This is a genomic window from Micromonospora sp. NPDC005257 (assembly GCF_042872445.1).
In the GTDB taxonomy this organism is placed as follows: Bacteria; Actinomycetota; Actinomycetes; order Mycobacteriales; family Micromonosporaceae; genus Micromonospora.
The window spans coordinates 336,462-565,051 of sequence record NZ_JBIAKL010000002.1 but is presented as its reverse complement, the minus strand read 5'-3'; the positions used below and the strand labels follow the sequence as shown (position 1 = coordinate 565,051).

General features: G+C 72.7%; 205 protein-coding genes, 1 tRNA gene, 2 pseudogenes and 1 riboswitch (2 of these 209 cut by a window edge). Of the genes and pseudogenes, 138 read left to right on the top strand and 70 right to left on the bottom strand.

What is annotated here, in order from left to right:
* From tmk to ACFYO8_RS06040, 6 genes are all read left to right on the top strand, one after another.
* Positions 1-1,984, top strand: partial view of a dTMP kinase gene (gene tmk / locus ACFYO8_RS06065; protein ID WP_354867947.1) — the 3' portion only. It extends 173 nt beyond the left edge of the window; only the last 1,984 of its 2,157 coding nucleotides appear in the window; its start codon lies off the left edge, out of view; it ends in the stop codon at positions 1,982-1,984.
* Entirely contained in the window at positions 1,981-3,255 is a 1,275-nt protein-coding gene (locus tag ACFYO8_RS06060; RefSeq protein WP_354867949.1) for a DNA polymerase III subunit delta', read from the top strand. Before tmk ends, ACFYO8_RS06060 begins: the two co-directional genes overlap by 4 nt.
* A gap of 132 nt (positions 3,256-3,387) precedes the next feature.
* The gene (locus tag ACFYO8_RS06055) at positions 3,388-3,717 is read left to right on the top strand and encodes a YbaB/EbfC family nucleoid-associated protein (protein ID WP_354867952.1); all 330 of its coding nucleotides are present in this window, start codon (positions 3,388-3,390) and stop codon (positions 3,715-3,717) included.
* Between the two features lies 1 nt (position 3,718).
* On the top strand, positions 3,719-4,024 hold the full coding sequence (locus ACFYO8_RS06050; RefSeq protein WP_354867954.1) for a hypothetical protein: 306 nt from the start codon (positions 3,719-3,721) through the stop codon (positions 4,022-4,024).
* Positions 4,024-4,692, top strand: a complete 669-nt coding sequence (locus tag ACFYO8_RS06045; protein ID WP_354867957.1) for a hypothetical protein — start codon at positions 4,024-4,026, stop codon at positions 4,690-4,692. Before ACFYO8_RS06050 ends, ACFYO8_RS06045 begins: the two co-directional genes overlap by 1 nt.
* Before the next feature lie 258 nt (positions 4,693-4,950).
* Entirely contained in the window at positions 4,951-5,793 is an 843-nt protein-coding gene (locus tag ACFYO8_RS06040; RefSeq protein ID WP_354867960.1) for a regulatory iron-sulfur-containing complex subunit RicT, read from the top strand.
* 134 nt (positions 5,794-5,927) lie between these two features.
* Here ACFYO8_RS06040 and ACFYO8_RS06035 read toward each other — a convergent pair whose 3' ends face one another.
* Positions 5,928-7,658 carry a metallophosphoesterase gene (locus ACFYO8_RS06035; protein ID WP_354867962.1) on the bottom strand — a complete coding sequence of 577 codons (1,731 nt, stop codon included), beginning with the start codon at positions 7,656-7,658 and terminating at the stop codon, positions 5,928-5,930.
* Between the two features lie 133 nt (positions 7,659-7,791).
* Between ACFYO8_RS06035 and ACFYO8_RS06030 the strand changes: the two genes are divergently transcribed.
* The 4 genes from ACFYO8_RS06030 (at position 7,792) to ACFYO8_RS06015 (ending at position 12,359) form a co-directional block, all read left to right on the top strand.
* Positions 7,792-7,865: transfer RNA gene (locus ACFYO8_RS06030), tRNA-Thr, on the top strand.
* A gap of 286 nt (positions 7,866-8,151) precedes the next feature.
* Positions 8,152-8,412, top strand: coding sequence for a hypothetical protein (locus ACFYO8_RS06025; protein WP_354867964.1), 261 nt, complete (start codon positions 8,152-8,154; stop codon positions 8,410-8,412).
* Positions 8,413-8,629: 217 nt separating this feature from the next.
* Positions 8,630-9,058: an NUDIX hydrolase gene (locus tag ACFYO8_RS06020; protein ID WP_354868436.1), complete on the top strand. Its 429-nt coding sequence runs from the start codon at positions 8,630-8,632 to the stop codon at positions 9,056-9,058.
* 1,147 nt (positions 9,059-10,205) lie between these two features.
* The gene (locus ACFYO8_RS06015; protein WP_387256862.1) at positions 10,206-12,359 is read left to right on the top strand and encodes a S8 family serine peptidase; all 2,154 of its coding nucleotides are present in this window, start codon (positions 10,206-10,208) and stop codon (positions 12,357-12,359) included.
* A gap of 369 nt (positions 12,360-12,728) precedes the next feature.
* Here ACFYO8_RS06015 and ACFYO8_RS06010 read toward each other — a convergent pair whose 3' ends face one another.
* A complete protein-coding gene (locus tag ACFYO8_RS06010; RefSeq protein WP_354867969.1) occupies positions 12,729-13,139 on the bottom strand; it encodes a squamosa promoter-binding protein 15 in 411 nt (136 codons plus the stop codon).
* Positions 13,140-13,580: 441 nt separating this feature from the next.
* On the opposite strand from ACFYO8_RS06010, the gene ACFYO8_RS06005 reads away from it, so the two are divergent.
* Both ACFYO8_RS06005 and ACFYO8_RS06000 read left to right on the top strand, forming a co-directional pair.
* Positions 13,581-14,258, top strand: coding sequence for a Crp/Fnr family transcriptional regulator (locus tag ACFYO8_RS06005; protein ID WP_354867971.1), 678 nt, complete (start codon positions 13,581-13,583; stop codon positions 14,256-14,258).
* A complete protein-coding gene (locus ACFYO8_RS06000; RefSeq protein ID WP_354867974.1) occupies positions 14,255-17,014 on the top strand; it encodes a CHAT domain-containing protein in 2,760 nt (919 codons plus the stop codon). Before ACFYO8_RS06005 ends, ACFYO8_RS06000 begins: the two co-directional genes overlap by 4 nt.
* A gap of 3 nt (positions 17,015-17,017) precedes the next feature.
* On the opposite strand, the gene ACFYO8_RS05995 is transcribed toward ACFYO8_RS06000, so the two are convergent.
* The 3 genes from ACFYO8_RS05995 to ACFYO8_RS05985 are packed head-to-tail and all read right to left on the bottom strand — an operon-like array spanning position 17,018 to position 22,880.
* Positions 17,018-20,794 carry a CHAT domain-containing protein gene (locus ACFYO8_RS05995; RefSeq protein WP_354867976.1) on the bottom strand — a complete coding sequence of 1,259 codons (3,777 nt, stop codon included), beginning with the start codon at positions 20,792-20,794 and terminating at the stop codon, positions 17,018-17,020.
* Complete coding sequence (locus ACFYO8_RS05990) at positions 20,791-22,701, bottom strand: caspase family protein (RefSeq protein ID WP_354867978.1); 1,911 nt, start codon at positions 22,699-22,701, stop codon at positions 20,791-20,793. The genes ACFYO8_RS05995 and ACFYO8_RS05990 overlap by 4 nt, the downstream gene beginning before the upstream one ends.
* Entirely contained in the window at positions 22,698-22,880 is a 183-nt protein-coding gene (locus ACFYO8_RS05985; protein WP_354867981.1) for a hypothetical protein, read from the bottom strand. Before ACFYO8_RS05985 ends, ACFYO8_RS05990 begins: the two co-directional genes overlap by 4 nt.
* A gap of 400 nt (positions 22,881-23,280) precedes the next feature.
* On the opposite strand from ACFYO8_RS05985, the gene ACFYO8_RS05980 reads away from it, so the two are divergent.
* From ACFYO8_RS05980 to ACFYO8_RS05965, 4 genes are all read left to right on the top strand, one after another.
* Complete coding sequence (locus ACFYO8_RS05980) at positions 23,281-23,745, top strand: hypothetical protein (protein ID WP_354867983.1); 465 nt, start codon at positions 23,281-23,283, stop codon at positions 23,743-23,745.
* A complete protein-coding gene (locus ACFYO8_RS05975; RefSeq protein WP_354867985.1) occupies positions 23,742-25,520 on the top strand; it encodes a hypothetical protein in 1,779 nt (592 codons plus the stop codon). Before ACFYO8_RS05980 ends, ACFYO8_RS05975 begins: the two co-directional genes overlap by 4 nt.
* A gap of 144 nt (positions 25,521-25,664) precedes the next feature.
* Positions 25,665-26,255 carry a hypothetical protein gene (locus ACFYO8_RS05970; RefSeq protein WP_354867987.1) on the top strand — a complete coding sequence of 197 codons (591 nt, stop codon included), beginning with the start codon at positions 25,665-25,667 and terminating at the stop codon, positions 26,253-26,255.
* Positions 26,256-26,270: 15 nt separating this feature from the next.
* Positions 26,271-27,842, top strand: a complete 1,572-nt coding sequence (locus ACFYO8_RS05965) for an AAA family ATPase (protein WP_354867990.1) — start codon at positions 26,271-26,273, stop codon at positions 27,840-27,842.
* 30 nt (positions 27,843-27,872) lie between these two features.
* On the opposite strand, the gene ACFYO8_RS05960 is transcribed toward ACFYO8_RS05965, so the two are convergent.
* From ACFYO8_RS05960 to ACFYO8_RS05950, 3 genes are all read right to left on the bottom strand, one after another.
* Positions 27,873-28,424, bottom strand: a complete 552-nt coding sequence (locus ACFYO8_RS05960; RefSeq protein WP_354867993.1) for a hypothetical protein — start codon at positions 28,422-28,424, stop codon at positions 27,873-27,875.
* Between the two features lie 272 nt (positions 28,425-28,696).
* The gene (locus ACFYO8_RS05955; protein WP_355095325.1) at positions 28,697-29,371 is read right to left on the bottom strand and encodes a hypothetical protein; all 675 of its coding nucleotides are present in this window, start codon (positions 29,369-29,371) and stop codon (positions 28,697-28,699) included.
* A 573-nt stretch (positions 29,372-29,944) separates the two neighbouring features.
* A complete protein-coding gene (locus tag ACFYO8_RS05950; protein WP_387256841.1) occupies positions 29,945-30,772 on the bottom strand; it encodes a TrmH family RNA methyltransferase in 828 nt (275 codons plus the stop codon).
* A gap of 131 nt (positions 30,773-30,903) precedes the next feature.
* Here ACFYO8_RS05950 and ACFYO8_RS05945 point away from each other — a divergent pair, with 131 nt between their 5' ends.
* Positions 30,904-33,078: an acyltransferase family protein gene (locus ACFYO8_RS05945; protein WP_387256839.1), complete on the top strand. Its 2,175-nt coding sequence runs from the start codon at positions 30,904-30,906 to the stop codon at positions 33,076-33,078.
* 1 nt (position 33,079) lies between these two features.
* On the opposite strand, the gene ACFYO8_RS05940 is transcribed toward ACFYO8_RS05945, so the two are convergent.
* On the bottom strand, positions 33,080-33,700 hold the full coding sequence (locus ACFYO8_RS05940; RefSeq protein WP_354868001.1) for a pyridoxamine 5'-phosphate oxidase family protein: 621 nt from the start codon (positions 33,698-33,700) through the stop codon (positions 33,080-33,082).
* A 167-nt stretch (positions 33,701-33,867) separates the two neighbouring features.
* Between ACFYO8_RS05940 and ACFYO8_RS05935 the strand changes: the two genes are divergently transcribed.
* Genes ACFYO8_RS05935 through ACFYO8_RS05925 form a run of 3 tightly spaced genes read left to right on the top strand, consistent with a single transcriptional unit; the run spans position 33,868 to position 36,078 of the window.
* Positions 33,868-34,374, top strand: a complete 507-nt coding sequence (locus tag ACFYO8_RS05935) for a DUF2231 domain-containing protein (RefSeq protein ID WP_387188836.1) — start codon at positions 33,868-33,870, stop codon at positions 34,372-34,374.
* Entirely contained in the window at positions 34,371-34,907 is a 537-nt protein-coding gene (locus ACFYO8_RS05930) for an Hsp20/alpha crystallin family protein (RefSeq protein ID WP_354868006.1), read from the top strand. Before ACFYO8_RS05935 ends, ACFYO8_RS05930 begins: the two co-directional genes overlap by 4 nt.
* A 7-nt stretch (positions 34,908-34,914) precedes the next feature.
* Positions 34,915-36,078: a glycosyltransferase family 9 protein gene (locus ACFYO8_RS05925; RefSeq protein WP_355047150.1), complete on the top strand. Its 1,164-nt coding sequence runs from the start codon at positions 34,915-34,917 to the stop codon at positions 36,076-36,078.
* Here the strand turns inward: ACFYO8_RS05925 and ACFYO8_RS05920 are convergent.
* Both ACFYO8_RS05920 and rfaE2 read right to left on the bottom strand, forming a co-directional pair.
* Positions 36,053-36,925 (bottom strand): glycosyltransferase, encoded by an 873-nt coding sequence (locus tag ACFYO8_RS05920; protein ID WP_354868011.1) that lies wholly within the window; start codon positions 36,923-36,925, stop codon positions 36,053-36,055. The genes ACFYO8_RS05925 and ACFYO8_RS05920 overlap by 26 nt on opposite strands.
* Complete coding sequence (gene rfaE2, locus ACFYO8_RS05915; protein ID WP_387256837.1) at positions 36,922-38,868, bottom strand: D-glycero-beta-D-manno-heptose 1-phosphate adenylyltransferase; 1,947 nt, start codon at positions 38,866-38,868, stop codon at positions 36,922-36,924. Before rfaE2 ends, ACFYO8_RS05920 begins: the two co-directional genes overlap by 4 nt.
* Positions 38,869-38,986: 118 nt before the next feature.
* On the opposite strand from rfaE2, the gene ACFYO8_RS05910 reads away from it, so the two are divergent.
* Together ACFYO8_RS05910 and ACFYO8_RS05905 are read left to right on the top strand one after the other, a co-directional pair.
* Positions 38,987-39,544 (top strand): type 1 glutamine amidotransferase domain-containing protein, encoded by a 558-nt coding sequence (locus ACFYO8_RS05910; RefSeq protein WP_354868016.1) that lies wholly within the window; start codon positions 38,987-38,989, stop codon positions 39,542-39,544.
* A gap of 54 nt (positions 39,545-39,598) precedes the next feature.
* Entirely contained in the window at positions 39,599-41,266 is a 1,668-nt protein-coding gene (locus tag ACFYO8_RS05905; protein WP_387187695.1) for an MDR family MFS transporter, read from the top strand.
* 8 nt (positions 41,267-41,274) lie between these two features.
* Here ACFYO8_RS05905 and ACFYO8_RS05900 read toward each other — a convergent pair whose 3' ends face one another.
* Positions 41,275-41,766: an NUDIX domain-containing protein gene (locus tag ACFYO8_RS05900; RefSeq protein WP_354868021.1), complete on the bottom strand. Its 492-nt coding sequence runs from the start codon at positions 41,764-41,766 to the stop codon at positions 41,275-41,277.
* Positions 41,767-41,865: 99 nt separating this feature from the next.
* Here ACFYO8_RS05900 and ACFYO8_RS05895 point away from each other — a divergent pair, with 99 nt between their 5' ends.
* Positions 41,866-43,500, top strand: coding sequence for a fatty acid--CoA ligase (locus tag ACFYO8_RS05895; RefSeq protein ID WP_355047156.1), 1,635 nt, complete (start codon positions 41,866-41,868; stop codon positions 43,498-43,500).
* A gap of 180 nt (positions 43,501-43,680) precedes the next feature.
* Here the strand turns inward: ACFYO8_RS05895 and ACFYO8_RS05890 are convergent, their stop codons facing one another.
* Positions 43,681-44,694 carry an NADPH:quinone reductase gene (locus ACFYO8_RS05890; protein WP_387256836.1) on the bottom strand — a complete coding sequence of 338 codons (1,014 nt, stop codon included), beginning with the start codon at positions 44,692-44,694 and terminating at the stop codon, positions 43,681-43,683.
* Positions 44,695-44,901: 207 nt separating this feature from the next.
* Here ACFYO8_RS05890 and ACFYO8_RS05885 point away from each other — a divergent pair, with 207 nt between their 5' ends.
* Together ACFYO8_RS05885 and ACFYO8_RS05880 are read left to right on the top strand one after the other, a co-directional pair.
* Complete coding sequence (locus tag ACFYO8_RS05885; RefSeq protein WP_387187693.1) at positions 44,902-47,157, top strand: hypothetical protein; 2,256 nt, start codon at positions 44,902-44,904, stop codon at positions 47,155-47,157.
* Positions 47,158-47,235: 78 nt separating this feature from the next.
* Positions 47,236-47,640: a hypothetical protein gene (locus ACFYO8_RS05880; RefSeq protein WP_354868027.1), complete on the top strand. Its 405-nt coding sequence runs from the start codon at positions 47,236-47,238 to the stop codon at positions 47,638-47,640.
* A gap of 48 nt (positions 47,641-47,688) precedes the next feature.
* On the opposite strand, the gene ACFYO8_RS05875 is transcribed toward ACFYO8_RS05880, so the two are convergent.
* The 3 genes from ACFYO8_RS05875 to ACFYO8_RS05865 all read right to left on the bottom strand — a co-directional run bounded on the left by ACFYO8_RS05875 (position 47,689) and on the right by ACFYO8_RS05865 (position 50,608).
* The gene (locus ACFYO8_RS05875; protein ID WP_354868438.1) at positions 47,689-48,537 is read right to left on the bottom strand and encodes a hypothetical protein; all 849 of its coding nucleotides are present in this window, start codon (positions 48,535-48,537) and stop codon (positions 47,689-47,691) included.
* A 139-nt stretch (positions 48,538-48,676) separates the two neighbouring features.
* Positions 48,677-49,432 carry an FKBP-type peptidyl-prolyl cis-trans isomerase gene (locus ACFYO8_RS05870; protein ID WP_354868030.1) on the bottom strand — a complete coding sequence of 252 codons (756 nt, stop codon included), beginning with the start codon at positions 49,430-49,432 and terminating at the stop codon, positions 48,677-48,679.
* A 171-nt stretch (positions 49,433-49,603) separates the two neighbouring features.
* Entirely contained in the window at positions 49,604-50,608 is a 1,005-nt protein-coding gene (locus ACFYO8_RS05865) for a Ku protein (protein ID WP_357707080.1), read from the bottom strand.
* A gap of 87 nt (positions 50,609-50,695) precedes the next feature.
* Here ACFYO8_RS05865 and ligD (ACFYO8_RS05860) point away from each other — a divergent pair, with 87 nt between their 5' ends.
* The 6 genes from ligD (ACFYO8_RS05860) (at position 50,696) to ACFYO8_RS05835 (ending at position 55,844) form a co-directional block, all read left to right on the top strand.
* Positions 50,696-51,634 (top strand): non-homologous end-joining DNA ligase, encoded by a 939-nt coding sequence (gene ligD / locus ACFYO8_RS05860; protein WP_357707082.1) that lies wholly within the window; start codon positions 50,696-50,698, stop codon positions 51,632-51,634.
* Positions 51,624-52,538 carry a non-homologous end-joining DNA ligase gene (ligD, locus tag ACFYO8_RS05855; RefSeq protein ID WP_357707084.1) on the top strand — a complete coding sequence of 305 codons (915 nt, stop codon included), beginning with the start codon at positions 51,624-51,626 and terminating at the stop codon, positions 52,536-52,538. Before ligD (ACFYO8_RS05860) ends, ligD (ACFYO8_RS05855) begins: the two co-directional genes overlap by 11 nt.
* Positions 52,539-52,614: 76 nt before the next feature.
* Positions 52,615-53,319: a TIGR03089 family protein gene (locus tag ACFYO8_RS05850; RefSeq protein ID WP_357707086.1), complete on the top strand. Its 705-nt coding sequence runs from the start codon at positions 52,615-52,617 to the stop codon at positions 53,317-53,319.
* A 268-nt stretch (positions 53,320-53,587) separates the two neighbouring features.
* Positions 53,588-54,472 (top strand): GNAT family N-acetyltransferase, encoded by an 885-nt coding sequence (locus tag ACFYO8_RS05845; protein WP_387256834.1) that lies wholly within the window; start codon positions 53,588-53,590, stop codon positions 54,470-54,472.
* Positions 54,465-54,791 (top strand): hypothetical protein, encoded by a 327-nt coding sequence (locus ACFYO8_RS05840; protein WP_357707090.1) that lies wholly within the window; start codon positions 54,465-54,467, stop codon positions 54,789-54,791. The genes ACFYO8_RS05845 and ACFYO8_RS05840 overlap by 8 nt, the downstream gene beginning before the upstream one ends.
* Positions 54,792-54,884: 93 nt before the next feature.
* Positions 54,885-55,844, top strand: a complete 960-nt coding sequence (locus ACFYO8_RS05835; RefSeq protein WP_357707092.1) for a zinc metalloprotease — start codon at positions 54,885-54,887, stop codon at positions 55,842-55,844.
* A 52-nt stretch (positions 55,845-55,896) separates the two neighbouring features.
* On the opposite strand, the gene ACFYO8_RS05830 is transcribed toward ACFYO8_RS05835, so the two are convergent.
* Entirely contained in the window at positions 55,897-57,576 is a 1,680-nt protein-coding gene (locus tag ACFYO8_RS05830) for a DNA repair helicase XPB (RefSeq protein WP_357707094.1), read from the bottom strand.
* A gap of 186 nt (positions 57,577-57,762) precedes the next feature.
* On the opposite strand from ACFYO8_RS05830, the gene ACFYO8_RS05825 reads away from it, so the two are divergent.
* Complete coding sequence (locus tag ACFYO8_RS05825) at positions 57,763-58,638, top strand: L,D-transpeptidase (protein ID WP_357707096.1); 876 nt, start codon at positions 57,763-57,765, stop codon at positions 58,636-58,638.
* A 125-nt stretch (positions 58,639-58,763) separates the two neighbouring features.
* Positions 58,764-59,000 (top strand): hypothetical protein, encoded by a 237-nt coding sequence (locus ACFYO8_RS05820; protein WP_269702695.1) that lies wholly within the window; start codon positions 58,764-58,766, stop codon positions 58,998-59,000.
* A gap of 1 nt (position 59,001) precedes the next feature.
* On the opposite strand, the gene ACFYO8_RS05815 is transcribed toward ACFYO8_RS05820, so the two are convergent.
* Positions 59,002-61,464, bottom strand: coding sequence for a helicase-associated domain-containing protein (locus tag ACFYO8_RS05815; protein ID WP_357707099.1), 2,463 nt, complete (start codon positions 61,462-61,464; stop codon positions 59,002-59,004).
* A 37-nt stretch (positions 61,465-61,501) separates the two neighbouring features.
* Between ACFYO8_RS05815 and ACFYO8_RS05810 the strand changes: the two genes are divergently transcribed.
* On the top strand, positions 61,502-62,125 hold the full coding sequence (locus tag ACFYO8_RS05810; protein ID WP_357707101.1) for an HAD hydrolase-like protein: 624 nt from the start codon (positions 61,502-61,504) through the stop codon (positions 62,123-62,125).
* Between the two features lie 28 nt (positions 62,126-62,153).
* The gene (locus ACFYO8_RS05805) at positions 62,154-62,540 is read left to right on the top strand and encodes a cold-shock protein (RefSeq protein ID WP_073826071.1); all 387 of its coding nucleotides are present in this window, start codon (positions 62,154-62,156) and stop codon (positions 62,538-62,540) included.
* Here ACFYO8_RS05805 and ACFYO8_RS05800 read toward each other — a convergent pair.
* Both ACFYO8_RS05800 and ACFYO8_RS05795 read right to left on the bottom strand, forming a co-directional pair.
* Positions 62,501-63,331, bottom strand: coding sequence for a 1,4-dihydroxy-6-naphthoate synthase (locus ACFYO8_RS05800; protein WP_357707103.1), 831 nt, complete (start codon positions 63,329-63,331; stop codon positions 62,501-62,503). The genes ACFYO8_RS05805 and ACFYO8_RS05800 overlap by 40 nt on opposite strands.
* 34 nt (positions 63,332-63,365) lie before the next feature.
* The gene (locus ACFYO8_RS05795) at positions 63,366-64,076 is read right to left on the bottom strand and encodes a TetR/AcrR family transcriptional regulator C-terminal domain-containing protein (RefSeq protein ID WP_357707105.1); all 711 of its coding nucleotides are present in this window, start codon (positions 64,074-64,076) and stop codon (positions 63,366-63,368) included.
* A 116-nt stretch (positions 64,077-64,192) separates the two neighbouring features.
* Between ACFYO8_RS05795 and ACFYO8_RS05790 the strand changes: the two genes are divergently transcribed.
* The gene (locus tag ACFYO8_RS05790) at positions 64,193-65,176 is read left to right on the top strand and encodes an NAD(P)-dependent alcohol dehydrogenase (protein ID WP_357707107.1); all 984 of its coding nucleotides are present in this window, start codon (positions 64,193-64,195) and stop codon (positions 65,174-65,176) included.
* A gap of 57 nt (positions 65,177-65,233) precedes the next feature.
* Here ACFYO8_RS05790 and ACFYO8_RS05785 read toward each other — a convergent pair whose 3' ends face one another.
* Together ACFYO8_RS05785 and ACFYO8_RS05780 are read right to left on the bottom strand one after the other, a co-directional pair.
* Positions 65,234-65,914, bottom strand: coding sequence for a futalosine hydrolase (locus ACFYO8_RS05785; protein ID WP_357707109.1), 681 nt, complete (start codon positions 65,912-65,914; stop codon positions 65,234-65,236).
* Positions 65,911-67,524, bottom strand: a complete 1,614-nt coding sequence (locus tag ACFYO8_RS05780; protein WP_357707111.1) for an MFS transporter — start codon at positions 67,522-67,524, stop codon at positions 65,911-65,913. The genes ACFYO8_RS05785 and ACFYO8_RS05780 overlap by 4 nt, the downstream gene beginning before the upstream one ends.
* Before the next feature lie 88 nt (positions 67,525-67,612).
* Here ACFYO8_RS05780 and ACFYO8_RS05775 point away from each other — a divergent pair, with 88 nt between their 5' ends.
* Positions 67,613-68,452: a DUF3027 domain-containing protein gene (locus tag ACFYO8_RS05775; RefSeq protein WP_354868076.1), complete on the top strand. Its 840-nt coding sequence runs from the start codon at positions 67,613-67,615 to the stop codon at positions 68,450-68,452.
* 4 nt (positions 68,453-68,456) lie between these two features.
* On the opposite strand, the gene ACFYO8_RS05770 is transcribed toward ACFYO8_RS05775, so the two are convergent.
* Complete coding sequence (locus ACFYO8_RS05770) at positions 68,457-68,720, bottom strand: DUF2530 domain-containing protein (RefSeq protein ID WP_354868079.1); 264 nt, start codon at positions 68,718-68,720, stop codon at positions 68,457-68,459.
* Positions 68,721-68,814: 94 nt separating this feature from the next.
* Between ACFYO8_RS05770 and ACFYO8_RS05765 the strand changes: the two genes are divergently transcribed.
* From ACFYO8_RS05765 to thpR, 5 genes are all read left to right on the top strand, one after another.
* Positions 68,815-70,296: an NCS2 family permease gene (locus ACFYO8_RS05765; protein WP_354868081.1), complete on the top strand. Its 1,482-nt coding sequence runs from the start codon at positions 68,815-68,817 to the stop codon at positions 70,294-70,296.
* 62 nt (positions 70,297-70,358) lie between these two features.
* Positions 70,359-70,808 carry a MarR family transcriptional regulator gene (locus ACFYO8_RS05760; RefSeq protein WP_354868084.1) on the top strand — a complete coding sequence of 150 codons (450 nt, stop codon included), beginning with the start codon at positions 70,359-70,361 and terminating at the stop codon, positions 70,806-70,808.
* A gap of 68 nt (positions 70,809-70,876) precedes the next feature.
* Positions 70,877-72,163, top strand: coding sequence for an MFS transporter (locus ACFYO8_RS05755; RefSeq protein ID WP_354868086.1), 1,287 nt, complete (start codon positions 70,877-70,879; stop codon positions 72,161-72,163).
* A 75-nt stretch (positions 72,164-72,238) separates the two neighbouring features.
* Positions 72,239-72,748 (top strand): hypothetical protein, encoded by a 510-nt coding sequence (locus tag ACFYO8_RS05750; protein ID WP_354868089.1) that lies wholly within the window; start codon positions 72,239-72,241, stop codon positions 72,746-72,748.
* A 4-nt stretch (positions 72,749-72,752) separates the two neighbouring features.
* Entirely contained in the window at positions 72,753-73,304 is a 552-nt protein-coding gene (gene thpR / locus ACFYO8_RS05745) for an RNA 2',3'-cyclic phosphodiesterase (RefSeq protein ID WP_355094654.1), read from the top strand.
* 123 nt (positions 73,305-73,427) lie between these two features.
* Here the strand turns inward: thpR and ACFYO8_RS05740 are convergent, their stop codons facing one another.
* The 4 genes from ACFYO8_RS05740 to ACFYO8_RS05725 all read right to left on the bottom strand — a co-directional run bounded on the left by ACFYO8_RS05740 (position 73,428) and on the right by ACFYO8_RS05725 (position 78,292).
* A complete protein-coding gene (locus ACFYO8_RS05740; RefSeq protein ID WP_355094656.1) occupies positions 73,428-74,414 on the bottom strand; it encodes an aldo/keto reductase in 987 nt (328 codons plus the stop codon).
* A gap of 63 nt (positions 74,415-74,477) precedes the next feature.
* Positions 74,478-75,569, bottom strand: coding sequence for a septation protein SepH (gene sepH, locus ACFYO8_RS05735; RefSeq protein WP_354868096.1), 1,092 nt, complete (start codon positions 75,567-75,569; stop codon positions 74,478-74,480).
* A 191-nt stretch (positions 75,570-75,760) separates the two neighbouring features.
* Positions 75,761-76,888 carry a phosphoserine transaminase gene (serC, locus tag ACFYO8_RS05730; RefSeq protein WP_354868098.1) on the bottom strand — a complete coding sequence of 376 codons (1,128 nt, stop codon included), beginning with the start codon at positions 76,886-76,888 and terminating at the stop codon, positions 75,761-75,763.
* Positions 76,889-77,185: 297 nt separating this feature from the next.
* Complete coding sequence (locus ACFYO8_RS05725; protein WP_354868100.1) at positions 77,186-78,292, bottom strand: citrate synthase 2; 1,107 nt, start codon at positions 78,290-78,292, stop codon at positions 77,186-77,188.
* A 272-nt stretch (positions 78,293-78,564) separates the two neighbouring features.
* Between ACFYO8_RS05725 and pdxH the strand changes: the two genes are divergently transcribed.
* The 7 genes from pdxH (at position 78,565) to ACFYO8_RS05690 (ending at position 84,489) form a co-directional block, all read left to right on the top strand.
* Positions 78,565-79,194 (top strand): pyridoxamine 5'-phosphate oxidase, encoded by a 630-nt coding sequence (gene pdxH / locus ACFYO8_RS05720; protein WP_354868440.1) that lies wholly within the window; start codon positions 78,565-78,567, stop codon positions 79,192-79,194.
* Entirely contained in the window at positions 79,191-80,483 is a 1,293-nt protein-coding gene (locus tag ACFYO8_RS05715) for an MFS transporter (RefSeq protein WP_354868103.1), read from the top strand. The genes pdxH and ACFYO8_RS05715 overlap by 4 nt, the downstream gene beginning before the upstream one ends.
* A 16-nt stretch (positions 80,484-80,499) precedes the next feature.
* Positions 80,500-81,426 carry an aldose 1-epimerase family protein gene (locus tag ACFYO8_RS05710; RefSeq protein ID WP_354868106.1) on the top strand — a complete coding sequence of 309 codons (927 nt, stop codon included), beginning with the start codon at positions 80,500-80,502 and terminating at the stop codon, positions 81,424-81,426.
* A gap of 2 nt (positions 81,427-81,428) precedes the next feature.
* Positions 81,429-82,031, top strand: a complete 603-nt coding sequence (locus ACFYO8_RS05705) for a nitroreductase family protein (protein ID WP_354868109.1) — start codon at positions 81,429-81,431, stop codon at positions 82,029-82,031.
* Between the two features lie 53 nt (positions 82,032-82,084).
* Positions 82,085-82,390 carry a type II toxin-antitoxin system VapB family antitoxin gene (locus ACFYO8_RS05700; protein WP_354868111.1) on the top strand — a complete coding sequence of 102 codons (306 nt, stop codon included), beginning with the start codon at positions 82,085-82,087 and terminating at the stop codon, positions 82,388-82,390.
* A gap of 31 nt (positions 82,391-82,421) precedes the next feature.
* The gene (locus ACFYO8_RS05695) at positions 82,422-83,582 is read left to right on the top strand and encodes an acyl-CoA dehydrogenase family protein (protein WP_354868114.1); all 1,161 of its coding nucleotides are present in this window, start codon (positions 82,422-82,424) and stop codon (positions 83,580-83,582) included.
* Between the two features lie 115 nt (positions 83,583-83,697).
* Positions 83,698-84,489, top strand: coding sequence for a DUF4230 domain-containing protein (locus ACFYO8_RS05690; protein WP_354868116.1), 792 nt, complete (start codon positions 83,698-83,700; stop codon positions 84,487-84,489).
* Between the two features lie 96 nt (positions 84,490-84,585).
* On the opposite strand, the gene ACFYO8_RS05685 is transcribed toward ACFYO8_RS05690, so the two are convergent.
* A complete protein-coding gene (locus ACFYO8_RS05685) occupies positions 84,586-84,789 on the bottom strand; it encodes a PspC domain-containing protein (RefSeq protein ID WP_281589962.1) in 204 nt (67 codons plus the stop codon).
* Between the two features lie 347 nt (positions 84,790-85,136).
* Between ACFYO8_RS05685 and ACFYO8_RS05680 the strand changes: the two genes are divergently transcribed.
* The 6 genes from ACFYO8_RS05680 to ACFYO8_RS05655 all read left to right on the top strand — a co-directional run bounded on the left by ACFYO8_RS05680 (position 85,137) and on the right by ACFYO8_RS05655 (position 93,766).
* Complete coding sequence (locus tag ACFYO8_RS05680) at positions 85,137-86,507, top strand: L-serine ammonia-lyase (RefSeq protein ID WP_354868119.1); 1,371 nt, start codon at positions 85,137-85,139, stop codon at positions 86,505-86,507.
* A gap of 65 nt (positions 86,508-86,572) precedes the next feature.
* On the top strand, positions 86,573-87,400 hold the full coding sequence (locus ACFYO8_RS05675; protein WP_354868122.1) for an ABC transporter permease: 828 nt from the start codon (positions 86,573-86,575) through the stop codon (positions 87,398-87,400).
* The gene (locus ACFYO8_RS05670) at positions 87,401-88,144 is read left to right on the top strand and encodes an ABC transporter ATP-binding protein (RefSeq protein ID WP_354868125.1); all 744 of its coding nucleotides are present in this window, start codon (positions 87,401-87,403) and stop codon (positions 88,142-88,144) included.
* Positions 88,141-90,099, top strand: coding sequence for a DUF5941 domain-containing protein (locus tag ACFYO8_RS05665; RefSeq protein ID WP_387188831.1), 1,959 nt, complete (start codon positions 88,141-88,143; stop codon positions 90,097-90,099). Before ACFYO8_RS05670 ends, ACFYO8_RS05665 begins: the two co-directional genes overlap by 4 nt.
* A 19-nt stretch (positions 90,100-90,118) precedes the next feature.
* Positions 90,119-92,302, top strand: coding sequence for a CDP-glycerol glycerophosphotransferase family protein (locus tag ACFYO8_RS05660; RefSeq protein WP_387188830.1), 2,184 nt, complete (start codon positions 90,119-90,121; stop codon positions 92,300-92,302).
* A 156-nt stretch (positions 92,303-92,458) separates the two neighbouring features.
* Positions 92,459-93,766 (top strand): ABC transporter ATP-binding protein, encoded by a 1,308-nt coding sequence (locus tag ACFYO8_RS05655; protein ID WP_354868445.1) that lies wholly within the window; start codon positions 92,459-92,461, stop codon positions 93,764-93,766.
* A 10-nt stretch (positions 93,767-93,776) separates the two neighbouring features.
* Here ACFYO8_RS05655 and ACFYO8_RS05650 read toward each other — a convergent pair whose 3' ends face one another.
* Both ACFYO8_RS05650 and ACFYO8_RS05645 read right to left on the bottom strand, forming a co-directional pair.
* The gene (locus tag ACFYO8_RS05650; protein ID WP_354868130.1) at positions 93,777-94,109 is read right to left on the bottom strand and encodes a hypothetical protein; all 333 of its coding nucleotides are present in this window, start codon (positions 94,107-94,109) and stop codon (positions 93,777-93,779) included.
* A complete protein-coding gene (locus ACFYO8_RS05645) occupies positions 94,106-94,387 on the bottom strand; it encodes a hypothetical protein (RefSeq protein WP_354868133.1) in 282 nt (93 codons plus the stop codon). The genes ACFYO8_RS05650 and ACFYO8_RS05645 overlap by 4 nt, the downstream gene beginning before the upstream one ends.
* A 158-nt stretch (positions 94,388-94,545) precedes the next feature.
* Here ACFYO8_RS05645 and ACFYO8_RS05640 point away from each other — a divergent pair, with 158 nt between their 5' ends.
* Entirely contained in the window at positions 94,546-95,346 is an 801-nt protein-coding gene (locus ACFYO8_RS05640) for a helix-turn-helix transcriptional regulator (RefSeq protein ID WP_354868135.1), read from the top strand.
* Positions 95,337-95,525: a DUF397 domain-containing protein gene (locus tag ACFYO8_RS05635; RefSeq protein WP_354868137.1), complete on the top strand. Its 189-nt coding sequence runs from the start codon at positions 95,337-95,339 to the stop codon at positions 95,523-95,525. Before ACFYO8_RS05640 ends, ACFYO8_RS05635 begins: the two co-directional genes overlap by 10 nt.
* Before the next feature lie 13 nt (positions 95,526-95,538).
* Here ACFYO8_RS05635 and ACFYO8_RS05630 read toward each other — a convergent pair whose 3' ends face one another.
* Both ACFYO8_RS05630 and ACFYO8_RS05625 read right to left on the bottom strand, forming a co-directional pair.
* A complete protein-coding gene (locus ACFYO8_RS05630) occupies positions 95,539-95,898 on the bottom strand; it encodes a nuclear transport factor 2 family protein (protein ID WP_354868447.1) in 360 nt (119 codons plus the stop codon).
* A 21-nt stretch (positions 95,899-95,919) separates the two neighbouring features.
* Positions 95,920-96,630: pseudogene (locus ACFYO8_RS05625) on the bottom strand (hypothetical protein); the annotation flags it as partial.
* On the opposite strand from ACFYO8_RS05625, the gene ACFYO8_RS05620 reads away from it, so the two are divergent.
* Positions 96,629-97,585, top strand: a complete 957-nt coding sequence (locus ACFYO8_RS05620; protein WP_387256832.1) for a sulfotransferase family protein — start codon at positions 96,629-96,631, stop codon at positions 97,583-97,585. The pseudogene ACFYO8_RS05625 and the gene ACFYO8_RS05620 sit on opposite strands and share 2 nt — an antisense overlap.
* Before the next feature lie 13 nt (positions 97,586-97,598).
* Here the strand turns inward: ACFYO8_RS05620 and ACFYO8_RS05615 are convergent, their stop codons facing one another.
* Together ACFYO8_RS05615 and ACFYO8_RS05610 are read right to left on the bottom strand one after the other, a co-directional pair.
* A complete protein-coding gene (locus ACFYO8_RS05615; protein ID WP_354868141.1) occupies positions 97,599-97,928 on the bottom strand; it encodes a hypothetical protein in 330 nt (109 codons plus the stop codon).
* A gap of 64 nt (positions 97,929-97,992) precedes the next feature.
* Complete coding sequence (locus tag ACFYO8_RS05610; protein ID WP_354868143.1) at positions 97,993-98,517, bottom strand: hypothetical protein; 525 nt, start codon at positions 98,515-98,517, stop codon at positions 97,993-97,995.
* A 110-nt stretch (positions 98,518-98,627) separates the two neighbouring features.
* Between ACFYO8_RS05610 and ACFYO8_RS05605 the strand changes: the two genes are divergently transcribed.
* Genes ACFYO8_RS05605 through ACFYO8_RS05580 form a run of 6 tightly spaced genes read left to right on the top strand, consistent with a single transcriptional unit; the run spans position 98,628 to position 104,692 of the window.
* On the top strand, positions 98,628-99,041 hold the full coding sequence (locus ACFYO8_RS05605) for a GntR family transcriptional regulator (RefSeq protein WP_354868145.1): 414 nt from the start codon (positions 98,628-98,630) through the stop codon (positions 99,039-99,041).
* Complete coding sequence (locus ACFYO8_RS05600) at positions 99,038-99,946, top strand: ABC transporter ATP-binding protein (protein WP_354868147.1); 909 nt, start codon at positions 99,038-99,040, stop codon at positions 99,944-99,946. Before ACFYO8_RS05605 ends, ACFYO8_RS05600 begins: the two co-directional genes overlap by 4 nt.
* The gene (locus ACFYO8_RS05595; protein ID WP_354868149.1) at positions 99,943-101,007 is read left to right on the top strand and encodes an ABC transporter permease; all 1,065 of its coding nucleotides are present in this window, start codon (positions 99,943-99,945) and stop codon (positions 101,005-101,007) included. Before ACFYO8_RS05600 ends, ACFYO8_RS05595 begins: the two co-directional genes overlap by 4 nt.
* Before the next feature lie 49 nt (positions 101,008-101,056).
* Positions 101,057-101,524: a DUF4442 domain-containing protein gene (locus ACFYO8_RS05590; RefSeq protein WP_354868152.1), complete on the top strand. Its 468-nt coding sequence runs from the start codon at positions 101,057-101,059 to the stop codon at positions 101,522-101,524.
* Between the two features lie 46 nt (positions 101,525-101,570).
* Complete coding sequence (locus ACFYO8_RS05585) at positions 101,571-102,323, top strand: beta-phosphoglucomutase family hydrolase (protein ID WP_354868154.1); 753 nt, start codon at positions 101,571-101,573, stop codon at positions 102,321-102,323.
* Positions 102,320-104,692: a glycoside hydrolase family 65 protein gene (locus tag ACFYO8_RS05580; RefSeq protein WP_354868156.1), complete on the top strand. Its 2,373-nt coding sequence runs from the start codon at positions 102,320-102,322 to the stop codon at positions 104,690-104,692. The genes ACFYO8_RS05585 and ACFYO8_RS05580 overlap by 4 nt, the downstream gene beginning before the upstream one ends.
* 42 nt (positions 104,693-104,734) lie before the next feature.
* On the opposite strand, the gene ACFYO8_RS05575 is transcribed toward ACFYO8_RS05580, so the two are convergent.
* From ACFYO8_RS05575 to ACFYO8_RS05565, 3 genes are all read right to left on the bottom strand, one after another.
* The gene (locus tag ACFYO8_RS05575) at positions 104,735-104,914 is read right to left on the bottom strand and encodes a hypothetical protein (RefSeq protein ID WP_354868158.1); all 180 of its coding nucleotides are present in this window, start codon (positions 104,912-104,914) and stop codon (positions 104,735-104,737) included.
* Positions 104,915-104,996: 82 nt separating this feature from the next.
* Complete coding sequence (locus ACFYO8_RS05570; protein WP_354868160.1) at positions 104,997-105,344, bottom strand: thioredoxin domain-containing protein; 348 nt, start codon at positions 105,342-105,344, stop codon at positions 104,997-104,999.
* Entirely contained in the window at positions 105,314-105,706 is a 393-nt protein-coding gene (locus ACFYO8_RS05565; RefSeq protein WP_349879300.1) for a MerR family transcriptional regulator, read from the bottom strand. Before ACFYO8_RS05565 ends, ACFYO8_RS05570 begins: the two co-directional genes overlap by 31 nt.
* A gap of 251 nt (positions 105,707-105,957) precedes the next feature.
* Here ACFYO8_RS05565 and ACFYO8_RS05560 point away from each other — a divergent pair, with 251 nt between their 5' ends.
* The gene (locus ACFYO8_RS05560) at positions 105,958-106,620 is read left to right on the top strand and encodes a dienelactone hydrolase family protein (protein WP_387187674.1); all 663 of its coding nucleotides are present in this window, start codon (positions 105,958-105,960) and stop codon (positions 106,618-106,620) included.
* 41 nt (positions 106,621-106,661) lie between these two features.
* On the opposite strand, the gene ACFYO8_RS05555 is transcribed toward ACFYO8_RS05560, so the two are convergent.
* The gene (locus ACFYO8_RS05555; RefSeq protein WP_354868164.1) at positions 106,662-107,846 is read right to left on the bottom strand and encodes an AI-2E family transporter; all 1,185 of its coding nucleotides are present in this window, start codon (positions 107,844-107,846) and stop codon (positions 106,662-106,664) included.
* A 130-nt stretch (positions 107,847-107,976) separates the two neighbouring features.
* Here ACFYO8_RS05555 and ACFYO8_RS05550 point away from each other — a divergent pair, with 130 nt between their 5' ends.
* Positions 107,977-108,159 (top strand): antitoxin, encoded by a 183-nt coding sequence (locus ACFYO8_RS05550; RefSeq protein ID WP_354868166.1) that lies wholly within the window; start codon positions 107,977-107,979, stop codon positions 108,157-108,159.
* 78 nt (positions 108,160-108,237) lie between these two features.
* Here the strand turns inward: ACFYO8_RS05550 and ACFYO8_RS05545 are convergent, their stop codons facing one another.
* The 8 genes from ACFYO8_RS05545 to eccB all read right to left on the bottom strand — a co-directional run bounded on the left by ACFYO8_RS05545 (position 108,238) and on the right by eccB (position 114,633).
* On the bottom strand, positions 108,238-108,849 hold the full coding sequence (locus ACFYO8_RS05545; protein WP_354868169.1) for a C39 family peptidase: 612 nt from the start codon (positions 108,847-108,849) through the stop codon (positions 108,238-108,240).
* 145 nt (positions 108,850-108,994) lie between these two features.
* A complete protein-coding gene (locus tag ACFYO8_RS05540) occupies positions 108,995-109,408 on the bottom strand; it encodes a TIGR03618 family F420-dependent PPOX class oxidoreductase (RefSeq protein WP_354868171.1) in 414 nt (137 codons plus the stop codon).
* Between the two features lie 31 nt (positions 109,409-109,439).
* On the bottom strand, positions 109,440-109,769 hold the full coding sequence (locus tag ACFYO8_RS05535) for a YkvA family protein (RefSeq protein WP_355095436.1): 330 nt from the start codon (positions 109,767-109,769) through the stop codon (positions 109,440-109,442).
* 65 nt (positions 109,770-109,834) lie between these two features.
* Entirely contained in the window at positions 109,835-110,668 is an 834-nt protein-coding gene (locus ACFYO8_RS05530; protein ID WP_354868177.1) for a hypothetical protein, read from the bottom strand.
* A gap of 140 nt (positions 110,669-110,808) precedes the next feature.
* Positions 110,809-111,234, bottom strand: a complete 426-nt coding sequence (locus ACFYO8_RS05525; RefSeq protein WP_354868180.1) for a hypothetical protein — start codon at positions 111,232-111,234, stop codon at positions 110,809-110,811.
* A 159-nt stretch (positions 111,235-111,393) separates the two neighbouring features.
* Positions 111,394-112,683 (bottom strand): WXG100 family type VII secretion target, encoded by a 1,290-nt coding sequence (locus ACFYO8_RS05520; protein ID WP_354868183.1) that lies wholly within the window; start codon positions 112,681-112,683, stop codon positions 111,394-111,396.
* Entirely contained in the window at positions 112,676-113,047 is a 372-nt protein-coding gene (locus tag ACFYO8_RS05515; protein WP_354868186.1) for a hypothetical protein, read from the bottom strand. Before ACFYO8_RS05515 ends, ACFYO8_RS05520 begins: the two co-directional genes overlap by 8 nt.
* Before the next feature lie 116 nt (positions 113,048-113,163).
* Positions 113,164-114,633 (bottom strand): type VII secretion protein EccB, encoded by a 1,470-nt coding sequence (eccB, locus tag ACFYO8_RS05510; RefSeq protein WP_354868187.1) that lies wholly within the window; start codon positions 114,631-114,633, stop codon positions 113,164-113,166.
* 162 nt (positions 114,634-114,795) lie between these two features.
* Here eccB and ACFYO8_RS05505 point away from each other — a divergent pair, with 162 nt between their 5' ends.
* Positions 114,796-115,968 carry a type VII secretion protein EccE gene (locus ACFYO8_RS05505; protein WP_354868189.1) on the top strand — a complete coding sequence of 391 codons (1,173 nt, stop codon included), beginning with the start codon at positions 114,796-114,798 and terminating at the stop codon, positions 115,966-115,968.
* Here ACFYO8_RS05505 and eccD read toward each other — a convergent pair.
* Positions 115,952-117,349: a type VII secretion integral membrane protein EccD gene (eccD, locus tag ACFYO8_RS05500; RefSeq protein WP_354868191.1), complete on the bottom strand. Its 1,398-nt coding sequence runs from the start codon at positions 117,347-117,349 to the stop codon at positions 115,952-115,954. The genes ACFYO8_RS05505 and eccD overlap by 17 nt on opposite strands.
* Positions 117,350-117,518: 169 nt before the next feature.
* Here eccD and eccCa point away from each other — a divergent pair, with 169 nt between their 5' ends.
* The 7 genes from eccCa (at position 117,519) to ACFYO8_RS05465 (ending at position 124,154) form a co-directional block, all read left to right on the top strand.
* On the top strand, positions 117,519-121,484 hold the full coding sequence (gene eccCa, locus ACFYO8_RS05495) for a type VII secretion protein EccCa (RefSeq protein WP_354868192.1): 3,966 nt from the start codon (positions 117,519-117,521) through the stop codon (positions 121,482-121,484).
* A 73-nt stretch (positions 121,485-121,557) separates the two neighbouring features.
* Positions 121,558-121,968: a YbaB/EbfC family nucleoid-associated protein gene (locus ACFYO8_RS05490; RefSeq protein WP_354868195.1), complete on the top strand. Its 411-nt coding sequence runs from the start codon at positions 121,558-121,560 to the stop codon at positions 121,966-121,968.
* Between the two features lie 18 nt (positions 121,969-121,986).
* A complete protein-coding gene (locus ACFYO8_RS05485) occupies positions 121,987-122,280 on the top strand; it encodes a hypothetical protein (protein WP_354868198.1) in 294 nt (97 codons plus the stop codon).
* A 31-nt stretch (positions 122,281-122,311) separates the two neighbouring features.
* On the top strand, positions 122,312-123,040 hold the full coding sequence (locus tag ACFYO8_RS05480) for a hypothetical protein (protein ID WP_354868201.1): 729 nt from the start codon (positions 122,312-122,314) through the stop codon (positions 123,038-123,040).
* Between the two features lie 12 nt (positions 123,041-123,052).
* Entirely contained in the window at positions 123,053-123,322 is a 270-nt protein-coding gene (locus ACFYO8_RS05475; protein WP_354868203.1) for a hypothetical protein, read from the top strand.
* Positions 123,323-123,535: 213 nt separating this feature from the next.
* A complete protein-coding gene (locus tag ACFYO8_RS05470) occupies positions 123,536-123,844 on the top strand; it encodes a WXG100 family type VII secretion target (RefSeq protein WP_354868205.1) in 309 nt (102 codons plus the stop codon).
* Positions 123,845-123,872: 28 nt separating this feature from the next.
* Positions 123,873-124,154, top strand: a complete 282-nt coding sequence (locus ACFYO8_RS05465; RefSeq protein ID WP_354868208.1) for a WXG100 family type VII secretion target — start codon at positions 123,873-123,875, stop codon at positions 124,152-124,154.
* Positions 124,155-124,215: 61 nt separating this feature from the next.
* Here the strand turns inward: ACFYO8_RS05465 and mycP are convergent, their stop codons facing one another.
* On the bottom strand, positions 124,216-125,454 hold the full coding sequence (gene mycP / locus ACFYO8_RS05460) for a type VII secretion-associated serine protease mycosin (RefSeq protein WP_354868209.1): 1,239 nt from the start codon (positions 125,452-125,454) through the stop codon (positions 124,216-124,218).
* A gap of 55 nt (positions 125,455-125,509) precedes the next feature.
* Positions 125,510-125,851, bottom strand: a complete 342-nt coding sequence (locus tag ACFYO8_RS05455) for a helix-turn-helix domain-containing protein (RefSeq protein ID WP_354868211.1) — start codon at positions 125,849-125,851, stop codon at positions 125,510-125,512.
* Between the two features lie 165 nt (positions 125,852-126,016).
* On the opposite strand from ACFYO8_RS05455, the gene ACFYO8_RS05450 reads away from it, so the two are divergent.
* A complete protein-coding gene (locus ACFYO8_RS05450) occupies positions 126,017-126,670 on the top strand; it encodes a carbonic anhydrase (protein ID WP_354868214.1) in 654 nt (217 codons plus the stop codon).
* 56 nt (positions 126,671-126,726) lie between these two features.
* Here ACFYO8_RS05450 and ACFYO8_RS05445 read toward each other — a convergent pair whose 3' ends face one another.
* The 4 genes from ACFYO8_RS05445 to ACFYO8_RS05430 form a co-directional block, all read right to left on the bottom strand.
* The gene (locus ACFYO8_RS05445) at positions 126,727-127,755 is read right to left on the bottom strand and encodes a hypothetical protein (protein ID WP_354868216.1); all 1,029 of its coding nucleotides are present in this window, start codon (positions 127,753-127,755) and stop codon (positions 126,727-126,729) included.
* Positions 127,756-127,758: 3 nt separating this feature from the next.
* Positions 127,759-127,890: riboswitch (cyclic di-AMP (ydaO/yuaA leader) on the bottom strand.
* A gap of 154 nt (positions 127,891-128,044) precedes the next feature.
* Positions 128,045-129,319, bottom strand: coding sequence for a YibE/F family protein (locus ACFYO8_RS05440; protein ID WP_354868218.1), 1,275 nt, complete (start codon positions 129,317-129,319; stop codon positions 128,045-128,047).
* Between the two features lie 163 nt (positions 129,320-129,482).
* Positions 129,483-129,692: an SHOCT domain-containing protein gene (locus ACFYO8_RS05435; protein ID WP_387256830.1), complete on the bottom strand. Its 210-nt coding sequence runs from the start codon at positions 129,690-129,692 to the stop codon at positions 129,483-129,485.
* A 125-nt stretch (positions 129,693-129,817) separates the two neighbouring features.
* Positions 129,818-130,117: a metal-sensitive transcriptional regulator gene (locus ACFYO8_RS05430; RefSeq protein ID WP_013283780.1), complete on the bottom strand. Its 300-nt coding sequence runs from the start codon at positions 130,115-130,117 to the stop codon at positions 129,818-129,820.
* An 80-nt stretch (positions 130,118-130,197) separates the two neighbouring features.
* Between ACFYO8_RS05430 and ACFYO8_RS05425 the strand changes: the two genes are divergently transcribed.
* The 9 genes from ACFYO8_RS05425 to ACFYO8_RS05385 all read left to right on the top strand — a co-directional run bounded on the left by ACFYO8_RS05425 (position 130,198) and on the right by ACFYO8_RS05385 (position 136,313).
* On the top strand, positions 130,198-130,404 hold the full coding sequence (locus ACFYO8_RS05425) for a heavy-metal-associated domain-containing protein (protein WP_354868222.1): 207 nt from the start codon (positions 130,198-130,200) through the stop codon (positions 130,402-130,404).
* A gap of 34 nt (positions 130,405-130,438) precedes the next feature.
* On the top strand, positions 130,439-131,410 hold the full coding sequence (locus ACFYO8_RS05420) for a hypothetical protein (protein WP_354868225.1): 972 nt from the start codon (positions 130,439-130,441) through the stop codon (positions 131,408-131,410).
* A 17-nt stretch (positions 131,411-131,427) separates the two neighbouring features.
* Positions 131,428-133,683, top strand: coding sequence for a heavy metal translocating P-type ATPase (locus ACFYO8_RS05415; RefSeq protein ID WP_354868228.1), 2,256 nt, complete (start codon positions 131,428-131,430; stop codon positions 133,681-133,683).
* Between the two features lie 67 nt (positions 133,684-133,750).
* The gene (locus ACFYO8_RS05410; RefSeq protein ID WP_073827041.1) at positions 133,751-133,924 is read left to right on the top strand and encodes a CsbD family protein; all 174 of its coding nucleotides are present in this window, start codon (positions 133,751-133,753) and stop codon (positions 133,922-133,924) included.
* A 175-nt stretch (positions 133,925-134,099) separates the two neighbouring features.
* A complete protein-coding gene (locus ACFYO8_RS05405; RefSeq protein ID WP_354868231.1) occupies positions 134,100-134,516 on the top strand; it encodes a YbaB/EbfC family nucleoid-associated protein in 417 nt (138 codons plus the stop codon).
* Positions 134,516-134,839, top strand: coding sequence for a hypothetical protein (locus tag ACFYO8_RS05400; RefSeq protein ID WP_354868233.1), 324 nt, complete (start codon positions 134,516-134,518; stop codon positions 134,837-134,839). The genes ACFYO8_RS05405 and ACFYO8_RS05400 overlap by 1 nt, the downstream gene beginning before the upstream one ends.
* 2 nt (positions 134,840-134,841) lie before the next feature.
* The gene (locus ACFYO8_RS05395) at positions 134,842-135,336 is read left to right on the top strand and encodes a hypothetical protein (protein WP_354868235.1); all 495 of its coding nucleotides are present in this window, start codon (positions 134,842-134,844) and stop codon (positions 135,334-135,336) included.
* A gap of 7 nt (positions 135,337-135,343) precedes the next feature.
* A complete protein-coding gene (locus ACFYO8_RS05390) occupies positions 135,344-135,853 on the top strand; it encodes an EndoU domain-containing protein (protein ID WP_354868450.1) in 510 nt (169 codons plus the stop codon).
* A gap of 16 nt (positions 135,854-135,869) precedes the next feature.
* The gene (locus tag ACFYO8_RS05385) at positions 135,870-136,313 is read left to right on the top strand and encodes a hypothetical protein (protein WP_354868237.1); all 444 of its coding nucleotides are present in this window, start codon (positions 135,870-135,872) and stop codon (positions 136,311-136,313) included.
* A 10-nt stretch (positions 136,314-136,323) separates the two neighbouring features.
* Here ACFYO8_RS05385 and ACFYO8_RS05380 read toward each other — a convergent pair whose 3' ends face one another.
* The 3 genes from ACFYO8_RS05380 to ACFYO8_RS05370 all read right to left on the bottom strand — a co-directional run bounded on the left by ACFYO8_RS05380 (position 136,324) and on the right by ACFYO8_RS05370 (position 139,231).
* Positions 136,324-137,583, bottom strand: coding sequence for a sigma-70 family RNA polymerase sigma factor (locus tag ACFYO8_RS05380; RefSeq protein ID WP_355095196.1), 1,260 nt, complete (start codon positions 137,581-137,583; stop codon positions 136,324-136,326).
* Positions 137,580-137,939, bottom strand: coding sequence for a YciI family protein (locus tag ACFYO8_RS05375; protein WP_355095199.1), 360 nt, complete (start codon positions 137,937-137,939; stop codon positions 137,580-137,582). The genes ACFYO8_RS05380 and ACFYO8_RS05375 overlap by 4 nt, the downstream gene beginning before the upstream one ends.
* Before the next feature lie 101 nt (positions 137,940-138,040).
* Positions 138,041-139,231 (bottom strand): DUF2786 domain-containing protein, encoded by a 1,191-nt coding sequence (locus ACFYO8_RS05370; RefSeq protein ID WP_354868241.1) that lies wholly within the window; start codon positions 139,229-139,231, stop codon positions 138,041-138,043.
* 138 nt (positions 139,232-139,369) lie between these two features.
* Here ACFYO8_RS05370 and ACFYO8_RS05365 point away from each other — a divergent pair, with 138 nt between their 5' ends.
* Complete coding sequence (locus tag ACFYO8_RS05365) at positions 139,370-140,203, top strand: DUF3152 domain-containing protein (RefSeq protein ID WP_357707156.1); 834 nt, start codon at positions 139,370-139,372, stop codon at positions 140,201-140,203.
* A gap of 13 nt (positions 140,204-140,216) precedes the next feature.
* On the opposite strand, the gene ACFYO8_RS05360 is transcribed toward ACFYO8_RS05365, so the two are convergent.
* Both ACFYO8_RS05360 and ACFYO8_RS05355 read right to left on the bottom strand, forming a co-directional pair.
* Positions 140,217-140,642, bottom strand: coding sequence for an ATP-binding protein (locus ACFYO8_RS05360; protein WP_355095768.1), 426 nt, complete (start codon positions 140,640-140,642; stop codon positions 140,217-140,219).
* 38 nt (positions 140,643-140,680) lie between these two features.
* The gene (locus ACFYO8_RS05355) at positions 140,681-141,436 is read right to left on the bottom strand and encodes a class I SAM-dependent methyltransferase (protein ID WP_355095770.1); all 756 of its coding nucleotides are present in this window, start codon (positions 141,434-141,436) and stop codon (positions 140,681-140,683) included.
* A gap of 84 nt (positions 141,437-141,520) precedes the next feature.
* Between ACFYO8_RS05355 and ACFYO8_RS05350 the strand changes: the two genes are divergently transcribed.
* Positions 141,521-141,739, top strand: a complete 219-nt coding sequence (locus ACFYO8_RS05350; protein WP_354868248.1) for a hypothetical protein — start codon at positions 141,521-141,523, stop codon at positions 141,737-141,739.
* Positions 141,740-141,747: 8 nt separating this feature from the next.
* Here the strand turns inward: ACFYO8_RS05350 and ACFYO8_RS05345 are convergent.
* A pseudogene (locus tag ACFYO8_RS05345) lies at positions 141,748-142,307 on the bottom strand (ANTAR domain-containing protein).
* A gap of 145 nt (positions 142,308-142,452) precedes the next feature.
* Complete coding sequence (locus tag ACFYO8_RS05340) at positions 142,453-142,902, bottom strand: STAS domain-containing protein (protein ID WP_354868249.1); 450 nt, start codon at positions 142,900-142,902, stop codon at positions 142,453-142,455.
* A 204-nt stretch (positions 142,903-143,106) separates the two neighbouring features.
* On the opposite strand from ACFYO8_RS05340, the gene ACFYO8_RS05335 reads away from it, so the two are divergent.
* The 3 genes from ACFYO8_RS05335 (at position 143,107) to ACFYO8_RS05325 (ending at position 145,633) form a co-directional block, all read left to right on the top strand.
* Entirely contained in the window at positions 143,107-143,808 is a 702-nt protein-coding gene (locus tag ACFYO8_RS05335; RefSeq protein ID WP_354868251.1) for a GAF and ANTAR domain-containing protein, read from the top strand.
* A 74-nt stretch (positions 143,809-143,882) separates the two neighbouring features.
* A complete protein-coding gene (locus ACFYO8_RS05330) occupies positions 143,883-144,842 on the top strand; it encodes an ATP-binding cassette domain-containing protein (RefSeq protein WP_354868253.1) in 960 nt (319 codons plus the stop codon).
* Entirely contained in the window at positions 144,839-145,633 is a 795-nt protein-coding gene (locus tag ACFYO8_RS05325; protein WP_354868256.1) for an ABC transporter permease, read from the top strand. Before ACFYO8_RS05330 ends, ACFYO8_RS05325 begins: the two co-directional genes overlap by 4 nt.
* Here the strand turns inward: ACFYO8_RS05325 and ACFYO8_RS05320 are convergent.
* Entirely contained in the window at positions 145,575-148,808 is a 3,234-nt protein-coding gene (locus ACFYO8_RS05320; protein ID WP_354868258.1) for a BTAD domain-containing putative transcriptional regulator, read from the bottom strand. The genes ACFYO8_RS05325 and ACFYO8_RS05320 overlap by 59 nt on opposite strands.
* Positions 148,809-149,095: 287 nt before the next feature.
* Between ACFYO8_RS05320 and kdpF the strand changes: the two genes are divergently transcribed.
* The 9 genes from kdpF to ACFYO8_RS05275 all read left to right on the top strand — a co-directional run bounded on the left by kdpF (position 149,096) and on the right by ACFYO8_RS05275 (position 159,804).
* Positions 149,096-149,185, top strand: coding sequence for a K(+)-transporting ATPase subunit F (gene kdpF / locus ACFYO8_RS05315; protein WP_036343797.1), 90 nt, complete (start codon positions 149,096-149,098; stop codon positions 149,183-149,185).
* Positions 149,185-150,840 carry a potassium-transporting ATPase subunit KdpA gene (gene kdpA, locus ACFYO8_RS05310; protein ID WP_354868260.1) on the top strand — a complete coding sequence of 552 codons (1,656 nt, stop codon included), beginning with the start codon at positions 149,185-149,187 and terminating at the stop codon, positions 150,838-150,840. The genes kdpF and kdpA overlap by 1 nt, the downstream gene beginning before the upstream one ends.
* Before the next feature lie 20 nt (positions 150,841-150,860).
* Complete coding sequence (gene kdpB, locus ACFYO8_RS05305; protein WP_354868262.1) at positions 150,861-153,035, top strand: potassium-transporting ATPase subunit KdpB; 2,175 nt, start codon at positions 150,861-150,863, stop codon at positions 153,033-153,035.
* Positions 153,035-153,916, top strand: coding sequence for a potassium-transporting ATPase subunit C (locus ACFYO8_RS05300; RefSeq protein WP_354868264.1), 882 nt, complete (start codon positions 153,035-153,037; stop codon positions 153,914-153,916). The genes kdpB and ACFYO8_RS05300 overlap by 1 nt, the downstream gene beginning before the upstream one ends.
* A 70-nt stretch (positions 153,917-153,986) precedes the next feature.
* The gene (locus ACFYO8_RS05295) at positions 153,987-156,533 is read left to right on the top strand and encodes a DUF4118 domain-containing protein (RefSeq protein ID WP_354868266.1); all 2,547 of its coding nucleotides are present in this window, start codon (positions 153,987-153,989) and stop codon (positions 156,531-156,533) included.
* Positions 156,530-157,210, top strand: coding sequence for a response regulator (locus ACFYO8_RS05290; protein WP_354868268.1), 681 nt, complete (start codon positions 156,530-156,532; stop codon positions 157,208-157,210). The genes ACFYO8_RS05295 and ACFYO8_RS05290 overlap by 4 nt, the downstream gene beginning before the upstream one ends.
* Before the next feature lie 58 nt (positions 157,211-157,268).
* Positions 157,269-158,369, top strand: coding sequence for a magnesium and cobalt transport protein CorA (locus ACFYO8_RS05285; protein ID WP_355096466.1), 1,101 nt, complete (start codon positions 157,269-157,271; stop codon positions 158,367-158,369).
* A gap of 96 nt (positions 158,370-158,465) precedes the next feature.
* Complete coding sequence (locus ACFYO8_RS05280; protein WP_355096464.1) at positions 158,466-159,425, top strand: ion transporter; 960 nt, start codon at positions 158,466-158,468, stop codon at positions 159,423-159,425.
* A gap of 109 nt (positions 159,426-159,534) precedes the next feature.
* Positions 159,535-159,804: a GlsB/YeaQ/YmgE family stress response membrane protein gene (locus ACFYO8_RS05275; protein WP_354868275.1), complete on the top strand. Its 270-nt coding sequence runs from the start codon at positions 159,535-159,537 to the stop codon at positions 159,802-159,804.
* 47 nt (positions 159,805-159,851) lie between these two features.
* Here the strand turns inward: ACFYO8_RS05275 and ACFYO8_RS05270 are convergent, their stop codons facing one another.
* The gene (locus tag ACFYO8_RS05270; RefSeq protein WP_357707166.1) at positions 159,852-161,441 is read right to left on the bottom strand and encodes a DUF4139 domain-containing protein; all 1,590 of its coding nucleotides are present in this window, start codon (positions 161,439-161,441) and stop codon (positions 159,852-159,854) included.
* Positions 161,442-161,695: 254 nt separating this feature from the next.
* Here ACFYO8_RS05270 and ACFYO8_RS05265 point away from each other — a divergent pair, with 254 nt between their 5' ends.
* Positions 161,696-162,049, top strand: a complete 354-nt coding sequence (locus ACFYO8_RS05265; protein ID WP_355014784.1) for an STAS domain-containing protein — start codon at positions 161,696-161,698, stop codon at positions 162,047-162,049.
* Here ACFYO8_RS05265 and ACFYO8_RS05260 read toward each other — a convergent pair.
* On the bottom strand, positions 162,029-163,297 hold the full coding sequence (locus tag ACFYO8_RS05260; RefSeq protein WP_354868282.1) for a PP2C family protein-serine/threonine phosphatase: 1,269 nt from the start codon (positions 163,295-163,297) through the stop codon (positions 162,029-162,031). The two genes, ACFYO8_RS05265 and ACFYO8_RS05260, sit on opposite strands and share 21 nt — an antisense overlap.
* A 207-nt stretch (positions 163,298-163,504) precedes the next feature.
* Between ACFYO8_RS05260 and ACFYO8_RS05255 the strand changes: the two genes are divergently transcribed.
* From ACFYO8_RS05255 to ACFYO8_RS05235, 5 genes are read left to right on the top strand one after another with little or no spacing between them, the layout of a single operon-like run.
* A complete protein-coding gene (locus tag ACFYO8_RS05255) occupies positions 163,505-165,103 on the top strand; it encodes an ABC transporter substrate-binding protein (RefSeq protein WP_354868285.1) in 1,599 nt (532 codons plus the stop codon).
* Positions 165,100-166,092: an ABC transporter permease gene (locus ACFYO8_RS05250; RefSeq protein WP_354868288.1), complete on the top strand. Its 993-nt coding sequence runs from the start codon at positions 165,100-165,102 to the stop codon at positions 166,090-166,092. The genes ACFYO8_RS05255 and ACFYO8_RS05250 overlap by 4 nt, the downstream gene beginning before the upstream one ends.
* Positions 166,085-166,951 carry an ABC transporter permease gene (locus ACFYO8_RS05245; RefSeq protein ID WP_354868291.1) on the top strand — a complete coding sequence of 289 codons (867 nt, stop codon included), beginning with the start codon at positions 166,085-166,087 and terminating at the stop codon, positions 166,949-166,951. The genes ACFYO8_RS05250 and ACFYO8_RS05245 overlap by 8 nt, the downstream gene beginning before the upstream one ends.
* A complete protein-coding gene (locus ACFYO8_RS05240; protein WP_354868293.1) occupies positions 166,948-167,916 on the top strand; it encodes an ABC transporter ATP-binding protein in 969 nt (322 codons plus the stop codon). The genes ACFYO8_RS05245 and ACFYO8_RS05240 overlap by 4 nt, the downstream gene beginning before the upstream one ends.
* Positions 167,913-168,623, top strand: coding sequence for a dipeptide/oligopeptide/nickel ABC transporter ATP-binding protein (locus ACFYO8_RS05235; protein ID WP_355095984.1), 711 nt, complete (start codon positions 167,913-167,915; stop codon positions 168,621-168,623). Before ACFYO8_RS05240 ends, ACFYO8_RS05235 begins: the two co-directional genes overlap by 4 nt.
* Positions 168,624-168,630: 7 nt before the next feature.
* On the opposite strand, the gene ACFYO8_RS05230 is transcribed toward ACFYO8_RS05235, so the two are convergent.
* Both ACFYO8_RS05230 and ACFYO8_RS05225 read right to left on the bottom strand, forming a co-directional pair.
* On the bottom strand, positions 168,631-169,071 hold the full coding sequence (locus ACFYO8_RS05230; RefSeq protein ID WP_354868299.1) for a hypothetical protein: 441 nt from the start codon (positions 169,069-169,071) through the stop codon (positions 168,631-168,633).
* 150 nt (positions 169,072-169,221) lie between these two features.
* Entirely contained in the window at positions 169,222-170,385 is a 1,164-nt protein-coding gene (locus ACFYO8_RS05225) for a peptidoglycan DD-metalloendopeptidase family protein (protein ID WP_354868301.1), read from the bottom strand.
* A gap of 180 nt (positions 170,386-170,565) precedes the next feature.
* Here ACFYO8_RS05225 and ACFYO8_RS05220 point away from each other — a divergent pair, with 180 nt between their 5' ends.
* The 8 genes from ACFYO8_RS05220 (at position 170,566) to ACFYO8_RS05185 (ending at position 185,465) form a co-directional block, all read left to right on the top strand.
* On the top strand, positions 170,566-171,042 hold the full coding sequence (locus tag ACFYO8_RS05220; RefSeq protein ID WP_354868304.1) for a TspO/MBR family protein: 477 nt from the start codon (positions 170,566-170,568) through the stop codon (positions 171,040-171,042).
* 386 nt (positions 171,043-171,428) lie between these two features.
* Positions 171,429-174,302 carry an AAA family ATPase gene (locus ACFYO8_RS05215; RefSeq protein ID WP_354868307.1) on the top strand — a complete coding sequence of 958 codons (2,874 nt, stop codon included), beginning with the start codon at positions 171,429-171,431 and terminating at the stop codon, positions 174,300-174,302.
* Positions 174,303-174,453: 151 nt separating this feature from the next.
* Positions 174,454-175,473: a hypothetical protein gene (locus tag ACFYO8_RS05210; protein WP_354868309.1), complete on the top strand. Its 1,020-nt coding sequence runs from the start codon at positions 174,454-174,456 to the stop codon at positions 175,471-175,473.
* Positions 175,474-175,610: 137 nt separating this feature from the next.
* Entirely contained in the window at positions 175,611-177,887 is a 2,277-nt protein-coding gene (locus ACFYO8_RS05205) for a TOMM precursor leader peptide-binding protein (RefSeq protein WP_354868312.1), read from the top strand.
* An 80-nt stretch (positions 177,888-177,967) separates the two neighbouring features.
* Complete coding sequence (locus ACFYO8_RS05200) at positions 177,968-179,422, top strand: SagB family peptide dehydrogenase (RefSeq protein WP_354868315.1); 1,455 nt, start codon at positions 177,968-177,970, stop codon at positions 179,420-179,422.
* Positions 179,419-180,228, top strand: coding sequence for an HlyD family efflux transporter periplasmic adaptor subunit (locus tag ACFYO8_RS05195; protein ID WP_354868317.1), 810 nt, complete (start codon positions 179,419-179,421; stop codon positions 180,226-180,228). The genes ACFYO8_RS05200 and ACFYO8_RS05195 overlap by 4 nt, the downstream gene beginning before the upstream one ends.
* On the top strand, positions 180,225-182,408 hold the full coding sequence (locus tag ACFYO8_RS05190) for an NHLP family bacteriocin export ABC transporter peptidase/permease/ATPase subunit (RefSeq protein WP_354868319.1): 2,184 nt from the start codon (positions 180,225-180,227) through the stop codon (positions 182,406-182,408). Before ACFYO8_RS05195 ends, ACFYO8_RS05190 begins: the two co-directional genes overlap by 4 nt.
* A gap of 24 nt (positions 182,409-182,432) precedes the next feature.
* Positions 182,433-185,465: an ATP-binding cassette domain-containing protein gene (locus ACFYO8_RS05185; protein ID WP_355094005.1), complete on the top strand. Its 3,033-nt coding sequence runs from the start codon at positions 182,433-182,435 to the stop codon at positions 185,463-185,465.
* Positions 185,466-185,473: 8 nt separating this feature from the next.
* Here ACFYO8_RS05185 and ACFYO8_RS05180 read toward each other — a convergent pair whose 3' ends face one another.
* Complete coding sequence (locus tag ACFYO8_RS05180) at positions 185,474-186,217, bottom strand: MerR family transcriptional regulator (protein WP_355094004.1); 744 nt, start codon at positions 186,215-186,217, stop codon at positions 185,474-185,476.
* Positions 186,218-186,586: 369 nt separating this feature from the next.
* Between ACFYO8_RS05180 and ACFYO8_RS05175 the strand changes: the two genes are divergently transcribed.
* The 7 genes from ACFYO8_RS05175 to ACFYO8_RS05145 all read left to right on the top strand — a co-directional run bounded on the left by ACFYO8_RS05175 (position 186,587) and on the right by ACFYO8_RS05145 (position 193,667).
* Positions 186,587-186,949, top strand: a complete 363-nt coding sequence (locus ACFYO8_RS05175; RefSeq protein WP_354868327.1) for a hypothetical protein — start codon at positions 186,587-186,589, stop codon at positions 186,947-186,949.
* A gap of 144 nt (positions 186,950-187,093) precedes the next feature.
* Positions 187,094-187,468, top strand: coding sequence for a hypothetical protein (locus ACFYO8_RS05170; RefSeq protein WP_354868330.1), 375 nt, complete (start codon positions 187,094-187,096; stop codon positions 187,466-187,468).
* A 30-nt stretch (positions 187,469-187,498) separates the two neighbouring features.
* Positions 187,499-188,665 (top strand): YcaO-like family protein, encoded by a 1,167-nt coding sequence (locus ACFYO8_RS05165; RefSeq protein WP_355047260.1) that lies wholly within the window; start codon positions 187,499-187,501, stop codon positions 188,663-188,665.
* Positions 188,658-190,055: a TfuA-like protein gene (locus ACFYO8_RS05160; RefSeq protein WP_355047259.1), complete on the top strand. Its 1,398-nt coding sequence runs from the start codon at positions 188,658-188,660 to the stop codon at positions 190,053-190,055. Before ACFYO8_RS05165 ends, ACFYO8_RS05160 begins: the two co-directional genes overlap by 8 nt.
* A 10-nt stretch (positions 190,056-190,065) precedes the next feature.
* Positions 190,066-192,192 (top strand): radical SAM protein, encoded by a 2,127-nt coding sequence (locus ACFYO8_RS05155; RefSeq protein ID WP_355047258.1) that lies wholly within the window; start codon positions 190,066-190,068, stop codon positions 192,190-192,192.
* A gap of 72 nt (positions 192,193-192,264) precedes the next feature.
* Positions 192,265-193,332 (top strand): DUF2855 family protein, encoded by a 1,068-nt coding sequence (locus ACFYO8_RS05150; RefSeq protein ID WP_355047257.1) that lies wholly within the window; start codon positions 192,265-192,267, stop codon positions 193,330-193,332.
* 161 nt (positions 193,333-193,493) lie between these two features.
* The gene (locus ACFYO8_RS05145; RefSeq protein WP_354868342.1) at positions 193,494-193,667 is read left to right on the top strand and encodes a hypothetical protein; all 174 of its coding nucleotides are present in this window, start codon (positions 193,494-193,496) and stop codon (positions 193,665-193,667) included.
* Positions 193,668-193,696: 29 nt separating this feature from the next.
* On the opposite strand, the gene ACFYO8_RS05140 is transcribed toward ACFYO8_RS05145, so the two are convergent.
* Entirely contained in the window at positions 193,697-194,989 is a 1,293-nt protein-coding gene (locus ACFYO8_RS05140; protein WP_355047256.1) for a GAF domain-containing protein, read from the bottom strand.
* A gap of 252 nt (positions 194,990-195,241) precedes the next feature.
* On the opposite strand from ACFYO8_RS05140, the gene ACFYO8_RS05135 reads away from it, so the two are divergent.
* From ACFYO8_RS05135 to ACFYO8_RS05070, 14 genes are all read left to right on the top strand, one after another.
* Positions 195,242-196,633 carry a glycoside hydrolase family 6 protein gene (locus tag ACFYO8_RS05135; protein WP_355047255.1) on the top strand — a complete coding sequence of 464 codons (1,392 nt, stop codon included), beginning with the start codon at positions 195,242-195,244 and terminating at the stop codon, positions 196,631-196,633.
* A gap of 197 nt (positions 196,634-196,830) precedes the next feature.
* Positions 196,831-200,442, top strand: a complete 3,612-nt coding sequence (locus tag ACFYO8_RS05130; RefSeq protein ID WP_355047254.1) for a beta-ketoacyl synthase N-terminal-like domain-containing protein — start codon at positions 196,831-196,833, stop codon at positions 200,440-200,442.
* Positions 200,443-200,463: 21 nt separating this feature from the next.
* Complete coding sequence (locus ACFYO8_RS05125) at positions 200,464-203,853, top strand: amino acid adenylation domain-containing protein (protein ID WP_355047253.1); 3,390 nt, start codon at positions 200,464-200,466, stop codon at positions 203,851-203,853.
* A 371-nt stretch (positions 203,854-204,224) separates the two neighbouring features.
* The gene (locus ACFYO8_RS05120) at positions 204,225-205,079 is read left to right on the top strand and encodes a hypothetical protein (RefSeq protein ID WP_355047252.1); all 855 of its coding nucleotides are present in this window, start codon (positions 204,225-204,227) and stop codon (positions 205,077-205,079) included.
* A 195-nt stretch (positions 205,080-205,274) separates the two neighbouring features.
* Positions 205,275-206,153 (top strand): hypothetical protein, encoded by an 879-nt coding sequence (locus tag ACFYO8_RS05115; RefSeq protein WP_354868354.1) that lies wholly within the window; start codon positions 205,275-205,277, stop codon positions 206,151-206,153.
* Between the two features lie 2 nt (positions 206,154-206,155).
* Positions 206,156-207,037 carry a diiron oxygenase gene (locus ACFYO8_RS05110; protein ID WP_354868357.1) on the top strand — a complete coding sequence of 294 codons (882 nt, stop codon included), beginning with the start codon at positions 206,156-206,158 and terminating at the stop codon, positions 207,035-207,037.
* Positions 207,034-207,276, top strand: a complete 243-nt coding sequence (locus ACFYO8_RS05105; RefSeq protein WP_354868360.1) for a hypothetical protein — start codon at positions 207,034-207,036, stop codon at positions 207,274-207,276. Before ACFYO8_RS05110 ends, ACFYO8_RS05105 begins: the two co-directional genes overlap by 4 nt.
* A complete protein-coding gene (locus tag ACFYO8_RS05100) occupies positions 207,276-208,103 on the top strand; it encodes a hypothetical protein (protein WP_354868362.1) in 828 nt (275 codons plus the stop codon). The genes ACFYO8_RS05105 and ACFYO8_RS05100 overlap by 1 nt, the downstream gene beginning before the upstream one ends.
* Positions 208,103-209,086, top strand: a complete 984-nt coding sequence (locus ACFYO8_RS05095) for a nitronate monooxygenase (protein WP_354868364.1) — start codon at positions 208,103-208,105, stop codon at positions 209,084-209,086. The genes ACFYO8_RS05100 and ACFYO8_RS05095 overlap by 1 nt, the downstream gene beginning before the upstream one ends.
* A 4-nt stretch (positions 209,087-209,090) precedes the next feature.
* The gene (locus ACFYO8_RS05090) at positions 209,091-209,957 is read left to right on the top strand and encodes an alpha/beta fold hydrolase (RefSeq protein WP_354868366.1); all 867 of its coding nucleotides are present in this window, start codon (positions 209,091-209,093) and stop codon (positions 209,955-209,957) included.
* Positions 209,950-210,204 (top strand): hypothetical protein, encoded by a 255-nt coding sequence (locus tag ACFYO8_RS05085; RefSeq protein WP_354868368.1) that lies wholly within the window; start codon positions 209,950-209,952, stop codon positions 210,202-210,204. Before ACFYO8_RS05090 ends, ACFYO8_RS05085 begins: the two co-directional genes overlap by 8 nt.
* 69 nt (positions 210,205-210,273) lie before the next feature.
* A complete protein-coding gene (locus ACFYO8_RS05080; protein ID WP_354868370.1) occupies positions 210,274-210,795 on the top strand; it encodes a 4'-phosphopantetheinyl transferase superfamily protein in 522 nt (173 codons plus the stop codon).
* Between the two features lie 113 nt (positions 210,796-210,908).
* A complete protein-coding gene (locus ACFYO8_RS05075; protein ID WP_354868373.1) occupies positions 210,909-217,172 on the top strand; it encodes a sulfolipid-1 biosynthesis phthioceranic/hydroxyphthioceranic acid synthase in 6,264 nt (2,087 codons plus the stop codon).
* Positions 217,173-217,180: 8 nt separating this feature from the next.
* The gene (locus ACFYO8_RS05070; protein ID WP_355047251.1) at positions 217,181-218,290 is read left to right on the top strand and encodes a thioester reductase domain-containing protein; all 1,110 of its coding nucleotides are present in this window, start codon (positions 217,181-217,183) and stop codon (positions 218,288-218,290) included.
* 70 nt (positions 218,291-218,360) lie between these two features.
* Here the strand turns inward: ACFYO8_RS05070 and ACFYO8_RS05065 are convergent, their stop codons facing one another.
* Together ACFYO8_RS05065 and ACFYO8_RS05060 are read right to left on the bottom strand one after the other, a co-directional pair.
* Positions 218,361-221,066, bottom strand: a complete 2,706-nt coding sequence (locus ACFYO8_RS05065; RefSeq protein ID WP_355047250.1) for an amino acid adenylation domain-containing protein — start codon at positions 221,064-221,066, stop codon at positions 218,361-218,363.
* Positions 221,056-221,385: a phosphopantetheine-binding protein gene (locus ACFYO8_RS05060; protein WP_355047249.1), complete on the bottom strand. Its 330-nt coding sequence runs from the start codon at positions 221,383-221,385 to the stop codon at positions 221,056-221,058. Before ACFYO8_RS05060 ends, ACFYO8_RS05065 begins: the two co-directional genes overlap by 11 nt.
* 166 nt (positions 221,386-221,551) lie before the next feature.
* Between ACFYO8_RS05060 and ACFYO8_RS05055 the strand changes: the two genes are divergently transcribed.
* The 5 genes from ACFYO8_RS05055 to ACFYO8_RS05035 all read left to right on the top strand — a co-directional run bounded on the left by ACFYO8_RS05055 (position 221,552) and on the right by ACFYO8_RS05035 (position 227,557).
* Positions 221,552-222,559, top strand: coding sequence for an alpha/beta hydrolase (locus ACFYO8_RS05055; RefSeq protein WP_355047248.1), 1,008 nt, complete (start codon positions 221,552-221,554; stop codon positions 222,557-222,559).
* A gap of 6 nt (positions 222,560-222,565) precedes the next feature.
* On the top strand, positions 222,566-223,327 hold the full coding sequence (locus ACFYO8_RS05050) for a methyltransferase domain-containing protein (protein ID WP_354868386.1): 762 nt from the start codon (positions 222,566-222,568) through the stop codon (positions 223,325-223,327).
* Positions 223,324-224,484: a sensor histidine kinase gene (locus tag ACFYO8_RS05045; protein WP_354868388.1), complete on the top strand. Its 1,161-nt coding sequence runs from the start codon at positions 223,324-223,326 to the stop codon at positions 224,482-224,484. The genes ACFYO8_RS05050 and ACFYO8_RS05045 overlap by 4 nt, the downstream gene beginning before the upstream one ends.
* 19 nt (positions 224,485-224,503) lie before the next feature.
* On the top strand, positions 224,504-225,223 hold the full coding sequence (locus tag ACFYO8_RS05040; RefSeq protein ID WP_355047247.1) for a response regulator transcription factor: 720 nt from the start codon (positions 224,504-224,506) through the stop codon (positions 225,221-225,223).
* 144 nt (positions 225,224-225,367) lie between these two features.
* Positions 225,368-227,557: an MMPL family transporter gene (locus tag ACFYO8_RS05035; protein WP_354868393.1), complete on the top strand. Its 2,190-nt coding sequence runs from the start codon at positions 225,368-225,370 to the stop codon at positions 227,555-227,557.
* A gap of 79 nt (positions 227,558-227,636) precedes the next feature.
* Here ACFYO8_RS05035 and ACFYO8_RS05030 read toward each other — a convergent pair whose 3' ends face one another.
* Positions 227,637-228,590 carry the final stretch of an acyl-CoA dehydrogenase gene (locus ACFYO8_RS05030; RefSeq protein ID WP_354868396.1) on the bottom strand. The gene runs 1,152 nt beyond the window's last position, so 954 of the gene's 2,106 nt are visible here — the last part of the coding sequence; the start codon falls outside the window, past its right edge; its stop codon occupies positions 227,637-227,639.

Sequence of the window (228,590 nt, the reverse complement as noted above, 5' to 3'; positions counted from 1 at the left end):
CGCCCAGGGCGCCGCGTTCGGCGGTGTGACGGCGATCCGGCTGCTCCCGGCGCTGGTGCTCGGCCCGGTCGCGGGCGTGTTCGCCGACCGGTTCGACCGCCGGTGGACGATGGTCATCTGCGACCTGCTGCGTTTCGTGCTGTTCGCCTCGATCCCGCTGTACGCGCTCACCGGCGCCGCGGGCGGGCTGGTGGTCGGCTGGGCGCTGATCGCCACGTTCCTGATCGAGTCGATCACCCTGCTGTGGATCCCGGCCAAGGAGGCGGCGGTCCCCAACCTCATCCCGCGCACCCGGCTGGAGGCGGCGAACCAGCTCACGCTGATCACCACGTACGGCCTCACGCCGGTGGCCGCGGCCGTCGCGCTGGCCGTGCTGACCCGCGGCCTGCCCAGCGCGGTCGGCGGCACCCTGCCGAACTGGGCCGAGCCGGCTCAGCTCGCGCTCTGGTTCAACGCCTTCTCCCGGCTGGCCACCGCGCTCGTGGTGGCGTTCGGGATCAAGGAGATCAGCCACGCCCAGCGCGCCGAGGCGGAGCGCACCGAGCAGAGCATGTTCCGGCAGTTCTCCGAGGGCTGGAAATACATCGGCCAGACCCCGCTCGTCCGCGGCCTGGTGCTGGGCATCTTCGGCGCGTTCGCCGGCGGCGGCATCGTGGTCGGCACGGGCAAGTTCTTCGCCAACTCGCTCGGCGCCGGTGACGCCGCGTTCTCGCTGCTCTTCGGCGCGATCTTCGTCGGCCTGGCGCTCGGCATCGGGCTCGGGCCGATGATCGTGCGGGACATGTCCCGCCGCCGCTGGTTCGGCATGAGCATCGTGCTCGCCAGCGCCTCCGTGCTGGTGCTCGCCTTCGCCATCCACCTGTCCATGGCCATCATCGGCGCGATCCTGGTCGGTGCCGGCGCCGGCATGGCGTTCCTGGCCGGCACCACGCTGCTCGGCGGCGAGGTCGCCGACGAGGTACGCGGCCGGGTCTTCGCCGTGGTGCAGATCGGCACCCGGCTGGTGCTGATCCTGGCCATCGCGCTCAGCAGCCTGCTGGTCGGCGTCGGTGGCTCCCGCGAGTTCGCCATCGCCGACCTGGGCATCTCCGTCTCCTCCACCCGCCTGCTGCTGCTCGCCGCGGGCGCGGCCGGCATCTTCGCCGGCATCAGCGCGTTCGGCCAGATGGACGACAAGAAGGGCGTACCGGTCCTCGCCGACCTCTGGGGCTCGATCCGCGGCCGCCCGCTGATGCCGGCCGAGCCGTTCGTCTCCAGCGGCCTGTTCGTGGTCTTCGAGGGCGGCGAGGGCGCGGGCAAGTCCACCCAGCTCGCCGTGCTCGCCGAGCGCCTGCGCGAGCAGGGCCGCGACGTGGTGGTCACCCGCGAGCCGGGCGCCACGCCGGTCGGCGAGCGGATCCGCTCCCTGGTGCTCGGCACCGCGCCCGACGAGGCGCCGTCGCCGCGCGCCGAGGCGCTGCTCTACGCCGCCGACCGGGCGCACCACGTGGCCACTGTCGTCCGCCCGGCGCTGGTGCGCGGCGCGGTGGTGATCAGCGACCGGTACGTCGATTCGTCGCTCGCCTATCAGGGCGCCGGCCGGACGCTTCCGGTGGACGAGGTCTCCTGGCTCTCCTCCTGGGCCACCGGCGGCCTCAAGCCCGACCTGGTCGTGCTGCTCGACGTCGAGCCGCGTACCGGCCTGAGCCGGGTCGAGGGCCGCAACGAGGGCGCCGACCGGCTGGAGGCCGAGTCGCTGACGTTCCACGAGCGGGTCCGGTACGCCTTCCTCGACCTGGCCGCCGGTGACCCGAAGCGTTACCTGGTGCTCGACGCGTCCCGTCCGGTCAACGAGATCGCCGAGGCGGTGGCTGGCCGGGTCGGTGAGTTCCTCGCCGATCCCGGCGGGATCGTGCACCCCCGTCCGGCGCAGGGCCCGGACACCTCGGTCCAGCCCGAGTTATCCGACGCGGAGCTGGTGACGATGGAGCAACCCCGAAGATGACCGACGTCTTCGGCGATCTGGTCGGGCAGGACGAGGCGGTGGCCACGCTGCGGCGGGCCGCCGCCTCGGCCGCCGCGCTGCTGTGCGCCGCCGCGTCGGTGACGGCCCCCGCCGGCGGGCACGACGACCTCGGCGCGCTCGCCGAGGAGTACGACGGCGATCCGGCTCCGGCGCCCGCCGAACCCGGCGCCGGGATGACGCACGCCTGGATCTTCACCGGCCCGCCCGGATCGGGCCGCTCGGTGGCCGCCCGCGCGTTCGCCGCCGCTCTGGAGTGCGTGCACGGCACCGGGTGCGGTAGCTGCCCCGGCTGCCACACCACGCTCGCCGGCACCCATGCCGACGTGCGGGTCGTGGTGCCCGAGGGCCTGTCCATCGGCGTCAACGAGATGCGCGCGCTGGTGCTCCGCGCGGCCAGTACGCCCTCCGGCGGCCGGTGGCAGGTCGTGATCATCGAGGACGCCGACCGGCTCACCGAGGCCGCCGGCAACGCGCTGCTCAAGGCGATCGAGGAGCCGCCACCGCGTACCGTCTTCCTGCTCTGCACCCCGTCCACCCACCCGGACGACATCTCCGTGACCATCCGGTCGCGGTGCCGGGTCGTACCGCTGCGGCAGCCGCCGCCGGCCGCGGTGGCCGAGGTGCTGGTGCGCCGCGACGGGATCGCGCCGGACGTGGCCGAGTGGGCCGCCGCGGCGGCGCAGGGGCACGTGGGCCGGGCCCGGCGGCTGGCCCGCGACCCGGAGGCCCGGCAGCGGCGTGACGCGGTGCTCGCCGTACCGCGTCGGCTGACCGGGGTGGGCGCGGCGTTCGACGCGGCCGCGGCGCTGATCGAGGCCGCCGAGGCGGAGGCCGCCGCCTCCGTCGCGGAGATCGACGAGGCGGAGCGTACGGCGTTGCAGACCGCGCTCGGCGCGGGCGGCACCGGCCGGGGCGCGGCCGGCGCCATGCGCGGCGCGGCCGGTCAGCTCAAGGACCTGGAGAGGCGGCAGAAGTCCCGGGCCACCCGTGCCCAGCGGGACGCGCTCGACCGCGCCCTGGTCGACCTGGCCGGGTTCTACCGGGACGCGCTCGTCATGGCGCTGCGGGCGCCCGTCGCCCCGGTGCACACCGACACCGCGGCGCTCGCCGGCGCGGGCGCGCAGAAATGGGACGCCGAGGGCTCGCTGCGCCGCCTGGAGGCGGTCCTGGAGTGCCGCGCGGCGATCGAGGCGAACGTCAAGCCGCGGATCGCCGTGGAGGCGATGATGCTGGCCCTCTGGCGCGGCTGAGCCGGGCCCTTCCGCGCTGTCCACAGGGCATCGACACGCGCGATTGAGGTGCGGTACGGTCCGGTGATGCCGCGGTGATCGTGGCGGCACGCTCAGTGAGGGGTTGGCCGACCGGCCGGGAGGAGTCCGCCGATGCCGCGGGGCGAAATCGACGAGGCCTGGATCGAGGAGGCGGTGCGGCGCTACCGCCGGATCGAGAACCTGCAGGCCGAGTTCGACCAGGCGGTCGCGACGGTCGAGGTCACCGTCCGCTCGCCCGACGGGCTCGTCGAGGTGGTGGTGACCGCCGGCGGGCGGATCACCGATGTGCGTTTCCTCGGCCCGCTGCACCACCGCAGCCCGCGCGACGTGGCCGGTTCAGTGCAGGCCGCGGTCACGGCCGCCGCCGGCGCGGCCCAGTGGGCGCGCGAGAAGCTGCACAACGAGACGTTCGCGGCCTACCGGCCGCTGGCGGGAGCCTGACATGGAGACGCTGCGTGCCCTGGCCGCCCGTCTCGACGAGGCCGGCGCGACCCTCGCCACGCTGGCCCGCACGGTGACCGCCACCGATCCGCCGCACCCCGCGTTCGGCGCGGACGCCGCCGGCCGCCCCGGCGAGGTCGGCCGCGCGCTGCACCGCCAGTGGACGCTCGCCACCGCCGACCGGGCGCGCGAGGCGCAGGCCGCCGCCGTCCGGCTGGCCGCCGCCGCGGCGGCGCTGCGCAGCGCCGCCGACCGCTACGCCGCCGCCGACGACGCGGTCGCCCGGCGGCTGGCCCGGGAGGCCTGATGGACGCCCTCGACCGCCTCGCCGAGCCGGGCCTCGACCTGCTCGCCCGCGTGGACACGCTGCTGGCCGCCGGTGCGCCCGAGGGGCACCGGCTCTGGCCGCTGCTGCGCCGGATGCAGGTCCTTCCCGGCGTCGCCGTGCGCGAGTTCCTCGACCTGCATCCCGCGCCGCTGACCGGCGCCGGGCACGCCGTGCGCCGGCTCGTCCGGGGATACGACGACACCTGCGCCCTGCTGGCCGACCAGGTCGCCTGGTCCGGCGCCGCCGCCTCGGCCTACGACGAGGCGCGTTCCGCGCTGTTGCGACACCTGGACGAGGGGCCGGAGAGCCTGGTCGGGCGGCTGGAGTCGACGGCGGGCTACGCCGACGCGCTGGCCGGCTGGGTGGAGGGCAGCCGGGCCGCGCTGGCCCGCGCGCTGGCCGAGGTGCTGGGTTCGGCGGAGGCGGTCGCGGTGCACGCGGCGACCCGGCCCGGCGTCGAGCCCGGACGGTTCGGGGCGTCGGCCGCGGCCGAGATCGCCACGAGGATCCTGGGCGTGCTCGGGGTGGCCTACGACGGCGCCGAGACGCTGCTGCGCCAGTGGGGGCCGAGCCTGGCCGAGACGCCCTGGCGGGACCGCGCCACCACCGCCCCGCGTTACGGCGGCACCACCCGGATCGGCTACTGACGGGCCACGGCGCCGCGCGCCGGACCGGCCGTGGCCGGTGACGGCGGCGACGCCGTGGCCTTCCCCTGCACCCCCCGCAGGTATGTCTTCACTCAACGCGCTCGCGCGGTGTTTGTCAGGGGGGCGGCGCAGATTCAGCCGTCCGGGCGAGGCGAAGGGGCCGGTTCGGCCGGGTGGACGACGATGATCGCTGCGGCGGGTGACCGGGCGGCGACAGGTGTGCCGTGCGGCGGGCATCGATCCGCGTAGGGTGGGCGCATGGGCATGCTCTGCGCGGTCAGCTTCAACCGGTACGGGCGCCTCTACTACCTCGATCCGGGCGAGTTGCGTCCGCAGGTGGGCGACCGGGTGCTGGTGCCCACCGACGACGGGCCCGAGGTGGCCGAGTGCGTGTGGGCGGCGCAGTGGGTCAGTGAGGACACCGACGGCTTCCCGAAACTGGCCGGGATCGCCGGTGACGACGACCTGCACCGCGACGAGATGCTGCGCCGGCGCAAGGCCGAGGCGAAGGTGGCCGCCAAGCGGCTGATCCGCGAACACGGCCTGCCGATGAAGGTGGTCGCCGTCGATCACGTCCTGGCCACACCGGAGAACGGCAGTGACCGCACCACCATCTACTTCACCGCGCCGCACCGGGTCGACTTCCGTTCGCTGGTCCGCGACCTGGGCGCCACGCTGCACTGCCGGGTCGAGCTGCGGCAGCTCTCCGCCCGCGACTCCGCCCGCGTGCAGGGCGGCATCGGCTCCTGCGGGCGTGACCTGTGCTGTGCCACGTTCCTCAACGACTTCGAGCCGGTGACCATCCGGATGGCGAAGGACCAGGATCTGCCGCTCAACCCGCTGCGCATCTCCGGGGCGTGCGGGCGGCTGATGTGCTGCCTGAAGTACGAGCACCCGCTGTACCAGAAGTTCCAGGAGTCGGCCCCCGCGGTCGGCAGCCGGGTGTCCACGCCGCAGGGCGAGGGCAAGGTGGTCGGCCACAGCGTCCCGCGCGACGCGGTCACCGTCCGCCTGGACGCCGACGGCTCCCGCTCGATGTGCTCCCGTGCGTCGGTCTGCGGCCCCAGACAGGCCCACGACCAGCACCACCCCCAGCCCTGACCCGCTGCCCTCCCGCCCTCCCTCTCCCGCCCACTCCCGCCTCGTCGATCATGAAGTTAGCGGTCGAAATGGTGATCGATTTCGCCGCCAACCTCATGATCGATGGAACGAGGTCCGGGTGTGCCGGGCCGGGGTCAGCGGATGACGATGGGGGGTTCGGCCAGGCGGGGGGCCAGCGGAGTATTCGGGGTCAGCCAGGAGGCGGTGGGGGACTGGTCGGGGTTGAGCCGCCAGTCGTGGGACACCCTGTCGACCGCGATCGGGTAGATCGTCAGCGTGCCGTCCGGGTCGATCCGGAACCGCAGGAACGCCTTCGAGTCCTCGATGCCCTGCGCCGCGAACAGCTCGTTCAGGTTCACCCCGAACGCGCCCGCCACCAGCAGGTAGAGCGCCACGAGCTGGCTGGCGACCAGACCGATCACCGGGCCGTAGAGCACCAGCGCGGCGACCGCCGGCAACGGCCACGGCCAGTCGTAGAACGGCAGGTGCAACCACACCCACGTGCCCCCGGCGGCGAGCGCCACCTGGGCCAGCCCGTGCGCCACCCCGAGGATCCAGTGCCGGGCGTGCCGTTTCCCGCCCGCCGTGGGCGGCTTGGCGAAGAACACCGCGCCCATCATCGCCACCACCAGCATGATCGCCAGCGGCACGCTGAACAGCCGCTGTTCCGTGGTGCCCACCCGCTGGGCCGCCACCCCGGCCATGGCCAGCATCAGCAGCGTGTGCAGGGTGCCGAGCAGCGTCGCGAAGCCCGGATTGCGGAACGGCAGACGGGCGAAGATCCCCCAGCCGTACCGGCGGGACCGGGCCTTGTCCGGATAGCGCGCGGCCAGGTCGTACTCCCGGGTGTTGCTGGCCCGCCGGGTCAGCGTGTCGCGCGGCGGCACCTCCAGCGTCTCCGGCAGCCGGTGCGTGGGGTAGAGGTAGGCGCCGCCGCCACCGCAGGTGATGAGCTGCCGGTCCGGCCCGGCGTAGCGGGCGTAGTGGTGCAGGTCGCCGGAGACCAGCACCCGCACCTGCGCCCCGGTCGGCGCGACGAGGGTACGGATGAAGTAGTCGATCGAGTCGTACGCGTTGGGGTGGTCGACGGCCTTGACCCACGTCGGCGCCGGCACCGCCAGGATCACCTTCGATTCCGGGGTGAGCTTGCGCGCCACCTCGTCGAAGTAGGTGAGCTGCGGATCGTCCAGGTACGACCCGGACTGGTCGTCGAGGCCGAGCAGCCACCACTCGGCCGGCAACTCGACGGCGAAGTACGAGCGGGCCTGGCCGGTGCCCCAGCCGCCGAAGTGCCGGTCCCGGGTACGCACGAACAGGCGCAGGAACGCTGTCAGCCCGTCGTACCAGTCGTGGTTGCCCGGCACCGCGAACAGCGTCGGCTGCTCCGGCGGGGCGACCGGCAGCGCCGCCTGGTACGGGCCCTTGCACCGGTCCTCGTACGCCTCGTAGCCCGCCGCCGGATAGACCTGGTCGCCGCCCATCACCAGCGTCTGCGCGCGGGGGAGCCGATGCCCGTCCACGGTCAGCTCCGGCTGGGCGAGCAGGTACGCCACCGAGTACGTCGCGTCGAAGCCGTCACCCAGGTCGGCCACGTAGTCGAGCCAGAGCCCGCCGTCCGGCCCGACCTGCCGGAACGTGCCGTCGCCGAACGCGTTCTGCAACTCGCGCTTGTCCAGGTACGCCCCAAACAGCATGGCCAGCAACGTACGCAGGCCGGTGCTGATCAGCAGCAGCGGCGCGAGCCAGGGCACCGGCCGGCGAGGAGTGAAACCCAGCTCCCGGGGGTCGATACGGCGGGGTCGACGGGTGGCGCGCTCGCCGGGATGCGCCTCGGGAGCCGGTGGTCGCGGCGGTTCGTCGGTCACCCGCCGCAGGGTAGTCCGGACGCGGCGCGAAGTCTCTCCCGTAGCGGGGTGGATGTGCTCCGCAGTCCGGTTTCCGGGGTGGGGGGATCCAGTTCGGCTTCCGGCGGAGCGTGCCGTACACTTGACGATCGTTGCCGCCTTAGCTCAGTCGGCTAGAGCGACGCACTCGTAATGCGTAGGTCGACGGTTCGATTCCGTCAGGCGGCTCGGTACAGAAGCCCAGGTCAGAGACCTGGGCTTCGCCGTTTCCCAAGGTCGACACCTCGCCGCCGACGGTGCTGGTCCGCAAATAGTCCGCATCCCGCGCCGCGACCGCCTCATCCAGCCGGTTGGCGACCGCGTCCAGGTCGCAGCGGCACGGCGGCTGGCTACTCTTGGCTGTTGCCGGATCGACAAGGGCCTGTCCGACGCAGAGTTCGACCGTATCGAGCGCGAATACGGGTTCGAGTTCCTTCCCGCAGGACGCGGAACCTTCGCTCATCCGGTCCTGTCGATGCGCGGGTGGGACATCATCTACTACGGCACCGATCTGCTCGACTACATCGACCAGGAGTTCAAGAAACCACGACCCGAGCGGCCCGACGACTGGAACCCGCAAAGCGGGACGAGCCTCGGCGGTGGCGTGGTCATCGGCATTCGCCTGCGCATCCTTGCCACGTCTCTCGATGAGGCGAGGTCTCGCGTTATCGGGCAGTACGGAGAAGGGCACGTCATTTCCATCTGGAACGAGGAAGATGCATCGTGCGCGCGGTAGTACGGCAACAACTGGCCGACGGCCTCGGCCATGGGTCGGCGAAAGCCACGTCTGGGAGCCGGCGGGACGAAGGGAGCCGGGCGCACGAGCGGGCAGCAGCCGTGGCCCACTCCCCTTCCGCCAGCAGGGGTTTAGGGCATCTCGGGGCCGTGATCTTCTCCTTCCAAACTGACGGTGCCCTTCGAGCGTCTGGGATTGTTACGGTCTGCCGGTGCCGATGAATGTTCGCGTCATCGGGATCGTGATCGAGGAAGACGAGATTCTGCTGCTGGACCAGGACACCGAAGGTGACCGGTCCTGGTCGCTGCCCGGCGGCAAGGTGGAGCCCGGGGAGACGGTCGAGGAGGCTCTGGAGCGCGAAGTGCGGGAGGAGACCGGTCTGGAGATCCGGGTCGGGGACCTGCTGTACGTGTGCGATGTCGTGAAGGCGCAGGTCGTTCACCTCACCTTCCGGTGCCGCCGGGTGGGCGGCAAGCTGGGGGCGGTTAAGGCCGGGGCAGACACCCGGCCGATCCGTGCGGTCGAGTTCGTCAAGCTGACGGACCTGCCGTCGCTGGGGTTCGGCGAGCGGTTCGTAAAGTTGGCCCGGGCCGGGTGGCCAAACGCCGGGTCATACATGGGCCCGAAGAGCAACATCGGGCTATAGCGCCCGCACGGCCCCCATATCCAGGTCGGCCAGCGTGCGACTGCGCAGGGCCCGATCTGTCATGCGAGCGGTCCGCAACCAGTCCGCAAGAGGCCGTCTGAGGACGGGGCAGCGGTGCGAGATGTCGAGAGGCCGTCAGGTGGCTCCATGGAAAGGTCCAGGTCACCGGCTTGATCGCCGATCATGACCGAGGATCTCCATGACCACGCGGTGCGCGGCGGCTGCCTCCCATCTGCGCAAAAACATCATCACGGACAAGTCGCACACCACCTCGATGGACCCGGCCCATGGCCCGATGCACGACAGTTGGACAGATCGATATAGACGGAAGCGCAAACTGTCCTCAATGGATAAATGTCGCCCCTTGACGAGGGGCTTCTCTCGCAGTCTAATCTGGTGATCAATTAGGGGAGGCCCACTTGGGGGAGAGTTCCAGTTCGCTGTTCCGACGTGGCAGGGGTTCCTCCTGATAGCGGCTGCCGACTCAAGGGCGCGCGCACCGCGTCGCTATGGCCGTTTCTGATTATGGGCTTGCGCCGTCTCCCGACGTCGAAGTCGTCCTCGGCGCTGGCCTCGTCAGCGGTCGGCACCCGAGGTTCACGCGTCGGCTCGCGCCGCAGTCGGGATTCCGAACAAAGCCATCGGCATTTGCCGCCCGGTAAAGGCGGCAGGCCGGCACATCGATTTTGCCTCGGCCAGCGTGTGCAGGCCGTGCAGGACCCTGGGCGCAACCGGCCGCCCCGGTCCGTTGGAGATATCGACTCCCGGAAGGAATCGTAGATGAGCATGAGGTTCGTGAGTCGGCGGCAGTTCCTGCGCCGCCTGGGAGGCGCCTTTGCTGCCGGAGCCGGCATCGCGTTGTTTCCGGCCGGCTTTGCCTCGGCGTCGCCCAATGGCAATCCAGCGTCGGCCCCTGGACAAACGGGCGGCGGACCGGCGTATCCGGGAGACCCCGGTTTTGTCGCCAGGACGCCAGGGGAATTGGATGCCGCTAGAGCCAGTTGGGAAACGCCGGAGTATGGCTACTACACCGGTCACAATCCTTCCAATCCTGGCACAGCGATCGATTCCCCATGGCAGCTCGTCGCGGTGAACGCGTCCACCGCCTACGCCCTTGGCTACCGCGGGCAGGGCGTCGCGCTGGGGCATGATGGATTCGGGCTACCGGCCCACCCACGAAGGATTTCAGACCGGGTTGATCGTTCCGGTGAGGGCGGAGGGTTTCTACGGGACGTCCGGCTTCGGGTACCGGAACTCAGCAACCCCGGCGAACCCGTTCACTGCGGGCCAGAGGTTCACCGTGGCCGGTGACCAGGCGAGAACAAGTGACTACAGCCACGGGACCGGCATGCTTGGCGTCACCTCCGGCGTTCGCGACGGCAAAGAGCAGCACGGCATCGCCTTCGGCTCGACGATGTACGTCGCCATGACCGGCGGTTCCGATACCCAGTCCCACGGCCCTTTCCACGATTACGTGTACTGGCATACGGCCAACAAGGCCCTGGTCGACGCGGGCGCCCGGGTCATCAACAGCAGTTGGGGCTCTTATGTCCAGACTCTTGACAGAAGCCGCTTCGACGGCCTAGGAAACGACCTCGGGATCGGTGGCAACCTCGCCAACGCCTACCAACTGCGCGGCAAAGACAGTGCCAGCGCCACGGCGATGGCGACCATCGTCCCCAGCGAGTACCTCAAGGATCTGGAGTACCAGTTCTTCCTCTTCAAGAAGAGCTATTCACAAGACGGCATCCAGTACAACCCGGACTACCCCGGACGCTCCTTCATGGATGCCATCTGGGACGCTATCAGGGATAGCGGCGCCGTCAACGTGAGGTCGGCCGGCAACAACGACTGGAGCAACCCGTACTTCCGCCCGGCGTACCCCCTCTTCAACCCCTCGGCGGAAAAGCAGTGGGTATGCGTCGGCGGGGTGCAGCCTCCCACTGCTGCCAACCCCGAATACACGAAGCAGTTCGGGTACAACGAGGCGGGGCTCGCAAAATGGTGGACCGTGTCCACCCCGTCGAACAGTGTGCGGACCACGAACAGCGGTGGCGACACCAACTATTCGAACTCGAGCGGAACGTCTCCGGCGACGCCCGTTGCGACAGCGGTGATGGGGGTTCTGCTCTCTCGCTATCCGAACATGGACGCCAAGCAGGTCCGTGAGTTGATGTTCACCACGGCGAACAACAAGATGTCCGACGGTGTGAGATTCCTCGGCACCGGGCAGACCTCCCCCACCGGGGCATCCATCGCCTGGACCGCTGCCGACGGGGTTCCGGACGAGCGCTGGGGTTGGGGTATCCCCGACCTGGCCAAGGGCATGTATGGCCCCGGCCAGTTCCTGAGCCCCATGATCTACAAAATGGACAAGGTGCCCTTGGACGTCTGGTCGAACGACATCAGCCAGATCGCGATCAAGGAAAGGGAGAGGGAGGATCGGGAGTGGCTGGCGGCCTACAAGAAGCAGGGCATTGCCTTCGCCGGTGAATTCAGCCCCAACGTACTGAGCCCGGACGGTAGGCTCAGCGAAAACGCCTTCCTGCTTCAGGGTATTTTGGCCGATCCTCACGTCCAAGCCATCACCAACGGCCACCCGGAACTGTACGACAAGATCAGCTACGAGGATGCCGCCCAGTGGCGCAAGGAATGGATGGACGCGCGCGCGGCCTACATTCAGAACAATATCGACAACAACCTCTACACTGCGTCTCTGACCAAGCAGGGCTCCGGAACGCTGATCATGTCGGGCCACGCCACCTACGACGGCGGCACGACGGTTGAAGGCGGCAAGCTTTCGATCGCCGGATCGCACGCGAGCTCGATCGCCGTCAAGGGCGGCACGCTCGGCGGCAGCGGTGTCGTGGGAGGCAGCATCCAGGTCGACAGCGGTGTGTTGCAGCCCGGCCTCTCGGCCGCGGAAGTGGCGTCCGCAGTGTCCATCACTCTCACCGAGGTCGCGCAGGGCAACGTCCTGAAGGTCGGCGGCGATGTGACCATCAGCCGAGCGGGTCGCCTCGCCATCACCATTTCCGGCGACCACGACTACACGAGCGTGCGGGCGGCGGGTGCCCTGGTGCTGGACGGCGAACTCACCCTGGACATTCGCGCGCCCATCACTCCGGGCACGGTACTGACGATCATGAGTGGAGCCTCGATCAAGGGCCACTTCCATTCCATGCCGGAACGGCGTGTCCTGAACGTGGGCCACCACATGTTCCGGGTGTCCTACCGGGACGCCGAGATGACGCTGACCGCCCTGCGGACGCTGCCCGGGGCACGGTCCGGCAACGCCTAGCAATAAGTGGCCCGGTCAGCCAGGCTCAGGTTCGCCTGAGCCTGGCTGACCAGGCCCTTGCCCGACCTGGCGCGTTGACGAAGCTGCCACCACTGCGCAAGCACAGAGGCACCTCGTGGACGAGGGGTGCAGCCAACCGAGTAGCCAAACCACCGGCCGTCAGCGGACGATGACGACCGGGACGCCAGGTTGGTCAGCTGTGGCAGACGACTCGCAATGCGTAGGTCGACGGTTCGATTCCATCAGGCGGCTCGGTGCAGAAGCCCAGGTCATCGGCCTGGGCTTCGCCGTTCCAAGGTTGATCACGCCGCCGTCCGTTGGTGCCGGGCCGCGTCCCGCCCGAAGACCCGGAAACGATGCCTCCGGCGGCTACGCCCCGACGGGAGGCCAGAACTCGTCGTCCTCCTCGTCCGGCGACGAAGGGGCGTACTGGCGTAGAGCGCCGTTGCGAATCATCCAGACGCGGAAGAAGAACTCCTCCTGGTCCATCACGAAGAGCTGCGCGGCGTTGGGATTGTGCCAGGCCACGGACCCGAAACGCGCCACGACAGCAGTGAGGTCGGCGTGGTTGAGCGCACCGGCGAACACCTGACATTCGGGGTTCTTGTGCCCGCCCCACTGGTTGTCCACACCGGTGATGAGGCGCAGGCTACCGCAACCGCCCGAACTCGCGCCCGGTTCACGACAGCGGCACTGGGTGTCGAGCCAGCCGATGAACGCCTGCGCGTTCGGGCGGTCCGTCGGGCCCACCGACAGCATCACGTTGGCGACCCAGCTCATGAACCGGCATCCCAACAGGCCGGCGAGTGGCCACGTCGATCCGGTCCCGACCGGTGGTCTTGTTGCGCTTCTGAACCCGCCGTGGCGGCCGTCAGTGGGGTGCTCCACGACAGTCCGATGAGGAGGCCGATCCGTCTCCTGTTTCGAGATGCCACGGCGGAGAATGTACGCCAGGGATCGGCACCGGTTGTTCGGCGCTCGGCGAGGGGGGATCGGGGTCGACATGCGCTGGCTGCTTTCGGGCCGGCAGGTCGGCACGGCGACGGATCGACGAGCCGCGCTGACCGAGTCGGCGTGCCGCCGAATCGGCCGTCCGGTGCGCCGCACCTGCGACTGAGGCACCGGTGGATGTCGTTCGGTCGGCCGTTCAGCCCACAGCCCTCTTGTTTCCGGCCCTACCGTGCCATTGCGCCGTAGTGATGGACCGGTTCGAATGTCTGCATGTCTTCGTGGGCGCCCGGCTCCTTTCTGGATCGGCTCGAGCCGGAGGTGCAGGGGAAACTGCTGGCCCTCGGCATCACGCGCGTCATCTCACCGGGCCGGCGGATCTTCATCGAGGGCGGACGGGACACCCACGTCGAGATCATCCAGCAGGGTGTCGCCAAGGTGACCATGTCGGTCGGGGGCACCGAGCAGCTGTTGGCCGTACGCCTCCCGGGTGACCTCGTGGGCGAGTTCGCCGCGCTCACCGATGGCCAGCGAATCGCGACCGTCACCGCCTGCGGGGAGGTCCGGGCCACTGTCATCCAGCAGGCTGCCTTCCGTGCGTTTCTGAGTCGGCATCTCGAGGTGGCGAACGAGGTGACCGCCACCGTCGGACGGCGCCTGCACTGGGCCAACCTGCGTCGCGCCGACTTCAGTGCGTTTCCGGTGCCGGTCCGGCTCGCCCGGGTGCTGCTGGAGCTGGTCGAGGTGATCGGCGAGCCGGATGACGGCGGGTTGCGCATCGCTGTCGAACTGACACACGCCGAACTCGCGACGCTCGTCGGCGCCGTCGACGACACCGTGCAGCGGACGCTGCGCGGGATGCGCGACGACGGCGTCATCCGGACCGGCTACCGCCGGATCACCGTCACCGACCCCGATCGGCTCCGCCGACGTGCCGAGGAGGCCCTGTGACCTCTACCTTGAGCGTCCGGTGGCACGATCCGGTCGCTGCGGTCGCGCATCTGCGGGCCGCCGCACCGGAGGACGTGACAGCCGCGCTGGAGACGCTGTCCCGGGCGGAGCCTCCGCTGGACCGCGCCGAACTGCTGGCCCGCGCGTACGCACGGCTGCGTCGCTACGAGGTGGACGGCGATCCGGAGACGCTGGTCCGCGCCCAAGCCGACTTCGCCGCCGCCGCGTTCACCGGCCCGGAGCGTGCCGTGGTCGGTCAGGCCCTGGTCCTGTGTGCCTTGCATGCCGCCATGCGGGGTCAGGAGTTCCGGGCCGCCCGCGAACACGCCACGATCGACTCGATCGGGCTGGAGGAGACGGCTGCGGCTCTGCTTCACGGCCTGGTCGACACCGGCGCCGTGCTGACTGACGACGCCGACTTCGACGCGGACGACGCGTTCGACCGGGCCGACGAGTTGGTGGCCCGTACCGCCGGGGGCCCGTTCGCGTCGGCCGCCGTGGCGCTGCGGATGGCCCTGCTGGTCAAGCGCGGGCAGGATCGGAGTTTCTACGACGACGTCCGGCAGGTCCGCACGCGGGTGCAGGCAATGCTCGACGCCGGGGTGACAGGTGAACAACGGCAGTTCGCCGAGATCATGCAGGAGGCTGCCGAGATTCTCGCGTCCACTCAGCGCGGCGAGACCGGGGAGGCGTTCGACTCGCTGCAGCGACTGATCGACCTGGTGGACCGGCTACCGCCGGACGCACCCAGCACCCTGGCGCTGCGTCGGTACCTCAACGCGGGTGCGATGGTCATGGAGGCGCCCGGCGGACACACGCCCGGTGTCGAGCCGGCGCAGCGCCACGCCGTGGACGAGCCCGGCCTGTCGGCCGGCGAGCGGGCGTTCCGCCTCTTCGTGTCCGGCACCGGCATCTGCCGCAAGGCAGTCGACCGGCGCGACGCCGACCAGTTGGCCCGCGGTGTGGCTCAGCTGCGCCGGGCCTCCGACATCGCGCCCGCCGACTACCCGCACCGACCGATGATCGACGCCACGCTGGGCCGGTTCCTCTGCGCGCGTTACGAGCTCGGCGCCGGCCGGGAGATGCTGGACGAGGCACTGCGCCGGCTCACGACGGCCCGCCGGGCGGCCGGCGACGTGGCGCACCCGATGTGGGCGTTCGCCGAGATGGCCTCGGCGCACGCGTACCGGCTGGCCGGCCGCCGCGCCGAGGGCCGGGAGACCGGGAAACGCGCGCTGCGCGGCCACGCCTGGAGCGTGCTCCTGCAGGCCGGTACCGCCGACGCCACAGCCGCCGCCCGGCATGCGGTGGACGACGCGACCGAGGTCGCCCGCTGGTGCCTCGCCGACGGCGACGCCGGCGGCGCGGTGGCCGCGCTCGACGCCGGGCGCTGCCTGATGCTGTACGCCGCGACGGTCACCACGGGGATCCCCGCCCGGCTGCACGCGCTGGGCCACGACGAGCTGGCCCGCCGCTGGCAGACCGGCAGTGCCGACCCCGACGTACGGCGTGACGTGCTGGCCGTGCTCACCGGTGCGCACCTCGGCGACGTGCCGGTGCCGGACGTGCTGGACCCGCCGTCGCTCGACCAGATCCGGACGGCGCTGCGGGCGATGCGCCACGACGCGCTCGTCTACCTGGTGCCCGGGCGCCTCGGGGTGCCCGGTGCGGCGGTGATCCTGCCGAACGGCAGCGAGCCGTTCGCGCTGTCCCTGCCGTCCCTGGTGGAGTCCGACGACGACCCGGTGCAGCGATACAGCCGCCTGCTGGCGGCCCGCGACGCGGGCGAGGTGGGCGGCGAGGACACCGGCGACGAGACCGCCGATCCGGTCACCAGGTGGCGGGACGCCCTGGACCGGCTGGCGGGGTGGGCGTGGCGCGTGGCGATCGGCCCGCTGCTCGCGGAGACCGGGCGTTGGGGCCTGTCCCGGGCGCCGCGGCTGCTGCTCGTACCGATGGGCCGGCTCGCCGCCGTGCCCTGGCACGCCGCGCGCGACCACGACGGCTGGTACGCGGTGCAGCAGGCCGAGTTCTCCTACGCGCCCTCGGCGCGGCTGCTCTGCGAGAACGCCGACCGGCCGCCGATCCCGCAGGACGGAAGTGGACTGGTGGTCGGGGATCCCACCCACGACCTGCCGGATGCCCGGACCGAGGCGCTCGCCGTGCGGGCTGCGTTCTACCCGGACGCCGAGCTGCTCGTCGACGACGCGGGCAGCTCCGGGGCCTCGCCGACGGCCACCCCCGAGGCGGTGCTCGCCTGGCTGCGCCGCGCCGGCCAGGCACGGCCGATGCTGCATCTGGCCTGCCACGGCGCGGTGGGACAGGGCATCGACGGGTCGTACCTGCTGCTGGCCGGCGGGGCCCGGCTCACCGCGGGGGACCTCCTGGAAGGCCGCAAGGACGGGGCGATCGGTGTGGTGGCGCTCGCCGCCTGCACGACAAGCGTCCCCAGCGGGACGTTCGACGAGGCGTTCAGCCTGTCCACGGCCTTCCTGGCGGCCGGCGCGCGTACCGTCTTCGGGTCGCTGTGGCCGGTGCCGAGCGACGCCACCTCGCTGCTGATGTTCATGGCACACCACTACCTGCGGGCGGAGGGTCGCCGGCCGGCGGACGCGCTGAACCGGGCTCAGCGGTGGATGGCCGACAGAGAGCGCACGGTTCCGGCGGGCATGCCGGCGGTGCTGGCACGCCGGGTGGCCGACCTCGACGGTGACGACCTGTCGACCTGGGCGGGATTCCTGCACCTGGGCTGGTGACGCTCACCGTCCCGAGTGGGTGAAGGCGGCCCAGGACTCCGGCCTCGCCACGGAGCCGCCGGTGGCCTGCCGGCTCAGGTCCGCCGGCATGCCCGAGGGCGCCCGGCGATCTGGGTCGAGCATCCACCGCTGAGCCTGGTGCAACGCGTCGACCGGGTCGCAGCCCTCGGCGTTGAGGAAGTGGTGGACCATGAACATCAGCAGCGAGGTCTCGGCGTCCGGCACCGCCCACAGCGACCCGAAGACGGTACGCGCGCCGGCCGCCAGGAAGGCCGTGGACAGGCTGAACGCCTCGTCGTGCTGGGTGCGCGTGACGCCGGTGGTGCAGGCGGCCAGGAACACCCGCTCGATCGACAGCTCGGCGACGCGGGACTCGTCGAGCAGCCGGCGGGCCGGCAGGACGCCACCGGCCAGCACCAGATGCCCGTCCGCGGGCCGCTGCGGATCCACCCGGCCGTGGCAGGCGAGATGCAGCAGCGACGGGCCGGGCGCGGCCGACGACACCCAGGAGAGCACCCGGGCCGGTGTGGCGGTGCCCTCGGGGTCACCGGGGACGTCGCCGCCGAGGTGGGTGCCGTCCGGGTAGAAGGCAGCGTGGACGGCTCGTGCCTCGGCGGCGGCGAAGCCGAGTTCGCCTGTCGGGTCGCCGACGACCAGCGCGGAGCGTACCGGCCGGATGGGGAAGTGGGCGCTGGTGCAGAACATGCGGGCCGAGACCGCGTACGAGACGACCAGGTCCTCGATCGCGTAGCGCCGGGCGGCCCCGTCGCTGCGGTAGGCGGCGTGCCAGGGAACGGTGGCCAGCAGGCCGAGCGGAATCAGGACGAGGCGTGCCGGTCGGTCCCCGCTGCGCCACCGTTCCGCGTGGGCGACCAGCCGGTCCATCGCCGACGACCAGGCCCAGGCGCAGATCTCGTCGATCGACGCCGTTTCCGCCTGCGGCTCGGCCGGCTGGGCGTCGCGGAACCGGCCGGTGTGCCATCCGAAGCCGGCGGCCGCGTCGAGCCGCAGGTCGGGCAGGGCGAGGACGTCGACATCGCCGTCGCGGGGTACGAGCACCGCCGCACCCGAGGCGTCCGGCGTGGTCGGCACCAGGTAGACGAGTGCGTCGGCCCCGACCGCGGCCAGGGCCGCCCGGATCTCGGCGGGCCGGGCCGGGTGGAGGATCCCGCTCCGGTCCTCGTCGAGGAGTGTCCTGAGTGCCTGCGCCCGCAGGTCGTCCGGCACCTCGACGAGCGAGGGGACGGCGCTCAACGGCGTACCGGTGAGCCGGTCGTGTCCGTAGCCGGCCGAACGCTGCCACCGCACGGCCAGATCCTCGCGGCCGGCGGCGGCGAGCTGGTCGGCGACGAGCCGTGACGACATGGCGGCATGCAGGACCAGCCCTCGGCCGGCGTCCAGGGCGGCGATCAGGTCGTCGTCGGCGGTGTCCTGACGGCACCAGGTCGCGACGGTGACCGCGTGACCCGCGGCGTCGCGGGCGGCCGTGAAGGCGTCGTCGGTTCCGGACTGCACGAGCACCTGCCCCAGGTCGCCACGGAGGGCGCTCAGGCCGGCTTCGCGGGAGTCGGCGTGGCGGGGGCCGCCGGGCAGGTTCGCGGTCCGCAGCGCGGCGGCGTAAGTCATCAGGGTGTCCGACCAGAGGCGGTCGTCCGGGCCGCCGAGCAGGTCGACCGCCCGGGCCAGATGCCGCACGCCGCGCTCGGCCGCGGCAGTGTCGCCCGCGTCGAGGCCGGCGACACCGAGCTCGGCGCGACCGGCGAACACCGCCGCTCCCAGTTGACCGATGTGCTCCGGTGGGAGTAGCTCGATCAGCTTCCCGAGCTGGTCGGCGGCCGTGCGCAGGGCGGCTACGTCGCGTCGGGTGAGAGCCGACACGACGGCCGGCAGGAGCCGCAGCATCTGAGCCGACCGTCTCCAGGTGTCCCCGTCCGCGACGGTCTCGATCGGCTCGATCGGCTCACCGTTCGCCGCCGCGAACGTGCCGGCCAGGGCCTCGGCCACAGGCATCGCCTGCCGGGCCCAGTAGGGGAGTTCCGGATCCCGCAGCAGGGCGCGGAACTCCGCGGCGTCCGCCGCCATCTCCTCCGGGTCCCGGCCCGGGGCGCCCAGCTCCAGCAACCGGGCGAGGAGGACGGATTCCGGGTCCGGTTCACCGGCGGGCGTCCGGTGGGACCGGACCTGCTCCCCGGCCGTCCGCAGCGCACGCAGGTCACCGGAACGGGTGAACACGCCGTTCAGCATCAGGTGAAGCATCCCCAGCGCCCGGGACCGGATCTCGGGGTCTGCGTCCGGGCGCGCGAGGCTCCGGGCGGCCTGGAACCCCTCCCCGTTCTCGTCCCACCGGCCCGAATGCTGGGCTTCCCGTGCGTAGGACAGGATGCTCCGGCCGAGGTTGCGCAGGTCCACCAGCTCGGGCGACAGGCCGTCTGTTCCCTCGGTGGCGTCCAGGAGGGCGACGACCCGGTCGAGGGGCAGCGCGCCGGGGTTCCAGGCGCAGATGTGAATCTCGGCGAGGGCCAGGCCGATGGCGAACGCGGCACGCGGGTGCGGCCGGGCCTGCCGGTCGACGATCGGCCATGCCTGCCGGGCCGCCTCCACCTCACGGCATGCCCGCGAACCGCTTGCCGGCGCCCGGCCCGGTTCGCGGCGCCACTCGTCGGCCAGTTGACCGTCGCTGATGACCAGCCGCAACGTGTGGGTCTGCGCCAGCACGTCCGGGGCCGCCGGTCCGGCCGCCAGAACCCGGTCGATGCAGGAACTGGCCCTTTCCAGGTCGGACGACGCCTGGCTGATCTGCCAGCGGGCGAAGAGGACACCGGCCAGTTCCTGTCCCCACTGGCCCGGGGCCAGCTCGTCGGCCTCCTCGAGCAGTCGTACCGCCGCGTCCGCGTCCGCCGCGGAGCCGTCTCGGACGGCGCGTAGGCGCAGCAACTCGGCACAGACCGCGCGGGTCGCCGCCGCCAACTCGGCCGGCTGATCGTCGGGGGCACGGCGCAGACACGCGATCGCCTCGTCGAGATCGGCCGCGTCGTCGCGGGCCTCCCACCGGTGCCGGTAGGCCTCCGCCAGATCGACCAGCAGGTCGTAGTCCGCCGGGAGGAGGTCCGCCGCGCGGCGGCCCTCGGCAATCGGCCGGTCCAGGATCGCCGGGTCGCCCTCCAGCAGGAACTGCTCGGTGCCGGCGCAGCAGAACATCCACGCGGCCAGCGGGTAACCCGGTGTCTCAGGTGTGGCGTCGGGCAGCGCGGCAGCGAGCATCGAGTTGCCCAGGCACAACTGGTCCGTGTCGCCGAGTTGCTCCGCCAGGAGCAGGTGGAGCATGCCCGAGTGGAGCGTGACGAAGGCGGCCGAATCCGTGCCGGCCACGTCCGGGAGCAGCTCGTCGACCGCCTCGGCGGCGTGGCTGAACTCCGTCGGGCCGCTGTCCGGGCGCAGACGGCAGCGGTCCCAGTGGGCCTGGGCGAGATGCGCGGCGACCAACGCGCGTTCCGGGCTGCCCGGCGCGGTCTCCGCCCGCAGCGGCTCCCACACCGCGAGGGCCTGCTCGCTGTCGGCGGCGTCGTCGGTCAGCAGGCTGCGCCTGCCGTACGCCAGCCCGAGCTCGAATCTCCACTCGTCGGTGTCCGGGTCGTCCGGATGGTCTGCCAGCAGGCGGGTGAGCAGGTCGATGACGGCTGTCAGGTCGGCCGGGTCTTCGGTGCCCTCGGCCCGTTCGAACGCCTCGGTGAGCCAGGCGATCTGATTGTCGATCGAGGGCTCGGGCAAGTCGGCGGTCACGGCCGGCCCTCCGGAACGACGGTCCGGATCGGAACCGTGACGGTGGCCCAGTCGTACACGTCGTCGGCGGCAACCGCGCTCGCGTCGCGGTGCACCGCAGCCCGCCCCAGCCGGTCGAGCACGCCGCGAAGCCCGATCGCGTCGCGCCGCGCCGAGAGCCCCGGATCACCGAGCCGCGGCAGCTCGAACGGACGGGAGCTGAAGTGCTCCTCGGCGACGAACAGCTTCAACCAGTCCCGCACTTCCCGGCCCGGCGCCGGGGTCATGTCCGGCGGGAGACCCACCTGGACCGGGCGGCCCTCCAGCGCCGCCGCCGCACGGCCGTGCTCGACGCGTCCACCGGGGAAGAGACCCGCCCACACCCGATAGCGGTCGGTGAGGTCCAGCAGGACGAAGTGCAGCGGACGGTCGGCGTGGTTGTGCAGCCGGATGAAGACCGTGGGCGGGGTCCAGCCGTGACCCGACCAGCGGTAGTTCAGCCGTACCGATCCGTCCGGGCCGGGCCGGATCGGCCTGCGGTCCAGTGGCGCCCGGCGCTCGCCCGGCCACGCCTCCACGATCTCCACCCGCACCCGGGACGCAAGCGCGGAGAGCGGGTTGTCGAGTGCCTTGACCTGCCGCCAGCGGGCGATGTGTTCCAGGGTCTCGACGACGCGGCCGAGGGCGGCCGGGCCGCCGGCGATCTCCGGCGCGACAGGTGTGGTGTCCGTGCCGAGGATCCGGATCCGGCCGTCGGGCTCGGCCCGTACCCGGAGCTCGGGCACCTCGGCGACGGCCAGCCGTACGTGTGGGGACGGTCCCATCGCCTCGGTCAACGCGCGGACCACCGGCTCGGCGCCGTCGACCGCGACGGTGGTGGCCGGCAAGGGCATGCTCGCCAGCACCACCGGGTACTGCTTCTCCTCGTCGGGTTCCCAGCCGGCCGGCTCGACCAGGCTGCGCTCGGTGCGTACCGAGACGACCCGGGCCTCCCGGCGTACCGGCTCGCCCGCGACGGCGACACGCACCCCGTCGCCGGTGCCGGGGGGCAGGCCGTGACAGGTGCCGGCGTCGATCTCCCAGGCGCCGCGCAGGTGGCGCATCACCACGCCGGCGCCGCCCGCGGCGAGGGGACCCCCCAGGAACGGCCGGTCGCCGGGCCCGGGAACCTGTGGAAAGAGCTCCGGGACCTGGCGCGGGACCACGTCCTCGACCAGACAACGGGCCCGGGTCAGCAGGTCCCGGCTGGTGGCGTGCAGTCCGAGCCGCGCCAGGGCGCGCAGCAGCGCCCAGGTGAAGACACCGTGGGTGAGGCCGTCCAGCGGAAACTCCTGGGCGAGCTCGAACGAGCGGCAGGCGGCCAGGGCGACGTACTCCGCGTCGGCCGCGAGCGGCGCGGCAGCCACCAGGGCCGCCATGTCGGGTACGTCGTGGCGGGCGGGAACGTACCGGGCGCGGGCCTCCTGCTCCGGTACCTCGTTGCGGGCCGCGCCGCCGGCGTAGCAGCAGTCGAGCACCGCCACCGTGTGCGCGCCCCTGGCCGCCACCTCGCCGAGCAGCACGGCGAGTTCCTTGTCGTACAGGTCGGGTACGCCGTGCTCCCGGCTGTCCGCGCAGATCAGGGTCTGCACCATGCCGGTCGGTTCGAGGTACCACAGGCCGGGTGGGGCGGGTGCCTGTGAACCGTGCCCGGCGAACCAGAAGAGCGCTGTGTCGCCCGGCCCGGCGAGGCCGAGGTGCGTCCGGATGCCGTCGATGACCGTCGCCCGGGTGGCGTCGCCGTCGAGCAGCGTGCGAACCACCGGCGGTGTGTCCTTGAGCTGGGCTGTCAGCAGGTCCTGGGCGGCCGTCACATCGGCCCGGCAGCCCCGGAGCGGACTGACCGCCCGGTAGGCGTCCACGCCCACCATCAGCGCGTACACGGTCATCGTGCCGCCCACCACCGGCCGCGCCCGCGGAGGTCGCTGCCCGGCAGGTTCTGTCCGGCATCCGACTCGGCCACCTCACAGGCGTTCGGCGCCGCCGCCGAGACGAGCGGGAATGCGATGAACGATTCGTCGGCAGGCGACGGCGCGCCCGGATGCCTTTGTGTGCCGGTGATGGTCACGGGCCACTCCAGGTCAGGGGTGAAATGGCGCGCGGAACCGCGCCGGAATGGGATCGGGGAATCGGTGAGGCGGCGCAAGTCTGCCACGCCTGGGAAATGCCGACAAGGATCCGGTGGCCGCCCTCCGGTCGGGCGGGGGCGTCCATCATCGACCGTGGTCGTAGGTGGATCCCGGATTAATCCGGGATCCACCAGCAGGGACGTGGCAGGTTCGACGTGGGGTCGAGAACCGGTAGTCCTGTCAATCGGACCGGTCGTCCGGACGTCCCCACCGATCATGCGAGGGCGGTCCATTCATCTGGATCAGCGAAGGTGGCGCGATGGACCTTGCGATCCGTATCGATACGACGAAGTCTGGCGTACACGTTCCGCATTGGAAGAATCCGAGGTCCCAGGAATAATGGAATCCGCACACCGGCGACGCGTCGAGGCGCCGTTGAACGCGAAACTCGACGTCACCGGACTCGGTCGTCAACAACAGGCCACCAGCCGTGACAGGCGCAGGCGGCGGCATGCCGGCCTCTTCGAAGCGGTCCGGCGCCTCGACGGTCACCTCGACGCCGGCGCGCGGGCCGAACTGGCCAAGTGGGTGCGTGACGAGTACGAGCGCGAGTTCGGCGACGTGCCGCTCGGCTTCGTCGCCACCTGCTACCTGGGCCCGCCGTACGTCGACCACCGGCTGGACCTGTTCCATTCCATCGTCGAGCACTACGCCCCGGGCGACGTGATGCCGGAGCCGTTCGCACAGGCGCGGATGCTCGCCCGGACCGGCGCGTACGCGTACATCGAGGTCTACGCCAGCGGCACCCTGCATCCCGTACTGCCCGACGGCTCCGTCGTCGGCGGATCGGAAGGACGATCGTGAGCACGAACGACCTGGGCCTGTCCCGCCAGTTGAACCGCCTCGAGAACCTGACGGTGCAACTCAACACCCGCATCGACCTGGTCAGCGGCCAGGTGGCCAGCGTGGGGCAGCGCGCCGACGAGACACACAACGAGCTGGCCCGGCTCATCGCGGACTTCCAGCGGTTCGTCCTGGAGGCGCGGAAGGCCGACAACCTCCAGAACGCGCTGACCAACAAGGGCACCATCGAGAGCCGGCTCGAATATCAGTTCGGCCACCACAAGGTGGTCCGCCGCTCGGCGGTCGGTGTGCTCCAGGGCTTCGACGTCGGCCTGCTCTCCGAGGAGACCGTGCGCTCGGTCAGCGAGCAGCTCATGATCCAGAATCCGCGGTACTGGCTGGCCCCGGTCCTGGTCGCGATGGGCGCGTGGGCCGGTGACGAGCCGGATCTGTGCGACCGGGCGATCCAGGAGGCGTTCCGGCGCTCGCCCGGGCGCACCTCGCTGTTCATGGCGCTCGTCCTGCGTCGGCAGGGCCGACGGGAGAGTTCGGTGCGCTGGCTGCGCCAGTACCTCGCCGCGCAGGATCCGACCAGGCTGGGCCGGCACTTCGCGGTGGTGCTGGAGTGCGTCGCGCAGGGTGCGTTCGGCCCGGCCGGCCTTGCGATGGTGCAGGAGCGGCTGGAGGCCTGGCAGGCGCAGCTTCTCGACGACGAGGCGATGCGGCGGGCCCAGGTGGACCGGTGGCGTGCCGAGGTCGAGCGGCACGTGGCCGCACCCACGCCGGAGCGGTTCCCCCGCCTCGCCGCGCTCTCGCCGCAGTTCCCGGCGATGGCCGAGGCGCTGGCCCGGGCCGGCGCGCACCAGAACCTGATCACGAAGTACTCGGCGCTCGCGGCCGAGGAGCCCGTGGTGGCCGGTCAGCTGGAGGACGCCGTCGACGACATCCTCGACCAACTGGTGAACGAGTACGACGACGAGGAACTGCCGCTGCGCCGGGACTACGCGCTGAACGAGGCGATCATCCGGCACCAGGGTGACCTGGCCGCCGCGCATCAGGACGTGCCGGCCGACCTCGCCGCGCTGGAGAGCACGCTGGACTACCTGACCATCCAGTCCGAGTCGGCGCTCAACCCGGCCGGCATCGGCGTCTCCCGATCGACGCAGCGGATGGCGGTGGCGTTCTGCCACGACTGGTTCGCCACGGCGCACGCCGAGTTCAGCATGAGCTACCGGCAGGGCCTGCCGACCAACGTCGAGGCGGTCTTCCAGAGCACCCACAACCCAGGCGCACGCGCCTTCCAGCTGCCCCGCTGGGTCGGCTCGTTCACCCGGCCGCTCGCCGAGCTGGAGCAGTCGCTCGCCCAACACTGGGACCGCACCTCCCAGCCGTACCTGGCCAGTCTCGGGTTCGACTGGATGAAGCAGTCGATCATTCCCGGGATCGTCAGCGCCGCCGCGCTCGTCGTGTTCACGCTCTGTCTGCAAACCGTCGGCATCCTGCTCGGTCTGGCCGTCGCGGTGGCCTGGTTCCTGGTGCTCTACGTGCGATCGCAGACGGCCGCGACCCGGCAGCAGGAGGCGGCCCGGTTCATCGCCAAGGCCAAGCACGACTCGATCCTGCAACTGCGTGCCGCGAGCGCGGAGGTGATCGACTGGTCCACCGCGTTCCGTACTGCCGACAGCAGGGAGCCGGCGGTACGCGCGCTCATCGAGGACCTGTCCCGGTCGGGCGCCGCCGCGTCCCCCTTCGAACGCCGGGTAGCCGGCGAAGCCGACACCACCGGAGGAGTCTGAGGTGACCGGAAAGCCCGAACCGACCGCATCGGCAGTACCGGGGCAGCGCACTGGTGACGCCACGGTGCCGTGGGCGCGCCAGTCCGCGCCGCAGCAGCCTCGCTCCACCAGCCGGGTTCGCCGGGTGGTCACGAGCCTGCCGTCGTGGGATCCCCTGCCGCCCGGCGAGATCCTGGTCCAGCGCTCACGGCGGAGCTGATCGTGTACGCCACCGGCGGCCACTACGCCGCGTGGGCCGCCTTCCTGGAGAACTGGGCCGCCGGCGCCACCCCGGATCCGGCGGCCCTGCCCGCGATCGCCGACGACGATCTGCACGGCGACAACTGGGAACGGTTCGTCCTCCGGCTCACCGACGCCCTCTCGCAGCGCCTCCAAGCGGGTGCCGACCTGCTGTCGCGGGAGCTGAGCGGGGCCCGGGACGAGTTCTCCGCGGCCCGTGCCATGCACGACGCGCGGGCCCGGCTGGCGCCGATCCGGGCGGTCGCCGGACACCCCGGACTCCCCGGCGAGCTGCGCCAGCGGCTCGTCGACGTGATCGAGGCCCAGGTGCGGTCCCTGCAGACGTCGCTCGAAGACCAGATCGTGCGGCTGGAACGCACCGGCACGCCGCGGTCCGCCGTCGAGGCCCGGCTGCGCACCGTACGCGAGAACGCCCTCACCACCACACCGGCCGCCCTCGGGGGTGGCTGGGACATCGCCCCCACGCACCGGCCGGCGCGCCGGGTGATCATTTGACGAAGCCGAGGCATCGTGTCGAACTACGCCGAATCCCTGCATGACCTGGACAGCTACATCGCCGCCCGGGTGCCGATCATCGGGGTGCGCACCATCGAACAGACCCGCGCACTGCGCCTGGTCCGGCAGATGGCGACCAACCCGAAACGGTCCGCGCTCCCGTTCTGGATCTACACCCGTGCCACCGGGGTACGCGACCTGCGGCACAACACTCCCGCCCTGGAGGACCGGTCACTGACCGGCGCGCTCGAGTTCGCCGCGCAGCAGTTCACCAGCCGGGCTCAGGCCACCGTGATCTTCGTCGACCCGGAGGACCTCAGCGGCGACAACTCGGTGACCCGGCACGTCGCCGAGCTCGCCCGGCTCGCCGACGCCAACTCCGGCAGCCTTGTCGTCATCTCGGACACCCCGATGTGGAGCGGGCTGAGCCGGCTCGGCATGTCCGTCACGCTGGACCTGCCCGACGCCGACGAGATGTACGAGGTGATCGTCGAGTTCCTGCGGGACCACCACGGGATCGTGCCGATCGCGTGGACCGAGCAGGACGCCCGCCGCGCGGCCGAGTTCCTGGTCGGGGTGCCGGAGGGCACTGCGATCAACGTGATGGCCACGCTGGTGACCCGCGGCAGCGTCGAGACCGCCGACGTCGAGCACCTCGCCGAGTTCAAGGACAAGCACTTCGGGTCGTTGGCCGGCCTGGAACGGGTACGCCTCAGGGAAGCCGACCGCCAGGTCGGCGGGCTCACCAGCCTGCGGGAATGGCTACGCCGCAAGCACAAGCTGATGGTCGCCGACCTGCGCGGCAGCGAGTTGCGCCCGCCGCGCGGCGTACTGCTGGTCGGCGTCCCCGGCTGCGGCAAGTCGCTGTCGGCCAAGGCGATCGCCGGCGAGTGGCGCCTGCCGCTGTACCGGCTGGACTTCGCCGCGATCCTCGGCCAGTACGTCGGCCAGTCCGAGGGCCGGTTGCGGGAGGCGCTGGAGACGGCCGACCGGGTCGCGCCCTGCGTGCTCTGGATCGACGAGATCGAGAAGGGCCTCGCCGGTCAGAACGACAGCACCGGTGTGGGCCGCCGGCTGGTCGGCCAGTTCCTGTTCTGGCTCCAGGAGTCGGCGCACCGCGTGTTCGTGGTCGCCACCTCGAACGACGTCCGCTCGCTGCCACCGGAACTGTTGCGTAAGGGACGGTTCGACGAGCTGTTCTTCGTCGACCTGCCGGAAGACCAGGACCGTCGCGAGATCATCGCCTTGTACTACCGGCGTTACGTCGGGCAGGAGCCGCAACCGGAACTGCTCGACAAGCTGGTCGGCATGTCCGACGGGTTCGCCGGCAGCGACATCGAGTCGGCCCTGCACGAGGTGGGCGCCGAGGTCATGCTCAACGGTGGGGCGGCCGCCCTGCGCAGCGAATTCGTCATCGACACGTTCGCCAACACGTTCCCGCTCAGCCGTACCAACCCGGAACAGATCGAGGAGATCCGTGGCTGGGGCCGGGAACGGGCGGTGCCGGCGGGCCGGATGCCCGGCGCCGCCGCGGGCCCGTCCGGCGGCCCGGCGCAGGGCCGGCGGGTGGTGGTGTTCGGCGACTGAGCGCGGGCCCGGTGCGGCGGGCGCCTGGACTCATGCCAGCAGACCGGCCGCCAGCACGAGGGCGCCGCCGCCGGCCAGCGCCGCGACGACCAGGCAGAGGCGATCGATCCACGCCCGCACGAGATACGCGCTGCCGGGCCGGCCCCGGACGTGCCGGATCACCGGGCCCTCCAGCGTGGCGAGGACGTCGAGTTCGCGTACCACTGCCACGTCCGCCCGCCGGCGCCGCCGGGCTCGGACGATGTCACCGGCGTGCAGGGCCTCGTCGGGCACGCCGCCTTCGAGCGCGTACCAATGGGTTCCGCCGTCGGGAACCCGGATCCGGAACCGGCGGACCGTGACGTCGCCGTCCTGCCGGCCGCGCGCGTACCGGCGGCTGAGCCGTGCCGCGACCTGGCCGGCGGCGGCCAGCGCGAGCGGCACGAGCAGCCCGGCGGCGGCGACGCCGCCGTCTAGGGTGCCCAGGGCGGCACGCACCGCAGTCAGCACGATGGTCGGTACGGCGGCGCAGGAGAGCACGATGGCGCCGCGGAACCGGCGGGTCTCGACGTCCGGCTGGATCGGCCCCAGCAGGACTCCCACGAGCGGACCCGCCGGTGTGGTGGGCGTCGGTGGTTGCGGTGCGGCCACTGGTGGTGCGCTGGTGGAAGGGCGCTCACCGCTCGGCGGGCCGGCTCCGGCCGGGCCGGGTGGCCGCCTGCTGGAGCCGGCTCGATCGGATGGTGGCGGTCCCGTGTGCGCCGGGTCCGCGTCGCCGGCCGGTCCGACGACACGCCGCCTGCTCGTCGGTGGCGGCGGGGATGACGGCTTCGTGCCCGTACGCCTCCGAGCGCGCGCCCACGGCGGAACGTCGCTCACGGGTGCGCCTCGAGCTTCCGCACCGCGCACTGGTTGGTCAACCGTTCCCCGGTCAGGTCGGGAAACCGTTTCGCGCACCAGCGCTGGACCGACTCCCGGGTGGGGAAGTCACCGAGCGCGAACGTGACCCACAGGGGCTTGCCCTGGTAGAGCTGCCGCTTTCCGAAGTCGGTGCTGAGGACGAGCACCACGCTCGTGCCCCGGCTCGGGGCGGACCGCAGCGCCAGGTGCTCGGCCAGGATGTCGGCCGCGGTGAAGGTGTGCGAACCGGCGGCGGTGGTCTGAAGCGGATCCACGATGCCCACACTCTTCGACGCGAGCTGTGCGGCGAACCGGCCGTCGAACACCATCGCGAGGGCGTCCTGCCGGCGTAGCTGCTCCAGTTGCTCCAGCGCTTCGTCCTCCGGACCGGTCGCCGGGTCGGTCGAGGGCTCCGGGTCCGGCTCGGTAGGCGTGGACTCGGGCAAGGGCGTGTCGCCGGTGGTGGTCGCGGCCGGAAACTCGGTGAACCCGGCGTCGGGCGGCAACGGTGCCGCGGCCGGAGGCTGCGTCCGTCGATCGTCCTGGTTCGCCATCGTCACGGCGGTGATCCCGCCGACCGCCGCCAGGAGCACAGCGGCGACGGCGCCGCCGACCAGCACCACACGCCGGTTCGGGACCGCCGGATACACCGGCTGGTCCGGCTGGTCGACGAACCGGCTCGGCTGGGCGCCCGGTGCGGGCGTCGCCGCGGCATCCCGGATCCACGCCGGAGTGCCTTCGGCGTCCGCCGGCGCCGTCGGCGTGCCGGGTTCCGCGGGCGTGAGAGGTTCCGCGGGCGTGAGAGGCTCAGCGGGCGTGAGAAATTCGGCGGGCGTGACGAATTCGGCGGGCGCGAGTGCTTCAGTGATCTCGGCGGCCGGAGTGTCGACGGCCTGATCGGCGCCGGAAGGTGCGGTTGGCCGGGGCGGCGGCTCGGCTGCCGGGGGATCCGCCGAGGAAGCCGGCTGCGTGGACAGCAGCGAGGACAGGTCCCACGCTCCCGCGGCGGCCGGTTCGTGATCGGTCATGGCACCCCTTGCCGGATCGCCGAGTCGTCATCTGGCCGTCTCCGAAGCTAGTTGCACGCAGCGTCGCCGACATCCACCAAGCCGGTGACCATTCACCGATCAGTGTTGATGCCGACGGGACGGTCGGCACCGACAGTCGCCTGGACGGTCGGCGCACATGCCGACCCATGTCGGAATCGGCGCGCTCCGGCTGGGCTACCGCTGCTCGGCGCGCTGCCGGGCCGCCTCGTACAGCGCCACCGTTCCGGCCGCCGCCGCGTTCAGCGAACTCGCCGCCCCCACGATGGGGATGCGCACCATCCGGTCACTGGCCTCCTGCCAGCCCTTGCTCAGCCCGTGCGTCTCGTTGCCGACCAGCAGGAGAGTGGGGCCGGTCAGGTCGTGTTCGGCGACGTCCACGTCCCCGTGCTCGTCCGTACCGATGACCTGGACCTGCGGGAGCCCGTCCGCGCGAACCGCGGCGACCCAGTCCAGAACCTCTCGATGGCTGGCGACGCGCACCACGGGTACGGCGAACAGCGACCCGGTGCTGGCCCGGACCGCCTTCGGGTCGTACGGGTCGGCGGCGTGGCCGGTGATGATCACACCGGAGGCGCCGAAGGCGTCGGCGGAGCGGATCAGCGTGCCGATGTTGCCCGGGGTCTTGGGGCGGTCGAAGACCACCACGAGCATTGCCGGCCCGGCCGGGATGCGGGCCAGGTCGTCAGCGGGTCGCGCCACGACGGCCAGCAGCTCGGGTGACTCCTCCTCCTTGCCGCTCAGCTCCCGCATCAGCTCCGGCGCGAGCGCGACCCGCCTGGCGCCGGCGCCGTCGAGCAGGTCGCGGCACCAGCGGGACAGGGGCTGCCGGTCCGGGTAGAGGAGGGCGCGGATCTCCCAGCCCTGCTCCAGGGCCACGGTGATCGGGCGTACCCCCTGGACCAGGAACTCCCCGGAGCGCTGCCGCTTGGTGCGGTTGGTCAGCAGCGCCTGCCACTGCTGGAAGCTCGCGTTCCGGGTGGTGATCGTCAGGGTCTTCGCCACGTCGCCGATTCAACCCCATCGGAGGCCCGGGCCACCCGCCGGATGCGTTCGAGGCGGAGCGGCGTGATTGTCCCCCGCCTGACGAGCCGTTATCGTTCCCTGGCCCCAGCCCGCAGAGTTTGAGGATCGCGATGACTTCCCCGCCGCTGACGAAGGTTGCCGATCGGGAAGGTTCACCCGCCGAAGGGCCGGCTGGTACGGCGACCGGGCGCGAGCCGGGCCGGGAGGCGACGCCGAGCCGGTTCCGGGCCGACGTCGCCGGGCTGAGAGCCGTCGCCGTGGGGCTGGTGCTGCTCTACCACGCCGGGCTGCCGTTCATCCCCGGTGGCTTCGTCGGCGTCGACGTCTTCTTCGTGATCTCCGGCTTCCTCATCACCGGGCAGCTCATCTCCGAGATCGAGCGCAGCGGTCGGGTCTCGCTCACCGGCTTCTACGCGCGCCGGGCCAAGCGGATCCTGCCCGCCGCCACAGTGGTGCTGGCGGCCACGGCCGTCGCGGTCCGGCTGTTCGTACCCCGGGGTGAGTGGCAGGTCATCGGCGGTGACATCGCCGCCGCGGCGACCTACGTCGTGAACTGGCGGTTCGCCGACCGCGCGGTCGACTACCTGGCCGAGGACGTCGCGCCGTCGCCGGTGCAGCACTTCTGGTCGCTCGCCGTGGAGGAGCAGTTCTACCTGCTCTGGCCGCTGCTGATCGTGCTGGCCCTCCTCGCCGCGCGCAAGCTCCGGCGGGCGAACGTACGGCCGGTCCTGTGGGTCGGTCTCGCGGTGCTCGCGGTGCCGTCGTTCGTCTGGTCGATCGTCGAGACGGCGAACTCGCCGGAGCGGGCGTTCTTCGTCTCCACCACGCGGCTGTGGGAACTCGCGGTCGGCGCGGCGGTCGCGCTGCTGGCGGTCCGCGCCGCGCGGATGCCCCGGTCGGTGGCGGTCGTCCTCGGGTGGCTCGGCCTCGCCGCGATCGTGGCGGCGGCGCTGCTGGTCAGCGGCAAGACCGCGTGGCCGGGGTACGCGGCGGCGCTGCCCACGCTGGGCGCGGCGGCGGTGATCGCGGCCGGTGCCGCAGCCGGCGCCCGGGGGCCGGTGATGGTGCTCGGTCTGCGTCCGTTCCAGTGGATCGGTGACCTGTCCTACTCGCTGTACCTGTGGCACTGGCCGATGCTCGTGGTGGCCGCCGCGCACTTCGGCGATCTGTCGGTGACCGAGGGCCTGGCGGTGGCGCTCGCCTCGGTGATCCCGGCCTGGCTCACGTTCCGGCTGGTGGAGAACCCGCTGCGGTACTCGCGGAAGATCTCCACGTCGCCGCGTCTGGCGTTGAGCCTGGGCGGCAACTTCACGCTCGCCGGCATCTGCGCCGGCCTGGTCCTGGTGCTGATGGGCGCGTGGGCCGCCGCCGCGACCACCACCAAGAGCCGGTACGCCCCGGGCGCCGCGCTGCTGTCCACAGCGCCCGGCACCGCGCCGATCGGTCCGGTCCCGGAGCGGTTCGACGCGATCACCCCGGATCCGCTGCAGATCCGGCAGGGCTTCATGGACGTGCCCGACACCAACCGGGACAAGTGCTTCCAGCAGGTCGAGGGCGCCGAGGTGCTGTCCTGCACGTACGGCGACCCGAACGGGGCCACCACCGTCGCGCTGGTGGGCGACTCGAAGATGGACCAGTGGCTGCCGGCGTTCCAGGTACTCGCCGCGCAGAACGGCTGGAAGCTGCGGATCATGGCGAAGGCGGGCTGCGCCTTCACCAGCGCCCAGGTGCTCAAGGGCGACGGGTCCGGCAAGCCCTACACCGACTGCATCGAGTGGAACCGTGCGCTGCTGGACCGCCTGGTGCAGGAGCGCCCCGACTTCGTGGTCACCTCGCAGTCGGCGTCGACGGCCCTCGACAGCGGGGGCAAGCGCGCCACCGTCGCCGCGATGGTGTCCGGCGTACGGGCCTCGTGGAAGAAGCTCGACTCGGTCGGCACCAAGGTCGTCGTCCTGGCCAACAACCCGCACCCGGGCGCGGCGGTGGCCTGCGCCGACAAGAACCGCAAGCGCCTGTCCGCGTGCGCGTTCGACAGGGAGCGCCACGACCAGGACCCGGGCTACCGGATGCAGCGGCAGGCGGTCGCGGGCGCGCCGAAGGTCAAGATGATCGATCTGTTCGACGCCGTCTGCCCGACCGACAGGTGTCCCGTGGTGTTCGGCAACGTGCTCATCTACCGGGGCGGCTCGCACATCGGCGCGGCGTACGTGAAGACCACCGCGCCGCACCTCGCCCGTGCCCTGTCCGACGCCGGCGTGCCGGCGCGCTTCACCCCGGAGAAGTGACTCAGACGTACAGCTTCCGGGCGTAGTCCGGGCCGTAGTGGCGTTCCAGGTCGGCCAGGCTCTCCGCCGGAGCCTCCACCTCCTTGACCAGCCGGGGCCGGGTCGGCAGCACGTCCGGCTGCCACGTCTCCGGCTTCCACAGCTCGGAGCGCAGGAACGCCTTCGCGCAGTGGTAGAAGATCTGCTCGATCGCGACCTCGACGGCGAGCACCGGCCGGTGGCCCTTGACCTCCATGTCGGCGAACCACGGCGCGTCGGAGATCAGCCGGGCCCGGCCGTTGATCCGCAGCGTGTCGGTGCGGCCGGGGATCAGGAAGATCAGCCCGACGTGCGGGTTGGCCAGGATGTTGCGGTAGCCGTCGGCCCGCCGGTTGCCGGGCCGCTCCGGAATCGCGATCGTGCTGTCGTCGAGCACCAGCGCGAAGCCGGGCGGGTCACCCTTGGGGGAGACGTCGCAGGCGCCGTCCGCGCCGGCGGTGGCGAGCAGGCAGAACGGCGAGGCGGCCAGCCACTCCCGGTCGCGTTCGTGCAGCGTACGGCGTTCCTTGGCGAGCGCCCGCGCGGTCGGCGTGCCCAGCAGGTCACGCAGTTCCGCCTCGTTGCTGATCTCCCGGATCGTCACGTCTTCCTCCCCCGTCCGTTGAGCACCACGGCGGTTCTGCCCCGCGACGGGCCGCGATCCGCCATGGTCAGCCTAGGTGAGCGCGTCGACCGCCGGGTTTGCCCCCGGGGTCGACGGGTAGGGACCGGTTCGCAGCGTGCGTCTGGACGCGATGGATGGAGGCCGAGATGGAGAGCCGACTCAAGGTGCTCGGCCATCCCGTGCATCCGATGCTCGTGATGTTCCCGGTGGCGCTCTTCGTGACCGCGGTGATCTTCGACGTGGTGGACACCGTGGGCGGGCCCGGGTTCCTGGCCGAGGTCGCGTACTGGAACATCACCGTCGGTCTGATCGGTGGCCTGCTGGCCGCGGCGGCCGGGGCGTTCGACCTGCTCGCCCTGCCGGCGGGCACCCGCGCCAAGCGGGTCGGGCTCACCCACGCCGCCGCCAACGTGGCGGTCATCCTGCTGTTCGCCGCGGTCTGGGTGGTCCGGCTCAACGCCGACTCGCGGGCGGCCGGCGGCGCGCTGATCGCCATCGAGGTGGTCGCCCTGGCGATCCTCGGGGTCAGCGCGTGGCTCGGCGGCGAACTGGTGGACCGGCTCGGTGTGGGCGTCGACCCGGAGCACGATCTCAACGCGCCCAGCTCGCTGCGATCCCCCTCGGCGACACAGCGGATCGGAGACGCGCGATGACGGAACAAAGCGGCGGACGGGGCTGGCGTGGCCGCCAGCAGGGCTGGGATCCGATGGGTGAACTCCAGTCACTGCGCTCGGAGCTGAGCCGGCTGGTCGGCGGACGGTCCGGCGGCCAGGACGTGGACCTGGCCGAGACGGCCGACGGCTGGGAGGTGGTCGTCCGGCTGCCCGGTGTCGCGCCGGAGGAGGTCGCCGTCGAGCTGGACGACCGGGAGCTGTGCGTCCGCGCCCGGTCGGAGGCCGAGGTGAACGCCGACCACGGCATCCCGGGCGGGTTCACCACGCGGGGCTTCGAGTATCGCGTGGACCTGCCGTCCCGCGTGGACCCGGACCGGATCGACGCGGTGATGGACCACGGCCTGCTCCGGGTGCACCTGCCCCGGGCGGCCCGGCCCGCGCCGCGCACCATCACCGTCGGCCGCACCGGCCCGGGACCGGGTGCCGACCGTACGCGGATGCCCGCCGACCCGGCCGCGGACCGGGAGCTGCACCACCCGGACACCGCGCTCGACGAGATCGACAGACCGTAGGAGCCGCGTGACCAGCCCGTCCGACGGCTCCGGCTCGCCGCGCCGCGACCGGGAGCCGTCGTCGGTGCTCGGCCCGGTCGGCGAGCGCGTCCCCGACGTCGAGCGGATCGCCGTGCTGCGCGCCAACGCGCTCGGTGACTTCATCTTCGTGCTGCCGGCGCTGGACGCGCTGCGGTCGGCGTACCCGACGGCGGAGATCGTGCTGCTCGGCGCGCCGTGGCACGCGGCGCTCTGGCGCGACCGGCCCGGCCCGGTGGACCGGGTGCTGGTGGTGCCGGCGGCGCCCGGCATCCGCGACCCGGGGCCCGGCGAGTCGCCGGGTGACGTGCCGGCGTTCCAGGCCGCCGCCCGCGCCGAGCGGTTCGACCTGGCGTTGCAGGTGCACGGCGGCGGCGGCAACTCGAACCCGTTCGTGGCCCGGCTCGGCGCCCGGGTCACCGCCGGCCTGCGGGCCGAGGGGGCGCCGCCGCTGGACCGGTGGCTGCGCTACGTCTACTACCAGCACGAGGTGATCCGCTACCTGGAGGTGGCCGCGCTGGTCGGTGCGCCCGCCACCACCGTCACCCCGGCGCTCGCGGTCACCGCCGCCGACCGGGCGGAGGCCGCCGCCGTGCTCGGCGAACCCACCCGGCCCCGGGTGGCGCTGCACCCGGGCGCCACCGACACGCGACGCCGCTGGCCGCCGGAACGCTTCGCCGAGGTCGCCCGCGAGCTGACCGCAGACGGGTACGAGGTGCTTGTCACCGGCACCCCCGCAGAGCAGGAGACGGTCGACGCGGTGGCGGCGGCGGCCGGGGTGCCGGTTCGTCCCCAGGTCGGCACGCTCAGCCTGGGCGCGCTGGCCGCCGCCTACGCGGACTGCGCGCTCGTGGTCTCCAACGACACCGGCCCGCTGCACCTTGCCGCCGCGGTGGGTGCGCCGACGGTGGGCGTCTTCTGGGTCGGCAACCTGATCAACGGGGCGTCGCCGCTGCGCGGGCGGCACCGCCCGATCGCCGCCTGGACCACCCACTGCCCGGTCTGCGGCGTGGACTGCACGCCCGGGATCTACCCGCACCGGCCGGGCGACGGCGAGTGCCCGCACCGGGTGTCGTTCGTGGCCGACGTGCCAGTCGCCGAGGTGGTCGAGGCGGCCCGGGAGCTGCTCACACCTCCGCGGGCGACTCGCTGAGCACGACCTCCCACGCCTCCACGTCACGTTCGGTGACTGTGGTCGGCGACTCCAGGTGGTAGGCCCCGCTGGGCAGGACACCGGCGCCGCCGTGGCGCTCCAGCACGGCGAGCTGCGCGGCGACGTCCTCACCCTGGTGCCGCTCGGGCAGCCGCTCCCAGAAGTCGAAGCCGCCGGAGTCGACGAGCTTGGCCCGGTCGTAGAGCACGCACCCGCCGATCCAGGACACCTTGTACGCCCGCCACTCGCCCGCCGCCAGGTGCAGCTTCTCGGTGACGTGCAGCAGGTTCGCCGCCGGGTGGATGGACGCCCGGTGCCACTCCGGCGTGCCGGGCTGGATGCGTTCCGGCACCGGCGGCCCGGTCCACTCCTCGTAGTGCTGGTGCGTCTCCGGGCGGACGTCGTCGGCGTAGGAGAGCCCGTGCACCGCGTTGCCGACGAAACCGCAGCCCAACTCGTCGAGCGCGGTGACCAGCCGGGACAGCGTCCCCGGCTCCAGCCACACGTCGTCGTCGAGGCAGAGCACCGCGTCGGCCGCCGACTGGGCCAGCAGGTACGACCGGTGCTCGGCAAGGCCGCGCCGGGGGAGCCGCCGGGTCAGCAGCACCGGGTGTCCTCGATGACGCAACGCCCGGACCATCGTGGCGGCGGCCGGGTGCGCGTACGCGGGCTCGCCGTCGGACTGGTCGCTGACCACCACCCCGAACCCGGGTAGACCCTCCTGGGCGGCCAGCCCGGACAGCGTGACCGCCAGCTCGGCGGGCCGGTTGCGGGTGGGGATCAGCACGTCGAGGCGCCGGTGCTGCCGGAACCGTGCGGGCGTGCCCGGGTCGAGCGGACGGGTCACGCCGGCCTGCCCTCGCCCACGGCGGGGCTGTGCTGCTGGTCGGGCATGGCCGCACGGCCCTCGCTCCGCTCGGTGCGTTCGCTCATGCTGTGCTGGTCGGGCATGCGCTCACGGCCCTCGCTCCGCTCGGTGCGTTCGCTCATGCTGTGCGACTGGGCGCGGATCCGGTCGATGATCGCCGAGGTGGAGCGGTCGGGCACGTACCCGAGCGTGCGCACCTGCCCGCCCAGCCGCCGTACCAGCGGCGCCTCCGGCACCATCTCCGGCGGGTAGTCGCCGCCCTTGACGTAGACGTCGGGCCGGACCGCCTCGATCAGCCGGGCCGGGGAGTCCTCCTCGAAGACCACCACGTGGTCGACGCAGGCCAGCGCCGCCAGCAGGGCGGTCCGGTCCTCGACCGGGTTCACCGGCCGGTCCGGGCCCTTGAGCCGCCGTACGCTGCCGTCCGAGTTGACCGCCACGATCAGCAGGTCGCCGAGCGCGCGGGCCTGCGTCAGGTAGCGGACGTGCCCGGGATGCAGCACGTCGAAGCAGCCGTTCGTGAACACCACCGACCGCCCGGCCTGCCGGTGTTCGTCCACCAGCGCGTCCAGCTCGTCGGCGCCGACCAGGGCCGGGTGGCCGCCCTCGTCCACGCCGGTGCCGAGCGCGGCCAGCAGGTCCTGCCGCCGGCACACGCAGGTGCCGGTGTCGGCCACCGTGACGGTGGCGGCGAGCTGGGCGAGCTGGGCGGCGGTGGGCAGGCCCGCGTCGGCGGCGAGTGCCAGCGTCATGGCCGCCAGGTAGGCGTCCCCGGCGCCCACCGCGTGGCTGGCCGGTACGGGGGTGCTGTGGCTGCGCCGGGGCTCGCCCTCGGCGCCGCCGACCACCGCGCCCTCGGTGTCCAGGGTCACCGCCACCACGTCGGCGCCGGTGTGCGCGCGCAGTTCGGGCAGGCGGGACTCGGCCAGCACCGCCCGGTCCACGCCGGCGCCGGCCGCCGCGCTCACCGTCACGCCCGTGCCGGTGACGCTCAGCCCGTCCCCGGTCAGAGCCACCCGCTCCTCGCCGGGGACCGGCTCACCGGTCGGGCCGGCGGGCGCCTCCGCGGCGGGCGTGCCCGAGGCCGGGTGCGGGCCACCCGGGGCAGGGTCGCCGGACCCACCGGGCGCGGCGCCCACCATCAGCTCGGACGGGCCGTCGGTCTCCGCCGGGTGGTCCAGGTGCAGGTCACTTCCAGGGGGTACGGCGTCCCGCTCGGCGTGCGCGAAACCGGCGGCGGCACGGGCCAGCAGCCGGGTCGCCTCGGCGAAGCTCGGCGTCACCACTGTCGGGTTCAGCCCGCGCCAGTCGGCCAGGTCGTGCGCGTCGAGCGCCACGGTGCCGTACCGGTCGCGGTTGGCGACCAGCCAGGCGCGTATCGCCGAGGGCAGCGCGCCCAGGCCGTAGTCGCAGACCACGAGCGTGACCGGCTGCCCGGCGGCGACCGCGCGTAGCTCCTCGGTGGCGCAGTGCAGCGCGGTGAGCAGGCGGGCGACGGCGTCGGCGTCCAGCCCGTCCTCCGGGCTGCCGGAGTCCTCGCGGAGCAGGATCTGGTTGGCGGCGAGCATCCGCCGCTTGACCGGCGTGTGCCGGCCCGGCTGGCTCACCGTACGGTCCCAGACCGCCGCCCGGTCCAGGCAGTCGTGCAGTTCGTCGCCGGCCACGTCGGCGCCGACCGGGGCGACGAGCGCGGCCCGGCCGCCGAGCGCCGCCACGTTCACCGCCGTGTTGGCGGCGCCGCCGGCCGCGGAGATCCGGCGCCGCAGGGTGAGGACCGGCGCGGGCGCCTCCCGGCAGAGCCGCTCCGACTCGGCGAACCGCCACTCGTCAAGCATGGCGTCCCCGACGACCAGCACGGGACGCTGCTGCCAGCTCGCCACCACGGTGGCCAGCCGGCGCTCTTCCGCTGCCGCTCCTGCCATGCCCCTGCGGATCCCCCCGGGCCGTCGGGCCAAACGCGACGCCGGCCACCCGATGCGTCCGGTTTCGCGGCATCGGGCGGGGGAACCGTGGAGACGTACCCCGGAGAGGAGAAGCAGCATGGCAGCGACACTTCAGGGCAAGCGCATCGCCTTCCTGGCCGCCGACGGCGTCGAGGAGGTCGAGTACACCAAGCCCCGGGAGGCGGTGGAGAACGCCGGCGCCCAGGTCGAGCTGGTCTCCATCGAGTCCGGCACGATCCAGGCCTTCAACCACCTCGACCACGGCAAGCAGTACCAGGTCGACGTCACCACCAAGGAGGCGGACGCCGGGGCGTACGACGCCCTGGTCCTGCCCGGTGGCGTGGCGAACCCCGACTTCCTGCGTACGGACCCGGAGGCGGTCCGGTTCGTCAAGGCGTTCTTCGACGCCGGCAAGCCGGTCGGGGTGATCTGCCACGGCCCGTGGACGCTCGTGGAGGCGAACGTGGTGCGGGGCCGCACCATCACCTCCTGGCCCAGCCTGCGCACCGACCTCACGAATGCCGGAGCGAACTGGGTCGACCAGGAGGTCGTCACCGACAACGGGCTGGTCAGCAGCCGCAAGCCGGACGACCTGCCGGCGTTCTGCGCCAAGATCGTCGAGGAGTTCGCCGAAGGGCGACACGCCGCCCGCTGAAAACTCGTACGCCCACCGGGGGCATGATCCGCCCCCGGTGGGATAGGAAGCGGGATGACCGCCCAAGCCGCCCGTCCCGCGCTGCCCGCCCGTCAGATCCGCCTGCTGATGTTCGGTCTGATGACCGGCATGCTGCTGGCGGCGCTGGACCAGACCATCGTCGGGACCGCGCTGCCGACGATCGTGGGCGAGCTGGGCGGCATCAACCACTACTCGTGGGTGGTCACCGCGTACCTGCTGGCCTCGACCGCCTCGACACCCCTGTACGGCAAGATGGCCGACCTGTACGGGCGCCGGCCGGTCTTCCTGTTCTCGATCGGGATGTTCCTGCTCGGCTCGCTGCTGGCCGGGTTGTCGCAGAACATGACCCAGTTGATCGTCACGCGGGGCGTGCAGGGCGTCGGCGCGGGCGGCCTGATGACGCTGGCGTTCACCATCATCTCGGACGTGGTGTCGCCCCGGGAGCGTGGCCGCTACCAGGGGTTGTTCGGCGCGGTGTTCGGCGTGTCGTCGGTGGCCGGGCCGCTCGTCGGCGGCTACTTCGCGGAGAACAACTGGCGGTGGATCTTCTACATCAACGTGCCGCTGGCGATCCTCGCCATCGTGGTCTGCTGGCACGTGATGCGGCTGGTGCCGTTCGAGCGCCGGGAGCACACAGTCGACTGGATCGGCGCGGCGTTGCTGGTGGCCGGCGTGAGCTGCCTGCTGCTGGCGCTGAGCTGGGGCGGCGCCGAGTACGCCTGGGGCTCCGGCGTGATCGTCGGACTGTTCGCCGCGGGCGCGGTGCTCGGCGTGCTGTTCGTCGTCCAGGAGGCCCGGACCAGGGAGCCGATCCTGCCGCTGCGGCTGTTCCGCAGCGCCACGTTCGCCCTCGCCAACGGGGCGGGTTTCGTGCTCGGTCTGGTGATGTTCGGGTCGATCATCTTCATCCCGCTCTATCTCCAGATCGTCAAGGGTGCCTCGCCGACCCGCAGCGGTCTGCTGATGTTGCCGATGATGGCCGGCGTCATCGTCACCTCGGTGCTCACCGGCCGGGCGATGAGCCGGATCGGCAGGTACAAGTGGTTCCCGGTGGCCGGCGCGGCCGTGCTGGTGGCCGGCATGCTGCTGTTCCAGCAACTCCGGGTGGACACCTCGCTCTGGGCCGCGTTCGGCTACATGGTGGTGATCGGCGTCGGGCTGGGCCTGTGCATGCAGTCGCTGATCCTGGCCGTGCAGAACGCGGTGAGCGTCCGCGACCTGGGCGCGGGCACCTCGTCGGCGACGTTCTTCCGGTCGCTCGGCGGCTCGTTCGGGGTGGCCATCCTCGGCGCGGTGCTGTCGTCCCGGCTCACCGCCGAGATGTCCGCGCGGCTGCCGGGCGCGCTGGCGCAGCTCCCGCCGGAGCAGCGGGCGGCGGTGGCGGCCGGCGGGAACTTCTCGATCAACGACCCGGCGGCGATCCTCGCGCTGCCCGCCCCGGTACGCGCCGCCGTCCAGGCCGCGTTCGTGGAGTCGCTGCACCTGGTCTTCCTGACCACCGGGCTGATCGCGGTGGTCGCCGTGCTGGTCACGCTGGCCATGCCGAACCTTCAGTTGCGCGGTACCGGCCCGCAGGGGGCCACCGGCGGCGCCGACCCGATCGGCGGCAAGGCGCCCGCACCCGGCGGCAAGCCGCTGGCCAAGGAGTCGAAGGAGGAGGCCGCCGCCGACATGGAGGCGAAGTCGCAGACGATGCTCTGAGCCGCGGGCTACTTGAGGATCAGGCGGTTGGTCTGCTCGAACACGTCCAGGTCGGCGAGCGTCTCGGGCACGCTCGACGACAGCGGGTGCGGGAAGTCCGCCGGACGGAAGAACCTGGCGTCGGTGGTCTCGTCGGTGAACCGGGCCAGCTCGCCGTCCCACTCGTCGACCCGGAACGCGGTGGTGAAGACCTGGTACGTGTGCCCGTACATGTTGGTGTGGGTGCGGTCGGGGCCGGTGTAGAGCGCGAACGCGCTCACCCGCAGCGCCCGCAGCCCGGTCTCCTCGCGGACCTCCCGGACCGCGCAGTCGGCGATCGACTCGCCGAGTTCCATGGCGCCGGCCGGCAACGCCCACTGGCCGTTGTCGGAGCGCTGGATCAGCAGCACCCGGGCGGCGTTGTCGCGCACCACGGCGCGGGCGCCGACGAACATCAGGGTGCGGTCACCGGCCAGGGCGCGAAGCTGCCCCACGTACGAGTCGGCCCACGAGATGCTCACCCGGACAATCTACGCACCGTTCGCTGCCGCCTCGGCGGTTCCGGGGGTTACGCAGATGTGACCGCCGCCACTACTTTGTCACCCATGCGTAGCACGATGATGGATGCCCCTCTCCAGGTCGCCCGGATCCTCGAACACGGCTCCACCGTGCACGGCGCGGCGGAGGTGGTCACCTGGACCGGCGCCGAGCCCCGCCGGATGACGTACGCGGAGGTCGGCCGCGCCGCGGCCCGGCTGGCCCACGCGCTGCGCGACGAGTGCGGGGTGACCGGCGACGAGCGGGTCGGCACGTTCATGTGGAACAACAACGAGCACCTGGTGGCGTACTTCGCCGTGCCGAGCATGGGCGCGGTGCTGCACACGCTCAACATCCGGCTCTTCCCCGACCAGGTCGCCTACATCGCCAACCACGCGCAGGACCGGGTGGTGCTCGTCGACACCACGCTCATCCCGCTGCTCGCCCGGGTGATCGGCGACATGACAGGCGTCGCGCACGTGGTGGTGGTCGGCGGCGGCGACCCGGAGCCGCTGCTGGCCGCGGCCGGCCACCGGATCACCGTGCACCACTGGGACGCGTTGCTGGCCGACCGCCCGGACCACTTCGACTGGCCGGAGGTGGACGAGCGCGACGCCGCCGCCCTCTGCTACACCTCGGGGACCACGGGCAACCCCAAGGGCGTCGCCTACTCGCACCGCTCGATCTACCTGCACTCGCTCCAGGTCTGCATGCCGGAGGGCTTCGGGCTCGGCCCGAACGACCGGGAGCTGGCGATCGTGCCGATGTTCCACGCGATGTCCTGGGGCCTGCCGTACGCGGCGTTCCTCTCCGGCACCTCGCTGATCATGCCGGACCGGTTCCTCCAGGCCGAGCCGATCGCCGCGATGATCGCCGCCGAGCGTCCGACGCTGGCCGGCGCGGTGCCGACCATCTGGACCGATCTGCTGGCCTACCTGGACGCGCACGAGGTGGATCTCTCCTCGCTGCGGGAGGTGATCGTCGGCGGATCGGCCTGCCCACCCGCGCTGATGCACGCGTTCCACGACCGCTACGGCATCGACGTCATCCACGCCTGGGGCATGACCGAGATGTCGCCGCTGGGCTCGGTCTCCCGGGCGCCGGCCGGCGCGACCGGCGAGGACGCCTGGCGCTACCGCTACACGCAGGGCCGCGTCCCGGCGGGCGTGACGGCGCGGATCGTCGGCCCGCTGGGCGAGCCGCTGCCCGCCGACGGGACGTCGGTGGGCGAGCTGGAGGTACGCGGGCCGTGGGTGACCGCCCGGTACATCGGCGACGACGCCCCGGAGGAGGAGAAGTTCCGGGACGGCTGGCTGCGTACCGGTGACGTCGGCACGCTCTCGCCGGACGGCTACATCACCCTGACCGACCGCGCCAAGGACGTGATCAAGTCGGGCGGGGAGTGGATCTCCTCGGTCGAGCTGGAGAACGCCCTGATGGCCCACCCGGCGGTGCTGGAGGCGTGCGTGGTGGGCGTGCCGGACGAGCGCTGGGACGAGCGTCCGCTGGCCACCGTCGTCGTCCGCGAGGGCGCCTCGGTGACCGCCGAGGAACTGCGGGACTTCCTGGGCGGCTCGGTGGCCCGCTGGCAGTTGCCGGAGCGTTGGGCGTTCATCGACGCGGTGCCGAAGACCAGCGTCGGCAAGTTCGACAAGAAGGTGGTGCGCTCGCGGTACGCCGACGGCGGGCTCGACGTGCGGGAACTGACCGCGTCGTAACGTTTCGCGGCGTACCGTCGCCTACACGGGTAGGAACGCGTTCCCAACGGACATTCCTCCCAGAGGGTGGCCCCGGCGTTCGCACCGCGCCGGGGCCACCCGTCCGTTACGGAGTGACCCGCACCGTCATTGTTGCGAAACTTGTTCGCGTCTGTCCGGCTGTCGGGGAAATCCGGCCGCCTACTCGTCGGCGGTGCTCACCAGCACCCTGCCCACCACGCTGTCCTGCACCGCCTGCTGCGCGGCGGCGGCCTCCGCCAGCGGATAGCGGTGCAGCGGCAGGCCGGCCTCCGCGCCGACCCGGATCGCGCCCTGCGCCACCGCCGCCGCGATGTCCGTGACCGCCTGGGCCTTCGCCACCTTCGGCGCGGTGTAGATCAGCACGAACTGCCAGCGCGCGTTGGGACCCATCAGCGGCCGGATCGGCAGCGTCACCTCGTCGCCGCCGTCGTCGGCGTACACACAGACCGCCCCGCCGGTGCGCAGCATCCGTACGTCGGCGGCGGCGTTGCGCGCGGCGGAGACCTCGACGATCGTGTGCACCCCGTCGGGCGCGACCTTGCGGACCTCCTCGACCACGTCCTGCTCGCGATAGTTGATCACGAAGTCGGCCCCGGCCGCGGCTGCGAGCTGCGCCTTCTCCGGGCTGCTGACCGTGCTGATCACGCACGCGTCGGCCCAGCTCGCGAGCTGGATCGCCGCGTTGCCCACCGCGCCCGCACCGCCCTGCACCAGCACCACGTGGTCGCTCAGCGCACCGGCGTGCAGCTTGTCCGGCATGAACTCACCGGCGGTCAGGCAGCGGTGCGCGGTCATGAACGGGATGCCGAGCGCCGCGCCCAGGTCGAACGAGGCCGGGCCGAGCGGCACCGCGTGCCGGACCGGAACCACCGTGTACTCGGCCGCGGTGCCCCACGGCCGCTGCCACGCCGCCTCCCACACCCAGACCCGCTCACCGATCAGCGTCCGGTCCACGCCCTCGCCGACCGCCTCGACCACCCCGGCGCCGTCCTGGTGCGGGATCTGCCAGCCGGCCCGCAGCGGCCACGCCTCGCGGGCCTTCCAGTCGGTCGGGTTCACCCCCGACACGGCCATCCGCACCAGCACCTCGCCCGGACCGGGTTCCGGCACCGGCCGCTCGACCACCTGGAGCACCGAGGCGTCCCCGGTGCGCTCGTACACGATCGCCTTCATCGTCCTCCGCTCAGGGCCAAACCCACCGCTCGTCCCATCCTGCCGGATCCGCCGGACCGCCGCCGGTGGGTCGTCCGTCGCGCCCGTCCAGATGGCGAAAGTTCGCCCCACGGGATACCTGCCCGCCGGGCCTCAACGGGACAGCGGACGATCATCGACGCTGCCTAATCTGTGTGGATTGCTATCCATCGACAGTTGGGAGTACCCATGGGATTCCGTGGGCAACTGCGTCGAAGAAGCCTGGCCGCGGCGGTGGCGACTGCCGTCGTGGCGCAGCTGGCGATCTTCGGCGGTGAGGCGCTGGCGGGGGAGACGCCTCTGTGGCAGAAGGAGGTCGGGAAGATCCCGACCGCCGATTACACGCGCGACGCGAAGCTCTACATCGCCGAGTCCTGTGAGGCGCTGAGCCCGTACGTGGCGGGTGGGCTCGGCGACAGCCGGCTCGCCCCGGTGCTGGCCGACGTGCAGAGCCGGTACTTCGACGGCGCGCGACTCAAGAGCGCCGCCGACGGCACGGCCGTGTTCGATCACCTGAAGCCGTTGGAGTCGTTCCTCAAGAGCCGGCTGACCGGGGCGAGCCCGCCGAACGGCGAGGCGGAGCAGGCCCACGTCCGGGCGCTGGTGGAGACCCTCACGGGTGCGCGGCTGCTGGCGGACGCGGCGATCCAGGACGCCGAGGCGACGATCGGTCCGTTCCGGGCCAGCCCGCCCCCCGCGCCCGCCCCGGTGGGGCTGACCGAGGCGTTCGCGGACCTGGCGGCAGCCCGGACGAGCCTGGCCAAGGCCGACGAGATGCTGGTCAAGGCCAATCCGGAGCCGGCCACCATCCAGTTGACGCGATCCTGGGCCAGCGCCTTCAACGTGCTGACCCGACTGGGCATCACCTACGGTGGTGACCACGACTCCGACGGCGTGATCGACGTGGTCGAACTGCGCTTCGGTTCCAGTCCGTTGCTTGTCGACTCCGACGGCGACCGGCTCACCGACAAGTTCGAGATCACCAGGTTGGCGGGCTGGACGAGACCGAACACGGCCGACACCGACAGCGACGCGGTCGCCGACGGCGCCGAGGACGTCGACAGCGACGGGCTCACCAACCTTCAGGAACAGGATCTGGGGACCTCGCCCACCGAAGCGGACACCGACGGTGACGGCGTCAACGACGGTGCCGAGGTCGCCAAGGGGAGCAACCCCCTGGTCGCCGACCAGCCCCGCGCTCCACCGGCGCCCGGCACGGTGCCACCGATCGTGCCCGTGCCGAACGAGGCGGACACCGACGGTGACGGGTTGATCGACGTCGCCGAGGAGGAGGTCCTCAGCGACGTCAACAACGTCGACAGCGATGGAGACGGTCTCTCCGACGGCGTCGAGGTCAACGACTGGGGGATCAACCCCCTGGTTCAGGACACCGACGGGGACGGCCTGCGCGACGACTACGAGGTGGCGCACAAGGACGACCAGGGCCTCGACCCGGGCCGGCCGGACGAGCAGATCAGCAAGTGGACGTACGTTTCCGACTTCCTGCTCGGCATGTTCGCCGGCGACTTCGCGCCACGTGACTCCATCGCGTGGCTTTCCGGGAACCTGTGCTCCGGCGCGCTGAGCTTCATCCCGGTCGTGGGTTGGATCGTCGGCGGTCTCGCCGACATTCGCGACACGATCGCCGGGCTGATCCATGGTGACTGGGTCGGCGCGGGTCTGAGCATTCTCGGCGTCGTCCCCTATGTGGGTGACGCCGTGGCCATCCCGGGCAAGGCAGCACGGTTCGTCGTCCGCTTCGCGCACCGGGCCGAACAGGTCGTCCTGCTTGTCGCGACCTACGACAGCATTCCGGACAGCGTCAAGGAAGCCGCGCTCGAACAGATTCTCGGTGAGGACTGGACGGCGCTCCAGGATGCCGGTCTCGCGGCGGCCTCGGCGGGTGACGGCTTCGACGCCCTCGCGGCCCGAGCCGGCATGCTGCGGCTCGCCCGGGGGGCGCGGACCAACTTCGCCAGGCTGCGGGCTGCGTACCAGCATCCCCTGCACGTGAAGGGCCCGCGGGTCCGGTACATGTACAACTGGCAGGACGGAGAGAGCTACGTCCTCAACAATCTGCTCACGGGCGTCCGGCACCAGAACCTCAAGGTTCTCACGCCGCAGTTCCCGACCCCGAGGTCCGTTTCCCGGAAGCCGGACATCGCCGTCGAGGACCCCCCGGGCGAACTGACCCTGCACGAGGTGAAGACCGGCGTCCCCAACTACGGCGGCGAAGTGGCCGAATGTGAAAAGGATGCCTGGACGCTACGGCAGGCCAGTGTCGACGTGGTGGACGCGAACAAGCAGACGACGAAATACAAGGTGCGAGGGATTCAATGGCATTTCCTGCCGCACAACGCGTACCACACGTTGGGCCCGACACAGGAGGTGCTCGACTGCTTGATCCGCAATAACATCCCCTATACCATCCATTTCCCCGAATAGAGCTTCAGGAGGTGAACGGGTTGGGCCGGTCGCACGGCCGGCCCAACCCGGCCTTTCATGGGTGACCAACTCGTCGTCATGCGATTTGATGAAACCGGTTCGCCCGGCACCGAACTGCCGGTCGACGCCGTCACCGACAGGTTGCGCGAGGTGTTCGGGGACGACCCCGAGCTGGACCTGCCGATGGATGATGGGGACATCGTCGAGCTTGAACTCGCCGGAGAGCGAGCCGGCATCGACGGATTCGTCTATGCCGGAGCGCACGGCGTGCAGCGGGTGGTGGTCGAGTTCACCGACAGGTCCTGGGGCGAGCCGGTGCGCGCATTCCGGGAGGAGATCGCGCCCGTACTGGACGTGCTCGTCGCTCTCGCACACCAGACCGGCGCGCGCCTGTTCGACTCCGCCGACCCCGACTCGTCCAACCTCACGACGTCGAAGGCGCTGGACCTGCTCGCGCCCGCCCTCCCACCCGACGTCGGCTGAACCTCGCCGGAGCCGGCGAGGACGGCCTGCCCGGCCGGGCGGGACGGGTCACTGCGGCTGCGTCGCCCCCGCCGAGCGCTGCGCCGGCAACCCGATGGGCGCCTTGGCCGGGATGATCGTGCGGCAGCGCGTCGCGATCGGTTCCAGCAGCTCCCGCAGCCGCCCGGTGCGATCCGCGCCCAGCGCCTGCCACGGGCCCGCCGCCGCCCGGTCGGTGGCCTCCTCGACCACGCGGAACGTCTCCGTCGCGTACGGCGTGGGGCTCAGGTCGTCGGTCAGCCAGTCCTTGTCCACCAGACGCTGCTCGGCGGCGGTCCACTGCTCGTCGGTCCAGCCCCGGGCCGGCTGGTGGAACTCGCGGGACTGGTCGACCCGGCACCGCCAGGCCACCACCTCGACCGGTTCCAGCCCGGTCGTCACCAGCGCTGCCACGTGACCGTCGCCGCGGTGCTCGCGCAGCGTGGTGGCGGCCTGCCAGAGCCGGGCCAACGGGTACTCGCCCCGAGGGAGCGCGGCGTTCACCGCGCCGAGCACCCGGCCGGCGACGTCCACCCGGCCGGCCGCCTCCTCCAGCAGGTCGGCGGCCTCGACCAGGTGTGACTCGGGCAGCTCGTAGGTGAACTCGGCGAGCGCCTGCACGCCTCCGGTGAGCCGGGCACGCAGCGCCTCCTCCGGCGTGGCCAGGCGCCACACCGAGGGCAGCGCGCGGGCCACCATGGCGGGCGCGAAGCTGAAGAACGACGCAGTCACGGCCGGCGCGTCCACCGGCCCGAGCGGCGCGGCCCGGCCGGCGAAGTAGCCGCGCCAGTAGCCGCGCAGCCCGACCGCCTCAAACGCGGCGCGGGCGCGCGGGTGGAAGTAGGTCACCGCGTGGACCGGCTCGTAGAGCGTCCACATCTGCCGGGTCACCCCGGCCTCGTCCAGCGCCGCCACGTGCACCTCCGCGTCGGTGGGCAGATCACCACGGGCGGACGTGCCGCCCGTGGTGACCATGAACCTACTGCCGCTGGGTGACCGGACGGAAGCCCGGAGTGAGCTACTGCGCAGCCAGCACGTCGACGACGAAGCGCAGCGGCCCGGTCGGGCGACCGCCCGAGGCGTCGTTGCCGTACGCCAGCTCGGCCGGCAGGTCGAGCTGCACCCGGCTGCCCACCGGCACGCCGACCAGGCCCTGGTCCCAGCCCTTGATGACCTCGCCCTTGCCGATCCCGAAGGTGACCGGCTGGCCGTTGTCCCAGGACGAGTCGAACTGCTTGCCGTCCTTGTAGAAGACGCCCACGTAGTTCGTGGTGATGTTCTGGCCGGCCTTCACCGCCGGGCCGGTGCCCTTGACGAGCGTGGTGACGGTGAGCTTCTTCAGCTCGCCGGTGCCGGCCTGCACGGCCGGCTTGGTCTTGAGCGCCGGGTCGGTGCCGGCGGGCAGCTCCGGGGCGGGCATCGCGGTGGGCTCGGCCGGGGCGGTGGGGCTCGCCGAGGAACCGGCGGTGGCCGGCTTGTCGTCGTCCCCGCTGTTCAGCCAGACCAGGCCGCCGACCAGGGCCACCACGGCGAGCACGCCGGCCGCCGCACCGAGCATCGACTGCCGGCGGCGACGCGCCTCGGCGGCCTTCTTCGCGGCCAGCTGGGCGGCCAGCCGCCGCCCTGCCTTGGTGGCCGGGGCGGCCTGGTCCTCCGACCGGTTCTCCACACGCTTGCTCACGTCGACTCCCTGCAGGGTGGGTGGGTGCGCCCCCGGCGGGCCGCCGCCGAGGCCAGCGCACACGGTACCCGCCCGGAGCCCCAGCGTGCCCATACGCCCGCCACGATCCGGACACGAAGCCCGATACGGGGAAGCCGAGCCGGAGTACGGTCCGGCCATCGCGATCCTCACTGAAGAAGATCTGGCACTGCTCGGCGAACCGCAGCTCGCGCACGTGGCGACGGTCGTGGCGGCGCCCCGGCGAGGAGCGCGTCATCGTCCGCGTCAGGCGCTCTTCTTCGCCGCGGTCTTCTTCGCCGTGGCCTTCTTGGCGGCGGTCTTCTTGGCCGGTTCGGCCTTTTTCGCCGCGGTCTTCTTCGCGGGCGTCTTCTTGGCGGCTGTCTTCTTCGCCGGTTCGGCCTTCTTCGCGGGCGTCTTCTTCGCGGCCTTCTTCGCCGAGCGGGCCGACGAGATCGGGGTCGGCTCGGCCCCGCCACCGGACGGCGCCTCGCCCCGGGCCGCGCGCGCCCGCTCCACCGACGCCTTGAGCGCCGCCATCAGGTCCACCGCGGCGGCCGGCGCCGCCTCTTCCTCCTCCGGCTGCACCACCTCGCGGCCCTCGACCTTCGCGTCGATGACCTCCTGCAGGGCGGCTCGGTAGTCGTCGGTGAACGCGTCCGGCTCGAACTCCCCGGCCATCGAGTCGATCAACGAGCTGGCCATGGCCAGCTCCGGCGGGCGTACCTTCAGATCCTCGTCCAGGAAACCGAAGTCGGGCCGGCGGATCTCGTCCGGCCACAGCATGGTGTTGAGCAGCAGCACGCCCTCGCGTACCCGCAGCGTGGCCAACTGCTCCCGCTGGCGCAGCGCCACCTTGACGATCGCCACCCGCTCCGAGTCGGACAGCGCGTCGCGCAGCAGCACGTACGACTTGGTCGCCGAGCCCTCCGGCTCCAGGAAGTACGCCTTGTTGTAGAGGATCGGATCGACCTGCTCGGCCGGTACGAACTCCAGCACGTCGATCGCGTGCGAGGTGCTCAACGGCAGGTCGGCGAAGTCGGAGTCGGTGAGGATGACCATCTCGCCGCCGCCGATGTCGTACCCCTTGGCGATGTCGTCGTAGGTGACCTCCTCGCCGCAGACCGAGCAGGTGCGCTTGTAGCGGATCCGGCCGCCGTCCTCACGGTGCACCTGGTGGAAACGGATGTCCTTCTCCTCGGTGGCCGAGTAGACCTTCACCCCGATCGACACCAGGCCGAACGACACCGCTCCTTTCCAGATCGCCCGCATTCCCGCGCTCCTCTCCCCGGTTGAAGACCAGAATCGCAAACGATCGAACGGGATGCACGCGCTTCCGTGCGCAACTACAGTCGAGAGGTGCCCGGCGCGCCGTTGAAGCCGATGCTCGCGACGACCGGGCAGCTCCCGGCCGGCGCCGCCTGGTCGTACGAATTCAAGTGGGATGGCGTACGCGCGCTCGCCGACATCTCCCGCGGCGACCGGCACTTCTACGCCCGCTCCGGCGTCGAGATCACCACCGCGTACCCGGAACTGCTCAACCTGGCCGAGCAGGTGGACGACGCGCTGCTCGACGGCGAGGTGGTCCTCTTCACCGACGGGCAGCCCTCGTTCACCGCGCTCGCCGAGCGGATGCACGTACGCAACCCGGTCAAGGCGGCGCGGCTGGCGGCGACCGCACCCGTCACGTACATGATCTTCGATCTGCTGCGGCTCGACGGCGTCGACCTGACCGCCCGGCCGTGGCGGGAGCGGCGGGCGGCGCTGGAGTCGCTCGGGCTCGGCGCCGCCCGGTGGGCGGTGCCGCCGGTCTTCGGCGACGGCCCGGCCACCTACGCGGCGGCCGGCGAGCACGGGCTGGAAGGGGTGATGGCCAAGCGGGTCGACTCGGTGTACCGGCCCGGGGTGCGCTCGCCGGACTGGGTGAAGGTCAAGCTGGAGGTCACCGCCGACTTCGTGGTCGGCGGCTGGCGCCCCGGCGCCCGCCGAATCGGCGGCCTGCTGGTCGGCGTGCCCGGCCCGGACGGGCGGCTGATCTACCGGGGACGGGTCGGCGGCGGGATCGGCGCGGCGATCGAACGGGAACTGCTGCGCGAACTGGAACCGCTGCGCGCCACCGACTCGCCGTTCGTGGCCGGCGTGCCGCGCGAGGATGCCCGGGGAGCGATCTGGGTAACTCCCCGGATCGTGGTGGAGGTCAAGTACGGCCAGCGCACGCCGGACGGCCGGCTGCGCTTCCCGCGCATCCTGCGCCTGCGCCCCGACAAACCGCCCGAGGAGGTCGACGATGCCGGCTGACCGGCTCAAGGTCGAGGTCGAGGGGCGCTCACTGGACCTGTCCAACCTGGACAAGGTGTTGTTCCCGAAAGCCGGCTTCACCAAGGGTGAGGTGATCGACTACTACACGCGGATCGCGCCGGTGCTGCTGCCGCACCTGCGTGACCGCGCGCTGACCCGGATCCGGTTCCCCAACGGCGTCGACGGCGGCTCGTTCTTCGAGAAGAACGCACCCGCCGCGACCCCCGCCTGGGTACGCACCGAGAACCTGCCCGCGCCCGGGTCGACGAAAGGGCGGGAGACCATCGACTACGTGGTCTGCGACGAGTTGCCCACGCTGGTGTGGCTGGCCAACCTGGCCGCGCTGGAGCTGCACACGCCGCAGTGGAAGATCGGCGGGCACCCGGACATGATGGTCGTCGACCTGGACCCGGGCGCCCCGGCCGCGCTCAAGCAGTGCTGCCGGGTGGCGTTGCTGATGCGCGACCGGCTGGCCGACGACGGCGTCGAGGCGTACCCGAAGACGTCCGGGAAGAAGGGCATGCAGCTCTGCTGCCCGATCGCCGGCACGCAGGACGCCGAGATCGTGTCCGGCTACGCCAGGCGGATCGCGCAGGAGCTGGAGCAGGCACATCCGAAGCTGATCGTGTCGAAGATGGCGAAGAACCTGCGCCCCGGCAAGGTCTTCATCGACTGGAGCCAGAACAACGCGGCGAAGACGACTGTGGCGCCGTACTCGCTGCGGGCCCAGCCGGTGCCCTCGGTGTCCACGCCGCTGACCTGGGACGAGGTGGAGGCCGGGACGGCGGGCAAGCGGCCGTCGGCGCGGCCGTACACCGCAGGCGAGGTGCTCAGCCGGGTGGAGAAGCAGGGCGACCTGCTGGCCCCGCTGCTCGACGGCGGTCCCGAACTGCCCGCCCGCTGACCCACGCCGCTCGGCCGCCCTGCACGGACGGCTCGGACGGTTAGGGTGAGCGGGCCGGTAGACAGGAGTTCCGCGCATGGCACACCAGGCAACCGTCGCCGTCGCGCCCGACGCGGTCGGATATCCGCTGCTCAGCTACCACGACGACGCGACCGGGGAACGCACCGACCTCACCGCCGCGCAGCTCGGCGAGTGGACCGCCCGCAGCGCCGGACTGCTGCGCGACGGGTGCGGGCTGCGCCCCGGTGACCGGGTGGCGGTGCTGCTGCCGCCGCACTGGCGTACCGCGGCGGTGCTGCTCGGGGCCTGGTCGGTGGGCCTGGCCGTGTCGTTCCGGCCCCGCGCGCTGGCCGGTCTGCCGGTGCTGGAACCGGGCGCGGACCGGCCGTACGACGCGGTGTTCGTGACCCCGGAACGCCTCGACGACTGGCTGGAGGACGTACCCGAGGGGACGCACCGCTACCTGGTGGGCACCGGGCCGGGCCCGCTCGCCGAGGTGCCGCCGGGCTGGCTGGACTGGTCGGCCGAGGTGCTGCGGCATCCCACCGACCCACCGGACTACGCCGCGGTGGACCCAGCCGACCCGGCGACGCCGGACGGCACCAGCTTCGGCGCGTGGCGGCGTCTGGCCGCTGAGATCGCCACCCAGCTCGACCTGCACCCGGGCGACCGCCTCGTCGTGGACCCGAGGGAGGACGAGCAGCCCGTGAAGTGGCTGCTGGCCCCTCTGTCCGCCGACGCCACAGTCCTGATCCACGCCACCCCCACCCCCACCCCCTAGCCCGGCCCGCGCCCGCGCCCTCGTCGATCTTGCGGTTCCGGCCCTCCCACTGTCCGGTTTTGTCGCTTTCGTCGGGGCCGCAAATGCATGATCAACGAGGGCCTCTGGGGACTGGTCCCGCTCGGTGAAACGTCTCTCCCATGAGGCGGCACGGAGGGCGGTCCGGGTGGCGGGTGGGTGGGGAATCTGGTTGACCGTGGAGGGCGGGGTGGGGCCTACTGCCCTGGTGGACCGTGGGGGTCGGGCGTGGCCGGTGGCGGGAGTGGGCGTGGACGGGACGGACGGGACGGACGGGACGGACGGGACGGACGGGCTGGTCCGGCGGGAGTTCGGCGAGGACGACACGCCGGCGCTGACCGGCCTGGCGCAGGCGTGCCTCGCCGCTGACGGCGGGTTGCCGCTGTTCGGGCGTACCCCGTTGGCGCGGGCGCGGCTGCTGCAGACGCGTACCCACGGCGCCTGGTCGGGCGGCGACCTGATCGCGGCCGTCGGGGTCGGCACCGGGCGGACGCCCTCCACCGCCACCGGCCTGGTGCACCCCGCGTGGCGCGGGCGTGGGCTCGGCGGCGCGCTGCTGGACTGGGCGGAGGAGCAGGCGGGAGAAGCGGGCCTGCTGGTCACCACGGAGACGTGGAACGCGGGCGCGGAAGAGTTGTTCGCGGCGCGCGGCTACACGCGGACGTTCCTGGAGTGGGTGCTGCGGCACGATCTCGACGCGCTGCCCGAGGTCGCCGCGCCGGACGGCGTGACGGTGGAGCCTGCGACGCTGGGGCCGGAACTGTTCGCCACCTACCGCGCGTCGTTCGCCGACCGGCCCGGCTTCGTCGAGCCCGAGGCCGGCGAGTGGCTGGGCGACCTGCGTGACGACGAGGACTTCCGCCCGGAGTTGACGCTGTTGGCGCACGGACCGGACGGTGAGGCGGCCGGCTTCGTCACAGTGCTCGACGACTGGATCGATCAGGTCGGTGTGGTGCCCGGGTGGCGCGGTCGACGGGTCGGCGCGTACCTCGTGGCGCGCGTGCTGCGTGGTCTCGCCGACGGGGGCGCGGACGCCGCGTGGCTCTGCGTCAACGACGACAATCCGGCCGCCGGGCTGTACCGGCGGCTCGGCTTCCGCGACTTCGGCCGCCGCGCCCGCTACCTCCGTGACTGACGCGACGCGAGAGGCCGTCCTGCGAGGGCTCGCCGCGCTGCGGGCGCAGGGCTGCCCGATCGCCGCCGACCCGCAGTGCCACGAACGCCTCGCCGAGGTCGGCCTGCGCCGTTGGCGCAGCGTCGCGCGCCGGCACCGGGGGCGGCGGCTCGGCCCGGACGACCGGTTCAGGGATCTGGTACGCGGACTGGTCGCCACGTTCGAGCCGGACCGGGCCCTGGTCGGTCCGCTGGTACGCGACTACGAGTCCGTGGCGCAGGTCATCGTCGACGCCGTGACGTCGACGGACCCGCCGGGGGGTGTCGCGGACACCCATTGACGTGGTCTTATGGCGGAACGACGACGTCATTGATCCGCAGCTTTGACAACCCCGCGTCGGTACTCCTTTCATGCCTCTCTCGAAAGGCCAACGATGCACAGGAAACCGACGATCCACCTGGCCGTGCTGGCTGCTGCAGCCGCCGCCGTCCTGACCGGCGGGGGAGCCCCCGTCGCGGCCACTGCCGCGCCCGGGACCGCCTCACCCGCAGTCGCCGAGTGCGCGCCGGGCGCCGACGCGCACAGCGCCGCCCGGGTACGCGAGGGCGCCACCGTCAAGGAGCCCGAGCTCTACTCGACGAACGAGGCCAAGGCGTACGGCGTCATCAAGGACGCGCCGCGCCTGCCGAACGGCACCGTCACCGTGCCGACGGTCTTCCACATGATCGCGGACCACGAGCTGAGCGCTGCCGAGAAGGCCCGCTGGAACACGCTCATCTCGGCGCAGATGACGGTGCTCAACGACTCGTTCGCCGGTCGTACCGCGGCCGACGCGTCGAACACGCCGTTCCGCTTCTCGCTCGTGGACACCACCTGGACCGTCAACAGCGCCTGGTACACGGTGGTGCCGGGCAAGAACGAGCGGGACATGAAGAAGGCGCTCTACACCGGCGACTCCCGCACCCTGAACGTCTACGCGGCGAACATCGGTGACGGGCTGCTCGGCTGGGCGTACTTCCCCAAGGGCTACAACAACGGCCGCGACTACATCGACGGCGTGGTGATGCTCGACGAGTCGATGCCGGGCGGCACGGCCGGCAAGTACGCGCTCGGCGACACGCTGACGCACGAGGTGGGGCACTGGCTGATGCTGGAGCACACGTTCGCGCACGGCTGCTCCGCCTCCGGCGACTTCGTGGCGGACACGCCGCGTGAGGCGGCGCCGCAGTTCAACTGCCCGATCGGGGCGGACACCTGCACCGCGCCGGGGCTGGACCCGATCCACAACTTCATGGACTACACGCAGGACTCCTGCATGAATATGTTCACCCCGGGCCAGGCCGACCGGATGAGCGACGCCTGGGTCGCGTTCCGCGCCAGCGGCAAGGGCTGACCGCCAGACCGGGCGGGCCGCACCACGGCGGCCCGCCCGGCCGGCACGCCGGTCAGTCGACGCTCGGCAACGACGGTCCGAGCACGTCGTCGGCGTCCACGATGGTGTACGCGTACCCCTGCTCGGCGAGGAACCGCTGCCGGTGCGCGGCGTACTCGGTGTCGATGGTGTCCCGGGAGACGACGGTGTAGAAGTGCGCCTGCCGGCCGTCGGCCTTCGGGCGTAGCACCCGGCCCAGCCGCTGCGCCTCCTCCTGCCGCGAGCCGAACGTGCCGGACACCTGGATCGCCACCGCCGCCTCCGGCAGGTCGATGGAGAAGTTCCCGACCTTGGAGATGACCAGGGTGCGGACCTCGCCGGAGCGGAACGCGTCGAACAGCCGCTCCCGCTCCTTGTTCGTGGTGGAGCCCTGCACGATCGGCGCGTCCAGGTATTCGCCCAACTGGTGCAACTGGTCGAGGAACCCGCCGATGACGAGCACCTGCTCGGACGGGTGCCGGTCCACCAGAGCCCGCACCACCGGCAGCTTGGTGCGGGCGGTGGCCGCCATCCGGTAACGCTCCTCGGCCTCCGCCGTCGCGTACGTCAGCCGCTCGGCGTCGGTGAGCGTCACCCGTACCTCGGTGCACTCCGCCGGGGCGATCCAGCCCTGCTGCTCGATGTCCTTCCACGGCGCGTCGTACCGCTTCGGGCCGATCAGGCTGAACACGTCGCCCTCCCGGCCGTCCTCGCGTACCAGAGTCGCGGTGAGGCCGAGCCGGCGGCGGGCCTGGAGGTCCGCCGTGAAGCGGAAGATCGGCGCGGGCAGCAGGTGCACCTCGTCGTAGACGACCAGGCCCCAGTCGCGGGCGCCGAACAGGTCCAGGTGGGTGAACGCGCCGCCGCGCCGCGAGGTGAGCACCTGGTACGTGGCGATGGTGACCGGGCGGATCTCCTTGCGCTCGCCGGAGTACTCGCCGATCTCCTCCTCGGTCAGCGACGTGCGGGCGATCAGCTCCCGCTTCCACTGCCGTCCCGCCACCGTGTTGGTGACCAGGATCAGCGTGGTGGCCTTCGCCTCGGCCATCGCCGCCGCGCCGACCAGCGTCTTGCCGGCGCCACACGGCAGCACCACCACGCCGGACCCGCCGGCCCAGAACGCCTCGACCGCCTCCCGCTGGTACGACCGCAGCGTCCACGGCTTGCCGCCGTCCTTGCCGGACTCGGCCAGCTCGATCTGGTGCGCCTCGCCGTCCACGTAGCCGGCCAGGTCCTCGGCGGGCCAGCCCAGCTTCAGCAGCGCCTGCTTGAGCCGCCCCCGCTCGGACGGGTGCACCGCGATGGTGTCGTCGTCGATCTTGGCGCCGAGCATGCCGGCGAGCTTCTTGCTCTTGGCGACCTCGATCAGCACCACCCGGTCCAGCGCGCGCAGCACCAGGCCGTGCACCGGGTCGTTGGCGAGCTGGAGCCGGCCGTACCGGTCCATCGTCTCGGCCACGTCGACCAGCAGCCCGTGCGGCACCGGGTAGCGGGAGTACTTGATCAGCGAGTCGACCACGCCCTCGGCGTCGTGGCCGGCGGCCCGGGCGTTCCACAGGCCCAGCGGCGTGAGCCGGTAGGTGTGCACGTGTTCGGGGGAGCGTTCCAGCTCGGCGAACGGCGCGATCGCCATCCGGCACGCCTGCGCGTCGGGGTGATCCACCTCCAGCAGCAGCGTCTTGTCCGACTGCACGATCAGTGGTCCACCGCTCACGCCAGCGTCCTCTCGCATCGCCCGGAACCCGCCGCCCGGAACCCGGTCCGCACCCCGGCTGACCTGCCGCAGGCCGACCATCCAGTGTTGCACGCCGGAGGGTGCCGCAAAAAAGTCTCGCTGGACAGGCAACGCCATACTCGTCTCACACGTCTAGCAAGCGGGACGATTGTCCAGGGAGGGCCCATGCAGCGTGTCCGGTTTCTCGCACGGGCCACCGCCCTGGCGGTGGTCGTGCTGGTCGGTGTCGGCGCCTGTGCGCTCGATCCGCAGACGGAAGGCGCCGGGGGGAGCACCCCCGGCCCGGTCGGGCTGACGGAGGAAGCATCGGGGGCGAGCGCGTCGCCCGCGCCGGAGCAGCCGGCCACGTCCCCGTCGGCGCAGCCGAGCCGGACGGCCTCGCCGAAACCCTCCCGGTCGCCGGAGGCGACGAAGACGACCAAGCCCAAGCCCAAGCCGAGCGCGTCCGCCGGGTGCCCGCAGGGTGAGCACCAGCGGGCCGTGGAGACGTACCTGACCCGGCTGGGCGGCTTCGGGACGCTGACCGTGGACGGCGAGCAGTCCGCCGCCGACTGCGCGGCGATCAAGAAGTTCCAGATCCGGTACGAGATCAGCCCGTCCTCCGGCCGCGCCGGGCCCACCACGTACGACGTGGCGAAGCGGCTCGCCGCCACCGACACCGCGCGGTGCAAGGGCGGTTCCCGGCTCACCTTCTGCGTCGACCTGACCCGGCAGACGGTCTGGGCGATGCGCGGCGGCACCGTGGTGATGGGCCCGACAGTCACCCGTACGGGCATGTCCGGCTACGCCACCCCGGCCGGCACGTACTCGGTGGGCCGGAAGAACCCGCGCGAGTGGTCCAACCCGTACGAGGTGTGGCTGCCGTACTGGCAGCAGTTCAACGGCGGGATCGGCTTCCACGAGACCACCACCTACCTGCACAACGGCGCGATCGGCTCGCACGGCTGCGTCAACCTGCTGCACCGCGACGCGGTACGCCTGTGGGAGTTGGGCTCGGTCGGCACCCGCGTGGTGGTGATCGGCCGCCGCCCCGGCACCTGAGCCGGCCCGGGGCCCGCCCGCACCCGTGTCCGGACCGCCCGGATCAGGGTTTTAACCCCTGTCCGCGCGGTCCGGTTGGTGTAACCCTGGAAGCCGGGTCCATGCCGGTACGGGGAGGGACTGCCATGACCGTTGACCAGGACGTGCTTCCCGAGGACGAACGGGCGCGGCAGCAGGAGGTGCCCACGGCGGTGGTGCTCGCCTACGCGGCCGCCGCGGCGGGGGTGTTCGGCTGGTTCCTGTTCGGGCTGCTGGTGCAGCAGCAGGGCTTCGTCGACTCGGTGGGTGAGGCGGCCGGCACCGCGTTCGCGTTGCTGCTGGCCGTGTCGGTGATCGGCACGCTGCGCCGCAACGGGGAGTAGCTCACTCCTCCAGCACGGCGGCCGTGATCCGGTGCAGCGCGAACGTGTGCAGCATCTCCGTCCGGTCGTCCTCGGCGCGCAGATAGCCCGCGCCGATCGACACCGGCCGGACCAGCCGGGACGCGGTCGCCCCGTGCGCGTCGACGTAGCCCACCCAGACCAGCGCCTTGTCCCGTACCGCCTGCTGGAGCACCGCCAGCGCGTCGCCGTGCCCGGACACGGGCGCGGGGCCGCCCGCCGCCGCGCCACCGCGGACCACCGCCGGGGCCCGCCGTGCGGCCCGGGCCGCCGCCTCGCCCCGGCGGATCTGCTCCACCACGCCGAGCAGGCGGGGCATCGGCAGCTTCGGCGTGGCGAGCGGGTCGACCGCACGACCGCTCGCGGTACGGGCCGGCGCCCGCCGGGTCTTCGGGCGTGCCAGCACCATCACTCCGCTGGCGTCCTCGGGCACCGGGGCGTACCCGGCGTCGCGCAACGCGGTGAGCATCCGGTTGACCTGGTACGGGGTGACCAGCACCGTGGGCGCGAGCCGGCGGAACGCCAGCGGCTCCAGTCGCCGGTCCGCCTGGACCTCGCTGAGCAGCGCCTCGTCGTCGCTGCGCACGTACGCGCCGGCCGACCCGACGCGCAGCCCGCCGTGCTTGCGGGCCGCGTCGTCGACCAGGTAGGTCAGGCCCTGCGGCACCGGGGTGCGCGACCGTCGGCGGAACAGCGCGTGCAGGTCGTCGGCGGTGTAGCCGGCGTCGAGCGCCCGCCTGATGCTCGCCGTGGTGACCCGGTGCACGCTGGCGCCGCCCGCCGACTCGTGCTCGGCCACCACGTCCAGCTCGGCGGCGAGCGCCGGGTCGGGCGGGCCGGGCACCACCACCGTCAGGTCGGCCTGCACCAGGACGTGGTCGACCGGGGCGGGCAGCAGCGCGTCCAGCGCCCGTACCGTCGTCGAGGCGTCGCCCGACTCGGCGTCGGAGCGCAGCCCGAGCGGGTCGTCGCCGCGCTCGTCGGCCTCGGTCAGCTCGGCGAGCAGCAGCCGCCCGTACGAGGTGAGCGCGCCGAGCCCGGTCACGCCCAGCGTGGCGGCCTCGGCGAGCACCTCCCGGTGCGCCGCCTCCCGCCCCCGGGCCCGCCGGGGCGCGCGCCAGTCCAGCAGCTCCAGCACCTCGTCCGGGGTAGGGGCGGTGCCGGGTGGCAGATCGGCCAGCACGGCGAGCACCGCGCGCCGGGCGGCCGGGGCACCGGCCCGTTCCGCCTCGGCGGAGAGCACCGAGATGGGCCGGTCCCGGTCGTCGCGCTGGCCGATCAGACCGGCCTGGCGGGGCATCGACATCCAGGCGCGGGCGAGCTGCTCCCAGCGCTGGGCCAGCGACACCGCGCGCCACACCTCGTACCCGCCGGTGGGCAGGATCTGCTGGTCACCGCCGTACCGGGTGGTGGCCGCGCCGGTCAGCTCCATCTCCCCGGTCAGCCCGGCCGCGTACGCCACCTCGAACAGCAGCGCGGTGGTCGGCTCGTCCAGCCCGAGCCCGCGGGCGAGCCGCCGCAGGTCGCGGACGCCGACGCCGCCGGAGCGCAGCACCGGGGCGGGTTCCGCGGTCAGCGCCTCCAGCATCGCCTCGATGTGCCGGACCACCTCCATGGTCTGCCCGGCCCCGGCCGAGTCGACGGACTTGACCTCGCGCGGCGGCCCGGACACCGCCGGTGGGCTGGTGCGCAGCGGGCCGAGCGGACCGGCGTCGCGGCGCAGCACCAGCCCCACCTCGCGGGGCAGCTCGACGGTGCCGTTGCGGCCGCCGGACATCCGGACCAGCAGCCGGTGCTCGACCAGCCAGCGGATCGGCGAGCCGGTCGGGGCGCCGCCGTTCACCAGGTCCGGCGGGAGCACGTCCTCGGCGCCGGTGGCGGGGGCCTCCAGCGCGCCGGGCGCCACGGTTCCGACCGGTGGCCCGGCGGCGAGCCGGTCCAGGACGGCACGGGCCGAGGGCGGCGCGGACAGCAGCGTTCGCCGCAGTTTCGCCGGGTCCGCGCAGAGCGCGGCCGCGCGCGGGTCCAGCTCCGCCGCCGGTCGCCCCAGCCCTGCCGGGTACGGGGACACCTCGTCGATGCCGCCGGCCACGCACAGGGCGTGCTCGGGGCCGTACAGCAGGAACCGGGCCCGGAGCCGGTCGACGGCGGCGCGGACCGCTGTGGGTGCGGGCGGCTGCGGCCCGGCGGTGGCCATGGCCAGGATCTGGTCGGTGGAGGTGGCGCCCTCCGGATCGCGGGTGAGCCGGGCGGCGTCGAGGATCTGGAGGGTGAACTGGTCCAGCCCGTCGAGCGCCCGGGCCACGGAGACCCGGGACTGGGCGCGCAGGGCGAGGGCGGACACGTCGGCCGGCACCGGCACGACGAGGTCCGGCCGCAGTTGGAGCAGGGCGGCCAGGGACTCGTCGGGGAGGGCCCGCAGGTGGTCGGCGAGTGAGGTGGTCATCGTCGTACCACGCTAGCCCGCTGGGTACGTTCTCGGCATGCCTCCGCTGATGGTCGGCTTCGACCTCGACATGACACTGGTCGACTCGCGCCCCGGTATCGCGGCCGCCTACCGGGCGTTGACCGAGCGCACGGGCGTGCCGGTCGACGCTGACCTGGCCGTCTCCCGGCTGGGCCCGCCGCTGCGTACCGAGCTGGCGCACTGGTTCCCGCCGGAGCGCGTCGAGGAGGCGGTAACGCTCTACCGGGAGCTGTATCCGGCGTACGCGATCACTCCGACCGTGCCGATGCCGGGTGCGGAGGCCGCGCTGCGCGCGGTGCGGGAGCGCGGTGGGCGGGTGATGCTGGTGACCTCCAAGATCGGGCGGTTGGCGAAGCTGCACCTGGACCACCTCGGGCTACCAGTGGACGAGCTGGCCGGGGACGTGTTCGCCGAGCAGAAGGCGGTCGCCTTACGCGAGCACGGTGCCACGCTGTACGTCGGCGACCACGTGGCCGACATGGCCGCCGCGCGGGCGGCGGGAATCCCGGGCGTGGCAGTGGCGACCGGTCCCTGCCCGGCCGACGAACTGACCGAGGCCGGGGCGTACCTGGTACTTGATGATCTCGTCGAATTCCCGAGGGCGCTGGACCGGATCATCGGGCTAGCCTTGGAGGGGTAGACGGTTCGAGTGGAGCGGGGTTCAACAGGTGCCGACGGGTCGAGTGAAGTGGTACGACGCCGCCAAGGGGTACGGGTTCGTCACCAGTGACGAGGGTGGCGACGTGTTCCTGCCGAAGGGCGCGCTACCGGCGGGTGTCGCCGACCTGAAGGGTGGCCAGCGGGTCGATTTCAGCGTGGTCGACAGCCGGCGGGGCGCCCAGGCGATGGGGGTCAAGCTGCTGGAGGCCCCGCCGTCGGTGGCGGAGCTGCGCCGCCGGCCGGCGGAGGAACTTCACGGCCTGGTGGAAGACATGATCAAGGTGCTGGAGGCGAAGGTGCAGCCGGACCTGCGCCGGGGTCGCTTCCCGGACCGCAAGGCCGCCCAGAAGATCGCTCAGCTGGTCCACGCGGTGGCGCGCGAGCTGGAGGTCTGAGGCACGAGCCCGGCGTCGGCGGCCCGGCCCAGCAGCGCCTCCACCGCGGCGAAGCCGGCCTCTCCCAGGTCGGCGGTGAACTCGTTGACGTAGAGGCCGATGTGCCGGTCCACCACGTCGGGCTCCATCTCCTGCGCGTGCGCGAGGACGTACTCCCGGCTGGCCTCCGGGTCGGCCCACGCCTGGCGTACCGACTCGCGGATCCAGGCGGCGGCCTCGACCGGGTCGACAGCGCCCCGCCGGGCCAGGATCGCGCCGAGCGGGATCGGCAGCCCGGTGTCGCCCTCCCACCACTCGCCCAGGTCGACCAGCGCGGTCAACCCGTGCCGCGGGTAGGTGAAGCGCGCCTCGTGGATGACCAGGCCCGCGTCGTACCGGCCGGCGGCCACGCCCGGCATGATCTCGTGGAACGGCACCACCTCGATGCGCGCCGGGGCCTGGCCGGCCGCCCAGAGGCGGAACAGCAGGTACGCCGTGGTCCGCTCGCCGGGCACCGCCACCGTCGCGCCGGACAGGTCGGTCCGGTCCCCCCGGGTCAGCACCAGCGGGCCGCAGCCCCGGCCAAGCGCGCCGCCGCAGGGCAGCAGGTGGTAGTCGTCGAGCAGCCAGGGCAGCGCCGCGTAGCTCACCTTTACCAGGTCGAACGCCCCCCGCTCGGCGGCGGTGTTCGTGACGTCGACGTCCGCGTAGGTCACCTCGACCGCGGGCGCGCCGGGCACGCGGCCGTGCACCAGGGCGTCGAAGACGAACGTGTCGTTGGGGCAGGGGGAGATCGCCAGGGAGAGCGCCACTGTCCCACCGTAACCCCGGCGCCCGGCCCGCCGGTCACGGCGTCCGGTGTGACGTCCAGCCGTCCCGGTGCAGCCGCTCGATGCCGTCCAGCAGCAGGTCCAGCGCGAACTCGAACTCGAACTGGTCGTCGCAGCCCGGCCCGACGACGGAGTCGTCGTCGTGGGACGCCGCCGTGGCGATGGCCGCGAGGTTGGGGAACCGGGCGGCCATCTCCGGCGGCAGATCGGCCGGCGCCTCGGGCACCGTCGCGCCGGACCGGCCGGCCTGCCGGGAGGCGTCGAACAGTTCCTGGCTGAAGCCCAGCACCCGGCTGCCCAGCGCGTGCATGACGTGGTGAGCCAGGTCGGTGGAGAATCCGCCCGCCCGCAACGCGCCGACAGTCGAGTCGAGGTAGGCGAGCACGGCCGGTGTGGCCATGGTCCGGGACTCGATCGCCAGCGAGGCCCAGGGGTGGCGGAGCAGCATCCGTCGCGCCGACAGGACGCGGCGGCGGATCGCCTGCTTCCAGTCGCCGGCGGCCGGCGGGTCGATCTCCGCGACGACGATGTCGATCATGCCGTCGAGCAGTTCGTCCTTGTTGGCGACGTGCTTGTAGAGGGCCATCGGCACGACGCCCAGATCCTGCGCGAGGTTGCGCATGCTGAGCGACTCGATCCCGGTCTGGTCGGCGAGCGCGACGGCGGCACGCAGGACGCGGTCCCTGGTCAGGGGTGCCCGGCGCACCGTTTCCACCTGCTCAGCCATGTCGTCCCCAGTCCTCCCGGTGGCCGTTGACACAGTAACCGCCTTGACTGGTGTACGGCGTACACCTAGCCTGGTCCTATCAGGGTGTACGCCGTACACCTGGGAGGGAGTGGGACATGAAGGCGATCGTCCAGGACCGGTACGGCCCCCCGGAGACACTCACGCTCGCCGACGTCGAGACGCCCGAGCCCGGCCCCGGTGACGTCCTCGTCCGGGTCGAGGCCGCCGCGTTGAACGCGTACGACTGGCACGTCATGCGCGGCGACCCCCGGCTGTCGCGGCTGGCGCTCGGCCTCGGGCGGCCCCGGGCCCGCGTCCGTGGCCGCGACTTCGCCGGCCGGGTCGAGGCAGTCGGCGCCCAGGTGCGGCAGGTGCGCCCCGGCGACGCCGTCTTCGGTGACCTCGGCGAGGCCGACGGCGCGTTCGCCGAGTACGTGTGCGTACCCGAGCACCTGGTCGCGCCGCGGCCGGCGAACCTGACGCCGGCGCAGGCGGCGGCCCTGCCGCTCGCAGGCGTCACCGCGCTCCAGGGGCTGCGGGACGCCGGGCAGGTCCGGCCCGGTCACCGCGTCCTGATCAACGGGGCCTCCGGCGGCGTCGGCACGCTCGCCGTCCAGCTGGCGAAGGCGCTCGGCGCGACGGTTACCGGCGTGTGCAGCACCCGCAACGTCGCGCTGGTCCACTCGCTCGGCGCGGACCACGTGGTCGACTACACCCGCGACGACTTCACCCGCGCGGGAGACCGCCACGACGTGGTGTTCGACCTCGTCGGCAACCACTCCCTGACCGCGCTGCGGCGCGCGCTCACGCCGGCCGGGACGCTCGTGCTCTCCGGCGGCGGCGTCTACCGCGGCGGCAGCCTGCTCGGCCCCGTCGGGCTGCTGGCGCGGGGACGGCTGCTGGCGCCGTTCGTCCGGCAGCGCGTCGTCGTCCTCGCCACGTCACCCGGCCGGGCGCACCTCGACGCGCTGCGCGAGTACGCCGAGGCCGGCCGCCTCACGCCGGTCGTCGACCGCGCCTACCCGCTGCACGAGGTGCCCGAGGCCGTCCGCTACCTGGAAGCCGAGCACGCGCGAGCCAAGGTCGTCATCACGGTCTGAGGCCGTCCGTCCCCAGCCCGACGAGTTGTCCACAGGGTTGTCCACAGGTGGACAAGATCAGTGGAGGGCGGCAGCGGCGGCGGTGAGCGCGGTGAACGCCTCGCGCATGCGCCACGCGCTCCGGTCGCGCGGGCCGATCGGGTTGGAGACGGTCCGCAGCTCGGCGAAGGGCACACCGGCCTGGGCGGCGGCGACCGCCACGCCGTACCCCTCCATGGCCTCGGCCACCGCGTCCGGGTGCCGTTCGGCGAGCGCCGCGGTGCTGGCGGCGGTGCCGGTCACCGTGCTGACGGTGAGCACCGTGCCGACCGTGGCCCCCGGCAGCGCGGCGCGCAGACGGGCCAGCAGGCCCGGATCGGCGGGCACGGTCCGGCCGCCGCCCAGCAGCTCGGGAGGCATGCCCAGGTCCTCGACCGGGATGAAACCGCCCGGCGACTCGGCGCCGAGGTCGGCGGCGACGCTGCGGTCGGCGAGCACCGTGCCGCCCACAGCGACCCGGCCGACGAACCCTCCGGCGATGCCGGCGCTGACCACCGCCCGGTACGGCCGCCCGGCCGCCTCGGCCAGCGCCAGCAGCCGCGCCGTGGCAGCCCCGGCGACGGCCGGGCCGACCCCGACCGGCAGCACCGTGACATCCGGCGGCGTCACGCGCGATGTCGTCCGGTCCGGTGCGGTGAGCCCGGCACGGATCGCCTCGGCCTCGGCCGGCACGGCCGTGACCACGAGCAAGCCGCTCACGCCACCGGCCCCCGGGGATCGCGCCGCTCGGTGTCCTCGACGCCGCCGGGGCCGCCCACCGAGGAGGACGGCCGGTAGATGTGGAAGCCGGGCGGCGCCAGCCCGTCGTCGTCCGGCGGGCCGGGGCGCTGCGGCGCCGGTGACGTGGGCGCCGGGTCGTCGAACGAGGTGGCGGCCGGTTCCTCGGCCCGGGCGGCCTGCTCCGCCCCCAGTTCCTCGTCGCCCAGCGGCCGGCCGGCCAGGTGCTCGCCGCGCAGCTTGCCGGCGACCAGCACGCCGCGTACGGCCACCAGCGCGGCCACCACGGCGGCCACCGTCACGCCGACCAGACCGGTGAACGGCACCAGCCCGAGCCCGCCCCCGGCCACGAACGCCAGCATCAGCGCGGTCTCCGAGTGCGCGAACGAGCTGGCCCGCAGCCGCTCCGGGATGCGTTCCTGGATCGAGGCGTCCACCGCGAGCTTGGCGATCCCGCTCATCATCGCGGCCACCAGGCAGAGCAGCGCCACCATCGGCAGCGAGAACTTCAGCGCGGCGAGCACCGCCACGCCGGCCACCACTATCGTGCCGCTGGACTGCAGGGCGGTCGGCCGGTGGATGCGCAGCCGCGTGCCGAGCGCGGTGGCCAGGAACGTGCCGACCGCCAGCGCGCCGCCGACCAGGCCCAGCGCGCCCTGGGCGCCGAGGTCGCGGCCGAAGAAATCGGTGGTCAGGTCACCGGCCTTGATCGCGAAGGCCAGGAACAGCAGCAGGAAGCCGTAGAGCCCGCGCAGCGCCGCCGCGCCGATCAGCGTGGCGATCACCAGCCGGCCGCTGGGGCGGCCCCGGCCCAGCGGGCGCTCGCCGTCCCGGCGGCGCAGCGCGCGCAGCGGGTGCGGCAACCGCTCGGGCGGCTCGGAGTCGGCCTTCGGCGGCAACCGGAGCGAGATCACCATGCCGATCACGAAGATCACCGAGGCGACCCGAAGCGGCCACTGCGGCCCGAACCAGAACGCGGCCAGCCCGATCGGCGCGACGAGCGCGCCGGCCACCGTGCCGTAGACGCTCGCTCGCGCGCCGACCTGGGACAGCCCCAGCCCTTCGGGGAGCAGCCGCGGCACCGCCGCCGAGCGGGCCACCCCGTACGCGCGGGAGAGCGCGAGCACGCCGAACGCCGCCGGGTAGAGCCCGAAGCCGCCGATGTAGTCGGAGATCAGCCAGGCCAGGAACGCCCGGCCGAGCATGGTGGCGGCCAGCGCGTACCGCCGGCCGTGACGGAAGTGGTCGAGCAGCGGGCCGACCACCGGGGCGAGCATGGCGAACGGAACCATGGTCACCAGCAGGTAGAGAGCCACCTTGTTGCGCGCCTCGCCGAGCGGCACGTCGAAGAAGATCGTCCCGGCCAGGCCGATCGCGATGAGCGTGTCACCGGCGCAGGAGAGCGCGTGCAGGTCGAACAGGCGGACCATGCCCACCTCGTTGCCCGCGCTGCGGGCCCGGGCGGTGCCGGCCCGCCGGGTCATCCAGCGCCCGCCGCGCATCGAGCCCCGCAGCAGCAGCCGGGTGGCGCGGATGCCGGTGCCGACGGTCCGCCCGAGGAAGGAGCGGCCGGAGCGGGAGGACAGCGCCATGCGTCCCATCCTCGCCCATCCGCTTCACGTGTGCCGCATCACCCGGAGAGAATGACTCCGGGGGAGTGCCTGTCGCTCGTGGACGGGCATGGGGAACAATGGTCGGGTGACCAGGCCCGCCTCCGCCCGCGCTCCCCGGCTCGACCAGGTCTGCGCCGCCGCCGTCGAGGTGGCCCGCGACGCGATCACCGAGGTGGAGCCCACCGACATCGGCGATCATCTCCAAGCGGTCGCCGAGGGCGATCGGGTCGTCACCCACTACTTCGAGTGCCGGATGGCCGGTTATCGCGGCTGGCGCTGGGCCGTCACCGTCACCCGGGTGCCGCGCAGCCGGCACGTCACCATCTGCGAGACGGTGCTGCTGCCCGGCCCGGACGCGCTGCTCGCCCCGGGCTGGCTGCCCTGGCAGGAGCGGCTCAAGCCGGGCGACCTGGGCCCCGGCGATCTGCTGCTCACCCCGGCCGACGACGAGCGGCTCGCTCCCGGCTATCTGCTCTCCGACGACCCGGCCGTGGAGGAGACCGCCTGGGAGCTGGGCCTGGGCCGCCCCCGGGTGCTGTCCCGGGAGGGCCGCGCCGAGGCCGCCCAGCGCTGGTACGACGGCGACCACGGCCCGGACGCCGCGATCTCGGCGGCCGCGCCGGCCGCGGCCCGCTGCGGCACCTGCGGCTTCTACCTGCCGCTCGCCGGTTCGCTGCGCCTGGCCTTCGGTGCCTGCGGCAACTTCTACGCCCCGGACGACGGCCGGGTGGTGAGCGCCGACCACGGGTGCGGCGCGCACTCCGAGGCGCTTGTGGAGACGCCGGAGACGCCCGTCGACGAACTGCCCACCGTCTACGACGACAGCGCGGTCGAGGCGATGACCGTGAGCCGGGCCCTGGGCTCGGTGGAGGCGGCCGAGCCGGCGGAGCCGTACGGCCACCCCTGACCGGTCAGGGCTGTCGCAGCGTGGCGGCCGCGCGCCGGCGACGCCGGTTGGCGTCGTGCCGCATCATCACCGCCAGGCCGGGAAAGCCCCACAGGAAACCGGCGAGGCAGGTCCAGAGCCAGTTCTGACGCCCGGATTCGGTGAGCCAGTCCCGGAAGAAGACCAGTAGCACCAGGCCGGCCACCGCCCAGGCGATCAGCCCGGCGACGGCGAACGGCACCATCGGCGGGTCGAGCGGCTCCGGCCGCGGCTGTTGCTCCTGTGACACCGGCCCAGCGTACGTGATCGTTCTTCCCTGCCTGGTGGGTGATCTGGGACGATGCGCGCGACAAAGTCCAGCCGATAACCTAGATGAGGACCAGATGTCCATTGCTCCGCCGCCGGATCACGCCACGCCGCCCGATCCGGCGCACCCACGAAACGCCTTCGACCGCTTTTTCGAGATCTCGGCACGCCGGTCGACGCTGAGCCGGGAGATCCGAGGCGGCTTCGCGACGTTCTTCACGATGGCGTACATCGTGGTGTTGAACCCGCTGATCCTGGGCAGCGGGAAGGACGGCGACGGGCGTTCGCTCGCGATTCCGGCGCTCGCCGCCGCGACCGCGCTCGTCGCCGGCCTGATGACCATCCTGATGGGCGTGGTGGCCCGGTTCCCGATCGCGCTCGCGGCCGGTCTCGGCGTGAACGCGCTCGTGGCGTACGAGATCGCGCCGCAGATGACCTGGGCGGACGCGATGGGCCTGGTGGTCATCGAGGGTGTGCTGATCGGCATCCTGGTGCTCACCGGACTGCGTACCGCGGTGTTCCGCTCGGTGCCCACACAGCTCAAGACCGCGATCGGCGTCGGTATCGGTCTGTTCCTGACCATCATCGGCCTGGTCGACGCCGGTTTCGTCAGGCGGGTGCCGGACGCGGCGAACTCCACGGTGCCGGTGGGGCTGGGCATCAACGGCAAGATCGTCAGCTGGCCGATGCTGGTCTTCGTGGTCGGCCTGCTGGTCACCCTGGTCCTCGTGGTACGTCGGGTCCGGGGCGCGATCCTGATCGGCATCCTGGCCTCCACCGTGCTGGCCATCGTGGTCGAGGCGATCGCCAACGTCGGCCCGTCCTTCGTCGACGGCAAGCCGAACCCGAAGGGCTGGGCGCTGAACGTGCCCGAGCTGCCCAAGCAGATCGTGGACCTGCCCGACCTGTCGTTGCTGGGCCAGTTCAACGTGCTCAACTCGTGGAGCCGGGTCGGCTGGCTGGTGCCGCTGATGTTCATCTTCACGCTGCTGATCACGGACTTCTTCGACACCATGGGCACGATGGTGGCGATCGGCCAGGAAGGGGACATGCTCGACGAGACGGGCACCCCGCCGAAGGCCAAGGAGATCCTGCTCGTCGACTCGATCGCCGCCGCCGCTGGTGGCGCGGCCTCGGTGTCCAGCAACACCTCGTACATCGAGAGCGCCGCAGGCGTCGCGGAGGGCGCCCGGACCGGCGTGGCCAACCTGGTCACCGGCGCGTTGTTCCTGCTGGCCATGTTCCTGGCGCCGCTGTCGCTGATCGTGCCGTTCGAGGCTGCCTCGACGGCGCTGGTGGTGGTCGGCTTCCTGATGATGACGGCGGTCCGCACGATCGACTGGACCGACTACGAGATCGCCATCCCGGCGTTCCTCACCATCGCGCTGATGCCCTTCACCTACTCGATCTCGAACGGCATCGGCGCCGGCGTGATCAGCTTCGTGCTGCTGAAGGTGGCCAAGGGCAAGGCCCGCGAGGTCCACCCCCTGCTGTACGGGGTCGCCGCGCTGTTCGTCGTGTACTTCCTGCGCGGGCCGGTCGAGTCCGTGTTGCTCTGACGCTGGTGAGCCTGGTCATAACGCATGTCGTTAGCCAGGCTCATTAGTTAAGCTAACTAGTTGTGACGGAGCGAACGGTGACGGCGAGACGCGTGCCACCGGCGCAACTGGCCCCTCAGTTGCAAGATGCGATCACCCGGCTCAACCGGCGGGTCCGACAAGCCCGGCCGGTCGGCGACCTCACGGTCACCCAGTTGTCGGCGCTCACCAGCCTCAAGCTGGCGGGCGCCCTCACGCCACGGGAACTGGCGGACGTCGAACGGGTGCAGCCGCCCACGATGACGAAGATCGTCGCGAAGTTGGAAGAACGCGGCCTCGTGCAGCGTACTCCCCATCCGACCGACGGACGGCAGGTCATCCTGGCGGCGACCGAAGGGGGACGGGCCGTGCTCGACCAGTTCGAGCGGGCCCGGAACGAATGGCTGGCCATCCGGCTGGCCGCACTGACCGAGGACGAACGCGACACGCTGCAACGGGCCGCGGAAATCCTCCAGGGCATCGCTCGCGCCTGACACCGCCGACCGCGGTTCGCTTGGTCACACGTGGATGAAGCGTACCGACGCGAGGAGGCGCACCTAGAGTGCAGGCCAAGCTGAGCACGATGTTCCAGTCCCTACGAGTCCGTAACTACCGACTCTTCGCCACCGGACAGCTGATCAAACTGATCGGCGTCTGGATGATGTTCATCGCCCAGGACTGGCTCGTCCTCGAGCTCAGCGACAACTCCGCGACCGCCCTCGGCGTGGTCGTCGCGTTGCAGTTCACCCCCGTCCTCCTGCTCACGCTGCTGTCCGGCCGGCTCGCCGACCGCTACGACAAGCGGATGCTGCTCTTCGTCGCCAACGCGTTCTGGACCGTGCTGGCGCTCGCCATGAGCGTCCTGGTCCTCACCGGCCTGGTGCAGCTCTGGCACGTCTTCACGTTCGCCGCCCTGCTCGGCGTCGCGAACGCGGTCGAGACGCCGGTCCGCCAGGCGTTCGTCTCCGAGCTGGTCGGCATGTCGCTGCTGCCGAACGCGCTCTCGCTCAACGCGGCAGTGTTCAACTCCGCCCGGATCGTCGGCCCGGCCGTCGCCGGCCTGGCCATCGCCGCCGTCGACGTCGGCCCGGTCTTCCTGGTCACCGCGCTCAGCTCGATCGCCCCGCTGGTGAACGTCGTCCGGATGCGTACCGAGGAACTGCACCGCAAGGACCTGCCGCCGGTCGGCGAGCGGGACCAGGCCCGGGTGGTCGACGGCCTCCGGTACGTGGCGCGGCGCCCGGACATCCTGCTGCCGATGGTCCTCATGTCGGTGATCGGGATGAGCCTGTTCAACTTCCAGCTCACCCTCGCCGCGCTCGCGAAGACCGTGTTCAACACCGGCGCCGCCTCGTTCGGCCTGTTCAGCACCGCCCTCGCGGCCGGCGCGCTGGTCGGGGCGCTGGCCGGCACCGGACGGCGCAGCCGCCCCTCGGTCTGGCTCGTGCTCGGCGCCGCGATCGGCTGCGCGGTCTTCGGCACGCTCGTCGGGCTCGCCCCGGCGTACTGGCTGGTCGTGACGCTGCTGCTGCCCGCCGGGTTCTTCATGATCTACTTCGCCCAGGCCGCCAACCAGCGCGTACAGCTCGGTGTCGACGAGTCCTTCCGGGGACGGGTGATGGCGCTGTGGGTGCTGGTGTTCCTGGGCACCAACCCGGTCGGTGCGCCGGTGATCGGCTGGGTCGCCGAGACGTACGGCGCGGGCGCGAGCATCTGGGCCGGCGGCCTGATCTCGCTGACCGCCGCGCTGCTGGCGCTCGCCTGGCAGCTGCGCCGCTCCGGCGCCCGGCTGCGGCTGCGGATGCTGCCCCTGCCCCGGTTCTACGTGGTGTCAGCCGGCGCGAAGTGACGCCGATAGCCGGCCGTACCGGTCCGATTACCGAAACGGGTGGCGGGCCGGTGCGGTAGGGCTTAGCTTCGATGTGTGGAAGTAGGGCAGGGACTGCTCCTGGCGCTGGCGATCTTCACCGTCTGCTGCCTGCCCGCCCTGCTCGCGCTGCTGTTCTGCGCCGACGAGATCATCGACCGGGTCGCCTGCGGGTGGGCCGAGTGGCGGGAGCAGCGCCGGGAACGCCGCACCATCGCCCGGCTCGACCGGGCCATCGAGGCCGAGGCGCTGACCCGCGACATCGACCTCACCGAGTTCGACAAGGGCGGTCGCCGTCCGCTGGAACAACTCGCCACCGACCTGCGCCGACTCGGCGGCCACCGGCTCGCCGCGGTTGACCGCAGCGTGGTGTGGCACGGCGCGGTCATTGAGGCGTACGACGAACGGCTGCGCGCCGCCTGCCACGCGCTCGGCATCGCCGAGCATCTCGCTGAGCTGAACGGCGTCGACCGGGAGATCGAGCGGGTACGCGTCGAAGGGCTGCTGCACGCCGCCGGGCTGACCCTGCCGGCCGCCCGCGCCGCGCACCACCAGCGGCACCGCTGACCGGGTGCGTCTCTTCGCGGCGGTCTACCCGCCTGCCGTGGCGGTCGCGGACCTGACCGCCCGGATCGCGGGCCTGCGGGTCGCGGCCGCCCGCCACTCCCGCCTCGCCGACCCGGCCGGCCTGCACCTCACGCTCGCCTTCCTCGGCGAGGTGCCGGACGACCGGCTGGCCGACGTGGAGCGCGCGCTCGCCTCGACCGCGCGGACGGCTCGTGCGCCTCGGCTACGCCTCGCCGGTGGCGGCAGCTTCGGTCAGGGCCGGTCCACAGTGCTCTGGGCCGACGTGCGCGGCGAGGTCGGGGCACTCGACGCGCTCGCCCGTTCGATCCGCGGCAGGCTGCGCGAGGCCGGGCTGCCCTGTGACGACAAGCCGTTCCGGGCGCACCTGACCATCGCACGTCCCGGCGACAAGGTGCCCGAGGCCGACCTCCGCGCCGACCTGCAGACCCTGGACGGCTACACCGGCCCGGAGTGGCCCGCCGACCGCCTCGCCCTGGTCCACAGCCACCCCGGCCCACCCACCCGCCACACCCGGGTAACCACCTGGCCCCTGTAGCATCCCGCCCCTGTCCGCCCGCACCCCTTCCCGCGATCTTGCAGTTTGTGCCCCGCGCGAGGGCGGTTCGGGCGTTTTGCCGGGGCACAAACTGCAAGATCGGCGGGGTCGAGGGTGAGGGGGTTACCAGGCCCAGGCCTCGGGGCCCGGGCCTCCGTTGCCCACGGGCGGGAACAACTCGTCGAGACGAGTGAGGGTGGGCTCGTCCAGGTGGACGTCGAGTGCGCCCAGGTTGCGGTCGAGCTGGTCCAGGGTGCGCGGACCGACGATCGGGGCGGTCACGCCCGGCCGGGAGAGCAGCCAGGCCAGCGCCACGTCGGCCGGGTCGTGGCCGAGGTCGGCACAGAGCTTCTCGTACGCCTCGATGGTGTTGCGGTGCTCGGCCAGCGCGTCGGCCGAGCGGCCGGTGGTGCCGCGCGCCGCGCTGCCCTCGGCAATCTTGCGGATGATGCCGGAGAGCAGCCCGCCGTGCAGCGGCGACCAGGGGATGATGCCCAGGCCGTAGTGCTGCGCGGCCGGTACCACCTCCAGTTCGACGTGGCGGGTCAGCAGGTTGTAGATCGACTGCTCGGAGACCAGGCCGAGGAAGTTGCGCTGTCTGGCCGCGGCCTGCGCCTGCGCGATGTGCCAGCCGGCGAAGTTGGACGACCCGACGTAGATGACCTTGCCCTGGGCGACGAGCGTCTCCATCGCCTGCCAGATCTCCTCCCACGGCGTGGTCCGGGAGATGTGGTGCATCTGGTAGAGGTCGATGGTGTCGGTCTGGAGCCGGCGCAACGAGTCCTCGCAGGCCCGGATGATGTGCCGGGCGCTCAGGCCCTGCTCGTTGGGCCACTCGCCCATCTTGCCGTACACCTTGGTGGCGAGGACGACCTTGTCGCGGCGTCCGCCGCCCTGCGCGAACCAGCGGCCCACGATCTGCTCGGTGACGCCCTCACCGAGCTTCCAGCCGTAGACGTTCGCGGTGTCGAAGAAGTTGATCCCGTGTTCGAGCGCCCGGTCCATGATGGCGAAACTGTCCGGCTCGTCGGTCTGCGGACCGAAGTTCATCGTGCCGAGGCAGAGTCGGCTCACGGACAGACCGGTGCGTCCCAGGTTCGTGTACTCCATGACTCCACCCTGGCACGCCGGCACTTAGAGTGCCCTCTCAACGGGCCAGGGTGGAGCCGAGGATCAGGACGATTCGCGGGCCGCCGGGCCGGTGCCGAACAGCACGTCGTCCCAGCTCGGCAGCCGCTTGCGCGGCTTGCCGCCGGCCTCGGTGGACTCGGCGGCCGTGCCGCCGGCCGCCGCGGGGCCGGTGCGCCGAGGACGCAGCACGGCAAGCGAGGGTACGGCCGGGATCTCCTTCGGCGCGTCCGAGTCGTCGTCGAAGGCCGAACCCTGCCCGCCACCGAGCAGCGCGGCGGCACCACCGGCGACGGCCCGCTGACGGGGTGCCTCCGAGCCGGCCAGCGCGGCCGGGGACCGGGTGTCGAGACCACGCCCGGACGTGCCGCCGAGCGGCCGGTCCAGCGAGGCGAGCAGCGCGTCCCGGCCGGCACGGATCGGGTCACGCCCCGGACGGGCGTGCTCGGCTCCGGCCGGCAGGCCGTGCCCACCCCGGCTCGGCTCACCGCGCGACGGGCCGGGCAGCGCGTGACCGCCCCGCTCCCGCTCCGGCGCCGGCTCCTGGCCGAGGATCGGCGTGGGCCGCTCGGCGCAGAGGTATTGCGCCATGTCGTCGTGCGGGGCGACGTTCTGCCGGGTCTTGTCCAGATCCCACACCGCCTGCGCGGTGGCCTTGCCGGACGGCCAGGTCGCGATGATCCGCCAGGTGCCGTCGTCACGGCGGTAGGCGTCCCACGAGATCTTCTCGGTGTCGATGCCGTGCTGGGCCAGCCGGCCGTTGACGACCTCGGCCAGCGGGGTCGGCTTCTCGGCGCCCTTGAGCCGGGTGCGCCGGGCGTGCTGGGCGAGCATGGCCCGCTCCTGGAGCACCGGGCCGGCGTAACGCAGGACCCGGTCGACGGGCACGCCGGCGATGCGGGCGACGTCCTCCGCGGACTCGCCGGAACGGATCCGGGCCTGGATGTCCCGTGGGGACAGTGACGGTGTCAGGTCGGTGGCGCTCGGCACCACCACGAGCGGCGCGGCGCCCGGCTCGGCGTGCAGCGCCGACGCGATCCGCTCGTCGATGGGCAGCGCCAGGAGGCGCCCCACCTCGTCGGCGAGCACCAGGGCCTGGCCGTCCTCGGAGAGGGCGACGAAGCGTACTGGGCGCATCGGCTTGCCTCCGTCCCGCTTCGCTGGCCGTCACGCCACGGGAGCCGGCCACCCGGGCGTCTCGCACCACCGTACGCTCATCTACCCGCCGATGGGGATTGCGACACCCCGGCATGTCATGACTGAGCTGCGGTAACGATCACGGTGGGTGGCCGCCGGAGCCCCGACGGCCACGCACCGTGACGACGTGATCAGAGTCGCTCGACCACGTAGTCGATGGACGCGGTGAGCGCCTCGACGTCGGCCGGCTCGACGGCCGGGAACAGCGCCACCCGCAACTGGTTGCGGCCGAGCTTGCGGTACGGCTCGGTGTCGACGATGCCGTTCGCCCGCAGCACCTTGGCGATCGCCGTCGCGTCCACCCCGTCGGCGAAGTCGACGGTGGCGACCACGTTGGACCGCAGCGCCGGGTCCGACACGAACGGCGTGGCGAACGACGAGCGCTCGGCCCAGCCGTACACGATGCCGGCGCTCTCGGCGGTCCGCTTGGCCGCCCAGGCCAGCCCGCCCTGGGAGTTCATCCAGTCGGTCTGCTCCGCGGCCAGGAAGATGGTCGCCAGCGCCGGGGTGTTGTACGTCTGCTCCAGCCGCGAGTTGTCGATCGCGGTGACCAGGTCGAGGAAGGCCGGGATGTAGCGGCCGGACTCCTTGACCTCGGTGGCCCGGGCCAGCGCGGCCGGCGACATCAGGGCCAGCCAGAGCCCGCCGTCGGAGCCGAAGCACTTCTGCGGGGCGAAGTAGTAGACGTCGGTCTGGGCGACGTCCACGTCCAGCCCGCCCGCGCCCGAGGTGGCGTCGACCAGCAGCAGCGAGCCCTCGTCGGCGCCCGCCACCCGGCTGATCGGCACCGCGACGCCGGTGGAGGTCTCGTTGTGCGGGGTGGCGTAGACGTCCACGCCGGCCTCGGCCACCAGCGTCGGGGCGCTGCCCGCGTCGGACTTGCGGACGGTCGGCTCACCGAGGAACGGCGCGTCCTTGACGGACTTGGCGAACTTGGCGCCGAACTCGCCGAAGCTGGCGAACTGGGCCCGGTCACGGATCAGGCCGAACGTGGCGACCTCCCAGAACGCGGTGGTGCCGCCGTTGCCGAGCACCACCTCGTACCCCTCGGGCAGGGAGAAGAACTCGGCCAGGCCGCGGCGCAGCCGGGCCACCTCGTCGCGGACCGTCTTCTGCCGGTGCGACGTGCCCAGGTAGCTGGTGGCGACGTCGGCCAGGGCGGAGACCGCGGCCGGGCGAACCTTGGACGGGCCGCAGCCGAAACGTCCGTCGGCGGGCTTGAGGTCGTCGGGAATCCGGATGGTCGGTACGTCAGCCACGGTCTTCAAGATCCTTCCGCATGGGCGAGGACAGGCCCTTCGTGCGGGCTCGGACCGGTGGCCGGGTGTGCGCCGGGCGCACGAGGCGGCCGGGGTCCGAACCCGGCCGGCAGCGCTGCCGGCCTTCATCCTCCCACCCGGGCGGCCCGGACCGGCGGCTGGTCCCACGCCCGACGCTGAGTCGTGCGCCACAGCGGCGCGGCGCCACCCCGGCCGGCAGGCGGGCAGCGGGCAGGCGGGCGTCAAGAGGGGCCCCGCCTCTACCGGAGGCGTTGAGCGGGGCCCCTTCCTTACACCTCAGACGCCGTGCGGGATGGCGTCCCAGCCCTCGACCTGCTGCGGCTTGCGCGGGACGTGGCCGACGTAGGTGGCCGACGGCCGGACCAGCCGCTGGAGCTTCTTCTGCTCCAGGATGTGCGCCGACCAGCCGCCCATCCGGGCGCAGGTGAACATCGAGGTGAACATGTGCGCCGGCACCTCGGCGAAGTCCAGCACCACGGCCGACCAGAACTCGACGTTGGTGGCGAGGACGCGGTCCGGGCGGCGGGCCTGCAGCTCGGCGAGCGCGGCCTTCTCCAGCGCCTCGGCGACCTCGAAGCGGGGCGCGCCCAGCTCCTTGGCGGTACGCCGCAGCACGCGGGCGCGCGGGTCCTCGGCCCGGTAGACCCGATGGCCGAAGCCCATCAGCCGCTCGCCCCGGTCCAGGACGCCCTTGACGTACCCGTCGGCGTCGCCGCTGCGCTCGACCGCCTCCAGCATGCTGAGCACCCGGGACGGGGCGCCGCCGTGCAGCGGCCCGGAGAGCGCGCCGATGCCGGAGGAGATGCAGGCCGCGGCGTCCGCGCCGGTGGAGGCGACGATCCGGGCGGTGAAGGTGGAGGCGTTCAGGCCGTGCTCGGCGGCCGAGATGAAGTACGCGTCGACGGCCTTGACGTGCCGCGGGTCGGGCTCGCCGCGCCAGCGCTTCATGAACCGCTCGACGATGGTCTCCGCCTTGTCGATCTCCTTCTGCGGCACGGCCGGCAGGCCCAGGCCGCGCGCCGACTGGGCGACGAAGGACAGCGCGGTGACCGACACCCGGGCCAGGTCCTCGCGGACCTGCTCGTCGGAGATGTCGAGAAGCTGGCTCAGACCCCAGTAGGGGGCCAGCATGGCGACTGCGGACTGCACGTCGACGCGGATGTCACCGGAGTGCACCGGCACCGGGAACGGCTCGGCCGGCGGCAGACCCGGGCCGAACCGGCCGTCCACCAGCAGCGCCCAGACGTTGCCGAAGGAGACCTGGCCGATCAGATCCTCGATGTCCACGCCCCGGTAGCGCAGTGATCCCCCCGCGCGGTCGGGTTCGGCGATCTCGGTCTCGAAGGCTACGACGCCCTCCAGGCCCGGTTTGAAATCGGACATGTCGTCTCCTGGCTTCGGCTCGGTGCGCCCGGGCGGACTGATCGAGCCCCGCAGCTCAGGCGACCCTCAGGGTTGTGGTTCGTGACATCTTGCCCGGTGGGTAACAAGCTGCGCGACCCACAGCCACTGTGCGCCACGCGACATCCCCGCCGCTGGAAGTCGGTGCGAGAAGGAGAAGACTGGGTACCGGGGCCTGGCCAGCGTCGGGGGACGCCGGTGCGCCCGGGAGAGGGACAACCACAGTGACAGGCGACACACCCGCCCCGGCCGGCATGCGTAACGAGTACGCCGCCGACCTGGGCCTGACCGAGACGGACCTGGCACCGGACTGGCACATCCAGTTCGCCCGCTGGTTCGCCGACGCGGTGGCCCATCCGCTGCCCGAGCCGAACGCGATGGTGCTCGGCACGGCCGACGCCCAGGGGCGGCCCAGCGGCCGCACCGTGCTGCTCAAGGGGTACGACCCGGAGGGCTTCGTCTTCTACACCAACCACGGCTCGCGCAAGGGCGCCGAGGTGACCGCGAATCCGTGGGCCAGCCTGGTGTTTCCCTGGTTCCCGATGCAGCGGCAGGTGACGGTGACCGGCCGGGTCGAGCAGGTGGACCGCGCCGAGACGCAGGCGTACTTCGCCAGCCGGCCGCGCGGATCGCAGCTCGGGGCCTGGGCCAGCACCCAGTCGACTGTGGTGCCGGACCGGGCGGCGCTGGACTCGGCGTACCGGGCGGCGGCCGAGCGGTTCGCCGACGCGGATCCGATTCCCGCGCCGCCGTACTGGGGCGGGTTCCGGGTGCGTCCGGAGACTCTCGAGTTCTGGCAGGGCCGGGCCAGCCGGCTGCACGACCGGCTGCGCTTCCGGCGTACCGGGGACGGGGTCTTCGTCGTCGAGCGGCTGGCACCGTGACCGACGTCACAGAGTCCCGGCGGCGGGAACCGCGCCGCTGGGCGATCGACCTGCGCCCGCTGCGCGTGCCCGCGTACCGGCGGGTGTGGACCGGCAACGCGGTGGCGATGTTCGGCTTCCAGTTCACCGCGGTGGCGGTGCCGGTGGAGATGTTCGACCTGACCGGCGGCTCGCTCTGGGTCGGCCTGCTGGGCCTCGCCGGGTTCGTGCCGCTGCTGGTGTTCGGGCTGTGGGGCGGTGCGATCGCCGACGCCCGGGACCGCCGCCGGGTGCTGCTCGTCGGTGGCTGCGTGCTCTGGGCCTCGACGTTGGGGCTGCTGCTCCAGTCGCTGGCCGGGGTGCGCAGCCCGCTGCTGCTCCTGCTGCTGGTGGGCCTTCAGTCGACCGCCTTCGCGATCACCTCGCCGGCCCGCAGCGCGATCCTGCCCCGGCTGGTGCCCGCCGAGCTGGTCCCGGCGGCCACCACGCTGAACTTCACCACGTTCACCGCCGCCGCCGTCTTCGGCCCGCTCGCGGCGGGCCTGATCTTCGCCGGGTGGCAGGTCGAGACGGCCCTGCCCATCGCGTACGGGGCGGACGCGCTGCTGTACACCGCGGCGCTCTGGGCCACGCTGCGGCTGCCGGCGATGCCGCCCGCGCCGGACCCGGACGGCGGCGTCCGCAGGGCCGGATTCGCCAGCATCGTCGACGGCATCCGCTATCTGGCCACCACGCGGGTGCTGCTGCTCTCCTTCGCCATCGACCTGATCGCGATGATCCTGGCCATGCCGCGAGCGCTCTTTCCGGAGCTGGCGCAGGAACGCTTCGGCGGCGCCTCGGCGGTGGGCTGGCTCTACAGCTCCATCGCCATCGGCGCGATGCTCGGCGGTCTGACCTCGGGGTGGATCGGCCGGGTGCGCCGGCAGGGGCTGGCGCTCACCGTGGCGGTGGTCGGCTGGGGCGTGGCGATCGCACTCGCCGGCCTGGCCGGGCACCTGTGGCTCGCGGTGGTGCTGCTCGGCGTCGCCGGCGCCGCCGACCTGGTCAGCGCCACGCTGCGCCAGTCGATGCTGCTGGTCTACGCGCCGGACCGGATGCGGGGCCGCCTTCAGGGCGTGAACACGGTGGTGGTGGCCGGTGGCCCGCGCCTGGGCGACCTGCGCGCCGGTGCGACGGCTGCCGCTTTCGGCACCGGTTTCGCCATGGTCGGCGGCGGTATCGCCGCCGCCGTACTGGCGGTGTTGCTGGTGGCGGCGTTCCCGGCGTTGCTGCGCTATCGCTCGGTCACCCCCGCCGAGGACCGGCGCTGACGGTAGGGTCGCCGGCATGGGGATCGACGTGCAGCCACCGTCCGGTACACAGTGGACCATCGCCGCCGACGGCCACGAGGCCGTCGTGGTCGAGGTGGGCGGCGGGCTGCGGGCCTACCGCTACGACGGCGTGGACCACCTCGACGGGTACGCCGAGGACGAGGTCTGCCCCGGCTCGGCCGGACAGGTGCTGGCGCCGTGGCCGAACCGCATCCGCGACGGCGCCTACACGGTCGGCGAGCGGTCCTTGCAGCTCGACCTCACCGAGCCGGAGCGGCACAACGCCCTGCACGGCCTGGTCAACTGGGCGCGGTGGCAGCCGATCGAGCAGTCGGCGGACAGCGTCACCATCGGCTACGACCTGCCGGCCAGCCCTGGCTACCCGTGGACGCTGCGGCTGCGGACCCGGTGGAGCGCCGGCCCGGACGGCCTGCGGGCCGAGCACGAGGCGACGAACCTCTCCGGTGAGCCGGCGCCGTTCGGCTTCTCCGTGCACCCCTACCTGCAACTGCCCAAGGTCGGCGTGAACGAGATGCGGCTGCGCGTGCCGGCCCGGCGGCGGGTGCTGGTGGACAGCCGCCTGCTGCCGGTCGCCGCCGCCGAGGTGGCCGGCTCCGAGTTCGACTTCACCAGCCCGCGCCCGATCGGCGACCTGGTGCTGGACACCGCGTTCGGTGACGTCGAGCGCGAGGCCGACGGCGGCTCGGCGGTGGTGCTGAGCGCGCCGGACGGCTCGTCCGGGCTGCGGATCTGGGCGGACCGCGAGTTCGGCTGGTGGCAGGTGTTCACCGGCGACACGCTCGGCGGGGAACGGCACCGCCGGTCGGTGGCGGTGGAGCCGATGACCTGCCCGCCCGACGCGTTCCGCTCCGGCAGGGACCTGATCATGCTGGCGCCGGGGCAGACCTGGCGGGGCGCCTGGGGCGTCCGCCCGGAGGTCTGAGCGTGGAGTTCGCCGAGGTCGTCCGGCGCCGCCGGATGGTGCGTAACTACGACCCCGACCGGCCGGTGCCGCCGGAGGCGGTGGACCGGCTGCTGGACCACGCCGTCCGGGCCCCGTCGGCCGGGTTCTCGCAGGGCTGGGGCTTCCTGGTGCTGGAGGAACCGGCGGACCGGGAACGGTTCTGGGCCGCCACCACGCCGGGTGGCGGCGGCCGGGAACGCTGGCTGGCCGGGATGCGCCGGGCACCGCTGATCGTGGTGCCGCACGCCAACCGCGACGCCTACCTGGACCGCTACGCCGAGCCGGACAAGGGCTGGGCGGACCGCGACGAGGACCGCTGGCCGGTGCCCTACTGGTACGTGGACACCGGTTTCGCGGCGCTGCTGATGCTGCTCACGGCCGTGGACGAAGGGCTGGGCGCCTGCTTCTTCGGCATCCCGCCGCAGCGGATCGGGGCGTATCGGGAGGCGTTCGGGGTACCGCCGGAACTGCACCCGATCGGCGCCATCACTGTCGGTTACCGAGTCGTCGACCACCGGTCACCGTCGCTGCGCCGAGGGCGTCGTCCGGTGCAGGATGTGGTGCGGCGGGGACGGTGGACCTGAGCGGTTAGGCTGACATCCACATTGTCAGCCTGGCCTGGGGAGGAGAGCACGGCGTGATCTTCAGGGCAGTCCGGGACGGGCGTCCCTACCCGGAGCACAACCTCACGCTGAAGCAGTGGGCCGAGATTCCGCCGCGCCCGCTGCGGCTTGACCAGCTCATCACCACCAAGCGCGAACTCGCGCTGGACAAGCTGCTCGCGGAGGACTCCACCTTCTACGGCGATCTCTTCCCGCACGTGGTCCAGTGGCACGGCGGCCTCTACCTGGAGGACGGTCTGCACCGCGCGCTGCGCGCGGCGCTCCAGCAGCGCAACCAGATCCACGCGCGCGTGCTCGTGCTCGGTGGCCAGGGCGAGTGACGCCTCCCTGAGGGTTGGTTAAGGTGACGCCATGACTCCTCTCGACCTGCTCGACATCGACGCGTCGCTCAGCGAGGAGGAGCGGCAGATCCGTACCGTCGTGCGTCGGCTCGTGGCCGACCGGGTACGCCCGCACGTCGCCGGCTGGTACGAGGACGGCCAGGTGCCGGCCCGCGAACTGGCCCGCGAGTTCGGCAAGCTCGGCCTGCTCGGCATGCACCTGACCGGGTACGGCTGCGCCGGCGCCTCGGCCGTCGCGTACGGGCTGGCGTGCCTGGAACTGGAGGCCGGCGACTCCGGCGTCCGCTCGCTCGTCTCGGTGCAGGGCTCGCTGGCCATGTACGCCATCTGGCGCTACGGCAGCGAGGAGCAGAAGCAGCGCTGGCTGCCCGCCATGGCGGCCGGGGAGGCGATCGGCTGTTTCGGGCTCACCGAACCCGACCACGGCTCCGACCCCGGATCGATGGCCACCCGCGCCCGCCGCGACGGCGACGACTGGATCCTCAACGGCAGCAAACTGTGGATCACCAACGCGCCGATCGCTGACGTGGGCGTGATCTGGGCGCGTACCGACGAAGGGGTGCGCGGCTTCGCCGTACCCATGGACACGCCCGGGGTGACGGCGCGCGAGATCCGGCACAAGATGTCGCTGCGCGCGTCCCTGACCGGCGAGATCGCGCTCGACGACGTCCGGCTGCCGGCGGACGCGCGACTGCCCGAGGCGATCGGGCTCAAGGCGCCGCTCGGGTGCCTGACCGAGGCCCGGCACGGCATCGTCTGGGGCGCGCTCGGCGCGGCCCGCGACTGCCTGGAGACGGCCCTGGAGTACGCGACCACGCGCACCCAGTTCGGCCGCCCGCTCGCCGGTTTCCAGCTCACCCAGGCCAAGCTCGCCGACATGGCGGTGGAGTGGAACAAGGGGATGCTGCTCGCGCTGCACCTGGGCCGCCTCGCCGACGCGGGCACGCTGCGGCCCCACCAGGTGAGCGTGGGCAAGCTGAACAACGTGCGCGAGGCGCTGGCCATCGCCCGGCAGTGCCGCACGATCCTCGGCGCGAACGGCGTCTCCGGCGAGTACCCGGTGATGCGGCACGCCAACAACCTGGAGAGCGTGCTCACCTACGAGGGCACCTCGGAGATCCACCAGCTCGTCATCGGCCAGCGGCTGACCGGCCTTTCCGCGTTCGCCTGACCTGCGGTTTCACCCGATCGGCGCGCTCGGCGCGCGCCTGTCGCACGGTGGCCGTACCGTCATTGGCAGTCGATTTGTCGGCTGAGGACTCTGTCGGACGAGGACGGTGAGGGCGATGGCCCGCGACGGTGACATCAACGAGCCCACCCGGGAGTTCCCGGACTACCCCACCAGCGAGTCCCTCCGCGACCGGGCGGACGGCTCGCCCGACCCGGACCGCGATCCCGACCCGGACCGCGATCCCGGCCCGGGCACCCCGTCCACCGGGGGTGCGGCGCGCGGCCTGCTCTGGGTGCTCGGCGCCGCCGCGCTGGCGGTGGTGGTGCTGCTCGGCGTGCAGGCCACCGGCCTGCTGCCCGACTTCCGTAACCCGTTCGCCAAGGAGCAGGCCGACCGCAGCCAGCCGCCGCTGCTCAAGTCGATCCGTGACCTGAGCCGCTACGTCGCCGCCGAGGGCAACTTCCAGGTGGTGGTGGACGTGCAGAACGACCGGCGCAACGTGCCGGACTTCCTGCTCAACGAGCGCACGCTGTTCGTCGGGGCGGGCCGGGTCGAGGCGTACGTCGACTTCGCGAAGATCGCCGACGGTGCCGTTGTCGTCTCCGAGGACGGCAAGTCCGCCGAGATCAAGCTGCCCGCGCCACAGCTCGGCGAGACCGACCTGGACATGGACAAGAGCTACGTCTTCGCCGAGCAGCGCGGTCTGATCAACCGGCTCAACGACCTGGTGGCCGGCGACCCCAACCGGCAGCAGCAGGTCTACAAGCTCGCCGAGGACCGGATCACCGCGGCGGCCCGGGACAGCGGGCTCGCCGCCCGGGCCCAGGAGAACACCCGCAAGATGCTCGAAGGGCTGCTGCGCTCCCTCGGCTACGAGAAGGTGACGGTCACCTACGCGGCGCCCTGACCTTCCTGCCCCGATCTTCGTGCTCTGACGCCGCGCGCCCGCCCCGATGGTCCGGGGCGGGCGCGTTCGCGTGCCGGTGTCTCGGCTCGTCTCGCGTCAGCGGGTGGCGAGGTAGCGGTCCTCGTTCGGCATCAGGATCCACAGGACCAGGTAGACGATGACCTGCGTGCCGGGCAGCAGCAGCGACAGCAGGAACAGCAGCCGGACCATTCCGGCGGACATGCCGAACCGCTGCCCCAGACCGGCGCAGACACCGGCGATCATGCGCCCCTCGCGGGGCCGGACCAGTTTGCGACTCATTGTCGTCTCCCACTTCTGCGGCGATCCGCCGCGCTGATTTCACGGTAGAGGGGGGTACGCGCCGCGCCCTCGGCCCCGAGGAGGATCGGCGACCCGGGCACCCGTAGGTGCTTACCCCGTCCGGCCCTCACCGACGCCCCGTCCCGCCCGCGTGATCATGAAGTGGCGGCGCTCGCCTCTCGCGGGCGGGCGTGTGTCGGGGAACGGGCGGGTAGTGAACAGGCGAGGTAGGCTGGCCGGTCGGGCGCCCACACCCCGGGCACCGGCCGTCCACCCGCTCGACGGGCGCGGCACCCACGCACCGCTCGGATCCGCACAACGGGGACGACGGCGAGGAAAGCAGCAAAATGATCAGTGTCTTCGACCTCTTCAGCGTCGGTATCGGGCCGTCCAGCTCGCACACCGTCGGGCCGATGCGGGCCGCCCGTACGTTCGTGGCGGGCCTGAAGGCAGACGGGCAGCTCGCCGACGTGGCGCGGGTGCGGGCCGAGCTGTTCGGCTCGCTCGGCGCGACCGGGCACGGGCACGGCAGTGACCGGGCGGTGCTGCTGGGGCTGGAGGGGGAGGTCCCGGAGACCGTCGACACCGACTCGGTCGGGCCGCGTGTGGAGCGGATCCGCACGCAGCGGCGGCTCGACCTGTTCGGCAGCCAGGAGATCGACTTCGACCCGGACGCCGATCTGGTGCTGCATCGCCGGCGCTCGCTGCCGTACCACCCGAACGGGATGACGTTCGCGGCGTACGACGCGGCCGGGAACGAGGTGCGGGCGCGCACGTATTACTCCGTCGGCGGCGGGTTCGTGGTGGACGAGGCGGCCGCCGGGGCGGACCGGATCAAGGCGGACACCACCCGCGTACGGCACCCGTTCCTGACCGGCGCGGAGCTGCTGACCGTCACCTCCGAGACCGGCCTGTCGATCAGCGAGGTGATGCTCGCCAACGAGCTGTCCTGGCGCAGCGAGGCGGACGTACGCGCCGGGCTGCTGGAGATCTGGCGGGTGATGCGCGAGTGCGTGGAGAGCGGCTGCACCCGTGACGGCGTACTCCCGGGCGGGTTGAAGGTCCGGCGGCGCGCGGCCGAGCTGCGGCGCGGTCTGGAGGCGGAGACCGGCAGCCAGGATCCGCTGCGCGCGATGGACTGGGTGACGTTGTTCGCGCTCGCGGTCAACGAGGAGAACGCGGCCGGCGGCCGGGTGGTCACCGCGCCGACGAACGGCGCCGCCGGGATCATCCCGGCCGTGCTGCACTACTACACCCGGTTCGTGCCGGGCGCCTCCGAGGAGGGGGTGGTCCGGTTCCTGCTGGCAGCGGGCGCGATCGGCGTGCTGTTCAAGGAGAACGCGTCGATCTCCGGGGCCGAGGTGGGCTGCCAGGGCGAGGTGGGTTCGGCGTGCTCGATGGCGGCGGCGGGGCTGGCCGAGGCGCTCGGCGGCACGCCGGAGCAGGTGGAGAACGCCGCCGAGATCGGCATGGAGCACAACCTGGGGCTGACCTGCGACCCGGTGGGCGGCCTGGTGCAGATCCCGTGCATCGAGCGCAACGCGGTGGCGAGCATCAAGGCGATCACCGCCGCCCGGCTGGCGTTGCGCGGGGACGGGGTGCACCACGTGTCGCTCGACAAGGTCATCAAGACCATGCGGGAGACCGGCGCGGACATGAAGGTCAAGTACAAGGAGACCGCGCGCGGCGGGCTCGCCGTCAACGTGATCGAGTGTTGACCCCGTTGGGGTGACCCGGCGCTGACGGCCGTCGTGCCGGCAGTCGAGGGCGCGACCATGGCGCTGTGACGTCAGGCGTCGCGGCGCTCTGGTCCGCCCGCACCTCGCTGCGCATCCTGGTCCGGCGGGATCTCGCGGTGAAGTACCAGCAGTCGGTGCTGGGCTACTTCTGGTCGCTGATCGAGCCGCTCGGCATGGGCCTGATCTACTGGTTCGTCTTCGGCGTGCTCTATTCCGGCGCGACCCGGCGGCACCTGGGTGAGGCGGCCGGGTCGTACCCGCTGTTCCTGATCACCGGGATCTTCGCCTGGATGTGGGCGAGTTCGGCGCTGACCGAGGCGGCGAACGCGCTCACCGGACAGTCCCGGCTGATCACCACGATGAACCTGCCCCGGCCGATCTTCCCGATCGGGCGGGTCACCGGGCGGTTCGCCGAGTACCTGGCCGGGCTGCCGATCCTGGTCGCCGTCGCGGCGCTCTACGCGAGCCAGGGGAAGATCCGCCCTGGCTGGAGCCTGCTCGCCCTGCCGCTCGCGGTGGCGGTGCAGTTCGTGCTGCTGGTGGGCCTGGCGCTGCTGTTGTCGGCGGGCAACGTGCTGATGCGCGACATCGAGCGCACGATGCGGCTGGTCATCCGGCTGCTGTTCTACGCGACCCCGATCATCTATCCGTTCGACCTGGTGCGGCAGTCCGGCATGCCGGGTTGGGTCAAGCTCGGGTACGAGCTGAACCCGCTGGTCGGGATCTTCCAGCTGCACCACGCGGTCTGGTATCCCGACGAGTTCCCTGATGCCCGGCTGCTCACGATCACGGTGTCCGGCAGCGTGCTGGTGCTGGCGCTCGGCTGGTGGGCGTTCCACCGCCTCGAACCGGCAGTGCTGAAGGAACTCTGAATGGCCCCGATCATCGAGGCGGACGGGCTCGGCATCCGGTTCGTCCGCAACCGGCGCCGCCAGTTGCGGCTGCGGGAGCTGATCGTGCACCGGGGCGCCCGAGATCCCGACGCGGGCCGGTTCTGGCCGTTGCGCGACCTGTCGTTCCGGATCGAGCCGGGCGAGACAGTGGGCGTGGTGGGCCGCAACGGCACCGGCAAGAGCACGCTGCTGCGGCTGATCGCCGGTGTCCTCATCCCGGACGAGGGGTCGATCCGGGTGCACGGCCGGGTGGCGCCGCTGCTCGAACTCTCCGCCGGTTTCTCCGGAGACCTGACCGGCCGGGAGAACCTGTACCTGGTGGGCGGGCTGCACGGGCTGTCGTCGGCGTACCTGCGGGAACACTTCGACGAGATCGTCTCGTTCGCCGGTGAGCAGGTGGAACGCGCCATCGACACGTCGGTGCGGCACTACTCGTCGGGGATGAAGGTGCGGCTGGGCTTCGCGGTGATCGCGCACCTGCCGCATCCGGTGCTGCTGGTGGACGAGGTGACAGCGGTCGGGGACGCGGAGTTCCGCGCGAAGTGCTATGCGACCATCGAGCGACTTCTCGCGGAAGGGCGCACGCTGGTGCTGGTGTCACACAACGACAAGGACCTCACCCGGTTCTGCAGTCGGGGGCTCTACCTCGACGCCGGACGGCTGATCGTCGACGGGACGATCGACGAGGCGCTGGCCGCCTACGCCGACGCGGCGAAGCGGTGACGCTCGCGATCGTGCTCGCCGCCGAACCGGCGGCGGGCCGCTCCACCGAACCCCCGGGCCGCCCGCCCGAGCCGGCGGCGGGCCGACCGGGGGAACCGCTCGCCGAGCGGCTGGCCGCGCAGTGGCGCCGGGCCGGGGCGGACGACGTGCGCATCGCCGCCGACCTGACCGAGCTGGCCGACCTGGTGGTCGCCGCGACCGGCCCGGTGCTGGTCAGCGGCGCGGACCTGGTGGCGCACACGGCCGTACTCAAGCATCTCGCGACCAGCCCGGTGGGGCCGACGGTGGCGCTGGTGCTCACCGACCCGCCCGCTCCCGGGCAGGCCACGGTGCGCGAGGAGCGCGGCCAGGTGGTCGAGGTCGGCGCCGCCGACGCGAGTGGCGTGTTCGGGGGCGCGCTGCGGGTGGGCGCGGCCGACCTGCCGGCGCTCGCCGACGCCGCCCGCCGCGCCGCAGGTGGCGGGCCGCTGGACGCGGTGGACCGGCTCGTGGCCGACCTCGCCGCCGGGGGCACGCTGATCTTCGCCCATCGGGTACGTCTGCTCGTGGCACATCGGGTCGGCGACGAGGCACAGCGGGTGGCGGCCGAGGCGGCGGTGGCTGCCGTCGACGAGGACCGGGCCGAGTTGAAGCTGTCGGTGAAGGAGCGCGACGACTTCTTCACCACGTTCTTCGTCAGCACCTGGTCCCCGTACGTGACGAAGGCCGCCGCCCGCATCGGGATCGGCCCGACCGGCGTCACCATGGTCTCGGTGGCGTTCGCGGTGGCCGCGGCGGTGCTGTTCGGCGCCGGTGGGCGGCCCGCGCTGGTGGCCGGCGCGGTCCTGCTCTACCTGGGTTTCGTGCTCGACTGCGTGGACGGGCAGCTCGCCCGCTACACCCGGCACTTCAGCGCCTGGGGCGGCTGGCTGGACACGATGGCCGACCGGTTCAAGGAGTACGTGGTCTACGCCGGTCTGGGCTACGGCGCCACGCACGCCGGGTTCCGGTACGGCTGGGCGCTGGCGCTGGCAGCGATGACGTTGCAGACCGTGCGGCACATGACCGACACCTGGTACGGCGCGCTGCACGACGAGGCGGCCCGGCGGCCGAAGGTGGTGAGCGCCGACGCGGGCGGCATCGGCGGGAAGCTGAACGCCGCGTCGACCCGGGTGCAGGCGGACACCGGCTCGGTGTCGTACTGGCTGAAGCGCACGGTGGTGTTCCCGATCGGGGAGCGGTGGGCGCTGATCGCGATCGCCGCCGCGCTGTTCGGGCCGCTGGTGGCGCTCTGCGCGGTGCTGGTCTGGGGCACGCTGGCGTTCGCGTACACCGGGGGATTGCGGACCCTGCGGGCGCGGTGGATGCGCGTGCCGGTGCTGACCACGGTGGACGCGGGTCTGCACCGCGACGACGGCCTGCTGGTGCGGACGCTGCCGACCGCGCGGCGGCCGCTGCTGCTGGCGGTGCTGGGCGCGCTCGGCGCGGCGGGGACGCTGGTGTGGGCGCTGCTCGCGGTGCACGGAGGTGGGGACCTGCCGGTCTTCGTGCCGGTGCTCGCGCTGGTGCTGCTGCTCGGCGCGGCGCAGGGCTCGCGGGCCCCGCACGACGGGCCGCTGGACTGGCTGGTGCCGGCCGCGTTGCGGGCCGCCGAGTATCTGTTCGCCATCGCGGTCGGGGTGGCGGGCCGCGCGCCGGCCTGGCTGATCTTCGGGTACGTCCTGGTGCTCACGCTGCTGCACTACGACCTGACCGCCCGGCTGGAGAAGCGGCAGGCGGCGCCGCCGCTGCACGCGGCCACGCTGGGCTGGCTCGGACGCTCGGTGTTGCTGGCGGCCGCGTCAACCGCCGGAACTGTAAGCTTCGCGCTGGCTACAATGAGTGTGTACCTTTTCGTGGTTTTCGTCGCGAGCGTGGTCCTCGCCTGGGTGGTCCTGCCGGCTCGCGCCCGTGGGGGTGTGCACTCGCCGGGGTGACGAAGGGCGGGCGGCCGGGGTGACCTTGATCAGCTTCGTCGTGCCGGCCTTCAAGGTGCAGGGCTACCTGCGGGAATGCCTCGACTCGATACTCGACCAGCCGTTCGGCGACATCGAGGTGATCGGCGTCGACGACGCCTCCCCGGACGACAGCGGCGAGATCCTGGCCGAGTACGCGCACCGCGACCCCCGGGTCCGCCCGGTGCGCCTCGCCGAGAACGTCGGGCTCGGTCCAGCCCGCAACATCGGGCTGGACCGGGCCGTCGGCGAGTACGTCTGGTTCGTCGACGGGGACGACTGGCTGGTGCCCGGCTGCCTGCCGCACGTCGCCGACCGGCTCCGCGACACCGCGCCGGACGTGCTGATCGTGGACCATGTCCGGGCGCACTGGAACAACGTCGGCACCCGCAGCGCGATGCGTGACGTGTTCCCGGTACCGCCGGGCGCGACGACGTTCGCGCTGCGGGACCGGCCGGAGGCCCTGAAGCTGCTGCACACCGCCTGGAACCGGGTGGTACGCCGGGAGTTCCTGAACGAGCGCGGCCTGCGTTTCGAGCCGGGCTGGTACGAGGACGTCTCGTTCAGCTATCCGGCGCTGATGGCGGCCGAGCGGATCGGCGTACTCGACCGGATCTGCCTGAACTACCGGCAGCGCCGCACCGGCGCGATCACCCGCACCCGGGGCGACCGGCACTTCGAGGTCTTCCCGCAGTGGCACCGGGTGTTCGGGCTGATGGACCGCTGGGAGGTGTCCGAGCTGCGGCCCGCGGTCTTCGAGCGGATGATCTGGCACTACCTCACGGTGCTCGGCAACGGCGACCGGATCGCACCCGAGCTGCGGGCCCCGTTCTTCGCCCAGATGCACGCCGACTACCAGCGGTTCCTGCCGGCCGAGGGCTACCCGGTCCCGCCCGGAGCGGAAGGGCTCAAGCACCGGCTGGTGGCGGCCGGCCGCTGGCGGACGTTCAGCGCGTTGCGCGAGGCGCACCAGGCGAGAGAGACGGCCCGGCGGACCGCGCGACTGGCCCGGCGACGGATCACGCCGGTGGTGCGGCGTACCGCCCGGCGGGCGCGTGACCTGGCGCTGGGCGAGTACTACCGGGCCGAGCTGCACCGGCCGATCGACCCGACGCTCGCCGTCTACGCGGCCTACTGGTACCGGGGCTACTCGTGCAATCCGGCGGCGATCTACGAGGCGGCCCGCCGGCTCGCGCCGCAGGTGCGCGGCGTGTGGATCGTCCGCCGGGACCGGGTGGCCGCGTTGCCGTCCGGTGTGGAGTACGTGGTTGCCGGCACCCGCGAGTACCACCGCGTGCTCGCCCGCGCCCGCTGGCTGGTCAACAACGTCAACTTCCCGGACTTCGTCCGCAAGCGGCCCGGATCCGTGCACGTGCAGACCCACCACGGCACGCCGGTCAAGGTGATGGGGCTGGACCAGCAGCGCTACCCGGTGGGCGCGGTGGGGATGAACTTCGCCGGCCTGCTGCGCCGCATCGACCGCTGGGACTACAGCATCACCTCGAACAGCTTCTCCACCCAGATGTGGGAGCGGGCGTACCCGGCGGACTACACCACGCTGGAGGTCGGCTACCCGCGTAACGACCGGCTGGCGCTGGCCACCGCCGAGGACCGCGGCCAGGTCCGCGCCGCGCTGGGCATCGCACCCGACGAGTACGTGGTGCTCTACGCGCCGACGCACCGGGAGCACCTGCCCGGGTGGCGGCCACCGTTCGACCCGGACCGGATGCTCGACGTCCTCGGGCCCCGGGGCCGGCTGCTGATGCGCAGCCACTACTTCCACGACCGGGAGCGGCATCCCCGAGGGCCGGCGGCGGACGGCGTGCTGGACGTGAGCGCGTACGACCGGGTGGAGGACCTCTACCTGGCGGCGGACGCGCTGGTCACCGACTATTCCTCGGCGATGTTCGACTACGCGGTGCTGGACCGGCCGATAGTGGTCTACGCGCCGGACTGGGACGCCTACCGGGTCGCCCGTGGCGTCTACTTCGACCTGCTGGCCGAGCCGCCCGGGGCGGTGGCGCTGGACTTCCCCGGCCTGCTCGACGTGTTCCGTTCCGGCGCTGTGGACGACGAGGCGGCCGAGCGGGCCCGGTCGGCGTTCCGGGCGCGGTTCTGCACGCTCGACGACGGGCACGCCGCCGAGCGTGTGGTCCGCCGGGTGTTCCTTGGCGAAACGCCGTAAAAGCGGTTACCGGCAGGTCACCTGACTACTGAGTCGGGTGAACGCCACTTAATAGGACTGTCACGGGCCGAACATGGCACGTTTACCCGATGTGCGAATCGGATGATCCTGGTCACAGTCATTCCGGGTTTGGGGCGAGGAACTGGGGAGGTGACGGTGGCCACCGTCGCGCTCAAGGATGTCACCAAGGTGTTCCCGGACGGAACAGTCGCGGTCGACACCATCAATCTGGACGTCAACGACGGCGAGTTCCTGGTGCTGCTCGGCCCTTCGGGCTGCGGCAAGTCGACGGTGCTGCGCATGGTCGCCGGGCTGGAGGATCCGTCCTCCGGCGCGATCCTGCTCGGCGGTGAACTCGCGAACGACCTGCCACCGCGCGACCGGAAGATCGCCATGGTCTTCCAGGACTTCGCGCTCTATCCGCACATGACTGTCGGCGACAACATCGGTTTCCCGCTGCGGCTCTCCGGCGTCGAACCGGCGCCGCGCGGCGAGCGGATCCAGGATGTGGCGAGCGCGCTCGGCATCGGCGACGTCCTCGGGCGCAAGCCCAGCCAGCTCTCCGGCGGCCAGCGGCAGCGGGTCGCCATGGGACGCGCGATAGTGCGCCGGCCCGGCCTGTTCCTGATGGACGAGCCACTGTCCAACCTGGACAGCGGACTGCGGGCCGAACTGCGGGCGGAGATCTCCGGCCTCACCCGCGAGCTGGGCGTCACCACCATCTACGTCACGCACGACCAGGCCGAGGCGCTGACCATGGCCGACCGGGTCGCCATCATGCGCAAGGGCGTGCTCCAGGACGTGGGCACCCCCACCCAGGTGTACGGGCGGCCGGCCACCCTCTACGTCGCCGCGTTCCTCGGCAGCCCGCGGATGAACCTGCTGGAGGCGTCGGTCTACGTCCACCTCGACCGGTACGTCACGCTGAATCTCGGTGAGCAGTCGCTCTACCTGCCCTGGGACGACATCCGGAGCCGGGCGGTGGCGCACTACCACGGTGAGCGGATCGTGGTCGGCATGCGCGCCGAGGCGCTCACCCCGGTCGCCCCGGACACCGCCGGCGACGTGCTGCACGGGCGCATCCGCTACCTGGAGCACCACGGCCACGAGTCGCTCGCGTTCCTGGACATCGGCGCCACCGCGATCGTGGTGGACGAGATGGGCACGCCGGCCGAGCAGGCCGCACCGGGTCAGCGCGGCCTGCGCCGGTTCAACCAGGTGATGCAGCGGCTCACCGGGCGGGCCCCGGAGACGCCGGCCCCCGCTCAGGAATCCGGCGGCGGCAACCGTACGAGCGTGCTGCCCGACCCGGGCCGCCACCACCGCCGTCCGGCGGAACTGGCGGTACGGCTGGCGCCGTACCCGCAGGTGTCGTCCGGGCACCCGCTCGCCGTGCAGGTGCGGATGGACGCGCTGCACTTCTTCGACGAGCGAGGCGACCGCATCGACGTCGGCTGGCGGTGAGCCGCCCGTCTCAGTCTCGGACGGGCGGGCGGCGGTACGAGCACCAGCCGACGAAGCGGGCGAACAGGTCGGCCGGGGCGGGCGCGTCGTGCGGGTTCAGCCGGTAGAGGTCGCGCGTGGCCTCGTACAGCAGCCCGCACAGATAGATCGACAGCCCGATCCGGTTGTCCTCGTACTCGCTGCGCAGCAGCAGACGGGCCGTCGGGCACGGCCACGGCTGCCCGCACGCCCGGCAGCACCACATCGGACGCAGCGGCGTGTGCGGGGTGGCGTGCGACGGGTACGGCCGGGGGCGATCGGGCGTCGGCCCGTCCGGCGGCTGCCCGAGCTGGTGGCTGATCACCGAGGCTCCTCGTGGTGGCCGCCACGCCGGCGCCGGTCCGGGTGACCGCCGTCGGCGGGCCGGTTGCCGGCGTCGCCTCCCCGCTGCTCCGGGACCGACCAGCGGCCACCGTTCGCCCGCCACTGCTGGGCCGGGGTGAGGTTGCCGACCCGGCCGGGACCCATCGTCGGGAGTGGACGGGTGGGTTGCCGCATCCACTCCGGCAGGTTGTCGCCCCGTACCCGGTGGGGCAGTGTCGGTGCCGACGCACCCCGGCAGCGGAACCAGCGCAGTCGCACGGCGCAACTCCTCTCGGTAGCGGGAACCGGACGAATTCGGCTCCACTGCGTGACAGTCTCGTCACCGCGCCGCTAGGGTCGGAAGGCGTTCCACCCCCACCTTCCTGGCCGTCTGACCGGCCGTCTTTCCGTGTGCAGCCGTGTGCAGAGGTGTGCAGATGATCCGTGTGCCGTTGTGGGAACTGTTCGCCGGTGAGCTGCGCCGGTTACGTACCGATGCGGGGCTGACCCAGGAGGCCCTCGGCGAGCGGGTGAGCTATTCGGCCTCGCCGGTGGCGGCCGTCGAGCAGTGCCGTCGCGCGCCGCGCGCCGAGTTCACCGAGCGCTGCGACGAGGTGTTGAACGGCGGCGGCCTGCTGGTGCGGATCCGGGACGCGCTGATGCAGGAGGCGCTGATGCCGTGGTTCCGCGAGTGGGTGAGCATCGAGCAGGAAGCGACGGCGTTGCGCAGTTACGAGCCACTGGTGGTGCCCGGATTGCTGCAGACCGAGGGGTACGCCCGCGCGCTCTACGAAGGGGCCGCGCAGTTCGTGGGCGAGGCTGTCGAACAGCAGGTGGCCGCCCGGCTGGCCCGGCAGGCGGTGCTGGACGGCCCGACGCCGCCGCAGTTCGTGGTGGTGCTCGACCACGCGGTGCTGGCTCGCCCGGTCGGCGGGCCGAAGGTGATGCGGGAGGAGTTGGAGCACCTGATCGAGATGGCACGGCGGCCCCGGGTGCACCTGCACCTGGTGCCGGAGACGGTCGGGGCCTATCCGGGGCTCAACGGCGCTTTCGTGCTCGCCACCCCGGCCGACGGCGACGACCTGGGCTACCTGGATAACCCGTTGCACGGCACAATCGTGGAGCGCACGGTGGACGTGAACTCACTGCGGCAGACGTGGGAGTCCATACGCGCGGAGGCGATGCCGCACGGTGCGACCCTGGCGGCGATTTCGGAGGCGGCGAAGCGATGGAGTTGACCGGCGCGATCTGGCGCAAGAGCACCCGCAGCAGCGGTAACGGCGGCAACTGCGTCGAGGTGGCGGACAATCTGCCCGGCGTGGTGGGGGTGCGGGACAGCAAGGACCGGCAGGGGCCGGCGCTGACGTTCACGCCGTCGAGCTGGGCGGCGTTCGTCGCGCACGCCAAGCGGGGCTAGACAGCGGCCGCCGTCACGGCGCGAACGGCCACTCCTCGAACGACAGGCACCGGCCGTCCTCGGCGAAGCGCATGATCCAGAGGTCGCGCCACTCCTGGTGGACGGGCTCGCCGTACCGGACCCGCACGCGTGCCACAGCGGTGTCGCCGTCGACAGCGACGACCTCCGCGGTCATCTCGAACGTCTCGTCGGGCCCGTCGCGCTCGCTGTCCCACATGCGGGTGATGGCGGGCAGGCCGACGACCGGATCCCGGTACGGCCCCTGCCGGTAGCTCGCGTCGGAGGTGAACATCGTGCCGAGCGCCGCCGTGCCCGGTGTGCGCCACGCCCGCTCGTACGCCGCGATCCAGGCGGCCACCTGAGTCCTGTCCATGGTCGCCAGCCTGCCATCCGCGCGTGTCCGGGTCTCCCAGATCGGCTGCCGGGGGTCGTCGTTGTGCACGACGACGTGGGCGTGCCCGGCCGGACGGGCCGTGGCGAAGTAGAGCCGCTGGGCGGGCAGGTAACGCTCGCGCCAGCGCCGTTCGACGTCGGCTCTCGTCGACACGCGGCTCTCGCGGATCACGGCACGATCCACCGTCGTGTCGAGCGCTGTCGACACGAAGACGCGCAGCTCCCACCGGTCGAGCAGTTCCGGGCGCAGGAGGAAGACGCCGTCGAACACCAGCACGGCGTCGGCGGGGGCGGTGGTGAGCGGCGGGGACAGCACCGCGTCGGTGGCGTGGTCGTAGACCGTGTGCCGGAAGCGCCGGTCGCCGCCCGGGCCGAGCGGGTCGAGCAGCACCCGGTTCAGCGACTGGTGATCGTGGGTGTCGACGTAGCAGCCCTCGGCCGAGAACTCGCCCCGCCGGTAGCGCCGATCCCGGGGGAAGAGGAAGTCGTCGACTGTCGCCCGGATGACGAACCGGCCGCGGGCGCGCAGGACGGCGGCCAGCTCGTCGGCAAGCGTGGTCTTGCCGGCGGCGGGCGGCCCGTCGACGGCGACCCGCGTCGGATGCGCCACGGTGACGGACCCGACCGCGTCGGCCAGGAAGCCGATCAGCTGGTCGCGGCGGGGATAAACGGATTGCCCCTGCGCCGGGCCAGGAGTTTGACTGCGGTCCATGCCGTCCCCCTCACCGGTCTTCGTCGCGGGCACGGGCCGTTCGGGCACATCGCGGATCGCCGACGTCATCGGCCAGCATCCGCTGATCCACCGGATCCCGATGGAGACCAAGTTCTTCGTCGAGCCCGGCGGTCTGCGGGACCTGGCCGACGCGCTCACCGACCGGTACGACCCGATGGTCGGCGAGGACGCGCTGCACCGGCTGAGCGACTTCCTCACCGTACGCGTGCCGGGGCGGCGTGACGACCGTGGCAAGACCGTGCCCGAGCTGGTCGGCGAGCGGCGCTACCGGGACGCCGTACACCAGCTATGGCCGCTGCTGATCGCGGACGCCTTCGAGGAGCCCGTGCCCGCGGAGGGCTTCGGGAACGGCGACCGGCCCGCCGGGCCGTTCGGGCCGGCCAGCCGACGACGGGTCGTCCCGAGGTACTTCCGTGACCGGGCCGAGTTGATCGCCGTCCTGCGCGGCCTGGTCGACACCCTGTTCGGTGGGGCGGCGGCCGACGCGGGCAAGCCGGCCTGGTGCGAGAAGACGCCGTTCAATCTCTTCGCCATGGACTTCCTCTGGGAGCTGGTTCCCGAGGCGACGATCGTGCACATCAAGCGCCACCCGGTCTCGGTGCTCGCCTCCCACCTGGCCCAGCCGTGGGCGCCGCCGACCGTTGACGGGGCGCTGGCCTACCTGCTGCCGGTCTACCGCAGGTGGCTGGCCTGGAAGGACGCGGCCGACCTGGCAGGGCGGCGCTACGTCGAGGTGAAGGCGGAGGACCTGGCGGCCGACTGGGCCGGGCAGCGGCGTGCCCTGTTCGCACGGCTCGGTGTCGAGGACTTCGTCACCCCGTCGACGTTCCAGGCGGACAAGCTCGCGCACCGCGACGAGCAGTTCGACGCCGGCACTCGTGCGTTCGTCGAGCGGGAGCTGAGCGAGGTCATCCCCGCCATGGGATACGAGTGACGGCCGAGCGACCTCAGCAGGAGCCGGCCCGGTCGATCGGGATCATCAGGGCGGCGCTCAGGGCGAGTCCCAGTACGGCGACGGCCAGCCACGGCCAGGGGTTCCGGACGTTGGGCCGGGTGCCGGCCCGGGCCACGACGACGGAGAGGACCACCGTCGCCGTCATCGCCACGACCAGCAGTACGAACGCGTTCCTTCCCGCCTGCGCCGAGGCGTAGGTGTCACCCGGACACGGTGCCGAGGGGGCCAGGAGCGGGATGCAACCGAGACAGCTCGCGACGACGAGCAGTGTGCCCAGCACGGTCACCAGAGTCGCTGCCGTCTTCGCCGCACGGGATCGCATCGACCGGACAGTAGGGCCCGAAGGTCTCGGCGGTGACACGACCGGGCAACAGCAAGACCAGCGCTCAGGCCCTGCGGCGCAGTTCGCGTAGCACGCCGTGCCGGCGCAGCGCCCACGCGAGCCGCCGCGCGCTCGGGTGCCGGATGAACAGCACCGCCGCCCGGCGGATCAGCCCGAACCGGTTGTCGCTCACCTGGTCGTCGACCGCCCGCCAGATCAGCTCGCGTACGCCGGCGCTGTCCAGCATCGCCCGTACCTCGTGGCGTACTCCGGGATCCTCGGCCGCGGAGGTCAGGGCGGTGACCTGCCCGGGCCGGTGGGCGAGCGGCTCCGTCGCCGCGGCGACGAGCGGCCGGCGTACGGTGTCCCGCTCCAGCAGCAGCAACACCGCCTCCCGGACCTCGGTGCTGTCGAGCCCGGACCGCAGCAGGCCCAGTGCGCTGCGCTCGACCTCGCGGTCGCGGTCCGGAAGGGACAGCGCGGCCAGCAGCACCGTCACCTCGTCGAGGTCGACGAGGTGACGCAGCCCGTCGCGGAACTCGGGCAGCGCCCAGGCCACCGTCAGGCCACGCGCGAGATCGCGGTTCATGGGCCACTCGCTACCCGGAGCCGGCGGCCACTGAAACGTCGTGCTGTCGTTGCCATGCCGCTTGGCTAGTGTTCTACTTAACCATAACAATCTGACGGAGGGTCACCAGGGTGATCAACTTTCATGTCGACCGGTCCAGCAGCGTCCCCGCGTACGCCCAGCTGGTGCGGCAGGTCCGTGAGGCGCTGCGGATCGGGACGCTGCGGCCCGGAGACCAGCTCCCCACCGTGCGCAGCGTGGTGACCGCGTGCACCGTCAACCCGACCACGGTGCTCAAGGCATACCGGGAGCTGGAACTGTCCGGCCTGGTGGAGGCGAGGCAGGGAGCGGGCACGTTCGTCAGCGGGACGCTCGGGCACGCCGATCCCCACGTCATGGCCCGCCTGCGCGGCAGCCTGGCCCGGTGGCTCGGCCAGGCCCGCGAGGCCGGTCTGGAGGACGAGGACGTCCAGGCGCTGCTCGCCTCGGTGATCGCGGCGAACGCGGCGCCCGCGAAGAGAGAGAACACGGAGGGCGCGGCGTGAGCGGCGAGCCGGTCGCCGTCGAGGCGCGTGACCTGAGTCGGCGCTACGGCGCGGTGTGGGCGCTGCGGGAGTGCTCGTTCGCGCTGCCCGCCAACCGGGTCGTCGCGCTGGTCGGCGCGAACGGCGCGGGCAAGTCGACGCTGCTGAGCATCATCGCCGGTACGCTGGCGGCCACCGGCGGCACGGTGTCGGTGCACGGACGGCCGGTGGTGCGGGGCGGGTCCGTCGACGGTGGCAGCCGGGTGGCGATCCTGGCTCAGGACAAGCCGCTCTACCGCGACTTCACCGTGTCGGACATGCTCCGCTTCGGCCGCTCGACGAACCGCGTGTGGGACCAGCGGCGGGCGCTGTCGTGGCTCGACCGCTTCGCCGTCCCGCTGGACCGGCGCTGCGGCAAGTTGTCCGGCGGGCAGCGGGCGCAGGTCGCGCTGGCGGTCGCGCTCGGCTCCCGCCCCGCGGTGCTGCTGCTGGACGAACCGCTCGCGAACCTGGATCCGCTGGCCCGCGTCGAGGTCACAGGCGAGTTGCTGGCGGAGGTCGCCGACGACGACATGACAGTCATGCTGTCGACCCACATCGTCGCCGAGCTGAGCGGCGTCGGTGACCACCTGCTGCTGCTCGACGCCGGTCGGCCCCTCCTCGCCGGCGACGTCGAGGAACTGCTCGACAGCCATGTCCGGCTGACCGGGCCCCGCGCCGACCAGCCACCCGGGCCGGGCACGATCGTCCAGGCGCAGCACACCGGCCGCCAGTCCACCTTCGTCCTCCGGCGGCCGGCGGCACCGGCGGCCCACGCCGTCGTGGCACCCGGCTGGACCGCCCAGCCCATCACCCTGGACGAGCTGATCCTGACCCACCTCAGAGCGTCGGCCGCCGCGCCGCACGAGCGGGAGGCAGCCGCATGAGCCCGGTCGGCCAACTGTCCGCACCCACGAACCGCCGCAGCGACCCCGGGTACGCCGGGGGCGTACGCGGTCTGCTCTGGCTGACCTGGCGTCAGCACCGCTGGACGGTGATCGGCACGCTGGTCCTGGCCGCGGTCCTGGTGGGCTGGATGACCTACCTGTCGGTGGAGCTGACGAGCCTGTGGCACCAGTGCCACGAGACGTTCTGCGCGGAGGAGTCGCCGCAGGGCCGACGGCTCGGCGGCTCCTCCAGCCTGGTCCTGACGCTGGCCGTGCTGTCGCAGGTGGTGCAGTGGATGCCGCTGCTGATCGGCGTGTTCGTCGGCGTCCCGGTGCTGACGAGGGAACACGAGCAGCGCACCCTGCTGCTGGCCTGGAGCCAGGATGTCTCCCCGCAGCGGTGGCTCTGGACCCGGCTGGCCCTGCTCGGCCTGTTCGTGGCAGCGGTGACCTCGGCCGTCGCCGGTGTCAGCGACCACCTGGAGCGACTCCAGGCCCGGGTCGCCCCGGTGAGCCTGTTCGAGTACGGGCCGTTCCTCAACACCGCGATGCTTCCGGCCGTGATCAGCCTCTGCTGGTTCGCGGTCGGCGTCGCGCTCGGCGCCGTGATCAAGCGCACGCTCCCGGCCGTGTTCGGCGTGGCCGTGGGCTTCGTCGGCCTGACCTATCTCGTCCGGTGGCGCTACCCCACGCTGATGGAGCCGTTGACCGCGCACCGCGTCATCGGCGGGCCGGGCGTGGGTGTGTTGCGCGACAACGCCCTGGTCGTCGAGGGCGGCATGATCGACTACGGGATCGACGGGCCGTCCGGCGCGTTCGACGCCTCCGGGCGTGAGCTCAGCGGGGTCGAGCTGCAACGCCTCTGCCCACCCGACAACGGCACCGGCCGGACGCTCGCCTGCTTCGTCGAGCACAACCTTCAGCAGCACCTCCAGTACCAGCCGGGCAGCCGGATCCCCGAGTTCCACCTGATCGTCGCCGGCGGCTATCTGGGCCTGACCGCGCTGGCGCTCCTGGTCGTCTGGTTGATCGTCCGCCGTACCGACCTCAGCGCGGGCTGACCAGGCAGCCGGCCTTGCCGGTGTTGTTACTGGCGAGTAGCGTTCGGGCATGACAATCGACTCTCGCCAGGTGGCGGCCGGCCTCCTCGACGCCGTGCCGTTCGCCCGCACGCTCGGGATCGAGTTCGTCGAGGTGGCGCCCGAGGCCGAGGGTGGCGTCCGCGTCGTGGCCCGGCTCCCCGACCTGCCGGCGCACCACAACCACCTCGGTGGCCCGCACGCCGGGGCCATGTTCACGCTGGGCGAGAGCGCCTCGGGCGCGGCCGTCCTGGCCGCCTTCGGGCAGGTGCTCGACCGGGCCGTACCCCTGCCGGTGACCGCATCGGTCCACTTCCGCAAGATCGCGATGGGGCCGGTGCTGGCGACCGCGCGGCTCGGCGGCGTCCCCGCCGAGGTGCTGGCCGAGCTGGACGCCGGCCGGCGGCCGGAGTTTCCGGTCGAGGTGGAGGTCCGCACCCAGGACGGCACGCTCACCTCGTCACTCACCGTGATCTGGACGTTGCGCCCGAATCGCTGAACGGGAGGGGTGTTTGCCCGGCGCGGGCTCTGGTTAGATTCAAGCGATGCTGGGCCTCCCCGCGCACGTGAGCGCTTGTCTCTTCGATCTGGACGGTGTGCTGACGCAGACCGCCAAGGTGCACAACGCCGCCTGGACGGAGACGTTCGACGCGTATCTGCGGCGACGGTCGGCCGAAACCGGCGAGCCGTTCCACCCGTTCGACAGCGGACCGGACTACAACCGGTACGTGGACGGCAGACCGCGCGCCGACGGAGTGCGCACATTCCTGGCCTCGCGTGGCATCACACTGCCCGAGGGATCGCCGGACGACCCGCCCGAGGCGGACACCGTCAACGGCCTCGGCAACCGTAAGAACGTCGTCCTGCTCCAGCGGATCGAGCACAACGGCGTCGAGGCGTACGAGGGTTCGGTGCGCTACCTGGAAGCGACCGTCGAGGCCGGGCTGCGCCGCGCGGTCGTCTCGGCCAGCGCCAACTGTGCCGCCGTGGTGCACGCCGCCGGGCTGGACCGCTGGCTGGAAGCACGGGTGGACGGCGTGGTCGCCCGCGCGAACGGGCTGCGCGGCAAACCGGATCCGGACACATTCCTGGAAGGCGCCCGGCTGCTCGGCGTCGAACCGGCGCGGGCCGCCGTCTTCGAGGACGCCCTCGCCGGGGTGGCCGCCGGACGGGCCGGCGGATTCGGATACGTCGTCGGCGTCGACCGGGTCGGCCAGGCCGACGAACTGCTCGCGCACGGCGCCGACGTGGTGGTCACCGACCTCGCCGAACTGCTCGCCGCGGAGCCGGCCGCGTGATCCGGGAACGGGCCTATCCGGTCGAGCCCTGGCACGTCCGGGAGATGCAGCTCGACATGGACGTGCTGGCCCAGTCCGAGTCGGTGTTCGCGCTCTCCAACGGCCACATCGGGCTGCGTGGCAACCTCGACGAGGGCGAGCCGCACGGGCTGCCCGGCACCTACCTGAACTCCTTCTACGAGCTGCGCCCGCTGCCGTATGCGGAGGCCGGCTTCGGTTTCCCCGAATCCGGGCAGACCATCGTCAACGTCACGAACGGCAAGCTGATCCGGCTGCTCGTGGACGACGAACCGCTCGACGTGCGCTACGGCGAACTGCTCGCCCACGAGCGGGTCCTCGACATGCGCGCCGGCACGCTCCAGCGGGACCTGCACTGGCGTTCCCCGGCCGGCCGCGAGGTCAAGGTCCGCACCACCCGGCTGGTGTCGTTCACCCAGCGCTCGGTGGCCGCCATCCACTACGAGGTCGAGGCGGTCGGCGGGCCGCTGCGGCTGATCCTCCAGTCCGAACTGGTCGCCAACGAGTCGCTGCCGCCGCAGAGCCGCGACCCCCGGGTGGCGGCCGTGCTGGAGTCGCCGTTGCAGGCCGAGGAGGAGCTGACCACCGACGACGGCGGGCAGCTCATCCACCGGACCAAGGTCAGCGGGCTGCGGGTCGCCGCCGCCATGGGCCACGACGTGACCGGGCCCGAGCGCACCACGATCGAGAGCGAGGGGTACGAGGACTGGGTCCGCACCACCATCGGCTGCGTGCTCAAGCCCGGCGAGACGCTGCGGGTGGTCAAGTACCTCACGTACGGGTGGTCCAGCCGCCGGTCCCTCCCGGCGCTGCGCGACCAGGTCGGCGCCGCGCTGGCCGGGGCCCGGCTCGACGGATGGGACGGGCTGCGCCGCGAGCAGCGGGAATACCTCGACACGTTCTGGGACGCCGCCGACGTGCGCGTCGAGGGCGACCCCGAGGTCCAGCAGGCCGTCCGGTTCGGCCTCTTCCACGTCCTCCAGGCCGGCGCCCGCGCGGAACGGCGGCCCATCTCGGCCAAGGGCCTCACCGGCCCGGGGTACGACGGCCACGCGTTCTGGGACACCGAGATGTTCGTGCTGCCGGTGCTCACGTACACCCAGCCGGGCGCCGTGCGCGACGCGTTGCAGTGGCGGTACGACACGCTGGCCCAGGCGCGGGAACGCGCCCGCACGCTGAACCTCGCCGGGGCGGCCTTCCCGTGGCGCACCATCGAGGGGGCGGAGTCGTCGGCGTACTGGCCGGCCGGGACTGCCGCGTTCCACATCGCCGCCGATGTCGCCGACGCGCTGCGCCGCTACGTGCTGGTGACCGGCGACGAGGCGCTGGAACGGGACATCGGGCTGGAACTGCTCGTCGAGACCGCCAGGCTGTGGCGCTCCCTCGGCCACCACGACCGCGCCGGACGGTTCCACATCGACGGCGTGACCGGCCCGGACGAGTACACCGCGGTGAAGAACGACAACGTCTACACCAACCTGATGGCGCAGCGGAACCTGCTGACCGCGGCGGACTGCGCGATGCGCTACCGGGACCAGGCGCTCGACCTCGGCGTCACCGAGGAGGAGGCCGCCGCCTGGCGGGACGCCGCGAACGACATGCACATCCCGTACGACGCGGAGACCGACGTCCACGAGCAGGTGGAGGGGTTCACCCGCTTCCAGGAGTGGGACTTCGAGCACACGCCGCCGGAGAAGTACCCGCTGCTGCTGCACTATCCGTACTTCGACCTCTACCGCAAGCAGGTCGTCAAGCAGGCCGACCTGGTGCTGGCCATGCACTGGCGGGGCGACGCGTTCAGCGCCGCCGAGAAGCTGCGCAACTTCGTCTACTACGAGCGGCGCACCGTACGCGACTCGTCGCTGAGCGCCTGTACCCAGGCGGTGCTGGCGGCCGAGGTCGGCTACCTCGAACTGGCCCACCGCTATCTGCGCGAGGCCGCGCTGATGGACCTGCACGACCTCAACGAGAACACCCGCGACGGCGTGCACGAGGCGTCCCTGGCCGGCGCCTGGATCGCGCTCGTGTCCGGCTTCGGCGGGCTGCGCGACCACGACGGGACGCTCTCCTTCGCACCCCGGCTCTCCAGCCGCCTCAGCCGCCTGGAGTTCTCGCTCCAGTGGCACGGGATGCGGCTGCGCGTCGACGTCCGGCCGCACCAGACGACGTACTCGCTGCGCAACGGCGGGCCGGACACCGTCGTGGAGCTGCGGCACCACGGCGAGCCGCTGCGGGTCACCTCCGCGCAGCCGGTCACCGTGCCGGTGCCGCCGGCGCACACGAAAGGGCCGCAGCCGGAGCAGCCGCCGGGTCGCGCGCCGCTGATGCACCTGCCGGAACGCGCGGACTGAGCGGCCCCGCCACCATCGGCGGGACCGCTCGGTACGCGTACCTCAGAACTGGCGGCCGTTCGACGGACGCCCGCCGGCGTCGCGCGGCGCCGTGGCCCGCGGGTCGTCGGCGGTACGCGCCGTCGCGGCGCGGTCCGCCCAGTCCGGCGAGCCCTTCAGCTCCTGCTCGCGGCGTTCCTGGTCGGTGCGTTCCTGTTCCCGGGACCTGTCCTGCTTCGCCATGACGATCCTCGCGATCGGTAGGGGTCCGTGGTCACCCCGCGCGTTCCCGCCCGGCGGCGGCTCAACCGTCAGCGCCCAGGGCTCAGGCGTCCAGGTGCTGGGCGAAGCTGCGGCGCAGGTGGTCCTTGGGGCGGGAGCCGACGATCGAGGCGACCACCTCGCCGTGCCGGAACACCAGCATGGTCGGCGCGGACATGATCCGGTGGTCGCGCGTGGCAACCGGGTTCTCGTCCGTGTTGACGGCGACGAAGCGCAGCGCGTCGCCGAACTCCTCGGCCAGCTCGGCCAGGTGCTTCGACACCACCCGGCACGGTGGGCACCATTCGGCCCAGAAGTCCACCACGACCGGCCGGTCGGCGGCCAGCACGGTGGCCGCGAAGGTCTCGTCGGTGACCGGCGTCAGCCGGCCGGTCCCCGTGTCCTGAGGCATGTTTCCTCCCGTTGGGCGATCGCGTGGGCGAGCTGGTCGTGCAGCCGGCGGCGAACGTCGCCGAGCCGGTCGAGGTAGTCGTCCACCTCGGCGAGCTTGCGCCGCAGCACCGCCACCGAATCGGGGCAGACGTCACCGGAGTCGTGCCCGGCGCGCAGACAGGCGACGAACGGCCGGATGTCGTCCAGGCCGAAGCCGATCGCCAGCAGGGACCGGATCTCTCGGACGACGCGCAGTTCCGCCTCGTCGTAGACCCGGTATCCGTTGGCGGACCGGTTCGGCCGGACCAGCCCGTGGGCCTCGTAGTAGCGCAGGGTGCGGGTGCTCGTACCGGCCCGCTGCGCCAGCTCCCCGATCCGCATCCGCCGCCCCCGTCCCTCTCTCTGCCGGTTGACGCTAAACCTTGCCGCCGACGTCAACGCAACCCCGCACTTGTGCGCCCTTGCCGGGCTCCCCGCCGGCCTTCCCCGTCGATCATGGGCGTGAGGTGCGGGGTCGGGGCGCAGCGCCCCGAGTCGGGTGATCATGAGGTTGGCGGGCGGGGGAAGCGCTTTCTAGGCCGTTAACTTCATGATCGCCGGGGTGGGGGGTATGCGGTGAGGGAGAGCGGGGGGTGGAGGGAATGCGTGAGGTTTCGGTGCCTGTGGTCGACGGCGGGCTCGTGGGGGACGTGGTGGTGCCTGCCGGGGCGCAGGGGGTGGTGCTGTTCGCTCATGGGAGCGGCAGCTCCCGGCACAGCCCGCGCAACACGGCCGTCGGGCGCGCGCTCAACGAGCGCGGCCTCGCCACGATGCTCGTCGACCTGCTGACCGCCGACGAGGAGGCCCGGGACGAGGTCACCGCCGAACTGCGCTTCGACATCGGCATGCTGGCCGAGCGCCTGGCCGGGATCGTCGACTGGATGGGCGCCGACCCGGAGCTGGGGCGACTCCCGACCGGGCTGTTCGGCGCCAGCACCGGCGCCGCAGCCGCCCTGGTCGCCGCCGCGGCCCGGCCGGACCGGGTGGGCGCGGTGGTCTCCAGGGGCGGCCGGCCCGACCTGGCCGGCAGCTCACTGACCGGAGTACGCGCACCGACGCTGCTGCTCGTCGGCGGCCTGGACGAGCAGGTGATCGTGCTCAACGAGCAGGCCCGGGACGTGCTCGGCGAGGTCGCGGAACTGCGCATCGTGCCCGGCGCCACGCACCTGTTCGAGGAGCCCGGCACGCTGGAGCAGGTGGCCGACCAGGCAGGTACGTGGTTCACCACCCACGTGCGCCAGCCGCACCCCGCCTGACCCGCGGCCCGCCTGAGCGCACCTGGCCTGAGCGCAGGCCGTCAGCCTGCGGCTTCGACGGCCCGGTCCGGCCCGGAGGCGCTGCCGATCCCGGCGGTGCTGCCGGGATCGGCAGCACTGTCGGTCCCCGCGGCGCGGCCGGTTTCGGCCCGGTGGCGCTGCACGGTGTCCAGCACCCGCCAGAGCACCGCCGCGATCGGCACCGACACGAACGCCCCGGCGACTCCGGCGATCAGCGTGCCGGCGGTGACCACCACCAGGATGACCGCCGGGTGCAGCTGGACCTGCCGCCGCATCACGAGCGGTTCCAGCAGGTTGCCCTCGATCTGCTGGACGGCGATCACGGCGGCCAGGGTCAGCAGCGCGGTGGTGGGACCGTTCGCGGCCAGCGCGACGAGCACCGCCACCGCACCGGCCACCGTGGCGCCGATGATCGGCACGAACCCGCCGAGGAACGTGATCAGGGCGAGCGGCAGGGCCAGCGGCACGCGCAGCACGACAAGCGCCAGCCCGATGCCGATGGCGTCGATGGCCGCGATGACCATCGTGCCCCGGCTGTACGCGCCGAGCGTCCGCCAGCCGGCCCGTCCCGCCTCGGCGGTCAGCTCCCGGCGTGGGCCGGTCAGCCGGCGCAGCACCCAGCGCCACATCGAGCGGCCGTCCTTGAGCAGGAAGAACAGCAGCACCAGGGCGAGCAGCATCGCGCCCGCGACCTCGGCGGCCTTGCGCGCACCGGCGACCGGGTCGGGCGCGCCGCTGCTCAGGCCCTCGCGGATCTGCTCCACGAGCCGGTCGAGCTGCTGGTCGGTGACCGGCAGGCTGGACGTGACGAAGTCCCGGGTGCGCTGCAACCCCTCGTCGAGCTGCTGGCTCAGCTCGCCGAACTGGCTCGCGGTGAGGTTCCAGACCAGGACACCGGCGCCACCCAGGATGCCGAGCAGCAACAGGATGCTCAGCAGCGCGGCGAGCCCGGCCGGCACCCGCAGCCGGCGCAGGCGTACCAGCACCGGGTCGAGCAGCGCGGCGAGGAAGAGCGTGCCGGCCAGCGCCACCGCGAGCGGCGCGAGCAGGACGGCGATCTGCCCGAGCAGCCACAGCCCGGCCGTCACGACCAGGAGGCAGGCGCTCCAGGTGACCGCCGTGCGTACCGGCCAGGGAAGTCCCGCCCAGGTCTGTCGCGGTCCGGCGGTCGGTGCCCGCCCGGTTATACCAGCGTCGTCGTCCACGTCGCCCTCCTCGATCGTGGCCGTTGGTACCCGGCAGGGATCGATCCGACACCAGGGCGGTAACCGCCCACCCGGTGTTTGTGCCCCCGGTCTCAGGGAAGGCATTCAACGTATCGAAGGGAGATCGGACATGGGTGACTTCATGGACAAGGCCAAGGACTTCGCGGACAAGCACGACAAGCAGGTCGACCAGGGCATCGAGAAGGCGGGCGACGCGGCCGACAAGCGTACGGGCGGCAAGCACGACGACCAGATCGACAAGGGCGTCGACATGGCGCAGCAGCGCACCGGCGACGGCGACACCGGTCGCTGACGTACACCCGCTTCGGCGCCGGAACACGACGGCGGGCCGGTCTCCGCAGGGGGAGACCGGCCCGCCGTTCGGATCGGGTCAGGAGCTGTAGCCGCGGCCGGCGATCCAGTCGGCCAGCTCGGTCACGTCCATCCAGTACGTCGGCGCGTCCGGCCGGGCCGGATCGGCGATGAGCACCCGGTCGCCGTCGCCCTCGTACCGCACGACGGTCACGTAGTGGCCGGGGTAGCTGTGCTCCACCCCGTCGACGTCCCGCGCGCCGCCCAGGATGTTCGCCACCACCGGCCGGTCGTCGTCCACAGCGGTACGGATGTCCGCGCGCAGGCGTTCGACCTGACCCGGGGTGGCCACGTCGTCGCGGATCTCGGTGGTCCGGTACTTGCCTCCGGTGTACTCGTTCAGCACCCGGGTGATGTCGATGGCCGAGTCGGTGCCGTTCTCGGTGGTGCCGAGCTTGGCGGCCAGCTCGTCCTGGCTCACGTCCCTGCCCTCGGCCGACAGCGCGATCCGGGTGGAGGCGGGACCGCAGTAGAAGAAGTTCGGCTGCGCCTGGTACTCGTAGTCGGCGGCGCGGTCACCCTTGCCCTTGACCGGGGCGGCGTGGGCGGCGGCGGACGGACCGGCGACGGCACCGCCGGCCGCGGCCAGACCGGCGACGGACAGCACGCACTTACGGATGATCGGGTGCATGGTCGAGGCTCCATTCGGGGTCGACGGCTCCGTGCGGAAGACGCGGCACCAGGGGTGGCGCTCGGCGTACGCAGAGTTCAACCGCCCTGCCGCGGCGGCCCATTTCCGGGCGTGACCGGTGCCACCGCGGAACCGGACAGACGCCTCAGCCGGGGAGGCTTCCCAGGAGCCCGGTCACCGCGATCTCGATGACGACCCGCTCCGGGTTCGGGCGCGGGGCGCGATACCGCTCGGCGTAGCGGCGCTCGGCCTCGGCCACCGACTCCGGGTCGCGGCGGAGCACCGCCCGGCCCTCCACTGTGAGCCACCACCGGCCGTCGACCTGGCACACCGCGACCGGGACGCCGTCCGGCCCGGCCGCCGCGACGTGCCGGGCCTTCGCCGAACCGGCGGAGGTGATCACCCGGGCCAGCCGGGCCGCCGCGTCGAAGGTCACCCCCACGGGTACGACGTGCGGGGTGCCGTCGGCACGGGGTGTGGTGAGCGTGGCGAGATGCCGGTCCGCGAAGAAGCGGGCCACCCGCTCGTCGCCCGGATCCAACCGGTGTCGTCCCGCCATGTCGTCTCCTCGTCGGCGTACCTGGGAAACCTCAGCGGCGGGGTGCCGGCGGCAACGTCTTCACCGGGGACTCCGCTGCGGCCCGCTGCTCGGCGCGGTGCTTGGCGACCAGCCGGCCCAGGTAGAACAACGCGCCCGCCAGGATGCCCATGTCGTCCAGGTAGATCGGGTCGGGCAGCAGGTCCACCGGCAGGATCGTGTAGATCAGCGCGCCGTAGAACGCGACCTTGCCGCCGGCGCCGAGCGCGCCGAGCATGCGGCGCGTGCGGACCACCCGGATGGCGAGCAGCACCACCCCGACCAGCATGGCCGCCACGACGACGGCGGCGAGCACGACGAGCATCCAGGTTTCACGGGACACGCCATCACGCTAGTCGAGCCGGGCCGGTGCCGCCCGCTGTCGTGGCACCGGCCGGCACCGAACTCTCAGGCCGCGACCGCCGCCCGTCCCCGGGCCACCGGCGGCAGCTCGCGGGTGACCTCGACGCCCGCCGTCCCGCCCGGCAGTTCCCGGGTGGTCTCCGGCCCGGCGAACCCGACGATGGAGAGTTCCGCCTGCGGCTCGGCGACCGGATGCAGTGCGGCGAACACCTCGTCGCGCAGGCTCTGCGCCGCCGCCGCGGCCAGCTCGGCTGTCTGCCACGCGGCCTGCTCCCGCTGGGCGGTGGCCCGGTGCCGTGCCGCCAGGTTGTCCCGGACCAGCCGGCGCAGCAGCAGTTCCTGCTCGACCGGGTGCCGCGTCGGGTCCCAGCCGTTGCCGCCGAGGATGTCGCTGAGCTGCCGCACCGTGATCTCGTTGCGCCACTGGGCGTCCATCGCGGCACGGTGCAGCCAGCGCTCCCGGTCCGCGTACTCGGCCGGGGTCCGGGCGGTGCGGGGCAGCGGCAGTGCCGCGGCGGCGGCCAGGCGCCGTACGTCGTCCTCCGCCGCCTGGTACGCCTGCCAGGCCGTCTCGGCCTCCTCCTGGGCGGTCAGCCACTCCGTCCGGCTGCGCTCCGCGGTAGCCGCCGCGCGGGATGCGGCCACCGCGACCTCGTCGGCGTACCGGTCCCGGTCCCGATCCTGTACGCGGGCCCGCTCGGCCTGTTCGATGCTGCTCGGCCGGGCGGCGTCGCTGATCCGGTCGACGATCTCCGAGCGGAACCGGGACGGGCGGACGATCAGCGCGGCCACCACTGTCGCGGCCACGGCGAGCAGGACCAGCCAGATCACGGCGGCCGTGGGCATGTCGGGCAGGGCGGCGGAGAAGACGGTCTGCATCACCAGCACCTCAAGGTGGAACGTAGGACGGTAAACGGTTGTGGCCCGGACGTCCGGGCGGTGCGCGTCGTGGACGGCCAGGCGACGGGACGCGGCGCGGGCCAGTGGGCCGCGCCGGGGCGTACCGGAAAGGTGGCCGGTCAGGCGCGCGGCGGACCGCGGCGGGCGATGGCGGCCCGGGCCGGGTCGGCGACGGCGACGGCCTGGACGCCGGCGACGCGCCCGGCGGAGGTGGATTCGGCGACGGCCGCGTCGACGGCTGCCGGACCGGTCGTGGTCCGCGGCGCGGCGTCGGTGGCGGTGCCGTCAGCCGCCGCGAGACCGGCGGGACGGACCGTCGCGGCGCCGGTCGTGACCGCGTGCCGGGTTGCGACGTGCTCGATCGCGGCGGCGTGCTCGGCCACTGCGGCGTGCTCGGCCACTGCGGCGTGTGCGACCGCGGCGTGGGCGGGTGTGGCGGTGATGCCCTGAAGGCCGGCGATCAGCACCAAGCCGGCCACCGCCGTGCGGGCGATCCGGCGCAGCGTCGCCGTCCAGGTGGACGGGGCGAACGCTACGGGCAGCACCAATTCAACCTATCGGTCGGCGGACGATCTTGCAGCTCAAAGATCTTGCGGGTTACGTGAGCCACCACACGAGTCGGTGTGGACGGACCTCACTCGGGCCGGACGCAAGACGGCGCGACACCCCGGCGGGGGTGCCGCGCCGTCTCGTGGATGCCGGGATCAGTTGCCGCCGAGCACCGGCGGCGGGGCGGCGTCACCGTCGCCCCAGACCATCTCGTCCTCGGTGAGCCAGGTCAGCCGGCCGTCGGACTCGTCGTCGCCATGGCCTCCGCGCCCGCCCAGGACGCCACCGCGGCCGGCCATCGCGGGCCGCCCGTTGGTGCCGCCGGCGCGCTCGGGGGACTTGCTCCCGCCGTCGACCACAAGGCCGCGGCCGGAGGTGAGCCGACCCGCGCCGGCTGCCGAGCGGTTCTCCGCGCCGGGCATGCCGCCGAAGCGGGCCGAGGACGCCGAGTTGGGGGCTGTGCCCGCGAGCGCGCCGGTGCTCAGCACGCCAGGGGCGCCGTAGAGCGCGCCGCCTCCGGGGCCACCGGCGGTCATCGTCGCCGGGCCGCCGCCACCGGGGCCGAAGCCCGGGCCACCACCGACAGGCGGACCGCCGGGGGCGCCGGTCAGCGGAGTGGCGCCGGCCAGCGAGGTGCCGCCCGGGTCGACCGTCCCGGTGCTCGGCACCGGAACCGGAGTGCCGGCGCCGGGCTGGCCGCCCGGAGTGCCCGTACCCGGAGTGCCAGTACCGGGCGTGCCGCCGGTCGGGGCCGTGTGGTGCACGCCCGAGGTGGTCGCGGTGGCGTTCGCGCCCGGACCGAAGCTGCCCAGGCTCGGGCCGGACGACGGCGTCTTCACCGACGGGCCGTTCTGCAGCGTGGGGTCACCGTTGCCGGTGTGCCCGGGCAGCTCGGCCTCGGGCGGCTCCGGCACCACGATCCGGCTGTACGCCGAGAAGTCGTAGCCCTCGGCGAGCTTCGCCACGACCTGCACCATCCGCTGGTGTGCCTTCTCCTGCTCGGCCTTGTCCTGCTGGTGGCCGACGATCCCGCCGATCACCGCGCCGGCCGCGCCGCCGAGTAGGAGGCCCTTGCCGGCGCCGGAGAGCAGCTTGTCGTTGTCGTCGGTCTTCTCCGGGCTCTCCGCCTTGATCTGCGCGGCCCGCAGTTCGCTGGACATCATGTCGAGGCCCTGCCGGATGCCCGTCATGCCCTCGGCGAGGCTGCCCGAGTAGCTCACGACCATGCCCAGCCGGCGGTGGAACTCCCGCGCGGCGTCGCCGGACCAGGTCTTCGTCAGCGCTTCCAGGTCGGCGGTCAGATCGCGGCCGAGGTCGTCGAGCGTGCCCTTCAGGGAGGTCCACTGGGCGCTCAGCGCCTCGATCTGCTTCGGGTCGCCCGCCTTGACGTCCTGGTAGAGCTCCTCGTGGCTGACGTGCTCGTAGCGCCGGGTGTACTCAGACACGCGGGTCCTCCTTCGGCTGCTTCATCGCATTGTCGAGCCCGGAGAGGGCGGCGGCGATGTCGGCCGCGGCGGCGGCGTTGCGGGCCTCGGCGGTCTTGTAGTTCGTCATGATCTTCTGGGTCGCCTCGCGGGCGGCCAGGATCGCCCGGTGCAGCCGGTCGACGTGGTTGACGTAGCTCTGGTGCGTCTCGGAGTAGCGACGCGCGTTGTCGGCCGCGTCCGTGAACGTGCCGAGGGCCGGCGGGCGGCACTGCATCTGGGTGTTGAGCTTGCGTAACACCGACTCCGCCTGGTCCAGGCGCCGCTCGAGCCGCTGGTGGAAGTCCTCCAAGGACAGTACGTCTACTGTCGTGCGCCCCGTCATGGCTGCATCCCCGTAGTCCTCGTCGATAACCGTACGCCGTACTCAGGTTAGTCGAAGCGGGCCAACCCGGGCGACCCGTGACGTGGATCCTCCACTTCGGATGAGAAGAGAGCGGGTCAACCGCCCTGAACCTGGGCGGCCGCGCCGCCGGCCGAGGGCGTCGCGGTGGGCGCCGCGGGCGCTGACGCATCGAAGTACGCCATCGCGTCCTGTCGGGACAGCGTCGGGCCGGTCGGCACCAGCGCCAGCAGCGAGGCGGGCACCGCGAGCGGTGTCACGTCGCCGTATCCGAGCGCGCTCTTCGCGTCGCCCCCGGCAGTGCCGAGCGGATAGCGGATGCCCTGCGCGGTGATCAGGTAGACCGTCGATCCGGCCGCCGCCTTGCCGCTCTCGCCGGCCGTGGCCTGCACCAGCACGCCCTTGCCGCCGGGCAGCAGCACGTGCTCGGCGGTGCGTACCGCGTCCCGGGCGCCCTGCCGCGCGGGCATCGCGGTCGCCGAGGTCAGCTCGGCCGGCGCGGTGTCGAAGACCTCCAGCGTGGTGGTCGGCGGCTGGCCGGCCGGGCCGGGCCGGTAGGTGGCGCAGAGCACCGTGCGTCCCACGCGGACCTCGTGCAGCGTCGGCAGCCGGGCCGGCAGGCCGTCCGCGTCCAGCCGCTGGTCGGTGAGGAGCCGGCCCGCCTCGTCCGGAGTGATCTGCGTCACCTCACCGCCGCCGCCGAGCAGCAGCAGCGCGGTGACCTCCCGGACGGTGGCCAGGCCCTGCCGGGTGAGCACGTAGTACTGGCCGGCGGCCTGGTAGACCTGGCCGATCCGGGCCGGCCGGCCGGCCACGGTGAGCCCGCTCGCGCTGCCGTCCCCGGCGATCGAAGGCTTGCGCAGCACCGGACCGACCGGGACCGCGTTCAGCAGTTGCTGCCCGACGGTCAGATTCGTCGCGCCGGCCATCTTCAACGCCACCAGCGCCTGCTCGTCACCGGCCACCCGCAGCCGGGAACCGCCGGTGAGCAGGTAGCGGGCGTCGCTGGTCCGCACCACCACGGCCCGGTCGGCGAGCGACGTGCCGCCGGGCAGCGCGCGGTCGATCACCAGATGCGTGGTGGAGCGCTGCGGGTCGTTCGGATCCGGTACGTCGCACACCGACCACGGGAGCCCGACCAGGGACTTGCGATCCGGCAGGTCGTCCGGGGCGCCCACGATGCCGACCAGCCGCCCGCGCGGACGATCCCTGATGGAGGCCTGGGACATGGTGCGCGGCTCGGCCGCGGGGTCGTTGACGATCAGCCGCGCCGAGGCGTAGTTGAGCGTCGGGCGCAACACCTTGTCCTCGCCGAAGTAGTACGTCGCGCCGGTCTCCCGCTCGATCACCAGCGTGTTCGGCGCCAGCGGCGCGGAGTTGCTGGTGAGCTGCCCGTACGCGCCCACACCGCCGAGCACCACCGCTGCCGCGATGACGCTGCCGAACACCGCCATGCCGAGGCGGCGCATCGGCAGTTCGTTTGTCTCCGGATCGCCGGAGAGCAGGGCGGAGACGATGCGGCGGGTGACGAAGCGGTACGCCTGCACCTGATCGCGGCGGGTCCGCATGACTAACCTCCGGCGGGGGTGGGTCCACGACGACAGGTCCGAGCGGCGTCGCGGGCTTCCCTACGATAAGGGGCCGCCGGGGGTGCGCCGGACCCCGTCCGCCGCCCGAACGACAGCACCCGCCCGGCGGAGGCCCAGGATGTCCAGAAGGGACGCACACCGATGACGCAGCTCCAGGCGCCACCCGGTCGTACCGCCACCGCTCCCGCCGTACCGGTGGACCGGCCGGTCACCCCGGCGGACAAGCGCCGCCGGGGACGGCTCGGCCCGGTCGTGGTCGGGCAGCTCGTGGTGGTGGAGTGCGCGGCGCTCGCCGTCTGGTTCGCCACCGCCGGCCCGGCGTGGCTGCTCGCGGTGGTCGCCGTCCTGGCGCTGCTGGCCGTGGGCGCGGCCTTCGCGCGCCGGGGCGGCCGCTGGTGGTACGAGGACCTGATGCTCCGCCGTCGGCTGCGCCGGCGCCGCGGCCGGGCCCGGGGCGCGACGCCCGGCGGTGACCCGCGGCTCGCGGCGCTCGCGCCGGAGCTGACAGTGGTGGAGCTGACCGAGCGCGGCACCCGGCTCGGCATCGGGCAGGACGACCGGGGCTGGTTCGCCGCGCTGGCGTTGACCGGCCGTCCCGGCGCGCCCGCCGGCTCGATCGAGGCGGCGGTGGTGGACCGCGCGCTCGCGGTGCTCGCCGACTTCTCCGGGCCGGTCACCCAGACCCAGGTCGTCTCGCACACCCTGGTCTGGTACCCGGCGCCCGGCGCGCCGCCGTCCGCGTACCGGACCGTGTGGGTTGCGCTGCGCCTGTCGGTGTCCGACGCACGGGCCGAGACGGTGAGCCGGGGCGGCGGGCTGCGCGGCGTGCACCGCACGGTGGCGGCCGGCGTGGGCCGGCTCGGCAAGGCGCTCAACGCCGCCGGCCTCGCTCACCGGGTGCTCGACCGCGACGAGCTGCACGCGGCGGTGGTGTCCGGCGCCGGGCTCGACCTCGCGCCGGAGTCCCCGGTGGAGACGTGGACCAGCCTGCGCGGGGGCGGCTGGACGCAGCGCTGCCTGGCCCTGCGGGTACGCCCCAACGGGTCGCTCGGCGCGCTCGTGGACGCGGTCACGGCCACCTCCGCGCCCTCGCACACGGTCGCCGCAGTGGTGCTCCCGAGCGGCCGGCAGGTGCCGCCGCTGCTGCGGGTGGCGGCCATGGACGGGCACGCCGAGGCGCTGGTCAAGGCAGTCCGGGAGATGGCCCGGCGCGCGGGCGTGCCGGCCCGCCTGCTGGACGGCCAGCACGGCCCGGGCGTCTACGCCACCGCCCCGGTCGGCACCGCGATGGGGACGGTCACGGTCGAAGGTTGACGATCCAGCCGTACGCGCCGCAGACCCAGAAGGTCAGCGGCACCAGCGCGATGATCAGCAGGATCTCGATGATGTCCAGGGTCCGGCCCCAGACCGGGGAGATCCGCTTGCCGGCCACGGTCAGGCCGTAGACCAGGCTGATCACCGCCACCACGGCCAGCCCGCCGAGGATCAGCCCGAGCCGCACCGCGAGCGAGCCTGCGGCGAACGTGGCGGCGGCGACCAGCCCCAGCCCGGCGGTGCCGGCCAGCAGCACCGGCGTGCGCTGGGCGCGGCTGAGGAACGGGCGTGCCCGCAGCAGCGACAGCAGCGCCAGCACCAGGCAGAGCAGGACCGCCGGGAGCCGGCCGTCCTCGGCCAGCACCACCTCGCCGCCGAGCACCAGCAGCGACACCGTCCAGAGCAGGCCGGTGAGGAACCCGTCGGCGCGCTCGCTGTTGCGCAGCACCGACGGGCCGTCCACCGACTCGGTGTCGGTCTTGAGGTCGTCCGGTCCGGTGGGGATGGACGGCACCGGCAGCCGGGCCAGGCGGTAGGCGAGCATCGGCAGCGCGGGCAGCGCGCCGAACGCGATGGTGGCCACAACCGCCGCCGAGGCCGCGGCGTCGATGCCGAAGGCCAGGCTGAGCACCGCGCCGAGGCCGACCGCGCCGCCCACGCCCACCGCGCCGAGGAACAGCGGCAGACGGTCGCCGACCGCCAGCGCGCCGATCGCGCCGAACACCACCACCGCGGTGCCGGCGAGCAGGACGTGCGGGCCGGCCAGCTCGCCGAGCGTCCGGTCCCCGGCGAGCACCAGCAGGCCGCCGACTCCCGCGTAACCGATTCCGACCAGGGCCAGCACCGCGCCGGTGCGGCTGTCGCCCGCGGCCCGGGACAGCACCGCGGCGCCGACCAGCAGCGCCACCGCGACCACGAAGGCGGCGGCCGCACCGGGCAGCTGCGGCGGGCCGGTGAGCAGCGTCGCTACCGCGCCCCCGGCCAGCGCCGACGCGGCGAGCAGGACCGCGAAGACCCGCGTGGTGCCCACCTGCCAGGCGCCCGCCCGCTGGGTGGTGGAGGTGGCGACCGCGTCCACCACGTCGTCGAAGACGATCTCGGGGGCGGTCGCGGCACGCGGGTTGAAGTAGAGCACCTCGCCGTCGCGTACCCCGAGCTGCGCCGCCGTACGGCCGCCGTCGAACGGTTGACCGCCGAGCCGGGACAGGGCCCAGCCGCCGTGCCGTACGCCCTCGTCGGCCAGGTCCTCGCCCGCGTACCGCAGCAGCGTGGGGAGCAGGTCGGCGAGCGGCACGTCGGACGGCAGCGCCAGATCCATCCTGGTACGCGGCGCCACGATGGTGATCCGGCTCAGTCCGCCGGTCGCCGTCTTCGTCGCCACAGTGGCCTCCTCGTGCTCGCATACGATCCGCTGGGCCGTCGGCGTCGCCCCCACGGGTCCACGACGCCTGACGGAGATTACCTACGATGGCGGTCGCACAGGTTGCCCACCCGACGCTCACCGGCGGCGGCAGACCACGATCTGGGCCGCTTCTGGGGAGGGGAGAGCCGTGAGTACGGTGGTGTTCCGCCGACTTCCGCGTCAACCGGGGCCCGCGCTGCCGCGCGGCGAGGTGCTGCTGGAATCCCCGCCCGAGTTGCCCGAGCCACAGGCCAAGGGCATGGGCCAGGTGCTGATGATCCTGCCGATGCTCTGCGGTGTCGGCGCGATGGCGTTCCTCTATGCCGGCCGGGGCGGCGGCATGATGACGTACGTCGCGGGTGGCCTGTTCGGCGTGTCCATGTTGGGCATGGCGCTCGGCACGCTCGGCAACGGAGGCAAGGACAAGGCCGAGCTGAACGCCCAGCGCCGCGACTACATGCGCTACCTCGCGCAGATGCGCAAGCGCACCCGGCGGGCGGCCGAGCAGCAGCGCGCCGCGATGACCTGGCGGCACCCGGAGCCGGACGCGCTCTGGTCGATCGCCGCCTCGCGTCGGCTCTGGGAGCGGCGGATCACCGAGGACGACTTCGGCGAGGTGCGGATCGCGCTCGGTCCGCAGCGGCTGGCGGTGGAGATCGTGCCGCCGGAGACCAAGCCGGTGGAGGACCTGGAACCGATGAGCGCGATCGCGCTGCGCCGGTTCGTCCGCGCCCACTCCAGCGTGCCGGACCTGCCGACCGCGCTGTCGCTGCGCGCGTTCAGCCGGATCGCGTTGCGCGGCGACCGGGAGCCGGTGCTCGACCTGGCCCGGGCCGCGCTGGGTCAGCTCGTCACGTTCCACGCCCCGGAGGACCTCCTGGTGGTAGTGGTGGCCGCGCCGGACCGGCAGGCGGCCTGGGACTGGGTGAAGTGGCTGCCGCACGCCCAGCACCCGGGGCGTACGGACGCGGCGGGCGCACGCCGGATGGTGTTCGCCGCGCTGGACGAGGCGGAGACCGCGCTGGCCCAGGATCTGGGCGGGCGGCCCCGGTTCACGCCGGAGGCGAAGCCCCTGACCACCGCGCCGCACGTGGTGGTGGTGCTGGACGGCGGCGAGGTCTCGGCGAGCTGCGCGCTGACCGGGCCGGGCCTGCTCGGCACGACGGTGTTCGACCTGTCCGGCGCGGTACCGCGCGACGCCGGCCGCTGGCTGCTCTGCCTGGACGCCGGGGACGGCACCGGGCTGGACCTGGTCCGTGGCACCGCCACGTCGAGGCTCGGCCGGCCGGACCTGCTCTCCCTGAGCGCGGCCGAGGGGCTGGCCCGGCAGATCGCGCCGTTCCGGCTCTCCCAGCAGCAGGGCGCGAGCACCGAGGAGCCGCTGGCCCGCAGCATGGAGCTGCCCGACCTGCTCGGCGTCGGCGACGCGGCGACAGTGGACATTCGACAGACCTGGCGTCCGCGCAGCCACCGGGACCGGCTGCGCATCCCGCTCGGCCTGGGCCCGGACGGCAACGTGGTGGAGCTGGACTTCAAGGAGTCCGCGCACGAGGGCATGGGACCGCACGGCCTGGTGATCGGCGCGACCGGTTCCGGCAAGAGCGAACTGCTGCGTACGGTGGTCGCGGCGCTCGCCGTGACGCACTCCTCGGAGGAGCTGAACTTCGTCCTGGTCGACTTCAAGGGCGGCGCCACGTTCGCCTCGCTGGACGCGTTGCCGCACACCAGCGCGGTGATCACGAACCTGTCCGACGAGTTGCCGCTGGTCGACCGGATGCGGGACGCGCTGGCCGGTGAGATGAACCGCCGGCAGGAGGTGCTGCGGGCGGCGGGCAACTACGTCTCCCGGTACGACTACGAGAAGGCGCGGGCCGCGGGTGAGCCGCTGGAGCCGATGCCCAGCCTGCTGATCATCTGTGACGAGTTCTCCGAGCTGCTGGCCGCCAAGCCGGACTTCATCGACCTGTTCGTGATGATCGGCCGGCTCGGCCGGTCGCTCGGCGTGCATCTGCTGCTGGCCTCGCAGCGGCTGGAGGAGGGCAAGCTGCGTGGCCTGGACACGCACCTGTCGTACCGGATCGGTCTGCGCACGTTCTCGGCGGTGGAGAGCCGGATCGTGCTCGGCGTGCCGGACGCCTACGAACTGCCCAGCGCGCCCGGCCACGGCTACCTGAAGACCGACACCGCGACCATGCTGCGGTTCCGCGCCGCCTACGTGTCCGGCCCGTACCGGGCGCCGGGGCAGGTGCAGCGCTCCACCCGGGCGCACGTGCAGCGCCGGATCGTCCCGTACGGCATCGACTACGTGCCGGTGCCGGTGGCGCCGAGCGTGGCCGAGGCGACCCCGGAGCCGGAGCAGTCCGGCGACGGCAAGGCAGTGGCCATGCTGGACGTGCTGATCGACCAGCTCAAGGGCCGCGGCAAGCCGGCGCACCAGGTCTGGCTGCCGCCGCTGGCCGAGCCGTCCGGGCTGGCCGAACTGCTGCCCAAGCTGAGCGTGCACCCGGCGTACGGCCTGACCACCGCCGACTGGCCGGGCCGCGGCCGGCTCGCGGTGCCGGTGGGCATCGTGGACCGGCCGTACGAGCAGCGCCGCGACCCGATGATGGTCGACCTGGCCGGCGCGGGCGGCAACGTGGTGATCGTGGGGGCGTCGCTGAGCGGCAAGAGCACGATGCTGCGTTCGATGCTGGCCTCGCTGGCGCTCACCCACACGCCGCGCGAGGTGCAGTTCTTCTGCCTCGACTTCGGCGGTGGCGCGCTGCGCAGCCTGGACGGGCTGCCGCACACCTCGGGCGTGGCGGGCCGGCGTGACGTCGAGGCGGTCCGGCGGACGGTGGCCGAGGTGGTCGCCGTGATCGACGAGCGGGAGAACCGGTTCACCCAGCACGGCATCGACTCGGTGGCCAGCTACCGGCGCCGCCGGGCGGCCGGGGAGTTCGCCGACGACCCGTTCGGTGACGTCTTCCTCGTGGTGGACGGCTGGAACACGCTGCGCCAGGAGTACGAGGAGCTGGAGCAGACGATCACCAACCTGGCGAACCGGGGCCTCGGCTTCGGCGTCCACGTGGTGATCACGGCGGTGCGCTGGGCGGAGATCCGGATCAACATGCGGGACCTGCTCGGCACCAAGCTGGAGCTGCGGCTCGGTGACCCGTCCGAGTCGGAGATCGACAGGCGGGCCGCGCAGAACGTGCCGGTGGGCGCGCCCGGTCGCGGTCTGACCCGGGACAAGCTGCACTTCCTGACCGCGATCTCGCGGATCGACGGCAAGCGCGACATCGAGGACCTGACCGAGGCGTCTGTGGCGCTGGCCGGGCACGTCGCGGCGAACTGGCCGGGGCGGCCGGCGCCGAAGGTGCGGCTGCTGCCGCGCAGGCTGACTGTCACCGAGCTGGCGAAGGTGGTCGACAGGTCCGCCCCGGGCATCCCGATCGGCGTCAACGAGTCGGCGCTCGCTCCGGTCTACCTGGATCTGGCCGGCGAGCCGCACCTGACCGTGTTCGGCGACGCCGAGTGCGGCAAGACGAACCTGCTGCGGCTGATCGCCCGGGGGATCGCCGAGCGGTACACCCCGGCCCAGGCGCGGCTGGTCATCGCCGACTACCGGCGCGGTCTGCTGGGCGCGGTCGAGGGGGATCACCTGCTCGACTACGCGCCGTCGAACCAGGTGTTCAGCCAGGGTCTCGGCTCGATCCGCAGCGCGTTGCAGAACCGGCTGCCCGGCCCGGACGTGACCACCGCCCAGTTGCGCGACCGGAGCTGGTGGAAGGGCCCGGAGCTGTACGTCCTGGTGGACGACTACGACCTGGTCGCCTCCGGTGGCAGCAACCCGCTCAGCGCGCTGCACGAGCTGCTGCCGCAGGCGCGCGACATCGGCCTGCACCTGATCATCACGCGCCGGGTCGGCGGTGTGGCCCGGGCGCTGTACGAGCCGGTGCTGCAACGTCTGCGCGAGCTGGACTCGCCGGGCCTGCTGATGTCCGGCAGCCGGGAGGAGGGCGCGGTGTTCGGCAATCTGCGGCCGACCCCGCAGCCACCGGGCCGGGGCACGCTCGTGCGCCGCCGCGACGGCCAGCAGCTCATCCAGACCGCGTGGACGGAACCGGCATGACGGGACGGACGGCCGACGCCCGGTCCGGTAGCGTCGGCCCGATCGATCGTCGCGAGTGGGAAGGGGCGAGTAGGTGAGCAGCCCGTCGGGTTTCGGTGCGGCAATGGAGGGTCTGCTGCGCCAGGCGCAGGAGCAGCAGCGCCGACTGGCCGAGCTCCAGCGGCAGCGCGCGGAGCTACGGGTCACCGGGGAGAGCCCGGACGGGCTGGTGCGGGTGACGGTGGACGGCGACATGAAGGTCGGCGACATCGAGCTGAACGCGCGGGCGATGCGGCTGGACAGCTTCTCCCTGGCCGAGGCGATGCAGGCCGCGATCGACGCGGCGTACGCCGCCTTCGAGGAGCGGCAGCGCGAGATGCTGAGCGAGATGCTCGGCGACTCCGAGACGGTCCGCCAGGCGCAGAACGGCACGCTCACCCCCGAAGACTGGTTCCGCCGCTTCGGGGTGGACCTGTCCGACCCGACCCGCAACCTGCGGCGCTGAACGAGAGGAAGGCCGGCGATGGCGAACACTGTCGACGTCGACGCGATCCGGAAGGCGGGCCAGCGGCTCGACGCCCCGGACGGGCCGATCCAGTACCTGCGCAACGTCGAGACGCTGCTGGCCGAGGTCAAGCTGCCCGGCACTGCGCTGAGCTGGTTCGGCACCGGCGCGGTGGAGCGGCACAACGCGGCGGTGGACGGGCACCTGGACAACGTGCGCAGCGGTGTGGAGCATCTGCGCAGGGCTGCCGCGCAGCTCGAACAGAGCGCGAAGAACTGGGAGAATTCGGATCAGCCCTGGGTGGTCAAGTGACCGGCCGGGTCCGCCACGGAAGGGACGCCTGATGCCACCGGAGATCCTCATCGCCAACGCCTCGGGGACGGTGACCGGCTCGGTGTCGGTCGCGCAGACCACGGCTCCGGTCCGCTCGGCGGCGGCGATCGCCAAGGGCAACCTGGTCTGGATCGCCGCCTCGGCGGCGCTGATCGGCACGATCCTCTACCTGGAGTCGTTCGACAACCAGCAGGTGAACGAGTCCATCCAGAAGTGGGACGAGGCGGCCCGCCTGCTCGGCGCGGACCAGTTCGGCGCGGCCATGGCGGCGGTTCCGCCGGACGCGGCGGAGTGGGACTTCGACGACCGGGACGCGTTCGACCTGTTCCTGCGCAAGCTCGGGGCGGAGATCAACTCGCTGGCCGAGGCGTTCGCCGCCAACCGGGACACGCTCACCGCGGCCCGGGACGCGTACAACGACGCGGTCTCCGGCCTGGCCCAGGCGCTCATGCCGATCCTGGTCGCGGTGATCGCCTCGATCGCGCTCCAGTTCTTCCCCGCCACCACCGCGCTGGCTCAGGCCATCGGCATCGCCGGCCTGGCCGCCACCGCCGCCATCCTGGTCCTGGTCTTCGGCGAGATCAGCGCGTTGCTGCACGCGCTGCTGGCCGCCTTCCACACCGACGACCGGTTCACCTTCACCGCGGACTCCCGTCCCGGGTGGGCCCCGACCGGCTCCGACCCGGACATCAAGGACATCAAGATCGACTGGGTGCGGGACTCCAAGTTCTACGGCTGACGGGGGCGACGCGTGGACACCCTGCTTTTCTCGCTGCTGCTGTACGTGCTGCTCACCATCCCGGTCTTCGTGGTCCTGATGCTGATCGCCGGGCTGACCCGCTCGGCGAAGCTGCGGCGGGCCGCCGAGGTGGTGGCGCTGAGCACCTGTGCGGCGCTGCTGGTGCTGGCGTTCCAGCGCGCGTTCGAGAAGCCGGTGCTGTGGGTCGTGGTGGTGCTGTTGATCGCGGTGCTGGCCTTCGGCGTGTCGACGATCGTCAGATCCACACGGGAACGGCCGTGACCTCGGCGCCGACTGTCCAACTCGTACGGAGACAGCCGGATCGCGTTGTCGGTTCGGGGCTGTCGGAATACGCCGATGGGTCGGCAGGGCTGCGCGGGTTGGACATTGTCCGCTACGGTTCGGATGAAGTGTCCGTCGGTGGGGTGTGTACGCCTTGCCGCGGGGGAGGGCGCGGCGGAACCGCCGCCACAAGATGACGGAAGGGTGTGAAGCATGGCGTTCGAGGTCAGTGCAGCGACTCTGCACACCGCCGCGAGTGACGTGCGGTCCACGCGCAGCGATGTCGACGGCGAGCTCAAGAAGCTGTGGAACGTGGTCGACGACCTGGCGATGGCCTGGAAGGGCCAGGCGTCCACGGGCTTCCAGGGCCTGATGAACCGCTGGAACGAGGACACGGCGAAGCTGCTGACCGCGATGGACAACATCGCGGACCTGCTCGACAAGTCGGGCACCACGCACCAGGTGAACGACGAAGAGCAGCAGCAGATGCTGGACAAGTTCCACGCTGCGCTCAACCCGTGATCCGCGAAGACAGGCAGAGGAGGATTCGATGAGCATCAAGGTTGATTACGCTGTTCTGGAGAGCAGCAACCAGCAGATGCAGGCCATCTCGCGGACCATCGACGAGAAGCTGGACACGCTGCGGGCGATGCTGACCAAGCTCGAGTGGGAGGGCCAGGACCGGGCCGCCTACCAGCAGCACCAGGCCCAGTGGGACGCCGCCGTGAAGGACATCAACAAGGTCCTGAACGAGATCGGCGGCGCGGTGGGCATCGCGCGCGAGAACTACATGACCACGGAGATGAGCAACTCCAAGGTCTGGGGCAACTGACCCTCGACCGGTCCACGACGGCTCCGTTCCGGCTCGCGCCGGGCGGAGCCGTCGTGTGTTGTCAGGCGTCCTGCGGGACGTCGCGTCGGCCGGGCCGCCACCCGCGCCGCCGTCCGCGTACCAGGATGGGCCGCAGCGTCAGCAGGACGCCGGCCAGCAACGCGCCCACGACGGCGACCCAGATCGCGACAGTGCGCTGCAGGGCCAGCGGGTCGGCCGGCGGCGCCGGAGGCGGCATCGCGCCCATCGGCGGGTCGTTCCGGGTGCCCAGCAGGCTGGTGACCGCCCGGTACGGGTTGACCATCCCGTAGCCGACCTCGGCGTTGTGCCCGTCGGGCGGGTTGTCGGCGGTACGGGTCAACCGGTAGGCGACCTCGTCGGCGCTGATGTCCGGGTATGCGGCCCGCACCAGCGCGGCCGCCCCGGAGACGTACGCGCTGGCGAAGCTCGTCCCGCCCTGCGGCTCGGCCCGGTAGCCCGACCCCTGCGGCGCGGGCCCGACGATGTTCAGGCCGGGGCCGGCGATGTCCACATAGTCCCCGCTGACCGAGCTGCCGACGTGCCCACCCTGCTCGTCGATGCCGGCGACGGCGATGACACCCGGGTACGCCGCCGGATAGGCCGGCCGGTCCTCCCGGTTCTCCTGCCGGTTGCCGGCGGAGGCGACGATGATCACGTCCTTGCCGAGCGCGTACTGCACTGCGGACTTCAGCGCCGGGTCGTCGAGCGTGACCAGGGACAGGTTGATCACGTCGGCGTCGTTGTCGACCGCCCAGCGGATCGCCTTGCCGATCTCGGCCGGCACGTTGGGGTCGAAGTTCTCCTTGTTCTCGGCCAGCACCCGCAGCGGCAGGATCTTCGCCTCCGGCGCGATGCCGGTGTACGGCGAGCCGCTGCCCTCCCGGCCGGCGATGATGCCCGCGACCATGGTGCCGTGGCCGACCAGGTCGCACTGCCCCTTCAGGCGGACGAGCTGGTTGAAGTCCTCACCCGGCAGCACCCGCCCGCGCAGCAGCGGGTGGCTCGGTGAGACCCCGGAGTCGATCACTGCGACGGTGATCCCCGCGCCCTTGCCGACCCGCCACGCGGCGGCCGGGTCGAGGCGGCTGATCGCCCAGGGCACCTCGGTGGGCGCGGGGCCGCCGGCCGGGCCGCACTTCGGGGCGGCCAGCGCGGGCGCGGGCACCGCGAGGGCCCCGCCGAGCAGAGCGGCCACCGCCGCTCCGGAGAGGACGGACCTGATCCGGTGTCCGGCCCGGACGCGTCCCGTGGTCGCGCCCGGCCGCAAGCTGTCGCGCACGCGGTGAGATTACCCGCCGCGCCCGCCCGCGCGGGCACACGTGGCACCCGCCGGGTCAGTGGTCGGTGGTGGCGTCCCCGGCCGGCTCGGCGGCGAACAGGGCCAGCAGGGCGCCGACCTGCTGATAGCCCTCGGCCGGGTGCCGGAAGCGGCCCTTCGGGTTGATCGTGTACTCGTTGCGCCGTCCCACCCGCGTACGCCGCAGGTAACCTCCGGCCTCCAGGTCGGCGACGATGGCCTGGGCCGCCCGCTCGGTCACGCCCACCTCGTCGGCGACGTCACGCAGCCGGGCGGTGGGGTTGCGTGCGATCGCCAGCAGCACGTGGCCGTGGTTGGTGAGGAAGGTCCAGTTACGGCGGCTCCCGTCCTCAGGTGGTGTGGTCGCCATGGTGGTCATGCTATGGCCACCTCCGCCGCCGACCGAATCGGCGCGGTCCGGAGGCGGGCGACAACGGAAAGTATGAAATGCGTATCACGAATCTTGACGGCTCCCGAGGGGCGTGTGAACGTTGGTCGGGAGGCCGTCCGGCCTGGTAGTTCCCTGGTAGACGAGGTGAGGGACATGACGCCGAGGACCCCGGAGCAGGCACTTGCCGAACTGCGTGCCGGTAACCACCGGTTCGTCACCGGCGCCCCGCAGCACCCGAATCAGGACGCCGGACATCGGGCGGCCGTCGCCGACGGCCAGCACCCGTTCGCGGTGATCGTCGGCTGCTCCGACTCGCGGCTCGCCGCCGAGATCATCTTCGATCGCGGCCTCGGTGACCTCTTCGTGGTGCGTACCGCCGGGCACACCGCCGGGCCGGAGGTGCTCGGCAGCGTCGAGTACGCCGTCACCGTGCTGGGCACCCCGCTCGTCGTGGTGCTCGGGCACGACTCGTGCGGCGCGGTCCAGGCCGCCCGCGAGGGGGTCCGCACCGGCGCCGGCCCGGCCGGGCACCTGGGCGCGGTGGTGGACGCGGTCTCACCCAGCCTGCTGCGCGCCGCCCGCCAGGGCGTCGAGGACCTCGACGGCATCATCGACGTGCACATAGCGCAGACCGTGGAGGCGCTGCTGGCCCGGTCTGCCGTCCTGGCCGAGTGGGTGGCGGCGGGGCGGTGCACGGTGGTCGGTATGTCGTACCGGCTCGCCGGCGGCGAGGTGCGGACCGTGGCGCAGTCCCCGGCCCTGCTGCCCGCTCAGGCGGCGCCCGCCGATCCGGCGCTGGCGGGCTGACCGCACGGACGACGGAAAAGGGGCCGCCCTCGGGCGGCCCCTTTCGCGTCCGGGCGTCAGAGCAGCGACATGTGGACGTGGTCGGTGTGGTTCGACGGCCCGCTGTAGGAGCGCCAACCGGTGGCCGGGAACCAGATCTGCCGGTTCCAGATGACGTAGTAGATGCCCAGCCGGTCGGCGTTGCGGATGAGGAAGGCGGCCACCTCGTTGCCGTACCTGCGGGTGTCGTTGTTGTGCCAGGGCGCGAAGCCGCTGTTCTGCAGCGACCAGTCACACGCCTTGCCCTTGGGGTGCTCCCACGGCCCGCCGGACCGGTAGCAGCCCACGAAGCGCTTGAAGCCCGCGCGCCGGACCTCCTTGTACGCGTGCAGCGTGCGCGGCGTGACGCAGCCCGAGGTGGTCGGGTCGTCCTCGCTGCACGACTCCGACTTCCACCCGCCGTCGGCGGTGCGGCCGGGGGCGACCTTGGCGACCGGTGAGGTGGCGGAGACCAGGCCGCCGGTGAAGCCGAGACCGCCGACGAGCTTCAGCGCGCGCTCGGCCTGCACCTTCTCGCGCTCCATCGCGTTCTTCTGCTTCTCCTGCTCGCGTACCTCGGCGTCGAGCGCGATCTTGGCCTGTTCGGCGCGGTTCTTGACCGCGTTGATGGCCGCCAGGCGCTGCGCGTTGAGGAGGTTCAGCTCGTCCAGGGCGTTCACCCGGCGGACGAACGAGTCGGGGGAGTTGCTCTCCAGCAGCATTGCCATCGCGCCCATCCGGCCGGTCCGGTAGGACTGGGCGGCGAGCTGGTTGACCTGCGGGCTGAGCGCGTCGAGTTCGGCCTGTGCCGTCTTCACCTCGGCCGCCAGCCGCCGCTGGCGGTCCTGCGACTTGGCGAGCTTCGCCTTGGCCTGGAGGAAGTTCCGGTTGGCGGAGTCGATCGCCTCGGTGATGAGCGGCGGTTCGCCGTCCTCCTCGTGCCCCGAGGGGGTGCCGGGGGCCGCCGCGGTGGGGGCCGCGGTCGCCGGGGTGGGCCCGGCCAGCACGGCCAGTGCGGCCAGCGCGGCCACCACGGGTGTCAGCCAGCGGCGCAGGGGTGCCGTCACAGTGTTCCCTTCCGTCGGCCGCCGACCGGGTTAGCTGACGGGTTCGGGACGGAAGTGGCCCCTACCGCTGTCGCGGATTCACCCCATGTACCTGGTTCCCCGGCTCGCCCGCGGGCGATTGGGCGGCGGCACCGCTGGCGCAGGTGCGCGCCTTCGGCGGTGACCGGCAGCGAGGTTACCCGACAGCACTCGTGAGGATCTACGTCCGGAAGCCGACCAATAGCGAGATTTCGCCGTGGCGCGCCGTGACCAGCGTCGCGTTTGAAATCGATGGTCACCCTGCGGAGTTTCACCATGCGCCCTCCGTACTCCTTCCGCCGCCGAGCGCCTCCAGCGCGTCGTCCCGTCCGGCCGGCGGCCGGGGCGCGGGCGGCGCCGCGTCCGCGCCGCGCGAGCGCCGTCCGGCGGTGGTCACGATCGCGGCCAGTCCGGTCGTCAGCGGTACGGCGGCGATCAGGCCGAGCGTGGCCACCGCGCTGCGGACGATCTCCTGGGCGAGGAACTCGCTGGTGAGGATCTCGCTGACCGGGCGGGAGTCGGCGACCAGCAGGAGCAGCAGCGGCAGCGAGGCGCCCGCGTACGCCAGCACGATGGTGTTGACGGTGGACGCGATGTGGGCCCGGCCGACCCGGGTCGCCGCCCGGTAGAGCTGCCGCCGGGACAGCCCGGGGTTGGCGTGCGCCAGTTCGGTGACGGTGGCCGCCTGGGTGACCGTGACGTCGTCCAGCACGCCCAGCGAGCCGATGATGATGCCGGCCAGCAGGAGGCCGTGCAGGTCCACGTCGGCCTGGAACATGGACAGCGTGGTGGCGTCCTCGCTGCCGAAGCCGGTCAGATGGGTGGCGGACGTGGCGAGCAGGCCGAGCACGCCGGTGATCACCAGGCTGCCGAGCGTGCCGAGCACCGCCACCGACGTCTGCGCGGTGATCCCGTGGGTCAGATAGAGCACCACGAACATGATCAACGCGGCGCCGACGATCGCCACCAGCAGCGGCGGCTGGCCGGCGCCGATGCCCGGCAGCACGAAGCCGAGCAGGATGGCGAAGCTGGCCGCCAGGCCGGCGAGCGCGGCGAGCCCGCGCCAGCGGCCGAACGCCACGATCGCGGCGGCGAACAGCACCATGAGCCAGATCAGCGGCGTACCGCGCTGGTGCTCGGCGATGTTGTAGGACTTGACCGCCGGATCGGCCGGGTCGGTCAGCTCGACCAGGACGACCTCGTCGCCGACCGCGACCCGGGGTGCGCCGGGCCCGGCCGGGATCGGCGTCTCGACCTGACGGCCCGCGTCCGGACCCTGCTCGGCGGTCACCGTCACGGTGCCGCAGGGGCCGCCCCCGCCGTCCGGGGCCTCCGGGGTCGGCGGGCAGGGCTCGGTGACCACCCGGGTCACGGTGCCGTGGTAGCGGGGGACGTCCGCGCCGCCGACCGGCTCCCGGTCCTGCCGGGGCCAGAGGACCAGCGCCGCGATCACGGTGAGTGCGAACAGCGGCACCACCACGGCGACGAGCAGCCGGCGTACGCCCGGCGGCGCGGCGGGTGCGGGGTGGGTGTGGTCGGCACCCATGGCGTCTCTCCCAACGGTCGCGGCGACGCCTGGTCCGCCGGACCGGTCTGGTCACCCGGGCGGCGCGGACGTGTCGACCACATCCGGGTCGTCGCCCGGCCATGGTAGGCAGCCTGACCGGCTGGCCCCGGGCGCCGGGACCGGTGACGCTCGCCTCGCGTGATCAGGCCAGACCGGCCCGGCGTCGCCGGTACTCGTCCTCGTCGATCTCGCCGCGGGCGTACCGCTCGTCGAGGATGCGCCGGGCCGTCGTCGGGCCCAGGTACTGCGGGCCGGTCCACCGCACGGCCGCCCAGACGAGCCCTACCAGCACCGCGAGCACCAGCAGGGACCAGATCCACATCCAGCCCATCATCGGGCTCTGCCACATCATCGGGCCGCCCTCCGTCCATCACCGCGGGTCCGCCGGACCGGCCTGCCCGCCACTTCGACGGTACGGCCGCCCGGAGGTGTCAGCTCGGGTCGATGTGCCCTGCTCCGAGGGTCGGAGGTCCCCGCTCAGCCGCGCTTCATCAGGCGGCCGACGGCGGCCATCATCTCGGTCGCCATCTCGTCGGCCCGGCCCTCGGCGGCGCCCTCGTGCATGCAGTGCCGGGCGTGCCCGTCGAGCAGGCCGAGGCCGACCTTGTCCAGCGCCGCCTGGATGGCCGAGATCTGCGTGAGCACGTCGATGCAGTAGCGGTCGTCCTCGACCATCTTCTCGATGCCACGGACCTGACCCTCGATCCGGCGGAGCCGGGCGAGGAGTTGGTCCTTGCTGGCGGTGTAGCCCCGGGTCGGGCTGGACGGCGCGGTCATGAAGCCGAGGATAGCGTACCCCTCGGGGGTATGCTAACGTTCGGCACGTACCCCTAGGGGGTATAAGATCGGAGGGCGAGATGGAAACCACCTACCAGGTGAGCGGCATGACCTGCGGGCACTGCGCCAACTCGGTGAGCACCGAGCTGAGCGCGCTTCCGGGCGTCACCGACGTCCAGGTCGACCTGGACGGCGGCCGGGTCACCGTCACCAGTCGGAACCCGCTGGACGTGGACGCGGTCCGCGCGGCGGTCGACGAGGCCGGCTACGACCTCGTCGGTGCGTGACGGTCCGGCGGACCCGAGAAACCGAGGAGACACCATGAACACGGCGACGAAGCTCAGTGGCTTCGCCCTCGGCCTCGTGGCGGTGTTCGGCGCGGCGTACGGGATCGGCAACCTGGCCGATCCCGTCGCCCCGGCCGCCGAGACCCGCCACGACGACAGCGCCGGCGACCACGGGGCCGGCGACGCCGGTCACGGCGACGAGAGCGGCGCCTCCGCGCACCTGCCCGGCGGGCTGCTCGTCTCCGAACGCGGCCACACGTTCCAGCACGCCGCCGCGCCGGCCGGGCAGTTCGCCTTCCGGATCACGGGCCCGGACGGCACACCCGTCACCCGCTACGAGGTGGCCCACGACAAGCGCATGCACCTGATCGTCGCCCGCCGCGACCTCTCCGGCTTCCGGCACGTCCACCCGGAGATGGACGGCGACGGCACCTGGCGCGTCGCCTCGCCGTTGGACGGCCCCGGCGTCTGGCGGGCGTTCGCCGACTTCACCCCGGCCGGCGGGGAGCCGCTCACCCTGGGCCTGGACGTCACGGTCCCCGGCGAGCTGGCCGCCCGGCCGCTGCCGGCGCCGGCGACCACCACCACCGTCGATGGCTACACGGTCACCCTGACCGGCACGCCGGAGCCGGGCCGGACCAGCCGGCTCACGCTCTCCGTCAGCCGCGACGGGCGGCCGGTCACCGACCTCGCGCCCTACCTCGGCGCGTACGGGCACCTGGTGGCGCTGCGGCAGGGCGACCTGGCGTACCTGCACGTGCACCCGGAGGGCACGCCCGGCGACGGGCGCACAGCGGCCGGTCCGGCGATCACGTTCGCCGCCGAGGTGCCGTCGGCCGGGGCGTACCGTCTCTACCTGGACTTCCGGCACGGCGACGCGGTGCACACCGCCGAGTTCACAGTCCTGGCCGGCGACCGGACCGTGCCGGCGCCCGCCGCGCCGGCATCCACCACCGCACCGACCCCGGACGCCGGACACGGCACCCCCGGGCACGGGCACAGTTGAGCGCCGGAGGTGCCGCGATGACTGCCACGGGAAAGGCGCTGCCCACCGCGCCGAATCTGATCGAGCTGGCGATCGGCGGGATGACCTGCGCGTCCTGCGCCGCCCGGATCGAGAAGAAGCTCAACCGGATGGACGGCGTCGAGGCCACCGTCAACTACGCCACCGAGAAGGCCACCGTCCGGTACGCCGACGACATCGCGCCGGCCGACCTGATCGCCACGGTCGAGAAGACCGGCTACACCGCAGTGGTGCCGCCGCCGCCCGAGCAGGCGGAGGCGGCAGCGGCCGGGGAGCCGGTGGACGGGCTGCGCACGGCGCGTACCCGGCTCTGGGTCTCCGCCGTGCTCACCGTGCCGGTGATCGTGCTCGCCATGGTTCCGGCCTGGCAGTTCGACCACTGGCAGTGGGCCTCGCTCACCCTGGCCGCCCCGGTGGTGGTCTGGGGCGGGCTGCCGTTCCACCGCGCCGCGCTGGTCAACCTGCGGCACGGCGCGGCCACCATGGACACGCTCGTGTCGCTCGGCACGCTGGCCGCGTTCGGCTGGTCGCTCTGGGCGCTGTTCCTCGGCGACGCCGGCATGCCCGGCATGAAGCACCCGTTCAGCCTCGACATCACCCGCGGCGACGGCGCCGGCAACATCTACCTGGAGGCCGCCGCCGGGGTGACCGTGTTCATCCTGGCCGGCCGGTACTTCGAGGCCCGATCCAAGCGCACCGCCGGGTCGGCGCTGCGGGCCCTGCTCGAACTCGGGGCCAAGGACGTGGCGGTGCTGCGCGGCGGGCAGGAGACCCGGATCCCGGTCGGGCAGCTCGCGGTCGGGGACCGGTTCGTGGTCCGGCCCGGCGAGAAGGTCGCCACCGACGGTGTGGTCGAGGAGGGCACGTCGGCCGTCGACGCCAGCATGCTCACCGGCGAGTCGGTGCCGGTCGAGGTGGGGCCGGGCGACGCCGCGGTCGGTGCGACTGTGAACGCCGGCGGTCGGCTGGTGATCCGCGCCACCCGGGTCGGCGGGGACACCCAGCTCGCCCAGATGGCGCGGCTGGTCGAGCAGGCGCAGACCGGCAAGGCGGCGGTGCAGCGGCTCGCCGACCGGATCTCCGGCGTCTTCGTGCCCATCGTGATCGCGCTGGCCGCCGGCACGCTCGGTTGGTGGCTCGGCACCGACTCCGGTACGACCGCCGCGTTCACCGCCGCGGTGGCCGTGCTGATCATCGCCTGCCCGTGCGCGCTCGGCCTGGCCACGCCGACCGCGCTGCTGGTCGGCACCGGGCGCGGCGCGCAGCTCGGTGTGCTGATCAAGGGGCCGGAGGTGCTGGAGTCCACCCGCCGGGTCGACACCGTGGTGCTGGACAAGACCGGCACCGTCACCACCGGGCGGATGGCGCTGGCCGAGGTGCTGCCCGCCGACGGCGAGGACGCCGCCGACCTGCTCCGGGTGGCCGGCGCGCTGGAGGCCGCCTCCGAGCACCCGATCGCGCGGGCCGTCGCCGAGGCCGCGGCCGAGGCCGGTCCGCTGCCGCCGCTTGGCGAGTTCGCCAACGTCGAAGGGCTGGGCGTCACCGGCACCGTCGACGGCCGGAGCGTGGTGGTCGGCCGGGCGCGGCTGCTGCGGGAGCGGGGTCTCGACGTACCCGAGGAGGTCGTGCGGGCCGCGACCGGCGCGGAGGCCGCCGGGCGGACGGCGATCCTGGCCGGCTGGGACGGGCGGGCCCGGGGCGTGCTCGCGGTGGCCGACGCGGTGCGGCCGACCAGCCGGGCGGCCGTCACCCGGCTGCGTGAGCTGGGCCTGAAGCCGGTGCTGCTCACCGGCGACAACACCACTGTGGCGAAGGCGGTGGCCGCCGAGGTCGGTATCGACGAGGTGATCGCGGAGGTGCTGCCCGCCGACAAGGTCGCGGTGGTCGAGCGGCTCCAGGGCGAGGGCCGGGTGGTCGCCATGGTCGGCGACGGGGTGAACGACGCCGCCGCGCTGGCCCGGGCCGACCTCGGCCTGGCCATGGGCACCGGCACCGACGCGGCCATCGAGGCGGCCGACCTGACACTGGTCCGGGGCGACCTGATGGCCGCGGCGGACGCGATCCGGCTCTCCCGACGGACGCTGGCGATCATCAAGGGCAACCTGTTCTGGGCGTTCGCCTACAACGTCGCGGCGCTGCCGCTTGCGGCGGCCGGACTGCTCAACCCGATGCTCGCCGGGGCGGCCATGGCGTTCTCGTCGGTCTTCGTGGTGGGCAACAGCCTCCGGCTGCGGCGCTTTCGCCCGATCGGGTGAGGGGATTGAGCGACCGGCCGGCTGGGTAACCGGTTGTTGTCAGGCAATCGCTTCAGTGGAGGTCATCATGGGTCTCGACGACAAGATCGACAACACGTCCCAGGACGCCGCGGGCAAGGTCAAGGAGGGCGTCGGCCGGGCCACGGACAACGAGCGCCTGGAGGCCGAGGGCCGCAACGACCAGGCCGGCGCGAAGCTCAAGCAGGCCGCCGAGAAGATCAAGGACGCCTTCAAGAGCTGAGTACGCGACGCACGCACACCACCGGGTCGGCCCACGGGCCGGCCCGGCGTGCTGTGTACGGACGGTGACGATCCCGCGTGGCGGAGGCCACCGTCCACATCGATCCGGCGGGACCACCGGGATCGGCTCGGGTGCATAGGATGCGAAGCGACCTCGAATGGGGAGGAGCGTCGCGATGGCCGATCCCGCCGACCCGTCCGGCTTCGGCCGGGTGCTGTCCGAAACCATGGCCGCGCTCCAGCGGCAGGCCGCCGCGGGCGAGCAGGTGGCGCCGCCGGAAGGCGTGGGCGAGGCCGCCGACGGCCTGATCCGGGTCACCGCCGGCCCACCCGGGCAGGTCACCGGGGTGACGCTCGACCCCCGCGTGATGCGGATGGCCAGCGAGGCACTCGCCGAGGAGATCGAGGCGGCCGTCAACGCCGCGCTCGCCGACCTGCGGGAGCAGGCCGCCACCGTCCCCGGCGATGTCGACCTGGGGTCGCTCGGTGAGCAACTGCGCCGCATCCAGGCCGACGCGGGGCGCCAGTTCAGCATGTTCACCGATGCCCTGATGCAGGCGCAGGACCGGCTCGCCCGCCAGGACGGGCGCTGATGCCGGTCGAGATCGATCCGGAGCGGCTGGGCGCCTCCGGGTCGGCGCTCGACTCGGTCGCGACCCGGTTCGGCGCGGCGCTCACCGCCTTCCGGGCCGAGCTGGCCGGCTTCGGCCGTCCCTGGGGGTCCGACGACATCGGCTCGCTCATCGGCGCCGCCCACGACGAGGTGTCCGCGTTCGCGTTCGAGTGCTTCGACGACGCGCTCAACGAGATCGCCGCCGCCGGCGCCGACCTCGGCAGGATGGCCGTCAGCTACACCGAGACCGAGGCGGCCATCACCCGCAACCTCGACGGCCTGCGGCGGATGCTGGGAGGCTGAACATGGGCATGGAACTACCCGGCGAGCTGCGGTCGCTGCTCGGCGTCCTCGGCTACACCTGGCCCGAGGCGGACGAGACCAAGCTCTTCGAGATGGGCAACGCCTGGATCCGGTTCTCCGACACCCTCTCCGGGGTGGTGAGCGACGCGAACACCGGGGCGGCCACGGTCTGGACCCAGCACACCGGTCAGGACATCGCCGCGTTCCAGACCTGGTGGAACAAGGAGGACAGCCCCGCCGACAGCCTGCGCGACGGCGTCACCGCCGCCGTGCTGACCGGCACCGGCCTGATCATCTGCGGCGCGATCGTGCTCGCCCTCAAGGTCGCGGTCATCGTGCAACTGGTCATCCTGGCCGTGCAGATCGCGCAGGCCGTCGCCACCGCGGCGGTCACCTTCGGGGCCTCGCTGCTGGAGATCCCGATCTTCCATACGCTGGCTCGGACCATCGTCGGCAACCTCGTCCAGGAAGCCCTCTGGAAACTCGTCGACGGGTGAGGTGACCATGAGCGGGGGTAAAGCGGGCGGCCGGCTGATGCGCGCCGCGTTGCGCTTTCTCAAGCGGACCAAGACGCGCAACCGGCCCGACCGGATGAATCCGCACTTCACCGAGCACGTGTTCGGCGGCCACGTGAAGCCGGGCATGCCCAAGGGATCGGGCTACCACTACCGGCCCGGCGGCGAGGACTTCCCCGGTCGCCGGCTTCAGCCCGGCAGCGTCGTCAAGGACCCGAAGACCGGGGCCTACAGCGCCAAACCGGAGTTCTTCGACCCGACCATGAACCCCCCGCACGGAGCCTGGAAGCCGAAGAAGGGCAACGGCGGGGAAAGCTCGTTCTTCCCCGACGACTGGACGCCCGCCCAGGTGGACAACGCCATCACCGGTGCCTTCCAGAACGCGAAGCCGGTGCCCGGCACCAGCATGTGGCGTGGCACTCACAAGGGCCTGGTGATCGAGGGTTTCTACAATGGCTCGGGCGGCTTCACCCACGGATGGCCGGTCGTCATCCCATGATCCAGAGGACTTTCCGTTGGCGTTCATCAGTTTCTCCGTCGATGAGTTCCGGCTCCCGCTGTTCAACGTGTCCGATCAGCGCTATCGGGCCCTCGGCGCGTGGCTGATCACCGACGTCTCCGTCTCCTACTCGGCGTGCCTGGACGCCCTTCAGATGATCGACGACGTGGCGAACGGCCGTCCGCTCGACGAGGGGTGGGACAGCGACAAGTACGAGGTCAGGTTCTCGCCGGCCGGCGTCGAGTTCGTCAACGAGTGGGTCGCGGACGAGCGGGGGAGTTACTCGCTGGACGAGACCCGGGAGGCAGTCGAGTCCTACTGGCGCTTCCTGGTCCACCGCCCGGAGAACCGCGAGCTGATCCGCGAGTACCGGCCCGACCTGCCGCGGTGGCAGGCGGAGCTGCTCCAGTGGGAGGAGCGTTGGGGCCGGCCGCATCCGTACCGGGGCCGGTTGTTCTGATCGACTCCGGTCAGCCCGGCCGGACTGCGCTGGCGTCGGCCAGGCGCGCCGCGCGTACCTCCAGATGACGCCGCTCCGGCAGGCTCGTGGTGGCCCGCGCGGCGGCCAGGTACGCGGCCCGCGCCTCCGCGCGGTCGCCGGCCATGTCGAGCAGGTGCGCACGGACGGTGGCGAACCGGTGGTGGCCCGCGGTCCGGTCGTCGGCGTCGAGCGTCGCCAGCAGCGCCAGCCCGGCACGCGGCCCGTCCACCATGGCCACCGCGACGGCCTGGTTGAGCGTCACCATCGGGTTCGGCGCGACCCGGGCCAGCACCCGGTAGAGCGCGACGATCTGCCGCCAGTCGGTGTCCCCGGCGGTGGGCGCCTCCGCATGGACAGCGGCGATCGCCGCCTGCACCTGGTACGCGCCGGGCGTCGACCAGGTGAGCGCCTCGGTCACCAGCGCCACCCCCTCCGCGACGGCGTCCCGGTCCCAGCGGGTGCGGTCCTGCTCGGCCAGCGGCACCAGCTCGCCGTCCGGCCCGGTACGGGCGGCCCGGTGCGCGTCGGTGAGCAGCATCAGCGCCAGCAACCCGGCCACCTCGCCGTCGTCCGGGAGCAGCCGGCGCAGCTCCCGGGTCAGCCGGATCGCCTCGGCGGTCAGCTCGGCCCGGTGCAGCGCCTCGCCACTGGACGCGGTGTAGCCCTCGTTGAAGATCAGGTAGAGCACGCGCAGCACGGCGGCGAGCCGGTCGTCCCGGTCGGCCGGCGACGGCAGCGTGAAGCGGGCGCCGGCCGCCTCGATCCGCTGCTTCGCGCGGCGGATCCGCTGGCTCATCGTCGCCTCCGGCACCAGGTACGCGCGGGCGATCTCGGCAGTGCTCAGTCCACCCACGGCGCGCAGCGTGAGCGCCACCTGCCCGCTCACCGGCAACGCCGGATGGCAGCAGAGGAACAGCAGCCGCAACGTGTCGTCGGCGCTCGGCGGCTCCTCGTCGGCCGGCGGGGCGACAGTCGCGTACGCCGGCTGCCGCACCGCCACCGCCACCTCGCGTTCCCGGCGGGCGTGCTCGCTGCGCCACTCGTCGGTGAGCCGGCGCGTGGCGACGGTGACCAGCCAGGATCGGGGACGGTCGGGCAGACCCTGCTCCGGCCACTGCACGGCGGCGGCGAGCAGCGCCTCCTGCACGGCGTCCTCGCAGGCGTAGAACTGGCCGTGCCGGCGGACGAGCACGCCGAGGACCTGCGGCGCGAGCGTACGCAGCAGGTCCTCGACCACAGGTGCGGTCACATCTCCGTCCCGGCCTGATCCATCACCGCGCGCACCTCCAGCACACCGAAGCCGTGCCGTACGTCCGGCCAGCGCGCGGCGATCTCGGCGGCCCGCTCCGAGGTCTCGCAGTCGACAGTCAGAAAGCCGGCGAACTGCTCCTTGCTCTCCATGAACGGCCCGTCCGTGATCTCGACGCCACCGGCGGCCGGACGGGCCGTGCGGGCCTGCGAGGGGTGGGCCAGTGCCTCGCCGCCGACCAGCTCGCCGGACTCGGTCAGCTCCTTCATGATCTCGTCGACCTCACCGAAGATCGCGGTGCGTTCCGCCTCGGTCAGCTCCTCCACGAAGCCGGGCCGGTTCCAGATGAGCAGCATGTACTTCACCGTGCACTCCTCGGGGTTCAAGCCACCGGCGGTGGCGCCTCGCAGACGGGTCGGAGCCGCTCCGCCCGATCCGACATCATCCCCCGGGAGGTTCAGCGACCCCCGCGAAGCGGACGGCGTGCCGGGCGGCCCGGATCGAGCGAGGCCCGGTCGGCGGCGCTGGTGCCGGAGACCCAGCCCTGCTCGTCGCGCACCTGGAGCCGGTGCCGGGTGGTGCCGGGAAAGAGCTGGTCGACGCGGTCCCGGACGGCGTCCGAGCGGGCCGCGAGCACCGGCAGCAGCCGGTCGTCGTCGAGTTCCCGCGCCGCCGCCGCGCTCGCCTCCCGCAGCCGGTCGCCGATGCGTAGCGCGAACGCGTTGAGGAACGACTCGTCGTAACCCTTGGTGCGCCGCCCGCCGGACCGGCCGCGCTCGCCCCGGCCGCGCAGCATCGCGGCGGTGGCCTGCACGAGCAGCGAGGTGTGCAGCAGCTCGACCGCGGCCAGGTCGGCCGGGAAGCCGAGCACGGTGGCGAAACCCAGGTCGTCGGACCAGACCGACTCGCACCGGTTCGCCGCCGCCACCTCCTGGATCAGCAGTGCCTTCGCGGCCGCGTACGGGGCGTCGACGCCGATCCGCACCCCGCCCGGGCCGCCGGACCGCTCGGCCCCGGCGTCGAGCAGCGCCGCGTCGATGCTGTGCCGGGCCATCAGCTCCTGCGCCTTGGCGGTGAACGCCTCCGCCTCGGCCGGGTATCCGGTCGACTCGGCCTTGGCGAGCAGCGCGCGTACCCGGTCGAGCATCCGGGAACCGCTCGGTGTGGTGGCGACCCGTGCGACGCCGGTCGAGCCCGGTGGCGGCTGGAGCGTCGCGATCGGCGGCAGACCCGCCACCAGGACGACCGCGTCGACGGCGTCCCGCAGCGCGGTGATCCGGTCGCCGTCGGCGCGTCGGTCCAGCCAGCCCGCGTCGTCGTCCCAGCGGGCGCCGGTCTCGGCGAGCTGCTCGTCGAACCAGGCCGGCACCGGGGCGGGCAGTGTGCGCCGCTGCGCGGCCATCGCGTCGCGCAGCAGCCGGGCGCCGCGCGGGGTGAGCCGCCGGACGGCGAGCCGGTCCAGGTCGGCGGGCTGCCAGCCACGCGGCCAGAGCCGGCCCACGTCCCGCGTCAGCCGGGCGAGAAGCGCCGCGTCCACCGCCGCGCCGTCGGCCACCACGAGCCCGTCGAGGGCTCGCTCGGCAGCGCGTACGTCGGTGCCGCGCGCGGTCGCGACGGCGGCGTCGAGCAGTCGCTCGGCTGGTGACACGGGTGGCTCTCCCTGGACTCCGACAGGCGGCAGGTCGCCCACCCCGGCACCGACGGTACCCGGCCCACCCGTTCAACCGACCGGGCCCGGCATCCGTACCCTTGCCCGGAGCGGGCGGCGCGACGGACGGAGATCGACGTGGGTGAGCACCGGCGAGGGCTGCACCGGCGGCGCAGGTCGCGATCAGGGCGGTTCCTGGCGGTGGCTCTGGTCGGTGCCGTACTCGCCGCTGGCGGGTACGCCGCGCGGCATCCGGACCTGCTGGGCCGCACCGAGGCGCCGACCGTCGCGGCGGCAGCGAGCGCACCGGCACCGGACGCCCGCCGCTCGCCGACTGTCGCTCCGGTCCCGGCGGCCGGCCGGGTGGCCCGCGCCATCGGCTACCCGGCCCGGGGGGCGGGCACGTTCCGCACCGCCGACACCGTCGGCGCGGTCGCCGGCCGCTCCGGCGAGCTGCTGCGTTACCGGGTCGCGGTCGAGGACGGCATCCGCAACGTGGACGTGGAACGCTTCGCCCGGGACGTGGCCGCCACGCTCGCCGACCGGCGGGGCTGGACCGGCGACGGCCGGTGGCGGCTGCAACGGGTGGGCCGCGACGACCCGGCCGACTTCACTGTGCTCCTCACCACGCCGGTGACCCGGGGACGGCTCTGCGACGACCCGAGCGACAGGTACACGTCCTGCCGCAACGGCGACCAGGTGGTGATCAACGTGGCCCGCTGGGTGTACGGGGTGCCGCACGTGCCCGATCTCGGCCTGTACCGGCACTACCTGCTCAACCACGAGATCGGCCACCGGCTGGGCCGCGGCCACGAGCGCTGCCCCCGGGGCGGCGGACCGGCGCCGGTGATGGTGCAGCAGACGCTCGGCCTGCACGGCTGCACCCCGAACGCGTGGCCGCTGGTGGGCGGCGAACCGCTGGTCGGGCCGCCCGGCCAGTACGACGACCGGATCCCGGCCGGGGATCACTGAGCCGGCCGGGCCGTCACCGGGAGAACGAGGCCCAGATGTTCTTGGTCTTCTCGGTGGCGTACCAGCCGGCGTCGAGCGAGACCGACTGGGCCAGGAACAGCCCGCGCCCGCCTGAGTCCGTCGGGCTGATGTCGGCCAACTCCGGCACCGTGCTGACGTCGTGGTCGCCCACGTCGAGCAGGAACCGGTCGTCGGTGGCGAGCAGCGTGATGATGGTGGGCGGGCGGCCGTGCCGCAGCGCGTTGCTGGCCAGCTCGGTGGCGACGAGCGCGACCAGGTGCGGCACCTCGTCCAGGTCCTCGCCCTGCACCAGGCCGTGCCGGTTCAGCGCGTCCCGCAGTGAGGCGCGCAGGCTACGGAGATCCTCGGGACTGTCCAGCACCCACCGTTCCAGCTCGGCGGCCTGTGGCGGCGGCGGCGAGGTGCGCAACTGTCCCATGATCTGGCTTTACCCTGCGTAGCCGTCCGTTAAGCAGGTCAGCGCCGCAGCAGCGCGAACACGCCCCACCCCAGGTACTCGCGCTGGAAACGGACGTGGCGCACCGGGTCCTCGGTCAGCTCCCGCCGCAGCTCCGGGGCCAGTTCGTCGTCCGGGTTGGCGTCCAGCCAGCGGCGCAGGTTCAGCCAGTGCGCGGCGGCGTAACGGTCCCAGCTGTCCTGGTCGGCGAGCACCATCTCGACCAGGTCCCAGCCGCACGCGCCGAACGACTCGACCAGGCCGGGCAGGTCGCGGAACTCGTCGCGGGAGCGGGCGTGTGAGCCGGTGACCGCCTCGTCGTCCGGCGGGTCACGCCGCCAGTAGGGCTCACCGACGAGTGCCATGCCGCCGGGCCGCAACGCCCGGCCGAGCAGCTCCAGCGTGCCCGGCACGCCGCCGCCGATCCAGGTCGCGCCGACGCAGGCGGCCACGTCGACCTGCCGCTCCGGGGTGTACGCCGCCGCGTCGCCGTGTACGAAACGTACCCGGTCGGCCACACCCAGTTCGGCGGCGCGTTCCCGGGCGGCGGCGGTGAAGGCGCTGCTGATGTCGACGCCGGTGCCGGTGACCCCGTGGTCGCGGGCCCAGGTGCAGAGCAGCTCACCCTTGCCGCTGCACAGGTCCAGCAGCTCGTCGCCTGGTCGCAGCCGGATCGCGCGGCCCAGCGTGGCCAGCTTGACCTCGTCGAACGGGTTGATGATGCGCAGGTCGCCCTCGCGGATGGTGAACTGGCGCGGCAGGTCCGGTGAAGTCATCCGGGCAGCGTGCCGCCGTCCGGCGGGCAGTGGCAACCGATTTGTGTCTGGGCCGCTCCGGGTCTCCTGCGGTACGGTCACGACATGGTGGTCGAGGAACACTGGTGGAACGGCGTCAACAACCCTCGCGGACGGCGCGATGTCTACATCCGCACCGACGGAAGCCAGTGGCAGGTCCAGGCGCAGATCGGTGGGGCATCCGGCCGATCCAAGATCCAGCAGTGCCCGAGCCGCGGCTCGGCGAGCATCCTCGCCGGCGCGTGGCGTTCGAGCGGTTCCGGCTGGCGGGCGATGCCGCGCTGACCGCACGCTCAGTCACGAGGGCCGTGCGCGGCGCGGTCGACGAGTGACTCGGCGACCTCCCGCAGCTTGCGGTTGGAGTCCTGCGACACCCGGGCCAGGATGGCGAACGCCTCGTCGGCCGAGCAGCGCCGCTGCCCCATGATGATGCCCTTCGCCTGCTCTATCACGGCCCGGCTCTGCATCGCCTCCTGCATCTGCTGCGCCAGCGTCGCCGTGCTCTCGTACAGGTGGACGTTCGCGAGCGCGATGGCGGCGTAACCGGCCAGCGGCTCTCCGCCGCCATGTCCGGCACCAGCATCGCCGTGCCGGTGGTGGCCGCGTCCAGGCACGGGCCGCGGCCCTGCGCGTACTGCCACTCGTCGAGGGTCAGCGCCAGCTCACCGGTGTACGCGGCGGTGTGCGCCTCCGTGCCCTGCACCAGGGTGACCGAGACTTCGGCGGTACCGGGCAGGGTGTCCTTGGCGACCTGGGCGATGGTCGACAACACCACGTCGAGGTCGACTTCGTCGTACTTGATCCGACCGAGTCTGATCAAGGCTGCGGCGAGGTCGGGGTGGGCCTGCGGCATGAGCGGTGACGTCCTTGTGGGAAGCGGCGGGGATCGGTCCGCGGTGACGGACCAGCGCCCCGATTCCGGCATGGATCGGGACCGGCGCCGCTTCTTGACGCACGTTTGTGACGCCCCGGGCGGGACGTCGACTACCCGGACAACTCTACGACCCGGAGCGGGTGGGTACGACGGGACCTGCCGACCGGCCGTCGACCGGCGGCAGCGCGGGGAGCTCGACGACCTCGAACGCGGTGAGCGTGCCGGTGACGGTGAGGACGCGACGGACCACCGGGGACGGTCGGTGCAGAACGAGCCGCCGGCCGTCCCCGGTGAGCACCCGCTGCGCCAGCACCAGCGCGCTGATCCCGTGCGCGCCGAAGAAGCCGACCTCCGACAGGTCGATCACCACGAGCGGGGCGGGCGCCGCGACGGCGGTCTGTACGAGTTCGGTGAGCAGGTGCGCGTTGCTGAGGTCCACCTCGCCGGCCACCGAGACCTGGGTCACGTCCGCGCCTATGTCGCAGCTCAGCCACATGATCGGCTCGTCCGGCCGGAACGCTCCGGACGCCGTGGGAACCTGATGCCAGCCGAAGACCGGCCGCTCGCCCGACATGTCGCCTCCGACCTCACCGTTTAGAGGACGCCCTCGGCGAGACGCGCCGTGGGCGGGGAGGGCACATGTCTTGACCCGTAACCAACATACGCCGGACGGGCGGACATCGCAGCGTGGGCGCGTTCGGATTCCGTCGGTCCCGGTCCCGGTACCGTTGGCGGAGCGGACCGATGCCGACGATCTCCACCAGGAGAGGATCCAAGCGTGGAAGCCCCCCGTATCGACCCCGGTGACGCGCTCGCGGAGCTGAGCCGGATCCGGCTCGACGAGGTGGCGCTCGACGACGTCCTGGCGCGTGTCGCCGACCTGGCGAACCGGGCGGTTCCTGGTAGCGCGGAGGTCTCCGTCTCCCTGGTGCAGGCCGGCGCGAACCGGGCCATCGCCTACACCAGCGACCTGGCGCGCAGCCTCGACGAGTGGCAGTACGAGCACGACGACGGTCCCTGCCTCGACGCCTCGGTGAGCGCGGTGAGCGTCTCGCTGCCCGACCTGGCCGACGAGCCGCGCTGGCCGGGCTGGGCGGCGCGGGCCCGCGCAGCGGGTGTGCAGAGCTCACTGTCGATCGGCCTGCCGATCCAGGAGGCGGTCACCGGGGCGTTGAACATCCACAGCAGCGTGCCGCACGCCTTCGACAAATCGTCGATCGAGCTGGCGGAGGAGTTCGCCGCGTACGCGGCGGTCGCGCTCGCCAACGCCCACCTGTACGACAGCACCGCGACGTTGGCCCGGCAGATGCGAGAGGCGATGCGCAGCCGGGCGGTGATCGAGCAGGCCAAGGGCATCATCATGGGACAGCGGCGCTGCTCCGCCGACGAGGCGTTCACGCTGCTCGCCAAGCTCTCCCAGGACTCCAACCGCAGGCTGCGCGAGGTGGCCGAGGCGCTGGTCTCCCGCGCCGCCCGCTGACCCGCACACGTCGTCGAAGGGCGTGAAACCGTCGTGAAACCGCGCTGATCCCGCCTGCCGTCACGGTTGCGGGCATGACGACGACGAACTCTCCCGGCGCGATGGTCGAGGTGTCCGGGCTGCGCAAGGCGTACCGGGGGCAGGTGGTGCTCGACGGTGTCGACCTGCGCATACCCGAGGCCACTGTCTTCGCCCTGCTCGGCCCGAACGGCGCCGGCAAGACCACCACAGTGCAGATCCTCTCCACACTCATCCGCCCCGACGGCGGCACGATCCGGGTCGCCGGCCACGACCTGACCGGCGAACCGGACCGGGTACGCGCCGCGATCGGCGTGACCGGCCAGTTCTCCGCCGTCGACGCGTTGCTCACCGGCGCGGAGAACCTGCGGCTGATGGCCGACCTGCGGCACCTGGGCCGGGCCGAGGGACGGCGGGTGGTGGACGACCTGCTGGCCCGCTTCGACCTGACGGAGGCGGCGGGCAAGCCGGTGGCGGCGTACTCGGGCGGGATGAAGCGCCGGCTGGACCTGGCGATGACGCTCGTCGGCCGCCCTCGGCTGATCTTCCTGGACGAACCGGCGGCCGGCCTGGACCCGCGCAGCCGCCGGGCCATGTGGCAGATCGTCCGGGAACTGGTGGCCGAGGGCGCCACCGTCTTCCTCACCACGCAGTACCTGGAGGAGGCCGACCACCTGGCCGACCGGGTCGCGCTGCTCGACGGCGGTCGCATGGTCGCCGAGGGCAGCCCGGCCGAGCTGAAGCGGCTGGTGCCCGGCGGTCACGTACGCCTGCACTTCACCGACGCGGCGCACCTGGCCGCGGCGGCCGGGCTGTTCCCGGCGGCCACCCGGCACGACGACGACTTCACCCTGCGGGTGCCGGGCGACGGGAGCGTCAGCGGGGTGCGGGCGCTGCTCGACCGGCTCGACGCCGCCGGTGTCGCTGTCGATTCGCTGAGCCTGCACACCCCGGACCTGGACGACGTCTTCCTGGCCCTCACCGGCCGTCCCACCGAGGAGAAGGTGACCGCATGAGCACGCTCGCCCACACCGTCGGGGACTCGGCGACCATGCTGCGCCGTAACCTGAGGCACGCGGTGCGCTACCCGTCGTTGACCGTCGTGGTGATCGCCCTTCCGGTGATCTTCCTGCTGCTGTTCGTCTACGTCTTCGGCGGCACGCTCGGCAACGGACTGGGCGGCGTGGCCGGGGGCCGGTCCGCGTACGCCGACTACGTGACCCCCGGCATCCTGCTGCTCGCCATGGCCGGCGCGGCGCAGGGCACCGCGATCTCGGTCGCCATGGACATGACCGAGGGCATCGTGGCCCGGTTCCGCACCATGTCCATCGCCCGCGCGGCCGTGCTCACCGGCCACGTCGTCGGCGCGGTGACGCAGACGCTGCTCGGGCTGGCGGTGGTGGTCGGGGTGGCGCTGCTCGTCGGCTTCCGGCCGGACGCCGGCCCGGCGCAGTGGCTCGGCGCGGTCGGGCTGCTCACCCTCACCGCGTTCGCGATCACCTGGTTGTCGGTGGCGCTGGGCATGGTCCCCAAGAGTGTGGAGAGCGCCAGCAACCTGCCCATGCCGCTGCTGCTGCTGCCGTTCCTGGGCAGCGGGTTCGTGCCAACCGACTCGATGCCCGGGTGGCTCGGCTGGTTCGCCGAGCACCAGCCGTTCACCCCGATCATGGAGACGCTGCGCGGGCTGCTCCTGGCCGGTCCGGTCGACGGCGGCGACGCGGTCGCGGCAGTGGCCTGGTGCGCCGGGATCAGCCTGCTCGGCTACCTGTGGGCGCGCCGGCTGTACGACCGGGATCCGTCCCGCTGAGTTCCGCCAGGGCGGCGAGCCGCAGCTCGTCGTGGTCGAGGGCGGCGTACGACGCGCGGGCCGCGTCATACGCCGCCCCGTCCGCGTCGCGCGCCGCCCGGCGGGCCGCCGCCGAGGACATGGTGGGCTGGAAGTTGCGCAGGTAGCCGAAGTGTTCGGCGAGCGCGACCAGCCGGGCGCCGGCGGCACCGTCGCCGGTACCGCCCGACCCGTCCAGCTCGACCAGGGCGAGGGCGAGCAGCAGCGACCCGTGGATCGGCAGCTGCACGAGAAAGCCGGGCGGGTCGGCGATCGGGTCCGCCAGCAGGGTCACGCTCCGGCGTCGCAACGCGTCGGCGAGCCCCGGCACCAGGTCCAGCCGGCCGTGCCGGGCGTGCGCGGCCAGGGCGGCCGCCCGGATCTCCAGATGCCACGGCGCGTCGCCGGGCGGGCCGGACCAGATGAGCGGGTTCGACGGTTGCCGCAACCCGTCCAGCGCCTCCCGCCAGCCGGCCAGTCCGGCCTCGACATCGCCCCGCGCCAGCGCGAACTCGGCCCGGATGCCACGCTCGTACGCCCGCATGCCGTACTGGTCGTCCGGCACCGGGGCAGCGTCGTACCGGCCGTCGCAGGCGTCGGCGGTGGCCAGCCGCAGCCAGCGTTCGGCCTCGTCGACCTCGCCCAGCGCCAGGTTGACCAGCACCAGACTCCAGCAGATCTGGAGGCGGTCCCACCACGGGCCGGAGTCGGCCAGCAGGTCCAGCGCGGCGGTCAGGTTGTCCCGGGCCTCCGCCGAGCGTTCGGCCTGCATGCAGAGCTCACCGACCCGGGAGTGGGCGAGCACCAGGAGCCACCGCAGCGACCGGTGCGCCACCGCGTCGAGCATCCGCCGGGCCGCGTCGAGCGCGTCGTCGGGCCGGCCGGCCTGCTCCAGCAGGTAGCTGGCCAGGGCGTTCGCCATCGCGACGACAAGCGGTTCGCGGTGCGCGCGCAGCGCGGTGAGCACAGCCGGGTCGGCGCCGATCTCGGGGAGCGCGCCCAGCACCACCGCCATCGCACCGGCGACCGTGTCCGGCGAGGGCGGCGGCAGGCGGCGCAGCACGACCAGCGAGCGGGTCGGCCCGCGCCCGGCGATCATCAGGGTGTGCGCCACGCCGAGCACGGCGACGGTACGGACCGGCGCCACGAACTCCGGCGCCGGACGGTAGTGGGACAACAGGAAGTCGGTGTCCGCGACCAGCGCGAGCATCCGGGTGTAGCTGGTGTCCAGCGTCCACACGGCGGCCAGCGCGGCGGCGACACCCGCCACCGTCGGCGCGTCGGACCGGGCCAGGGCCAGCCGCAGCGCGGTGACCAGGTTGTCCTGCTCGGCGCGGACCGTCGCGACGGTGGTGAACGGTTCGGCGCCGAGCAGCGGCTCGTGGTGCCCGAGGCCGAACTCGCGGGCCCAGGCGAGGAACGCCGCCACCACCCGCTCGTCCTCGCCGGCCTCGGCGCGGCGGGCGGCGCCGAACTCCCGCACCGTCTCCAGCATCCGGAACCGGATCGCGTCCGGCGTCTCCTCCACCCGCAGCAGTGACTGGTCGACCAGGTGTTCCAGCACCGGCAGCGCGTCCTCGCCGAGCACCCGGTCAGCCGCCGCCGCGCTGAACCCGTCGGGGAAGACGGACAGCGCCCGCAACGCCGCCCGCCCCTCCGGCCGCAGCAGGTTCCAGCTCCAGTCGACCACCGCGTGCAGCGTGTGGTGGCGTGGTGGCGCGTCCCGGGGGCCGCCACGCAGGAGCCCGAACCGGTCGTCGAGCCGGCGGGCCAGCTCCGGCACGCTCATCGCCCGCACCCGGGCGGCGGCCAGCTCGATCGCCAGCGGCATCCCGTCCAGGTGCCGGCACACCTCGGCCACCTGGTCGACGGGCAGCACCACGCCCGGCCGGGCGGCGCGGGCCCGCTGCGTGAACAGCTGCACCGCCGTGTCCAGCGGCAGTTCGGACAGCGCGTGCACCGCCTCCGAGGTCAACCCCAGCGGGGTACGACTGGTGGTCAGCACCCGCAGCTCCCGGGTCGCCGCCAGCAGCGCCGCCACCAGCTCGGCGACGCCCCGGACCACCTGCTCGCAGTTGTCCAGCACCAGCAGCACCGGCCCTGGTCCGAGCGCCGCCACGATCGCGGCGACCGGGTCGGCGGGCACCGGCAGCGCGCCGACCGGGCCGGCGACCGGCTCGCCGACCCCCAGCGCCGCCGCCACCGCCTCCGGCACGTCGCCGTCGGCGGCGACCGCGCCGAGCGTCACCAGGCGTACGCCGCGCTGCGGCGCGCGCCGGGCCACCGCGTACGCGAGCCGGGTCTTTCCCAGCCCGCCCGGACCGACGACGGAGACCACCCGGGAGCCGGTCAACAGGGACTCCACCGAGGCCAGATCCCGGTCGCGGCCCAGCAGCTGATTCGGCTCGTACGGGATGCCGGTCCGGGTGACCCGGCTCTCCCCGTCGAGCAGTTCCCGGTGCAGTTCGCGCAGCGCCGTACCCGGCTCGGCGCCCAGTTCGTCGCGGAGCGAGCGGCGGTAGTCCTCGTACCGGGTCAGCGCCGCCGACCGGCTCGTCACCGCTGCCTCGCAGCGCAGCAGCTCGGCCAGCAGCTCCTCGTCGTGCGGACTGCGGACGGTCAGCGCGGCGAGCCCGGGCAGCGCCTCCGCCGGCCGTGCGAGCCGGGACAACGCGAGCGCCCGTGCCCGGGACAGTTCCCGGTACGTGGCGGCCCGGTCCGCGCGCAACGCGGTGAGCGGATCGCCCTCGCCCGGGCCGTCACCGGGCGGAGCGGCCCAGTAGGCCAGCCCGGCCTCCGCCTCGGCGAGCGCGGCCGTGTGCTCACCCGCGCGGGCGTGCCGCGCCGCCGTCGCGGCGTGCCGCAGCACCGCCGCCGCGTCCACCTGCGCGTCGGTGAGCGCCAGCCGGTAACCGGTGGCGGTCCGGACGATCAGGTCTGCACCCAGCTCGGCGCGGGCCCGGGAGACCAGGATCTGCAACGCCTTCACCGGGTGCCGGGGCGGATCAGCCGGCCACAGCGCGTCGGCGAGCGCGCCGGTGCCGCAGCCGGACGCGAGCCGACCGGCCAGGAGGGCCAGCAACCCGCGCAGGCGGGCCCCGCCCACCGGCACACCTCGGCAGACCACGTCCGACAGCAGGGTCAGTTCGGTGGTCACCGGGCCAGAGTAGGCGGCGGACCGGCCCGTCACGGCCCCCGCGCCGGGGTGGCTCGCGGAGGCGGCGTGAAAGGCGCGTCAAGAAACCGCGGTCGCGCGTGATGGTCGCGTCAAAGCCCCTGTCCGTACCGCAGGACCTGGCGTTGTGATTGGCCGGCGCGGCCGGGAGGCGGTCGCGAGGACATCTTCCACTAGGAGAGGTCAGCCGTGTCTGACGTGCTGTTCGTGTTGCTGACGGTGGGGCTGTTCGCGGCTCTCGCCCTCGTGGTGAGGGGTGTGGAGAAGCTGTGAGCGCCGTCAACGCCGTCGGCCTGGTGCTGGCGATCGGCCTGGGCGTGTTCCTGGTCGTCGCCCTGCTGTTCCCGGAGCGCTTCTGATGAGCATGACGACAGCCGGCGTGCTCTTCGTCCTGTCGCTGGTGGTGGCGCTGGTCGCCGTGCACCGGCCGTTCGGCGACCACATGTACCGCGTGGTCGCCGGAACCCGGTCGTCGCGGGTCGAACGGGGGATCTACCGCTTGGTCGGGGTCGACCCGGCCGCCGAGCAGACCTGGGGCGTGTACGCCCGCTCGGTGCTGGCCTTCTCGGCCGTCTCGGTGCTGTTCCTGTACGCGTTCCAGCGCCTGCAGAACCACCTGTGGCTCTCGCTGGGTCTCGACCCGGTGGTGCCGCACGGCGCGTGGAACACCGCCGTGTCGTTCGTGACCAACACGAACTGGCAGTGGTACTCGGGTGAGTCGACGATGGGCCACCTGGTCCAGATGGCCGGCCTGGCGGTGCAGAACTTCGTCTCGGCCGCTGTCGGCATCGCCGTGGCGGTGGCGCTGGTCCGCGGCTTCGCCCGCAGCCGCACCGGCGAGCTGGGCAACTTCTGGGTCGACCTGACCCGGGTCACGCTGCGGATCCTGCTGCCGATCGCGGTGCTCGGCGCGCTCGCGCTGATGCTCGGCGGCGTGGTGCAGAACCTCTCCGCCGGCACCGACGTGACCACGCTGACCGGCGGCACCCAGACCGTCACCGGCGGGCCGGTCGCCGGCCAGGAGGTCATCAAGGAGCTCGGCACCAACGGCGGTGGCTTCTACAACGCCAACAGCGCCCATCCGTTCGAGAACCCGACCGCGTGGACGAACTGGCTGGAGATCTTCTTGATCCTGGTGATCCCGTTCAGCCTGCCCCGGGTCTTCGGCCGAATGGTGGGGCAGAAGCGCCAGGGCCACGCGATCGTCGCCGTCATGGCGATCCTGGCGCTCGCCGGCATCGTCCTCACCAATGTCTTCGAGCTGACCGGTGACGGGACGGTGCCGCAGGCGGTCGGCGCGGCGTTGGAGGGCAAGGAGGTGCGCTTCGACGTGTCGAACTCGGCCACGTTCGCGGCGGCCACCACGCTCACCTCGACCGGCGCCGTCAACTCGTTCCACGACTCGTACACCGCGCTGGGCGGCATGATGACGCTGGGCAACATGATGCTCGGCGAGGTCGCGCCCGGCGGGGTCGGCGCCGGCCTGTACGGGCTGCTGATCCTCGCGGTGATCACGGTCTTCGTGGCCGGCCTGATGGTCGGGCGCACCCCGGAGTACCTGGGCAAGAAGATCGGCTCGCGCGAGATCAAGTTCGCCTCGATGTACTTCCTGATCACCCCGGCGCTGGTGCTCGCCGGCACCGCCGCCGCGTTCGCCACCGGCAACGACTCGACGACGCTCAACGTCGGGCCGCACGGACTGTCCGAAGTGCTCTACGCGTTCACCTCGGCCAGCAACAACAACGGCTCCGCGTTCGCCGGCATCACGGTGAACACGCAGTGGTGGAACACCGCGCTCGGGCTCTGCATGCTGCTCGGCCGGTTCCTGCCGATCATCTTCGTGCTCGCGCTGGCCGGCTCGCTGGCCCGCCGGCACCCCACACCCGCCTCCGAGGGCACCCTGCCCACTCACCGGCCGCTGTTCGTCGGCATGGTCGTCGGCGTGACGGTGGTCCTCGTCGCGCTCACCTTCCTTCCCGCACTCGCGCTCGGCCCGCTGGCCGAAGGGCTGTGACCACAATGAGAGACAAGGACATGACCGCACCTCTCCAGACCGCCGAGGTACCGGTGTCCGGCACACCGGACCGCCGGGAGAACCGGGTCGGCGGCGGCCTGCTCGACCCCGCCCAGTTGCTCGCGTCGCTGCCGGACGCGCTGCGCAAGCTCGACCCGCGCACGCTCTGGCGCAATCCCGTGATGCTGATCGTGGAGATCGGCGCGCTGTTCACCACTGTGCTGACGGTGGCCGAGCCGTCGGTCTTCGCGGTCGCGATCACCGTCTGGCTCTGGCTCACCGTGCTCTTCGCGAACCTGGCCGAGGCGGTCGCCGAGGGGCGCGGCAAGGCGCAGGCCGACACGCTGCGCCGGGCCAAGCAGGACACCGTCGCCACCCGCCTGGTCGGCTGGACGCCGGGCGCCGCCGCGAACGCGTACCGCGACGAGGCGGTGCCCGCGCTGCAACTGCGCAGGGGCGACGTCGTCCTGGTCGAGGCGGGGCAGTTCATCCCGGGCGACGGCGACGTGGTCGAGGGCATCGCCAGCGTGGACGAGTCGGCGATCACCGGCGAGTCCGCCCCGGTGATCCGGGAGTCCGGCGGCGACCGCAGCGCGGTCACCGGCGGCACCCGGGTGCTCTCCGACCGGATCGTCGTCCGGATCACCCAGAAGCCGGGCGAGAGCTTCATCGACCGGATGATCGCGCTGGTGGAGGGCGCCAACCGGCAGAAGACGCCGAACGAGATCGCCCTCAACATCCTGCTGGCCGCGCTGACGATCATCTTCCTGCTCGCCGTCGTCACGCTCCAGCCCATGGCGATCTTCGCCAAGGGCTACCAGGCCGCCGCGCCGGACACCGCGGCGATCACCGACTCCGGCGTCACCGGCGTCGTACTCGTGTCGCTGCTGGTCTGTCTCATTCCGACCACCATCGGCGCGCTGCTGTCCGCGATCGGCATCGCCGGCATGGACCGGCTCGTGCAGCGCAACGTGCTGGCGATGAGCGGCCGGGCGGTCGAGGCGGCCGGCGACGTCGACACGCTGCTGCTGGACAAGACCGGCACGATCACGCTCGGCAACCGGCAGGCCGCCGATTTCCTGCCGGTGATCGGCGTGGACGCGGCCACGCTCGCCGACGCGGCGCAACTGTCCAGCCTGGCCGACGAGACCCCCGAGGGCCGTTCGGTGGTGGTGCTCGCCAAGAACGAGTACGGGCTGCGCGAGCGCGAGCCCGGCCTCATCCCGCACGCCACGTTCGTGCCGTTCACCGCGCAGACCCGGATGAGCGGCGTCGACCTGGACGCCGACGGCGGCGTCCGGCACGTCCGCAAGGGCGCCGCCGCCGCGGTGATGAAGTGGGTACGCGAGAACGGCGGCCGCCCGACCGAACAGGTCGGTGAACTGGTCGACGCGATCAGCGGCACCGGGGGCACGCCACTGGTGGTGGCCGAGCACGTAGCCGGGGAGCCGGCCCGGGCGCTCGGCGTCATCCACCTCAAGGACGTGGTGAAGGCCGGGATGCGGGAGCGCTTCGACGAGATGCGCCGGATGGGCATCCGCACCGTGATGATCACCGGTGACAATCCGCGTACCGCGAAGGCGATCGCCGACGAGGTGGGCGTGGACGACTTCCTCGCCGAGGCCACGCCGGAGGACAAGCTCGCGCTGATCAAGAAGGAACAGGAGGGCGGCCGGCTCGTCGCGATGACCGGTGACGGCACCAACGACGCGCCCGCGCTGGCCCAGGCGGACGTGGGCGTGGCCATGAACACCGGCACGTCGGCCGCGAAGGAGGCCGGCAACATGGTCGACCTCGACTCCGACCCGACCAAGCTGATCGAGATCGTGGAGATCGGCAAGCAACTGCTGATCACCCGGGGTGCGCTGACGACGTTCAGCATCGCCAACGACATCGCGAAGTACTTCGCGATCATCCCGGCCATGTTCGCCGGCATCTACCCGTCGCTGGACCGGCTGAACATCATGCGCCTGGCCAGCCCTGAGTCGGCGATCCTCTCCGCCGTCGTGTTCAACGCGGTGGTCATCGTGGCGTTGATCCCGCTGGCGCTGCGCGGCGTGCGCTACCGCCCGGCCAGCGCCCCCACGCTGCTGCGCCGCAACCTCCTGCGCTACGGCCTCGGCGGCATCGTGGTGCCGTTCGTCGGCATCAAGCTCATCGACCTGCTCGTCCAGTTCGTCCCGGGGATCTCGTGATGCGCCTTCCCAGTTGGCTCTCCCAGCACCTGGCCGCCCTGCGCGCGGTGCTCGTCTTCACCGTGCTGCTCGGCCTCGTCTACCCGCTCGCCCTGGTCGCCGTGGGCCGGCTCCCCGGACTCGACGGCAGGGCGGACGGCTCGCCGCTCACCGCCGGCGGCCGGACCGTCGGCAGCTCGCTGATCGGCCAGTCGTTCACCGACGCGGACGGCAACCCGGTCCCGCGCTACTTCCAGTCGCGCCCGTCGGCCGCCGGGGACGGCTACGACCCGACCGCCACCGCCGCCGGCAACCTCGGCCCGGAGAGCGTGGTGGACACGCTCACCGGCGACCCGGAGACCTCGGCGCAGAGCCTGCTCACCCAGGTCTGCGCCCGCAGCAAGGCGGTCGGCGAACTGGACGGAGTGGACGGGCGGCGCCCGTACTGCACAGCGGACGGGGTGGGCGCGGTGCTCGCCGTGTTCCGCGCCGACGGCCTCACCGGCCGGATCACCCGCGTGGTGAGCGTCAACCAGGCCGCGCCCGCCACGCCGTTCGTCACCACCTGGCAGGGCGTACCGGTGGAGGCGGCCCGGCCCGGCCACGACTACGTGGCCGAGGGCGGCATCGTCACACCGGTACGCGGGGACGCCCCGGTCCGCCCAGCCGTGCCGGCCGACGCGGTCACCGCCAGTGGCAGCGGCCTCGACCCGCACATCTCCCCGGCGTACGCGCGGATCCAGGTGGCCCGGGTGGCACGGGAGCGCGGCGCGGACCCGGCGGCGGTGCGGCGGCTGGTCGAGGAGCACACCACCGGCCGGGCGCTCGGCTTCATGGGCGAGCCCGGCGTGAACGTGCTGGAACTCAACCTCGCGCTGGACGAGGCGTTCCCGGCGCGCTGACGCGTCAGCTACCGCGGCGGCACCGGGAACAGCCGGGGCCGCCGCGGGCCGGTCAGGGAGGATGGACGCTGTGGGCAGGGGTGAACTGCGGATCTACCTCGGCGCCGCCCCGGGCGTCGGCAAGACGTACGCCATGCTGCAGGAGGCCCGGCGCCGGGCCGAGCGCGGCACCGACGTGGTGATCGGCCTGGTCGAGACGCACGGCCGCCGGCACACCGCCGAGATGATCGGTGACCTGGAGACGGTGCCGCGCCGGTCGATGACCTACCGGGGCGTCGAGTTCATCGAGATGGACCTGGACGCGGTGCTGGCCCGGCGGCCCGAGGTCGTGGTGGTGGACGAGCTGGCCCACACCAACGTGCCCGGCTCGCGCCACGAGAAGCGCTGGCAGGACGTGCGGGAGTTGCTCGACGCCGGGATCAGCGTGCTCTCCACCGTCAACGTGCAGCACCTGGAGTCGCTGAACGACGTGGTCGCGCAGATCACCGGCACCACCCAGCGGGAGACGGTGCCGGACCAGGTGGTGCGGGCCGCCGAGCAGGTCGAGCTGGTGGACATGACGCCGGAGGCGCTGCGCCGCCGGATGGCGCACGGCAACATCTACCGGCCCGACAAGATCGACGCCGCGCTGGGCAACTACTTCCGGGTCGGCAACCTGACCGCGCTGCGCGAGCTGGCGCTGCTGTGGCTGGCCGACAAGGTCGACGAGCAGCTCGACGCGTACCGGGCCCAGCAGGGCATCTCCGACACCTGGGAGGCGCGGGAACGGGTGGTGGTGGCGCTGACCGGCGGCCCGGAGGGCGAGACGCTGATCCGCCGGGCCGCCCGGATCGCCGCCCGCAGCAAGGGCGCCGACCTGCTCGCCGTGCACGTGGCCCGCAGCGACGGGCTGGCCGGCGCCGACCCGTCCCAGCTGGCCCGGCAGCGGGTGCTGGTGGAGAGCCTCGGCGGCACGTACCACCAGGTGCTCGGCACCGACATCGCGGCGGCGCTGCTCGACTTCGCCCGTGGCGTCAACGCCACCCAGCTCGTGCTCGGCGCGAGCCGCCGGGGCCGGTTCGCGCAGGTGTTCGCCCGGGGCGTCGGGGTGACCACCACAGCGTTGTCCGGCCCGATCGACGTGCACCTGGTCACCCACCCGCAGGCGGGGCGCGGGCGCCGGGGCACGGCGGTGCCCGCGGCGCTGTCCCGGCGCCGGCGGCTGATCGGGTACGCGCTCGCGGTGCTCGGCATGCCCCTGCTCACGCTCGTGCTGCGGACGCTGCCCGACCTCACCCTCACCAACGACATCCTGCTGTTCCTCGCCGGTGTGGTGGGTGTGGCGCTGGTCGGCGGGCTGTGGCCCGCGCTGGTCGCCGCGCTCGGCGGCTCGCTGCTGCTCAACTGGTTCTTCACCCCGCCGTACCGGACGCTCACCATCGCCGAGGCGGACAACCTGCTCGCCCTGGGTGTGTTCGTCGGCGTCGCCATCGCGGTGAGCTGGGTGGTCGACGTGGCGGCCCGGCGTACCCGGGAGGCGGCCCGGGCCTCCGCCGACGCGCAGACGCTGGCCACCGTCGCGGGCAGCGTGCTGCGCGGCGAGCGACCGCTGCCCGCGTTGCTGGACCGGCTGCGGGAGACGTTCGGGTTGCGCGCGGTGAGCGTGCTGGAGCCGGCCGACGAGGCCGGCGGGCGCCCGGCCCGCTCCCGGGAGGCGGGCGCCTGGCGGGTGGTGGCGAGCGTCGGCGAGCGTCCGCCGGGCAGCCCGGGCGCGGGCGAGACGGTGGTGCCTGTCGACGACCGGCTCAGCGTGGTGCTCGCCGGGCGGCGGCTGGAGGCGGCGGACCGCCGGGTGGTCGAGGCGTTCGCCGCGCAGGCCGCCGTCGCGCTGCGCCAGGAACGGCTGGCCGAGGAGGCGGCCACCGCCCGCCCGCTGGCCGCCGCCGACCGGATGCGCACCGCGCTGCTCGCGGCGGTCAGTCACGACCTGCGTACGCCGCTGGCGTCGGCCAAGGCGGCGGTGAGCAGCCTGCGCAGCCACGACGTCGAGTTCGACGCCGACGACCGGGAGGAACTGCTCGCCACCGCCGACGAGTCGCTGGACCGGCTGGGCCGGCTGGTGGCGAACCTGCTCGACATGAGCCGGTTGCAGGCCGGCGCGCTGGGCGTGCGCGCCACCGCGATCGGGTTGGAGGACGCCGTACCCCGGGCGCTGGACGAACTGGGTGCGGCGGCGGCCGAGGTGACCACCGACATTCCGGCCGACCTGCCGGCGGCGCTGGCCGACCCGGGCCTGCTGGAGCGGGTGCTGGTGAACATCGTGGCGAACGCGTTGCGGCACGGCCCGCCCGGCCGGCCGCCGACGATCACCGGCAGCGCGCACGCCGGGCAGGTCGAGCTGCGGGTGATCGACACCGGTCCGGGCATCCCGGAGGACCAGTGGGAGCACGTGTTCCTGCCGTTCCAGCGCCTCGGCGATCGGGACAACCAGACCGGGGTGGGCCTCGGCCTGGCGCTGTCCCGAGGGCTCGCCGAGGCGATGGGTGGCAGCATCACCCCGGAGAGCACGCCCGGCGGCGGGCTCACCATGGTGCTGCGGCTGCCGGCCGCCGCACAGATCGAAGGGCCGCAGCAATGACCCGGATCCTGGTCGTCGACGACGAGCCGCAGATCCTGCGCGCCCTGCGGATCAACCTGCGCGCCCGCGGCTACGACGTCCAGGTGGCCGACAGCGGCTCCGCAGCGCTCAAGGCCGCCGCCGGGCACCCGCCGGATCTGGTGGTGCTCGACCTCGGCCTGCCCGACCTGGACGGCACCGAGGTCATCCGGGGCCTGCGCGGCTGGACGGGCGTGCCGATCATCGTGCTCTCCGGCCGGGCCGGCAGCGAGGACAAGGTGGCCGCGCTCGACGCGGGCGCCGACGACTACGTGACAAAGCCGTTCGGCGTGGACGAACTGCTGGCCCGCATCCGCGCGGTGACCCGGCGGCTCGCCCCCGCCGCGCCCGGCGTGCCCGCGCTGCGGATCGGCCGCAACACCGTCGACCTGGCCGACCGGACCGTCACCCGGGACGACGGCGTCGAGGTCAAGCTCACCCCCACCCAGTGGGCCATGCTGGAGAAGCTGCTGCGCAACCCGGGCAAGCTGGTCAGCCAGCGCCAGTTGCTGCACGACGTGTGGGGGCCGGAGTACCACCACGAGACGAACTACCTGCGGCAGTACATGGCCCAGCTGCGGCGCAAGCTGGAGGACGACCCGGCCCGGCCCCGGCACCTGATCACCGAGCCGGGCATGGGCTACCGCTACCGCCCCTGACGTTTGCGCGGGTGCCTGCGGGGGATTCGGCGAGCCGGTCGGTCGGCGGGGGTGGGGCATGGCGGACAACTCGGAGGGGTTCGGCCGGCGCCTGGACGAGCACGCCATCGACGCCGGCGCGGCCGAACCGAAGCGACCCGACGGGCTGGTCGACAGCGGCGTCTACGTCGGCGGCGTACGCCGGGCGTCACCGGTCAGCCTCGCCGACACGTTCCGCTGCCTGCAAGGGCTCGACGACGCGATGGCCTGGATCGGGCTGCGCCGGCCGGGCCGGGAGGAGCTGGCCTCGCTCGCCGCCGAGTTCCAGCTCCCCGACCTGGCCGTCGAGGACGCGATCAACGCCCACCAGCGTCCCAAGCTGGAACGCTACGGCGACACCCTGTTCGTGGTGCTACGCGCCGCCCGCTACCTGGACGCGCGGGACGCGGTCGAGTTCGCCGAGCTGCATCTCTTCCTCGGCCCCGGTTTCGTGATCACCGTGCGGCACGGCGGCACGCCCGACCTGGCCGGCGTACGGCGGCGGCTGGAGGCCGAACCGGAGGTGCTCGCGCTCGGCCCGGAAGCCGTGCTCTACGCCGTGCTGGACCGGGTGGTGGACGGCTACGCGCCGGTGGTGGCCGGTCTGGAGAACGACATCGACGAGGTCGAGACCGAGGTGTTCGGCGGTGACCCGAACGCCAGCCGCCGCATCTACGAGCTGAGCCGCGAGGTGATCCAGTTCCAGCGGGCCGCCCGGCCGCTGCTGAAGGTGGTCGACGAGCTCACCGGCGGATTCGACAGGTACGACACGGACGAGGAGCTGCGCCGCCGGCTGCGTGACGTGGCCGACCACCTGACCCAGGTGGTGGAGCGGGTGGACGGGTTCCGGCATCTGCTCCAGAACATCCTGACCGTCAACGCCACACTGGTCTCGCAGGCGCAGAACGAGGAGATGCGCAGCCTGACTGCGGCGAGCTTCGAGCAGAACGAGGAGATCAAGCGGGTCTCCGCGTGGGCGGCGATCCTGTTCGCGCCGACCCTGATCGGCACCGTCTACGGGATGAACTTCACCCACATGCCGGAGCTGGACTGGCGATACGGCTACCTGTTGGCGATCGTCCTGATGCTCGCCGTCTGCGGTGCGCTCTACCTGCTGTTCAAGCGCCGCGGCTGGCTGTGAGCCCGGGCCGCCGCGTCTCCGCGACCGCTCGCCATCGGTGATCCACTAAAGTGTCCGGGTGGCTACCCCCTGTCGTTCGCGCGTCGTCCGGCTCCTGTGCAGGGGAGGGGAACGCTGATCGGGGACACGGTTCCGGCACCGCGCGGCGGACGCCGGACCGGCGACGGAAGGCGTGGGCTGACCGGCCGCTGTGCCCGGCTCGTGGCGTCCCGGCCGTTCGAGGTGGCCATCGTGGTGCTCATCATGGCCAACGGGGTCGTGCTGGGCATCGAGACGTACCCGAACCTGGGTGCCGCGGGGCCGGTGCTGCGGTGGACGGAGTGGACGTTCCGGGCGATCTTCGTCGTGGAGATCACCATCCGGGTGCTCGCGTACGGCCGCCGCCCGCAGGACTTCTTCCGGCACGGCTGGAACGTCTTCGACCTGCTGGTCACCGCGGCCATCTTCATCCCGGGCCTGCGCGGCGACTCGGCGGTGCTGCGGTTCATCCGGGTCGCCCGCGTCCTGCGGCTGGTGCGCTTCTCTCCCGGCCTGCGGACCATCGTCGCGGCGCTGTGGCGCAGCCTGCCCGGCGTCGCGGCTTTCCTCGCGCTCGCCGCCGTGACGCTCTACGTGTACGGCATGGCCGGCTGGCTGATCTTCGGTGACCGCTACCCCGAGCAGTACGGCGACATCGGCCGCTCGCTCGTCACGCTGTTCGTGCTGCTGTCCCTGGAGACGCTGCCGGACCTGCTGGAACAGGGCCTGGCCGTGTCGCCGTGGACGCTGCTCTACTACGTCAGCTTCGTGATGATCGCTGTCAACCTGCTGCTGAACATCCTCATCGCGGTCATCGTCAACTCGATGGAGGAGGCGCGCCGCCTGGAGATGACCGAAGGGCTGGCCCCGGACTACGACTCCGACGGCGACGGGATCCCCGACGAGGTGGACCGGATCGCGATCAGCCAGCGCCTGGACGACCTGCGCATGGTCATCGCCGAGCTGGAGCGGGAACTGCGCATCGACCGTGAGGAGCCGCCCGTCGCGCCGCGCCGCCGCCAGCCCGCGGACCACTGACCGGCAGGTCATGACAGTTTCGTGACGAAAGCCGCTCGCACGTTTGGCCGGGCGGTTGATCGGGGCAACCACCGAGGCGCCAACACATCTGAGGGAAGGGACGCCTCTCGTGGAGATCACGGGCTTCTTTACCGCGCTCATCATCGGCCTCGTCATCGGCGCGCTCGGGCGCCTGGTGGTGCCCGGCAAGCAGAACATCCCGATCTGGCTGACCCTGCTCATCGGTGTGGTCGCCGCGTTCGTCGGCACCCTGGTCGCCGGCGCGTTCGGCGTCGACGACACCGCTGGCATCGACTGGATCGAGCTGCTGCTCCAGGTGGCCTTCGCCGCCATCGGCGTCGCCGTCTTCGCCGGCCTGTACGGTCGTCGCCGCGTCTGAGGCATGCGCCGGGGCCGCTTCCGCACGTCGCGGAAGCGGCCCCGTCGTCATTCCCGCCAGCCGGTCAGCTCGACCCCCTTGGCCAGCTCCACCCGGAAGCCCAGCGCGATCTCCCCGCTCTCACCCGGTGGCAGCGACAGCCGCCAGGTCAGCTCGCCCAGCTCCGTACGCTCGGCGGGCGGCGGCGTCAGCGTGGTCTCGCGTACCACCACCGACTCGTCCCGGGACACCGGCAGCTGATCACGCACCTCGACGGTGGCCGCCCGGGGCGTGTGGTTGGCCACCGTGATCCGGTACTCCACCTCCCGCCGCCGCGTCGACCCGAGCGTGGCCCTGCTCTCGGTGCGCCGGGCCAGCTTCCGTTCCACCCGCAGCCGGTCGTCGATCCCGAGCGCCAGCTCCGTCTCCTCGCCCGGTGCCCAGGTCGTCAGCTGCGTCGCCGCCACGAAGTCCGCGCCGTGGAACACCGACGCCGGCCCGGGTGGCAGCGTGTGCTCCGACGTGTTGCGGACCGTGGCCCGCAGGTGCGCCTCGGCGGCGCGCACCGGCACGCTCACGTGGTCCAGCCGGGCCGGCAGCTCCAGCACCGCGATGGTGACCCGGTGCGTGCCGCCGTCTGCGGGCACCGCCACCGGCCGGGCGGGCCGGTAGGTCGCCGCCGTCACGCCCTGCTCGACCTCGGCGACGCTCTCCCGCACGGCGGGCCGGGGCACCGCGGACCGCGCCCTCTCCGGACGGCCCGCCGGCGCCGCGCCGGGAGCCGGTGGCGGCACCGCGCCGCCGAACGACGCGGCCGACACGGCCATCGGCGGCTGCGGCCGGAGCCGGTCGAGATACCAGGGCGACAATTCCGGTACGCCGCTGGTCGCCGCCGGGCGGGCGGTGGAGAGCTGAAGCTCGCACTCCGGCCAGTCCTCCCCGGTGCCCTGGCTGACCAGCCCGAACCAGGTGACCGTCATGGTGTCGTCGACCAGCCGCAGGTCGTAGGAGGGCGTCCAGCGGGCGCCGTCGACCAGATAGCTCAGCTCCAGCTCCACCTCGGTGTCGTCGGCGTCGACGGAGACGGACACCTCGGCGGCCAGCCGGTCCGGCGCCCGCTTGCCGCGCGCCGCCTCCAGCTCGCGGTCGACAGCGGCCAGCTCCTCCGCCAGCTCGGTGCGGCGCCGGGCCAGCCCGCGCCGCCGGGCCCGGGACTCGGCGAGCTGACCGGACACCGAGTCGGTGAAGGCCACCACGTCGGCCGGGGCCGCGTCGCCCGCGGCCAGCGCCCGGGCGTACGTGCCACCGGCCCGCTCGGCCAGCCGGGTGAGGAACTCGCCGCGCTGTTCCTCGATCGCGTCGGTGTCACCGACCTCGGTCAGCTCGTCGGCGAGTTCGCGGCGCCGCCGTTCCAGCTCGACGACCTGGGCGTCGGTGCTGCGCGCCTGCCGCCACGCGGCCACGTCCACCCCGAGCACCGTCACCGCGCCCCGGCCACCCACCCGGATCGAGTCCCGGCGCAGGCCCAGCGGGAGCGGGGCGACGCGTACCCGGTGGTCGCCGGCGGCCAGGCGGACGCCGCCGCGGCGGGTGACCCGGGCGCGGTCCGGGTAGACGGTCACGCCGACGACAGGCGCATCGATCTCCACAGTGTCCACCGCGGCGAGGGTAGTTCAGGCGCGCCCACGACGGGGCTGCCGAAGGTGCAGCCGCTGGTCGACGGCGAGCGTCGCCGGCTCGCGCTCGGTGATCGGCAGCGGGGACGCGGATCGTGATCCGGCTCGATCGACACTGAGGTGTCCTCCGCCACTTCGCGGGGAGGCCGCTGAGCCGACGTGAACCCACGGGAGGCGATCAGGGCCGATTTCTGGCACGGTGTCGGTAGCGACGGGCTTGCGGTTGAGGGGGAGCGGTGGATTTCTCGGTGACGACCCGGCAGGGGCGTGTCGGCCCGGTGATCGAGGTCGCCGGTGATCTGGACATGGCCACCGCGCCGCAGCTGCGTGACCGGCTGCTCAAGGTGGTGGAGACCGGTGCGCGGACGGTGGTCGTCGACCTGACCCAGGTCGGGTTCGTGGACTCCAGCGGCCTGGGCGCACTGGTGCTCGTCTACAAGAACCTGCGGGAGCGCGACGGCTGGCTCGGTCTGGCCGTCGTCCGCCAGTCGATCCGCAAAGTCTTCTCGATCACGTCGGTGGACCGCGTCATCCCGCTCTTCGACACCGTGCGGGACGCCGAGGACGGCTCATCGGCGGCGGTGCGCTGAGCGCTCCTCCTCCGTGCTGACGCGGGTGCTGTCGGTGCCGGCGGTGGTGTTCCGTGGCCCGTGACCGGCGTACCAGTCGATGATGAGCATTGTGGCGTCGTCGTCCAGGACCGGCCCGGCGGCTGCGAGCACCGCGTCGGACAGCGCTCGCACCGCCTCGCGGGGATGCAGGTGGGCGAGGTGGAGCAGGGCCGCGGGCAGGTCGACGTCGGCGGCGTTGCGGTCCCGCATGCCGTCGGTGACCAGCACCAGCCGGTCGCCGGGCAGCAGGGGCAGTTCTCCGCTGCGGTAGCTCTCGCCGGGGAACATGCCGAGCGGGAAGTTTCCGGGCAGTTCCACGGGCACGACCCGGCCGTCCCGGACCAGCAACGGCGGGACGTGCCCGGCGTTGAGCAGCTCACAGCGGCCGGTGGTCAGGTCGACGCGGCCCAGCACGGCTGTGACGTACGTGCCGCGTACGTTGGCGTGCTCCGCGATGGCCTGGTTGGCCTCCTCGGCCTGGGCGACGAGGCCGGCGCCGCGCCGGCGGGTGTTGCGCAGGCTGCCCACGCCGAGGGTGGCGGTGAGCGCGCTCGCCACGCCGTGGCCCATCGCGTCGGTGACGCTGAGGTGCAGCAGATCCCGGGCGAGGCTGTAGTCGAAGGTGTCGCCGCCGACGCTCGCGGCGGGTTCCAGCCAGCCGGAGAGCGCGAAGGCGCCGGCCTCGCAGGTGAACGAGGCGGGCAGCAGGCGGCGCTGGATCTCGGCGGAGAGGCTGAACGGGGTGGTGCGCTGTCCCCACTCGAACAGGTCGGTGTGCCTGCGGTTGGCGATGACCACGAACGCCAGCGCGTGCGCGGTACGGGCGAGCGAGTTCACCGCGTCGCCGTCCGGCTCGTCGGGCAGGGCGACCTCCAGCAGGCCGATCGCCTCACCACGCTCGGTGACCGGCGCCAGCACGGTCCACCTGCCGTCGCCGGCGATGACCTCGGGGGCCTGCTGACGCAGGGCGCGTTCGTAGGGCCCGCCGTCAAACGGGAGGACCTCGGCGTCCTCCTCGCCGTGGTGCCGGCCGTTACCGCCGCCGTTCGGCTGGTGGATCAGCCGGACCAGCGCACGGCCGCTGAGGTCGGCGATCAGCAGCGAGACGCCGAGCGCGTTCAGCGCCGTGGCGATGACGCCGGTGACGGCCTGGACCGCCTGCACCGGGGCGGCGTCCTCGGCCGACTGCAACATCCCGGCAAGCACCGCCTGCTCGCTGTCCTTCACCCCCTGAGCATATTCATCGCGCCGCACGGCCGCTTCACGAGCGGGCGCCCGGCCCGGAGGGTCTCAGCCGTTGACGGTTCCCTATTGCATAGACTTTGCAACTGCCGAATAGTGGCAGAAGTGGGCGGGCGCTCGGGCACGCGATGATCTGATCTTCGCCGGAGCGCCCGCCCGGCCGCTACCGAGGACGAGTCCGAGGGGTTGCCGGTGGCGATCAAACCCAAGCCCGTACGCGTGGCCGCGACGCTCGCCGCCGCCCTGCTCGCCGCCGCGGGCTGCTCGTCGCCGACGGCCTCGCCGGGCGGCACGGGCAACGCCGGCACGCTCGTGGTCGCCACCGCGGGCGAGCCGGACACGCTCAACCCGGTGCTCAACTACGGCGTCGACGGCGCTTCACTGATCTTCGACGGGTTGGTCGCCCGGGACGCCCGCAACGAGCTGGTGCCCGCCCTGGCCCGCGAGCTGCCCACCGTCTCTGCGGACGGGAAGACGGTCACCGCGAAGCTGCGCGAGGGAGTGCTGTTCCACGACGGCAGCCCGCTGACCGCGCAGGACGTGGCGTTCACCTACCAGGCGGTGCTCGACCCGACTGTCGACTCGACGCTGCGCTCCGATCTGGACATGCTCGTCTCCGTCACCGCGCCGGACCCGGCGACAGTCGTGTTCACGCTGACGTACGCGTACGCGCCGTTCCTGCAACGGCTGGCGCTGGGGATCGTCCCGGCGAAGGCGTTCGCCGGGCAGGACGTCAACAAGGCCGGCTTCAACCGCAAGCCGGTCGGCACCGGCCCGTACCGGGTCACGTCCTGGACGCCGGGTGACCGGCTCGTGCTCGCGGCCAACGAGACGTACTGGGGCGGCAGGCCGGCGAACTCGGGCGTGGTGGTGGCATTCGTCGCCGACGACAACGTGCGGGCCCAGCGGATGCGGGCCGGCGAGTTCGACGCGGCGGAGCTGGCGCCGAAGCTCGCGTCCGGGTTCGAGGGCCGCAACGGCTACCGGGTGCACAAGGTGCCGACCGCCGACTACCGCGGCGTCATGCTGCCGATGGGCAACCCGGTCACCGGCGACCTCGCGATCCGGCGGGCGCTGAACGTCGCGGTGGACCGGCAGGCCATGGTGACCGGTGTGCTCGGCGAGGCCGGGGAGCCCGCGTTCGGGCCGGTGCCGCCCACCTCGGAATACGCCGAGCCGTCGATCACGGGCAAGCCGGCCGCCGACATCGCCGGAGCGGCGGCGGCGCTGGACGCCGCCGGGTGGAAGCCCGGCCCGGACGGCATCCGGGTCAGGGACGGGCGGCCGGCCGCGTTCACGATCATGTACCCGGCCACCGACAGCCTGCGCAAGGAACTGGCCCTGGCCGTCACCGCCGACGCGAAGAAGGTCGGCATCACCGTCACGCCGGAGGGCCTGACCTGGGACGCGATCACCCCGCGGATGGGGAACGACGCGCTGATCATGGGCTACGGCACGCCGTACGACCCGGACTTCGTCTCCTACAAGCTGTTCAGCTCGGCCTTCGCCGGGCAGGGGTTCTTCAACCCCGGCTCGTACCGCTCGACGGTCACCGACGCGGCGTTGCGGAAGGGCCGGGACGACGCCGACCCGGCCGCCCGCAAGGCCGCGTACGCCACGTTCCAGAAGCAGCTCGCCGCCGACGTGCCGTGGGTGTTCCTCACCTACCTCCAGCACACCTACGTAGTGAAGGACTCCGTGTCGGGGGTGACGCCACGGGTCGAGCCGCACGAGCACGACGTCGCCAACAGCATCTGGTGGAACGTGCACACCTGGACGAAGAAATCGTGACCGGACGGCGGCGGCCGGCCGGGGCCGGCACCGTGGTCCGGCGGCGGCTGCTGGTCGCCGTACCGGTGCTGGCCGCGACCAGCATGGGCATGTTCGCCCTCGGCGCCGCCTCCCCGATCGACCCGGCCCAGCAGTACGCGGGCGCGGCGGCGTTCACCACCAGCGAGGAGAACCTCGCGCAGATCCGCGCCAACTGGGGTGTCGACGACCCGCTGCCGGTGCAGTACGCCCGCTGGATCGGCAACCTGCTGCGCGGCGACCTGGGCTGGTCGACGAGCCGGCACGAGCCGGTCACCTCGGTGCTGGCCGCCCGCGCCGGCTGGACGCTGCTGCTCGTCGGCACCGCGCTCGCCCTGGTGCTGGTGGCGAGCGTGCTGCTCGGGACGCTGGCCGCGTACCGGCGCGGTGGCTGGTTCGACAGGGCGTTGCGCGCCGTCGCGTACGCCGTGCAGTCCATGCCGGTGTTCTGGATCGGCCTCGCGGCGATCGCCGTGTTCGCCCTCAGTCTCGGCTGGCTGCCCGCCGGCGGGCTCACCGACATCACCGCCACCGGCACCGACCCGGCCGACGTGGCCCGGCACCTGGTGCTGCCGGTGACAGTGCTGGCGATCTCCCAGGCCCCGTGGTTCGTGCTGTTCGTCCGCGACGCGGTCGCCGAGAGCCTGCGCGACGACCACGTCCTGGCCGCGCGCGCCCGAGGGCTGCCCGGCCGGGTCGTCCTGTTCGGACACGCGCTGCGTACCGCGCTGCTGCCGTTCCTCACCCTGGTCGGCACGCACCTGCCCGAACTCGTCGGCGGCGCGGTCCTGGTGGAGACCGTGTTCTCCCTGCCCGGCCTCGGCGCGGTCACCGTCGAGGCCGCGCTGGGCGCCGACTTCCCGCTGCTCGCGGCGACGACCCTGGCCACCGCCGTCGTGGTGCTGACCGCGAACCTCCTCACCGACCTCGCCTACGCCGCCGCCGACCCCCGGGTACGCCTCGATGACTGATCTCGCCCTCCCCGCGCGCGTACGGCGCCTGCGCCGTCCGGGCAGCGCCGGCACGGCAGTCGCCGTCGTCGTGCTCGCCGGTGTCGTCGCCGCCGCGTTGCTCGCCCCGGTCCTGTGGCCGCTGGACCAGAGCGCCGTCGACCTCTCCCGTACCCGGCTCGCGCCCTCGCCGGAGAACCTGGCCGGCACCGACGACCTCGGCCGCGACGTAGCGGTGCGCAGCCTCTACGGCCTGCGCGTCTCGCTGCTCGTCGGCGCTGTCGCCGCGCTCGTCGCGGCCGTCATCGGCGGCCTGGTCGGCGCCGTCGCCGGCAGCGTCGGCGGCCGGGTCGACCGGGCGCTCATGCGCGTCGTGGACACCGTCGCCGCGCTACCGCACCTGCTGCTGGGCATCTTCGTGGTGGCGATGCTGCGTCCCGGCCTGGGTGCGGTGATCGCGTCCATCGCGCTGACGCACTGGCTGTCCACCGCCCGGATCGTCCGCTCCGAGCTGCTCAGCCTGCGTAACCGGCCGTTCGTGGACGCCGCGATCTCCGGCGGAGCCGGGCGGGTCCGGGTGCTCACCCGGCACCTGCTGCCGCACGTGCTGCCCCGCCTGGCGCTGGCGACCACGCTCATGGTGCCGCACGCCGTCTGGCACGAGACCGCGTTGTCCTTCCTCGGCCTCGGCCTGCCGCCGCACCTCGCCTCGATCGGCAACATGATCAACGACGGGCAGCGGTCGCTGCTCACCGGCGCCTGGTGGGCCAGCATCGTCCCCGGTCTCCTGCTCGTGGTGGCGACCCTGGCGCTCGCCGTGCTCACCGGCCGCTGGCGTGACCGTCTCGACCCGCGCGTACGAGCGGAGCTGCACCTGTGACCGCGCCGGCGCTGCTGACCGTCGACGGGCTGACCGTCCGCTTCCGGCTGCGCGACGCGCTCGTGCACGCCGTCACCGACCTGAGCCTCACGCTGCGATCCGGCGAACTGCTGGCGGTGGTCGGCGAGTCCGGGTGCGGCAAGTCCGTCCTCGCGCACGCCCTGCTCGGCCTGCTGCCGCGCAACGCCACAGTCACCGGGCAGGCCCGCCTGCACGCGCCGGGGCGCGACGAGGTCGACCTGATCGGCGCGGGGGAGCGGCACCTCGCCCGGCACGTACGCGGCCGGGGCGTCGGCCTGGTCCCGCAGAGCCCCGCCACCGCGCTCACCCCCGTGCGTACCGGGCGGAAGCTGCTGGAGGAGACGCTGCGCGCGCACGGACACGCCCGCCGCGACGCGCCGGCCGCCGCCGACCGGATCGCCACCGACGTCGGTCTCGACCCGGCCGACCTGAACCGGTACCCGCACGAGCTGTCCGGCGGCATGGCCCAGCGGCTCGCCACCGCGCTCGCCCTCGCACCCGACCCGCCGGTGCTGCTGGCGGACGAACCCACCAGCGGCCTCGACCGGCCGCTCGTCGACCACACGCTGGACCTGCTGCGCCGCCGCTGCGACACCGGCGCGGCCGTCCTGCTCATCACGCACGACCTGGCCGCCGCGCGCCGCGTCGCGGACACCGTCGCCGTGATGTACGCCAGCCGCATCGTCGAACACCGCCCGGCCGAGGCGCTGTTCGACGACCCGGCCCACCCGTACACCGCCGGTCTGCTCGACGCGCTGCCCGACCGCGCCTTCATCCCGGTGCCCGGCCACCCGCCCGCGCTCACCGATCTGCCCGCCGGCTGCGCCTTCGCCCCGCGCTGCGCACGCGCCACCGACACCTGCGCGACGCTGCCCCGCGTCGCCGTCGACCGCGCGGGCTCCGTCGCCTGCCACCACCCACTGCGCGAGGAGGTACCGGCATGACGCTCACCGCTCCCGGCGCGACCGACGCCGCCGCCCCGGACGCCGCGCCGGCCGCCGGGCTCGCCGCGCACCAGGTCTCCGTCGCGTACGGCGGGCAGCGCGTCCTCGACCGGGTCGACCTGCACATCGCCCCCGGCGAGACGGTCGGGCTGCGCGGCCCCTCGGGCAGCGGCAAGTCCACGCTCGCCCGCGTCCTCGCCCTGCTGCACGCCCCGGACAGCGGGCACGTCACGATCGACGGGCAACCGCTCGACGGTGTCCGCCACCGCTTGCCGGCGGCGCTGCGCACCCGCGTCGCGATCCTGTTCCAGAGCCCGCGCGCCGCCACCGACCCGCGGCTCAGCCTCGCCGACATCGTCGCCGAGCCGCTACGCGCCACCGGCACACCGCGCGAGCGGGCGGCCGCCCGTACGGCGGAGCTGGCCGACCTGGTCGGACTGACCCCCGACCTGCTGACCCGCCGCCCGCACGCGGTGAGCGACGGGCAACTGCAGCGCGCCTGCCTCGCCCGCGCCCTGGTCCACCGGCCGGCCTATCTGCTCTGCGACGAGGCCACCGCGATGCTCGACGCCTCCACCCAGGCGCACCTCGCCGCCGTCGTCACCGACTACCAGCGCCGGCACTCCGCCGGGGTCCTGGTCATCACCCACGATCCGGCGCTGATGGCCCGCTGGGCCGCCCGGGTGGTGGACCTGCCGGCGGCGTGACGTCGCGTCACTCCTTTGCGGGGCGGCGTACGGTGCCCAGCGCCGCGGCGACGACGGCCCCGAATCCGATCGCCATGAGCGGCATCCCCAGCCCGAAGGGCAGTTCACCGACCCAGTCGATGCTGCTGCGCTCGGGCAGTGAGCCCAGGCTCACCGCGACCACGGCACCGGCGAGGAACATCCCGGCCACCGCCGCGCCGACCGCGAGCTTGGCGGACCCCACGCTCCGGCCGGCCCAGACGCTGGCCAGGATGGCGATCACCAGGCAGAGCACGACCAGCCAGGTCCAGCCGCCCTCGTTCTCCAGGTAGGACCAGCCCGAGTACCACCACTGATGGCGACGGGTGGCGCGGAACCACGGCATCAGGTAGCCGAACAGTGCGGTGACGGTGCCGAACAGGAGCAGCGCGTCGGGACTCGGCCGGTACGAGGGAGGGGAGTCGTCCATGCTTCCGCAAGCTAGCAGCCGTGTTGAAGGGCGGCAGCTCCGGCCGCCACCGCGAGGGATCAGCCGCCGAGGCGTACGTGTCCGTGTCATACGCCGTGCGCGCCGGTGCCGTGTTCGGCACCGGCGCGCACGGCCGACGTGGGGCCGGGGTCAGCACCAGCCGTTTATCGGCCCGTTGACTCCGGTGGACAGGTAGGCGTCGGACACCCAGCTACCGTCGCTGAGCCGGTCCCACAGGGCCGTGGTGCCGTACCGGCCGGTGTGCGAGGTGCCGTTGGCGGAGCAGGAGACGGTGACTGTGGCCCCGTCCGCGATCGAGCCGACGGCGCCGTACCCCGTTCCGGGACCGGACCGCCGGGTCAGGGTGCCGCCGCCGTTGGCGTCGACGACTCCCTGGTTGAAGCCGAGCGCGCCGTAGTTGTAGACGCCGCCGCCCCCGCCGGCGAAGGCGGACCCGTGCCGGGCGCCGCCCTGGTACGCCGCCGCGCCGGCGACGAAGTCCCACTTGCCGACGCCGTGCCCGGCGATCGGGACGTAGGCCGAGTTCTGCCGCAGCCCGAAGTGCACGTGCCGACCGCTGGCGGAGCCGCCGCAGGTGACGTCGGTGCCGGTGTTACCCAGGTATGCGCCCTGGCCCACGGCGGCGCCGTTGACGGAGATGCTGTTCCACAGGTGGTAGTAGTCGGTCGAGTAGCCCCGGTCGTGGATGACCCGGATCCACCCGGTGCACATCGTGTACGCGGTACCGGCCCGGGCGGCGCGGACGACCTGGTCGCCACCGGCGAGGTCGACCGAACTCCACGGCGCGGCGGCGCCGCCCCAGCCGTGCGGCCCGGAGGTGAGCGTCCACGTCTGCCCGACCGCGAACGGCAGCGCCATCCCGGTCCGGAAGTCGCCCCCGGCGTACATCGGGGTGACGGGCGTGCGGAACACCGCCTTCTCGTCCTGGCTCACCAGCGGCGACGCGGCGGCCAGGTCGCCGAACGACGCCTCGCCGTCGAACGCGACGGTCCAGCCCTTCGCATCGGCCCGGGCGAGGAAGACCGACCCGGTGGGGTGTGCGTCCGCGGTCCGGTCCGCGAGCAGCACCGCGGTGCCGAACGCCCACCGGCCGTTCGCGCGGGTGACGGTGACCCGGGTCCGCTCCGCACCCGCCGCTCGGGCGGTGGCGGTGTCGGCCTGGCCGAGAAGCTTCGCGGTCACCGCGTCGGCGACGGGCGCCGGTGCCGGGCGGGGCGCGGCCGAGGCCGGCGTCGGCGCCACGGTCCAGGCGCCGATCGCCGCCAGAGTTAAGGAGAGCACGAGCCGTCGCATGGAGCCTCCTATCGACAAGCATCACTGAAGGGCGAGGTTATCGAAGGGTGTGAAAATTGTCTACGAGTCGCGCGTGCTCCGCTGAAAGATCTGTGCGCCGGGGGGCGTCCGGAAGTGGATCTTCCGACGAAGGTGGCGGGCCTGCGGGTTGATTCGCGGCTGGCCGGGTAGCTGAGCGGTATGCGAGTGCCGACCCTGGTCAAGACCGCGGCGGCGGTGACCGCGACCGCAGCCGCGGGTGCCACCGTCACCTCGTCCGCCACCTCCTCACGCTGGTACCGCGGCCTGCGCAAGCCCGCGTGGCAGCCGCCGCCCACCGCGTTCCCCCTCGTCTGGACCCCGTTGTACGGGCTGATCGCGGTCGCCGGCGCCCGGACGCTGGACCGCTCCGAAGGCCCCGAGCGGGCCTCCTTCGCCCGTGGCTACGCGCTCAACCTGGCGCTCAACGCCGGCTGGTCGGCCCTGTTCTTCGGTGCCCGGAAGCCGGCCGCCGCGCTGGCCGGGATCGCCGCGCTCAACCTGTCCAACCTGGCGCTGCTGCGCCGCGCGGCGCGCGCCGACGGGCCCTCCGGCGCCGCCCTGGCCCCGTACGTGGCGTGGACCCTCTTCGCCACCGCGCTCAACGGCACCATCGTGCGCCTCAATCGCGGCAGGTGAGGCCGGCGTTCCCGCCGGCGGAGCATCCGTTTCCGCTGACTGCGCTCCGCCCGTTTCCGCGGGGCGGGGCGGCCATCCGCGCATTTTCCATTTCGTCTCCCAGGTGCACCCCGGCTCGCCTGGCTGAAATTGGCGGAAGTCGGCGATATCGGGTTCGGGCCGGTTGGTATGGCCGCGCATAATCGTGGCGATATCGGTATCGTTCCGCCCTTGTGGTGACCAGTCCCTTCTGCGGGCTGTGGTGCGGTGTCGTAAAGAATCGGCGTTCCCGCACTTCGGTGAAATAAGGGCCGACCGCATCGGGGCCATGTGACATCGGGCGCCGCTCCGCCGCTATAGTTCGGACCATCCCCTATGAGTGTGCCGGAAAGCGTCTGATCTGCGTGATGACACCTGGGCTGGGAAATGCGTCATCGGGCCCGTGCTTCGCCGGGCGGGAATCGCAGTTGGCGCGTATCGGAAAAGCCCGGGACGCGGCGTTCGGCCAGGGCCGGCAGATGGTGTGTGAAGTGGTCGGCGAGCCGGGTGTCGGCAAGACCCGCCTGGTCCACGAGGCCCTGCGACGATCCGCCCCCGCCGTCGTGTGGGCCGTCGGGACGTGCGCACCGGATGAGCGGGGAGTTCCCTTCCACGTGTTCCGGCACGCCCTCACGAAGGGCCAGCCACCCCGGCGCGGGCTGCGGGCCGGGCGGCCCGCGGAGACCTGGGCGGAGTCCGCCGCGGCGCCACCGGCCCCGGAGCGGGCTTCGGACGTCCGGCGGTTCCGGACCTACCAGGCGGCCCGCCGGCTGATCGGCCTGGCGGCCCGGGACGGACTCGTGCTGGTCCTCGACGACCTGCACTGGGCGGACGCCTCCTCCGCCGGCCTGATCGCCCACCTCCTGCGGTATCCGGTGCCGGCGCCGCTGCTGCTCGTGCTCGTCTACCGCCCGAGGCAGATGGCGACCCCGATGCCGTTCGGCCCGCCGGAATCCGACGAGAACGCCGATCCGGAGCCGACATCCCACGACCGGATCGAACTCTTGCCGCTCAGTCTCGCCGAGGTCGCGCTCCTGCACCCCCACGCCGATCCGGCGGAGCTGCGCGCCCGGTACGACCTGACCGGCGGCAACCCCGCTTACCTGGCGGCGCTTCCGGGCGGACCCGCTCCGGCCGGCGCCGACCCGATCCGTGACGCGCAGGGCGCCCGGCTGCCCGACGCGGCGGTGGCCGCCCTGCGCCGCGAGTGGACCGACCTGCCGCCCGTCGAGCTGGCCTGCCTGCGGGCCGGGGCGATCGTCGACGCGCCCTTCGCCCCGGAGCTGCTGGCCGAGGTCGCGCAGGTGCCGACGGCACAGGCGGTCGAGGCCGGGTGGCGGCTGGCCCGGCTCGACCTGATCCGCCGCGTACCCGGCACCGGGCGGTTCGCGCTCCGGCACCCGGTGCTGCGGATGGCGGTCGCCCAGGACACCGACCCGGCGTGGCGGATGGAGGCCTGCGCGCGGGCGCTCACCGCGCTCGTCGATCTCGGCGCACCCCCCGTGGACCAGGCGCGTTACGCGGAACACCTGCTCGCCCTGCCGAACGGCCGCTGGGCCGAACGCTGCGCCGACGTGCTCTCCCGGGCCGCCCAGGAGATCCGGCGTGAGGCGCCCGACCTGGCCGTCCACTGGCTGCGGCAGGCGCTGCGGGCGCTGCGGCCGACGGCCGGCTCGGCCCAGCGCCGCCGCGACGTGTCACTCGCGCTGGCCCAGATCACCGGTGAGGCGGGCAACCTGGCCGAGAGCCGGGCCCTGCTCCAGGAGATCGTGCCGCTGTTCCCCGCCGACGAGGAGGGACGACGGGCCCGGGCGGTGGCGCTGTGGGCGCGGATGGAACGCCTGCTCGGCAACTACGCGGAGGCGGTGGCGATCAGCCGGCGCGAGCTGGCCGCCCTGCCGGCCGGCACCGGACCCACCGGCGGCTACCGGCTCGCCACCGAGATCGGTGCCGCCGGCATCCTGGCCGGCCGTCCCGTGACCGCGCTGCCCGACGCGCTCGCCGGGGACCCGGGCGGCGAGGGTGTCGACCGGGCCGGCCTCCTGGCCGTACGCAGCCTGGCCGCCGTGCACGACGGCGCGCTCGACGAGGCGCGTGGGCTGCTCGACGCCGGAAGCCGCATCGTCGACTCGCTACCCGACCGGGACCTGCGGGACCACCCCGACTGCCTCACCGCGCTCGGCCTGACCGAGTCGTACCTCGAACGGCCGGCCGACGCGGTGCGGCACCTCGACCGTGGGCTGACGCTCGTCCGCGCCTCGCACCGCGACGACGGTCTGTGCCAGCTCCTGCTCGCGCGCAGCCAGGTGGCCTACCATGCGGGCCTGCTGGGCACGGCCATCGGACTGGCCACCGAGGCGGGCATCGTCGCCCGGCGCATCGGCAGCCACCACCTGCTGAGCTTCGCCCTGGCGTCCGAGGCGGAGGCGACGGCCTGGCGTGGTGGTCCCCGGGACGACGACCGGGCGGTGGCGCTGGCCCGCAGCGCCGTCGGAATCGCCACCGACCCGGCCACCTGGTGCGGCCGTGCCGCGGCGACCGCGCTGGCGACGGCCGCGTTGCTGGCCGGTGACCCGGCGACCTGCGCCGAACTGGTGCGCTCGGCCGGCGGCGACAGCCGGCTGAGCCGCCTCCAGCCCGCCCTCCGGCCGATGTGGCACGAACTGCTCTGCTCCGCCGCGCTCGCCGCGGGCGAGGTGGCCGACGCCGAACGGCAGGCGCGGCTGGCGATGGCCGAGGCGGAGCAGGTGGGCCTGCCCGGGCAGCGGGGCTTCGCCGAGTCGGCATACGGCGAGGTGCTGCTCGCCCGCGGTGAGATCGCGGCGGCGCAGCTCCACCTGGAGACCGCTGCCGACCTGTTCCGTTCCGGCGGCATGGCCCTCCGCCGCAGCCTGGCGCTGGCCTCCCTGGCCCGGGCGGCCGAAGCCGCGGAACAGCCCGGCCCGGCAGCGCGGGCCCGCCGCCGCGCGCTGGAACTGGCCGGATGGTGCGGAACGGAACGGGTCGGCCTGCGACTGGCCCGGCCGGTCGGCCCGCGCGCGACCGCCGCCCTCACCGACCGGGAATGGCACATCGCGCGGCTGACGGCGACCGGAGTCACCAGCCGGCTGATCGGCCGGCAGCTCAACATCAGCCCGCGCACCGTGGAGGCGCACCTGACCCGGATCTACCGCAAGGCCGGCGTCACCTCCCGGTCAGGGCTGGTCGCCTGGGTCGCCCGGCTCGATGACACCGATCGGTGACCGCTGCCCGGACCGGATGACGTCGTTCCGTGCAACGCCCGCGGGCCGGGCAGCACGAGGCCGCGCCGCCACCGGCCGGGGCCGACCCCCGCTCACATACTCGACTGCATCGGGCGCGATTCCCGTGGACCGGTTGTGGATGGAGGACGAGATGCTGGGCAGAAGATCCGTCAGGGGCCCGCGTGTCCTCGCCGTGCCGGCGATGCCGTTCGCCGCCGCCACCGTGGCGCTGCTCGTACTGTCCGGCTGTGGTGGTGAGCCGGTGGACGCGGCGACCCCGGCCCCCGACGGCCCGGCCGCCTTCGGCCGGGACCGGGCCGCGCTGGTGCTCACCGCCTTCGACCAGGCCGACTCGGCCGCCTCGGTGGCCGGCGACGTCGAGACGCTGCGGACCCAGGAGGTCTCGCCCTCGCTCGACCTCAGCATCGCCGCGGTCCGCCGCGCCGCCTACAACCAGCAGACGCAACCGTCGTTCCAGCACATCAACCCGGCGTTCGCGGTGCCGCCCGGCGACCCGTCCTGCTTCCTCGTCACCGCCACCCTCAAGCTGGCCGGCTCGGAACTGGCGCCCACCGACGTCAGCCAGTTCGTGCTCGGCGCGGACGGCCAGTGGAAGCTCAGCCACAACGTCCAGGTCAGCCAGTCCTCGCTGGTGGCCGCCCGGAGCATCGACGGGCGGGCGGCGACGGCGGGCGGCACCGCCCTGGACGAGACCAGCCGGCGGGCTCTCGCCGCCGAGGTCTTCGCGCGCAGCATCGGGTCGACCACCGGCAACCGGTCCCTGGTCGCGTCGAGCCCGCTGCTCGACGGTCAGTTCGCCGGCGGCTGGGAGGTCTACGGGCAGCAACTCGCCGGCGCCGGCGCGGGGGTCCGGCGGACCCTGGACCGGGCCCAGTGGTCGGACTGTGCGGTCACCACGCCGGCCGGCACGCTGACCTTCCTGACGATCCACGCCGCCGACACGCTGCGCCCGGCGCCCGGCGGTCCGCCCACCGTCCAGATGGTGCCGCAGAGTCCGGACCTGATCGCCACCGGCCACCGCACGGCGGTGCGCGGGAAGTCGATCCGGGTCACCCGGGTGGAGACCTTCCTGCTGCTCGTACCGGCGCAGGCCACCGGCACCTCGGTGCTGGGACTCAACGACACCGCGCTGACCGTCACCGCCGGCTGACCGGGCGCCGTCGCGCCGACTGCTGAAACCGGTGGCATCACTCGGGATCGGCACCTCCGAACGCGACGATGGCAGCAACCGTGATCGCCGGCGGGGCCGGCGGGACCACGGTCCGGCCACCAGGCTCGGGAGGAACCATGTGGCGTCCGCGCTTCCGATCGGACTACCTGCCGGTGCGGCTGCCCGACGGCCCGCTCGTGGTGCTGGGGGAGACCCGTAGCCTACTGGTCGACGATCCGGTCGCCGCGGACCTGGCCGACCAGCTCGACGGCGTCGCGCCGCTGGCCGACGTGGTGGCCCGGCTCGCCACCCGGCACCCGGTCGCCGCCGTCGCCGCCGCCCTCGCCCGGCTGCGCGACCACGGCCTGCTGACGTCCGGCCCGGCGCTCACCTCGCCGGCCGAGGCCGCCGGCTGGGACGCCCGGGGTGTCCCGCCCGAGGCGGGGCGGCGGTGGATGGCCGGCGGCCGGGTCACCGTCGTGGACCTCGGGGCACCCCGGGTGGCCGAGACGGCCGACGCGCTGCGTGCCCTCGGGCTCGCCGTGACAGCGGTCGGGCCGGAGTCGGTCGACCCCGGCGCTGACGACGCCCAGGTGCTGGTGCTGCCGTCGTCGATGCTCGACCCCCGCCTCGCGCCGATCAACGACCGTCATCTGGCCGCCGGTCGTGCGTGGACCCTGGCCCGGCCACACGGCAACGTGATCTTCCTCGGCCCGAACCTGGTGCCGGGCCGTACCGGATGCTGGGCCTGCCTGCGGCAACGCTGGCAGGAGAACGAGCAGGTGAACGCCTTCCTCGGCGCCCAGGACCCGGCCGGCCCGCTGCCGCAACCAGGACGGGCGGTCCTGCCCGGACTCGCCACCACGGCCGCCGGCCTGCTCGCCGCCGAACTCGCCGTGCTCGCCGTGCTCGGAACGTCGCCCCGCCTCACCGGCCGGATGGTCGCCCTGGACACCCGGGACCTCAGCACGGAGAGCCACCGGCTGGTACGCCAACCGCAGTGCCCCGCGTGCGGCGACCCGGACCTCGTCCGCAAGGCCGAGCCGCGGATCGACCTGCCGCCGAGCGGCGCCCAGCCCAGCCGGTCCGGGGAGTCCCGCACCCGGGACGCCGCCGAGACGTACGCGGCACTCGCCCACCACGTCAGCCGGTACCTGGGCATGGTGAGCCGGCTGACCCCGCTGGAGGCGACCGACAACGGCGTCACCCACACCTACTCCGCCGGGCACAACTTCGCCCAGCCCAGCCGGCTCGACGGCCTGCGCCGCAACCTGCGCGGGCAGAGCGGCGGCAAGGGCCGGACCGACCTCCAGGCCCGGATGAGCGCGATCGGGGAGGCGGTCGAGCGCTACTGCGGTGTGTGGCGCGGCGACCGTCCGGTGCACCGGGCGGCCTACCGGCAGCTCGGTCCGGACCGCGCGGTGCACCTGCGGGAACTGCTGCTGTTCTCGCAACGGCAGTACGCCGACCGGGACCGGCTCAACCGCTACCTGGGCCACCTGCACCGGGTTCCCCGCCCGTTGCCCGACGACGTGCAGCTGGACTGGACCACCGGCTGGTCGCTGACCCGGCGGCAGCCGCGCGAGCTGCCCGCCGCGTACTGCTGGTACGGCCATCCGGAGCTGACCGGGCTGGGCGTGTGCTCGGCCGACTCGAACGGCTGCGCGGCCGGCGGCAACCTGTCCGAGGCGATCGTGCAGGGCTTCTGCGAACTCGTGGAGCGGGACAGTGTGGCCCTGTGGTGGTACCACAGGTCCCGGATGCCCGGGGTGGACGTCGCCTCGTTCGCCGACCCGTGGGCAGTGGCCTGCGCCGACCACCACGCCGCCGTCCTGAACCGCGAGCTGTGGGCCCTCGACCTCACCGCCGACCTCGGCATACCGGTGTTCGCCGCGGTGTCCCGGCGGGTCGACGGCGGGCCGGAGGACGTCCTGGTGGGCTTCGGCGCGCACCTGGACGCGCGGGTCGCACTGACCCGCGCGCTCACCGAGGTGAACCAGTTCCTGCCCGCCGTCGGCGGACCCGGCTCCGGGCCCAACCGGTACGGCGTCGGCGACCCGGACACCACGCGCTGGTTCGGCACCGTACGGGTCGCCGACCAGCCCTGGCTGTCCCCGGATCCGGCCCGGCCGCCACGCACCCTCGCCGACCACCCGGCGCTGACCACCGGCGACGTGGGCGACGACGTGCGCCGATGCGTACGCCGCGCGGAGCGGGCCGGCCTGGAGGTGATCGTCGTCGACCAGTCCCGCCCGGACGTCGAACTGGCGGTGGTGAAGGTCGTGGTGCCCGGCATGCGGCACTTCTGGCGCCGGCTCGGCCCGGGGCGACTGTGGGACGTGCCGGACCGCCTGGGCCGGAACCCGCTGGCCGCCGACGAGACGTCGGCCAATCCGCTGAACGTGTTCTTCTGACCGGCGCTCCCGGCCCGCCGGGAACGTGGAAGGGATGTGGGGATGGCCACCGTGGCGGATCAGACCGGCCGGCGGACGTCGTGACCGGCGCCGCCGCCGGACCTCCGGTGCAGGAGTCGTACCGGCTGCGCCGGGACGCCGAGCTGCGGCTCGGTGAGGACGGCTCGCTGGTGCTGCGGCAGACCCGCTTCCGGCTCACCCTGGAGCGACCGGGCATGGGCCGGCGAGCGCTGCTGCTGCGGCTCGCCGCCGACTGGGTCGGCGACGTCGAGGTGGGGCGGCTGATCAGCGGCCTGGAGGGGGAGAGCCGGGTGCTGCCGGCGCAGCTGCTGCTGCGCCGGCTGCTCGCCCACTGCTGGCTGGAGCGCCGCGTCCAGGTCGACGACCGGCCGCTGCTCGACCTCGTACCCACCGGCCTGGGCCGGGGCAGCCTGCCGGAGAGCCGGCCGCACACCCCGGGGGTCCGCTACCGGCTCTCCCGCTTCGCGACCCTCCAGCACGAACGGGGAACGCTCGTGGCCGCGTCGTCGCTGAGCACACTCACCGTCGGCTGCGCCGACGCCGCCCTCGGCGCGGTGCTGGCCGCCGCCGTGCCGGGCCTCGGACCCGACACGGTGGCCCGCACGATCGGCGTGTCACCGGAGGCCGCCGGCCGGGTGCTCGACGAGCTGGCCACCGCCCGGATCCTGGTCACCGACGCCGAGTACGACGCGGAGCACGACGACGCGCCACTGGCGTACTGGTCACCGGAGGAGCTGCGCCTGCACCACCGCTCCCGGGCGGGCCGGCACGCGCTGCCGGTGGGCGGCACGTACCGGATGCGGGAGCGCTTCGCGCCGCAGCCGCTGCGCCGCCCGTACGACGGGGACCGGGCGGTCGAGCTGCCGCTGCCCGACCTGGCGACGATCACCAAGGCGGATCCCCCGTTCAGCCAGGTCGTCGCGGACCGGCGCACCGTACGCGAGCACGACGACACGGCGCCGCTGCCGCTGGACCGGCTGGCGGAGTTCCTGTACCGGACGCAGCACACCACCGTCGCCGGTGAGGCCGGCGGGCAGGAGGTGGGCCACCGGCCCTACCCGGGCGGCGGCGGGATCTACGAGCTGGAGATCTATCCGCTGGTCGCGCGCTGCGCCGGGCTCGACCCCGGGCTCTACCACTACGACGCCGTCGGGCACCGGCTGGAGCCGGTCGCCGGCTGGGGCGGGGCCGCCGACCGGCTGCTGGCGTACGCCCGGGCGGCCGGCGCCATGCCCCGGCCGCCGCAGACGGTCCTGGTGGTCACCGCGCGGGTGCAGCGGCTGATGTGGAAGTACGAAGGGATGAGCTACGCCATGATTCTCAAGGACGCTGGTGTGCTGACCCAGCAGATGTACCTCGTCGCCACGGCGATGGGACTGGCGCCGTGCGCTCTCGGCGCCGGGGACTCCCAGGCCTTCGCCGAGCTGTCCGGACTCGATCCACTCGTCGAACCGAGCGTGGCCGACTTCCTGCTCGGCTCCCGCCACCCCGCCGAGGCGGGAGGCCGGCGGTGAAGTTCCGGCGGCAGGCGCTGCGCCAGTTGGAGGCGCCCGAGCAGCTCGACCGGGCGGTCCGGCTGACCACCGTGCCGAACTGGCTGGCCACCGCCGCTCTGCTCATCGTCGTGGTCGCCGCCGGGATCTGGTCGGTGCGTACCGTGGTGCCCCGGACCGTCGAGGCGGCCGGGGTGCTGATCCACTCCAACGGGATATCCGCGCTCGACGCGCTGGACAGCGGTCAGGTCACCAAGGTGTGGGCGGCGCCGCACCAGCGGGTCACGAAGGGCACGCCGCTCTACAGCCTGCGCTCGATGGACGGCAAGGTACGGGTGGAGAACGCGCCGGGTGACGCGTACGTGGTGGCCTGGCTGGTGTCCGAGGGCGAGATCGTCACCCCCGGCACGCACCTGGCCGACCTGGAGCGGCTGGACACCGCCGGGGACGCGTTGCAGGCGGTCGTCTACGCCCCCGCCGTCGCCGCGCCACTGCTGCAACCGGGTGTGCCCGTCGAGGTGGCCGCCGCGGCGGCGCCGCGCAACGTGTTCGGCACCCTGGCCGGTCGGGTGACCACCATCGGCGCCTTCCCGGAGACCGAGGCATCGCTGCGCGCCTTCCTGGGCACCGGGCCGGACGTCCGGCGACTGCTCGCCCGGGGCAGCGTGGTCCGGGTGACAGTCACCCTGGAACCCGACCCGGCCGCGCCGGGTGGCCTGCGCTGGACCAAGTCCCCGCCACCGTTCCAGCTCAACTCGGCCAGCGAGGTCACCGCCTGGTTCACAGTGGACCGGGAACACCCGATCGACTGGTTGCTGGGCCGATGACCGCGCCGACGACAGACGCCACCGCGACGCCGGAGATTCCCCGGATCCGCCGTCGACGGGTCCGTACGCCCACCCTGATCCAGATGGAGGCGGTGGAGTGCGGCGCCGCCGCGCTCGGGATCCTGCTCGCCCACCACGGCCGGCACGTACCCCTGGAGGAGTTGCGCCGGGTGTGCGGGGTGAGCCGGGACGGCTCCACGGCGGCCACCGTGCTGCGGGGCGCCCGCAAGTACGGGATGGTGGCCAAGGGCTTCCAGATGGACCTGGCCGGCCTGGCCACCGTCGCGCTGCCGGCGGTGCTGTTCTGGCGGTTCGAGCACTTCGTGGTGCTGGAAGGGCTCGGCCGCAAGGTCCACATAAACGATCCGGCCACCGGGCCGCGCGCGGTGAGCTGGGAGGAGTTCGACGGCGCCTTCACCGGCGTCGCGCTCACCATGGAGCCGGGTCCGGAGTTCCGGCCGGGCGGCACCCGCTACCGGCTGCTGCGGGCGCTGGCCGAGCGGTGGCGCGGCCCGGGCTCGGCGATCGCGCAGATGCTGCTGCTCGGCCTGCTGATCGCCGTGGTCGGGTTGACCATCCCGGTGATGGCCAAGGTCTTCGTCGACCGGGTGCTGTTGCAGGAGGACCGGGCCGCGTTCGCCGGCCTGGTGGCGGCGGTGGCGGTGGCCACGGTGCTGACCTTCCTGGGCAGCCTGCTCCAGCAGCGCCTGACCGTACGCGCGGAGACGGCGCTCGCCTTGAGCAGCGCCGCCCGGTTCTTCCGGCACCTGCTGCGGCTGCCGCCGGCCTTCTTCGACCAGCGGCAGGCCGCCGACCTCGGCCAGCGGGTCCGGGGCAACGACGTGGTGGCCGAGGTGCTCACCCGCCGGGCGGCCACCACTGTGGTGGACACCGGCCTGGTGCTGGCGTACGGGGCGCTGCTCTGCCAGTACGACCTGCTGCTCGGACTGTGTGCGGCAGTCCTCGCCGGGCTGAACGTCAGCGTGTTGCGTTACGTCGCCTCGACCCGGTCGACGGCCGTCGCGGGGCTCCAGGCGGACCGCAGCAAGATGGTGACCACCGTCTACACCACGCTCCAGATGATCGAGACGGTGAAGGCCGGCGGCGAGGAGGAACGCGCCGTGGCCCGGTTCGCGGCGCGGCACGCCACGGTCGCCTCCCGTCAGCAGCGGCTGGGAGTGCCGACCGCGGTGCTCTCCGTCCTGCCCGCGTTCCTCGCCTCGGGGACCACAGCCGTGCTGCTGGGGCTGGGCAGCCGCCAGGTCGTGGCGGAGGCGATGAGCGTCGGCGTGCTGGTCGGCATGCAGAGCCTGGCCGCCGCGATGAACCGGCCGCTGGGCAACCTGACCGCGCTGGGCTCGCGGATCCAGGACATGAGCGCCGACCTCAACCGGCTGCGTGACGTGGAGCGGTACCCGCTGCCGCCGGCCGAGGACCGGCCCGCGCGGCGGTTGACCCCGCTGGAGGGGCACCTGCGCATCGAGGAGGTCACCTTCGGCTACAACCCGCTCGGCCGTCCCCTGCTGGAGAACTTCAGCCTGGACCTGCCGCCGGGCGCCCGGGTGGCGCTCGTCGGGCGGTCCGGCAGCGGCAAGTCGACGGTGGGCCGGCTGGTCGCCGGGCTCTACCGGCCGTGGACCGGGCGGGTCACGGTGGACGGGCTGGAACGGCCGGGGACCGACGACGGACTGTGGGCGGCCACGGTGGCCATGGTGGACCAGGACCAGCGACTGTTCGAGGGGACGGTCCGGGACAACGTCACCATGTGGGACCTCACCGTCGAGGACGAGGACGTCGTCACCGCGCTGACCGACGCCTGCCTCTACGACGAGGTGGCGGCCCGCCCGGGCGGCCTGGCCGGTCCGGTCCGGGAGAACGCCCGCAACTTCTCCGGCGGGCAGCGGCAGCGGCTCGAGATCGCCCGCGCGCTCGTCCGCAATCCCCGGGTCCTCGTGCTCGACGAGGCCACCAGCGCGCTGGACGCCGAGACCGAACGCCGGATCGACCTGCACCTGCGCCGCCGGGGGGCGACCTGCCTGATCGTGGCGCACCGACTGTCCACGGTCCGCGACTGCGACCTGATCGTCGTGCTGGACGGCGGTCGGGAGGTGGAACGCGGCACCCACGAGCAACTGGTTGCCCGCGACGGCGCGTACGCGCGCCTGGTCCGGGACCACTGACCGCCACGACACGAGGAGACGCTGATGAGCGGCGCGGTGGAAGGTCCCGCGGCGGGTGGCCTGATCGGCTTCTGTGCCGAGGGCGTACGCGAGGTCTGCCGCCTCGACGACCCGGTGGCGGGCTGGCTGGTGACCGGCGGCGAGGCCGACTTGTTCGCGGTACGCCGGACCGGGGTGAACCCGTCCCGCCGGCACCACATCGCCCGGCTGCCCGCGGGCGGCCTGGTGCCGGCCTCCACAGCGATCGGCGTGTGGCAGTTGATCCTGGTGCCGCTGCCCGGCACGGAACTGCGCGCGCTGTCCCGGCAGCACCTGTCCCTGCTGGAGCGGCAGGTCCGGCCCGGCCTTCCGGCGGACGAGGAGGTCTCGCCGCGGGCGCGCGGCGCCGCGACGGAGTTGGTCGCGGCGGTGGACCTGGTGCTCGTCGCCGTCGCCGACGCGCTGCGCCGGGGGCAGGCGCCCCGGGAGGCGTCCACCCTGAGCGGCCACGAGATCGTGTCGCTGGCGCAGGGGAGCACCCTCGTCTCCACCGGCGGCGCCTGGTGGCTGCGCAGCGCCGGCGGGCAGTTGCGCCGCAACGACGGTGGACCGGCGGAGGTGTCGGGGGAGCGCGAGCTGTTGCTGATCGCCGAGCGGGACTGGGTGGTGGCCGAGTCGCCGTGCGCGGTGGAGAGCCACGGCAGCTGGGACCTGCTGGTCACCGGCCAGCTCCGGTCGGCGGTCGACCAGCACGTGGTGCGGCTGCTGCGGCTGGTGGAGACCCGGATCGAGGAGGCCGACGCGGCGCTGCTGAACGGCGTGGAGCGGCGCCGGCAGATCGACGCCGAGATGCTCGCCGCGGCGGCCCGCCGGTCACTCGGGGTGATCGGCGCGGGTGGCGCGCTCGCGGTCCCGGACCCGGAGGCCGGCTTCGACAGGTACGGGCGGGCGGCCTCGGTGCTCCGGGTGGTCACCGAGGGGATGGGCAGCCCGGTAAACGAGCCGACGGACCGCAGCCGCGCGCCGCTTGACGACCGGGCGGCGGTGCGGGCGGTGTCCCGGGTGTCCAGCCTCTTCCTGCGCGAGGTGCGCCTTCCGCAGCGGTGGTGGCGGCGGGACCTGGGGCCGCTGGTGGGGTGGCGGACCGGCGACGACCCGTCGGCCGCCGTCGCGGTGCCGTTGGTGTTCCGCCGGGGGCGCTACCACCACGTCGATCCGGACACCCGGGCGTACGGGCGGGTCGACGCGGCGGTGGCCGCGGCGTTCGCCGCCGAGGCGACCCAGGTGCAGGCGCCGCTGCCGCCGGTCGCCCGGATGCGTCACCTGCTGCGGGCCGGGCTCGTGGGCGCGGCCCGCGACGTGCGCGGGCTGCTGGTGGCCGCCGCCTGCGTGGCGCTGCTGGGCCTGGGCGTGCCGCTGGCCACCGGTGAGGTGCTCGGTCAGTTGGCCCGGCAGGGCGAGGTGGACGGCCTGTTCGGGTTCCTCGCGCTGATGCTCAGCGCCGCGGTGGTCGCGGGACTGGTCGGTGTGACGCAGAACCTGCGGTTGCTGCGGCTGGACGGCCGGTTGCAGTCCGGCGCGCACCTGGCGATCTGGGACCGGCTCATGCGGCTGCCCGCCCGGTTCTTCACCGGGCGCAGCAGCGGTGAGATCGCCAACTCGATGCTGGGGATCTCGTTCGTCGGCGAGGCGCTGAGCGCGTTGCTGCCGCAGCTCGTCTCCGCGGCCGCGACCGTCGTGGTGACCCTCTGCATGCTCCTGGTGGTGGAGCCCGTGCTCGGGTTGTGGGGCGCGGGGATCGTCGCCGTCACCATGCTGACCTTCGGCGCCTTCGCCGTCCTGATCGCCCGTCGGCAGCATGCCGCGCTGCCGGCCGAGCACCGGGCGGCGGCGATGACGAACCAGTTGCTCGGAGGCATCGTCAAGATCAAGGTCGCCGCCGCCGAAGCCCGGGCCCACGCCCGCTGGTCGGAGGTGGCGGCGACCGCCCGGGCAGGGCTGCAACGGGTGCGGCAGAGCCAGGCGGGTCTGGTCGCCTTCGCCACCGCGCTCCCGGTCGCCGGTCAGCTCATCCTGTTCGCCGTGCTGATGGGCCCGCTCTCCGGCCGGGTCTCGCCGACCGACTTCTTCGTCCTCAACGTCGGCTTCGCGATGCTGCTCGGCGCGCTGCTCGTGCTGGTGTCCGCCGGGGTCGAGGTGATCGCGGCGGTGCCCCGGCTGGGCGGCCTGCGGGACATCCTGCGCGCCGACCCCGAGGCCCGGCCGGACCGGGTGGACCCCGGCGAGTTGCGCGGCGAGGTCGCTCTGCACCGGGTCACCTTCGCGTACCAGCCGGACGAGCCGCCGGTGCTCGTCGACATCGACCTGCACGTCCGCCCGGGTGAGTTCGTCGCCGTCGTCGGGCCGAGCGGCTGCGGGAAGTCGACACTGCTGCGGCTGCTTCTCGGCTTCGAACGCCAGCAGCAGGGCGCGGTGCTCTACGACGGCCAGGACCTCTCCGAACTCGACGTCCACGCGGTACGCCGGCAGTGCGGGGTGGTCCTGCAGGACGGCCAGCTCTTCGCCGGCTCGGTACGGGACAACATCTGCGGCGCCGGCAGCTTCCCGCTGGACCAGGTCTGGGAGGCGGCGCGGCTGGCGGGGCTCGCCGACGACCTGGAGGCGTTGCCGATGGGGATGAGCACGATGGTGCCGTTCGGCGGCGGGACGCTCTCCGTCGGGCAGCGCCAGCGGGTGCTGATCGCCCGCGCGCTGGCGCCCCGGCCCCGGATCCTCTTCTTCGACGAGGCGACGAGCGCGCTGGACAACCGGACCCAGGAGATGGTCACCAGGAGCACTGCGGCCCTGGCCGCGACCCGGGTGGTCATCGCCCACCGGCTGTCCACGGTCCGCGCGGCGGACACCATCGTGGTGCTCGAAGCGGGGCGGATCGTTCAGCGGGGCACCTACGACGAGTTGATGGACCAGCCGACCGGGCTGTTCCACCGGCTTGCGCGCCGGCAGCTGGTGGACCAGCCGGAACGCTCCGACGCCGTGGTGGAGAGCCGGCAGCCCGACGGTCAGCCCGCGGCGGGCTGACCGCCCGGTCAGCCGTTGTCGATGACCGCGCCGTCCTCCAGGCACACGTCCGTGTCGAGGTGGTTCTCCAGCAGCTCCGCGACGTGCGCCTCGGCCTGGTTCTCCACCGCGAGCCGGAACGCCTCGGTGAGCACGCCGACCACCCCCTGGGTCAACAGCAGGGTCTCCCGGTCGAGGTCGGCCCAGGACGACCGGCTGCCGCGCGCCAGCTCCGGCGCGAGCGCCAGCAGCCTCGCGGTCACGGCGGCGACCAGCTCGCCGGCGACCGGCCGGAGGCTGTCCAGCACCTCGCTCAGGGTCTGCAACGCCGGCACCGTGCCGACCCGTACCCGATGCAGGTCCAGGGCCGCGCGTAGCGGGCGCGGCCGGGTGGTCCGGACCGTGCCGTCGGCGGCCCGGCCGATCACGCCGTGCCGGGTCAGCGAATGGGCCAGCGCGGGACGCTCGGCGGCCAGGCGTTGCAGCATCGCGGTCAACCCGTCGGGCACCTCGTCACCGGCCCGGACCCCGAGCATGGCCTCGATGGAGACCAGGTTGAAGCCCTGCCGTTGCAGGGTGAGGATCGCGTCCAGCCGACGGACGTGGGAGTCGTCGTAGAGCGCGGCCCGGCCGTGCCGCACCGGTGGGGGCAGCAGCCGCCGGGCCTGGTGGGCGCGGATGTTGCGCGGCGACATGCCGACCTTGCGGGCGAGTTCCTCCACGCTGTACCCGACCGGGCCGCCGGGCGTCGTCGTCACCTCGTCGATGGTCACGGTGGCCTCCGGCAGCGCTCGGTGACGGAACACGGCACCCCGCCGGACCGCTGTCACGGGGGCGGGCCGGCGATCGCAGCCTAGGTGCGTACGCCGCGCGGGTGACAGGCGAGGAATCACTACTTGTTCACACCGATGACAATCATTAGAATCGCCAATCCGTGGCACGCCGATGATTCCCAATTACCCGGCTTTCGCCGCTGCGCGACCCTGTCGCGGCCGCATTCGATGAAATTCCCACTCGCCCGGCCGGATGGAACGGCCCGCGGGCCCACGATGAATCGGAAACCGGTGGCCCGGGCCCTCCCCGCGCTGCCCGCGGCCGTCCCGTGTCACCGCGGACGGCCGACCGTCGAAGGGAGCAGGGGTGTGACAAACGTCGATCGGGCGGTCTTCGTGGCCGCGTACAGCCGGCTGGTCGCCGACGTCTGGGCCGAGCCGGCCAGGGAGCAGGCACTGAACTCCGACCCGCGGGCGTTCCTCGCCGGCTACGGCCTCCATCTGCCCGAACAGGTGCAGGTCCGGGTGGTCCGCGACGTCGCCGACGCCGATCCGGACATCGAGGTCCAGGTCGAGTCGTGGGAGCTGGCGGAGGCCACCGGCGCCTTCGTGCTCTTCGTGCCGTCGTTGCTGCCGGTGGCCGAGGCGGAGCTGGCCGAGGACGAGCTGGACAGCGTGGTCGCCGGCCTGGACTCCAGTTGCGCCTGCTGCTGTCCGTGCTGCTGCACCTGACACCGATGTCTGCCGCCCGCCGGTCGGCACGGCAGATTCTGATGGCACTCAGAGGAAATGCTTGATTGCCTGACCTCCATCTTCCTAGCGTTCTCGCCACAGCAATTAACCGCCGGGCCCGCAGCCCCAGGAAAGGACCCAAAGATGAGCAACGACGACCAGGAATTCGGCGCCAGATTCGTGACCAAGTACTCGGAACTGGTCACCGCGGTGTGGCGCAGCGACGAGGAACTCCAGCGCCTCCTCGCCGACCCGACCGGCTACGCGACGGCGGCCGGTCTGCCGGTCGCCCCCGGCGCCACGGTCGAGGTGGACCGCGCCCAGCCCGCCACGCTCTACACCAAGGAGCAGATCGTCGCCGACTGGGCCGGCACGCCGGGCCGGCACGTGCTGCACGTGCCCGAGGTGCCGCTGGTCGACCTCAACGAGCTGACCGAGGCCGAGCTGGAGACGGTGGCCGGCGGCGTGGCCGCGGCGGCCGACAACAACGTCAACATCATCGCCGTCCTCATCGTCTGAGTTCCTCCCCCCACCCCGCCGGGAGCCTCGATGACTGACACGACCGAGACCATCGCCTTCCGATCCGGCACCTACCGGACGGCCACCGTGGAGCAGACCTGGGCACGGGTCGGCGGCATGCTCGACCGGTTCCGGCTCACCCGGGTCGCCGACATCACCCGGCTCGACGAGATCGGCCTGCCGGTGCACGTCGCCTACCGGCCGGTCGGCGCCACCATGGCGGTGAGCGTCGGCACCGGCGCCACGGCGATGCAGTCCCGGGTCAGCGCGGTGATGGAGAGCATCGAGTCCTGGCATGCCGAGAACCTCCGGCCGGGGACCGCCGTCCGGTCCCCGGCCGAGGCGCTGGACCTGCCGTACGACGTGCGGTGGCTGCACCTGGCGGAGCGCTCACCGCTGACCTCCGCCGTCGAACTCGACTGGGTCGAAGGTCGTGGACTGGTTACCGGTACGCCCTGCCTGGTGCCCCGCGCCACCATCGAACTCGACTTCACCGTCCGGCGCGGGTGGGACCGCGCCCTGTTCACCGCCAGCAGCAACGGGCTGGCCACCGGCAACACGCTCGCCGAGGCCAGCCTGCACGCCCTGCTGGAGGTCGTCGAGCGCGACTGCATCGCCCCGTACTGCACCTCGCCGCTGACCGAGCGCACCTACACCGACCCGGGCACCGCCACCAACGCCATGACCCGCACCGTGCACGAGGCGCTGCTCCGGGCCGGCTGCTGGGTGGAGGTCTGCGACATCACCAACGAGGTCGGCGTGCCCTGCTACGCCGCCTCGATCTGGTCCCCCGACCTGCCGGTCACCTTCGGCGGCTTCGGCTGCCACGTGGACCCGGAGATCGCGGTCGGCCGGGCCATGGCGGAGGCGGCGCAGTCCCGGCTGGTCATGATCTCCGGGGCCCGTGACGACATCGACGCCACGGCGTACCACGACGTCGGCGCGCCGCCGGTGCCGCCGCCCACTGTCGACCGGCCAGCCGGGCCGGTCCGCCGAGACCCCCCGCCCGCCGGGGACGTGACCCAGGTGCTGCGTGAGCTGGCGGTGCGGGTGCAGCGGATCACCGGAGTCGAGCCGTTCCGCGTCGACCTGACGCACGACGACATCGGCATCCCTGTGAGCAAGGTGTTCGCCCCCGGCCTGCGCATGTTCGACGAGCGGGCCCTCAGCACCCGACCGGGAGCACCCCGTGACTGACGTCGTCTTCATCGGACCGAGCCTGCCGGCCGACGAGGTGGGCCGGCTGCTGCCCGACGCGGTGGTGCTGCCACCAGTCGCGCACGGCGACCTGCTCCGCCTGGACGTCGGCCCCGGCGACCGGGTCCTCGTGATCGACGGGTTCTTCCTGCAGCGCCCGCCGGTCCGCCACCGGGAGATCCTGGACCTGCTCGATCGTGGGGTGACGGTGGCCGGCGCGGCCAGCATGGGCGCGCTGCGCGCCGCCGAGCTGTGGCCGTTCGGCATGCGTGGCGTGGGGGAGGTGTTCCGCCTCTACCGCGACGGTGTGGTGACCGGCGACGACGAGGTGGCGGTGGTGCACGGGCCCGCCGAGGAGGGCCACCGCACGTTGAGCGAGCCGCTGGTGAACGTCCGGATCGAGTTGCGCCGCGCGGTCGCCGCCGGTGTGCTCAGCCGGGCCGAGGCCGAGCTGCTGCTGGACATCGGCCGGGAACTGCCCTTCCGGCGGCGGTCGTACCGCGCGCTGGAGCGCACCGCGCCGCCCGGGGCCGCGGGCGCGGTGGACCGGTTTCTGACCTGGCGCCGGTGCGATCCCGGAGACGCCAAGGGCGCCGACGCGCGGCTGCTGCTGTCGATGGCGGCGCAGAACGCGCCGGAGCTGTGCCCCGCGCACGCGGACGACCAGCCGATCGACAACCTGCACACCCGCTTCCTCGACAGTTGGCGCTCCCGGTTCGCCGGGGCGCCGGTCGGTGGCCACTGGGTCAGCGACCGGGATGCCGCGGCCGTGCTGATGCTGCTGCACCCCGAGGCACCGGCCTGGCACCGGCGGGGGGTGCTGGCCGGGCTGGCCGAACTCGACATCACCGACCCGGCGGTCGAGGAGCGCGCCCACCGGGCGGCCCACGACCGCGGCCTGACCGGCGTGCCGCCGGGCGGCTGGGAATGGCTCACCGACCGGGACCGGGGCATCGACGACCGGGAGGCGGTGCTGCGGGTGCTGGTGCGGGCGTTCGGCACCACGCCGTACCGCAGCCTGGCGCTCTGGATGGTCGCGGCGCCGCTGCGTACCCCCGCGATGCTCGCCGCGGCGCGGCAGGTCGCGGCGACCGCGGCGTCGCTGAACGAGACGCTCGTCCCGCGTACGACGGGACACCGCCGCCCGGGTGGCCGGCTCCACTTCCGCACCGAGGTCGTCGACGGGTGCTTCGCGCGGTTGTGGGGCTGCGACGCCGACGGGCTGGAGGCGGCGGCGTGGGACCGGGGCTTCGACAGCCTGGCGGCGTTCCGGTACGCCGCCGAACCGCTCGTGGCGTACGTCAAGGCGTTCGGCGCCCCGCGACTGCCGGCGGTGGCGCAGCGCACGCAGGAGGACAGCCCGGCCGGTTCAGCGGCCCGGATCGGTTGAGGAGGCGTCGATGACCGCATCGGTGAAGGCGGCACTTGTCTACCCCCCGCTGACCGACCCCACGTCGGGGTACCACTCCCTGAACTACCTCGACTCGTACGCGCGGGCGCAGGGGCACCGGCCGGCGGAGATCATCGACGCCAACATCGAGGCGTTCCACCACTCGTACACCCCGGCCGCGTACGAGTGGCTGCGGCGGGAGCTGTCCCGGCGCTCGACCGACGACCTCAGCGGCCCGGACGCGCTGATGGCCCGGGCGAACCACCTCGGCCTGCCCGACCCGGACCCGGAGCGGCTGCGCCGGTCCATCGGCGTGTTGCAGGACCCGAACCTGTTCTACGACTACCGGCACTACCAGGAAGCGGTCGAGGGCGTGATCGCCTGGATGGACGCGCTCGGCGCGGTCGGTTTCCCCGGGCAGTTCCGGGCCGGATTCCGGCTCCAGCCACCACCGATGATCTCGATCGGCTCGGTGGCCGCGTTGACCGACGAGGCGCTGCTCGGCCGGCTCAACCGGCCCTTCCAGCCGTACTACGAGGACGTGCTCATCCCGCGGCTGGCCGCCGGCGACCACCAGGTGATCGGGATCAGCGTCACCTACCAGTGGCAGTTGCCGTTCGCGCTCTGGATCGCCCGGCTCGTCCGCCGGGCCTGCCCGGACGTCTTCCTCGTCGCCGGTGGCACGGAGATCTCCGACGTCTGGAAGTGCGCCGCCCGGCCCGAGTACGTCTTCCAGGTGCTCGCCGACTTCGACGCGATAGTGGTCGGGGAGGGGGAGAGCGCGTACACCGAGATCCTGGACGCGGTCGCCGCCGGCACGCTGCCGGCCGGGCACCCCAACGTCCGCCTGCACCCCAGGTACGGCCGCCAGCGTCACCTGCCCCTGCGCTACGAGCGCCTGGCCCAGGTGCCGGTGCCGGACTTCTCCGGCCTGCCCTGGGACCTCTATCTCAGCCCGGAGCGGTTCGTCTACTACTCGCCGACGCGGGGCTGCTACTGGAACAAGTGCACGTTCTGCGACTACGGCCTGAACACCGACGGCCCGACCAGCCCGTGGCGGCAGGACACGGTGGCGACGATGATCGCGGACGTCACCGAACTGTCGAAGTTCGCCAAGTTCATCTACTTCTCGGTGGACGTGCTCGCACCCGCGACCATCCTGCGCTTCGCCGAGCAGGTCGTCGAGCGAGGGCTCGACTTCCGCTGGGGCGCCGAGATCCGGCTGGAGAAGTACTGGTCGGACGAGCGTTGCGAGCTGCTACGGCGCAGCGGCTGCGTGGCCGTGTCGGTCGGCTTCGAGTCCGGCAACCAGCGCATCCTCGACCTGATCGACAAGGGCACCAAGCCGGAACAGGTGCGGCGCACCATGACCGCGATGACGAAGGCCAACATCGGCGTGCAGATGATGGGCTTCACCGGGTTTCCCACCGAGACCCGGGAGGAGGCGCTGGACAGCATCACGTTCCTGCGCGACAACCCCGACCTGTGGACCCTCGGCGGGCTCGGCGACTTCATGCTGACCCCGGGCGCGATCGTCGCCAAGGAGCCGGAGCGGTTCGGCATCACGAACGTGCGGCCGGTGGAGGGCTCGGACATCGTCCGGATGCTCCGGTACGACGAACCGGTGACCGAGGCGGCGCAGGCCGAGGTGGCCCGGGCCAAGGCCGACCTGAACCCGGGCCACTTCCACCGGCCCTGGCTGGGCAGCACCGACACCCCGCACACGTTCTTCTACCACGACCGGTACGGCACGGCGGTGCGCGGCGTGCTCGCCCACGACCGGGTCCGGCACGACACCGACGACGAGACCGAGTTCCTCGCCAACGGCGTCTTCGTGGATCGCGACGACGAGCAGGTGTGGGACGCGTACCGGCGGATCCGCTCCGACGAGCAGGAGGGCGCCCCCGGCGAGCTGCCGGCGGACCGGCACCTGTTCCGCCGCACCGACGGCCAGGTGTTCGCGCTCAACCGCAGCAGCCGGCTGTTCCTGGATCTGTTCAGCGCGCCGCTGACCCTCGCCGACGCGCAGCGCCGGCTCTGGATCGTCGAACCGGCGGTCGCCGACCGGGTCTGGCGCACCTTCATCGGGCAACGGCTGATCCGCCGGCACCAGCTTCCGGCCGAAACGGCGCGGTGACGCGCGACGGAGTGGGATTTTGCACTCCCAGTGCATCTTGTCTCCCGGGTCGCGCCTGCCTAGCGTCAGACCATGCCTGACTCGTGGACGTTCGCTGTGGCCCGGGACGACCTCGCCGACACCACGCTCGTGGACGGCCCGGTGCCCGACCTGTCCGACGGGGAGGCGCTGCTGCGCGTCGAGCGCGTCGGCCTGACCGCCAACAACGTGACGTACGCGGTGCTCGGCGAGGCGATGCGCTACTGGGAGTTCTTCCCGCCCGCGCCCCGATCGCTCGGCGAGCGGTGGGGCCTCCCGCCACTGTGGGGCTTCGCCGAGGTCGAGACGTCCACGGTGGCCGGGGTCGAACCGGGGCAGCGGGTGTACGGCTATCTTCCGCCCGCCCGCCACCTGGTGGTGCGACCGGACCGGGTGGACGCGAGCGGGTTCCGCGACGCCAGCGCGCACCGGGCCGACCTGCCCTCGCCGTACAACGCGTACCGGTCGACGGACGGCGACCCCGCGTACCGGGCGGATCAGGAGGACCTGCTGATCCTGTTCCGGCCGCTGTTCTTCACCTCGTTCATGCTCGCCGACCAGATCCTCGACGAGGACGCCTACGGGGCGCGGTCACTGGTGCTGTCGTCGGCGTCGAGCAAGACGGCGTACGCCGCCGCGTTCGAACTGCACGGGCGCGGCCCGCGCCTGATCGGGCTCACCTCGCCCGGCAACCTCGCCTTCACCCGTGCGCTGGGCTGTTACGACGAGGTCGTCTCGTACGACGACATCGGCACGCTGGACGCCGTACCTACCGTCTACCTCGACCTGTCCGGCTCACCCGCGACCCGCGCCGTCCTGCGCGCGCACCTCGGCGATCTGCTCGTCCGGGACATCGCCGTCGGACTCACCCAGCAGACGCCGAACGCCGGCGCCGCCGGAGAGGTCTTCTTCGCGCCGGTACGCATCCGCAAGCGCAGCCGGGACTGGGGTCGCACCGGCCTCGACGCCCGGTTCGCCGACGCCTGGCAGCGGTTCTCCCAGGTGGTGAGCGGATGGCTCGACGTGCGGGTCGGCGCCGGTCCGGAGGCGCTGCGGGAGGCGTGGCTGGACGTCCTCGCGGGCCGTACGCCGCCCCGGGTGGGCCACGTCGTGCAGTTCTGACAACGTCGCCGATTCGGGCCGCGACGCGACGGCCCGGCTGATGCGCGCTAGGCTGACGACGCAGGGTACCGATCACTGATCGCCACCCCTTGTTTCTCCCACGGTTTCCCAGCCGCGATGACTGAGTCGAGCGCTGCCGTGCAGATCCCTTGGAGCACCACGTGCCCGACAACACGTTCGCCCTGAACCCTTTCCGTGTGGAAGGGATCGGGGTCACCGGCGACGAGCGCGGTCCGATCGCGGACATCAGCGCCGAATCCATGACCCGCCTGCGGAGCCCGTTCACCACGACGCGCCCCGGCCGCGAGTCGACCGGCGCGCCCGTCGGGCGCTAGGCCCTCATCCGTCCGCGATCGGCAGGCGCTCAGCGGTTGACGTAGGCGGCCAGGCCGCCGAGTTCCTCGTTGGCGATGAAGGCCGACCGGACGTTGATGATGGCCTCCTCGACGTGGACCGGGCAGCCCCACGCGGAGTCGCCCCACGAGTCCGCGACCTTGATCTCGGCGGGTGCCGTGCAGCCGTCGCTGCCGCCGAGCTGACACCGCTCGGGGCGGGGGGTGGCGGCCTGCGCGGCGGCGGCGGCGCGCAGGCGGGCGGTGAGCTCCGCGGCGGCGGCGGCGCGTTGCTCCGCCTCGGCCCGCAGTTCCCGTTCCGCCCGGACCACCCGGGCCAGCTCGTCGTGGGCGGCTCGCGCGCGGGCGTCCGCGGCGGCCTTCGCCTCCTCGATGTGGTGGCGTTCGACGGCCAGGGCGGCGGTGCCGGCGAAGACCCGGGCGAGGGCCAGGTCGGCGTCCTGCGGGACGCGCGGGGTGCGGTGGTACATGGCGAACGTGCCGAGCAGGCTGCCGTCACGGCCCAGGATCGGGGTGGACCAGCAGGCGGCGAGTCCCGCCCGCCCGGCCAGATCGCGGAAGTCGACCCAGAACGGGTCGGTGGCGATGTCGGTGACGATCACCGGTTCCCGCCGGTGCGCGGCGGTGCCGCACGAGCCGACGCCCTCACCGGTGGCGATGCCGTCGATGGCCTCGTTGTAGAAGTCGGGCAGGCTGGGCGCGGCGCCGTGGCGCAGGTGCCGGCCGTCGGCGTCGGCGAGCAGGACGGAGACGAGCATCTCCTGCGGCGCGAGGTTCTCGATGCGACGGGCCATCCCGTCCAGCACCTCGCTCAGGGGCGCCTGACGGGCGATCTGCTCCAGCATGGCGCGGTGCTCGGCCATCAGTCGTTGCGCCTGCTTGACCTGAGTGGTCTCCACCCCGATGACCCGGATCCCGGTCACCGTGCCGGCGGAATCGCGGCGTGCCTCGTAGGTGAAGTCGAAGAACGTCTCCCGGGCCCGCGACCCGGCGCCCAGCATGATCCGGGCGTCGTGGCCGGTGTAGGACTCGCCGGTGCGGTAGACCTCGTCGAGCAGGGCGATGAAGCCCTGACCGTCCAGCTCCGGCATCAACTCGGCGAGCGTGACCCCGGTTCGCGCGCGTTCCTCGCCGATGGCGGCGAAGAACGCCGGGTTCGCCGCCTCCACCACGTGCGTCGGCCCCGCGAGGGCCGCGAAGACGGCGATGGACTGCCCGAACAGCGTCCGTAGATCCTCGTCCGCGGGTCGCGCGGCGACCGGCGAACCCACAGTGGTCGGACGCTGGCCTGGTAGCGCCGTCATTCCTGGTCTCCCTCTAGGCCGGCATCGTCGGTCGGCCGACGGGCCCGCGCCGGTGACCGACGACAGATTACGGGCAGGGCCGCGAGGCCACCGTCCGGCATGCCGGTGGGCACACGCCGGCCCGGCGGCCGCGGTCACATCTTCCGGCAGTGGCTGCCGTTCACATCTTGGCATCGATGCCCGCCTCCGTTACCGTCGTGGGAACGCTCCCATGAACTTAGATACGTCTATGTGATCAGGAGGAAACACGACGTGGCTATCCTCTCGTCCCACCGCAGATCAGCGGCCATCAGCGTGGCCGCGGTCGCGGGGCTCGCCGCGGCCGGCGTCGGTCTCGCCGTCGGCGGCGCATCCGCCGGCACCGTGTCCGGATCGCTCTATCGCGACCCGAGTTCGGCGGTCGTCCGTTGGGTCGCCGCCAACCCCGGGGACTCTCGCGCAGCCGTCATCCGCGACAAGATCGCAAGCCAGCCGCAGGCCCGCTGGTTCGCCAACTTCAACCCGTCGACCATCCAGTCCGAGGTCTCCGGTTTCGTCGGCGCCGCCAACGCGGCCCAGCAGATCCCGGTGCTGTCGGTGTACGAGATCACCAACCGGGACTGCGGCGGGGCCAGCGCCGGTGGGGCGCCGGACCTCAACCAGTACCAGACCTGGGTGTCCAACTTCGCCAGAGGACTCGGCAACCAGACCGTCATGATCATCCTGGAGACCGACTCGCTCGCGCTCCAGACCTGCCTGAGCGCCAGCGAGCTCAGCGCCCGCAACCAGGCGCTCACCACGGCGACCCAGACCATCAAGTCGGCCAACCCCAACGCCAAGGTGTACCTCGACGGCGGCCACTCGACCTGGAACAGCGCGAACGACACGGCCAACCGGCTGCGAGCGGCCGGCGTGCAGTACGCCGACGGCTTCTTCACGAACGTGTCGAACTTCAACCCCACCTCCAGCGAGGCGAACTTCGGCCGGGCGGTCATCTCCGCGCTCAACGGCATGGGCATCTCCGGCAAGCGGCAGGTCATCGACACCAGCCGCAACGGGGGAGCCGCCGGTGACTGGTGCGCGGACGACAACACCGACCGGCGTATCGGGCAGTACCCGACCACGAACACCGGCGACGGCAACATCGACGCGTACCTCTGGGTGAAGCCGCCGGGTGAGGCGGACGGCTGCCGCTACACGGCCGGTTCGTTCCAGCCGGACCTGGCCTTCAGCCTTGCGAACGGCGCGCCCAACCCGCCGCCCACCACGGCGCCGCCGACGACCAACCCGCCGACCACCGCGCCGCCCACCACGGCGCCGCCGACGACCGCGCCGCCCACCACGGCGCCGCCGACCACCCCGCCGCCGACCGGTAACGGCTGCTCCGCGTCGGTAGCGATCAACCAGTGGAGCGGCGGATTCACCGCGAGCGTGAACGTCACCGCTGGCTCGACGGGCATCAACGGCTGGACCGTGACCGTCGCGTTGCCCGGCGGCGCCGCGATCACCGGCACCTGGAACGCCCAGGCCAGCGGCACCAGCGGCACCGTCCGGTTCACGAACGTGGGCTACAACGGGCAGGTCGGCGCCGGGCAGTCGACCAACTTCGGCTTCCAGGGCACCGGCACCGGCCAGGGCGCGACCGCCACCTGCGCCGCCGCCTGACCACACCTGACGGAAGGGCCCGGCGCGGAGGATTCTCCGCGCCGGGCCCTTGGCGTGTCACCCGTCGACGTAGGGGTGGTTGTGGGGTGTCTACCGGGGTTACCGCGCCAGTAGGGTTCGTCAGGAATCGAGTTCCAACAATGAGTTCCCTGTTTCGCCGCTAATTGCCGGAAACATCGGAGGGGGGCCCGCGGTCGGTGGCTGATGAGGAGAAGCTCCGTCAGTATCTGAAGAAGGCCACCGGCGAGCTGCAGGTCACCACGCGGAGACTGCACGAGGCCGAACTAAAGGATTCCGAGCCCATTGCGATCGTCGGCATGGGCTGTCGATTTCCCCCCGATCTGCGCTCACCGGAGGACCTGTGGCGGTTTCTCGTGGACGAGCGCGATGCCGTCGCGCCCTTTCCCGCGGATCGCGGCTGGGACGCGTCGAGCCCTCTCGCCGAGGCGATGCCGCCACCGCGTGGCGGGTTCGTCACCGGCGTCGACCGCTTCGACGCCGGGTTCTTCGGCATCGGCGAGACCGAGGCGCTGGCGATGGATCCGCAGCAGCGGCTGCTGCTGGAGACCGCGTGGGACGCGGTCGAGCACGCCGGTATGGACCCGGCCGCCCTGCGGGGGACACCGGCGGGCGTCTACGCGGGTGTGTCCTACTGCCACTACGGCGCGGGACCGCAGGCGGAGCTTCCGCCGGGTGTCGGCGACCAGCTGATCATCGGCGGCACGCCGAGCACGACGTCCGGGCGGGTCTCCTACGTCATGGGCCTGCGCGGGCCGGCGATCAGCGTCGACACGGCCTGTTCCTCGTCGCTGGTCGCGATCCACCTGGCCTGTCAGGCGCTGCGGCGGGGCGACTGCGATCTCGCCCTGGCCGGCGGCGTCACGGTGATGGCCACGCCCGGCGTCATCATCGAGTTCGGTCGCCGCGGCGCCCTGGCCGCGGACGGCAGGTGCAAGCCCTTCGCCGCGGCGGCGGACGGCATGGGGTTCGGCGAGGGCGCCGGGCTGCTGGTGCTGGAACGTCTCTCCGTGGCCCTGCGCAAGGGCCGATCGGTGCTCGCGCTGATCCGTGGATCGGCGGTCAACCAGGACGGCGCCACGAACGGACTGACCTCGCCGAGCCGTTCGGCGCAGGAGGCGGTCATCCGGCAGGCGCTGGCGGAGGCCCGGCTCGACCCCGACCAGGTGGACGCCGTCGAGGGGCACGGAACCGGTACGGCGCTCGGCGACTCGATCGAGGCCGAGGCGCTCATCGCGACCTACGGCAAGGGCAGAACGAGCGGCCGCCCTCTGCGACTGGGCTCGCTCAAGTCGAACATCGGGCACACCCAGACCGCGTCCGGGGTCGCCGGGGTGATCAAGATGGTCATGTCGATGCGTGCGGGACGGCACGCGCGGACCCTCCACGTCGACCGGCCCTCGGACTACGTCGACTGGTCCGGCGGGACGGTCGTGCTGACCACCGGCTCGGGCCCGTGGCCGTCCGACGGCCGCCCCCGGCGGGCCGGTGTGTCGTCCTTCGGCATCAGTGGCACCAACGCGCACGTGGTCGTCGAGGAGCCACCGGAGGCCGACGCGGACGACTCCGCCCCGGCGCCGGACGCCGCCTGCGTGCCCTGGGTCCTCTCCGCGAAGAGCGAACCGGCGCTGCGCGCCATGGCGGCACGGTTGCGTGACCTCGGCACCGGGACACCCGCCGCGGCCGCCCGGATCGGCATCGCGCTGGCCCGCACACGGGCCGGGTACCGGTACCGCGCGGTGAGCGTCGGCACCGGCCTCGACGAGCATCTCGCCGCCCTCGCGGCACTGGCGAGCGGTGCGGACGCTCCCGGCCTCACCACCGGCAGCGCCACCACCGCGAAGCCCACCCTGGTGTTCACCGGCGGGGAGCCGGCCGACGACGACTCGGTGGCCGGGCTGGCGCGACGCTTCCCGGCCTTCGCCGAGGCGTACGACGACGTCCGGGCCCGGCTCGACGCCCACCTCGGCCGGCCGCTCCGGGCGTACCGCCAGGCCGCCGTCTTCGCCCACCAGGCAGCGCTGTGGCACCTGGTCGACTCGTGCGGCGTCGCACCGGGCCTCGTCGCCGGTTCGGGAGTCGGCGAGATCACCGCGGCACACGTCGCGGGCGTCCTGTCGCTCGCGGACGCCGTGGCACTCGTCGCCGCCGTCTCCCGTGCCTCCGACGCCGCCGACCCCGCTGGCCGGGAGGCGCTCCGGGCGACCACCGCGCGGATCGGCTACGCGGAACCGCGTGTCGCGCTCACCCTGACCGGCGACGCCCGCGATCCGGACCACTGGGCCACGGGTGCCTTCGGCCGGGCCGGGGCCGGGGAGGTCCTGTCCCGCGTACGGTCCCCGGGTCCGGCCTGCCTGGAACTCGGCCCGGAAGCCGTCACGACGGCGGCGGACGTGCTCACCCGCCTCGCGGACGCCTACGCGGCCGGAGCAGCGGTGTCCTGGGAGGCGACCTTCACCGGAACGGGCGCCCGCCCGGTACGCCTGCCCGGCTACCCGTTCCAGCGCGAGCGGTACTGGCTCGCCGCGTCGGGCAGCCGGGTCGGCGCGGGCGAGATCGTCCGCGCGGCCGTGCACCCGCTCCTCGGTGGACCGATCGACCTCGCCGACTCGACCGGACGGCGATACGCCGCGACGCTCACGGCGGGGCAGCCGTGGTACGCCGCGGCGTACCGGTTGCGGGGCACGCCCGTCCTGCCGCCCGCCGCCGTCGCGGAGTGGGCGCTTGCGGCCGCCCGTCACGGCGCACACAGCGGCGACGTGTGGACGATCGAGGACGTCACCCTCGCCGAACCGGTCCCGGTCCCGGCGGCCGTGCAGACGAGCGTGGAGACCGGTGGCGACGCCCTCCGGATCAAGGGCTACAGCGCGGGCCCCGGGGACGCGGAGCGCGGCTGGGCACTGCGGTTCACCGCCTCGGCCACGCGGCGGACCCCGCCGGCACCGCCCACGACGGACCTCGACCGACTGCGCGCCGGGATGACGGAACACGATCCGGCGGACCTGTTCGCCCGGCTCGCCGCCGCCGGCGTCGACTCCGGCCCGGCTTTCCGGCAGGTGGTACGCCGCTGGTGGCGGACCGACGCCGAAGCCTTGGCACTCGTCGAGACCGATGTGGCAGGCGCCGACGACGGCCGGCACCTCGTCCACCCGGTGATCCTCGAGAGCTGTTTCCTGACCGCCCTGACGCTCGTCACCGAGCCCAGCCCGCGGGTGCCCTCGCGCCTGTCCCGTCTCACCCGGCACCGCGAGCTGCCCCAGCGGGTGTGGTGTCACGTCCGCCGGACCGCGGACGGCCGGCTCGACCTGGAACTCCGGTCCGACGCGGGTGAACCGCTGGTCTCGGTCGCCGGGCTGGCGCATGCCGCAGTGGAACTGCCCGACCGGCGCGGTGTCCCGGCGGCACCGGAGGCCGCCGAGCCGTGGGACGCCGCGCGGTTGTCACTGCTCGCCGTCGAGGAGCCGCAGGCGGCGCGGGAGGCGCTCACGGAACTGCTGTTCTCGCGGGTGACCGGCATGGTCGACGGGCGCGTCGAGGACCGGGAGGACCTGCGGGTGCGGTTCCCCCGCGTCCGGCTCGGCGATCTCGGCCTCGACTCGCTGCGGGCTATGCGGCTGCGGGAGCAGTTCCGCGCGGAACTCGGTGTGGACGTCCCGCCACAGCGTCTCCTCGGCGACGGCACGGTGGCGGACATCGTCGACCTGGTCTGCCGGTCGCTCGCGGCGCGTCGCCTGATGGCCGCCGAGGAGGAGCCGCAGGACGCCGGACTGATCGAGGAACTCATCTTGTAACCCGCCAGGAAGGCAGGCACGATGCCCACGGATCTGTTCGCCGAGTTGTACCGGCGCGGGGTCAGATTGCGGCTCACCGACGGTCGGCTCCACGTGACGGCCCCGCCCGGCGCCCTGACCTCCGAACTGCGCGAGGAGATGAGCCGGCACCGGGACGAGCTCATCGAGGTGATCAAGCGCGCGGAGGGGGCCGGCGACCAGGCGGGCATCGTCCCGCAGCCCGCGCACAGGCACGAGCCGTTCCCGCTGACCGACATCCAGCAGGCGTACTGGGTGGGTCGGACCCCGGCGGTGGAACTCGGCGGGAACGCGGCACACGGCTACCTCGAGTACGCCGTGGAGGATCTGGACATCCCGCGGCTGAACCGCAGTCTCGACAAGCTCGTCCGCCGTCACGACATGCTGCGCGCGATCGTCGAGCCCGGCGGGCTCCAGCGCGTCCTGCCCGAGGTCCCGCCGTACGACGTCCAGGTGGCCGACCTGTCGGCACTGGACGACGTGGCCCGCGAGGCCGAGCTGCTGCGGATCCGGGGTGAACTGGCCGACCAGATCCTGCCGGCCGACCGGTGGCCGCTGTTCGAGGTCCGGGCGACCCGGCTGGACGACCGGCGGTGGCGGCTGCACCTGAGCCTCGACATGCTGATCATGGATGGCTTCAGCATCGGGCTCTTCCAGCGCGACTGGTTCCGCTTCTACAGCCGTCCGGAGGCCGAGCCCGAGCCGATCGAGGTCAGCTTCCGCGACTACGTGCTGGCCGAGCAGCGGCGCCAGCAGCAGGGCGACGAACGGTTCGAAGCCGACAAGCGCTACTGGCTGGACCGCCTCGACCAGTTGCCGCCCGCTCCGGACCTGCCGACGGCGGTCCAGCCCGGGCAACTGCCCGCCCGGGCGCGGTTCGCCCGGCACAGCGCCCGCCTGTCCCGGGAGGGGTGGTCCGCGGTCAAGGAGACCGCCCGGCGCCGCGGCCTGACCGCCTCGGCAGTGCTCATCGCGGTCTACGCCGACGTGCTGCGCCGCTGGTCGAAGCGGCCGGAGCTGACCCTCAACCTGACGTTGTTCAACCGCCCGCCGCTGCACCCGCGGATCGGTGAGGTGATCGGCGACTTCACCTCGGTGGTCCTGCTCGAATCGCGGCCCGACGCGGAGGACTCGTTCACCGCGCGCGCGAAACGGCTGCACCACCAGCTCCTGGACGACCTGGCACACGCCACGTACTCCGGTGTCCGTGTCCTGCGCGAGCGTGCCCGGCGCTTCGGGGGCCGGCCCGGAGCGGGGATGCCGGTCGTCTTCACCAGCATGATCGGCTTCGACGCCGAGTCGAACCTCACCGAGTCGGCCCGGCTGTTCGGCGAGGTCGTCCACGGCGCCAGCCAGACGCCGCAGGTCTGGCTGGACTACCAGGTGCTCGAGGACCGGGGCGAGCTGCTGGTCAACTGGGACTTCGTCGACGACCTGTTCCCGGCCGGCATGATGGCGGAGATGTTCCGCGCCCACCACGCGTGCCTGGAGCGCCTGGGGGAGAGCGAAGCCGCCTGGGACGAGCGGGAGCTCGTCGGGCTGCCGGACACGCAGGCCGAAGAGCGGGTGCGGGTCAACGCCACGGAGGCGCCGATCCCGGACCGGACGATCTGCGGTCTGGTCGAGGACCGGGCCGGGCGGACCCCGGACGCGACAGCGGTCGTCGCCGCGGACGGTGAGCACACCTACCGCGAGCTGATGGACGACGCCTACCGGCTGGCCCACGTCCTGCAGGCGATGGACGCGTCGCCGGACGCGCTCATCGGTGTCGTCACCGACAAGGGCTACGAGCAGGTGGTGGCCGTCCTCGGCGTCACCCGGTCCGGTGCGGCGTACCTGCCGATCGAGCCGCGCTGGCCGGCCGCCCGGCGAGAGCAGTTGATCGAGCAGGGCCGCGTCAGGGTGGTGGTCACCACGTCGCGGCTGCGCGACGAGCTGACCTGGCCCGAGGGCGTCACGCTGGTCACCCTCGCCGATCCCGAGGTGGCGTCCGCGCCCGCCACCGCACCGTCGGCGGGACCGGCCCCGGAGGACCTGGCCTACGTGATCTTCACTTCCGGGTCGACCGGCACCCCGAAGGGCGTCATGATCGACCATCGGGCCGCGGCCAACACGATCCAGGACCTCAACGATCGTTACCGGATCACCCCCGAGGACCGGACGCTGGCCCTGTCCGCACTCAGCTTCGACCTGTCCGTGTTCGACGTGTTCGGATTCCTGGCGGCCGGCGGTGCCGTCGTCATGCCCGAGCCGGGCAGGCAGCAGGACCCCCGGCACTGGACCGAGCTGGTGCACCGGCACGGGGTGACGGTCTGGAACAGCGTTCCGGCGCTGATGCAGGTGTGGATCGACGCACACGATCCGGCCGCGCCCCCGCCCGGACGCAACCTGCGGCTGGTCATGATGAGTGGGGACTGGATCCCCGTCGCCCTGCCGGACCGGATCCGCGCGTTCTACCCCGCGGCCCGGCTGATGAGCCTGGGCGGCGCCACCGAGGGGTCCATCTGGTCGATTCACTACCCGATCGGCGTGGTGCCTCCCGAGTGGTCCCGGATCCCCTACGGCACGCCGCTGGCCAACCAGACCATGCACGTGTACGACCAGTGGCTGGAACCGAGCCCGGTGTGGGCGACGGGTGAGATCTACATCGGTGGGAAGGGGGTGGCCCGCGGCTACTGGGCGGACGCGGTACGGACGCAGGAGCGGTTCGTCACGCATCCCCGGACCGGGGCGCGGCTCTACCGGACGGGCGACCTCGGCCGCTATCTGCCGGGCGGCGACATCGAGTTCCTGGGGCGCGAGGATTCCCAGGTCAAGTTGAACGGGTACCGCGTGGAACTCGGCGAGATCGCGGCCCTGCTCCGGCGCCGGCCGGGCGTCCGCGAGGCGCTGGTCGCGGTGGACACCAACCCCAGGACGGGCCGCCACCAGCTGGTCGCCTACGTGGTGCCGGCGGAGGGCGAGGCGGTCGCGGGGCGCATCCACCCCGACGCCGCCGGGCTGCGGGCGGAGCTGGAACGCGTCCTGCCGGAGTACATGGTTCCCCGGCACTACCTGCTCATTCCGAAGGTGCCGCTCAGCGGCAACGGGAAGGTCGACGCGACGCTCCTGCCGACCCCGAGGGAGCAGCAGTCGCCCGCCCGTCCGTCCGGCCCCCAGGACGAGCTGGAGCGGACGCTGCTGGGGATCTGGCGGGAGGTCCTGGAGCGGGACGACTTCGGCACGGAGGACAACTTCTTCGAGCTCGGCGGCGATTCCCTGCACGCGATCGGCGTCCTGGAACGGATCGGCCGCGAACTCGGCACGACCGAGAAGCAGGAGGACGGCATGCGGCGGCTCTTCGACAATCCCACCGTCGCGGGGCTGGCCGCCGCGATTCGGGCCGGAGAATGACCCGGCTTCGCGGGCGCGATCCTCTTGTCTCTGGGGTATGACAGGGGTTGATTAATGTGATGAGTCAAAAAGGCGACGTCCGGTCATGTGCCACGCACTTCCGATAGTGCATTCCTCATGTTCCAAAGCGCTTTCCCGATCGGTACCGTGGTCCGGTAGAGCGCAGGTCTATTCGCCTGTGTCATTCGCTGAGAAGGGGCGATTAGCCGATGGCCGAGCGGGGCAGCGGGCTGAGCATCAAGGCGGCGGCGACCTGGTTTCCGCCGGACCGGGAAGGGCCACCCGGAAAAGATTTCAGTGCGGAAGACCTGGAGCGTGTCGGCGTCAAGGAACTGAGCGTAGCCACTCACCAGTCGGCGCCGGAAATGGCCGTGTCCGCCGCACGCGACGCGCTCGCGCAGAGCGGCGTCGAGCCGGGCGGTATCGGATACGTCGCCCACACCCACCTGTACCACCAGGGATTCGACATCTGGTCGCCGGCGCACTACATCGCGCACCAGACCGGTGCCGTCTCCGGCCTGCCGATGACCGTCCAGCAGACCTGCAACGGCGGCGCCCTCGCGCTGCACCTGGCGGCCCTGTGGCTGCGCGCCACGCCGGAGGCGGCGGCGGCTCTGGTCACCGCCGCCGACCGGTTCACCGGCCCCGGGTTCGACAGGTGGGGCACCGACGACGAGGCCGTCTACGGTGACTCCGGCGCCGCGGTCGTCCTCGGTCGGCGCGGAGACGGCAACGACCTGCTCGACCTGCTGGCCCTGGAGATGGCGGCGGACCCGTCGTTCGAGACGCAGCTGCGGGGGGACGACGAGTTCGGCGCCGCGCCGCTGTCGCACGGCGCACCGATCAGCCTGGTCCGCCCCAACAACGTCTTCCGGGCATCCAGTCAGGCCGCGCAACTGGGCAAGAGCGGTGTCGAGAAGCTCTACGCGGCAGTGCAGACGAGCCTGACGAAGGCCGCCGTGGCGCCGGACGCCATCCGCTGCGTCGCGATCCCGCGGCTCACCCGGCACATGCGCGAGAACGTCTTCAAGCCCGGCATCGGTCTGCTGCTCAACCGGCAGCCCGAGTACATCGAGAGCGAGACCGGTTGCCTCGGTCCCGCGGAATACCTGGCGAACCTGTCGGACATGGCCTCGGTGCTCGATCCGGGCGATGTCGGCATGCTCATTCAGGGCGGCGGCGGGTTCACCTTCTCCTGCACGATCGTCCGTCGGCCGGCCGACTGAAACTGTGCGGTCCGCCGTCAGGAGCCGAGCGGCTAACAGTCCGCTCGGATCCCCATGAAGGTCATCGTGTCGCTGCGTGTTTGGGGAGTTGGGCCCGTGTCGGACCAGGTAACGGTGGATGCGCCCTGGGAAAAGGTGGCGGAAAGCATCGAGTTCATTCCGTCTGACTATTCCGTCAGGGACAGACCGGAATCCGTGGCGCAGGAGATGCTCCGCTGTGGACCGGCGGAGATCGACCGGCTCGTCTCCGCCGGGCTGCCGTTCGAGGAGCGGTCCGGTGTCCGCCATTTCGATCAGAACGACCTCTACAACCTCGGCATGTACTCGAACACGTCGAAGACGCAGCCGGAACTCGCGTTCCGGATGCTCTTCCGGTTCGCCGGACGGCCGGTGGACGACCTGCTGCGGACGAAGACCTGGGACTTCCAGCTCCGGCTGGAGTGCGCCGACTGCGGCGGCCACGCCCCGTGGCGCGTCGAGGCGCCGGACATCGCCCGGTTCGGTGGCGGGGTCGCCGACGTGACCGCGCCGGAGCCGAGCGCGGAGGCGGCGCAGTACTCGGCCTCGGTGACCACGACCGGGGCGCGTACCCCGATCGTCTCTCCGGCCCTGCGCGAGCTGACCCGGGAGTACCTGGCCGCCGGCTACCGCTGGCAGATGCTGCCCGTGCCCATGCAGGCGGACTACGCGCTGGTGCACGAACTGGGCGCGACCAGTTGCATCGCGGCCAGCCTGATGCTGGCCGAGCGCTTCCGGGCGGCCGGCTACCGGGCCGAGGCGAGGCGCGGGTGGTTCTGCGGCGTGCTGGGCGGCGCGCTGGACCTGCCGCACGCCTCCGTCGAGGTCGAGGACGACGACGGGCGGATCAAAGCCATCGACATCGCGAAGGCCCAGCTCGCCGCGAGGCTCTCCGCGAACACCGGTGAGTTCCAGGAGCTGTGCCTGGGGTCGATCTACAACAAGGTGATCCCGTCCACCGCCTCCGGCGACGCGGCTCTGGCCCACCACGAGTGTGGCTCGCGGGGGCCCGTGCACGTCCGCGCGGATATCCGATCGGTGCAGAGGAGAGATTGAACATGGCCGTACGCGAGATGGAACCGGTGGTGCTGGACCTGGCCCGGCTGGAGCAGATGGCCGAATCCGGCTACTACAACCCGTACACGATGTTCGACTGGCCCGACTCCATCGAGACCGACAAGCCGTGGATGAGCGAGAACCTGACCACGCTGGCCGGCACGGAGATGTGGGACGAGCTGAGCCGCGAGCAGCAGCTCGCCCTGACCAGGTACGAGACCGTCAACTTCTTCAGTCTCAACATCCACGGCATCCGTGAGCTGATGAGCGAGGTCGTGATGCGGATCCACGACCGGAACTACGCCGCTGTCTCGGAGTTCATGCACCATTTCATCGGCGAGGAGAACGAGCACATGTGGTTCTTCGCGCAGTTCTGCCTGCGCTACGGCGGCAAGCTCTACCCGCCCCAGCCGTCGCTGAAGGCGGACTCGGTCAACCACCTGTCCCCGGTGGCCCGCGAGCTGGTCGTCTTCGCCCGCATCCTGATCTTCGAGGAGATCGTCGACTACTACAACGCGCGTATGGCGAACGACCAGTCGTTGCCGGCCATCGCCCGGGAGATCAACCGCCTGCACCATCAGGACGAGAGCCGCCACGTCGCGTTCGGACGGCTGCTGTTCAGCAATCTGCTCGGCCAGGTGGCGGCGCGCGACCCGGAGGAACTGCCGGTCATCGCCGAGTACCTCGAGAGCTACCTGCAGTACAGCATCGGCACCCTCTACGACCCGACCGCCTACCGCGACGCCGGCATCCCGGACGCGCTGGCGCTGCGGCGGCGGGCGCTGAAGCACCCCGTCCGGATCGCGGCGCACGACCAGATCCTCAAGCGGACCAGGAGCTTCCTGTCCAAGGCCGGCGCAGGTAGGGAACTGATCGCGCGATGACCGAACCCATGCTCGCCGTTCAGGAGTTCATCCTCGAACGCAATCCCAAGCTCGATCGGTTGAGCGGCGACCTCGACCTGATCGACAGTCGGGCCATCAACTCGTTGGCCTTCGTCGAGTTCATCTTCCTGCTGGAGGAACTGACCGGCCAGCCGGTCGATCCCGAGGACATCGACCTCGACGACTTCCGCACCCTCAAGGCGATCGAAGCGCGATTCTTCAACCACAAGGCGGCGTGATGACCACGGCAACCGACAAGGGCCTGAGCATCCTGGACGGTCCCCAACTCCGGCTGCTGCGGGCGGTGGACGGGGTGTTCCAGCGCTTCGCCGAAGGCTGGCAGGCCCCGGAGTTCCGATTCCCGTTCCTGATCCAGTGCCGGGACCTGGACAACTTCGACTACTTCGACAACTTCCCGCACCTCGGGCTGGCCGCTACCCGGCTGGATCCGCAGCGTCTCGGCAAGCTGCTGACCGAGGCGCCGCGGCCGCTGGAGAGTGTCCCGCCGGAGATCATGGAACCGACCGCGTTCGCGCTGCCCTCGGCCGCCTGCTACGCCATCTACCTCGACCTGGCCGGCACGGCGCTGCCCGACGCGGGGCTGTTGCGGACCACGCTCGCGACGTGCTTCCGCAACGAGGACCACTACGACGGCCTGCAGCGGCTGCTGGGCTTCTCCATGCGGGAGATCGTCTTCATCGGGCCCGAGGACGGGGCCAAGCACCACCTCGGGCGTGCCAAGGAGACAGTGCTGGCGCTGTGTGCCGCCCTCGGCCTGGACGTCCGGGTGGAGGTCGCGACGGATCCGTTCTTCGACAAGAACGGCAGCAAGGCCAAGATGCAGCGGCTGTTCCCGGTCAAGGAGGAGTTCGTCGTCCAAGGCCTGGCGATCGGCTCGGTCAACTACCACCGCAACTTCTTCGGCGAGCGGTGTTCCATCCAGGTGGCCGGGAGCCCGGCGCACACCAGTTGCCTCGCGTTCGGCCTGGAGCGGTGGGTGCACGTCCTGAGCCGGCACTTCGGCGACGCCACCGCCGCCCTGTCGGCGGTGGAGAGCGTGGCCTGATGCCCGCCACGGTGGCGCAGCTGCTGGGAGTCCGTGTCAGCCTGCTCCAGTCGGGGATGGGTGGCGTGGCGGGCCCCGAGCTGGCCTGTGCCGTGTCGGAGGCGGGCGCGGCCGGCTGCCTCGGCGGTTACAAGCTCGTCGGCGGGGCGCTGTCGGCCGCACTGAAGCGGCTGGTGGCGGGCACCGAGCACCCGGTCGGCGTGAACCTGATCCAGGAGGTCGTCGGGCCGGACGAACTCGCCCGGCAGGTGGCGCAGGTGCTCGACGAGACGCCGCAACGGGTGTACCTCTCGCTGTTCGGCATGGCCGACGACGCCGTGCTCCGGCGGATCACCGCCGTCGGGCGCGCGCTGGTCGTCCAGGTCGGGACCGTACGGGACGGTGTGCGCGCGGCCGAACGGGGCGCGATCGTGGTTGCCCAGGGCATCGAGGCCGGCGGGCATCTGCTCGGCACGTCGACCCGGGACGAGCTGGTCGCCGAGCTGCGGGCCGAGTTGCCGGACGCGTGTCTGGTCGCGGCGGGCGGCATCGGCTCGGCGACCGACGCGGCCCGGGCGGTGGCCGCGGGAGCCGACGGTGTGTTGCTCGGCACCGCCTTCGTGGTGGCGCGCGAGTCGCTGGCCCACCCGTACTTCAAGGCCGCGGTCTGCGCCTCCGAGGGGGCCGACACCGTGATCAGCGACGTCTACGAGATCGGCTGGCCGGGCCGGCGGCACCGGGTCCTGTCGACGGAGGTCACGCGCAATCCCGACCAGCCCAAGAACTTCATCGGCCGTACGACGGTCGAGGGGAAGCCGTACGTGGTGCCGCGATTCAGCGCCGCGGTGCCGACGGTCGCGACCACCGGCCGCATCGAGGAGATGGCGATGTACTGCGGCCTGTCCTGCGACACCGTCTCCGCCGAACTGTCCGCGGCCGACATCGTCGCCGAATTCGCCCACGTCCTGCCGGGCGCCGTACTCCCACAAACAGGGAAAGGATGAACCAATGCCTGGGTACGAGAATCTCTCCCGGCTCGATCTCACCTACCGTGAGGACACGCCGCGGATCGCCACTCGCGAGGGAGTCGAGCTCTATTACGAGTCCCGCGGCGAGGGCACCCCGATCACCCTGCTCAACGCCTTCTTCCTGACCAGCCCGTCGTGGCGGGTGTTCACGGAGGAGCTGGAGAAGGACTACCGGCTGATCAGCTACGACCTGTGCAACCACGGCGCGTCCTCGCACGTCGGCGCGGAGCCCACCTGGGACGAGCACGTGGTCGATCTGATCGCGCTCCTCGACGCGCTGGAGATCGAGTCGACCTACCTGATCGGGGTGTCGTCCTCCACCCTCCTGGCGCGCGACGCCGCGCTCAGGCACCCGGACCGCATCAAGGGCGTCGTGCTCGCGGCGCCCGTCTTCGGCCCGCGCGGGATGCGCCGGCAGCGGCAGGTCCAGCGGGCCTGGCTGCGGACGCTGCAGACGCACGGCGTCCCGGCGCTCTACGAGCACCTGTATCCGGAGGTCTTCAGCGCCGAGATGAACGAGTTCCTGGGTGCGCCGGGCTTCCTGGGCTTCCGGGAGGCGTTCTCCGCCCTGTCCACGGTCGAGGACCTGGTGAACGGCCTGACCCGGGCCATGAACGACGAACACAAGCCCGAGATGCTGGCCGGTCTCCAGGCGCCGACGCTCGTGGTCATCGGCGACGACGACTTCCTGCTGAGCCCCACCGGCGCCCGGGAGCTGGCCGAGCAGCTGCCGGACGGTCGCCACGAGATCATGCCGAAGGCCGGTCACATCCCGTACGTGGACGACGCCGAGACGTTCCAGGACATCGTGCGCCGGTTCGTCGAAGAAGTGGAATCGCGTGGCTGACCAGGCGACCCAGGTGCGGCTTCGCATACGGGAGCTGCTGGTCGGCCTGTTCACCGACGCGGCGTTCCTCAGCGGCCTGCCCGACTCGGGGTCACTCCGGCAGGCGGGGGTGTCGTCGAACGCGCTTGTCAGTCTGCTCGTGGCGATGGAGGACGCCTTCGGCTTCCAGTGGGACGACGACGTCCGGCCGGAGGCGCTGCGTTCGATCGACTCGCTCGCGGACCACGTGTTGGCAGTGCACGCCTGAGGGTGTCCGACGGTGATCGATCCGCCCCTTCCCGGGCTCCCGGCCGAGATGCGTATCGAGTGGTGCCGGGTGCGGGCGCCGTACGACCCGGTGGAGCAGTCGGCGGCCGGTCGTCGGGCGGCGTCGGCGGCACTGGCCGCGGCCGGCGCCGCCGACGCCGCCGTGCCGCGCCACGCCGACGGTCGGCCGCGCTTCCCGCCCGGCTTCGCCGGTTCGATCTCGCACACCGACCGGCTGGCGGTCGCCGTCGTGCTCCCCGGCTCCGCCGCCGTGGGCGTGGACGTCGAGGAAGCCGCCATCAGCCCACGGGTCGCGCGATTCGTCTTTCGCGAGTCGGAGCGGCGGGCGCTGCTCGCGCCGGGATCGGAACTCACCCCGCAGGGGTTGTTCGCCGCCAAGGAGGCCGCGTTCAAGGCGATGTACGGGCCGGACACCGAAGACCTTTTGTTCTGGCACATCCGGCTCAGCCGTAGCGGCGATATGACGATCGCGTCCTGTCGCGATACGACTGCCCGGATCTGGATTCATTCCGAAAATTGTCTGTCGCTCGCCGTGGCAGTTGTCGTCGGATCGCCGACAGGTGCCACTTGAAGTGTTATTGCTCATAGCCGTATGTGAATTGCTCACCTGTGTGAATGCTGCTTGCCTTGCTACGGTCTTTCGGGGATCGCCCGAGCTCGATCAGTTCCTTGAGAGGAGTCGTCGTGTCGGATCCTAGGGACATCGCGGTCATCGGCATCGGATGCCGATTTCCGGGTGGAGTCGACTCCCCGGACGCGCTGTGGAAACTGATCGAGAGCGCCGGCGACGCGATCACGGAGATTCCGCCGGACCGGTGGGACGTGGAGCAGTTCTACGACCCCGAGAAGGGCGTGCCCGGCCGGTCGGTGTCCCGGTGGGGCGGGTTCCTCACCGACGTCGCCAGCTTCGACGCGAAGTTCTTCAAGCTCGGTGAGCGGGAAGCGCTCTCGGTCGACCCGCAGCACCGCCTGCTCCTCGAAACCGCCTGGGAGGCGGTCGAGCACGCCGGGATGCCGCCGTCGACGCTCGCGGGCACGCGTACCGGAGTGTTCGTCGGGCTGGCGCACATCGACTACGCGCTCGCCTGTCACGGCCCCGAGGCGCAGGACATGGTCCATCCCTACGGATTCACCGGCCCGGCGCTGAGCATGGCGTCCGGCCGGATCTCGTTCGCCCTGGGGCTGACGGGCCCGGCGCTGAGCATCGACACCGCCTGTTCCTCGGGTCTGATGTCGGTCAGCCTGGCCGTGCAGAGCATCCGCAGCGGCGAGAGCGACATGGCGCTGGCGGGTGGCTGCATGCTCATGCTCGTCCCGGAGGCTGCCGTCTCCGCGTCCGGCCTGGGGATGCTGTCGCCCACCGGCCGTTGCCGGCCCTTCGACCAGGCGGCGGACGGATTCGTCCGCTCCGAGGGCTGCGGCATGGTGCTGCTCAAGCGCGCCTCGGACGCGCTGGCGGACGGCGACCGCATCCTGGCGGTGATCAAGGGGATCGCGTCGAATCAGGACGGTCGGACCGAGACGATCACCATGCCGTCGGTGTCCGCGCAGAGCGCCGTGCACCAGGCCGCGCTCGCCGACGCGGGCGTCGAGCCGGAGACGGTCGGCCTGGTTCAGGCACACGGCACGGGGACCCCGGTCGGCGATCCCATCGAGTTCCGGGCGCTGGCCGAGGTGTACGGCCGCGGCGCCGACGGCTGCGCCGTGAGTTCGGTGAAGTCGAACATCGGCCACACCGAGTCGGCGGCGGGCACCGCCGCGCTGATCACCACGGTCCTGGCGCTGCAGCACGGTGTCGTGCCGGGGACGCTGCACCTGAACGAGCTGAACAGCGAGATCAGCGAGCTGCCCACCCGGCTGTTCGTACCCGGGGAGACCCAGGCCTGGCCGAACGAGCAGCGACCCCGCCGGGCGGCCGTCTCCTCCTTCGGCATGTCCGGCACGAACGTGCACGCGGTCGTCGAGGAGGCCCCGGCGGTCGCCGGGACGCCCCCGCCGGCGGCCGAGGCGCTCCCGGAACGCACGCGCGGGCGGATGCTGTTCCCGCTCTCCGCCACGTCGGTGGGAGAACTCGCGCCGACCGCGGCCCGCATCGCCGACTGGCTCGACGCCCATGCGGACGTCGAGCTTCCCGACCTCGGATACACCCTCGCCCGCCGTCGCGAACACCGCGCCATCCGTACGGCGGTGATCGCCGCGGGCCGGGCCGAGCTGGTCACCGCGCTCCGCGGCATCGGTGACCGGGTGGTGGAACTGCCCCCGGATCCGGTGGTCGGCGACGACACGCGCGGGCCGGTCTGGCTCTTCTCCGGCCAGGGATCCCAGTGGGCCGGCATGGGTTCCTCGCTGCTCGCTACCGAGCCCGCCTTCGCCGACCTGGTCGCCCAGGTCGAGCCCCTCATCCAGCGCGAGTCGGGTTTCTCGGTGACGGAGGCGATGACCCGGCCGGAGACGGTGACCGGCATCGACCGGGTGCAGCCGACCCTGTTCGCGATGCAGGTGGGACTCGCCGCGGCCTGGCAGGCGGCAGGTGTCCGGCCGGGCGCCGTCATCGGGCACTCCCTCGGTGAGGTGGCGGCCGCCGTGGTCGCCGGAGCGCTCTCGCTGGAGGACGGCGTCAAGGTCATCTGCCGCCGTTCCCGGCTGTGCGCGAAGCTCGCGGGCGCCGGCGCGATGGCCTCCATCGAGTTGCCCGAGGCGCAGATCGAGCAGGAGCTGGCGCACCTGGACGACGTCGTCGTGTCGGTGGTCGCCTCACCGCGTTCGACAGTGATCGGCGGGGCGACCGCCCGGGTACGCGAGCTGGTCGCGGAATGGGAACGGCGGGGCATCTCGGCCCGAGAGGTAGCCGTTGACGTCGCCTCGCACTCCCCGCAGGTCGACCCCATCCTGAGCGAGCTGGCCGACGTGCTCACCGACCTGACGCCCGGCTGCGGCACGGTGCCGTTCTACGGGACGGCCCTGGACGACCCGCGGGCCCAGCCGTCGTTCGACGCCGACTACTGGGTGGCCAACCTGCGCCGCCCCGTGCGCTTCAGCACCGCTGTGACGGCCGCCCTCGACGACGGTCACCGCGTCTTCCTGGAACTGTCCCCGCACCCGTTGCTCACCCGGCCGGTGGAGCAGTGCGCCCAGGCGGCGAGCCTGCCCGCCGCCGCCATCGCCAGCATGCGCCGCTCCCAGGAGACCCCGTACGGCCTGCTGAACAGTCTCATCGAGGTGCACGCCGCCGGTGGCGCGGTGGACTTCGGCACCATGTACCCGGACGGCATGCTGGTGGAGGCGCCGCTGCCGACCTGGACGCGGCAGCACCTGATGGTCCGGCCGGACCATGCGCGGTCCACCCACACCGCCACGATCCACCCGCTGCTGGGTGTGCACGTCCGGCTCGACGAGGACGAGGAGCGCCACGTCTGGCAGTCCGACGTCGGCACGGCCGTGCTGCCCTGGCTGGCCGACCACCGGGTACGGGACGTGGCCGCCTACCCCGGCGCGGCGTACTGCGAGGCCGCCCTGACCGCCGCCGCCACGGTCTACGGACCGGGGGCCGAGGTGCACGGCTTGAAGTTCGAACGCATGCTGCTGCTGAGCGGGCGTACGGACCTGACCACCTCCGCGCGGGTGGAGATCCCGGGGCAGGCGATCTTCGAGGCGGTCGCCGACGAGGACGGCGAGCGGCCCCGGCTCGCCTCGGCCACCCTGGTACCCGCTCCGGCGGGCCAGGCCGAGCCCGTCCCCCTGGACATCGACGTGCTCCTCGACGAACACGCCGAACCGCTGCCGGGCGATCGGCTACGCGACACCCTGGCCGAGCGCGGCATCCAGTACGGACCGGCCTTCCAGGGGGCGAAGCTCGCCCGTCCGGGCGCGAGTGCGAGCGGCGACCAGACCGTGCTGGCCGAGGTCACGCTCCCGTCGCAGCTACGCAGCAACCAGGACGGCTTCTCCGTCCACCCCGCCCTGCTGGACGCCTGCTTCCAGTGCGTCGCCGCGCTGCCCGCCGTCACGGGTGCGGGTGAGGGCGGCCTGCTCCTCCCGCTCGAGGTACGGCGGCTCCAGCTCCTGTCCGCCACCGGCGGCACCAGGTACTGCTACGTGCGGCTCCACTCCAGCGACGGCAACCGGGTGATCGCCGACCTCCAGCTCGTCGACCAGTACGGCGCGGTCCTCCTGATCGTCGAGGGCCTCGTCATGGGCACCCGGGACAGCGACGGGGACGACGCCGACCAGGTGCTGAACGAGCGTCTGCTCACCATCGGCTGGCAGGAGCGGGAGCTGCCGGAGCCGGCCGAACCCCTCGCCGCCGGCCCGTGGCTGCTGCTCGCGTCCCCCGGGGCGGCGCCGGCGCCGGACGAGCTGGCGGAGGCGCTGCGTCACCAGGGCGGCCGGTGCGAGATCCGGCCGTGGGCCGCGCCGGACACGAAGGCCGCCCTGGCCGAGTCGTGGCACGGTGTCGTCCTGCTGTGCCCGCAGCCCACCGGCCCGGCCGGCGTGGAAGCCGTCGCGCGCGGCCGTGACCTGGTCGAGGCGGTCGTCGAGGTCGCCCAGGAACTCGCCGCAGCCGACGGGACCCCACCCCGGTTGTACGCGGTCACGCAGGGCGCGCAGCGGGTCGTGCCCGGCGACTCGGTGAACCTGGAGCACGCCGGGGTCCGCGGACTGCTCCGCGTGATCGGCGCCGAGTTCCCCGAGTTGCGGCCCACCCAGATCGACGTCGGCACCGGCCCGGGTGAGGGCCCGGCGGCGAAGGACGTGGCCGCGCAGCTCGCCGCCGACGCGGCCGAGGACGAGACCGCGTGGCGTGCGGGAAGCTGGTACACGGCCCGGCTCCAGCACACCCGGCTCGCCGCCGACGAACGCCACTCGGCCGTCGCCGGCGAATTGGACAACGGCGTGCGGATGGTGATCCGCCAGCCCGGCGACCTGGACACGCTGGAGCTGACCGTGGTGCCGCGCCGCGCGCCCGACGCCGGTCAGATCGAGATCGAGATCGGCGCCGCGAGCATCAACTTCCACGACGTCCTGTTCGCCCACGGCGAGTACAACGCCTTCGAGGGGGTGACCCCGGCGCTCGGCGTCGACTGCGCGGGCATCGTCGTCCGGGTCGGCGACGCGGTGACCGAGTTCCAGGTCGGCGACCGGGTGATGACCGGCGCCGCCACCGAGGGAGCCTGGGGCAGCCACGCGACGATCGACGCGGCGCTGGCGGCTCGGCTGCCGGACGCGCTGAGCGTCGAGCAGGGCGCCGCCGTCCCCGCGGTGTTCGCCACCGTCTGGTACGGACTCATGGACCTGTCCCGGCTGCGCGCGGGCGAGCGGGTGCTGATCCATTCGGCGACCGGCGGGACCGGGCAGGCCGCGATCGCCATAGCCCGGTACGTCGGGGCGGAAATCTACGCCACGGCCGGCAACGAGGCACGCCGGGAGTGGCTCCGCGCGCAGGGGATCGAGCACGTCTACGACTCCCGCAGCCTCGAATTCGCCGACCGCATCCGGGAGGACACCGGTGGGGCCGGCGTGGACGTGGTGCTGAACTCGCTGACCGGCGCCGCCCAGCGCGCCAGCCTCGACCTGCTGTCCTTCGGCGGCCGCTTCGTCGAGATCGGCAAGCGCGACATCTACCGGGACGGCAAGCTGAGCCTGGCGCCCTTCCGCCGCAACCTGGCGTTCTACAGCGTCGACCTCGAACTGATGGCCGTGGCCGACCCGGGCCGGCTGGGCCGCCTGCTGCGTGAGGTGTCCGAACGGCTCGCCGCGGGTGAGCTGGCGCCACCGACTACGACGACGTTCCCGCTGGCCGAGGCGGCGACCGCGATCCGCCGGATGGCCTCGGCCCAGCACCTGGGAAAGCTCGTCCTCACCACCACGGTGGCGCCCGGCACGCGGGCCGCGCTGACGCCGGAACGGGTCCCGGTGTTCCGCGCCGACGGCGCGTACATCATCACCGGAGGTCTTGGCGGTCTCGGCCTCCGATTGGCCCGCCACCTCAGCGAGGCCGGCTGCGGCCGGATCGTGCTGAACTCCCGGTCCGCTCCGAACGAGGAGGCGGCCCGGCAGATCCGGCAGCTGCGCGACGCGGGTACCGACGTGCAGGTCGAACAGGGGAGCATCGCCGACCCGGAGACCGCGCGGCGGCTGGCCGCGGCGGCCCGGGCCGGCGGGCTGCCACTGCGCGGGGTCCTGCACGCCGCGGCGGTGGTGGACGACGCGACGATTCCGAGCATCACGCACGATCTGATCGAGCGCGACTGGACGCCCAAGGCCGACGGCGCCTGGCATCTGCACGAGGCGACCGCCGACGACGACCTCGACTGGTTCTGCTGCTTCTCCTCGGCCGCCGCGCTGCTCGGTTCGCCCGGCCAGGGCGCCTACGCCGCGGCGAACAGCTGGCTGGACGGGTTCACCGCCTGGCGGCAGGAGAAAGGGCTGCCGGTGACCACCATCGCGTGGGGGGCCTGGGGTGAGATCGGACGTGGTGCGGTTCTCGCGGAGGCCGGCGACACCGCCATGATCGCTCCGGACGAGGGCGTCCACGCGTTCGACGTCCTGCTGCGGCACACCCGGCCCTACACCGGTTACCTTCCGCTGAACCGGGCGCCGTGGCTGACCGCGCTCGCCGCGCGCAGCCCCTTCGCCGCGGCCTTCCGGGACGACCGCGGCGAGCGGTCCCAGAGCTCGCAGCTGCGCCAGGAGTTCGAGGCGCTGCCCGCGGAGGACCGCCTCGCCTGGCTGCGCCGGTTCGTGGCGGGCGAGGCCGCCGCGATCGTCCGCGGCACCGTCGACCCCAGCCGGCCCTTCAACGACTACGGCCTGGACTCGCTCGGCAACCTGGAGCTGCGTACCAGGATCGAGACCAACCTCGGCATTCGCGTCGCACCCAAGGCGGTCGCCGAGAACAACTCCGCCCAGGCACTGGCCCAGTACCTGGCGCACTTCATGGGCAACTGAGGACTGGCATGACCGCGATCCTTCTCTCCGGCGCGACCGGATCACTCGGCGGCCACCTGGCCGCGGCCCTGCTCGAACAGACCCACCCGGTGATCTACTGCCTGGTGCGGGCCGGTAGTCCCGCAGCCGCCGACCGGCGGCTGCGGGAGCGCATGGCCGAGGTCGGCGTGGACGACCCGGCCCGGCTCGTAGCCGTGCCCGCCAACCTGGAGGCGCAGCGGCTCGGTCTGACGCCACGAGCCTGGGACGACCTGGTCGGCCGGGTCGCCCAGATCTTCCACTGCGCCGCCTCGGTGCACCTCACCGCGGCGTACCAGCAACTCGCGCAGGCCAACGTCGGCGGCACCCGGGAACTGGTCGCCATGGCCACTGCCGTGGCCGAACGCTCGGGCCGTCCGGTCGGCTTCCACTATGTCTCCACGCTGGCGGTCTTCCTCGACGCGATCCGGGCCGGGATCGAGGTGGTCGACGAGAACACGCGACCGTCCATGGAGACGGCCGGTGAGCTCGGCTACCCACGCTCCAAGGTGGCCGCGGAACGCGTGGTGGCCCGCGCGGCCGGGAGGGGCGTGGTCGCCACCGTCTACCGCCCCGGGCTGGTCACCGGGCACTCGTCGACCGGCGCCACCTCCAGTTCGGACCTGCTTATGCCGGTGCTGCGGGCGGTGGTCGCGGTCGGACACACCCCCGACCGGGCCGAATCGGTGCCCGGCGAGGCGGTCGACCTCGTCGCCCGGCACATCACGCACCTCTCCGTCGATCAGCCGGGTGGGCAGGCGTACCACATGGTCAGGCCGGAACTCGTCTCGATCATGAGCGGCTTCGAGGCGCTGCGCCGGGCCGGCTACCGGTTGGGCGAGGTGTCGGCCGAGAAATGGTGGGAGCTGGCGGCGCAGCACCGCGACCACCCGGAGGTGGCGCCTCTGCTGCACATGGGTCCGATCGGCCGACGCATGCTGGGGCTCGAACCGGACTACCCGCCGCCGCCGGTCCGCAGCGACCACACGTACGACCTCATCAGGCGCTCGTCCCCGGCGCCGGCCGCGCTCGACGACGCCTTCTTCGACCGGCTGGTCGCCAACGGGCTCAGCCGGTTCGCTCCCTTGCCGCGGGTCTAGCCGGCCGGCCGGCACAGCCCGGAATGAGGCCGGCCGGCACCGCTGGGGATGACGGCCGGCCGGCGGCGCGTCACGCCTGGCGGACGGCCTTCCTCCTGGCGAACGCGTTCGCCGGCCGCGCCCCGGCGGCGAGTGCCCGCCGGTCGATCTTCCCGTTCGCCGTGACCGGCATCCGGTCGACGACCGCCCAGAGGGACGGCACCATGAAGGACGGAAACCGTTCGGCCAGGCGTCCGCGCAGGTCGACCGGGGTGACGTCCGTTCCGGGGGTCAGCCGGACGGCGGCCAGCAGCCGTTTGTCGGCGGTGGTGCCGTCGGCGACCGTGACGACGGCGTCCTCGACCTCCGGGTAGCCGTTCAGGGCGTCAGCGATGGCGGTGAGCTCGATGCGGTAGCCGCGGATCTTCACCTGGTGGTCGGCCCGGCCGAGGAACCGGATGCTGCCGGCGTGGTCGATCCGGACGAGATCGCCCGTGCGGTAGATCCGCTCCGGAACGTCGGGTGAGAAGCGGCCGAAGCAGCGGTCGGTCTCCTCCGGGTCGTTGACGTAGCCCACCGCGAGCCCGTCGCCTCCCGTGTACAACTCGCCGACGGCGCCCGGTGCCAGGAGCCGTGCCCGGCGGTCCAGGACGTACACCCGGGTCCCGGGGACCGGGGTGCCGATCGGGAGCGGGCCGTCGACGTCCCGCGCCGACCGCACCGGGTGGTACGTCGTGAAGGTCGTGTTCTCGGTCGGGCCGTAGCCGTTGGTGAAGGTCAGGCCGGGATGGTCGGCTAGGGCACGGGCGACGTGCTCGTGCGGAACCACGTCGCCGCCGCTGAGCAGGTGCCGCAGGGTGCCGAGCGAGGCGGGTGCGATCTCCTGGACGAGGCGGAACAGCCCGGCCGTCAGCCAGGCCACCGTCACCCGCCGCTCCGCGATGAACTCGCCCAGTTCGCCAGGTGACACCAGACCCGGCGGACACACCTGCAGGGCCGCCCCGGACAGCAGCGAGCCCCAGAGTTCGAGCGTCGAGGCGTCGAACGCCAGCGGCGAGAGGCGGAGCACCCGCTCTTCCGGGCCGAGCATGAGGTAGTCGGCGTCGTGGACCAGCCGGATGACCCCACGGTGCGGGACCACGACGCCCTTCGGCTCGCCGGTCGATCCCGAGGTGAAGGCGATGTAGGCGACCCGATCGGGGTCCGGCGTCACGGGCGGCGCCGGCGGCGCGGCCGGAGCCCGGTCCGGTCGCCACGGACCGACCACCGGCACGGCGTGCGGGGCGACCGCGTCGACGTCGTCCTCCCCGACGATGGCGGCGGCAGGCGCCGCCTTGGCCACGATCCGGGCGGTGTGCGCGGCCGGCTGCGTCAGGTCGACGCCGATGTACGCCGCGCCGGCCCAGAGCGTGCCCAGGACGGCCACCGCCTCCGCCACGGAGCGCTGAACGCCGACCAGCACGGCGTCGCCCTCCCGGACGCCGGCCGCGCGGAGGAGCCGCGCCTGCTCGGCGGCGGCGGCGGCCAGTTCGGCGTACGTCAGCGCCGAGTCCTCGTCCCGCACAGCCACCGCGTCCGGCCGGTCGGCCGCCCGCGCGCGGAAGAGCGCGTCGAGGGAGGTGGCCGGGAAGGAGCGGTCGGTCGCGTTGATCCTCTCCAGGATGTTCCGGCCGGCCAGGGAGATGCAGCGGACGTCGGCCAGCGTCATCGCGTCGTCGCCCGTCGCCTCGACCAGCTCGTTGACGGCGGCGACGAAGCCGAGGGCGAACCCGTGCGCCTCGCCGTCGCTCCATCGGCCGGCCGCGTACTCCAACAGGCCGGTGTGGCCGGGCCCGTCCTGGCCGAATCGCACGCCGATGTCGAATCGCGGTACGCCGCCCGTCAGCTCCTCGACCCGGACCCGGCCGGCGCCGGTCGCGCTCTCGCCGGGTTCGTCAGGTGCGCTCAGGAACGCGCGGACCGGTGCCGCGGGGGACTCGGCGGCGCCCAGCCGGTGCGCGAGCCGCGGCAGCGACACGCCGTCGGCGTTCGTGCTCCAGGCGAGCGACTCGTGGACCGCGCGGACGAACTCCGCCGGTGAGCGGTCGTCGGTGATCTCGATGCGGACCGGAAGGAGATCGCCGACGCGGGAGGGTACGCCCACGAGCAGTGTGTCGGCGCCGGTCATCCGGCCGAGCGTCAGCCCGAACGCGGCGAGCAGGAAGGCGGGGGCACCCACCGCCAGGGCACCGGCCCGGTCACGTACCGCCTCCGTGGTGGCGGCCGGCAGGTCGAGCGGGAGACGGCCGACCGACGGGTCGCCGGTGCGTGGCCGGTCAGCCGGGATCTCGAGGTCGGTGGGCACCCCGGCCAGCCGCTCCGCCCACGACTCGGTGCGGCTCGCTCCGTCCGGGTTGCGGTCGTCGCCGTCGGTCGCCCGCCCCGGCGCCGGACCGTTCGTGCACAGGTCGTCCGCGCGCGCCAGCAAGGCGTCCAGCAGCCGGCCGGCACCGTGCGTGTCGATGAGGCGCGGCGGTGCCACGACCGCCACCGCACGCAGCGCGATCCCGTCGGTGAGGAGCAGCAGGCGCATCGACACCGCCGGGTCGAACCGGGGTCGTCCGAGTTCGCGTGCCGCCCGGCGGGCGTGGTCCTCGAAGCCGTCCGCCGGACCGTCGTGTTCGAGGTGGACGACCTCGGGGGTGTGGTGCGCGAGGACGTCCGCCGCGGCGTCGGCCACATGTTTCGCCGCCGGGGCGTCGCCGTCGACGAAGCCGATGATTACCGAGTTGCGTTCCGCGGGATTCTCAGGAGTCATCAGTGGAGTTCTCCGGCTGCGCCTGCCTCAGTCGGATCAGCAGATCGGCCTGCCCGCTGACGGTGTCGGCCTTCAGGACCTCGATCGTCTTGAGTTTCTGCCCGCTGGCCTTGGAGAGGCGGTCCACCAGTACGAACAGCAGATGTGAATCGCCGCCCGAGTCGAAAAAGCCGATGTCGTCGTCGGGTTCGAAATCGAGAACGTCCCGCCACACCGAGCGAACGAGCTCCAGGACGTCGGCCGAGCCGCTGAAGTCCAGGTCAGCGGAGTGCGAGCGGGGTGAACTCTCCATGGTCTGCACCTTTTTCGATTCATCCACCGGCTGGTCATGGTATCGGCCGCGGCGTCGGCGGCGATATATGAAAAACTCATCATCGGGCGCGTATTTTGCACGACGCGCATGGATACCCTTCCTTCCGTCATGATCCAGAATTAGACTGGAACCGTGCGCGCCTGCCGATACGCGTGTACGTAGGAGAGTGGCGATGCCGCTGGACCGGATGCTCAAGTACCTGATCGCGTGGCAGAGCGCCGACGGATCTCCCATTCCGGACCGCGAACTCACTCTCCAGCAGGCCCGTGCGCGTTATCGCGAGAGCGCGATGGGCCAGCGCCACGGCGCGGCCACGCCCGGCCCGGCGGTGGCCTCGGCCGACCGCCTCGTGGACGGGGCCGACGGCTCGTCGGTCGCGGTGCGGATCTTCACGCCCGAGTCGGCCGGCGATCGGGTGGTGACCTACCTGCACGGCGGGGGATGGGTGCTGGGCGACCTGGACAGCCACGACTGGGTCTGCCGCGACCTGGCGGCGTCGCTCGGCGCGGTAGTCGTCTCGGTCGACTACCGGCGGGCGCCAGAGTTCCCCCACCCCGCACCGCTGCGCGACGCGGTCGCCGCGGCCCGCTGGGTCGCGGCGTCCTTCCCCGGCCGGCGGCACCTGATCGCCGGCGACAGCGCCGGCGGCAGCCTGGCCCTGGGTGTCGCCCTCGTCGCGCGCGACCTGCGTCCCGCCGCCCTCCTGCTGATCTACCCGGCGCTGGACCCGAGCCTGGCCATCGCCTCGGCCAGCCCTTGCGCCGAGGGCTACCTCCTGAGCGTGCGCGATCTGGCCTGGAGCTACGACCAGTACCTCCCCGATCCGCACCGACGCGCCGATCCCGCTGTCGATCTGCTCAAGGCCGACTTCCGCGGTCTCCCGCCGACGATCGTCGCCACCGCCGAGTACGACCCGCTCCGGGACGAGGGCGTGGAACTGGTGGCGCGGATGCGCGCCGCCGGGGTCCGCGCGCGCCACGTGCCGGGGGAGGGCCTGGTGCACGGCTACTTCCTGATGCAGGGCATGGTGCCGTCGGCCGCCGACGGCGCGCGGCGGGTGATCCAGGAGACGGACCAGCTGCTGGAGGCCGTCGCGCCGGGGCCGGACGACCGCCCGGCGCCCGATCGCGCGCCGGCGCCGGACGCGCCGGCGCACGACATGCTCCGAACGCCTCGGTGACCGGCGATGGCGGCCACGAACAGCGGAAGGCTCACCGGCCGCCCTCGTCGGCGGCCCCGGTACGGCGTGGACGCGCCGGGGTACGCGGTGGCGAACGCCGTCGTCGGGATGGCGGGGTGCCTGGCCGCGGTCCGGTGGCGGCGCGGCCGGGCGGCGACGGCGCTCGCGGGCGCGGTCCTGCTGTCCTCCACCGCGGTCTACCTCCACACCACGCTCCGCGGCAAGCTGCGCGTCTGGGAACGGGAACTCGACCGGATCGCCCTGAAGGGGGACGAGCGGCTGCTCGACCTGGGGTGCGGTCGCGGGGCGGTGCTGATCGCGGCGGCCCGCCGGCTGCCGTCGGGCCGCGCCACCGGCGCGGACCTCTGGATCGGCAAGGACCAGAGCGGCAACAAGCCCGAGGCCACGCTGGCAAACGCCGCCGCGGCCGGAGTCGCGGACCGGGTGGAGGTGCGTACGGCAGACCTGAGCGCGCTCCCGTTCCCGGACTCCTCTTTCGACGTCGTGACCAGCGCACTTGCCATCCACAACATCCCCTCACGGCGGGGACGGCAGCGCGCGGTGAGTGAGGCGGTGCGGGTGCTGCGCCCGGGCGGGCACCTGCTCGTCGCCGACTTCTGGTGGTCGGCCGCGGCGTGCGCCGCGCAGATCGGGCAGGGCACGTTGCGCCCGCTCGGGCCCGCTTACTGGTACGGCGGCCCGTGGCTCGGCGTCACGCTGCTGCACGTCGTCAAGCAGGACCGTCCGAAGGAGGCGAGGCCGTGGTGACCGCAGCCACGATCAGCTGGAGTTGGCTGATGGCCCGGCAGCAGCAACTGCTGCTGCTCTCGTCGCTCATGTCGATGGTGCTGTTCACGGTGGTGACGATCCCCGCTGACATCCGCCACGCGCTCGGCTCCGAGCAACCGCTGAACTGGCTGGTCACCATCACGGTCTTCACCGCGCTGGCGGTCCTCCGGCGGTTTCCCATCGGTATCGCGGCGATCGCCGCCGTCGGGACCGTGCTGCTGGTGGCCGAGGGAATGGTCTATCCGCCGACCCTGCTGGCCCTGTTCTGCGCGCTGTACTGGGTCGCGGTGGACGGCCCCGCGGTCCGGGCCCTCGCGGTCGGGGTCACCGTCAAGGCGACGCTGCTGACCGCCTCGCTCATCGCCAATCCGGGCATCTCCGGTGTCGTCATGGTGCTCTGGGCGGCCCTGGCGATCACCACCGGCAGTGCGGCCCGTAGCCACCGCGCCTACGTCGCCGAGGCCGAGGACCGGGTGCGGCGGGCCGACCAGGCCCGTGAGGAGGAGGCGAACCGACGGGTCGCCGAGGAGCGGCTGCGCATCGCCCGGGAGCTGCACGACGCCGTCGGCCACCACGTCGCGCTGATCAACGTGCAGGCGGGCGCGCTCGTCTGCCTCCTGGACGACCAGGACAGATCCCAGGCCATGGAGTCGGTCCGGCACATCCAGCAGGCCAGCCAGGAGGCCCTGGAGGAGCTGCGGCTGACCGTCGGGCTGCTGCGCGAGGCCGGTGCGCCCGAGCCGACCGAGCCGGTGGCCGGCCTCGACCGGCTCGGGGAGCTGATCGGCTCGTTCGCGAGCGCCGGCCTGCGGGTCACCCGGGAGGTGACCGGCCGGCCCAGGCCCGTACCGGAGGCCGTCGGGGTGACCGCGTACCGGGTCATCCAGGAATCACTGACGAACACCCGCAAGCATGCCGACTGTGACACGGCGGTGGTGCGGCTCGTCTACACGAACGGGGCGCTCCGGCTGGCCGTGGAGGACGAGGGCGGACCGGTCACCCCCTGCGACCAGTACCCACCGGGCGGGCACGGGATCGTGGGGATGCGGGAACGGGTGGCCGCCGTCGGCGGGCAGCTGGCTGCGGGCCCTCGGCCCGGGGGCGGCTACCGCGTCTTCGCCGAGCTTCCGCTCTGATCGGCGACACGGAGGACCGATGACCACTACCGTCTCAGCGACCACGCACCCCGCCACCGCGGCGCCCACACGCGTGGTCCTCGCCGACGACCAGGACCTCATCCGCGCCGGCCTGCGGCTGGTGATCGATCGCGCGCCGGGCCTGACGGTGGTGGGCGAGGCGGCCACCGGCGCCGACGCGGTCCGGACCGCCCGTGAGACGCGGGCCGACGTCGTCCTCATGGACATCCGGATGCCGGGTCTCGACGGTCTGGCGGCCACCCGCCGGATGGCCGCCGACGACAGCCTGGCCGGCGTGCGGGTGCTGATCCTGACCACGTTCGAGGTCGACGAGTACGTCTTCGAGGCGTTGCGGTCCGGGGCCAGCGGCTTCCTCGGCAAGGGCGCTCGGCCGGAGGTGCTCATCGAGGCGATCCGTACCGTGGCCCGCGGGGACGCGCTGCTCTCACCGTCCGCCACCCGAAGCCTGATAGCCAGATACCTCACGCTGCACGACAGCGAGCCGGTCCGCCCTTCGTCGCTGCTTGCCACGCTCACGGAGCGTGAGCGGCAGGTGGCGGCCATGGTCGCCGAGGGGATGTCCAACGCCGACATCGCCGATCAGCTCACGCTCAGCCCGCTCACCGTCAAGACCCACGTCAACCACGCCATGAGCAAACTCGGTGCTCGTGACCGTGCACAGCTCGTCGTCCTGGCCTACCAGACCGGTCTGGCCAGTGCGCCGCGTCTCCAACCCTGAGCACGTCTACTGCGATCGCAGTAGACGAGGCCGTGATCCGCACCGAATGGCGCGGTAGCGGCCGCGTAGTCACTGCGGCTGGCCGGTGACTGAACCAGCTCGGAACCTCGACGATGGGTAACGGAACCAATCGGATGGAGGATCATGCAAGCCATTGCGCGCTGGTGCTATCGGCACCGCTTCGCCGTCATCGTCGCCTGGGTGGCTCTGCTCATCGGCCTTGGCGCGATGTCGCAGGCGGTGGCGACCACGTACGACAACTCTCTGATCCTGCCGGGCACCGGCTCGGGTGAGGCCCAGACGCTGCTGCAGAAGTCCGCACCGGCCCAGGCTGGCGACTCCGACCAGATCGTCTGGCAGGTGGATCAGGGCAAGGTCACCGACCCGGCCGTCCAGCAGCGGATCTCGGCGATGCTGTCCGAGGTGTCGCGGGTGCCCGAGGTGACGTCCGTGGTCAGCCCCTACCAGCCGGGTAACGAGCTCCAGATCAGTGCGGACGGCCGCACCGCGTTCGCCACAGTGACCTTCGCCAAGGCGGCGGACGACCTGGAGGGCGACAACGTCAAGCAGGTGATCACCACGGCGACCGACGCGGCCCAGCCGGGCCTCGCGGTCGAACTCGGTGGCAAGGCCATCTCCAGTGCCGAGCAGAAGCCGGAGTCGGTCGCGTCGCTGATCGGACTGATCGCGGCGGCCGTCATCCTTCTCATCGCCTTCGGTTCCCTGCTCTCCGCGGCGCTACCGATCGTCACCGCGATCGCGGGTGTGGGCAGTGCCATGATGCTCATGGCCCCGCTGAGCCACATGATGTCCGTGAACGCCATCGCGCCGATCCTCGGCACGTTGATCGGTCTCGGCGTCGGCATCGACTACGCGCTCTTCATCCTGACGCGTCATCGCCAGGCTCTGATGTCCGGGCTGGACCCGGAGGAGGCCGCCGTGCAGGCGCTCAACACCTCCGGCCGGGCGGTGTTGTTCGCCGGTGGCACCGTCTGCATCGCCCTGCTCGGTCTCCTCACCATCGGCGTCGACTTCGTCACCGGGCTGGCCGTCCCGTCGGCGATCACCGTGGTGTGCACGGTGATCGCCGCGATCACGTTGATGCCCGCGCTGTTCGGGATACTCGGCATGCGCGTGCTGAGCCGCAAGCAGCGCCGCACGCTGGTCGCCGGCGAGTCGCTCACCACCGCCCCGAGCAGCACCGGCCTCTGGGCGCGCTGGTCGCATTTCATTCCGCGGTACCCCGCCCTGCTCGCCGCCCTCGGGGTCGCGGTCATGCTCGTGGTGTCCGCGCCAGTGCTGGATCTGCGGCTGGGCTTCGCCGACGCGTCGAACGACGACCCGTCGACCCATACCTACAAGTCCTATCAACTGCTCGCCGAGGGCTTCGGACCCGGCTTCAACGGTCCGCTGTTCCTGGTCGCCGAGACCCGGTCACCCGCTGATCGGGAGGCACTGTCCCAACTCGGCACCGCGCTCGCCGCCGTGCCCGGGGTGGCGGCGGTCCAGGGCCCGCCTCCGCAGACCGCGGCGGACTCCGGTCCGGCGATCCAGATGATGCAGGTGATCCCCACGACGGCGCCCCAGTCCGAGGACACCGCCAACCTGATCACCGACCTGCGTGACACAGTCATCCCGCGCTACACGCAGGGCAACACGCTCGAAGTCCACGTGGGCGGGTTCACCGCCACCTTCGTCGACTTCGCGGAGATGACGAGCTCCAAACTGCCCTGGCTGCTCCTCACCATCGTGGGTCTCAGCTTCCTGCTCCTCGTGCTGGCGTTCCGCAGTCTGCTCATCCCCGCGGTCACGGCGGTCCTGAATCTGCTGGCGTCGGCGGCGGCCTTCGGAATCCTCACGGCGTTCTTCCAGTGGGGTTGGGGAACCCGGCTGTTCGGCCTCGGCGAGCCCAGCCCCATCCAGGGCTACCTGCCGGAACTGGTGTTGGCGGTGCTGTTCGGGCTCTCCATGGACTATCAGGTGTTCCTGGTCAGCCGGATGGCGGAGGAGTGGGCGCGTACCCGGGACAACACCCAGGCGGTGATGGCGGGCCTGACCCAGACGGCACGGGTGATCACCACGGCGGCGCTGATCATGATCGCGGTGTTCGTCGCCTTCATGTTCCTGGGTGATCGCGCCATCTCCCAGTTCGGCATCGGCTTGGCTGCCGCGGTGGCGCTTGACGCCTTCATCCTGCGGACAGTCCTCGTGCCGGCAGTCATGTACATGTGCGGTCGGGCCAACTGGTGGCTGCCCAGTTGGGTGGACCGGCGACTGCCGCACCTGGCCATCGAGCCGTCCGACGAGGCGCGGTCCGCCCCCGCCCTCATCTGACCCTCGTGGCTGTGAGCCACGGTGGGCCCCCGGAGTTCCGGGAGCCCACCGTGGTGCCGTGTCACCGGCGGGCAGGCGGTCAGCTCAGGCCGAGGCCACGGGCGATCAGGCCACGCTGTACGTCGTTGGTGCCGCCGCCGAGGAAGGCGAGGATGGCCACGCGCAGGCCCTGTTCGAAGATCCCCGTGCCGGGGGCGTCGGGCCCGCACAGGGTCGCCGCGGGTCCGAGGATGTCCACGGCGTCCCGGCTGACCTGCTCCATCGTCTCGGCGGCCAGCACGCCGGCCATCGCCGAGGTGAGGCGCGCGGTGTGTGCGGCGCCGGCCCCGGCCTTCGCGGCCGCCCCGGTGAGCAGGAGGTTGACCGCCTGCACCTGAACGGCGATGCCGCTGAGCCGGGCGCGCCTTTCCGAGCCGGCCGGGCCGGCGACGCGGTCCGGATCCGCCCGGACGGCCGCCAGCAGCTCGTCGAGATGGCGGCGGGACAGTCCGGCGAGTTCGCCGGCCAGCAACAGCCGTTCCTCGGTGAGCGTGTCGGTGATGACCTGCCAGCCGCGGTTGACCGGCCCGACGCGCGCGCCGTCACCCACCCGGACACCGTCGAAGCGCACCGTGCTGCAGATCTGCCCGGACAGCGCCTGCTGCGGTTCCGTCCGGATTCCGGGGGTCGCCATCGGGACGATGAACATGCTGATGCCGGCCAGCGGGAGCGCCGCATCGGGGTCGGTGCGGACGGCGAGCCAGATGTACTCCGCCGTGTGGGCGTTCGTGATCCAGGCCTTCGTTCCGGTTATCACCCAGTCGTCGCCGTCCCGGGTCGCGGTCGTCGTCAGCGACGCGAGGTCGGAGCCCGCTTCGGGCTCGCTGTAACCCAGGCAGAAGGTCAGTCGACCGTCCCGTATCCGTGGCAGGTAGGTCGCCTTCTGCTCGGCCGACCCGTACTTGACCAGGGGAGCGCCGACCACTGACACGGCCGCCAACGCGTTGGCCACCGGCAGTTGGTGGTAGGCGATCTCCTCCTGCAGAGCGAGCTG

What these genes read in the sequence shown, in the direction of transcription:
- ACFYO8_RS05110 (WP_354868357.1), top strand. Translation starts at nt 206,156, where the DNA reads ATGGCCGTACGCGAGATGGAACCGGTGGTGCTGGACCTGGCCCGGCTG.
- ACFYO8_RS05695 (WP_354868114.1), top strand. Translation starts at nt 82,422, where the DNA reads ATGACTCCTCTCGACCTGCTCGACATCGACGCGTCGCTCAGCGAGGAG.
- ACFYO8_RS05435 (WP_387256830.1), bottom strand. Translation starts at nt 129,692, where the DNA reads ATGATGTGGCAGAGCCCGATGATGGGCTGGATGTGGATCTGGTCCCTG.
- ACFYO8_RS05630 (WP_354868447.1), bottom strand. Translation starts at nt 95,898, where the DNA reads ATGGACAGGACTCAGGTGGCCGCCTGGATCGCGGCGTACGAGCGGGCG.
- ACFYO8_RS05065 (WP_355047250.1), bottom strand. Translation starts at nt 221,066, where the DNA reads ATGACTCCTGAGAATCCCGCGGAACGCAACTCGGTAATCATCGGCTTC.
- ACFYO8_RS05620 (WP_387256832.1), top strand. Translation starts at nt 96,629, where the DNA reads ATGCCGTCCCCCTCACCGGTCTTCGTCGCGGGCACGGGCCGTTCGGGC.
- ACFYO8_RS05890 (WP_387256836.1), bottom strand. Translation starts at nt 44,694, where the DNA reads ATGAAGGCGATCGTGTACGAGCGCACCGGGGACGCCTCGGTGCTCCAG.
- ACFYO8_RS05225 (WP_354868301.1), bottom strand. Translation starts at nt 170,385, where the DNA reads ATGCGACGGCTCGTGCTCTCCTTAACTCTGGCGGCGATCGGCGCCTGG.
- ACFYO8_RS06005 (WP_354867971.1), top strand. Translation starts at nt 13,581, where the DNA reads ATGTCTTCGTGGGCGCCCGGCTCCTTTCTGGATCGGCTCGAGCCGGAG.
- ACFYO8_RS05215 (WP_354868307.1), top strand. Translation starts at nt 171,429, where the DNA reads ATGACACCTGGGCTGGGAAATGCGTCATCGGGCCCGTGCTTCGCCGGG.
- ACFYO8_RS05150 (WP_355047257.1), top strand. Translation starts at nt 192,265, where the DNA reads ATGCCTGACTCGTGGACGTTCGCTGTGGCCCGGGACGACCTCGCCGAC.
- ACFYO8_RS05570 (WP_354868160.1), bottom strand. Translation starts at nt 105,344, where the DNA reads ATGCCTCAGGACACGGGGACCGGCCGGCTGACGCCGGTCACCGACGAG.
- ACFYO8_RS05040 (WP_355047247.1), top strand. Translation starts at nt 224,504, where the DNA reads ATGACCACTACCGTCTCAGCGACCACGCACCCCGCCACCGCGGCGCCC.
- ACFYO8_RS05425 (WP_354868222.1), top strand. Translation starts at nt 130,198, where the DNA reads ATGGAAACCACCTACCAGGTGAGCGGCATGACCTGCGGGCACTGCGCC.
- ACFYO8_RS05455 (WP_354868211.1), bottom strand. Translation starts at nt 125,851, where the DNA reads ATGACCACCATGGCGACCACACCACCTGAGGACGGGAGCCGCCGTAAC.
- ACFYO8_RS05245 (WP_354868291.1), top strand. Translation starts at nt 166,085, where the DNA reads ATGACTGATCTCGCCCTCCCCGCGCGCGTACGGCGCCTGCGCCGTCCG.
- pdxH (WP_354868440.1), top strand. Translation starts at nt 78,565, where the DNA reads ATGCGTAACGAGTACGCCGCCGACCTGGGCCTGACCGAGACGGACCTG.
- ACFYO8_RS05540 (WP_354868171.1), bottom strand. Translation starts at nt 109,408, where the DNA reads ATGGCGGGACGACACCGGTTGGATCCGGGCGACGAGCGGGTGGCCCGC.
- ACFYO8_RS05765 (WP_354868081.1), top strand. Translation starts at nt 68,815, where the DNA reads ATGTCCATTGCTCCGCCGCCGGATCACGCCACGCCGCCCGATCCGGCG.
- ACFYO8_RS05095 (WP_354868364.1), top strand. Translation starts at nt 208,103, where the DNA reads ATGCCCGCCACGGTGGCGCAGCTGCTGGGAGTCCGTGTCAGCCTGCTC.
- ACFYO8_RS05220 (WP_354868304.1), top strand. Translation starts at nt 170,566, where the DNA reads ATGCGAGTGCCGACCCTGGTCAAGACCGCGGCGGCGGTGACCGCGACC.
- kdpA (WP_354868260.1), top strand. Translation starts at nt 149,185, where the DNA reads ATGAGCATGACGACAGCCGGCGTGCTCTTCGTCCTGTCGCTGGTGGTG.
- ACFYO8_RS06010 (WP_354867969.1), bottom strand. Translation starts at nt 13,139, where the DNA reads ATGAGCTGGGTCGCCAACGTGATGCTGTCGGTGGGCCCGACGGACCGC.
- ACFYO8_RS05545 (WP_354868169.1), bottom strand. Translation starts at nt 108,849, where the DNA reads ATGCACCCGATCATCCGTAAGTGCGTGCTGTCCGTCGCCGGTCTGGCC.
- ACFYO8_RS06050 (WP_354867954.1), top strand. Translation starts at nt 3,719, where the DNA reads ATGGAGACGCTGCGTGCCCTGGCCGCCCGTCTCGACGAGGCCGGCGCG.
- ACFYO8_RS05575 (WP_354868158.1), bottom strand. Translation starts at nt 104,914, where the DNA reads ATGGCGAAGCAGGACAGGTCCCGGGAACAGGAACGCACCGACCAGGAA.
- ACFYO8_RS05290 (WP_354868268.1), top strand. Translation starts at nt 156,530, where the DNA reads ATGACCCGGATCCTGGTCGTCGACGACGAGCCGCAGATCCTGCGCGCC.
- ACFYO8_RS05780 (WP_357707111.1), bottom strand. Translation starts at nt 67,524, where the DNA reads ATGGCGCTGTCCTCCCGCTCCGGCCGCTCCTTCCTCGGGCGGACCGTC.
- ACFYO8_RS05670 (WP_354868125.1), top strand. Translation starts at nt 87,401, where the DNA reads ATGGCCCCGATCATCGAGGCGGACGGGCTCGGCATCCGGTTCGTCCGC.
- ACFYO8_RS05415 (WP_354868228.1), top strand. Translation starts at nt 131,428, where the DNA reads ATGACTGCCACGGGAAAGGCGCTGCCCACCGCGCCGAATCTGATCGAG.
- ACFYO8_RS05210 (WP_354868309.1), top strand. Translation starts at nt 174,454, where the DNA reads ATGCTGGGCAGAAGATCCGTCAGGGGCCCGCGTGTCCTCGCCGTGCCG.
- ACFYO8_RS05190 (WP_354868319.1), top strand. Translation starts at nt 180,225, where the DNA reads ATGACCGCGCCGACGACAGACGCCACCGCGACGCCGGAGATTCCCCGG.
- ACFYO8_RS05530 (WP_354868177.1), bottom strand. Translation starts at nt 110,668, where the DNA reads ATGCAGACCGTCTTCTCCGCCGCCCTGCCCGACATGCCCACGGCCGCC.
- ACFYO8_RS05585 (WP_354868154.1), top strand. Translation starts at nt 101,571, where the DNA reads ATGCTGGGCCTCCCCGCGCACGTGAGCGCTTGTCTCTTCGATCTGGAC.
- ACFYO8_RS05885 (WP_387187693.1), top strand. Translation starts at nt 44,902, where the DNA reads ATGGGATTCCGTGGGCAACTGCGTCGAAGAAGCCTGGCCGCGGCGGTG.
- ACFYO8_RS06015 (WP_387256862.1), top strand. Translation starts at nt 10,206, where the DNA reads ATGATGGATTCGGGCTACCGGCCCACCCACGAAGGATTTCAGACCGGG.
- ACFYO8_RS05875 (WP_354868438.1), bottom strand. Translation starts at nt 48,537, where the DNA reads ATGTGGACGCTCTACGAGCCGGTCCACGCGGTGACCTACTTCCACCCG.
- ACFYO8_RS05480 (WP_354868201.1), top strand. Translation starts at nt 122,312, where the DNA reads ATGCCACCGGAGATCCTCATCGCCAACGCCTCGGGGACGGTGACCGGC.
- ACFYO8_RS05740 (WP_355094656.1), bottom strand. Translation starts at nt 74,414, where the DNA reads ATGGAGTACACGAACCTGGGACGCACCGGTCTGTCCGTGAGCCGACTC.
- ACFYO8_RS05105 (WP_354868360.1), top strand. Translation starts at nt 207,034, where the DNA reads ATGACCGAACCCATGCTCGCCGTTCAGGAGTTCATCCTCGAACGCAAT.
- ACFYO8_RS05775 (WP_354868076.1), top strand. Translation starts at nt 67,613, where the DNA reads ATGGGGAACAATGGTCGGGTGACCAGGCCCGCCTCCGCCCGCGCTCCC.
- ACFYO8_RS05050 (WP_354868386.1), top strand. Translation starts at nt 222,566, where the DNA reads ATGGCGGCCACGAACAGCGGAAGGCTCACCGGCCGCCCTCGTCGGCGG.
- ACFYO8_RS06055 (WP_354867952.1), top strand. Translation starts at nt 3,388, where the DNA reads ATGCCGCGGGGCGAAATCGACGAGGCCTGGATCGAGGAGGCGGTGCGG.
- ACFYO8_RS05155 (WP_355047258.1), top strand. Translation starts at nt 190,066, where the DNA reads ATGACCGCATCGGTGAAGGCGGCACTTGTCTACCCCCCGCTGACCGAC.
- ACFYO8_RS05325 (WP_354868256.1), top strand. Translation starts at nt 144,839, where the DNA reads ATGAGCACGCTCGCCCACACCGTCGGGGACTCGGCGACCATGCTGCGC.
- ACFYO8_RS05405 (WP_354868231.1), top strand. Translation starts at nt 134,100, where the DNA reads ATGGCCGATCCCGCCGACCCGTCCGGCTTCGGCCGGGTGCTGTCCGAA.
- ACFYO8_RS05690 (WP_354868116.1), top strand. Translation starts at nt 83,698, where the DNA reads ATGGCCCGCGACGGTGACATCAACGAGCCCACCCGGGAGTTCCCGGAC.
- ACFYO8_RS05850 (WP_357707086.1), top strand. Translation starts at nt 52,615, where the DNA reads ATGGCACACCAGGCAACCGTCGCCGTCGCGCCCGACGCGGTCGGATAT.
- ACFYO8_RS05980 (WP_354867983.1), top strand. Translation starts at nt 23,281, where the DNA reads ATGGAATCCGCACACCGGCGACGCGTCGAGGCGCCGTTGAACGCGAAA.
- ACFYO8_RS05590 (WP_354868152.1), top strand. Translation starts at nt 101,057, where the DNA reads ATGACAATCGACTCTCGCCAGGTGGCGGCCGGCCTCCTCGACGCCGTG.
- ACFYO8_RS05990 (WP_354867978.1), bottom strand. Translation starts at nt 22,701, where the DNA reads ATGACCGTGTACGCGCTGATGGTGGGCGTGGACGCCTACCGGGCGGTC.
- ACFYO8_RS05300 (WP_354868264.1), top strand. Translation starts at nt 153,035, where the DNA reads ATGCGCCTTCCCAGTTGGCTCTCCCAGCACCTGGCCGCCCTGCGCGCG.
- ACFYO8_RS05070 (WP_355047251.1), top strand. Translation starts at nt 217,181, where the DNA reads ATGACCGCGATCCTTCTCTCCGGCGCGACCGGATCACTCGGCGGCCAC.
- ACFYO8_RS06025 (WP_354867964.1), top strand. Translation starts at nt 8,152, where the DNA reads ATGCGCGGGTGGGACATCATCTACTACGGCACCGATCTGCTCGACTAC.
- ACFYO8_RS05285 (WP_355096466.1), top strand. Translation starts at nt 157,269, where the DNA reads ATGGCGGACAACTCGGAGGGGTTCGGCCGGCGCCTGGACGAGCACGCC.
- ACFYO8_RS05945 (WP_387256839.1), top strand. Translation starts at nt 30,904, where the DNA reads ATGACTTCCCCGCCGCTGACGAAGGTTGCCGATCGGGAAGGTTCACCC.
- ligD (WP_357707084.1), top strand. Translation starts at nt 51,624, where the DNA reads ATGCCGGCTGACCGGCTCAAGGTCGAGGTCGAGGGGCGCTCACTGGAC.
- ACFYO8_RS05795 (WP_357707105.1), bottom strand. Translation starts at nt 64,076, where the DNA reads ATGGCTGAGCAGGTGGAAACGGTGCGCCGGGCACCCCTGACCAGGGAC.
- ACFYO8_RS05485 (WP_354868198.1), top strand. Translation starts at nt 121,987, where the DNA reads ATGGCGAACACTGTCGACGTCGACGCGATCCGGAAGGCGGGCCAGCGG.
- ACFYO8_RS05100 (WP_354868362.1), top strand. Translation starts at nt 207,276, where the DNA reads ATGACCACGGCAACCGACAAGGGCCTGAGCATCCTGGACGGTCCCCAA.
- ACFYO8_RS06060 (WP_354867949.1), top strand. Translation starts at nt 1,981, where the DNA reads ATGACCGACGTCTTCGGCGATCTGGTCGGGCAGGACGAGGCGGTGGCC.
- ACFYO8_RS05725 (WP_354868100.1), bottom strand. Translation starts at nt 78,292, where the DNA reads ATGTCCGATTTCAAACCGGGCCTGGAGGGCGTCGTAGCCTTCGAGACC.
- sepH (WP_354868096.1), bottom strand. Translation starts at nt 75,569, where the DNA reads ATGCGCCCAGTACGCTTCGTCGCCCTCTCCGAGGACGGCCAGGCCCTG.
- ACFYO8_RS05935 (WP_387188836.1), top strand. Translation starts at nt 33,868, where the DNA reads ATGGAGAGCCGACTCAAGGTGCTCGGCCATCCCGTGCATCCGATGCTC.
- ACFYO8_RS05430 (WP_013283780.1), bottom strand. Translation starts at nt 130,117, where the DNA reads ATGACCGCGCCGTCCAGCCCGACCCGGGGCTACACCGCCAGCAAGGAC.
- ACFYO8_RS05360 (WP_355095768.1), bottom strand. Translation starts at nt 140,642, where the DNA reads ATGGGACAGTTGCGCACCTCGCCGCCGCCGCCACAGGCCGCCGAGCTG.
- ACFYO8_RS05615 (WP_354868141.1), bottom strand. Translation starts at nt 97,928, where the DNA reads ATGCGATCCCGTGCGGCGAAGACGGCAGCGACTCTGGTGACCGTGCTG.
- ACFYO8_RS05330 (WP_354868253.1), top strand. Translation starts at nt 143,883, where the DNA reads ATGACGACGACGAACTCTCCCGGCGCGATGGTCGAGGTGTCCGGGCTG.
- ACFYO8_RS05820 (WP_269702695.1), top strand. Translation starts at nt 58,764, where the DNA reads ATGACCGTTGACCAGGACGTGCTTCCCGAGGACGAACGGGCGCGGCAG.
- ACFYO8_RS05505 (WP_354868189.1), top strand. Translation starts at nt 114,796, where the DNA reads ATGACGCAGCTCCAGGCGCCACCCGGTCGTACCGCCACCGCTCCCGCC.
- ACFYO8_RS05140 (WP_355047256.1), bottom strand. Translation starts at nt 194,989, where the DNA reads ATGACGGCGCTACCAGGCCAGCGTCCGACCACTGTGGGTTCGCCGGTC.
- ACFYO8_RS05515 (WP_354868186.1), bottom strand. Translation starts at nt 113,047, where the DNA reads ATGACGGGGCGCACGACAGTAGACGTACTGTCCTTGGAGGACTTCCAC.
- ACFYO8_RS05395 (WP_354868235.1), top strand. Translation starts at nt 134,842, where the DNA reads ATGGGCATGGAACTACCCGGCGAGCTGCGGTCGCTGCTCGGCGTCCTC.
- ACFYO8_RS05470 (WP_354868205.1), top strand. Translation starts at nt 123,536, where the DNA reads ATGGCGTTCGAGGTCAGTGCAGCGACTCTGCACACCGCCGCGAGTGAC.
- ACFYO8_RS05895 (WP_355047156.1), top strand. Translation starts at nt 41,866, where the DNA reads ATGGATGCCCCTCTCCAGGTCGCCCGGATCCTCGAACACGGCTCCACC.
- ACFYO8_RS05790 (WP_357707107.1), top strand. Translation starts at nt 64,193, where the DNA reads ATGAAGGCGATCGTCCAGGACCGGTACGGCCCCCCGGAGACACTCACG.
- ACFYO8_RS05205 (WP_354868312.1), top strand. Translation starts at nt 175,611, where the DNA reads ATGTGGCGTCCGCGCTTCCGATCGGACTACCTGCCGGTGCGGCTGCCC.
- ACFYO8_RS06045 (WP_354867957.1), top strand. Translation starts at nt 4,024, where the DNA reads ATGGACGCCCTCGACCGCCTCGCCGAGCCGGGCCTCGACCTGCTCGCC.
- ACFYO8_RS05550 (WP_354868166.1), top strand. Translation starts at nt 107,977, where the DNA reads ATGGGTGACTTCATGGACAAGGCCAAGGACTTCGCGGACAAGCACGAC.
- ACFYO8_RS05640 (WP_354868135.1), top strand. Translation starts at nt 94,546, where the DNA reads ATGATCCGTGTGCCGTTGTGGGAACTGTTCGCCGGTGAGCTGCGCCGG.
- ACFYO8_RS05390 (WP_354868450.1), top strand. Translation starts at nt 135,344, where the DNA reads ATGAGCGGGGGTAAAGCGGGCGGCCGGCTGATGCGCGCCGCGTTGCGC.
- ACFYO8_RS05880 (WP_354868027.1), top strand. Translation starts at nt 47,236, where the DNA reads ATGCGATTTGATGAAACCGGTTCGCCCGGCACCGAACTGCCGGTCGAC.
- ACFYO8_RS05910 (WP_354868016.1), top strand. Translation starts at nt 38,987, where the DNA reads ATGGCAGCGACACTTCAGGGCAAGCGCATCGCCTTCCTGGCCGCCGAC.
- ACFYO8_RS06040 (WP_354867960.1), top strand. Translation starts at nt 4,951, where the DNA reads ATGGGCATGCTCTGCGCGGTCAGCTTCAACCGGTACGGGCGCCTCTAC.
- ACFYO8_RS05595 (WP_354868149.1), top strand. Translation starts at nt 99,943, where the DNA reads ATGAGCCCGGTCGGCCAACTGTCCGCACCCACGAACCGCCGCAGCGAC.
- ACFYO8_RS05440 (WP_354868218.1), bottom strand. Translation starts at nt 129,319, where the DNA reads ATGGGTGCCGACCACACCCACCCCGCACCCGCCGCGCCGCCGGGCGTA.
- ACFYO8_RS05055 (WP_355047248.1), top strand. Translation starts at nt 221,552, where the DNA reads ATGCCGCTGGACCGGATGCTCAAGTACCTGATCGCGTGGCAGAGCGCC.
- ACFYO8_RS05035 (WP_354868393.1), top strand. Translation starts at nt 225,368, where the DNA reads ATGCAAGCCATTGCGCGCTGGTGCTATCGGCACCGCTTCGCCGTCATC.
- ACFYO8_RS05565 (WP_349879300.1), bottom strand. Translation starts at nt 105,706, where the DNA reads ATGCGGATCGGGGAGCTGGCGCAGCGGGCCGGTACGAGCACCCGCACC.
- eccB (WP_354868187.1), bottom strand. Translation starts at nt 114,633, where the DNA reads ATGCGGACCCGCCGCGATCAGGTGCAGGCGTACCGCTTCGTCACCCGC.
- ACFYO8_RS05635 (WP_354868137.1), top strand. Translation starts at nt 95,337, where the DNA reads ATGGAGTTGACCGGCGCGATCTGGCGCAAGAGCACCCGCAGCAGCGGT.
- ACFYO8_RS06020 (WP_354868436.1), top strand. Translation starts at nt 8,630, where the DNA reads ATGAATGTTCGCGTCATCGGGATCGTGATCGAGGAAGACGAGATTCTG.
- ACFYO8_RS05235 (WP_355095984.1), top strand. Translation starts at nt 167,913, where the DNA reads ATGACGCTCACCGCTCCCGGCGCGACCGACGCCGCCGCCCCGGACGCC.
- ACFYO8_RS05610 (WP_354868143.1), bottom strand. Translation starts at nt 98,517, where the DNA reads ATGAACCGCGATCTCGCGCGTGGCCTGACGGTGGCCTGGGCGCTGCCC.
- ACFYO8_RS05815 (WP_357707099.1), bottom strand. Translation starts at nt 61,464, where the DNA reads ATGACCACCTCACTCGCCGACCACCTGCGGGCCCTCCCCGACGAGTCC.
- ACFYO8_RS05865 (WP_357707080.1), bottom strand. Translation starts at nt 50,608, where the DNA reads ATGCGGGCGATCTGGAAAGGAGCGGTGTCGTTCGGCCTGGTGTCGATC.
- ACFYO8_RS05685 (WP_281589962.1), bottom strand. Translation starts at nt 84,789, where the DNA reads ATGAGTCGCAAACTGGTCCGGCCCCGCGAGGGGCGCATGATCGCCGGT.
- ACFYO8_RS05185 (WP_355094005.1), top strand. Translation starts at nt 182,433, where the DNA reads ATGAGCGGCGCGGTGGAAGGTCCCGCGGCGGGTGGCCTGATCGGCTTC.
- ACFYO8_RS05410 (WP_073827041.1), top strand. Translation starts at nt 133,751, where the DNA reads ATGGGTCTCGACGACAAGATCGACAACACGTCCCAGGACGCCGCGGGC.
- ACFYO8_RS05165 (WP_355047260.1), top strand. Translation starts at nt 187,499, where the DNA reads ATGACTGACACGACCGAGACCATCGCCTTCCGATCCGGCACCTACCGG.
- ACFYO8_RS05090 (WP_354868366.1), top strand. Translation starts at nt 209,091, where the DNA reads ATGCCTGGGTACGAGAATCTCTCCCGGCTCGATCTCACCTACCGTGAG.
- ACFYO8_RS05355 (WP_355095770.1), bottom strand. Translation starts at nt 141,436, where the DNA reads ATGACTTCACCGGACCTGCCGCGCCAGTTCACCATCCGCGAGGGCGAC.
- ACFYO8_RS05375 (WP_355095199.1), bottom strand. Translation starts at nt 137,939, where the DNA reads ATGCTGCTCATCTGGAACCGGCCCGGCTTCGTGGAGGAGCTGACCGAG.
- ACFYO8_RS05680 (WP_354868119.1), top strand. Translation starts at nt 85,137, where the DNA reads ATGATCAGTGTCTTCGACCTCTTCAGCGTCGGTATCGGGCCGTCCAGC.
- ACFYO8_RS05905 (WP_387187695.1), top strand. Translation starts at nt 39,599, where the DNA reads ATGACCGCCCAAGCCGCCCGTCCCGCGCTGCCCGCCCGTCAGATCCGC.
- ACFYO8_RS05350 (WP_354868248.1), top strand. Translation starts at nt 141,521, where the DNA reads ATGGTGGTCGAGGAACACTGGTGGAACGGCGTCAACAACCCTCGCGGA.
- rfaE2 (WP_387256837.1), bottom strand. Translation starts at nt 38,868, where the DNA reads ATGGCAGGAGCGGCAGCGGAAGAGCGCCGGCTGGCCACCGTGGTGGCG.
- ACFYO8_RS05125 (WP_355047253.1), top strand. Translation starts at nt 200,464, where the DNA reads ATGCCCACGGATCTGTTCGCCGAGTTGTACCGGCGCGGGGTCAGATTG.
- kdpB (WP_354868262.1), top strand. Translation starts at nt 150,861, where the DNA reads ATGACCGCACCTCTCCAGACCGCCGAGGTACCGGTGTCCGGCACACCG.
- ACFYO8_RS05835 (WP_357707092.1), top strand. Translation starts at nt 54,885, where the DNA reads ATGCACAGGAAACCGACGATCCACCTGGCCGTGCTGGCTGCTGCAGCC.
- ACFYO8_RS05170 (WP_354868330.1), top strand. Translation starts at nt 187,094, where the DNA reads ATGAGCAACGACGACCAGGAATTCGGCGCCAGATTCGTGACCAAGTAC.
- ACFYO8_RS05340 (WP_354868249.1), bottom strand. Translation starts at nt 142,902, where the DNA reads ATGTCGGGCGAGCGGCCGGTCTTCGGCTGGCATCAGGTTCCCACGGCG.
- ACFYO8_RS05930 (WP_354868006.1), top strand. Translation starts at nt 34,371, where the DNA reads ATGACGGAACAAAGCGGCGGACGGGGCTGGCGTGGCCGCCAGCAGGGC.
- ACFYO8_RS05810 (WP_357707101.1), top strand. Translation starts at nt 61,502, where the DNA reads ATGCCTCCGCTGATGGTCGGCTTCGACCTCGACATGACACTGGTCGAC.
- ACFYO8_RS05465 (WP_354868208.1), top strand. Translation starts at nt 123,873, where the DNA reads ATGAGCATCAAGGTTGATTACGCTGTTCTGGAGAGCAGCAACCAGCAG.
- ACFYO8_RS05825 (WP_357707096.1), top strand. Translation starts at nt 57,763, where the DNA reads ATGCAGCGTGTCCGGTTTCTCGCACGGGCCACCGCCCTGGCGGTGGTC.
- ACFYO8_RS05420 (WP_354868225.1), top strand. Translation starts at nt 130,439, where the DNA reads ATGAACACGGCGACGAAGCTCAGTGGCTTCGCCCTCGGCCTCGTGGCG.
- ACFYO8_RS05710 (WP_354868106.1), top strand. Translation starts at nt 80,500, where the DNA reads ATGGGGATCGACGTGCAGCCACCGTCCGGTACACAGTGGACCATCGCC.
- ACFYO8_RS05400 (WP_354868233.1), top strand. Translation starts at nt 134,516, where the DNA reads ATGCCGGTCGAGATCGATCCGGAGCGGCTGGGCGCCTCCGGGTCGGCG.
- ACFYO8_RS05450 (WP_354868214.1), top strand. Translation starts at nt 126,017, where the DNA reads ATGACGCCGAGGACCCCGGAGCAGGCACTTGCCGAACTGCGTGCCGGT.
- ACFYO8_RS05870 (WP_354868030.1), bottom strand. Translation starts at nt 49,432, where the DNA reads ATGGGCACGCTGGGGCTCCGGGCGGGTACCGTGTGCGCTGGCCTCGGC.
- ACFYO8_RS05230 (WP_354868299.1), bottom strand. Translation starts at nt 169,071, where the DNA reads ATGGACGACTCCCCTCCCTCGTACCGGCCGAGTCCCGACGCGCTGCTC.